The organism is Gordonia polyisoprenivorans (assembly GCF_017654315.1).
Classification (GTDB): domain Bacteria; phylum Actinomycetota; class Actinomycetes; order Mycobacteriales; family Mycobacteriaceae; genus Gordonia; species Gordonia polyisoprenivorans_A.
In genome coordinates this window covers 4718539-4949224 of the sequence record NZ_CP072203.1, presented here as the reverse complement: position 1 = coordinate 4949224, position 230686 = coordinate 4718539, and the positions used below count along the sequence as shown (strand labels likewise).

At 67.4% G+C, this 230686-nt stretch carries 159 protein-coding genes, 1 pseudogene and 1 CRISPR repeat array (2 of these 161 running past the window's edge); of the genes and pseudogenes, 96 read left to right on the top strand and 64 right to left on the bottom strand.

Going from position 1 to position 230686, the window contains the following annotated elements; genetic code table 11:
- From J6U32_RS22180 to J6U32_RS22165, 4 genes are all read left to right on the top strand, one after another.
- Window positions 1-39180, top strand: partial view of a non-ribosomal peptide synthase/polyketide synthase gene (locus J6U32_RS22180; RefSeq protein WP_208792163.1) — the 3' portion only. It extends 1038 nt beyond the left edge of the window; the window shows 39180 of its 40218 coding nt (coding positions 1039-40218); the start codon falls outside the window, past its left edge; it ends in the stop codon at window positions 39178-39180.
- Window positions 39177-52919, top strand: coding sequence for a non-ribosomal peptide synthetase (locus J6U32_RS22175; protein WP_208792162.1), 13743 nt, complete (start codon window positions 39177-39179; stop codon window positions 52917-52919). The genes J6U32_RS22180 and J6U32_RS22175 overlap by 4 nt, the downstream gene beginning before the upstream one ends.
- A gap of 98 nt (window positions 52920-53017) precedes the next feature.
- A complete protein-coding gene (locus tag J6U32_RS22170; RefSeq protein ID WP_208792161.1) occupies window positions 53018-53251 on the top strand; it encodes an MbtH family protein in 234 nt (77 codons plus the stop codon).
- A gap of 316 nt (window positions 53252-53567) precedes the next feature.
- Complete coding sequence (locus tag J6U32_RS22165) at window positions 53568-53873, top strand: hypothetical protein (RefSeq protein WP_238534739.1); 306 nt, start codon at window positions 53568-53570, stop codon at window positions 53871-53873.
- A gap of 50 nt (window positions 53874-53923) precedes the next feature.
- On the opposite strand, the gene J6U32_RS22160 is transcribed toward J6U32_RS22165, so the two are convergent.
- Together J6U32_RS22160 and J6U32_RS22155 are read right to left on the bottom strand one after the other, a co-directional pair.
- On the bottom strand, window positions 53924-54478 hold the full coding sequence (locus J6U32_RS22160; RefSeq protein ID WP_244332275.1) for a DUF4190 domain-containing protein: 555 nt from the start codon (window positions 54476-54478) through the stop codon (window positions 53924-53926).
- A 154-nt stretch (window positions 54479-54632) separates the two neighbouring features.
- Entirely contained in the window at window positions 54633-55139 is a 507-nt protein-coding gene (locus J6U32_RS22155) for a hypothetical protein (protein WP_208792159.1), read from the bottom strand.
- A gap of 148 nt (window positions 55140-55287) precedes the next feature.
- Between J6U32_RS22155 and J6U32_RS22150 the strand changes: the two genes are divergently transcribed.
- Together J6U32_RS22150 and J6U32_RS22145 are read left to right on the top strand one after the other, a co-directional pair.
- Window positions 55288-56394, top strand: coding sequence for an LLM class flavin-dependent oxidoreductase (locus tag J6U32_RS22150; protein ID WP_208792158.1), 1107 nt, complete (start codon window positions 55288-55290; stop codon window positions 56392-56394).
- Window positions 56391-57038, top strand: coding sequence for a CE1759 family FMN reductase (locus J6U32_RS22145; protein ID WP_208792157.1), 648 nt, complete (start codon window positions 56391-56393; stop codon window positions 57036-57038). Before J6U32_RS22150 ends, J6U32_RS22145 begins: the two co-directional genes overlap by 4 nt.
- 49 nt (window positions 57039-57087) lie before the next feature.
- Here the strand turns inward: J6U32_RS22145 and J6U32_RS22140 are convergent, their stop codons facing one another.
- Entirely contained in the window at window positions 57088-58140 is a 1053-nt protein-coding gene (locus J6U32_RS22140) for a pirin family protein (protein ID WP_208792156.1), read from the bottom strand.
- Window positions 58141-58270: 130 nt separating this feature from the next.
- Window positions 58271-59062 (bottom strand): acetoacetate decarboxylase family protein, encoded by a 792-nt coding sequence (locus tag J6U32_RS22135; protein WP_208792155.1) that lies wholly within the window; start codon window positions 59060-59062, stop codon window positions 58271-58273.
- 222 nt (window positions 59063-59284) lie between these two features.
- Between J6U32_RS22135 and J6U32_RS22130 the strand changes: the two genes are divergently transcribed.
- From J6U32_RS22130 to J6U32_RS22120, 3 genes are all read left to right on the top strand, one after another.
- Window positions 59285-59971: a helix-turn-helix transcriptional regulator gene (locus J6U32_RS22130; protein WP_244332273.1), complete on the top strand. Its 687-nt coding sequence runs from the start codon at window positions 59285-59287 to the stop codon at window positions 59969-59971.
- A gap of 5 nt (window positions 59972-59976) precedes the next feature.
- On the top strand, window positions 59977-60291 hold the full coding sequence (locus tag J6U32_RS22125; RefSeq protein WP_208792154.1) for a hypothetical protein: 315 nt from the start codon (window positions 59977-59979) through the stop codon (window positions 60289-60291).
- Between the two features lie 201 nt (window positions 60292-60492).
- Window positions 60493-60906 carry a response regulator transcription factor gene (locus tag J6U32_RS22120; protein ID WP_208796272.1) on the top strand — a complete coding sequence of 138 codons (414 nt, stop codon included), beginning with the start codon at window positions 60493-60495 and terminating at the stop codon, window positions 60904-60906.
- 114 nt (window positions 60907-61020) lie between these two features.
- On the opposite strand, the gene J6U32_RS22115 is transcribed toward J6U32_RS22120, so the two are convergent.
- The 6 genes from J6U32_RS22115 to J6U32_RS22090 all read right to left on the bottom strand — a co-directional run bounded on the left by J6U32_RS22115 (window position 61021) and on the right by J6U32_RS22090 (window position 78848).
- Entirely contained in the window at window positions 61021-61971 is a 951-nt protein-coding gene (locus tag J6U32_RS22115; protein WP_208792153.1) for an anti-sigma factor, read from the bottom strand.
- On the bottom strand, window positions 61964-62656 hold the full coding sequence (locus J6U32_RS22110; protein WP_208792152.1) for a sigma-70 family RNA polymerase sigma factor: 693 nt from the start codon (window positions 62654-62656) through the stop codon (window positions 61964-61966). The genes J6U32_RS22115 and J6U32_RS22110 overlap by 8 nt, the downstream gene beginning before the upstream one ends.
- 34 nt (window positions 62657-62690) lie before the next feature.
- Window positions 62691-63473, bottom strand: a complete 783-nt coding sequence (locus J6U32_RS22105; RefSeq protein ID WP_208792151.1) for an ABC transporter permease — start codon at window positions 63471-63473, stop codon at window positions 62691-62693.
- Window positions 63463-64587, bottom strand: a complete 1125-nt coding sequence (locus tag J6U32_RS22100) for an ABC transporter ATP-binding protein (protein ID WP_208796271.1) — start codon at window positions 64585-64587, stop codon at window positions 63463-63465. Before J6U32_RS22100 ends, J6U32_RS22105 begins: the two co-directional genes overlap by 11 nt.
- A 1-nt stretch (window position 64588) precedes the next feature.
- A complete protein-coding gene (locus J6U32_RS22095) occupies window positions 64589-64843 on the bottom strand; it encodes an MbtH family protein (protein ID WP_208792150.1) in 255 nt (84 codons plus the stop codon).
- Window positions 64844-64907: 64 nt separating this feature from the next.
- The gene (locus tag J6U32_RS22090; RefSeq protein WP_208792149.1) at window positions 64908-78848 is read right to left on the bottom strand and encodes a non-ribosomal peptide synthetase; all 13941 of its coding nucleotides are present in this window, start codon (window positions 78846-78848) and stop codon (window positions 64908-64910) included.
- Between the two features lie 461 nt (window positions 78849-79309).
- Here J6U32_RS22090 and rplN point away from each other — a divergent pair, with 461 nt between their 5' ends.
- The 6 genes from rplN (at window position 79310) to J6U32_RS22060 (ending at window position 82522) form a co-directional block, all read left to right on the top strand.
- Entirely contained in the window at window positions 79310-79678 is a 369-nt protein-coding gene (rplN, locus tag J6U32_RS22085; protein ID WP_006370435.1) for a 50S ribosomal protein L14, read from the top strand.
- Between the two features lies 1 nt (window position 79679).
- A complete protein-coding gene (rplX, locus tag J6U32_RS22080) occupies window positions 79680-79997 on the top strand; it encodes a 50S ribosomal protein L24 (RefSeq protein ID WP_006370434.1) in 318 nt (105 codons plus the stop codon).
- A 1-nt stretch (window position 79998) separates the two neighbouring features.
- On the top strand, window positions 79999-80577 hold the full coding sequence (rplE, locus tag J6U32_RS22075; protein ID WP_006370433.1) for a 50S ribosomal protein L5: 579 nt from the start codon (window positions 79999-80001) through the stop codon (window positions 80575-80577).
- Between the two features lies 1 nt (window position 80578).
- Window positions 80579-80764 (top strand): type Z 30S ribosomal protein S14, encoded by a 186-nt coding sequence (locus tag J6U32_RS22070; RefSeq protein WP_006370432.1) that lies wholly within the window; start codon window positions 80579-80581, stop codon window positions 80762-80764.
- 361 nt (window positions 80765-81125) lie between these two features.
- Complete coding sequence (locus tag J6U32_RS22065; RefSeq protein ID WP_208792148.1) at window positions 81126-81938, top strand: thioesterase family protein; 813 nt, start codon at window positions 81126-81128, stop codon at window positions 81936-81938.
- Window positions 81939-82102: 164 nt separating this feature from the next.
- The gene (locus tag J6U32_RS22060) at window positions 82103-82522 is read left to right on the top strand and encodes a hemophore-related protein (protein ID WP_208792147.1); all 420 of its coding nucleotides are present in this window, start codon (window positions 82103-82105) and stop codon (window positions 82520-82522) included.
- A gap of 31 nt (window positions 82523-82553) precedes the next feature.
- On the opposite strand, the gene J6U32_RS22055 is transcribed toward J6U32_RS22060, so the two are convergent.
- Window positions 82554-83243 carry a FadR/GntR family transcriptional regulator gene (locus tag J6U32_RS22055; RefSeq protein WP_208792146.1) on the bottom strand — a complete coding sequence of 230 codons (690 nt, stop codon included), beginning with the start codon at window positions 83241-83243 and terminating at the stop codon, window positions 82554-82556.
- Between the two features lie 121 nt (window positions 83244-83364).
- Between J6U32_RS22055 and J6U32_RS22050 the strand changes: the two genes are divergently transcribed.
- Window positions 83365-84789: an aspartate ammonia-lyase gene (locus J6U32_RS22050; RefSeq protein WP_208792145.1), complete on the top strand. Its 1425-nt coding sequence runs from the start codon at window positions 83365-83367 to the stop codon at window positions 84787-84789.
- Window positions 84790-84895: 106 nt separating this feature from the next.
- On the opposite strand, the gene J6U32_RS22045 is transcribed toward J6U32_RS22050, so the two are convergent.
- The 3 genes from J6U32_RS22045 to J6U32_RS22035 form a co-directional block, all read right to left on the bottom strand.
- Entirely contained in the window at window positions 84896-85990 is a 1095-nt protein-coding gene (locus tag J6U32_RS22045; protein WP_208792144.1) for an esterase/lipase family protein, read from the bottom strand.
- A 199-nt stretch (window positions 85991-86189) separates the two neighbouring features.
- The gene (locus J6U32_RS22040; protein WP_208792143.1) at window positions 86190-87554 is read right to left on the bottom strand and encodes an AIM24 family protein; all 1365 of its coding nucleotides are present in this window, start codon (window positions 87552-87554) and stop codon (window positions 86190-86192) included.
- A 108-nt stretch (window positions 87555-87662) separates the two neighbouring features.
- Complete coding sequence (locus J6U32_RS22035; protein ID WP_208792142.1) at window positions 87663-88271, bottom strand: DUF4262 domain-containing protein; 609 nt, start codon at window positions 88269-88271, stop codon at window positions 87663-87665.
- A gap of 129 nt (window positions 88272-88400) precedes the next feature.
- On the opposite strand from J6U32_RS22035, the gene J6U32_RS22030 reads away from it, so the two are divergent.
- The 5 genes from J6U32_RS22030 to J6U32_RS22010 are packed head-to-tail and all read left to right on the top strand — an operon-like array spanning window position 88401 to window position 96284.
- Window positions 88401-90527 carry a hypothetical protein gene (locus J6U32_RS22030; RefSeq protein WP_244332268.1) on the top strand — a complete coding sequence of 709 codons (2127 nt, stop codon included), beginning with the start codon at window positions 88401-88403 and terminating at the stop codon, window positions 90525-90527.
- Window positions 90524-91972, top strand: a complete 1449-nt coding sequence (locus J6U32_RS22025) for an ATP-binding protein (RefSeq protein ID WP_208792141.1) — start codon at window positions 90524-90526, stop codon at window positions 91970-91972. The genes J6U32_RS22030 and J6U32_RS22025 overlap by 4 nt, the downstream gene beginning before the upstream one ends.
- Window positions 91969-94920: a Z1 domain-containing protein gene (locus tag J6U32_RS22020; protein WP_208792140.1), complete on the top strand. Its 2952-nt coding sequence runs from the start codon at window positions 91969-91971 to the stop codon at window positions 94918-94920. The genes J6U32_RS22025 and J6U32_RS22020 overlap by 4 nt, the downstream gene beginning before the upstream one ends.
- Before the next feature lie 24 nt (window positions 94921-94944).
- Window positions 94945-95802 carry a ParA family protein gene (locus tag J6U32_RS22015; protein ID WP_006370421.1) on the top strand — a complete coding sequence of 286 codons (858 nt, stop codon included), beginning with the start codon at window positions 94945-94947 and terminating at the stop codon, window positions 95800-95802.
- Window positions 95799-96284: a hypothetical protein gene (locus J6U32_RS22010; RefSeq protein WP_208792139.1), complete on the top strand. Its 486-nt coding sequence runs from the start codon at window positions 95799-95801 to the stop codon at window positions 96282-96284. The genes J6U32_RS22015 and J6U32_RS22010 overlap by 4 nt, the downstream gene beginning before the upstream one ends.
- 35 nt (window positions 96285-96319) lie before the next feature.
- On the opposite strand, the gene J6U32_RS22005 is transcribed toward J6U32_RS22010, so the two are convergent.
- Window positions 96320-97738, bottom strand: a complete 1419-nt coding sequence (locus J6U32_RS22005) for an ATP-binding protein (protein ID WP_208792138.1) — start codon at window positions 97736-97738, stop codon at window positions 96320-96322.
- Between the two features lie 338 nt (window positions 97739-98076).
- Between J6U32_RS22005 and cas3g the strand changes: the two genes are divergently transcribed.
- The 6 genes from cas3g to cas2 all read left to right on the top strand — a co-directional run bounded on the left by cas3g (window position 98077) and on the right by cas2 (window position 107184).
- Window positions 98077-100467 carry a type I-G CRISPR-associated helicase/endonuclease Cas3g gene (cas3g, locus tag J6U32_RS22000; RefSeq protein ID WP_208792137.1) on the top strand — a complete coding sequence of 797 codons (2391 nt, stop codon included), beginning with the start codon at window positions 98077-98079 and terminating at the stop codon, window positions 100465-100467.
- Complete coding sequence (gene cas8g1, locus J6U32_RS21995) at window positions 100464-102713, top strand: type I-G CRISPR-associated protein Cas8g1/Csx17 (RefSeq protein WP_208792136.1); 2250 nt, start codon at window positions 100464-100466, stop codon at window positions 102711-102713. Before cas3g ends, cas8g1 begins: the two co-directional genes overlap by 4 nt.
- On the top strand, window positions 102703-103635 hold the full coding sequence (cas7g, locus tag J6U32_RS21990) for a type I-G CRISPR-associated RAMP protein Csb1/Cas7g (protein ID WP_208792135.1): 933 nt from the start codon (window positions 102703-102705) through the stop codon (window positions 103633-103635). The genes cas8g1 and cas7g overlap by 11 nt, the downstream gene beginning before the upstream one ends.
- A 3-nt stretch (window positions 103636-103638) precedes the next feature.
- Window positions 103639-105117: a type I-G CRISPR-associated protein Csb2 gene (csb2, locus tag J6U32_RS21985; protein ID WP_208792134.1), complete on the top strand. Its 1479-nt coding sequence runs from the start codon at window positions 103639-103641 to the stop codon at window positions 105115-105117.
- A 117-nt stretch (window positions 105118-105234) separates the two neighbouring features.
- Entirely contained in the window at window positions 105235-106890 is a 1656-nt protein-coding gene (gene cas4g/cas1g, locus J6U32_RS21980) for a CRISPR-associated endonuclease Cas4g/Cas1g (RefSeq protein WP_208792133.1), read from the top strand.
- Window positions 106891-106896: 6 nt separating this feature from the next.
- Window positions 106897-107184, top strand: a complete 288-nt coding sequence (cas2, locus tag J6U32_RS21975) for a CRISPR-associated endonuclease Cas2 (protein WP_208792132.1) — start codon at window positions 106897-106899, stop codon at window positions 107182-107184.
- A gap of 175 nt (window positions 107185-107359) precedes the next feature.
- Window positions 107360-111749: a CRISPR direct-repeat array (repeat unit 36 nt; unit sequence GTGCTCCCGGTCTTCACGGCCGGGTTCCATTGCAGC).
- 32 nt (window positions 111750-111781) lie between these two features.
- Here cas2 and J6U32_RS21970 read toward each other — a convergent pair.
- The 3 genes and pseudogenes from J6U32_RS21970 to J6U32_RS21960 form a co-directional block, all read right to left on the bottom strand.
- Window positions 111782-113280, bottom strand: a pseudogene (locus J6U32_RS21970) (IS1634 family transposase).
- A gap of 403 nt (window positions 113281-113683) precedes the next feature.
- On the bottom strand, window positions 113684-114013 hold the full coding sequence (locus tag J6U32_RS21965) for a cupin domain-containing protein (protein ID WP_208792131.1): 330 nt from the start codon (window positions 114011-114013) through the stop codon (window positions 113684-113686).
- Window positions 114014-114093: 80 nt separating this feature from the next.
- Window positions 114094-114855, bottom strand: coding sequence for a DUF2127 domain-containing protein (locus tag J6U32_RS21960; RefSeq protein WP_208792130.1), 762 nt, complete (start codon window positions 114853-114855; stop codon window positions 114094-114096).
- A 37-nt stretch (window positions 114856-114892) separates the two neighbouring features.
- Between J6U32_RS21960 and J6U32_RS21955 the strand changes: the two genes are divergently transcribed.
- The 14 genes from J6U32_RS21955 to J6U32_RS21890 all read left to right on the top strand — a co-directional run bounded on the left by J6U32_RS21955 (window position 114893) and on the right by J6U32_RS21890 (window position 126274).
- Entirely contained in the window at window positions 114893-115654 is a 762-nt protein-coding gene (locus tag J6U32_RS21955) for a hypothetical protein (protein WP_208792129.1), read from the top strand.
- 383 nt (window positions 115655-116037) lie between these two features.
- Window positions 116038-116436, top strand: coding sequence for a 30S ribosomal protein S8 (gene rpsH, locus J6U32_RS21950; RefSeq protein ID WP_006370416.1), 399 nt, complete (start codon window positions 116038-116040; stop codon window positions 116434-116436).
- Window positions 116437-116452: 16 nt separating this feature from the next.
- Window positions 116453-116989, top strand: a complete 537-nt coding sequence (gene rplF / locus J6U32_RS21945; RefSeq protein ID WP_006370415.1) for a 50S ribosomal protein L6 — start codon at window positions 116453-116455, stop codon at window positions 116987-116989.
- Window positions 116990-116992: 3 nt separating this feature from the next.
- Complete coding sequence (rplR, locus tag J6U32_RS21940) at window positions 116993-117397, top strand: 50S ribosomal protein L18 (protein WP_006370414.1); 405 nt, start codon at window positions 116993-116995, stop codon at window positions 117395-117397.
- A 43-nt stretch (window positions 117398-117440) separates the two neighbouring features.
- Window positions 117441-118088 (top strand): 30S ribosomal protein S5, encoded by a 648-nt coding sequence (gene rpsE, locus J6U32_RS21935; protein ID WP_006370413.1) that lies wholly within the window; start codon window positions 117441-117443, stop codon window positions 118086-118088.
- A gap of 5 nt (window positions 118089-118093) precedes the next feature.
- Window positions 118094-118279, top strand: coding sequence for a 50S ribosomal protein L30 (gene rpmD, locus J6U32_RS21930; RefSeq protein WP_006370412.1), 186 nt, complete (start codon window positions 118094-118096; stop codon window positions 118277-118279).
- On the top strand, window positions 118276-118716 hold the full coding sequence (gene rplO / locus J6U32_RS21925) for a 50S ribosomal protein L15 (RefSeq protein WP_006370411.1): 441 nt from the start codon (window positions 118276-118278) through the stop codon (window positions 118714-118716). The genes rpmD and rplO overlap by 4 nt, the downstream gene beginning before the upstream one ends.
- Before the next feature lie 334 nt (window positions 118717-119050).
- Complete coding sequence (gene secY, locus J6U32_RS21920; RefSeq protein WP_208792128.1) at window positions 119051-120373, top strand: preprotein translocase subunit SecY; 1323 nt, start codon at window positions 119051-119053, stop codon at window positions 120371-120373.
- Entirely contained in the window at window positions 120370-120924 is a 555-nt protein-coding gene (locus J6U32_RS21915) for an adenylate kinase (protein ID WP_208792127.1), read from the top strand. The genes secY and J6U32_RS21915 overlap by 4 nt, the downstream gene beginning before the upstream one ends.
- A gap of 100 nt (window positions 120925-121024) precedes the next feature.
- The gene (map, locus tag J6U32_RS21910) at window positions 121025-121819 is read left to right on the top strand and encodes a type I methionyl aminopeptidase (RefSeq protein WP_208792126.1); all 795 of its coding nucleotides are present in this window, start codon (window positions 121025-121027) and stop codon (window positions 121817-121819) included.
- Window positions 121820-121986: 167 nt separating this feature from the next.
- Complete coding sequence (locus J6U32_RS21905) at window positions 121987-122904, top strand: carbohydrate ABC transporter permease (RefSeq protein ID WP_208792125.1); 918 nt, start codon at window positions 121987-121989, stop codon at window positions 122902-122904.
- Complete coding sequence (locus tag J6U32_RS21900; RefSeq protein ID WP_208792124.1) at window positions 122901-123821, top strand: carbohydrate ABC transporter permease; 921 nt, start codon at window positions 122901-122903, stop codon at window positions 123819-123821. The genes J6U32_RS21905 and J6U32_RS21900 overlap by 4 nt, the downstream gene beginning before the upstream one ends.
- 78 nt (window positions 123822-123899) lie before the next feature.
- Window positions 123900-125210: an ABC transporter substrate-binding protein gene (locus J6U32_RS21895; protein WP_208792123.1), complete on the top strand. Its 1311-nt coding sequence runs from the start codon at window positions 123900-123902 to the stop codon at window positions 125208-125210.
- On the top strand, window positions 125210-126274 hold the full coding sequence (locus J6U32_RS21890; protein WP_208792122.1) for an ABC transporter ATP-binding protein: 1065 nt from the start codon (window positions 125210-125212) through the stop codon (window positions 126272-126274). Before J6U32_RS21895 ends, J6U32_RS21890 begins: the two co-directional genes overlap by 1 nt.
- Window positions 126275-126308: 34 nt before the next feature.
- On the opposite strand, the gene fdhD is transcribed toward J6U32_RS21890, so the two are convergent.
- Together fdhD and dtd are read right to left on the bottom strand one after the other, a co-directional pair.
- Entirely contained in the window at window positions 126309-127151 is an 843-nt protein-coding gene (gene fdhD / locus J6U32_RS21885) for a formate dehydrogenase accessory sulfurtransferase FdhD (protein WP_208792121.1), read from the bottom strand.
- 19 nt (window positions 127152-127170) lie between these two features.
- Complete coding sequence (gene dtd, locus J6U32_RS21880) at window positions 127171-127632, bottom strand: D-aminoacyl-tRNA deacylase (protein ID WP_208792120.1); 462 nt, start codon at window positions 127630-127632, stop codon at window positions 127171-127173.
- 116 nt (window positions 127633-127748) lie between these two features.
- Between dtd and J6U32_RS21875 the strand changes: the two genes are divergently transcribed.
- Window positions 127749-129581 (top strand): hypothetical protein, encoded by a 1833-nt coding sequence (locus J6U32_RS21875; RefSeq protein WP_208792119.1) that lies wholly within the window; start codon window positions 127749-127751, stop codon window positions 129579-129581.
- A 42-nt stretch (window positions 129582-129623) separates the two neighbouring features.
- On the opposite strand, the gene J6U32_RS21870 is transcribed toward J6U32_RS21875, so the two are convergent.
- Window positions 129624-130739 (bottom strand): EAL domain-containing protein, encoded by a 1116-nt coding sequence (locus tag J6U32_RS21870; protein WP_244332266.1) that lies wholly within the window; start codon window positions 130737-130739, stop codon window positions 129624-129626.
- Window positions 130740-130799: 60 nt separating this feature from the next.
- Window positions 130800-130979 carry a DUF1059 domain-containing protein gene (locus J6U32_RS21865; protein WP_208792117.1) on the bottom strand — a complete coding sequence of 60 codons (180 nt, stop codon included), beginning with the start codon at window positions 130977-130979 and terminating at the stop codon, window positions 130800-130802.
- Window positions 130980-131078: 99 nt separating this feature from the next.
- Here J6U32_RS21865 and J6U32_RS21860 point away from each other — a divergent pair, with 99 nt between their 5' ends.
- A complete protein-coding gene (locus J6U32_RS21860; protein ID WP_208792116.1) occupies window positions 131079-131927 on the top strand; it encodes an LLM class F420-dependent oxidoreductase in 849 nt (282 codons plus the stop codon).
- 32 nt (window positions 131928-131959) lie between these two features.
- On the opposite strand, the gene J6U32_RS21855 is transcribed toward J6U32_RS21860, so the two are convergent.
- Window positions 131960-132355, bottom strand: coding sequence for a phage holin family protein (locus tag J6U32_RS21855; RefSeq protein WP_014360935.1), 396 nt, complete (start codon window positions 132353-132355; stop codon window positions 131960-131962).
- Window positions 132356-132674: 319 nt separating this feature from the next.
- On the opposite strand from J6U32_RS21855, the gene infA reads away from it, so the two are divergent.
- The 8 genes from infA (at window position 132675) to truA (ending at window position 137441) form a co-directional block, all read left to right on the top strand.
- A complete protein-coding gene (infA, locus tag J6U32_RS21850) occupies window positions 132675-132896 on the top strand; it encodes a translation initiation factor IF-1 (RefSeq protein ID WP_005170487.1) in 222 nt (73 codons plus the stop codon).
- 93 nt (window positions 132897-132989) lie between these two features.
- The gene (gene rpmJ, locus J6U32_RS21845; RefSeq protein ID WP_005207978.1) at window positions 132990-133103 is read left to right on the top strand and encodes a 50S ribosomal protein L36; all 114 of its coding nucleotides are present in this window, start codon (window positions 132990-132992) and stop codon (window positions 133101-133103) included.
- 196 nt (window positions 133104-133299) lie between these two features.
- Window positions 133300-133668: a 30S ribosomal protein S13 gene (gene rpsM / locus J6U32_RS21840; RefSeq protein WP_005170495.1), complete on the top strand. Its 369-nt coding sequence runs from the start codon at window positions 133300-133302 to the stop codon at window positions 133666-133668.
- On the top strand, window positions 133668-134075 hold the full coding sequence (gene rpsK / locus J6U32_RS21835) for a 30S ribosomal protein S11 (protein ID WP_005207980.1): 408 nt from the start codon (window positions 133668-133670) through the stop codon (window positions 134073-134075). The genes rpsM and rpsK overlap by 1 nt, the downstream gene beginning before the upstream one ends.
- Window positions 134076-134096: 21 nt before the next feature.
- Entirely contained in the window at window positions 134097-134702 is a 606-nt protein-coding gene (rpsD, locus tag J6U32_RS21830) for a 30S ribosomal protein S4 (RefSeq protein ID WP_208792115.1), read from the top strand.
- Between the two features lie 91 nt (window positions 134703-134793).
- Entirely contained in the window at window positions 134794-135846 is a 1053-nt protein-coding gene (locus tag J6U32_RS21825) for a DNA-directed RNA polymerase subunit alpha (RefSeq protein WP_006370387.1), read from the top strand.
- 63 nt (window positions 135847-135909) lie between these two features.
- Complete coding sequence (rplQ, locus tag J6U32_RS21820) at window positions 135910-136539, top strand: 50S ribosomal protein L17 (RefSeq protein ID WP_208792114.1); 630 nt, start codon at window positions 135910-135912, stop codon at window positions 136537-136539.
- Window positions 136540-136547: 8 nt separating this feature from the next.
- Window positions 136548-137441 carry a tRNA pseudouridine(38-40) synthase TruA gene (gene truA / locus J6U32_RS21815; RefSeq protein ID WP_208792113.1) on the top strand — a complete coding sequence of 298 codons (894 nt, stop codon included), beginning with the start codon at window positions 136548-136550 and terminating at the stop codon, window positions 137439-137441.
- 6 nt (window positions 137442-137447) lie between these two features.
- On the opposite strand, the gene J6U32_RS21810 is transcribed toward truA, so the two are convergent.
- From J6U32_RS21810 to J6U32_RS21800, 3 genes are all read right to left on the bottom strand, one after another.
- The gene (locus tag J6U32_RS21810) at window positions 137448-138095 is read right to left on the bottom strand and encodes a TetR/AcrR family transcriptional regulator (protein ID WP_208792112.1); all 648 of its coding nucleotides are present in this window, start codon (window positions 138093-138095) and stop codon (window positions 137448-137450) included.
- 242 nt (window positions 138096-138337) lie between these two features.
- Window positions 138338-139276: a shikimate dehydrogenase gene (locus J6U32_RS21805; RefSeq protein ID WP_208792111.1), complete on the bottom strand. Its 939-nt coding sequence runs from the start codon at window positions 139274-139276 to the stop codon at window positions 138338-138340.
- Window positions 139277-139338: 62 nt separating this feature from the next.
- Window positions 139339-140703 carry an MFS transporter gene (locus tag J6U32_RS21800; RefSeq protein WP_208792110.1) on the bottom strand — a complete coding sequence of 455 codons (1365 nt, stop codon included), beginning with the start codon at window positions 140701-140703 and terminating at the stop codon, window positions 139339-139341.
- A gap of 224 nt (window positions 140704-140927) precedes the next feature.
- On the opposite strand from J6U32_RS21800, the gene J6U32_RS21795 reads away from it, so the two are divergent.
- Window positions 140928-142901, top strand: coding sequence for a sugar phosphate isomerase/epimerase and 4-hydroxyphenylpyruvate domain-containing protein (locus J6U32_RS21795; RefSeq protein ID WP_208792109.1), 1974 nt, complete (start codon window positions 140928-140930; stop codon window positions 142899-142901).
- Window positions 142902-142927: 26 nt separating this feature from the next.
- Here the strand turns inward: J6U32_RS21795 and J6U32_RS21790 are convergent, their stop codons facing one another.
- Window positions 142928-143476: a TM2 domain-containing protein gene (locus J6U32_RS21790; RefSeq protein WP_208792108.1), complete on the bottom strand. Its 549-nt coding sequence runs from the start codon at window positions 143474-143476 to the stop codon at window positions 142928-142930.
- A gap of 88 nt (window positions 143477-143564) precedes the next feature.
- Window positions 143565-144659, bottom strand: a complete 1095-nt coding sequence (locus J6U32_RS21785; protein ID WP_208792107.1) for an alpha/beta fold hydrolase — start codon at window positions 144657-144659, stop codon at window positions 143565-143567.
- A 197-nt stretch (window positions 144660-144856) separates the two neighbouring features.
- Here J6U32_RS21785 and J6U32_RS21780 point away from each other — a divergent pair, with 197 nt between their 5' ends.
- Window positions 144857-145504 (top strand): DedA family protein, encoded by a 648-nt coding sequence (locus tag J6U32_RS21780; RefSeq protein ID WP_208792106.1) that lies wholly within the window; start codon window positions 144857-144859, stop codon window positions 145502-145504.
- 43 nt (window positions 145505-145547) lie between these two features.
- Here J6U32_RS21780 and J6U32_RS21775 read toward each other — a convergent pair whose 3' ends face one another.
- Window positions 145548-147158, bottom strand: coding sequence for an AAA family ATPase (locus J6U32_RS21775; protein ID WP_425324081.1), 1611 nt, complete (start codon window positions 147156-147158; stop codon window positions 145548-145550).
- Window positions 147159-147534: 376 nt separating this feature from the next.
- On the opposite strand from J6U32_RS21775, the gene J6U32_RS21770 reads away from it, so the two are divergent.
- The 12 genes from J6U32_RS21770 (at window position 147535) to ahcY (ending at window position 157587) form a co-directional block, all read left to right on the top strand.
- Entirely contained in the window at window positions 147535-147879 is a 345-nt protein-coding gene (locus tag J6U32_RS21770; RefSeq protein WP_208792104.1) for a hypothetical protein, read from the top strand.
- A 5-nt stretch (window positions 147880-147884) separates the two neighbouring features.
- Window positions 147885-148199: a YbaB/EbfC family DNA-binding protein gene (locus J6U32_RS21765; RefSeq protein ID WP_208796269.1), complete on the top strand. Its 315-nt coding sequence runs from the start codon at window positions 147885-147887 to the stop codon at window positions 148197-148199.
- 76 nt (window positions 148200-148275) lie between these two features.
- Entirely contained in the window at window positions 148276-148584 is a 309-nt protein-coding gene (locus tag J6U32_RS21760) for a type VII secretion target (RefSeq protein WP_006370374.1), read from the top strand.
- Window positions 148581-149945: a hypothetical protein gene (locus J6U32_RS21755; protein ID WP_208792103.1), complete on the top strand. Its 1365-nt coding sequence runs from the start codon at window positions 148581-148583 to the stop codon at window positions 149943-149945. Before J6U32_RS21760 ends, J6U32_RS21755 begins: the two co-directional genes overlap by 4 nt.
- A 34-nt stretch (window positions 149946-149979) precedes the next feature.
- Window positions 149980-150297, top strand: a complete 318-nt coding sequence (locus J6U32_RS21750; protein ID WP_208792102.1) for a PE family protein — start codon at window positions 149980-149982, stop codon at window positions 150295-150297.
- 107 nt (window positions 150298-150404) lie between these two features.
- Entirely contained in the window at window positions 150405-151403 is a 999-nt protein-coding gene (locus J6U32_RS21745; RefSeq protein WP_208792101.1) for a PPE domain-containing protein, read from the top strand.
- Window positions 151400-152233, top strand: a complete 834-nt coding sequence (locus J6U32_RS21740; RefSeq protein WP_208792100.1) for an ESX secretion-associated protein EspG — start codon at window positions 151400-151402, stop codon at window positions 152231-152233. The genes J6U32_RS21745 and J6U32_RS21740 overlap by 4 nt, the downstream gene beginning before the upstream one ends.
- Window positions 152234-152347: 114 nt before the next feature.
- The gene (locus J6U32_RS21735; RefSeq protein WP_208792099.1) at window positions 152348-152665 is read left to right on the top strand and encodes a WXG100 family type VII secretion target; all 318 of its coding nucleotides are present in this window, start codon (window positions 152348-152350) and stop codon (window positions 152663-152665) included.
- Between the two features lie 177 nt (window positions 152666-152842).
- Window positions 152843-153145 (top strand): WXG100 family type VII secretion target, encoded by a 303-nt coding sequence (locus J6U32_RS21730; protein ID WP_208792098.1) that lies wholly within the window; start codon window positions 152843-152845, stop codon window positions 153143-153145.
- Window positions 153146-153324: 179 nt separating this feature from the next.
- Entirely contained in the window at window positions 153325-154272 is a 948-nt protein-coding gene (locus tag J6U32_RS21725) for a cation diffusion facilitator family transporter (protein ID WP_208792097.1), read from the top strand.
- Window positions 154273-154389: 117 nt separating this feature from the next.
- On the top strand, window positions 154390-155937 hold the full coding sequence (locus J6U32_RS21720) for an APC family permease (protein WP_208792096.1): 1548 nt from the start codon (window positions 154390-154392) through the stop codon (window positions 155935-155937).
- Between the two features lie 177 nt (window positions 155938-156114).
- Window positions 156115-157587, top strand: coding sequence for an adenosylhomocysteinase (gene ahcY / locus J6U32_RS21715; RefSeq protein ID WP_208796268.1), 1473 nt, complete (start codon window positions 156115-156117; stop codon window positions 157585-157587).
- A 91-nt stretch (window positions 157588-157678) separates the two neighbouring features.
- Here the strand turns inward: ahcY and J6U32_RS21710 are convergent, their stop codons facing one another.
- Complete coding sequence (locus tag J6U32_RS21710) at window positions 157679-158767, bottom strand: hypothetical protein (protein ID WP_208792095.1); 1089 nt, start codon at window positions 158765-158767, stop codon at window positions 157679-157681.
- A gap of 83 nt (window positions 158768-158850) precedes the next feature.
- A complete protein-coding gene (locus J6U32_RS21705; RefSeq protein ID WP_208792094.1) occupies window positions 158851-159480 on the bottom strand; it encodes a dTMP kinase in 630 nt (209 codons plus the stop codon).
- Between the two features lie 174 nt (window positions 159481-159654).
- Between J6U32_RS21705 and mtrA the strand changes: the two genes are divergently transcribed.
- Genes mtrA through lpqB form a run of 3 tightly spaced genes read left to right on the top strand, consistent with a single transcriptional unit; the run spans window position 159655 to window position 163758 of the window.
- Window positions 159655-160332 carry an MtrAB system response regulator MtrA gene (mtrA, locus tag J6U32_RS21700; protein ID WP_004023513.1) on the top strand — a complete coding sequence of 226 codons (678 nt, stop codon included), beginning with the start codon at window positions 159655-159657 and terminating at the stop codon, window positions 160330-160332.
- On the top strand, window positions 160329-161996 hold the full coding sequence (gene mtrB, locus J6U32_RS21695) for an MtrAB system histidine kinase MtrB (protein ID WP_208792093.1): 1668 nt from the start codon (window positions 160329-160331) through the stop codon (window positions 161994-161996). Before mtrA ends, mtrB begins: the two co-directional genes overlap by 4 nt.
- A complete protein-coding gene (lpqB, locus tag J6U32_RS21690; protein ID WP_208792092.1) occupies window positions 161986-163758 on the top strand; it encodes an MtrAB system accessory lipoprotein LpqB in 1773 nt (590 codons plus the stop codon). The genes mtrB and lpqB overlap by 11 nt, the downstream gene beginning before the upstream one ends.
- A gap of 28 nt (window positions 163759-163786) precedes the next feature.
- Here lpqB and J6U32_RS21685 read toward each other — a convergent pair whose 3' ends face one another.
- A complete protein-coding gene (locus tag J6U32_RS21685; RefSeq protein WP_208796266.1) occupies window positions 163787-164446 on the bottom strand; it encodes a ComF family protein in 660 nt (219 codons plus the stop codon).
- A 508-nt stretch (window positions 164447-164954) separates the two neighbouring features.
- Here J6U32_RS21685 and hpf point away from each other — a divergent pair.
- From hpf to J6U32_RS21670, 3 genes are all read left to right on the top strand, one after another.
- Complete coding sequence (gene hpf, locus J6U32_RS21680) at window positions 164955-165722, top strand: ribosome hibernation-promoting factor, HPF/YfiA family (protein ID WP_208792091.1); 768 nt, start codon at window positions 164955-164957, stop codon at window positions 165720-165722.
- A 206-nt stretch (window positions 165723-165928) separates the two neighbouring features.
- Window positions 165929-168754, top strand: a complete 2826-nt coding sequence (gene secA / locus J6U32_RS21675; RefSeq protein ID WP_208792090.1) for a preprotein translocase subunit SecA — start codon at window positions 165929-165931, stop codon at window positions 168752-168754.
- A gap of 64 nt (window positions 168755-168818) precedes the next feature.
- Window positions 168819-169433, top strand: coding sequence for an Rv3235 family protein (locus J6U32_RS21670; RefSeq protein ID WP_208792089.1), 615 nt, complete (start codon window positions 168819-168821; stop codon window positions 169431-169433).
- Between the two features lie 10 nt (window positions 169434-169443).
- Here J6U32_RS21670 and J6U32_RS21665 read toward each other — a convergent pair whose 3' ends face one another.
- On the bottom strand, window positions 169444-170523 hold the full coding sequence (locus J6U32_RS21665) for a 2,3-butanediol dehydrogenase (RefSeq protein ID WP_208792088.1): 1080 nt from the start codon (window positions 170521-170523) through the stop codon (window positions 169444-169446).
- A 146-nt stretch (window positions 170524-170669) separates the two neighbouring features.
- On the opposite strand from J6U32_RS21665, the gene J6U32_RS21660 reads away from it, so the two are divergent.
- The 6 genes from J6U32_RS21660 (at window position 170670) to J6U32_RS21635 (ending at window position 177973) form a co-directional block, all read left to right on the top strand.
- On the top strand, window positions 170670-172112 hold the full coding sequence (locus J6U32_RS21660) for a wax ester/triacylglycerol synthase domain-containing protein (RefSeq protein ID WP_208792087.1): 1443 nt from the start codon (window positions 170670-170672) through the stop codon (window positions 172110-172112).
- 76 nt (window positions 172113-172188) lie between these two features.
- Window positions 172189-172755, top strand: coding sequence for a DUF6912 family protein (locus J6U32_RS21655; RefSeq protein WP_208792086.1), 567 nt, complete (start codon window positions 172189-172191; stop codon window positions 172753-172755).
- A 119-nt stretch (window positions 172756-172874) separates the two neighbouring features.
- Window positions 172875-174017 (top strand): ferredoxin reductase, encoded by a 1143-nt coding sequence (locus J6U32_RS21650; RefSeq protein ID WP_208792085.1) that lies wholly within the window; start codon window positions 172875-172877, stop codon window positions 174015-174017.
- A 122-nt stretch (window positions 174018-174139) separates the two neighbouring features.
- Window positions 174140-175252: a GNAT family N-acetyltransferase gene (locus tag J6U32_RS21645; protein ID WP_208792084.1), complete on the top strand. Its 1113-nt coding sequence runs from the start codon at window positions 174140-174142 to the stop codon at window positions 175250-175252.
- A 145-nt stretch (window positions 175253-175397) separates the two neighbouring features.
- A complete protein-coding gene (locus J6U32_RS21640; protein WP_208792083.1) occupies window positions 175398-176720 on the top strand; it encodes a fatty acid desaturase family protein in 1323 nt (440 codons plus the stop codon).
- Window positions 176721-176764: 44 nt separating this feature from the next.
- Entirely contained in the window at window positions 176765-177973 is a 1209-nt protein-coding gene (locus J6U32_RS21635; RefSeq protein ID WP_208792082.1) for a fatty acid desaturase family protein, read from the top strand.
- A gap of 20 nt (window positions 177974-177993) precedes the next feature.
- Here the strand turns inward: J6U32_RS21635 and J6U32_RS21630 are convergent, their stop codons facing one another.
- Entirely contained in the window at window positions 177994-179256 is a 1263-nt protein-coding gene (locus tag J6U32_RS21630) for an MFS transporter (protein ID WP_208792081.1), read from the bottom strand.
- Between the two features lie 111 nt (window positions 179257-179367).
- Between J6U32_RS21630 and J6U32_RS21625 the strand changes: the two genes are divergently transcribed.
- The gene (locus J6U32_RS21625) at window positions 179368-180249 is read left to right on the top strand and encodes a LysR family transcriptional regulator (RefSeq protein WP_014360912.1); all 882 of its coding nucleotides are present in this window, start codon (window positions 179368-179370) and stop codon (window positions 180247-180249) included.
- 487 nt (window positions 180250-180736) lie between these two features.
- Entirely contained in the window at window positions 180737-181483 is a 747-nt protein-coding gene (locus tag J6U32_RS21620; protein ID WP_006370667.1) for a GntR family transcriptional regulator, read from the top strand.
- A gap of 188 nt (window positions 181484-181671) precedes the next feature.
- On the opposite strand, the gene rsgA is transcribed toward J6U32_RS21620, so the two are convergent.
- From rsgA to J6U32_RS21595, 5 genes are all read right to left on the bottom strand, one after another.
- Window positions 181672-182739, bottom strand: a complete 1068-nt coding sequence (rsgA, locus tag J6U32_RS21615) for a ribosome small subunit-dependent GTPase A (protein WP_208792080.1) — start codon at window positions 182737-182739, stop codon at window positions 181672-181674.
- Window positions 182736-184001 (bottom strand): 3-phosphoshikimate 1-carboxyvinyltransferase, encoded by a 1266-nt coding sequence (gene aroA, locus J6U32_RS21610; RefSeq protein WP_208792079.1) that lies wholly within the window; start codon window positions 183999-184001, stop codon window positions 182736-182738. The genes rsgA and aroA overlap by 4 nt, the downstream gene beginning before the upstream one ends.
- A 46-nt stretch (window positions 184002-184047) precedes the next feature.
- The gene (locus J6U32_RS21605; RefSeq protein ID WP_208792078.1) at window positions 184048-184434 is read right to left on the bottom strand and encodes a VOC family protein; all 387 of its coding nucleotides are present in this window, start codon (window positions 184432-184434) and stop codon (window positions 184048-184050) included.
- Window positions 184435-184510: 76 nt separating this feature from the next.
- Entirely contained in the window at window positions 184511-184723 is a 213-nt protein-coding gene (locus J6U32_RS21600; protein ID WP_014360882.1) for a hypothetical protein, read from the bottom strand.
- Window positions 184724-184773: 50 nt separating this feature from the next.
- Complete coding sequence (locus J6U32_RS21595; protein ID WP_208792077.1) at window positions 184774-186474, bottom strand: nucleobase:cation symporter-2 family protein; 1701 nt, start codon at window positions 186472-186474, stop codon at window positions 184774-184776.
- Between the two features lie 77 nt (window positions 186475-186551).
- Here J6U32_RS21595 and J6U32_RS21590 point away from each other — a divergent pair, with 77 nt between their 5' ends.
- Window positions 186552-187034: an NUDIX domain-containing protein gene (locus J6U32_RS21590; RefSeq protein ID WP_208792076.1), complete on the top strand. Its 483-nt coding sequence runs from the start codon at window positions 186552-186554 to the stop codon at window positions 187032-187034.
- 29 nt (window positions 187035-187063) lie between these two features.
- On the opposite strand, the gene J6U32_RS21585 is transcribed toward J6U32_RS21590, so the two are convergent.
- Both J6U32_RS21585 and J6U32_RS21580 read right to left on the bottom strand, forming a co-directional pair.
- A complete protein-coding gene (locus tag J6U32_RS21585; protein ID WP_280118989.1) occupies window positions 187064-189226 on the bottom strand; it encodes a heavy metal translocating P-type ATPase in 2163 nt (720 codons plus the stop codon).
- Between the two features lie 20 nt (window positions 189227-189246).
- A complete protein-coding gene (locus J6U32_RS21580; protein WP_208792074.1) occupies window positions 189247-189528 on the bottom strand; it encodes a DUF1490 family protein in 282 nt (93 codons plus the stop codon).
- Between the two features lie 181 nt (window positions 189529-189709).
- Between J6U32_RS21580 and J6U32_RS21575 the strand changes: the two genes are divergently transcribed.
- From J6U32_RS21575 to J6U32_RS21560, 4 genes are read left to right on the top strand one after another with little or no spacing between them, the layout of a single operon-like run.
- Window positions 189710-190741, top strand: coding sequence for an alpha/beta hydrolase (locus J6U32_RS21575; RefSeq protein ID WP_208792073.1), 1032 nt, complete (start codon window positions 189710-189712; stop codon window positions 190739-190741).
- Window positions 190738-191667 (top strand): SDR family NAD(P)-dependent oxidoreductase, encoded by a 930-nt coding sequence (locus J6U32_RS21570; protein WP_208792072.1) that lies wholly within the window; start codon window positions 190738-190740, stop codon window positions 191665-191667. Before J6U32_RS21575 ends, J6U32_RS21570 begins: the two co-directional genes overlap by 4 nt.
- 1 nt (window position 191668) lies before the next feature.
- The gene (locus J6U32_RS21565; RefSeq protein ID WP_208792071.1) at window positions 191669-192586 is read left to right on the top strand and encodes a ferritin-like domain-containing protein; all 918 of its coding nucleotides are present in this window, start codon (window positions 191669-191671) and stop codon (window positions 192584-192586) included.
- Entirely contained in the window at window positions 192583-194136 is a 1554-nt protein-coding gene (locus tag J6U32_RS21560; RefSeq protein ID WP_208792070.1) for a flavin-containing monooxygenase, read from the top strand. The genes J6U32_RS21565 and J6U32_RS21560 overlap by 4 nt, the downstream gene beginning before the upstream one ends.
- Window positions 194137-194148: 12 nt before the next feature.
- On the opposite strand, the gene J6U32_RS21555 is transcribed toward J6U32_RS21560, so the two are convergent.
- The 3 genes from J6U32_RS21555 to J6U32_RS21545 form a co-directional block, all read right to left on the bottom strand.
- Window positions 194149-194907 (bottom strand): SGNH/GDSL hydrolase family protein, encoded by a 759-nt coding sequence (locus J6U32_RS21555; protein WP_208792069.1) that lies wholly within the window; start codon window positions 194905-194907, stop codon window positions 194149-194151.
- Window positions 194908-194969: 62 nt separating this feature from the next.
- Entirely contained in the window at window positions 194970-195731 is a 762-nt protein-coding gene (locus J6U32_RS21550; RefSeq protein ID WP_208792068.1) for an SDR family NAD(P)-dependent oxidoreductase, read from the bottom strand.
- Between the two features lie 64 nt (window positions 195732-195795).
- Complete coding sequence (locus J6U32_RS21545; protein WP_208792067.1) at window positions 195796-197571, bottom strand: acyl-CoA dehydrogenase; 1776 nt, start codon at window positions 197569-197571, stop codon at window positions 195796-195798.
- A gap of 122 nt (window positions 197572-197693) precedes the next feature.
- Between J6U32_RS21545 and J6U32_RS21540 the strand changes: the two genes are divergently transcribed.
- On the top strand, window positions 197694-198323 hold the full coding sequence (locus J6U32_RS21540; RefSeq protein ID WP_208792066.1) for a TetR/AcrR family transcriptional regulator: 630 nt from the start codon (window positions 197694-197696) through the stop codon (window positions 198321-198323).
- Here the strand turns inward: J6U32_RS21540 and J6U32_RS21535 are convergent.
- The 10 genes from J6U32_RS21535 to J6U32_RS21490 form a co-directional block, all read right to left on the bottom strand.
- Window positions 198293-198949 (bottom strand): class II aldolase/adducin family protein, encoded by a 657-nt coding sequence (locus J6U32_RS21535; protein ID WP_208792065.1) that lies wholly within the window; start codon window positions 198947-198949, stop codon window positions 198293-198295. The two genes, J6U32_RS21540 and J6U32_RS21535, sit on opposite strands and share 31 nt — an antisense overlap.
- A 124-nt stretch (window positions 198950-199073) precedes the next feature.
- Window positions 199074-200846 carry a sigma-54-dependent Fis family transcriptional regulator gene (locus J6U32_RS21530; RefSeq protein WP_208792064.1) on the bottom strand — a complete coding sequence of 591 codons (1773 nt, stop codon included), beginning with the start codon at window positions 200844-200846 and terminating at the stop codon, window positions 199074-199076.
- Between the two features lie 241 nt (window positions 200847-201087).
- Window positions 201088-202737 (bottom strand): chaperonin GroEL, encoded by a 1650-nt coding sequence (groL, locus tag J6U32_RS21525; protein ID WP_208792063.1) that lies wholly within the window; start codon window positions 202735-202737, stop codon window positions 201088-201090.
- A 71-nt stretch (window positions 202738-202808) separates the two neighbouring features.
- Window positions 202809-203834 carry an NAD(P)-dependent alcohol dehydrogenase gene (locus J6U32_RS21520; protein WP_208792062.1) on the bottom strand — a complete coding sequence of 342 codons (1026 nt, stop codon included), beginning with the start codon at window positions 203832-203834 and terminating at the stop codon, window positions 202809-202811.
- The gene (locus J6U32_RS21515) at window positions 203831-204619 is read right to left on the bottom strand and encodes an iron-sulfur cluster assembly protein (RefSeq protein ID WP_208792061.1); all 789 of its coding nucleotides are present in this window, start codon (window positions 204617-204619) and stop codon (window positions 203831-203833) included. The genes J6U32_RS21520 and J6U32_RS21515 overlap by 4 nt, the downstream gene beginning before the upstream one ends.
- Window positions 204616-205662: an amidohydrolase family protein gene (locus tag J6U32_RS21510; RefSeq protein ID WP_006370696.1), complete on the bottom strand. Its 1047-nt coding sequence runs from the start codon at window positions 205660-205662 to the stop codon at window positions 204616-204618. Before J6U32_RS21510 ends, J6U32_RS21515 begins: the two co-directional genes overlap by 4 nt.
- 310 nt (window positions 205663-205972) lie before the next feature.
- Complete coding sequence (gene mimD, locus J6U32_RS21505; protein WP_208796265.1) at window positions 205973-206308, bottom strand: propane 2-monooxygenase effector subunit MimD; 336 nt, start codon at window positions 206306-206308, stop codon at window positions 205973-205975.
- A 5-nt stretch (window positions 206309-206313) separates the two neighbouring features.
- Window positions 206314-207420 (bottom strand): aromatic/alkene monooxygenase hydroxylase subunit beta, encoded by a 1107-nt coding sequence (locus tag J6U32_RS21500; protein WP_006370698.1) that lies wholly within the window; start codon window positions 207418-207420, stop codon window positions 206314-206316.
- Window positions 207421-207467: 47 nt separating this feature from the next.
- Window positions 207468-208511 (bottom strand): 2Fe-2S iron-sulfur cluster-binding protein, encoded by a 1044-nt coding sequence (locus tag J6U32_RS21495; protein ID WP_208792060.1) that lies wholly within the window; start codon window positions 208509-208511, stop codon window positions 207468-207470.
- 136 nt (window positions 208512-208647) lie between these two features.
- Window positions 208648-210285: an aromatic/alkene/methane monooxygenase hydroxylase/oxygenase subunit alpha gene (locus J6U32_RS21490; protein WP_208792059.1), complete on the bottom strand. Its 1638-nt coding sequence runs from the start codon at window positions 210283-210285 to the stop codon at window positions 208648-208650.
- A gap of 174 nt (window positions 210286-210459) precedes the next feature.
- Between J6U32_RS21490 and J6U32_RS21485 the strand changes: the two genes are divergently transcribed.
- On the top strand, window positions 210460-211374 hold the full coding sequence (locus J6U32_RS21485; protein ID WP_208792058.1) for a type IV toxin-antitoxin system AbiEi family antitoxin domain-containing protein: 915 nt from the start codon (window positions 210460-210462) through the stop codon (window positions 211372-211374).
- Between the two features lie 82 nt (window positions 211375-211456).
- On the opposite strand, the gene J6U32_RS21480 is transcribed toward J6U32_RS21485, so the two are convergent.
- From J6U32_RS21480 to J6U32_RS21455, 6 genes are all read right to left on the bottom strand, one after another.
- Window positions 211457-212017 (bottom strand): dihydrofolate reductase family protein, encoded by a 561-nt coding sequence (locus tag J6U32_RS21480; protein WP_208792057.1) that lies wholly within the window; start codon window positions 212015-212017, stop codon window positions 211457-211459.
- 81 nt (window positions 212018-212098) lie between these two features.
- Window positions 212099-213304 carry a serine hydrolase domain-containing protein gene (locus J6U32_RS21475; RefSeq protein ID WP_208792056.1) on the bottom strand — a complete coding sequence of 402 codons (1206 nt, stop codon included), beginning with the start codon at window positions 213302-213304 and terminating at the stop codon, window positions 212099-212101.
- A 5-nt stretch (window positions 213305-213309) separates the two neighbouring features.
- Window positions 213310-214497: an aminotransferase class I/II-fold pyridoxal phosphate-dependent enzyme gene (locus J6U32_RS21470; RefSeq protein WP_208792055.1), complete on the bottom strand. Its 1188-nt coding sequence runs from the start codon at window positions 214495-214497 to the stop codon at window positions 213310-213312.
- A gap of 82 nt (window positions 214498-214579) precedes the next feature.
- A complete protein-coding gene (locus J6U32_RS21465) occupies window positions 214580-215410 on the bottom strand; it encodes an aldo/keto reductase (protein ID WP_208792054.1) in 831 nt (276 codons plus the stop codon).
- 61 nt (window positions 215411-215471) lie between these two features.
- On the bottom strand, window positions 215472-216488 hold the full coding sequence (locus J6U32_RS21460) for an NADP-dependent oxidoreductase (RefSeq protein ID WP_208792053.1): 1017 nt from the start codon (window positions 216486-216488) through the stop codon (window positions 215472-215474).
- A gap of 82 nt (window positions 216489-216570) precedes the next feature.
- A complete protein-coding gene (locus J6U32_RS21455) occupies window positions 216571-217044 on the bottom strand; it encodes an NUDIX hydrolase (RefSeq protein ID WP_208792052.1) in 474 nt (157 codons plus the stop codon).
- A 183-nt stretch (window positions 217045-217227) separates the two neighbouring features.
- On the opposite strand from J6U32_RS21455, the gene J6U32_RS21450 reads away from it, so the two are divergent.
- From J6U32_RS21450 to J6U32_RS21440, 3 genes are all read left to right on the top strand, one after another.
- Window positions 217228-217758: a hypothetical protein gene (locus J6U32_RS21450; protein WP_244332262.1), complete on the top strand. Its 531-nt coding sequence runs from the start codon at window positions 217228-217230 to the stop codon at window positions 217756-217758.
- A 62-nt stretch (window positions 217759-217820) separates the two neighbouring features.
- The gene (locus J6U32_RS21445; protein ID WP_208792050.1) at window positions 217821-218054 is read left to right on the top strand and encodes a hypothetical protein; all 234 of its coding nucleotides are present in this window, start codon (window positions 217821-217823) and stop codon (window positions 218052-218054) included.
- Window positions 218055-218150: 96 nt separating this feature from the next.
- Complete coding sequence (locus J6U32_RS21440) at window positions 218151-219008, top strand: ParA family protein (protein WP_208792049.1); 858 nt, start codon at window positions 218151-218153, stop codon at window positions 219006-219008.
- Between the two features lie 34 nt (window positions 219009-219042).
- Here the strand turns inward: J6U32_RS21440 and J6U32_RS21435 are convergent, their stop codons facing one another.
- Window positions 219043-219786, bottom strand: a complete 744-nt coding sequence (locus tag J6U32_RS21435) for an SDR family oxidoreductase (protein WP_208792048.1) — start codon at window positions 219784-219786, stop codon at window positions 219043-219045.
- A gap of 102 nt (window positions 219787-219888) precedes the next feature.
- Here J6U32_RS21435 and J6U32_RS21430 point away from each other — a divergent pair, with 102 nt between their 5' ends.
- On the top strand, window positions 219889-220740 hold the full coding sequence (locus tag J6U32_RS21430; protein ID WP_208792047.1) for a helix-turn-helix domain-containing protein: 852 nt from the start codon (window positions 219889-219891) through the stop codon (window positions 220738-220740).
- A 33-nt stretch (window positions 220741-220773) separates the two neighbouring features.
- Here J6U32_RS21430 and J6U32_RS21425 read toward each other — a convergent pair whose 3' ends face one another.
- Complete coding sequence (locus J6U32_RS21425; RefSeq protein ID WP_208792046.1) at window positions 220774-221250, bottom strand: MarR family winged helix-turn-helix transcriptional regulator; 477 nt, start codon at window positions 221248-221250, stop codon at window positions 220774-220776.
- A 225-nt stretch (window positions 221251-221475) separates the two neighbouring features.
- Here J6U32_RS21425 and J6U32_RS21420 point away from each other — a divergent pair, with 225 nt between their 5' ends.
- The 3 genes from J6U32_RS21420 to J6U32_RS21410 all read left to right on the top strand — a co-directional run bounded on the left by J6U32_RS21420 (window position 221476) and on the right by J6U32_RS21410 (window position 224971).
- On the top strand, window positions 221476-222156 hold the full coding sequence (locus J6U32_RS21420; RefSeq protein ID WP_208792045.1) for an NAD(P)H-binding protein: 681 nt from the start codon (window positions 221476-221478) through the stop codon (window positions 222154-222156).
- A 24-nt stretch (window positions 222157-222180) separates the two neighbouring features.
- Window positions 222181-223551, top strand: coding sequence for an FAD-binding oxidoreductase (locus J6U32_RS21415; protein ID WP_208792044.1), 1371 nt, complete (start codon window positions 222181-222183; stop codon window positions 223549-223551).
- A gap of 91 nt (window positions 223552-223642) precedes the next feature.
- A complete protein-coding gene (locus J6U32_RS21410) occupies window positions 223643-224971 on the top strand; it encodes an MFS transporter (protein ID WP_208792043.1) in 1329 nt (442 codons plus the stop codon).
- Between the two features lie 12 nt (window positions 224972-224983).
- Here the strand turns inward: J6U32_RS21410 and J6U32_RS21405 are convergent, their stop codons facing one another.
- Window positions 224984-225598 (bottom strand): isochorismatase family cysteine hydrolase, encoded by a 615-nt coding sequence (locus J6U32_RS21405; RefSeq protein ID WP_208792042.1) that lies wholly within the window; start codon window positions 225596-225598, stop codon window positions 224984-224986.
- A gap of 133 nt (window positions 225599-225731) precedes the next feature.
- On the opposite strand from J6U32_RS21405, the gene malQ reads away from it, so the two are divergent.
- The gene (gene malQ, locus J6U32_RS21400; protein WP_208792041.1) at window positions 225732-227900 is read left to right on the top strand and encodes a 4-alpha-glucanotransferase; all 2169 of its coding nucleotides are present in this window, start codon (window positions 225732-225734) and stop codon (window positions 227898-227900) included.
- Window positions 227901-227968: 68 nt separating this feature from the next.
- Here malQ and J6U32_RS21395 read toward each other — a convergent pair whose 3' ends face one another.
- Window positions 227969-229234 (bottom strand): MFS transporter, encoded by a 1266-nt coding sequence (locus J6U32_RS21395; protein WP_208792040.1) that lies wholly within the window; start codon window positions 229232-229234, stop codon window positions 227969-227971.
- A gap of 108 nt (window positions 229235-229342) precedes the next feature.
- Here J6U32_RS21395 and J6U32_RS21390 point away from each other — a divergent pair, with 108 nt between their 5' ends.
- Window positions 229343-230530: an ATP-grasp domain-containing protein gene (locus tag J6U32_RS21390; protein ID WP_208792039.1), complete on the top strand. Its 1188-nt coding sequence runs from the start codon at window positions 229343-229345 to the stop codon at window positions 230528-230530.
- A 94-nt stretch (window positions 230531-230624) separates the two neighbouring features.
- A protein-coding gene (locus tag J6U32_RS21385) for a flavin-containing monooxygenase (protein WP_208792038.1) crosses the window boundary here: on the top strand, window positions 230625-230686 show its 5' end (the start). Its footprint extends 1435 nt past the window's final position; 62 of the gene's 1497 nt are visible here — the first part of the coding sequence; it begins with the start codon at window positions 230625-230627; its stop codon lies off the right edge, out of view.

Here is a 230686-nt window from a genome sequence, read left to right as displayed (position 1 = left end):
CTCGAATTGTTGGCTGCGCAGCGGATCACGGTCCTCAACCAGACACCGTCGGCGTTCTACCAGCTTGTCGCGCAACGGCGCCGCGCGCCGGTGGAGCTGTCGCTGCGCTATGTCGTCTTCGGCGGAGAGGCACTGAGTTTCGAACAGGTCCGCCGATGGTTCGACGACAACCCCGCCGATCACGCACAACTGGTGAACATGTACGGCATCACCGAGACGACGGTGCATGTCAGCTACCGGCCACTGGACCGCAACGCCGTCGCCGCCGACGACGCCTCCTTCATCGGGCGTCCGCTCTCCTCGCTCGACATCCACATCCTGGACGGCCGGCTGCGGCCGGTACCCGAGGGCGTCGTCGGTGAAATGTACGTCACCGGCACACAACTCGCACAGGCATACCGAAAGCGGCCCTCGCTGAGTGCGACCCGCTTCGTCGCCAACCCATTCGCCGCGGACGGTTCACGGATGTACCGCACCGGTGACCTCGCACGTCGCGTCGGGGAGGACATCGAGTATCTCGGACGTGGCGACGATCAGGTGCAGTTGCGCGGATTCCGCATCGAGTACGGCGAGATCGAAGCAGCCCTGCTGGGGGCCGAGGGAGTCAGCGCCGCAGCCGCTCGCGTGATCGACCTCCCCGGGCGCGGTGAGATCCTCGTCGGATACGTTGTCGCGGAGGAGGACGCGCACGGCGCTGCCGGTGACGGCAGTGCTCTCGACGTCGCGCAGGTACGACGGATCGCGGGACGAGCGGTCCCGGACTACATGGTCCCCGATGTCGTCGTCGAGGTGAGCTCGTTCCCGTTGACCGGCAACGGGAAACTCGATCGCGCGGCCCTCCCGCGCCCGAATCTGACCGCCGACACCGAGATCGTCGCGCCCGCGACGGCCACCGAGACCGCGCTGAAGGCGATCGTCGTCGAGGTGCTCGGGCTCGACGATATCAGTGTGACGACCTCGGTCTTCGACGTCGGCGGCAACTCATTGCTCGCGGCGCGGATCGTCGGCCGGGCCGCGGAGACGCTGGGGGTCGACCTGAGCGTGCGGGATCTGTTCGAGGCGCCCACGGTCCGCGAACTCGCGATCACCGCCGACGCCACCCGCCCGGGCCTGCCGGCCATCGAGTCCGTCGTGCCCCGCCCCGAGCGAATCCCGTTGTCCCTGGCCCAACAACGGATGTGGTTCATCAACCGCTTCGACCCCGCGTCGGCTGCCTACAACATCCCCGCGGTGCTGCGGCTCGACGGCGATGTCGACACCGACGCCCTGCGCGCGGCACTGCTCGACGTCATGCGCCGGCATGAGGTGCTCCGCACCACCTACCCCGAGACAGAGGGCACCGCGGTCCAGCACGTCGCGGACATGACCGTGGCCGAAGCCGCACTTGACTGGCGCATCGGCGACGAATCCGAAGCGCGCGCAGCGCTCCTCGCCGGATTCGACCTGCGCGACGAGCTACCCGTCCGAGTCCGGCTGACCCAGGTGTCGGCAACCTCCTGGGCGATGGTGCTCGTGTTGCATCACATCGCCTGCGACGGTGAGTCGTTGGCCCCGCTGGTCGCCGACCTGATCGCCGCGTACGAGGCGCGCTCACAGGGCCACGCACCCGAATTCACGCCACTGCCGGTCCAAATGGTCGACGTCGCGCTCTGGCAGGAGCGGGTCCTCGGTGCCGCCGACGACCCGGACTCCCTGATCGGCGCGCAATTGTCCTATTGGGCAACCCAACTCGACGGTGCCCCCGATGTGATCGAGCTACCGACCGACCGGCCCCGCCCGGCGATCGCCTCGCAGCGCGGCGCCCGAGTCGATTTCGACGTGCCCGTCGAACTGTCCGAACGCGTGGAGGTGCTGGCACGCGAACGCGGCCTGACGCCGTTCATGGTGGCCCACGCCGCGCTGTCGGTGGTGCTCGCGCAACTCTCGGCGACCAACGACATCACCGTCGGCACCCCGATCGCCGGTCGCGGCCAATCGGTTCTCGACCCGATGGTCGGCATGTTCGTCAACACACTGATCCTGCGGACGACCATCGAGCCGCACATGAGCTTCGACGACCTCCTGGCCGAGACCCGACGGATCGATCTCGAGGCCCTCGCCCACGCCGACCTGCCGTTCGAGGCGATCGTCGAGCGGGTCAACCCCATCCGGTCCCAGGCGTATGCGCCGCTGGCACAGGTGTGGTTGTCCTTCGATCAATCCGCGATCACCGAATTGGCCTCGCAGAGCGTCGATATCGGTGTTGCGGGCGGGTTGCGGGTCAGTGCCGCCGAGCCGCCCGAGATCTCGTCCAAGGTCGATCTCACCGTCGGTATCGCCGACTCGTCGAACGGATGGCAGGGATCGATCGTCTACGCGACCGACCTCTACGATCCCGAGACCGTCGAGGTGTTCGCCGAGCGATTCGTCCGTGCGCTCGACGGGCTCACCGGGGACCCGGCGCGACCGGTCGGCGACGCCACGATTCTCTCCACGCCGGAAGCTGCTGCGCTGCAACGGTGGACGTCGGGCGGCTCGGTCCGCCCCGGCGCGGCCACGGTTGCCGACGCGCTCGGTGCGGCTCACCTCGCCCACGCCGAGCGGATCGCCGTCGTCGACGCCGGGAACCGTGCTGAGCATTCGAGTCCGGCGGGTTCGACACACTGGACCTACGCCGGATTCGGTGCTTTGGTCAACGCCCTCGCGCGGCGGTTGATTGACCTCGGTGTCGGCCCTGATGTTGCTGTTGCCGTCGGGATTCCGCGTTCGCCGGAGATGCTCGTGGCCGTGCACGCGGTGATCGTCGCCGGCGGTCACCATGTGCCGGTGGGCCCGGAGGCCCCGGCCTCGGTGGTCGCCCATCTGCTCGATACGGCGCAGGTGGCCGCGGCCCTGACGGTGCCCGACGCCTCCGGTGTCTTCGCCGACGCGGTTGATCGCCTGCCGGTCACCATCGTCAACCTGACCGAACTCGAACGCGCGGATGGGCGCCCGGTGACCGATCGGGATCGGCTCGCACCCCTGCGCCCCGACCACGCCGCCTACACGCTGTTCACCTCCGGATCGACCGGACAACCCAAGGGCGTCACCGTCTCCCACGGGGCCCTCACTGCGCTGCTCACGTGGTTCACGCCCGCCGGCATCGACCCGCGGGACGAGCGCGTACTCGTCAAGACCCCGTTCACCTTCGATGCGTCGGTGTGGGAGTTGTTCTGGCCGTTGACCGTCGGCGCACACGCCGTCGTGGCGGGCGTGGACGACCATCGCGAACCGACCGCCCTGGCCCGCAGCCTCGCCGAGTACGACATCACCATGGTGCAGTTCGTCCCATCGATGCTCTCGGTCTTCCTCGACGAGGTCTCCGACGCGGCCGCCGCGCTGTCGACGGTGCGCCGGATCTACACCGGCGGTGAGGCATTGACGCCGACGCTGACGCAGCACGCACTCGCCGCGGCACCGCACGCGACGGTGATCAACCAATACGGGCCCACCGAGATGACCGTCGACACGACCATCGCGACGCTCACCGAGCCGGTCGAGACCGTCACGATCGGCCGGCCCGCCCCGGGTGTGCTGGTCCGAATCCTCGACGGACGTCTGCGTCCGGTCCCGCCGGGCGTGCCCGGCGAGCTCTATCTCGCCGGCCCCCAGATGGCCCGTGGTTACGCAAGGGCGTCTGCGCTGACCGCGGAGCGATTCGTCGCCGACCCCTGCGGGTCCGACCTGTCCGGCGCGCCGGGACAGCGCCTCTATCGCACCGGTGATCTGGCCCGATGGACCACCCACGGCGACATCGAGTACCTGGGGCGCACCGACTTCCAGGTCAAACTGCACGGGCAGCGGATCGAACTCGGTGAGATCGAGTCCGTGGTGTCGTCGATTCCCGGCGTCGTCGCCGCAGCAGCCGACGTCCGATCGTCGGCGGCCGGGGACGCACTGGTCGCCTATGTGGTTGGCCACCCCGGCCACACGCTTCGCACCGAGGTCATCGCCGAGGCGGTCGCCGACCGGCTGCTCGCGCACCTGCGGCCGTCGGTCTGGGTGGTACTCGATGCCATGCCCCGCAGCAGCGCGGGCAAGATCGACCGCCGAGCGCTGCCCGATCCGGCGCCCGCGGCGCACGCCGAGGTCGTCGCGCCGTCAACGCCGGCCGAGACGACCATCGCCGCCGTCGTCGCCGAGGTGCTCGGTGTGGACCAGGTGTCGGTGACCGATTCGTTCTTCGACATCGGCGGAAATTCGTTGGCCGCCATGCGCGTCGCCGCCCGTGCGGGTGCGGCACTGGGCGTCGACATCGCCGTCCGCGATCTCTTCGACGCGCCGACTGTCGCCGATCTCGCGCGCCGGGTGGCCGGCCGTGGTGCGGGGCTTCCCCCGGTGCAGGCGCATCACCCGCGCCCGGAGCGCATCCCGCTGTCGTACGCGCAGCAACGGATCTGGTTCATCAACCAGTTCGACACCTCCTCGGGCGCCTACAACATCCCGATCGCCCTGCGCCTCACCGGCAAACTCGACCTGTCGGCGCTGCGCGCGGCCATGGTCGACGTGATCGACCGCCATGAGGTGTTGCGCACCACCTTCCCGTCCGTCGAGGGCGCGCCGCGCCAGGTCGTGACCGACCGATCGCTGACCGGCTCGCGGCTGGACTGGGCGGTCGTCGACGACGAGTCGGAGCTGTTCGCTGCCGCGACAGCAGGATTCGACGTCACCGCCCACCATCCCATCCGCGTCCGGATTCGGCGCGTCGAGGATCTCGAACACATCGTGCTCATCGTGGTGCACCACATCGCCGGCGACGGCGAGTCTATGCGCCCGTTGGTCACCGACGTGGTGACCGCCTACCATGCCCGCTCACGCGGTCGCACACCGCAATTCGCGGAACTGGCAGTGCAATTCGCCGACGTGGCACTGTGGCAGCAGGAGGTGCTCGGCTCGGCCGAAGACCCGGGGTCGGTGGTGTCGGCGCAATTGGCGTACTGGATCGACCGGCTCGACGGTCTACCGGATGTGCTGAGCCTGCCGACCACGCACCCACGCCCGGCCGTCGCCTCGATGCGTGGCGCCGAGATCGGCTTCGAGATCCCCGCCGGCACCGCGGAATCGGTGCGCGCGCTCGCCGCGGCACGCGGGATCAGCGAATTCATGATCATCCACGCCGCGCTGGCGGTGCTGTTGTCGCGGCTGGCCGCCACCGATGACATCGCGATCGGTACCCCGATCTCGGGCCGGGGAGACCAGGCTCTCGACCCGCTCGTCGGCATGTTCGTCAACACCCTCGTCCTGCGGACTGCTGTCGACGGTGCCGACACCTTCGCCGACTTCCTCGACGCGGTCCGCCAGACCGACCTCGACGCGTTCGCCCATGCCGATGCGCCGTTCGAGACCGTCGTCGACGCTGTGTCGCCGACGCGCTCGGAAGCTTTCGCGCCGCTGACCCAGGTCTTGCTGACGGTGGAGCAGAATCCCGTTGACCCGTCGGCGATGGTTGCCGACCTCGACGACCTCGCCGTCGGCGTCCTGGAGATCGAGGAGACCTCCGCGAAGGTCGATCTCACGGTCGGTGTGCGCGCCGGACGCACCGGCGCGTGGACCGGACGGGTGAACTACGCGACCGACCTCTTCGACGCTCGCACCGTCGACACCATGACGTCCCGGTTCGTTGACCTGCTCGGACACCTCGTGGCCCAGCCCGAGACAGTGATCGGCGACGCGCCGCTCCTCGCCCCCGCCCAGGCAGCGGCGCTGACGCCGGTTGCCGGGCCACATGGCCGCGCACCGATGCTGCTCGCCGACATCTTCGACGAGGCCGTCCGCAGGTTCCCCGCCTCGGTCGCCGTCTCCGACGAGACGCGCACCCTGACCTACGCCGAGCTAGATGAGGCGGCCAACCGACTCGCACGCCACCTCCTTGCCGCGGGCGCTGGACCAGAAGCCCTCGTGGCCTTGGCGATTCCGCGGTCGGTGGACCTGACGGTCGCGATCTGGGCGGTCGCGCGCACCGGCGCGGGTTACCTACCGATCGACCCCGATCACCCCGAGCAGCGGATCGCCGGCATGCTCGCCGACGCCGGTGTCGCACTGGGCCTGTGCCCGCGTGCGTTGGGGCAGCGGTGGGAGAACACCGAGATCGCCACCACGACCACCTGGATTCACCCCGACACGCCGGAGGTGGCCGAGACGATCGCCGGACTGTCGCCGGAACCGCTGCACCACAACGAGCTACACGGCGAACCCACGCTCGACTCGCTCGCCTACGTCATCTACACCTCCGGCTCCACCGGTCGCCCGAAAGGGGTGGGCGTCACCCACCGGGGCATCCGCAACTTCGCCGACACGGAGACCAGGATCGCGCGCGCACAACCCGATTCGCGCATCCTGGGATTCGCGTCACCGAGCTTCGACGCGTCCGTACTGGAATATCTGCTGGCCGTCACCGCGGGCGCGGCACTCGTGTACCGCCCGGCGGACGCCGTCGCCGGTGCACCGCTGCAGGAGTTCGTGGCAGGCGAACAGCTTACCCATGTCTTCCTGACCCCGACGGTGCTGGCGTCGCTCGACCCGGCCGAACTGCCCACGGTGGGTACCGTTCTCGTCGGCGGCGAGGCGATGCCGGAAGCACTGCGGGACCGGTGGGCGCCGTCGGCGGCCTTGCACAACATGTACGGCCCCACCGAGACCACCGTCGCTGTCACGATGAGCGCGCCGATGACCGCGGGTGGCCCCGTGCTCATCGGATCGCCGATCGAGGGGACCGAACTGCTCATCCTCGACGAGCGGCTGCATCCCGTTCCGGTGGGCGTGCTCGGTGAGCTCTACGTCGCCGGACCCAGCCTCTCCCGGGGCTACCTCCACCGCCACGTCCTGACCGCCGAGCGATTCGTCGCCAATCCGTACGGCGCTGCGGGGCAGCGGATGTACCGTACCGGTGACGTCGTCCGATGGGTCGAGGGCGACGGCGGGTTGTCGGTCGGTTACGGCGGTCGCAGCGACGACCAGATCAAGCTGCGCGGCCTGCGCATCGAACTGGGCGAGATCGAGTCCGCCCTCGCGACACATCCGGCGGTCGACTCGGCGATCGTGGTCGGCGTCGGCGCCGACGGAGACATCGCGGCTAGCGGTGAGTCTGTCGTGTCCGGCCTCGCCGCCTATGTCATGCTCCGGTCGCCGGTCGACACGGCCACCCTCGGCGAGCATGTCGCGCAGCGACTTCCGCTCTACATGGTGCCCGGCAGCATCACCACGCTGGACGCACTGCCGTTGACCGTGATCGGCAAACTCGACCGCAGGGCACTGCCCGCCCCGACCCCGATACTCGACGCCGCCTACGTCGCTCCGCAGGACCCCATCGAGCAGCAGCTGGCCGGTATCGTCGCCGGACTCCTCGGAATAGAACGGGTCGGCGTGACGGACTCGTTCTTCGGCCTCGGCGGGGACTCGATCATGTCCATTCAGCTCGCCTCCGCAGCGCGGGCCGCAGGACTCGAACTGTCTCCACGGGACATCTTCGAACACAAAACGATTCGTGGTATGGCTCGCGCCGTCGCACGCCGCGGCGACGCCGTCGCAGCGCTCGAGGAGCCCCACGGCAGGGGCGTCGGGCCGATGCCGATCCCACCCGTCGTCTCGTGGGTCCTCGAACACGCCGACGCGCCCGAGGATTTCGCCGACTTCTCGCAGTCGATGGTGCTCCACGCCCCGGCCGAACTCACCGTGTCGGCGCTCCGCGAGGTCATCGGCGCCGTCGTCGCCAACCACCCCATGCTCACCGCCGTACTCACCGAGATCGACGGTCGGCCGCACCTCGAGGCAGGGGCCGGGCGATTCGACGGGCAGAGCTCGGTCACCGAGTCCACCGGCTACGGCGGAGAGGCCGACGGTGCCGCACTGATCACCGCGGCATTCCGCGAGGCCTCCGCACGACTCGATCCCGCACTCGGGCAGCTGGTATCGGCGGTTCTCGCCGGGACCGGGGAACAGCGCCGCGTGGTCATCGTCATCCACCACCTCGGCGTCGACGCCGTCTCGTGGCGCGCGATCATCGAGGATCTGGTGACCGCCTGGGGCCAGTACCTCGCCGGTCAGCCATTCGCCTTGCGGCCGGAAGTGACCTCCGCGCGGGCCTTCGTCGGAGCGGTGCAGAGCCACAAGCGTGCTCGGCAGTCTGAACTCGCCTACTGGCTCACCCGGGCGCGCGCCACCGATCTCGGCGTCGAGATGGACCGCGGACGCGATCGCATGTCCACCACCGCCGAGATCGTGCACACCATCGACACGTCCCTCGCCGAACCGTTGCTCACGTCGGTACCCGCGGCCTTCCGCGGCAACGTCAACGACGCACTCGTCGCGGCGCTCGCCCGCGCGGTGCGGTCCTGGCAACGAGACCGCGGTATCGCCGACGAGCAGCCCGTCACGATGCTCATCGAGGGACACGGCCGCTACGAGGAAGTGCTGCTGCGCGGCGCGGCCCCACGCACGGCCGACCTGTCGCGCACCGTCGGATGGTTCACCAGTGTCGCCCCCATCGCCATCGATCCCGACGGTGACGCCGCTCGAACCGTGAAGAGCGCCAAAGAAGAACGCGTCGGCAGGCCGGACAACGGCATCGGCTTCGGTCTGCTCCGAGCGGATCGTGGTGGCGCACTCGCGCAGGCGCCGCTGCCGTCCATCGCGTTCAACTACCTCGGCAACGTGGCGGGGGATTCCGCCGACGGCCTCGTCGGGAGTCTGCTCCCGGACCCGGACGCGCCACGACTTCCCGGCACGGTCACCGGTGCGATGGTGACCACCGCCCTGATCACCATCACCGCAGGGACCGTCGTCGGCCCGGAAGGCCGCCGACTGCAGGCCGGATTCGGCTTCCCCGCAGGCGCATTGAGCAATGACGACGTCGACGACCTCGCACGGCGCTGGGAGAACGAACTCGCCGCGATCGTTGAACTCGTTGCCTCCGTGGGCGATCCGGGACTTTCGCCGTCGGATGTCGTCGGTGCCGCGATGACGCAGGACGACCTCGACGAGCTGGCCCGACGTTACCCGCGCGCCGATATCTGGGCGCTGTCTCCGTTGCAGCGCGGGCTGCAGTTCCAGGCCGAACTCGCCGCCGCCGGGCGGGAACAAGGGGCTGTCGACGTCTACATCGCACAGGCGGTGCTCACCCTCGACGGAGACGTCGATGCCGAACGTCTCCACGCCGCGGTACGCGCGGTCTTCGACGAACATCGCGTGCTGCGTTCGTGTTTCGTCCGGGTGGGAAGCGGCGAGGTCGTCACGGTCGTCCCCGAAACGGTCGAGGTGCCGTGGCGGGTCATCGACATCACGTACCCGGACGCGGCCGAAACGACCGCAGCGGAGGGTATCGCGCAAGCCGAACGAACCCGCCCCTTCGATCTCGAGTCCGCGCCTCTGATGCGGTATGTGCTGGTGCGCAACGGAACCGAGTCCACCCTCATCGTCACCAGCCACCACATCCTCATCGACGGCTGGTCGTCACCGCTGATCCTCGCCGACCTCTTCGCGATCTACACCACCGGCCGCGCCTACACCGCCACGGCGACCGAGCGCACCGCCGACTACGCTGACTACCTGCGCCACATCAGCCGTGCCGACACCGCTGCCGGCCTGGCGGCCTGGCGAACGGTTCTCGACAGCGTCGTCGAACCGACCCTTCTCGCACCGCGCCTCGAGGCCACCACCGAAATGCGCCCGCGCGATCACAGCCTGCTCCTCGACGCCGAATTGAGCACGGCCATCGACGAACTGACCCGCTCGCGCGGGGTGACCGTCTCCACGGTCATGCAATTCGCCTGGGCCGCACTGTTGTCGCGGATCACCGGCGAGCAGGTCGTGGTATTCGGTGAGACCGTCTCGGGTCGTCCGGCCGATCTCGACGGCGTGGAGACGATGGTCGGGTTGTTCATCAACACGCTGCCCGCGGTGGTCGACGTCGATCCCGACGTGTCGATGGCGCACATTCTCGACACGATCCAGTCGAGCAAGATCGCAGTCCTCGACCACCAGCACATCGGTCTGCCCGACCTGGCCGCATTGGTCGGCAGGGGGCCGCTGTTCGATACCCTCACCGTGCACGAGTCCTACCCGGTCAATGCCGAATCACTCACCGGTGCAGGCACTGTCGGCGGCATCGGCATCAAGGACCTGAGCGCCTCCGACGCCACCCAGTATCCACTCAACCTCGTCAGCGGCGTCATCGGCGATCGGATCGAAGTCAAACTCAAGTACCTTCCTGCCGCATTCGACGCGCAACAGGTGCAGGTTTTTGCTGACGTTCTGGTCCGGGTGTTGCGGGGGTTGGTCGCGGATCCGGGTGCGTCGGTGTCGTCGGTGTCGTTGGTGGATGAGGACGTCTATCGTGGGTCGTTGGTGCCACCGGTGGTGGAGTCGGTGCATGCGGGTTGTTCGTTGGTGGAGTTGTTCGCCGATTCCGTGGGGCGGTTTGGTGGTCGTGGGGCGGTGTCGGCGGGGTCGGTGACGTTGTCGTATGGGGAGTTGGGTGAGCGGTCGGCTGCGGTGGCGGCGGGGTTGCGGGCTCGTGGTGTGGGTGTGGGGGATTTGGTGGCGGTGGCGCCGTCGCGGTCGGTGGATTTGGTGGCGGCGATTGTGGGTGTGTTGCGGGTGGGTGCGGGGTATTTGCCGTTGGATGTGAGTAATCCGGTGGATCGGTTGCGGTTCATTGTGGAGGATGCGTCGCCGCGGGTGGTGGTGACCGATGAGGTGTCGTCGGGGTTGGGTTTGTGGGGTGAACTCGGCGTTGGTGTGGATGTGGTGACGGTGGAGTCGCTGGCCGCGTCGGGTGCGGGTGGTGGTGTTGATGATGTTGTGGTGCATCCGGATTCGCGTGCGTATGTGATTTATACGTCGGGGTCGACGGGTCGGCCGAAGGGGGTGGAGGTCACTCATCGTGATGTGGTGACGTTGATGGATTCGGCTGCGGGTGATTTCGAGTTCCGGGCTGATGATGTGTGGACGATGTTCCATTCGTATGCGTTCGATTTCTCGGTGTGGGAGTTGTGGGGGCCGTTGCTTTCTGGTGGCCGTCTGGTGGTGGTGGATCGTGAGGTCGCGCGGGTTCCTGAGGAGTTCGTGCGGTTGCTTGCCGCGGAGCGGGTGACGGTGGTGAGTTTGACGCCGTCGGCGTTTTATCAGGTGGCGCATGCGCGTCGGCGGGTGCCGGGGTTGTCGTTGGGGTTGCGGTATGTGGTGTTCGGTGGGGAGGCGTTGAGTTTCGAGCAGGTGCGTCGGTGGTTCGATGACAATCCTGGCGATGATGCGCGGTTGGTGAATATGTATGGGATCACCGAGACGACGGTGCATGTGAGTTTCCGGCCGTTGGATCGTGGGGTGGTGTCGGCGGGGGATGCGTCGTTCATCGGTCGTCCGTTGGTGTCGTTGGGGATTCATGTGCTCGATGAGCGGTTGCGTCCGGTGCCCGACGGCGTGGTCGGTGAGATGTATGTGGTGGGTGGGCAGTTGGCGCAGGGGTATCTGCGGCGGTCGGGGTTGACCTCGACGCGGTTCGTGGCGTCGCCGTTTGGTCCGGTGGGTGCGCGGATGTATCGGACGGGTGATCTGGCGCGTCGGGTGGCTGGGGATATCGAGTATGTGGGTCGTGGTGACGCGCAGGTGCAGTTGCGTGGGTATCGGATCGAGTTCGGGGAGATCGAGACCGCGTTGTTGTCGGTGCCGGGTGTGGGTGCGGCGGCGGCGCGGGTGGTGGAGTTGCCGGGTCGTGGTGAGCAGCTCGTCGGGTATGTGGTGGGTGAGCCGGGTTCGGTGGTCGAGGCGGCGCAGGTGCGTGCCTCGGTGGCGCGGGTGGTGCCGGGGTATATGGTGCCGGATTTGGTGGTTGAGGTGGCGGGGTTGCCGTTGACGGCGAACGGCAAGTTGGATCGTGGGGCGTTGCCGCTGCCGGAGGCCGGGGTGTCGGTTGGTGAGGTGGTGGCGCCTGCGTCGGCAGACGAGACTCGGGTGGCTGCGGTGTTCGCCGAGGTCCTCGGTGTCGACGAGGTGGGGGTGACGTCGAGTTTCTTTGATTTGGGCGGTAATTCGTTGTCGGCGACACGGTTGGCGGCGCGGGCGGCGGATGCGTTGGGTGTGGCGGTGTCGGTGCGTGACATCTTCGATGCCCCCTCGGTGCGCGAGCTTCTCGCGCGTACCCGCGGACATGCGGGTGCTTTGCCGCCGGTGACCGCCGTGTCGCCCAGGCCGCAACGGATCCCGTTGTCGTTTGCCCAGCGACGGATCTGGTTCATCAACCGATTCGAACCCGATGCGCCCACCTACAACATCCCGATCCTGTTGCGCGTCACGGGCGGACTCGATCGCCGGGCACTGCGCGCGGCCATCGGTGACGTCGTTGCCCGACACGAGATCCTGCGCACCACCTTCCCCGACGCCGACGGCGCACCGCACCAGGTGATCCACCCGGTGGAGTCCATCGACGCCATGCTCGACTGGGCCGAGGTGACGACCTCCGAAGGGCTCGAATCGGCCGCAACAGCCGGATTCCGCCTTGGCGAGGCGCTCCCGCTGCGTATCCGCGTTCTCCGGGAGGCCTCCGAGGCTCTCTCCGACATCGTCGCCCTGATCCTGCATCACGTCGCAGCCGACGGGGAATCGATGGCCCCTCTGGTCTCCGATCTGCTGACGGCCTATCACGCCCGCACGGACGGGCGACGACCTGAGTTCGACGCTCTGCCGGTGCAATTCGCCGATTTCGCACTGTGGCAGCACCGGGTGCTCGGCGACGCCACCGATCCCGACTCGGTGCTCGGCACTCAACTCGACTACTGGACAACACAATTGCGGGGCCTGGCCCCGGTGCTGGACCTGCCCGCCGATCGGCCACGTCCGGCGATCGCCTCACATCGCGGTGCGCGGACAGACTTCGAGATCCCCGCCACGCTCACGCGCGACATCGCACACCTCGCGACCGCATCCGGCGTGACACCGTTCATGGTGGTTCACGCCGCGCTCGCGGTGCTGCTGTCCCGACTGGCCGGCACGGACGACGTAGCGATCGCCACACCGGTCGCCGGTCGCGGCAGCCGCGATCTCGACCACCTCGTCGGGATGTTCGTCAACACCCTCGTGCTGCGCACCCGAGTCGACGGGACCGCGGACTTCCGTGCGCTTCTCGACGATGTTCGCGTCACCGACCTCGACGCCTTCGCCAACGCCGAGCTCCCGTTCGAGACGCTGGTCGAAGCGCTGGACCCGGTGCGCTCCGAAGCTTTCGCGCCCCTCGCGCAGGTCATGCTGAGCTTCGATCAAGCGGTGGCCGGCATGGCCGGCGACGCAACCGCCGGAGGTGCACTGGCAGCCGGCGAGGTTGCGGGACTGACCGTGACGCCGCTGGCCGCACCGTCGGTGCCTGCCCAGGTCGACCTCACTGTGACCCTGGCGAGCAGCGCTGCGGGACAACCATGGTCGGGGTCGGTGCTCTACGCCACCGACCTCTTCGAAGCCACGACGATCGCCGCCTTCACCGACATGTTCGTGCGTGTGCTGTCGGCGTTGGCCGCCGACCCCGACACTGCCGTCAACGATGCCTCGCTGATCGCCCACGACGTCGCCGAACAGGTGGGCCGCTGGTCCGTCGGCGCACCAACGGCGCCGGTGTGCAAGACGATCCCGACACAGATCGGCGAGACCGTACGCCGCGCCCCCGACGCCGTGGCTCTCATCAATGGAGCGCGGCACCTGACCTACGGTGAGTTCGGCGCCCGTGTCCGAGATCTCGCCCTACGCCTCATCGATGAGGGCGTCGGACCGGATACCGCTGTGGCGGTGAGCATTCCACGCTCCGCCGAAATGATGATCGCCGTGCACGCCGTCCTCGCGGCAGGCGGACAGTATGTACCGATCGACGTCGAGGCCCCGGCCGCGCGGATCACCGCGATGGTCCACTCCGCTGCCATCACCGTCGCACTGGTCTCGGCCACGACCACCACCCTGGCCGCCGCCGCGCCGGAACTCGGCCTGACCATCCTCGTCGTCGACGCCGAATCCGACTGTGGTGACGACTATTCCGCCATCGCCGATCACGAGCGTCGTGCCCCGCTGCGCGGCACCAACGCCGCCTACACTCTCTTCACGTCCGGCTCCACCGGCACCCCCAAGGGTGTGACGGTGTCCCACGACGCGATCGCCAATCGACTCGAGTGGATGCAGGACCTGTACCGGTTGACAGCCGCCGACGTGGTGCTGCAGAAGACGCCGTACACCTTCGACGTGTCGGTATGGGAATTGGTGTGGCCGTTGCTCCACGGGGCGCCATTGGTGCTCGCCGAGCCGGGCCGACACGGCGACGCCGACCACCTCGCGGCGCTCATCACCGAGCACGCCGTCACCGTCACCCACTTCGTCCCGTCGATGTTGTCGGCGTTCCTCGATGCCCTCGGCACCCGCGTCGGATACCTGACGTCCCTGCGGCTGGTCTTCACCTCGGGTGAGGCCCTCGGCGCGGCGTCCGCCCACACCCTGCTGACCCTGCTCGGCCGGGTCGAACTCCACAATCTCTACGGGCCCACCGAGGCTGCCGTCGACGTCACCGAACACCGGGTTCGGCTGACCGACACCGTGATTCCCATCGGCCGGCCCGTCGCCGGAACCACCACCCACGTGCTCGACGATCGACTCCACCCGGTACCGCCGAAGGTGGTCGGGGAGCTGTATCTCGGTGGGGTGCAGGTGGCCCGGGGATATGCCGGACGGCCCGAGTTGAGCGCGGAACGTTTTGTCGCCGACCCGTTCGGACCAGCCGGTGCCCGCCTGTACCGCACCGGTGACCGCGTGGTGTGGAACGCCGATGGTGAACTCGAATACCTGGGCCGCACCGACTTCCAGGTCAAGCTGCGCGGTCAGCGCCTCGAACTCGGCGAGATCGAGGCCGTCCTCGCCGGCGTACCGGGTATTGTCCACGTCGCCGTCACGGTGGCGCACACCGCCGCGGGCGAACAACTCGTCGCCTACCTCGCACCCGAGAACGCCGACCTCGCCGCCGCGCAGTCCGCGGTACGCGCCGCCCTGCCCGAGTACATGCGGCCCACCACCTGGATGGTGCTCGAACAGATGCCGCTCGGCAGTGCGGGCAAGGTCGATCGTCGCGCACTGCCGCAGCCGCAGGCGCACACCGCCGACTACGTCGCACCCACCTCCGACCGCGAGATGGTCGCGGCGCAGGTATTCGCCGATGTCCTCGGCGTCGAGCGCGTCGGCCTGGCCGACTCCTTCTTCGACGTCGGCGGCAACTCGCTGGCAGCGATGCGGGTCGCCGCGCGTCTCGGTGAGGCACTGGGGGTCGAGGTGTCGGTCCGCGACGTCTTCGACACCCCGGTCCTCGGTGATCTCGTTGCGGCGCTCAGTGATCGGCCGGCCGGACTGTCAAAGCTCCGCCCGGTGACACCCCGCCCGGCAATGATCCCGCTGTCGTTCGCGCAGCAGCGCATCTGGTTCATCAACCAGTACGATGTCACCTCCGCTGCCTACAACATCCCGGTCGTCCTGCGCCTCTCCGGTCCGCTCGACGTCACGGCGCTGCGCGCGGCCGTCGTCGATCTCGTGATCCGCCACGAGATCCTGCGCACCACCTTCGAATCCGTCTCCGGGGGAGCCCCGGAACAGATCATCCACCCGCCGGAGTCGGTGGAACACACCCTCGACTTCGCCGTGGTCGGCACGGCAGCGCACCTCGAGGACTCGGTACGCTCCGGTTTCGACGTGACCAGGCAGTGGCCGATCCGGGTGCGGATCGCCGCCGCCGGCCCCGACGAACACGTGATGGCACTGGTCCTCCACCACATCGCCGCCGACGGGGAATCGTTGTCGCCGTTGCTCGGTGACCTGATCGCGGCCTACTCGATCAACGGGGACGGCTCCGCCGTCGGGGTCAACAGTGACGGCTCCACCGTCGGGACACGTCCCGCGCTGCCGGTGCAGTTCGCCGACATCGCCCTCTGGCAACGCGATGCGTTGGGTGCGGTCGACAACCCCGATTCGGTACTCGGACGCCAACTGGCCTACTGGTCCGAGCACCTCGCGGGCCTACCCGAGGTACTCGACCTGCCCGCCGATCGTGCGCGTCCGGCGATCGCGAGCCAGCGCGGCGCACGCCTGGGCTTCGAGGTCCCGGCGCCGGTGGCCGAACGGATCGCCGCAGTCGCGCAGCGTCACAACGCCACCGCGTTCATGGTGGTGCACGCCGCACTCGCCGCACTCATGGCACGACTGACCGCCACCGACGACATCGCGGTGGCCACCCCCATCGCCGGTCGCGGTGACCGTCTGCTCGACGATCTCGTCGGGATGTTCGTCAACACCCTGGTCCTGCGCACACGGGTCGACGTGCACACCGCTTTGACCGATCTCCTCGAGCAGGTGCGCAGTACCGACCTCGACGCCTTCGCCCATGCCGACGTGCCCTTCGAGGCGGTCGTCGAAGCGCTCGCGCCGACCCGGTCGGAAGCGTTCGCGCCGCTGGCCCAGGTGATGGTGACCCTCGACGGGGGAGCGGTCCCGGAACTCGCCGCGGCGTCGGTCGCCGGGACCGGCGATCTCCGGGTGGAATCTGTTGTTCCCGAGGAGGTTCCGGCCAAGCTGGACCTCACCGTCGGGTTGTCCACCGACCAGCCCGGCCGTGCCTGGGCGGGCACGCTGATCTATGCCACCGATCTGTTCGACGAGGCCACGATGGTCGTCTTCGCCGAGCGGTTCGTCCGCCTCCTCGATGCCCTGACCGCTGACCCGTCGCTGCCCGTCGCCGATGCCGACTGGATCGGCGACGACGAGGTGGCCCACGCGCTGGCACTCTCGGCGGGCCCGGTTGTGGCGTACGAGGCCCGGACCGTCGCCGATGCGATCGTCACCCAGATACTCGCCACCCCCACCGCGATCGCGGTGCAGATGGCGGATCGGTCGACGACATACGGCGAGTTCGGGATTCGGGTCAGCGAGCTGGCTCGCCGGCTCATCGCCACCGGTGTCGGGCCGGGCGTGGCGGTGGGCGTCGCCATCGACCGATCGGTCGAGATGCTCGTCGCCATCCACGCCGTCGTCGCCGCAGGTGCACAGTACGTGCCGATCGACACCGCAGCCCCCGCGGAGCGAGTCGCCAGCATGGTCGACACGGCCCGTGTCGCACTGATCCTCGTCGGAGCGCAGGTTCCGCCCGCGGTCGGTGCGCTCGGCGACCAGGTGTCGACGATCGTCGTCGACGCGACCACCATGCTCGATCCGGACGCGACCTTCACACCGATCACCGACGCCGAGCGACTGCGCCCCCTGCGCACCGACGACGCCCTCTACACGCTGTTCACCTCCGGATCGACCGGGCGTCCCAAGGGTGTGACCGTCTCGCATCGTGCGGTGTACAACCGACTGCGCTGGGGGCTCGACGCCTTCGCGTGGTCGGCAGGCGATCGAATCCTCCAGAAAACGCCCTACACCTTCGACGTCTCGGTGCCGGAACTGTTCGCGCCGTTGATGTCCGGGGCGACGGTGGTCGTGGCCGAGCCGGGCGGACACGCCGACCCCGTTTACATCGCGGATCTGATCGAGTCGGCCGCGGTGACCTCCGTGCACTTCGTGCCGTCGATGCTGTCGGTGTTCCTCGACGTCGTCGAGGAATCCCAACTGTCCCGATTGACCAGTCTGCGTTGGGTGTTCGCCTCCGGTGAGGCGCTGCCCGCCGCGACCGTGGCCCGGTTGCACCGGGCCATGCCGTGGGTGGAGATCCACAATCTGTTCGGCCCGACCGAAGCCGCGGTCGAGGTGACCGGGGCCGACGTCACCGCCGCGCCCGATGTCATCACCATCGGCACACCCGTGCCGAACACCACCGCCCTCGTGCTCGACGCACGTCTGCGTCCGGTACCGGCCGGCGTCCCGGGCGAGCTGTATCTCGGTGGCGTACAGATCGCCGACGGCTACGCACGTGCCGCGGTGCTCACCGCCGAACGCTTCGTCGCCGACCCCTACGGCGCCGCGGGCGCACGGCTGTATCGCACGGGTGATCTCGTGCGCCGCAACGCCTCCGGTGCGATCGAGTACCTCGGCCGCTCCGACTTCCAGGTCAAGTTGCGCGGGCAACGCATCGAGCTCGGCGAGATCGAGTCGGTGCTCGTGTCGGCTCCCGGTGTCGTGCATGCTGCGGCCGCGGTGGCCGTCGCGCCGACCGGTGCGCAACACCTGGTGGCCTATCTGTCGCCGGCCTCGGTGGATATCGGTGACGTGCGTGCGCGCATCGCTGCGGCGCTACCGGAATACATGCGGCCCACCGTCTGGATGACCGTCGACGAACTCGCCCTCAACAGCGCGGGCAAGCTCGACCGTCGGGCCCTGCCCACCCCGGACTTCGGTGGCACCGAGAACGAGTACGTCGCACCCGAAGGGCCGGTCGAGGAGCAACTCGCCGCCGTCATCGGGGCACTGCTCGGTGTCGAACGGATCAGCGCGACCGAGTCGTTCTTCGCCCTCGGTGGCGACTCGATCATGTCGATCCAGCTGGCCTCGGCGGCACGCGCCGGTGGGCTGACGTTGAGCCCACGCGACATCTTCGAGCATCGAACCGTGCGCGCGATGGCCCGGGCCCTGTCGGCGCAGCGGACCGCCCTGCCCGACCTCACCGACCCCGCCGGTGGCAATCGCGGCGAGGTGCCGATCCCGCCGGTCGTGTCATGGATGCTCGAACTGTCCGACACCCCTGACGATTTCGCCGATTTCTCTCAGTCGATGGTGCTCGCCGCGCCCGCCGGTCTGACCGTCGACGACCTGGCTGAACTCCTCGCCGAACTCCTGGCCGTCCACCCGGCGCTGGCGACGCGCCTCGATGTCGTCGACGGCGGTGCGCGGATGACGGTCGGCGTCGACGTGGACCTGCGCACGACGGTCACCGAGACCTCGGTGCCATCGGCCGTCGGCAGCGATGAGTACGCGACCGCGCTCCGCGAGGCACACGCGAGTGCGTCGGCGTCCCTGGACCCGGGTGCCGGTGTCACGCTGGCCGCCCGACTGGTCCACGATCGTGACGGCAATGCCCGCATCGTGCTGGTGCTGCACCACCTTTCGGTCGACGCAGTCTCGTGGCCGATCCTGATCGAAGATCTGGTCACCGCCTGGTCACAGCGCGCAGGCCGGCGGCCCGTCGAACTGCGCGCCGAGGCCACCTCCGAACGCGGGTGGTATCGCCGTCTGGCACAGTCATCGGCCGACCGCACCGACGAACTCGACCACTGGCTGCAACGGCTCGGACGGGCGACCACGCCGCTCGGCGCGAGCATCGACCGCTCGCGTGACCGGGCTCGTACCACCGTGTCGGTCACCATGGCCGTCGACGCCTCGCTCACCGAGCCGCTCGTGACCGACGTCCCCGCGGCGTTGCGGGGCAACGTCAACGACGCCCTGCTCGGTGCGCTCGCACGTGCGGTGCGCTCATGGCAGGTGGCACGCGAGATCCTCGACGAGCAGCCGGTCACCGTTCTCGTCGAGGGCCACGGACGTCAGGAAGAACTGGTGGCCTCCGGTGCCGACCCACGCCGAGCGGACCTGTCACGGACCGTCGGCTGGTTCACCACGATCTCCCCCCTGGCACTCGATCCCGCCGACGACGTCGTGCACGCGGTGAAGGCGGCGAAGGAAGAGCGTCTCGGACAACCGGATTCGGGAGCCGGATTCGGCTGGTTGCGTTATGGGCCCCACGGCACCCGAACCGACACCGAGCTCGCTCGTCGGCCGCTGCCGGCGATCGGCTTCAACTACTTCGGAGCCGGCGGCCGCGCCGACGACTCTGCCGGCACGGCCGCACCATTCGCGCCCACCGCCGACGTGCGCGGGCTGGGATCGTCGGCGTCGGGGGCGATGGTGGTGCTGAACGCACTCACCGTCAACGTGGGAACGGAGTCGACGCCGCAGGGACGGAACCTGGTCGCCGACCTCGCTTTCCCGGCGGGCATGTTCGACGCCGCCGACATCGACGACCTCGCCGGTCGGTGGCGCTCCGAGCTCGCCGCCCTCGTCGAGACGGTCACCCGCGGTACCGATCTGGGCCACAGCCCGTCGGACGTCCCCGGATCCGGGGTCACCCAGTACGATCTCGACGCCCTGGCACATCAGTACCCCGGTGCGGACGTGTGGCCGCTGACGCCCCTCCAACGAGGGCTGTACTTCGAGTCCGAGCGTGCCGGCAGCGGAGCCGACACCATCGATGTCTACGTGACCCAGGCCGTGGTGTCGCTCGGCGCGGTCGACCTCGAGCGGCTCCGCCGGGCGGCGCAACGCCTGTTCGACGAACATCGCGTGTTGCGCAGCGGTTATGTCCGCACTGCGAGCGGTGCCGTCGTTGCGGTCGTCCCAGCAACGGTCGAGGTTCCTTGGCACGTCGTCGATCTCGACGGTTCCGCCGACGGCGTGGCCACCGAGGTGCGCGCGCTCGCGGACGCCGAACGCATCGCCCGGTTCGACCTCTCGTCGCCGCCTCTGGTGCGCTTCACGGTCGTCCGTCACCGCGACGGCGCCGAGGTGATCATCACCAACCATCACCTACTTCTCGATGGCTGGTCGGGCCCACTGGTCCTGGCCGACCTACTCGCGCTGTACGCCACCGGCACCTCGTACACCGGTCGAACACGCAGCGGTGACACCGATTTCGCGACACACCTGATGCGTGTGGCGCGCGCCGACGTCGGGGAGGGGCTCGAGGCGTGGCGTTCTGTGCTGGCACCGGTGGAGGGCGCCACCCTGGTGGCCCCGGGTATCGAGGCGACCGCTGAGGCTGCGCCGCACACACATTCGGTCACGCTGGACGAACACACCACCTCCGCACTCGAGGATCTCGCCCGCTCGCGCGGCGTGACCATCTCCACCGTCATGCAATTCGCCTGGGCGGTACTGCTGTCGCGCCTTACCGGGCAACGCGTGGTCACCTTCGGTGAGACGGTCTCGGGTCGTCCGGCCGATCTCGACGGTGTGGAGACGATGGTCGGGTTGTTCATCAACACGCTGCCTGCGGTGGTCGACGTCGATCCCGATGCCACCATGGGTGACGCCTTGTCGCGGCTGCAGGCTGCGAAGGTCTCCGTGCTCGATCATCAGCACCTGGGGTTGCCCGATCTCGTTGCCCTCACCGGGGTGTCGGGTGCCTTGTTCGACACCCTCACCGTGCACGAGTCCTATCCGATCGACACCGCGTCCCTGGAGTCGACATCGCGTGGCGCGGCCACCGCCGAGCTGGATCTGCGGGCCATCGACAGCCGTGACTCGACGCACTATCCGCTCAATCTCGCGACCATGCCCGACGGCGAACAGATGCGGATACGGCTCTCCTACCTTCCGACGGCGTTCGATGTCGCGCAGGTCGAGGTGTTCGCCGAGATCGTGACCACGGTGCTGCGGACGCTGATCTCGGCGCCGGACACGATCGTCGGAGATGTTGATCTGCTCGGCGGTGACAGCGCGATTCGAATCGGCGAGTGGTCGCGGGGCCAGGCCGTCGAGGTTCCCGAGGACTCTGTCACCGACCTGCTGGCGCGCCGGGTCGAGGTCTCCGGGGACCAGGTGGCCGTCGATGTCGACGGCAAGCTGGTCACCTATCGTGAGCTCGGGGCGATGGCCACTCACCTCGCCAGGGAGCTCATCGCCGCGGGCGTCGGTCCGGATACTGCTGTCGGCGTGTGTATCCCACGCTCGTTGGACATGCTCGTGGCCTTCCACGCCGTCCTCGCCGCCGGCGGACAATTCGTGCCGATCGGCACTTCTGTGCCGACCGAACGGGTCCGCTACATGGTCGAGACCGCCGATGTGCGGATCATTCTCGTCGGGCCGGGCGTGTTGCCCGCAGGCGTTGCCGGTCTCGGCGACAAGCGGCTGCTCGTCGTCGATGCAGCCGGTACCGATGCGGCGGCCGGTCATCGTCCACTGCATACAAGCGAGCGTCGTGGCACGGTCCGTCCCGATTGTGCCGCGTACACGATCTTCACCTCGGGTTCCACCGGCCGCCCGAAGGGCGTGACGGTGTCGCGGCGGGCACTCAGTGCGCATCTGGCGTTCGATCAGAACCACTTCGGCTACCGCTCCGACGACGTCTTCCTGCAACTGCTGGAGTACACCTTCGATCCGGTCGTACTGGAGTTGCTCAGCCCCGTGGTCTGCGGCGGACGCCTGGTGATGATGCAACCCGACGAGCATCGCGATCCGGTCAAGGTCGCCCGTCGGCTCACCGCCCACCGCATCACCTCTGCGCGTGTGGTCCCGTCGATGCTCGCGGCCCTGACCGAAGGGATCGAACCGACGCAACTATCCCAACTGACCGCGCTGCGCAACCTGATCACCGGCGGTGAAGCACTCAATCCGTCAGTGGCAGAAGAGGTCCGGCGCCTCCTGCCGCACTCGGTCCTGTACAACCAATACGGCCCGACCGAGACGACGATCAATGCCACCGCGTTCCGAGTCGATCGGTCCGCGCGGACGGTGCCGATCGGGACGCTGGTCTGGAACACGATCGGCCACGTCCTCGATGCGCGCCTCAGGCCCGTGCCCCCCGGGCTGCCCGGCGAACTGTATCTGGGCGGGGTCCAGGTGGCGCGCGGTTACAGCGCGCGGCCGGGTCTGTCCGCGGAGCGTTTCGTCGCAGACCCGTTCGGTGAGGCAGGCGCACGGTTGTATCGCACCGGTGATCTGGTGCGCTGGAACAGCTCCGGTGAGCTGGAGTACCTGGGCCGCACCGACTTCCAGGTGAAGTTGCGCGGACAGCGCATCGAACTCGGCGAGATCGAAGCGGTCCTGACCGCTGCCCCGGGGGTCATCCACGCGGCGGCAGCCGTGGTGAGCGGCGCCGCGGGGGAGAGGCTGGTGGCCTACCTCGCACCGGGCACCGTCGATGTCTCCGCCGTCAAGGCGGCGGCAGCGGCCGCCCTGCCGGACTACATGCGGCCGACCACCTGGGTGGCCCTTGCGGAGATGCCGCTCAACGCATCCGGCAAGATCGCCCGGCGCGAACTGCCCACTCCGGAGCACGACGCCGCAGTGGCCGTCGCGCCCGCAACCCCGGCCGAACACGTTGTCGCCGAGGTGTTCGGCTCTGTGCTCGGCGTCGACACAGTGAGCGTCGTGGAGTCGTTCTTCGATCTCGGTGGCAACTCGCTCTCGGCCACCCGTCTGGCCGCGCGGGTCGGGCTCGCCATGGACGTGGAGATCTCGGTCCGCGACATCTTCGACGCCCCGTCGGTTCGCGAACTCGTGCAACTGATCTCGGGTCGATCGGCGGGTCTTCCGCCGGTCACCGCGGTCACTCCACGGCCAGAAATGGTCCCGCTGTCGTTTGCGCAGCAACGGATCTGGTTCATCAACCGATTCGACCCGGGTACCGCGATGCACAACATCCCGGCGGTCCTGCGGCTGTCCGGCGACCTCGATGCGGCGGCGCTGCACGCGGCAATCGTGGATGTGGTCACCCGACATGAGGTGCTGCACACGCGATTCCCCGATGTCGACGGAGTGCCCGCACAGCAGATCGATCCGGCCGACTCGGTGGCCGACCGTCTCGACTGGCAGGTGGTGGACTCGCAGGAAAGCGTTGCGGCTGCGGTCACCGCGGGCTTCGACGTCACCGTCGACTGGCCGATCCGGGTGCGGTTGTGGCCCGTCTCGGCAACCGAACACATCCTCGCGATCGTCTTCCACCACATCGGTGCCGACGGAGAATCGTTGGCACCCTTCGTCTCCGACCTGGTGACCGCGTACGTCGCACGCTCGGCGCACACCGAACCCGAATTCGCGCCGCTGCAGGTTCAGTTCGCCGATTTCGCGCTCTGGCAGCACACCGTGCTCGGTTCCACCGACGACCCGGAATCGGTGGTCGGACGACAGTTGGCGTATTGGGCCGACCAACTCGCCGGGCTGCCGGACGTTCTCGAGCTTCCCGCCGACCGGCCACGACCGGCGGTCGCCTCCGGTCGCGGCGGCCACGCGGCACACCCGATGCCCGCCGAACTGGGCACCGCGATCTCCGCGGCCGCACAACGGCACGGGGTGACACCATTCATGGTGGTGCACGCCGCGCTGGCGGTGCTGCTCTCGCGACTGTCGGGAACCGATGACATCGCGGTCGGCACGCCGATCGCCGGGCGCGGTCAAGCCGTTCTCGACCCGCTGGTCGGCATGTTCGTCAACACGCTGGTGCTGCGCACCCGCATCGATCCCGCGCAGGGCTTCGACGACCTGCTCGCGACCGTGCGCACCACCGACCTCGATGCCTTCGCGCACGCCGACATCCCGTTCGAGACCTTGGTCGACGAGCTGAATCCGGTGCGTTCCGAGGCCTTCTCGCCGCTGACCCAGGTCATCTTCTCGTTCGATCCGGCCGCCTCGGCCGTCGACGCGCTCGGTGATGCGGGTGGCCTGACGGTGTCTGCCGTCGATGACGTGAGCGTGGCGGCCCAAACCGATCTCTACGTCACCGTCGCGTCCCGTCCGGACGGGCAGGAGTGGGGTCTGTCGGTCACGTATGCGACCGACCTGTTCGACGAGTCGAGGATCGACGCGCTCGCGGCGCGGTTCATCGCACTGCTGCAGCAACTCTGTACCACGCCGTCCGTGGCGGTCGGGGACGCCTCGCTGCTCGACCCCGCGCAGACCGACCGGATCGCCGACGGCGAATGGGGGGCGCAAGTCGAACTTCCTGCGCCGGCAACCGTGCCCGACGCCCTTGCCGCACAGGTGAACCGAACACCGGCCGCCCGCGCCCTGGTCTTCGGTGAGCGCGAGGTCACCTACGCCGAGTTCGGTGCACGCGTCAACACGCTGGCGCGTGAACTGATCGCAACCGGAGTCGGTCCGGATGTGGCTGTGGGGCTCTGCATCCCGCGTTCGGTGGAGATGATGGTGGCCATCCACGCGGTGGTGACCGCCGGTGGACAGTACGTGCCGATCGACGTCAACGCGCCCGCCGATCGGGTCCGGTACATGCTCGACACCGCCGGTGCCGCAGCCCTGCTGGTCGCCGACACCGGAGCCGCAGCGGCGGCGGTCGGAGCCGCGGTCGACGCCGGTGTTCGCATCCTCCGGGTCGACTCGAGCACCGACGTCGACGTGAACTCGGCAGCGGCGCAACCGGTCACCGACGCCGACCGCCCGACGGTACTGCTCGGTGACGCCGCCGCCTACACCCTGTTCACCTCCGGCTCCACCGGACGCCCCAAGGGGGTTACGCTCTCGCACACCGCGGTGCTCAACCGGTTGTGGTGGGGCCTGGACACCCTCCCGATCGACGCCGGTGACGTCGTGCAGCAGAAGACGCCGTACACCTTCGATTGCTCGGTCCCGGAACTGTTCGCGCCTTTGATGATCGGTGCCACCCTGGTCGTGCTGGCCGACGGCGGGCATCTCGACCCCGGCTACGTGGCCGACGAGATCCGCCGCACCCGCGCCACCATGGTGCACTTCGTGCCGTCGATGCTCTCGGTGTTCCTCGAGGTCCTCGGTTCCGGCCCACACCGCGAGGAGCGGCTCGCCGGCCTCGATTCGGTGCGGATCGTCTCGGCGACCGGTGAGGCCTTGCCGCCGGCCGTCGCGGCGCAGGCTCGTGCGCTGTGGCCCGAGGCGTTGTTCTTCAACCTGTACGGTCCCACCGAGGCCGCCGTCGAGATCACCTACGAGCAGATCGGCGACGTCGCCGCCGACGACCCGACCGTCCCGATCGGTGCGCCGGTGTGGAATTCGTCCGCGGTGGTGCTCGACTCGCGGTTGCATCGTGTTCCCGACGGTGTGCCCGGCGAGCTGTATCTCGGTGGCGTGCAACTCGCGCGCGGGTACGCGGCGCGACCGGACCTGTCTGCCGAACGCTTCGTCGCCGACCCGTACGGTGAGCCGGGAGCCCGTCTCTATCGCACCGGTGATCTGGTGCGACGCCGTCCGGATGGAGTGTTGGAGTACCTCGGCCGCACCGACTTCCAGGTGAAGCTCCGCGGGCAGCGCATCGAGCTCGGCGAGATCGAATCGGTCATCGCCTCGGCCCCGGGTGTGGTCCATGCGGCCGCGACCGTCGCCTCCGCACCCGGCGGTGGTGAGCATCTCGTCGGCTATGTCTCCGCCGCCCCCGGGGAGACCGTCGACCTCGATGCGGTACGCGCCGTGGTCGCCGAGTCACTCCCGGAGTACATGCGGCCGACCGTGTGGATGCCGGTCGCCGACATCGCGCTCAACACCGCAGGCAAGATCGACCGGCGAGCCCTGCCGGAACCGGTATTCGAGGCCGGTGACTACGTGGCACCCGTCGGTGAGGCGGAGACCCGCGTCGCCGAGGTGTTCGCCGACATCCTCGGAGTCGAGCAGATCAGTGTCACCGACAGCTTCTTCGACCTCGGCGGCAACTCGCTGTCGGCGATGCGCCTGGCAGCCCGGGCTGCCGACGCATTGGGCACCGACATCGGCGTCCGCGATCTCTTCGATGCGCCCTCGGTGCGTGCGCTCGTCGCGGCCACCGCGGGCAACGGTGACACTCGCCCGCCGATCACCGCGGTATCGCCTCGCCCGGAACGGATTCCGCTGGCATTCGCGCAGCAGCGCATGTGGTACGTCAATCAACTCGACACCACCTCTGCGACGTACAACATCCCGATCGTGTTGCGCCTGACCGGTCCGCTCGACGTCGACGCGCTGCATGCCGCCGTCGTCGACGTGGTCACCCGTCACGAGGTGCTGCGGACCACCTTCCCTGCCGAATCCGGTGTGCCATACCAGAAGATCGGCCGAGCATCCGCCGTCGCGGCCAAACTCGACTGGGCACAAGTCGATTCGGTCGCCGATGTCCAGGCCGCGGTGGCCGAGGGCTTCGACGTCGCCACGCAGTGGCCGATCCGGGTGCGCGTCGCGCGGATCGGTGCCGACGAGCACGTCCTCGCCGTCGTCACCCATCACATCGCCTCCGACGGCGAGTCGGTGGCCCCGCTGGTCTCCGATCTGGTGACCGCATACCTCGCCGAGACCGCGGACGCCGATCCGCAGTTCGCCGACCTCGAGGTGCAGTTCGCTGACGTCGCGCTCTGGCAGCACGATGTGCTGGGATCGCCGGATGATCCCGAATCCGTAGTCGGGCAACAGATCACCTACTGGAAGGACAAGCTCTCCGGACTGTCCGACGTCATCGACATCCCCACCGATCGGCCACGTCCGCCCCGTGCGAGCGGTCGCGGTGCGCGGGTGCCGTTCACGCTGCCGGCCGCGACCGGGGACAAGGTCCGCGCGGCCGCCGCCGAGTACGGCACCACGCCGTTCATGGTGGTCCACGCCGGCCTGTCGTTGTTGCTGTCCCGGCTCGCGGGCAGCGACGACATCGCCATCGGCACCCCGATCGCCGGGCGCGGACAGGCCGTGCTCGACCCGCTCGTCGGCATGTTCGTCAACACCTTGGTGCTGCGCACCCGGGTCGACGCCGACCACGGATTCGCCGACCTGCTGGCCGCGACCAAGGACACCGATCTGGAAGCGTTCGCGCACGCCGACGCCCCGTTCGAGGCGGTCGTCGACGCCTCCGACGCGGTGCGTTCCGAGGCGTTCGCGCCGTTCACCCAGGTGTGGTTCACCTTCGATCAGACCGCTCTACCGGAATTGGCGGGCGCCGACCTGTCGGTCGGTGAGATCGCCGGTCTGCGTGTCGAACCGATTGCCACCGACATCGTCCCCGCCCGGGTGGATCTCCTGGTGAGCGTCTCTCCGACAGCAGGGGATACGGCCGGGGCCGACTGGCAGGGCTCGGTGCTCTACGCCACCGATCTGTTCGACGAATCGACGGTCACCGCATTCACCGAGCGCCTCGTCGACGTCCTCGACGAGGCATTGAGCGACCCCGCCGCACCAGTGGGCCGCATCGCGGTCGGCCGTGAACCGTCGGTGGCCGAGCTCGCCCGGACCGCTGAGGCCGCACGCGCGTCGGCACCCGAACCGGTGGCGATCGCCGACTCCGACGCCGTGGTGACCGGGGGAGCGGGTACCGCACCGAAACTCCTGCGCGACATCGTCATCGATGCCGCCGAGACCTGGGGGCCACGCCAGGCCGTGGTCGATGCCGACAACGCCTCGTTGACCTACCGGGAACTCGACGAGTGTTCGAATCGGTTGGCGCGCTGGCTGATCGACCGTGGCATCGGACCCGAGAAGCTCGTGGCACTGGCGATCGGGCGCTCGGTGGATCTGCTGGTCTCGATCTGGGCGGTGGCCAAGACGGGCGGCGGTTACGTGCCGATCGACCCGGACTATCCCGCCGAGCGCGTCGCGAACATGGTGGAGGACTCCGGTGCGATCCTCGGCCTCACGGCGGGTGCCACGGATGTGCTGCCCGGCGCGGCATTCGACTGGGTGCGCCTCGACGACCCGGCGGTCGCCGAGGAGATCGCGGCCGCTGACGGTGCCGCGGTCACCGCCGCGGACCTCCACGGTGAGGTCCGGATCGACAACGTCGCCTACGTCATCTACACCTCCGGCTCCACCGGCAGGCCCAAGGGTGTCGCGGTCACCCATTCGGGTCTCGCGAATTTCGCCGCCGAGGAGATCCGCCGATCGAACGCCGACGAGTACTCGCGGGTGCTGGGATTCGCGTCCCCGAGCTTTGACGCCTCGGTGCTCGAATATCTGTTGGCCGCGGTATCCGGTGGGGTGCTCATCTACCGTCCGGCCGAGGCCGTCGGCGGTCCGGCGCTGCAGGATCTCCTGATGCGTCAGGCGATCACGCACACCTTCCTCACCCCGACGGTGCTCGCCACCGTCGACCCGCACTCGGTGCCCGCGTTGCGCGTGGTCTACGCCGGCGGCGAGGCGGTCCCGACGGCGTTGAAGGACGCGTGGGCGCCGCTGCGTCGTATCCAGAATCTGTACGGGCCCACCGAAACCACCATCGGCGTGACCATCAGCGCGCCGATGTCGGTCGGTGAACCGGTCACCCTGGGCGGCCCGCTCGCCGGCGTCGGACTGATGGTGCTCGACGCCCACCTGCGCCCGGCGCCGCTCGGTGTGCCGGGCGAACTGTACGTCTGCGGACTTCCGCTCTCCCGCGGCTACCTCGACCGTGCCGGCCTGACCGCCGACCGCTTCGTCGCCAATCCGCATGGGCGGCCGGGTGATCGGATGTACCGCACCGGCGATGTCGTGCGCTGGCGGGCCGACGCCACCGGCGCACCGGTGCTCGAATACTCCGGGCGCAGCGACGATCAGGTCAAACTGCGCGGGCTCCGCATCGAGCTCGGCGAGATCGAGTCGGCGCTCTCCACGCACCCCGCGGTGCATTCGGCGGTCGTCGTCGGCGTCGGCGGTTCGGTGGCCACCGCACTGGCCGGCTACGTCGTCGCCGACCTCGGGTCCGTGAGTGTGGCCGATCTGAAAACACATGTCGCCCAAACACTCCCGGCACACATGGTGCCCGCCACGATCACCTTCCTCGAGGCACTCCCGCTGACGCCGGTCGGCAAACTGGACAAGGCCGCGCTACCGGAGCCGGTGATCGAGGCGGTCGAGATCGTCGCACCGGCATCCGCGGCCGAGCGTGCTGTCGCCGACGTCTTCGCCGAGATCCTCGGGATCGACGAGATCAGCGTCGTCGAGTCGTTCTTCGACCTCGGCGGGAACTCGTTGTCGGCGGCCAGGCTGGTCGCCCGGGTCGGTGAAGCACTCGGCGTCGAGACCTCGATCCGCGATCTGTTCGACACGCCGACGGTGCGCACCCTCGCCGCCGCGGTGGCCGGTCGGGCGTCGGGTCTGCCGCCGGTGACCGCGACCGTCCCACGCCCCGAGCGCATTCCGCTCTCGTTCGCACAGCAGCGGATGTGGTTCATCAACCAGTTCGATCCGTCGCTGCCGACCTACAACATCCCGGCCGTGTTCCGGGTGACCGGCCGGCTCGACGTCGCGGCGTTGCGTGCGGCGCTGGCCGATGTGGTCACCCGCCACGAGGTGCTGCGCACCACCTTCGTCGCCGACGGTGAGAGTGCCTCCGCGCTCATCCACCCCGTCGCCGCGATCGACGACGAAGTGGACTGGACGGTCGTCGATTCCGTCGACGACATCGAGGCCGCGGTCACCACCGGCTTCGACGTCGCGGCCGAACTCCCGATCCGTGCCCGGATACTACGCACCGGCGACGACGAGCACATCGTGGCGCTCGTCGTGCATCACATCGCCGCCGACGGCGAGTCGATGCAGCCGCTGGTCGGTGACCTCATGACGGCATATCTGGCCCGCAGCGGCGGTGGCGCACCGGATTTCGAGCCGCTGGAGGTGCAGTTCGCCGATTACGCCCTGTGGCAGCATCGCGAACTCGGCGACCGCAACGACCCGTCGTCGGTGGTCGCCCGTCAACTCGCCTACTGGACCGACGCCCTGGCCGACGTCCCCGACGTCATCGACCTGCCCGCCGATCGCCCCCGCCCGATGGCGGCCACCCAACGTGGCGGACGTGTCACCGGTGCGGTGCCCGCGGCGGTCGGGGACCGGATCCGGGCCATCGCCGCCGAACGTGGACTCACCCCGTTCATGGTGGTCCACGCCGCACTCTCGGTGTTGTTGTCGCGGTTGTCGGCCGGTGACGACATCACCGTCGCCACGCCGATCGCCGGCCGCGGACAGCGTGCACTCGACCCGCTCGTCGGCATGTTCGTCAACACTCTGGTGCTCCGGGCGCGGGTGACACCCGACATGGCCTTCGCCGAGTTGCTCGATCAGGTCCGCGAATCCGACCTCGAGGCGTTCGCCCATGCCGACGTGCCGTTCGAGATGATCGTCGACGCGGTCAACCCCGTCCGCTCGGAAGCCTTCGCGCCGCTCGCACAGGTCATGCTGACACTCGATCAGTCGACGCTGCCCGAGTTCGCGGCCGCACCGACCGCGACCGGCATTGCCGACCTGACCATCACCCCGGTCAGCCCGGCCGATCCGCCGGCCAAACTCGATCTGACGGTGAGTGTCTCGGTGGCCGATCACGGCGCCGACTGGCCGATCGAGGCCGTCTTCGCCCGTGACCTCTTCGACGACGCGCGCATCGACGCAATGCTCGACGCCTTTGTCGCGCTGCTGGACTCGCTGACCGCCGAACCTGCCATCGCCGTCGCCGACGCGCCTATCCTGTCTGCCGCCGAGACCGACGCGCTGCTGCAGCGGGCGACCGGTGCGGCGGTGCGCATCCCGGCCGGCTCGGTCGCCGATGCGGTCGCCGCGCGCGTGAGTGCCGCGCCCGACGACGTGGCGCTGTCGCTGCGCGACCGAAGGGTGACTTTCGGCGAGTTCGGCGCGCGGGTGGCGTCGCTGGCGCGGACCCTGCGCGCAGCGGACGTGGGACCCGAGGTGGCGGTCGGTGTGTGCATCGATCGTTCGATCGAGATGGTTGTCGCGATCCACGCCGTCGTCGCCGCCGGTGGCCAGTACGTCCCGATCGACACCGCCGCGCCAGCCGAACGCCTGCGCCACATGGTCGACACCGCCGGTGTTCGTGTGCTGCTCACCGGGCCGCGTCCGGTCGCCGCCGATCTCGACGCCCTCGCCGGCGCCGTCACGTCGATGGTGGTGGACACCACCGTCGCGGTCGACGAATCGACCGCACCGTTCACCGATGCCGAGCGGGTTCGCCCGATCCGCGGCGACGATGCGCTCTACACACTGTTCACCTCCGGCTCCACCGGACGACCCAAGGGCGTCACCGTCTCCCACGCGTCGGTGCTCAACCGGCTGCGCTGGGGCCTGGCGGAATATCCGTGGACCGTCGGTGACCGCATCATCCAGAAGACCCCGTACACCTTCGACGTCTCGGTGCCGGAGCTGTTCGGACCGGTCATCGCCGGCGCGCAGATGGTGATCGCCGACGCCGGCGGTCACGCCGATCCCCTCTATATCGCCCGCCTGATCGCTGCGACGCGCGCCACCTCGGTGCACTTCGTGCCGTCGATGCTCGCGGTGTTCCTCGATGTGGTTCCGCCCGAACAGATCTCGGAGCTGACCTCGTTGCGCTGGCTGTTCGCCTCCGGTGAGGCACTGCCGCCCGCGGTGACCGTGCGAGCCCATCAGCTGCTGCCCGACGTCGCGATCGTCAACCTGTTCGGCCCGACGGAGGCGGCCGTGGAGGTGGCCTACGCCGATGTCACCCATGCCGATCGGATCGTGCCCATCGGGGTGCCGGTGTGGAACACCACCACACTCGTGCTCGACGCCCGGCTGCGCCCGGTACCCGTCGGCGTGCCCGGCGAGCTGTATCTCGGCGGCACCCAGGTCGCCCGTGGCTATGCCGGAGCTCCCGCGCTGACCGCCGAACGCTTCGTCGCCGACCCCTTCGGGCCGCCCGGCGCCCGCGTGTACCGCACCGGAGACCTGGTGCGCTGGAACACCTCCGGGGAGATCGAATACCTGGGCCGCACCGACTTCCAGGTGAAGCTGCGGGGCCAGCGCATCGAACTCGGCGAGATCGAATCGATCATCGCGACGGTGCCCGGGGTGGTCCACACCGCGGCCACCGTCGCCGAATCCGACACCGGCGGCGCACATCTGGTGGCCTACGTGTCGCCGTCGACGGTGGATCTCGATGCCGCTCGCGCCGCCGTGGCCGCCGCACTGCCCGAGTACATGCGACCCACGGTGTGGATGCCACTCGACGACGTCGTGCTGGGCAGCGCGGGCAAACTCGACCGCAAAGCCCTGCCCGCACCCGATTTCGACTTCGCGACAGCGCAGTACGTGGCTCCGGCGAATGCGGTCGAGGAAACCCTCGCCGCGATCGTCGCCGGTCTTCTCGGACTGCCGCGGGTGTCGGTCACCGACTCGTTCTTCACCCTCGGCGGCGACTCGATCATGTCGATCCGGCTCGCATCGGCGGTCCGCGCGACGGGCCTGTCGCTCTCGCCGCGCGACATCTTCGAGCACCGCACCGTGCGCGCGATGGCGCGGGCCGCGCTCGACACCGCGACCACGCTGCCGATGCTGCCCGAGACCGGTGCGCGCGGCGCAGTCGCACCTCCGGCAGTGGTGTCGTGGATGATCGAACATTCCACGCAGCCTTCGGATTTCCGTGACTTCTCGCAGTCGCGGGTGCTGTACCTGCCCGCCGACGCCACCGCGTCGTCGGTCGCGGCTCTGCTCGCGCGGGTGGTGGACACCCACCCGATGCTCGCGGCCTCACTGGTGCCCACCGACGACGGCTGGACACTCACCGCCGGGGTGGACGTCGACATCGCAGCCGCGGTCGGCGCCCGGCGATCCGGCTCTGCGGTGGGCACCGATGGATTCGGCGCCGATCTGCACACCGCGTTCGCCGACGCATCAGCGCGCCTCGACCCCACCACCGGTGCACTCGTCGCCGCCGAACTCGTCGTCGACCCGGCCGGAGCGGGCCGCCTCGTCCTGGTGATCCATCACCTCGGCGTCGATGCGGTGTCGTGGCCGATCCTGCTGGAGGACCTCGTCACCGCCTGGGGACAGGCACAGTCCGGTGACGCCGGACTCACCTTGCGACGGGAGGTCACCTCGGCACGTGCCTGGGCGGATGCGGTTGCCGCCCAAGCCGAACGCCGCGCGGCGGAGGAGGGCTACTGGCTCGATCGGCTACCGGCCCGCGCCACCGATCTCGGCGCCGAGGTCGTGGCCGGCCGCGACCGGTTCGCCACCGAGGTGTCGGTCACCGAGATCCTCGACCCGTCGACCTCGGAGGCCGTCCTGACCTCCGTACCGCAGGCCTTCGGTGGGGGAGCGGGCGACGTCCTGCTCGGTGCGCTCGCCCGCGCCGTGCGCGGATGGCAGCACGCACGAGGCATCGACGACCGAGGTCCGGTGTCGGTGCTCGTGGAGGGTCACGGACGCAACGAGGACATCGTCGCCTCGGGACCGCACCCCTACGACAGCGACCTGTCACGCACCGTCGGATGGTTCACGACGATCGCGCCCGTGCGCCTCGACCCGTCGGTCGACGCGATCCACGCGGTCAAGGCGGCCAAGGAGGAGCGCTTGTCGATCCCCGACGCAGGCGTTGGCTTCGGGCTGTTGCGGTACGCGAACCCCGATCCCCGCAGTGAGCTCACCACCCGCCCGCTGCCGAGTATCGGATTCAACTTCTTCGGCGCAGGCACGGCCCGCACCGATGCCGAAGCGCCGCAAGAGATCCCGTTCACGCCGGCCGGGAACGCACCCGGATTCGCCGCGTCGGCGACCGGTGCGATGGTGGCGCTCAACGCACTCAGTGTCACCGTGGCCACCCGGACCGGTACGCGCGGACGGGAACTGGTCACCTCGCTGACCTACCCGTCGGCGCTGTTCACCGCCGACGACGTCGCCGATCTCGGAGCGCGTTTCAGTGCCGAACTGCGGACACTCGCCGGGGCCGTGGCGGCCGGTGCACCGATCGGAGCAAGCCCGTCCGACATTCCCGGTACCACCATCAGCCAGGACGAACTCGACACGCTCGCCGTGCGTTTCCCCGGCGCCGATGTATGGCCGCTCACGCCACTGCAACAGGGCCTGTACTTCCAGTCGGAGATGGCGACCGGGGGCGACGGCGTCGATGTCTATGTGACACAGGCGGTTCTCGAACTCGGTGGCGAGATCGACGCGGAACGGTTGCATGCCGCGGCCGCCGCGCTGCTGGCGCACCATCGGGTGCTGCGCAGTGGATATGTCCGCACCGATGCCGGTGCGGTCGTCGCAGTCGTGCCCGAGGCCGTCGATATCCCCTGGCGTGAACTCGATCTGGACGGAGGGTCGCACGAGGTCGCAGGTTCCGTCTCCGAGATCGCCGCGGCCGAGAAGCTCGCGCCGTTCGACCTCGACGCCCCACCGTTGATCCGGTTCGTGCTGATCCGCCACGGCGAGACGGCGTCGCTGATCGTCACCAACCATCACATCCTGCTCGACGGCTGGTCGGGGCCGCTCGTCCTCGCCGACCTCCTCGCGCTCTACGCCGGGCGCGGCACGTTCACCTCCGCGCTCGCGCACCGGGATTCGGATGCCGAACCGACCAGTGGCGCGGCGGCGGCCGACTTCGGTACGCACGTCCGCCGGCTCGCCGCGCGCGACGACTCGACAGGTCTGGACACGTGGCGCCGGGTGCTCGCCCCGCTCACCGAGCCGACGCTGGTGGCACCGCAGACCGACGACGACATCTCCACCCCGCCGCGCGATCACACCGAGCTTCTCGGGGCCGAATTGTCCACGGCGCTCGACACACTCGCCCGCGACCTCGGTGTCACGGTGAGCACGGTGCTGCAGTTCGCGTGGTCGGTGCTGCTCTCGCGCCTGACCGGCAACCGGGTCGTCGGATTCGGTGAAACCGTGTCCGGTCGGCCCGCCGATCTCGACGGCGTCGAATCGATGGTGGGGCTGTTCATCAACACGCTGCCCGTCGTCGTCGATGTCGATCCCGGCTCGTCGGCGGCCGAGGTGCTGCGGCGCCTGCAACAGGACAAGATCACCGTGCTCGACCACCAGCACCTCGGCCTACCGAAGATCACCGCGACCACCGGGCTCCCCGTGCTGTTCGACACGCTGACCGTGTACGAGTCGTTCCCGGTCGCGAGCGAGTCGCTGTCGACCGCCGACGCCGCCCTGACCGGCGGTCTGCAGATCCTCGGCATCGACGCCGGCGACTCGACGCACTATCCGCTCAACCTGTCGGCGACACCGTCGGCCGAGGGTGTGGCGATCACGCTCAAGTACCTGCCCGCCGTCTTCGACGCCGCGCAGATCGAACAGTTCGCCGCCGCGGTACGCACGATCCTCGCAACGATCGCCAGTGCGCCCGACATCGCCTGCGGAGACCTGCAATTGGTACCCGTCGAGACCCGCCGGTCACTGACCCCGGTCAGCGGCGGCCCGGCCGCCACGCCACGGCATCTGCAGGAGGTCTTCGCCGAGGTGGCCGCCGCGCACCCGGACGCCCCCGCGGTGACCGACGCCGACGGCCGATCGCTGACCTACCGTGACCTCGACACCCGCTCGGCCGCGATCGCCCGCGGACTGCGGGCTCGCGGCATCGGGACCGACACGATTGTCGCTGTGGCGCTCGGGCGCCGCGTCGACCGTCTGGCGACACTGTGGGCGATCACCCGACTCGGTGCCGCCTACCTGTCCATCGACCCCGGATACCCGGCCGACCGCATCGCGCACATGATCACCGATTCGGGTGTGCGCGTGGGCATCTGCTCTCCCGGCGAGGAACTCCCCGCACCGGGTGGACTCGACTGGCTGACCGTCGACGACCTCGTCGCAGGCTCGCGTGAACACGGGACTGTCGAACCAGGAACCGGCGAACCGGACATGGACCGCGACGTTCCCGGTGGATCGGACAACCTCGACGCCGTCGCCTACGTCATCTACACCTCCGGCTCGACCGGCGTGCCCAAGGGCGTGTCGGTCACCTACCGCGGTGCGCACAACTTCGCCGTCGCCGAGGTCGAGCGTTTCGGCGTCACCGCCGGCGACCGGGTGCTGGGCTTCGCCTCGGCCAGTTTCGACGCCTCCGTGCTGGAATGGCTGCTCGCGTCGGTCGCGGGTGCGACTCTGGTCTATCGACCCGACGACGTGCTCGGCGGCGCGGAGTTGACGGCGTTCCTTCGCGCGCAACACCTCTCGCACGTGTTCCTGACGCCGGCGGTCCTCGCGACCGTCGATCCCGACGCCGACCTGCCGGATCTGCGCGTCCTGATCGCCGGTGGCGAGGCGGTTTCGCAGGCGCTCGTGGCGGGCTGGTCGGACCGGGTGGCCTTCCACAACGCGTACGGGCCGACCGAGGCATCGGTGGCGGTGGCCATCAGCGCCGCACTCGATCCCACGGCACCGGTCCACATCGGCGGACCCATCGCCGGCGCCGGACTCCTGGTGCTCGACGAGCGCCTGCACCCGGTCCCCGTCGGTGTGCCCGGCGAGTTGTATGTGGCCGGAACCCCGCTCGCCCGTGGCTATCTGCGACGCCCGGGGCTGACCGCCGAACGGTTTGTCGCCGACCCGTACGCGCCGGGCGAACGGATGTATCGCACCGGCGACGTCGTCCGGTGGGTCGCCGTCTCGTCCGGACCCTCCGACTCCAGCTCGTTCGACACCGGACGGCTGGTGATCGAGTACGTCGGACGCAGCGACGACCAGATCAAGTTGCGTGGCCTGCGCATCGAACTCGGCGAGATCGAGACGGCACTGACGGCGCATCCCGCGGTCGACGCCGCCGTCGTGATCGGGGTCGGCGGATCGGTCGCGACCGCACTCGCCGCCTACGTCGTGACCTCGGGCGACGGCGGGACCGTAGCCGAATCGGCGACACCGGCCGACCTCATCGAGTTCCTCGGCCGGCGACTGCCCGCGCACATGGTGCCCGCGGCAGTCACCGTCCTCGACCACCTGCCGCTCACGCCTGCGGGCAAGGTCGACAAACGTGCACTACCCGACCCCGTGCTCGACGCGGGTGAGCACGTCGGCCCGGCGTCGGCCGCCGAGGCCGCGGTGGTGGCGTGCTTCGCCGAGATCCTCGGTGTGACCAGTGTGTCGGTCACTGCGGATTTCTTTGCCCTGGGTGGTAATTCGCTCAGCGCCACCCGACTCGCGGCACGCGTCGGTGACGCGCTCGATGCCGACCTCGGTGTGCGTGACGTGTTCGAGGCGTCGACGCCGCGCGCACTGGCCCGGGTGGCCGCCGGCCGCGCCGGTGCACTCGCGCCGGTCCGGGCCGTCGTCCCGCGACCCGAGCCCGTACCGCTGTCCTTCGCGCAGAGCCGCGTGTGGTTCTTGAACCGCCTGCAGCCGGAGTCGGTGGCCTACAATATCCCGGTCGGGTTGCGCCTGAGCGGACCACTGGATCCCGAAGCACTGGCGCTTGCGGTGCGCGATGTCGTTGCGCGTCACGAGATCCTGCGAACCACGTTCCCGACGATCGACGGCGAACCGGTGCAGTGGGTACACGGCCCCGACGACGTTCTCGCCCGCCTCGACTGGGCGGTGGTCGCCGACGAGACGCAGATGTACGAGGCCGCGGCCACCGGCTTCGACGTCACCGCGCGACCCCCGTTCCGGGTGCGGCTGTGGCACGTCGGCGACGACGACTGGGTCCTGCTCGCGGTCATCCACCACATCGTCGGCGATGGCGAATCGATGCGGCCCCTGATCGTGGACATGATCACCGCCTACCGGGCACGGGTGGCCGGCGAGAACCCCGAGTTCACGCCACTGCCGGTGCAATTCGCCGACTACGCACTCTGGCAACACCGCGAACTCGGGTCCGCCGACGACCCGCAGACCGTCGTCGGACGTCAGCTCACCTACTGGCGAGAGCAGTTGCGCGGGCTGCCCGACGTTCTCGACCTGCCGGCGAAGAATCCGCGGCCCGCGGTCGCCTCGCAGGCCGGTGCGCTCTTCGAGTTCGAGATCCCCGGCCCGATCGCTGACCGTGTGTCGGGTCTGGCGCGTGACCGTGGCGTCACCCCGTTCATGGTGATCCACGCGGCGCTCGCGGTGCTTCTCGCACGGCTCTCGGCGACCGATGACATCGCGATCGCCACCCCGATCGCCGGCCGTGGCCAGGCCGAACTCGACGGACTGATCGGCATGTTCGTCAACACGCTCGTCCTGCGGACCGTCATCGATCCCGCGACGGGATTCGCGGAGTTGCTCGACGACGTCCGGGGCGTGGACCTCGAAGCGTTCGCGCACGCCGACATTCCGTTCGAGACTGTCGTCGACGCCGTCGATCCGGTGCGCTCACAAGCCTTCTCACCGTTGGCGCAGGTGCTGCTGACCATGGCGCAGCCGACACCGACCGAGGCCGTCGCCGACGACTCCGGCATCGTCATCACGCCGCTGACCCCGCCGGTGGTCGGTGCGCAGCTCGACCTGTCGATCAGCATCGGCGCGAGCGCTCACGGACCGTGGCGGTCGTCGGTGGTCTACGCCACCGACCTCTTTGACGAGGCCGGTATCGCCACGCTGGTGGCGCGTTTCGTCGCAGTGCTCGACGCGGTGACCGAGACGCCCGACGCTGCGGTCGGTGCCGCCCCGATCGTCGCCCCGGCCGAACGTGACACGCTGGTGCAGTGGTCGTCGGGCACGCCGGGACGCCATCCCGCGAGCACGCTGTCGACACTGATGTCGGACGGGGCGCAATTACGCACCGGCACTGACGGCGCGAGTACACGGTGGCACGGGAATAACTGGCATGGGGACACGGGGCACAGAGAGGGAGACAACGCGTGACCGAGGTCGTCCGGATGAGTGCCGCGTCGCCCGCCGTGGCCGTGGTGTGCGGTGACCGACGGGTCACCTACGCGGAGTTCGCGGCGCGCGTCAACGATCTCGCCCGATGGCTGATCACCGCGGGCGTCGGCCCCGATGTGGCGGTGGGCGTGGCGATGCCACGCTCGGTGGAGATGCTCGTCGCAATCCACGCGATCGTCGAGGCCGGCGGCCACTACGTCCCCCTCGACGCCGACGCACCGCTCGACCGGGTGCGATACATGCTCGACACCGCCGACGCCCGGATCGTCCTCGTCGTCGACGGCGCGTCCCCCGCGGCGATCGCCGACCTACCCGAAGCGATCCGGGTGATCGGCGTCGACACGTCGGTACCGATCGACCCGGCGACCCCGCCGATCGCCGACGCCGAACGGCGCGCACCGATCCGGCCCGACGATGCCGCCTACACGCTGTTCACCTCCGGCTCCACCGGGCGACCCAAGGGGGTGACGGTCTCCCACTCGGCGATCGTCAACCGGCTCGAGTGGATGCGGGAGTGGTACGGCTTCAAGGACTCCGACGTCGTGCTGCAGAAGACGCCGATCACCTTCGACGTGTCGGTGTGGGAGTTGTTCCTGCCCGCCGCCGTCGGCGCGACCCTCGTGTTGGCCGGGCCGGATCGGCACGGCGACCCCGACCACATCGCCGACCTGATCACCACCGAGAACGTTACGGTCATCCACTTCGTGCCGTCGATGCTGGCCACCTTCGTCGACGTCCTCGGCCCACGCATGTCCGGATTGCGTTCGCTGCGAGCGATGTTCACCTCCGGCGAAGCGCTCGCGGCGGCCACCGCACAGGCCGTCCTGGCCGAATTGCCCGCGCTGGAGCTGCACAACCTCTACGGCCCCACCGAGGCAGCCGTCGACGTCACCGCCCATCACGTCCTGCCCGGCGAGGCCACCGTACCCATCGGTGTCCCGGTGCCGAGCACCACCACGTTCGTGCTCGACGCGCGGCTGCAACTCGTGCCGGTCGGCGTGCCCGGTGAGCTCTACCTCGGCGGAATCCAGATCGCGCGCGGTTATGCATCTGCCTCGGCGCTCACCGCCGAGCGCTTCGTCGCCGATCCGTTCGGGCCGCCCGGCGCGCGCCTGTACCGCACCGGCGACCTTGTGCGCTGGAACTCCGCCGGCGAGATCGAGTACCTGGGCCGCACCGACTTTCAGGTCAAACTGCGCGGGCAGCGAATGGAACTCGGCGAGGTGGAGGCGGTACTCGCATCGGCCCCCGGTGTCGTGCACGCCGCCGCGGCCGTCGTCGACTTTCCCGCGGGAGCACAGCTCGTCGGTTATGTGAGCCCCGACGACGTCGACCTCGACGCCGTCCGCGCGACCGTCACGCGGGCCCTGCCGGAATACATGCGCCCCACCTTGTGGGTTCCGATGGCGGTCATGCCCCGCAACAGTGCGGGCAAGGTTGCCCGTCGCGCGCTGCCCCGGCCGGAGATCGAGGTCCGTGAGATCGTCGCGCCCGAGACCGGGCCCGAGACCGAGATCGCCGCGATCTACGCCGACGTGCTGGGACTCGATCGGGTGAGCGTGACCGAGTCGTTCTTCGACCTCGGGGGCAACTCCCTGGCCGCGACCCGCGTCGCCGCCCGGGTGGCGCAGGCGCTCGACGCGGACGTCACCGTTCGCGATCTGTTCGACACGCCGACGGTCCGCGGACTCGCCGCCGCTCTGACCGGACGCGGGCGGACCCGGGCACAGCTCACGGCACGACCACGGCCGCAACGACTTCCGCTGTCGACCGCGCAGTCTCGGATGTGGTTCATCAACCAGTTCGACACCGACTCGTCGGCCTACAACATCCCGATGGGCCTGCGGGTGGAGGGTGCGGTCGACACCAACGCCCTGCGGCTGGCCGTCCTCGACGTCCTCGAACGACACGAGGTGCTGCGCACCGTCTACCCGTCCGACGATGCCGGTCCATACCAGCGGATACTCGAGATCGATGCGGCGGCAGGAGAACTCGACTTCGCGGTCACCGATGACGAGACCGAACTCGCCGCGAGTGCCGTCCGCGGGTTCGACGTCTCGAGCCGACTGCCGATCCGGGTGCGGGTGCGGACCGACCGGAGTGTGGACCGCCCCGAGGAGGATGGTGCCGCGCATTCCGATGTGGTGATCACGGTGCACCACATCGCTTTCGACGGTGAGTCCTCGCCGGTGTTCGTCGGGGATCTGCTCAATGCCTATCTGCGACGCACCGGCGCCGGGATCGACGCGCCGCTGCCGCTGCCGGTGCAATACGCCGACTTCGCGCTGTGGCAGCGTGAGGTCGTCGGGGACGTCGCCGATCCCGGGTCGCCGGCCGCCGCAGCGATGGCCTACTGGCGTGCCCACCTCGCGGGGCTGCCCGCGGTCACCGACCTGCCGATGGACCGCCAGCGCCCCGCGGTGCTCGACACGACGGCGGGCGTCGTCTCCGTCGAGGTCGACGACGCGGTGGCGGCGAAGTTCGAATCCTTTGCCCGCGAACATGATGTGACGGCGTTCATGCTCTCGCATGCGGCGCTCGCCATCACCGTGGCACGCCTGGCCGCCACCTCCGACGTGGTGATCGGCGCGCCGATCGCCGGGCGCACCGACGCCGCGCTCGCCGATCTGGTGGGGATGTTCGTCAACACCCTCGTGCTACGCACCGACGTCGATCCGGCGGCGCCGATCGGTGACTTCGTGGCGGCGGTGCGCTCGACCGACGTCGATGCCTTCGCCCACGCCGACGTCCAATTCGACGATCTCATCGACGAACTCGCCCCCGAGCGCTCGACCGCCTATCCGCCGCTGGTGCAGATCGCGTTCACCCACGAATCGGCCGGCGCCCCCGCAGGCGCAGAGGCCGAGGTTCAGGTGGCGGGGCTGGCCGCACGCCCGCTCGGACCGCTGAACGCGGTGGCCAAGTTCGATCTGACGGTCGGCGTCGCCGACCGGTCCGCCGATCGTCCGATGCGTGCCGACTTCCTCTACGCGACATCGCTGTTCGATGAGGACACCGTCGTCCGGTTCGCGCAGACCTGGCTCCAGGTGGTCACCACCATGGTCGCCGACCCCCGGCGCGCGGTCGGCGACATCGACGTCGTCGACGATGCCGCGCTCTCGGCGATGCGCCCCAGTCGTAATTCCACCGGCGTTCTCGGGCCGGCCGCCGACGGCGGGATCAGCACACCCCGACCGCTCGTCGACATCCTCGACGCGCGGGTGCTCGACCCGGCCGGGGATGCGGTGATCTGCGACGGTGAGGCGCTCTCGCACAGCGAGTTCGACGAGCGCACCCACCGGTTGGCGCGTGAACTCATCGCCCGCGGTGTACGTCCCGACGACGTGGTCGCCGTCGGCCTCGAACGCTCCGTCGATTCCGTCGTGGCGGTATTCGGCGTTATTCGTTCCGGAGCCGCCTACGTCCCCATCGATCCGGCCTACCCCCAGGACCGCATCGACTACATGATCGCCGATTCCGGTGTGCGCCTGGGCGTCACCAACGCGACGACCCGACACCGCCTGGGTACCGACGGATGCGACTGGATCGATGTCGCGATCGCCACGGATCCCGCCCGCCCGGCAGCGCCGGTGACCGCAGCCGACCGTGCCGGCGAGATCGGCCCGGACACCCTGGCCTACCTCGTCTACACCTCCGGCTCCACCGGCCGACCCAAGGCCGTCGGCGTCGGCAACCGTGGCATCGCGACTCTCGTCGACGCCCTCCGGGAGATCACCGGAACCCCCGAACAAGCGCCCGACACCCGCGTCCTGCACGTCGCCTCACCGAGTTTCGACGCCTCCGTATTGGAGATGATGTGGTCCGTCGCGCTCGGACACACCCTGGTGGTGGCGCCCCCGACCGCCTACGCCGGGGAGGCCCTCGGCGCCGTCCTGAGCCGCGATCGGGTGACCGACACCCTGATCACCCCGACAGTGCTCGCGACGGTCCCGGTCGAGCGTGGTCGCACGATCCGCAACCTGGTCACCGGCGGCGAGGCCTGCCTACCGGAACTGGTGGCGCGCTGGGCGAATGGGCGCGGTACCGACGGACGCGGTGCCGACGGACGCCGCATGTACAACTTCTACGGCCCATCGGAGGCGACGGTCTGGTCGAGCACCGGCCGCTCCGAGGTGGGCCGACCGGTGACGATCGGCCATCCCGTCCGCGGATTCACCGCCTACGTCCTCGATGCGCGACTGCACCCCGTGCCGCGCGGGGTGGTGGGCGAGTTGTATCTGGGGACCAGCGAGTCGTTGGCCCGCGGCTACCTGGGACGGCCGGGCCTGACGGCAACGTCCTTCGTCGCCGACCCGTTCACCGGAGTTCCCGGGCAGCGGATGTACGCCACCGGCGACCTGGTACGCGTGCGCCGCGACGGGCAGATCGAATTCGCCGGGCGCGCCGACCATCAGGTCAAGATCAACGGACAACGCATCGAACTCGGCGAGATCGAGTCCGTACTCACCGATCTGCCGGACGTGGCCTCGGCGGTGGTCCTCGGTGTCGCCGACGACTCCGGGCGATCACGACTGGTGGCCTACCTGGTTCCCGACGACGGCGCCACCATCGACCCCGCCCGCATCGTCACCGCCGCCGGTGCACGGCTCGCCGGGCACATGATCCCGCACCAGGTGGTCGTTCTCGCCGAGTTGCCGCTCACCCCGGGAGGCAAACTCGACCGGGCCGCGCTGCCCGCGCCGGAGCCGGTGTTCGAGGCCGCCGATCGCGTCTCGCCGGCCACCGCCGCCGAAACCGCTCTCGCCGCGATCGTCGCAGGCCTCCTCGGTCGTGACGAGGTCGGCGTAACCGAATCGTTCTTCGCCCTCGGCGGCGACTCCATCATGTCCATCCAGCTCGCCTCGGCAGCCAAGGCCGCCGGATTGACGCTCACCCCGCGAGACATCTTCGAACACAAAACCGTTCGCGGGATGGCCCGCGCGGCCACCGACGGTGCCACAGCACTGCCGGTACTCGCCGACCCGCCCGGCGGACCGACCGGGCCGACCGAACTCGGCGCGATCATCTCGTGGATGGTCGAGACCTCGCCCGCACCCGAGGACTTCGCCGACTTCAACCAGTCGATGGTGCTGGCGGCACCGAGGGAACTGTCGGTCGACGATCTCGCGACCATGTTGGCGGCGGTCTGCGCGGCGCACCCGATGCTCACGGCGCGATTGGTCCGCGGCGCGGCCGGATGGGCGCTGACGACCGGCGAGCCGTTCGACGCGCATGCCGCCATCGACCGGGTGATCACCGACAGTGCCTCCGGCACGGAAGGTTTCGACGAGTCGGTGCGCGCCGCTCATGCGCGGGCGGCGGCGCTCCTGGATCCGGCCGCTGGGCACGTGATGCGGGCCGCGTTGGTGGTCGGTGCCGACGCCGCCCGGTTGGTCCTGGTGATCCACCATCTGGCCGTCGACGCCGTGTCGTGGCCGATCCTCATCGAGGACCTGCTCACCGCGGCGGCCGCGGTGTCGGCCGGCACGGCGCCGGTCGTGCGCTCCGAGCCGACGTCGATGCGTGCCTGGCAACAGGCGCTGGCCGATCGGCGCGAGTCGCGGGAATCCGAACTGGCGCTGTGGCTCTCGCGCACCCCGGAGATCCCCACCCGGCTGGGCGTCGACCCCGATCCGCGGCGGGACCGCCTACGCTCGGTCGGCTCGGTGATCGCCCGGGTCGACGCACCGATCACCGGGCCTCTGCTCACGGCCGTGCCCGAAGCATTCGGCGGCAGCGTCAACGACGTTCTCGCCGGTACCCTGTCGCGCGCGATCCGGTCCTGGCAGCAGCAGCGCGGTATCGCCGACGATCGGGCGGTGACGATCCTCGTCGAGGGCCACGGCCGACACGAGGACATCCTCGAGTCCGGCCCTGACCCGCGTCGCGCCGACCTCTCGCGCACCGTCGGATGGTTCACCACCCTGATCCCGATGCTCGTCGATCCGGGTGCCGACGCCTTGCACGCGGTCAAGTCGGCCAAGGAACAACGACTGACGATCCCCGATCACGGCATCGGCTTCGCCGACCTGCGTTCGGTGGCGAATTCGCCTCTGGCGCAACGTTCCTTGCCGACGATCGCCCTGAACTACCTCGGCAACCGGGCGGCCGCCGACGGCAGGGGAGAGGTCGGTGACGCTGTCGGCGCCGACTTCCTGCCCGCACCCGATGCCCCGTTCCTGCCGTCCTCGGTGTCGGGGGCGATGCCGGTGATGGCGCCGCTGACCATCAATGCCGCCGTCACCACCGGTGCGAACGGTCCGGTGCTGGCCGCCGATCTGCGATTCGCCGAGGCCGTACTCTCCGAGGCCGACGCCACCGACATCGCCGAGCGGTGGCGGCGAGAACTGACCGAACTCACCGAGGCCGTCGACGCCGGTGTGCCGGTGGGTCTCTCACCGTCCGACGTCCCCGGCAGCCACGCCACCCAGGACGACCTCGACGAGGTGGCGGCGCGTTATCCCGGGGCGGCGATCTGGCCGCTGTCGCCTCTGCAACGCGGCCTCTACTTCCAGTCGGTGCTCGCCGGTACCGGCCCGGCCACGGCCACCTCGGGTGGCACTGCGGACACCGCAGACGACGTCGTCGATGCGTACGTCACCCAGGCGGTGCTCCGGCTCGGCGGGAACGTCGACCTCGACCGGCTGCGTACGGCCGCCGACGAGTTGTTGCTCCGGCACCGGGTGCTCGCCTCCGGGTTCGTGCGGGCCCGCAGTGGTGCAGTCCTCGCGGTGATCCCGCCCGAGGCACGGGCCGGCTGGCGGGTCGTGCGCCTCGCCGACGACGCCGCGGCACCGGACCGGGTGGCCGAGATCGCGCGGCAGGAACGCAACGAGCCGTTCGACCTCGCGTCGCCGCCGCTGCTCCGGGTGGTGGTGATCGGTCACGGCGATCAGACCGATGTGGTGATCACCAACCACCACATCCTGTTCGACGGCTGGTCGGGGCCACTGGTCCTGGCCGACCTGATGGCGCTGTATGCCACCGGATCGGCCTACACCGGCGACGGATCCGGGGGAGACTTCCGGGACTTCCTGCACCACATCGGCCGCATCGACGATCGCGCGGGGCTGCAGGCGTGGGCGCGACGACTGGCTCGTGCGCAGGGGCCGACCCTCGTCGCACCGGGTGCCGAGGCCACCGCCGAACACCGACCCGCCGAACACATCGTCGCCGTGCCGGCCGAACTCACCGCCGCACTGGAGGAATCGGTCCGTCGGCACGGCACCACCCTGGCCACCGTGCTACAGGTCGCCTGGGCGCTGCTGGTCTCGCGGCTCTCGGAGTCGCGCGTGGTCACCTTCGGGGAAACCGTGTCGGGCCGCCCCGCCGACCTACCCGGCGTGGAGAACATGGTCGGGTTGTTCATCAACACGCTGCCGGTGGTCGTCGACGTCGACCCCGACGCCACGCTGGCGGCCGTAGCGAGTACCCTGCAGGACGACAAGACCGCGGTCCTCGACCACCAGCATCTCGGTCTGCCCGAGATCATCGCGCACAGCGGCGTTCCCATCGCCTTCGACACCCTCACGGTGCACGAGTCGTATCCGGTGGACACCGCCTCCCTGTCGTCGGCATCGCCGACGGCGGTCGGGGGACTACAGGTGCGCGGCGTGGACGTCAGCGACTCCACCCACTACCCGCTGAACCTCGCGACCTCGGTGCGCGGGGATCGGCTCCACCTGCGATTCGCGTATCTGCCCACGGCATTCGACGAGACGCAGATCATGGTCTTCGCCACCGCGCTCACCCGAATCCTGCAGACCTTCGTCGACGCACCGGACACCCCGATCGCCGAAGTGCCGCTGGTGGATTCGGCCACCGCGTCACTCCTCGACGAGTGGTCGCACGGCGCGGTGGTATCGCTCGAGGGCGATGCGGTCACCGACCTGCTGGCCCGCCGCGCCGCCGACACCCCCGACGCGATCGCGGTGATCGCCGACGAGCGAGAGGTCACCTACGCCGAGTTGCTCACCCGCGCGAGCATGCTCGCCCGTGAGCTGATCGCCTCCGGAGTGGGACCGGATATGGCTGTGGCCGTGTGCATCCCGCGTTCGGTGGAGATGATCGTGGCGATCCACGCCGTGTGGGCCACCGGTGCGCAGTTCGTGCCGATCGACACCGGTGCACCGGCAGATCGGGTGCGCTACATGACCGACGTGGCCGCCGCGTCACTCGTCCTCGTCGGACCCGGCCCGATCCCCGACGGGATCGCCGCACTCCCCGATACGCGGACCCTGACGGTCGACGCCGCCACTGCCGTGGCCCCCGGTGCCGTGGATTCCGGTGCCGTCGACGCCGTTGGCGTCGCGATCACCGCCGGCGAACGCCTCGCGACGGTTCGTCCCGAGCACGCGGCCTACACCATCTTCACCTCCGGATCCACCGGTCGGCCCAAGGGTGTCACCGTCTCGCGGCGCGCGCTGAGCACGCACCTGGCCTTCGACCGCGACTACTACGGATTCGGCCCGGACGACGTTGTGCTGCAACAACTCGAGTACACTTTCGACCCCGCGATCATCGAGATCGTGCGCCCCGTGGTGTGCGGCGGACGGCTCGTCCTGCTCCACCCCGGAGAGCATCGCGACCCGGTGCTGGTGACGCGCCGCATGATCGATCACGGCGTCACCTCGGCGACGCTGGTGCCCTCGGTGCTCGGCGCGATGGCCGAGATCGTCGACGAATCCGACCTGGCCGAACTCACGGCGTTGCGGTTGCTGCACACCGGTGGTGAGGCGCTCACCCGTCCGGTGGCCGACGCGATCGGGCGACTGCTGCCCGCCACGGAACTGCACAACCAGTACGGTCCCACCGAGACGACGATCTACGCTGCGGTGCAGCACATTCGGCGCGACGGCCACACGGTGCCGATCGGCCGGCCGCTGTGGAACACCGCCGCGCTCGTCCTAGACGCGCGTCTGCGTCCGGTGCCGCCGGGACTGCCCGGCGAGTTGTACTTCGGTGGGGATCTCGTGGCTCGCGGTTACGCCGGCCAACCCACCCTGACCGCCGAACGGTTCGTCGCCGACCCCCACGGGCCCGCCGGCGCTCGGCTCTACCGCACCGGCGACCTGGTGCGCTGGAACGCCGAGGGTGAGCTGGAGTACCTGGGCCGCAGCGACTTCCAGACCAAGCTGCGCGGACAACGCATCGAGCTCGGCGAGATCGAGGCCGTGCTCACCTCCGCCCCGGGGGTCGTGCATGCCGCCGCGACGGTGGTCGCCACACCTGCCGGTGAATCGCTGGTGGGTTATCTCGCCCCCGACACCGTCGACCTCGATGCCGTCAAGGCCACCGTGACCCGGGCGCTGCCCGAGTTCATGCGCCCGGGCATCTGGGTGCTGCTCGAGCAGATGCCGCTCAACACCGCCGGCAAGATCTCACGCCGGGAACTGCCCGCACCGCAACAGGTGTCGGGGGAGATCGTGGCACCGACCACCCCGGCCGAACAGGTGCTGGCCGAGGTCTTCGCCGGCGTGCTCGGTGTCGAGCAGGTCAGTGTGACCGAATCGTTCTTCGACGCGGGCGGCAACTCGCTGTCGGCGATGCGGGTGGCGGCGCGCGCCGGTGAGGCGCTGGGACGCGAGATCTCGGTCCGTGACGTCTTCGAGGCACCGAGCATCCGGGAACTCGCCGCCCTCGCCGGCGGCCGGGGCGTATCGGGTCCGGCGATGGTGCCACCCGCGCCACGACCCGACCACGTGCCGCTGTCCCTGGCGCAGCAACGCATGTGGTTCATCAACCGGTTCGACCCCACCTCACCGGCCTACAACGTGCCCGCAGCACTGGCCCTGCACGGCGCGTTGGACGTCGAGGCCTTGCATGCCGCGGTCCTCGACGTCGTCGCCCGCCACGAGATCCTGCGCACCACCTTCCCCGAGAACGCCGGTGTGCCCGAGCAACTCGTCCACCCGGCATCCGCGCCGGTCGACTGGCAGATCGCCGGGAGCCGCGACGACCTCGAGGCGGCGGCGACAACGGGATTCGACGTCACCGTCGACTTCCCGCTGCGCGCCCGGTTGTGGTCGGCGAACCCCGAGGAGCACGTCTTCGTGCTGGTGCTGCACCACATCGCCGCCGACGGCGAGTCGCTGGCGCCGCTCGTCGCCGATCTGGTGACCGCGTACCACGCACGGGTGGCCGGAACGCCACCGCAGTTCGAGCCGCTCGCACTGCAATTCGCCGACGTCGCGGTGTGGCAGCACCGGCACCTCGGTTCGGTCGACGAGCCGGGCTCGATCCTGCACGCACAGTGGGACTATTGGTCACATCAGCTCGCGGGATTGCCCAGTGTGCTCGACCTGCCGACGGATCGTCCGCGTCCGGCGGTCGCGTCCACCCGCGGGGCGACAACACATTTCGAGATCGACGCCCCGATCGCCGAGCGGATCACCGCACTCGCCCAGGAGTATCGGGTCACCCCGTTCATGGTGATCCACGCCGGGCTGTCGGTACTGCTCGCCCGGCTCTCGGCGAGCGACGACATCGCGGTCGGCACACCCGTGGCCGGCCGTGGCCGACCCGAACTCGACCCGCTGATCGGCATGTTCGTCAACACCCTGGTCCTGCGGTCCGGCTACCGGGCTCAGGAATCCTTCCACGGCCTGCTCGAACGCATCCGGGGCATCGATCTCGACGCGTACGCCCACGCCGACATCCCGTTCGAGACGCTGGTGGATCACCTCAATCCGGTGCGCTCGGAAGCGTTTGCGCCACTGACCCAGGTCCTGCTGACCCTCGAACAGTCGGTGATCGCCGAACTCGCCGGGGAGTCGGTCGCCGGCGGTGAGGTGGCCGGTCTGCAGGTCCGTCCGCTGTCGATCGGGGAGATCCCGGCCAAGGTCGACCTGCTGTTCTCGGTGACCCCGGCGGCGGCAGGCCACTCCTGGTCCGGCGCCGTGCAGTACGCCACCGATCTGTTCGACGCGCACCGCGTCGAGGCGATGGCCGCGAGCCTGGTCGGTCTGTTGGATCGGCTGACCGCCGAGCCGGGTACCGCGGTCGGTGACGCACCGCTGCTACGGGGCGACCAGGTCGACGAGCTGGTCCCGGTGTCCGGGGGGCCCGAGGTGGCGCCCATGGTGCTCGCCGACATCTTCGCCGCGGCGGTCGGCGGGCAGCGCAGACGTACCGCGGTCGTCGACCCCTCCGGTTCCGCACTGTCCTACCGCGACGTCGATGCCCGCTCGAACCGGCTCGCGCGATGGCTCATCGCCCGCGGAATCGGCGCCGAATCACTGGTGGCGCTGGCGATCCCGCGGTCGGCCGATCTGTTCGTGGCGATCTGGGCGGTTGCCAAGACCGGTGGCGGCTACGTACCGATCGACCCCGGCTATCCGGCCGAGCGCGTTTCGGCCATGATCGAGGATTCCGGGGCCGTCCTCGGCTTGTCGATCGCGGCCGTGGGTGACCTGCCGGGTGAGGACTTCGAGTGGGTGGCAACCGATCACGAGTCGACCGCAGCCGAGGTCGCGGCGATGGACGACGCATCGATCGGCGCCGAGGAGCGGCTGCGGGCGGTGCGGCCGGACAACGTGGCCTACGTCATCTACACCTCGGGCTCGACCGGAAGGCCCAAGGGCGTCGCGGTGTCGCACACCGGACTGTGGAACTTCGCACGCGCCGAATCCGCGCGACTCGGCGTCGGTGACGGGCCGATCGTGATGGGCTATGCGTCACCGAGTTTCGACGCGTCGGTCCTCGAATACCTCCTCGCCGTGGCCAACAACGGCACCCTGGTCTATCGACCGGCCGACGCCGTCGGTGGAGAGGCATTGCAGGAGTTCATGATCGGCCAGGAGGTGACACACACCTTCCTCACCCCGACGACCCTGTCGACCCTCGACCCGGCCCGGTTGCCCGCGGTGGAGTGTATCGCCGTCGGTGGTGAGGCCGTCCCGCAGGCGCTGCAGGATCACTGGTCGGCGCACGTCCGGATGCAGAATGCGTACGGTCCCACCGAGACGACAATCCTCACCAACATCGGCGAGATCGCGACTCCGGGGGCGCCGGTGCGGATCGGTGCGCCGCTGCACGGACTGCAGGAGGTCGTCCTCGATGCCCGGCTGCATCCCGTGCCCGAGGGTGTCGTCGGCGACTTCTACATCGCCGGGTGCGCGCTGTCGCGGGGCTACCTCGACCGCCCGGGCCTGACCGCCGAACGCTTTGTCGCCGCGACGTTCGGTGCGCCCGGTACACGGATGTATCGCACCGGCGACCTCGCACGCTGGCGCCGCGGCCCCGATGGACGTCGCGTGATCGAATACGCGGGCCGCAGTGACGATCAGGTCAAGTTGCGCGGACTGCGGATCGAACTCGGCGAGATCGAGGCAGAGCTCGGCCGACACCGCCTCGTTGACGCCGCAGTCGTCATCGGGGTCGGTGCTGAAGGGGTTGGGGGATCGGTGGCCTCGGCGCTCGCCGCCTATGTGGTGCCGACCGATCCCGACACCGATCAGGCGACTCTGATAACGGATCTCCGCGCGCACCTCACCCGGCGGCTCCCGGCGCACATGGTGCCCGCGTCGATCACGGTGCTCGCGCACCTGCCGCTCACCCCGGTCGGCAAGCTCGACAAGCGGGCATTGCCCACGCCGGAGATCGGCGAGCGTGAGATCGAGCCGCTGCGCAACGACGTCGAGCGTGCCGTCGCCGCCGCGTATGTCGAGGTGCTCGGCATCGACGAGGTCGGCGCGGGCGACGGCTTCTTCGATCTGGGTGGCAATTCGCTGTCGGCGGCGCGGGTCGCGGCGTATCTGCGCGGCGAGCATCAGCTCGAGATCGAACTGGCCTGGCTGTTCTCGGACGCGACGGTGCGCGGGCTGGCGCAACGCATCACCGGGGCCGACGCCGCGACCGCCGACGTGCTGATCACCCTGCGCGCCGAGGGTTCGCGACCGCCGCTGTTCTGCGTCCACCCCGCCGGTGGGCTGGCCTGGTTCTACGGCGGGCTGGTGCCCTATCTGGCCGATCGGCCGATCTACGGCCTGCAGGACCCGCATGTGGTCGGTGGCGAACCGTCGATCACCGATGCCCACGCGCTCGCGCAGCGTTATGTCGCGCAGATCCGTGAGGTCGCACCGCACGGCCCGTATCGCATCCTGGGCTGGTCGGTCGGTGGCGTGATCGCACATGCGATGGCCACGCATCTGCAGAACGAGGGCGAGACCGTCGATTTCCTCGGCGTCATGGACTCCGTACCGGAGGACCCGGGGGCCACCGAGCGGACCGTCGAGCCCGCCCCGGAGGCGACCGGGCCAGCCGGCGACGGGCCGGACGGTTCGGTGGTCGTCGACGTCCTCGGCGGCTGGCGCGACCTGTTCGATCTCGGCGACGACGTGCAGGCGTCCACGCCGGAGGAGGTCACCGCGATCATCCGGACACAGATCGAGGGCATGGGATTGCTGGGCGCCGACCAGGTCGATCGCATCATGACGAGCTTCGAGTTGTCGCCCCAGGTGGTCCTGGACTTCGTGCCAGCGGTCTTCAATGGTGATCTACAGGTGTTCACCGCGACCGAGGACAAGGACGATCCGCGCAGGATCGCCGAGGGATGGCGTGCCCACGTGTCCGGGGAGATCCGCAACGTCGACGTCGCCACCCACCATCTGGGGATGGCCGATGCGGCGTCGCTCGCCGTCATCGGTCCGGTGCTCGACGCCGAGCTTCAAGCGCTCGATTCCCTACCGGAGGAGGGCAGGAGACCGGGGCGGGGTTAGTGCCGCCGACAAGGTCGGGGACGGTACGGTGAGACACGACTGAGGTTCACCTAACCGCCTCGAGGACAACGACGATTGACTGAAGGAGTCGAGTAGAGATGACGAACCCATTCGACGACGAGAACGGCCGCTTCTACGTGCTCGTGAATGATGAGAACCAGCACTCGCTGTGGCCGACGTTCGCCGACATCCCGTCCGGCTGGACCAAGGTGTTCGGTGAGGATTCCCGTGCGGCGTGCCTGGAGTACGTGGAGAAGAACTGGACCGATCTGCGCCCCAAGAGCCTCATCGACGCGATGGAGGCGGACAAGGCTGCCCGGGAGAACGGCTGAGCTGTCGAACGCAGGACGAGATGTCACGAAACGTCGCCGGGACCCCAGTGGTCACGGCGACGTTTCTTTTCAACATCAGACTCAGTAACCTCATGGATCACTCACGTCACACGCTCTATCGTTTCTGTTGACGGATATACCGATGTTGTTGTGGGCGTTACCAGTTTCAGTGTGTAATCCGCCACATTTCGCGCGGTAAGGTACCCATATCGTTACGCAGCGATTGATGCTTGATCGCAAGAAACCCTCGGTCGACGGGGAGGTTGATCGAAGGGTGATGACCATGAATCAAGTCAGCCGGGTGGGGAAGTGTCACATGAATGAACTACTGCAGGACATCCGCGACAGAGCGGACATGACGCCGTCGTTACCGGCGGTGCGCTTCGGCGGGCACATGGTGACCTACGGCGAACTCGATCAGGCTCTCGACTCCTTCGAGGTGGTCATGGCGCAGCACGGCATGTCGCGTGAGGCGGCGTTCTACGCAGCCGTGCTCCACTCGGTCCCGGCGTTGGCAGAGATCTCCGACCCCGACGAGCAGGGCCGCAACATCGACCAGGTGGTCGCCTGGCTTGGCCGTCATCTCGAGCCCACCGTCGGACATCTGCGCGTCGCCGGCTGATCCGTCCCGGCCTGCGACAGCAGCGCGCACACTTAGTGCCGCGCGCGGCTCTACAGCAGCGAGCCGACCATCAGGACGAGCGCGAGAATCGGTAGCCCGACCAGGGCGCTGCCCGTCCCCATCACGATCGACGCCACCGCGCGACCGGTGCCACGCATGCCCGGTGTTCGACGGATCGTGCGTACCGCGGCCACTCCCAGGATGATCGCCAGTATGCCCAGCACCCCACCGATGCCGAGTGCCAGGGTCAGCGGCACCGAGGCCACGCCGCACACCACTGCTGCGGTTGCCGCCGGAGCGGTGCGTCCACGCGGATAGACGACAGGTCCGACGCCCGATGTTGTGAGGTCGGGGATCGGATCGAGTTCGGCCCGACCCCACAGGTCGCCGATCGGCGGCAGCGGCCCGTCCACGACATCGCTCCGGGCGCTGGGGATCTCGAAGAGCGGGTTCTCGGGTTCCACGGGTTCATCGACCAGATCGTTCACCTGAGGCCAGCGCGCATGACGATCGGTCACCGCGGGCGCGATCGGACGGGTGACCTGATCGGTTCGCACAGCGCCTCCCTCGGCATCGATGTCCCGGCCGTCACCGGGTTCTGCCATGCTACCGGCGCTCGCGTCGGGCAATCCGGTCCCAGCGTGATCGGTCCCAGTGTGATCGGTCCCAGCCGCATCGGTTACAGCCACACCGGTCGCAGATGCACGAGCGCCGCACCGGAGGCTTCCGGTGCGGCGCTCGGGAGTACGGCGTCGGTGGTCAGTGACCGCCGGCCATCGACTGCAGGAAGGTCACCGCGTCACCGGAGAGCTTCCAGCTTCCGTCGACCTTGACGAACTTCATCTGCAGTCCGCTGGCCGAGTGTGCGCCGCCGACATCGAAGGTCACCAGTGCGGCATCGTTGCCGTCGCCGCTGACCTTGGTCACCTTGTAGGTGTAGCCCATCTGCTTGGAGCCCTTGGCGAAGGCCTGGATCGCGGGCTTGGTCAGCGGGCTGCTGGTGTCGACGACGGCGTCGAGATCGGCACTGGAGGTGTCGGGGTTCAGTGCCTTGTCCAGGATGGCCTGAGCCGCTGCGTTGTCGAGATCTGCGGGAGCGGGTGCGTCACTGCCGGAGGATTCCGCGGCGCTCGATTCGGCGCTCGTGGCCACCGACGTGCTCGCGGTCGTGGTGGAGGCGTTGTCGTCGCTGCTCGAGCAGGCGGCGACGGTGAAGACGGCGGCACCGGCCAGGGCGGCCGCGGCAACGGACTTCCGAAGCTTCATGATTCTGACTCCCATCGAGGATCGGGTAAGCCCACACTAACTCACCCAGGTCAGCGTGCCCGGAAGACGGGTCATCCGGTGTCCGGAATTAACCGGACCATGGTCCGGTTAAGCTGGATGACAGTCCCGAAACCCCAGGAGGCGCGACATGCAATTCGGACTCTTCAGCGTCAGCGACATCACGGTGGACCCGACCACGGGAGTTGCTCCCACCGAGCACGAGCGCATCAAGGCCATCGTCGAGATCGCCAAGAAGGCCGAGGACATCGGACTTGATGTCTTCGCACTCGGTGAGCACCACAACCCGCCGTTCTTCTCGTCGTCGCCGACGACGACGCTGGCCTACATCGCCGCACAGACCTCGACGCTGAATCTGTCGACGGCCACCACCTTGATCACCACCAACGATCCGGTGAAGATCGCCGAGGATTTCGCGATGCTCCAGCATCTCGCCGACGGGCGGGTGGACCTGATGCTCGGCCGCGGCAACACCGGCCCGGTCTATCCGTGGTTCGGCAAGGACATCCGGCAGGGCATTCCGCTCGCGATCGAGAATTATCATCTGCTGCACCGGCTCTGGACCGAGGAGGTGCTCGATTGGGAGGGCAAGTTCCGCACCCCGCTGACCTCGTTCACCTCGACGCCCCGACCCCTCGACGGCGTCGCGCCGTTCGTGTGGCACGGGTCGATCCGCAGCCCGGAGATCGCCGAGCAGGCCGCCTACTACGGTGACGGCTTCTTCGCGAACCACATCTTCTGGCCCGCAGAGCATTTCCAGCGTCTGATCGACTTCTATCGCGAACGCTACGAGCACTACGGGCACGGTAACGCCAACCAGGCGATCGTCGGGTTGGGTGGACAGTTCTTCATCCGCAAGAACTCCCAGGACGCGGTTCGTGAATTCCGGCCGTACTTCGACAACGCACCGGTCTACGGGCATGGTCCGTCGTTGGAGGATTTCAGTCGGGAGACCCCGCTGACGGTGGGTAGCCCGGCCGAATTCGTCGACCGCACATTGTCTTTCCGTAACACCTTCGGTGACTACCAGCGCCAGCTGTTCCTCATCGACCACGCGGGTCTGCCGCTGAAGACCGTCCTCGAACAACTCGACGAACTCGGCGCGGTCCTGCCGGAGTTGCGCAAGGGATTCGCCGACGGACGTCCCGCCGAGGTTCCGGATGCACCGACGCATGCCTCGCTGGTGGCGGCGCGTGATGCCGCGCAGGAGCCCGTGGAACACGAGGTGCAGGCATGATCCGACTGGTCGCGGTCAATGCCGGCCTCGGCGAGCCGTCGTCGACGAGGATGCTCGTCGATCGGCTCGCCTCGGCGGTGACCGATGCGCTGGGTGAGAACCGGGTACAGACAACGACCATCGATCTCCGCGATCTCGCCGTCGACCTCGGTCGCTCGATGGCCGCGGGCTTCGCCACCGGCGCCGCCCGCGCGGCCATCGACACCGTGCAGGGCGCCGACGCCTTGATCGTCGCCACCCCGGTCTTCAACGCGTCCTACTCGGGCCTGTTCAAGACATTCTTCGATCTCGTGGACGTCGACGAGATGGCGGCCACGCCGGTCCTGATCGCCGCGACCGGCGGAAGCCCACGGCATTCGATGGTGCTCGACCACGCGCTGCGCCCATTGTTCGGCTACCTGCGCATGATCGTGGTACCCACGGGTGTCTATGCCGCCGCCGAGGATTGGGCGGGCGGCTCCGGTGACACCACCACGCTCGGTGATCGGATCGACCGCGCCGCACGGGAACTCGCGGCGCTGCTCGAAGGCAGCAAACAGCAGACCCGGGCAGTCGCGGATGCGTTGTCCGACAACGACAACCACAGCGACACCGCCGTCGAGTCCGCAGGCATCGCGAACTTCGCGCGGCTGCTCGGCACCTGAGCGCTCACCCCTCCTGCGTTCACCCCTCCTGCGTTCACCCCTCCTGCGCTCACTTCTCCAGCGCCCGCCCCGGCATGTTCTCCCGCGCCCGCAGGCGCGTACCGGGGAGCGTGGGGGCGGGCAGGTGCTGGATATCACCGGTGTATCCCTGCACCTGACCGAAGCGCTCACTGTGGGCCATCCACTCCTCGCGGAAGGCGACGATGTCGTCGTGGCTGCGCCCGATGAAGTTCCACCACATCACGATGTCCTCGTTCAGCGGTGCGCCGCCGAGCACCACGATGCGTGCGGTGTGTTCGGCGTGGTTGCGCAGAGTGAGAGTGTTCGCGCCGAGTCCGACGTAGCCGAGTTGGGTGCGTTCGAGGATGGGGGCGGTGGAGCCCACGATCTCGACACGGCCGGTGTCGACGAGGAATCCGTGTTCGAAGTCGTCTCGGACGTCGAGGCTGATCTCGGCCCCTGCCGGTAGGTGGAGTTCGGCACCGAGAAGCGGTGTGAAGGTGTGCACGGGGGAGGTGCTGCCGAGCAGCTCCCCGAGGAAGACACGTGCGGTGGCCTCACCGACGGTGATCAGCGGTGGCGCGTAGTGCGCGAAATCCCGTGGCGTGTCGACGGCGTCGGCGGGCAGGGCGATCCACAGTTGCACGCCGTGGAGCACCGTGGTGTCGGGGGTGGACACCTCGGTGTGGGCGATGCCGTGCCCCGCGGTCATCAGATTGAGTTCACCGGGCCGGACCATCGCATGGTTGCCCATGGTGTCCCGGTGTTCGATCTCACCGGTGAACAACCAACTCGCGGTTTGCAACCCGGTGTGCGGATGCGGTGGCACGTCCATTCCGCCGGTGGTCGAGACGTCGTCGGGACCGTAGTGGTCGGCGAAACACCAGGCGCCGATCAACGACCGGCTGCGCTGCGGCACGGTTCGGTGGACGGTCATCGCGCGCGGACCGCCGAGGGGGACATCACGCGAGGTGAGGACCTCGACGCGCCATCGGCCTCGTTTCTCGTCCGAGGAGTTCTGCGCGACCGAGTTCTGGGCGACCGAATTCTGGGCGACGGTTCGACATTCGACCTCCGCCGGCTGGGCTTCGAGATTGCTCACGTGCGACACCGCCTGACTGGCTGGGGACGGTCGCGGCTGTCGGCGACCGGGGCTGGGACGACCCCGCCAGTCTACGGATTCGATCCGTCGGGTCCCCGGCTTGCGGAGTCACCCCGCACGTGGTTGTTGCTCAGACGACCTCGGCGTCGTCGAAGGTCACGGCGAGGCTGCGCACCGACGTCGTCATGAGCGCGTGCCGCGACAGGCCGAGAGAGCGCAGTTCGTCGGCGATCTCGTGGTCGCCGAGGTGCAGGCGGGCACCGCCGAGCCGGGTCCGGGTGCCGGTGATCGACCGCAGTCGCCACGGCGTCATCCGCAGCGTGCCGTCGAGCTGCGAGTACGCATGCAGCGTGGTCTCCACCGAGGATGCGGGCATCGGCATGCCCGGCTTGACGGTGAGGTCGGCGATCAGCCGACCGTCGACGCTCACCCGGCCGTGCCGGGTCGTCGACTCGTGGTCGACGTCGAAGTCGGCGAGGATCTTCGGGAATCCCCAGATCCCGCGTCCGGCGGCGAGGGTGAACTCACCGTCGACCGGCAGCCGGTGGATCAGGGCCCGGGCGTCGCCGGCGAACAGCGACCGCAGCCCGGACCACGAACCGCCGGCCCTGGAGTCGCCGGGGCGGGAATCGCCGGGGGCGTCGTCGGTCGTGGTCGGATCGACGAGGAAGCAGACCCCGAATTCGTTGTAGGGCCCGAGGTCGCCGTCGATGTAGTCGACGAAGACCAGCATGCACATACCCCGGCCGCGACGTATCCGCAGCGGTGCCAGCGCGCCACGGGTGTCGCCGGCGGCGTCGATTGCGGTCTGCATCGCCCTCGCGTCGGCGGTGAACCCCGCGACGAAGCAGCGTGCGCGCCGGATCTCGACCGGCATCGTCACCGTCGAGCCCAATACGTCATGTCGGGAAGGGTGCGTCATCGTTGGTTCCTCGCCTCGCCGTGAGTCGGTTCTAGAACATGTTCTACTTTTTCCGTCGCGGTGATACTACGCGGTGAGCCGCACGGCGAGGCCGGGATCGAGCCACCTGATCGGATGAAAAACGCCTTCTCTCAGTGCCACGAGCAGCGCCGATCGGATATGTGCGTGGTATCTGACACCTGAGGGATTCGTCGGTGATGACAATCGGGAGGTCGGTGCGCGATGCGAGGCGACGGTGTGTTGCGGGTCGGCATGGTCGACGACCACCGCTCGCCGATCTGGGGTGTCGAGCGCATCCTGGAGGGCGAACCCGATCTGGAATTGGTGTGTGCGGCGGCGACGGTCGACGAGGTGCTCGCCGCGGGCGAGCCGCTCGACGTGGTGCTGCTCGACCTGCGTCTCGACGATGGCACCACGCCGCGGCAGAACGTCGCCCGGCTCCGTGAGGCCGGGATCGGCACCGTGGTCTACACCTCCGGGGAACATCCGGCGCTGTTGCGATCGGCCGCGAAGGCCGGGGCGCTCGGGGTGGTGCTCAAGTCGGCGTCGGAGGATGAGATCCGCGGGGCGCTACGCGATGCGGGACAGGGCCGCGCCGTGCTGACCACCGAATGGGCCGCCGCGCTCGACGGCGATCCGGAGCTCGCCGCCGTCGATCTCAGTCCCCAACTGCAGCGGGTGCTCGCGCTGTACGCGTCGGGGGAGACCTCCGCTGGCGTCGGTGCGGTGCTCGGGGTCACCGCGGAGACGGTCAACGAGTACCTCAAGCGCATCCGCGCCAAGTACGCCGACGCCGGGCGTCCGACCCGCACCAAGATCGACCTCTACAAGCGTGCGATCGAGGACGGCTGGCTGCCGATGCCTCGACGCGGCGACGGCGACGGCGACGAGACCGAGCCGCCACGATGACCTCGATGGGGCCACGCGAGGCCCGGATTCAGCGGCTCATGGCGCGGTTCGTCGGCAGTGGATCCGCCGCACCCGCCGCACCCGGCGCGCACGGGCTCGTCGACTCCTCCCGGGATCCGGGCATCGCCGGACTGCGGGCCGCTCTGGTGGACCTGGTGCGATCACTGGCACCCGGCGACACGGTGACGGTCCGCATCCATCCCCTCGGTCGCGACCCGATCGGCACGATCGTGGTGCGCACTGACGACGGTGCGCGACGTCTGGACTACCGGGCGAATGGTGAGCCCGAGATCCGGGATCGTACCGAGATCACAGATTGACGAATTGCTTAATCCTTGCATCTGCAAACGACGTCCCCCATGTTGGGACTATTCGGTTGCTGAACGCAGCCTTAACATTCTCTGTGAAAGTTGATCGACCCCAGTGCGAACGGCGAGCGCGATCCACGCGCGTGAGCCGTGGTACCTGACAGCGAACGAGGACCAACGGTGACGACCGCGCATTCCGATATCTCGGACACCATGCCCCTTCCGGCCCCCGGACATCCGGTCGGTCACCCCCGCGACGCCCGCGCCTCGGTGGCCCGTATCGCCGACTATCGACCGCCGGTCGCGCCGGGCTCGCATCTGCGGATGCGCCCGCTCGCACCGGTCCGGCCGCCGATTCGCCCGGTCATGCCCAGCGCCGGGCCCGCGCCCGCGCCGATCCGGCGTCCGGTGCTCTCTCCGCGCGAGATCGAGGTGCTTCTCGCCTGGTTGGCAGCGGAATCGAAGGACGAGGCTGCCGAGCAACTGTTCATCGCGGCATCGACCGTGAGCACCCACCTGGCCCGTATCCGGGCGAAGTATGCGGCCGTCGGTCGCCCCGCGCCGACGAAGACCCATCTGCTGGCACGCGCGCTGCAGGACGGCATCACCCGCCTCGAGGACTGGTGAACCGCGCAACGTCCTGCAATCCCGGTACACCCGAGACCGACGACGACTCCCGCGCGCCGATGGCGTCCGGGGGTCGTCGTCGTCAACCGGGTAGCACGTCGGCTCGGACGGGAATCACAGTGACACCTGCCCGAGAATGTCGGTCGTCGGCTGCGCTGATCCGCCCTCCGGCTCGATGGTGACGGCCAGAACCTGAGAGTTGTCGATGCGTTCGATGAGCAAGGGATCGCTCGCCGCGGAACCCGGAACGAGGCCCGCCGACGCGGGCTGCGCGTTCGCGCCGCCGACCAGCCACAGCTGGTAGGTGCGATTCGAGGGCAGCGGGGTGCGCTGATCGCGTAGCACCGCCACGGCCCGATTCTGGGTCCGCGACGCCACCACCGACATCGCTCCGTGATCGTCGGCCAGCCGGGCGACCGAGACCACCGCATCCGGTGCCTGCAGGACGTCGAGGACGTTGCGATCGGCCGTCGTCGTCGTCGGCGCCGGCTGCGGAGCCGTCTGTCGTCCGACGAGCACACCGGCACCGAGCGCCACGCCCACGACGACCGCCGCGGCGGCCAGGGCTGCGGCTCGTCTGCGCCGACGCGCGGCCAGGTCGATGACCCGGCCGTCGTCCGGACCTTCCGGCGTCGGGGTTTCCGGAGCGGGCGGACCGGTTGCCGCGTACGCGGGGTTGTCCTTCCCGGCGACCGGCGACACCGCCGTGTGCCGACCGGTATCGGTGCTCGCCGGAGTCGAAATCGAGGAGGTCGGGCTCGACCACGACGGCGATCCCGCGGAGGACGACGCCTGTGCAGAGACGGGCGGTCCGGTGGTGTCGGCGGGCGCGGAGAAGACGTGATCGAGGACGCGATCGCGCAGTTCCGGTCGCGCCGCCAGGGCGTAGCCGGCAGCGAAATCGGCCATGGTGGTGTGGATTTCGTCGATACGGCCGTCGTAGATGGTGCGCTCCAACGGGGTCAGCCCGTTGTACTCGTCGACGAATCGGTCGGCCTCGGAGCCCTCGAGGGCGTGGATGGCGAACAATTCGACGTGGTCGTCGAGCCACTCGGTGTCAGGCATGGCCGCGTCCTCGCAGGCAGTCACGCAGCCGCCGCAGCCCGTCCCGCATGCGCGACTTGATGGTCGGCAGCGGGGTGTCGGTGCGGGCGGCCACCTCGGGATAGGTCAGGCCGTTGAAGTAGGACATCTCGATGCTGGAGCGCTGCAGTTCGGTGAGATCGTCGAGACAGGTCCGCAACGTCCGGGTTTCCTCACGGTCGACGACCACCTCGAGCGGCAGGGGATCGGAGACCGATGCCTGCGCCACGCCGGCCTCGGTGACCCGGCGTCGTTGCAGATCCTCGGTACGCACCCGATCGATCGCACGCCGGTGGGCGATGGTCATCATCCAGGTGATCACCGACCCGCGTTCGGGCCGATAGGTCGACGCCTTCTGCCAGTACTGCAGGTACGCCTCCTGGACGACCTCCTCGGCATAGTTGGCATCCCGGATCACGCGTAGCACCAGACCGTAGATCCGGGCGTTGGTCAGGTCGTAGAGCCGGGCGAAGGATGCCCGGTCGCCGAGCGCCGACGCCTCGAGCAGCGCACGCATCGAGGTATCGGAATCGTCGGGCAGGGAAAGGTCATGGCGAGGCGCGTCGATGAATCCGCGGCGCTCGTGGGTGTCGGGCTCGCGGTGTGGCGGCGACGTGTCATCGGTGGAGGGTGGCACCCCTCCACGGTAGACATGTCCGATCAGCATGGTGTCACGATCCCTGTCGATTGATCATGAGTCGTTACCGACTCGTCGAACGGCGGTAGAGCAGCAACGACACCGGCACGCACACCGCGAGGATCACCAGGCTGGCGCCGATCGAGTACCCCAGGGTGTGGTCGGCGACCCATCCGGACGGGGCCGGGAAATCCGGCGGCGCACTGTTGCCGAACTTCTCGCGTTCCATCGTCGCCACCGCGGTCACCGGATTCCATTCGGCGATCGCGCGCAGCGGTCCCGGCAGACTCTGTGCGGAGATGAACGCACTGGAGAGGAACGTCACCGGGAACATCCACAGGAACCCGATGCTCTGGGCCACTTCCACATTCGGTGCGGCCAGGCCGCTGACCGCGCCGATCCAGGCCATCGCCAGGGCGAACAAGGCGATCACGGCGAATGCGATCACCGCGTCGCCGGCGCTGCCGCGGACCCGCCAGCCGATGGCCAGACCACTGGCCACCATGACCGCGAGTCCGATGGCGCCGAGCAGCATGTCCGAACCGACACGTGCGGCGATCACCCCGATGCGTGACATCGGCAGCGACCGGAGACGATCGACGATGCCCCCGGACATGTCACCGGCCAGGCCAACGGTGGTGAAGGCGGCGTTGAAGACGACGGTCTGGGTGAAGATGCCGGCCATCAGGAACTCCCGGTAGGGGGCTCCGCCGAGGGTGGCGCCGAAGACATAGGCGAAGAGCACCACGAACATCAACGGCTGCACGGTCGCCGAGAGCAGCAGGGTCGGGATGCGTTTGACGGTCAGCAGGTTTCGTTCGACCAGGACTGCGGTGTCAGCGAACATCGCTGGGCTCCAATCGTTGTGGGTCCTCGCTTGCCGGCGGGTCGGCGGCGACGCGACCGGTCAGCCGGAGGAAGACGTCGTCGAGGGTGGGGGTGCTCACCGAGGCGTCGACGATCTCGATCCCGAACTCGCCGCAGATCCGTACCGCGGCGACCGCACTGCGCGTTCCGCCGGCAACCGGTACCGACCAGCGCACGTCGTCGATCCGCTCGGGCATGCCGAGACCGACCTCGGCCAGCGTGGTCGCGATGACCTCGGTGGCGGTGCCGCTGCCCCGATCGTGCCGATCGTGATGCGGGGCGACCTCGACGGTGAGGATCGCCGGTGCGGTGGTCTCCTTGAGCTCGGTCGCGGTGCCCTGCGCGCGGATCGTGCCGTGATCGATCACGGTGATCCGGTCGGCGAGTTCGTCGGCCTCCTCGAGGTACTGGGTGGTCAGCAGCACCGTCGTCCCGGTGGCGACCTGCTCGCCGATGACCTCCCAGATCTGGCGCCGGCCGCGGGGGTCGAGACCGGTGGTGGGCTCATCGAGGATGATCAGCTTCGGATCGTTGATGAGCGCACCGGCGAGGTCGAGGCGACGTCGCATACCGCCGGAGTAGGTACGCATCGGACGATCGGCCGCGGCGTCGAGATCCAGATCGTTGATCAGTGCGCGTGCCCGCTCGCTCGCGTCGCGGCGCGAATGTCCGTAGAGCTGGGCGACCATGCGCAGGTTCTCGAAGCCGGTGAGCGTCCCGTCGACGGCGGCGTACTGACCCGACACCCCGATGATGTCGCGGACGGCCCCCGGGTCGGCGAGCGCGTCGAGGCCGCACACCTTCACCGAGCCGGAATCCGGGCGCATCAGTGTCGCGACGGCGCGGACGGTTGTCGTCTTGCCCGCACCGTTGGGGCCGAGCAGCGCGTGGACCGTCCCGGCGGGCACGGTCAGATCGAGGCCGTCGAGGGCCCGCACCTTTCGTCCGCGCCCGAACGGACCGGAGCTGAATGTCTTTGTCACACCGGTCAATTCCAGCGCCGGAGCCGAGCCGGTGGTGGGTAGGCGCTCGGTGATCGGGTCGGTCGCGCCGGGATGTGAGGAACTGAGGTCGGGGTCGAATCCGCCGGCCATGCTATGCCGTCCCATCCTGGATCCTCCCGGTTCGGTGGGCGTCGGGCGCCTCACCCATCGCGGCGATCAGGCTCGCCGGCCGCATGTCGTGCCAGTGGTCCTCGACGTAAGCCAGGCAGGCGTCGTGTCCGTCGGGTCCGTAGACCTGCTGCCATCCCTGCGGGATCGGCGCGAAATCCGGCCACAGCGAATGCTGGTTCTCGTGGTTGACCAGGACGGAGAAGACCCCGTCGGTGTCGTCGAACGGGTTGGTCATCGTGATGCTCCCATCTCGTGTGATTCGTGTGGACTCTCGACCGATGGCGGTGGTGGCCGCCGCATCAGGCCTCTGCGATGGCCCGGGCGAACCCGGGTACGTTCTCGCTCTGCAACATTCGGGCGTGCGAGCAGTTCAGCCGGACCTCGTGGACGTGGCCGCGCAGCGCACGGGTCCATCCGGCGATCGCCGCTGGCCCCGGCGGCGTGTCGGCGGTCGCCGAGACGAACACCGCGTCTCCGTCGTACCGGCGGGGATGCCAGGTCTCGGCGAGTCGCGAGGCATCGACGAAGACCCGGTGCACCGCGGCGAACTCGTCGACGTCGAGTGAGGCCAGTGGTCCGCCCGCGGCCACCACCGCCTCCCACGCGCGTTCGGTGGTCAGTTCACCGGAGTGCTCGGGGCGGATACCGAATTCGGCGAGCAGCGCACCGAGATCGGGGGTGGTGTCCAGATCCGGACGTTGTGCGACGACGAAGGCGTCGAGCAACATCAACTGGCCCACCTTCTCGCCGGCCTCGGTGAGTTGCACCGCCATCTCGTGTGCGATGAGACCGCCCAGCGACCACCCGAGCAGATGGTACGGACCGTCGGGGTGGATCGTCCGGATCTGCTCGACGTAGTGAGCTGCCAACGCGCCCACCGAGTCCGGTGACACGCCGCCGCTCAGCGCCGGATGTTGCAGACCGTAGACCGGGCGGTCGGCGGGTAGATGGGTCAGCAGCGAGGAGAAGCTCCACGACAGGCCGATCGCCGGATGGATCACGAACAGCGGGGCCGGGCCGTCGGCGGTGCGTCGACGACGCAGCGGCAACACCGTCGCCATCGCCGACGGTGCCCGATCGTGGTCGTCGGACTCCGGCCCGGAGGTGCCGGTGGTCGTCGTGCTCGCGGAATCGCCCAGTACGGCAGCGAGTTCCGCGGGCGTCGGCGCCGCGAACAGGTCGTTGACCCGGACGTCGCGACCGGTCGCCGCGGACAGCCGCGCGGTCACCTCGGTCGCCGACAACGAGTTGCCGCCGAGGTCGAAGAACCCGTCGTCGGCGTGCACCGCGGACGGCGCGATCCCCAGGATGTCGGCAAAGGTCGACGCGACAAGGGTTTCCGCGCCGGGCCGGGGTGCGCGACCGGCTTCGGCAACGCGTGCGGGTTGCGGCAGCGCCGCGCGATCGAGTTTGCCGACCGGAGTCAACGGGATCTCGTCGAGCACGGTGATACTCGCTGGGACCATGTGTCGTGGCAACCGGTTCGCGACCTGCCGGGTCAGTGCCGCCGTGTCGATCGTGGCGCCGTCGGCGGCGCGGACGTAGGAATGCAGGCGGGCCGGGGCTGCCGATCCCGCCTCGGCCGCGGCATCCTCCACCAGCACGGTGACGGCGAAATCGACTGTCGGATTGTCGCACAGGGCGTCGTCGATCTCACCCAGTTCGACGCGGAAGCCGCGCAACTGCACCTGGTTGTCCGATCGGCCGACGTAGCGCAGACGTCCGAGCTCGTCCCGCGCGACCAGATCGCCGGTGCGGTACATGCGGGCGCCGGCCCAGTCCGGGCCCGCGACCATCGGGACCGGCAGATACCGCTGCGCGGTCAGCGCGGGCCTGCGGTGATATCCGCGGGTCACCTGATCACCGAGCAGATACAGCTCACCGATCACCCCGGTCGGCACCGGATGGAGGCGCGAATCCAAGACCATCGCGGCGACACCGTTGTTGGGTGTGCCGATGGTCAGCGCGCCGACCTCGTTCGGATCGGCTTGCGCCGCAAGCGGTTCACTGCCGGTGACGATGATCGTCGTCTCGGTGGGGCCGTACACGTTGAGCACGGTGCGATCGGGTGCCCAGCGACGGACCAGGTCGGGGCCGTAGGCCTCACCGCCGATGGCCAGGTGCGACAGGGTCGGGACCGACGCCGGATCCATGCTCGCCACCGCCGCGGGTGTGATGAACGCGTGGCTGACGCAATGCCGGTCGATGAACTCGGCCAGAGCCGTGCCGCCGTAGAGGTCCGGCGGAACGATCACCAGCGCAGCCGATCCCGATGCCGCCAGCAGGAATTCCAGTACCGAGGCATCGAAACTCGGGGAGGCGAAATGCAGGACCCGGGAGTCGGTGCCGGGTGCCATGCGGGAGTGCAGTTCGTCGTGGACCGCACGCAGTCCCGAATGCGGGACCAACACGCCCTTGGGTCGCCCGGTCGACCCCGAGGTGTAGATGACGTAGGCCAGGGCATCGGTGCGGTGTACCGGGATTCGTTCGCGGTCGCTGATCGGTGTGGGTGCGCTGCGGCCGAGTCGTGACCGGGTGGCCGTCGAGTCGACGATCACCGTGGGCACGGTGTCGCCGATCCGCTCGGCGACATCGGAGCGGGTGAGCACCAGCACGGCACCGGAATCGGCGAGCATGTGCGCGATCCGGTCGGCCGGGTAGGTCGGGTCGATCGGCACATAGGCGGCACCTGAACGCACGATCGCCCAGATGGCGACGAGCGCGTCGATCGAGCGGGGGATCGCCATCGCGATCACCGGTTCGGTGTCGCCGAGATCGCGTCCGAGGATCACCCGGGCGAGCCGATTGGCGCGGGCGTCCAGCTCGGCGTAGGTGAGCGATTCCTCGGTGCCGTCGGCATACTCGGCCACCGCGGCACAGCCGTCCGGATTGCGACGGACCGCCTCGTCAAACAGCGAGCAGAGGGTGAGCGTCGGCGCCGATTCGGGGCCGCGCGCCGGGCTGACCTCGGCGACCTCGAGCGGATCGGTGATCCGCACATCGCCGATCGGGCGGTCGGCGTCGGTGATCATGGCCCGCACGACCCGCAGCAGACGGGTGGCGAGGATCTCGGTGTCGGCGTGGCCGTAGCGGGTGCGATCGAAGGTCACCTCGAGCATCGCGCCGGGCGCCGACGAACTCGGCGCGGTGCGGGGCGCGAGTCCGGTCACGGTGAACTGGAGATCGAACTTGGCTGCCGCAGCACCGATGTCGAGGACCTCGCCGGTGAGTTCATCGGAGAGCGGCCACGCCGTTCCCAGGAGTCCGTCGCCGAAATCGTGGACCGACAGCGCGATCTGGAACAGCGGATGGCGTCCGGGCCTGCGGTCCGGGTTCACCGCCTCGACCACCTCGTCGAAGGGGGTGTCGCGGCGGTCGAGGGCCGACAGATCGGCATCGCGGACGCGCTCGAGCACCGCGGCAATCGTGTCGTCGGCCCGTACCCGGGTGCGCAGGGCGAGGGTGTTGACGAACATACCGACCATGCCGGTGCAGTCCATGGCGGGACCGTCGTCGTTGGGGCCGGACCGATTGGCGACCGGACTGCCGATCACCAGGTCGTCGCCGACGCCGAGCCGGTGCAGCAGAATCGCCAGTGCGGTGTGCAGCACCGTGAATCCGGTGGTGGCGTTCTCCCGCGCCCAGGCGACGAGGTCGCTGCGCAGGGTGTCGTCGATCGGTACCGTGACGGTGCCCGCCCCGCCGGAACCGGCCTCACCAGCTGCGGCCGCGCGGGTGGCGGGCACGGCGGTCTCGGTGGGCGAATCGGCATGCAGCTCGGACCAATACGCGAGATCATCGCGGTCGAGTGCGGCCGCGCGGATCGCATAGTCGCGGTAGTCGACGTCGGGTTCGGGCCAGGCGTCGGTACGGCCGGCGAGACGCTCGGCGTACGCGGCGGCGAGATCGGCGGCCAGGACGGGCAGCGACGCACCGTCGGCGGCGATGTGGTGGATCACCAGCAGCAGCACATGAGCGCTGTTCTCGTCACTGCTGTGCTCGTCACTGCTGTCCCCGTCGGTCGCGTCACCGTTGCCGGGGTCCGGCGACGGCGCCAGCAGATGTACCCGCATAGGGGCCTGCGACACCGGGTCGATGGGCCGGGAGAGGCGCTCGGCGATCGCTGCGGGCATATCACCGACGGTCTGTACGGCGAGATCACCGATCACCTCGTGGCCGTGCTCGAGGACCACTCCGTGCGGTGCGGAGTTGAGCGCGGGGAACACGGTCCGTAGGGAGACGTGCTTGGTCACCAGGTCGGTGAGGGCTCCGCGCAGTGCGTCGAGGTCGACGCGGCCGTCGAGCCGGATCGCCAGCGGGATCAGGTAGTCCGTCGATGCCGGGTTGGCGCGGGCGATCGACCACAGTCCGCGTTGCACCGGTGCCGCCGGTACCTGTGCAGGCCGTGACACGGTGGGCCGTCCGGTGCTCTCGGATTCCGGGATCGGCTGTGCGTCAGAGGGATTCACCAGCGCCGCGAGATCACCGATCCGTGGGTGATCGAACAGGTCACGAACCCGCAGTGCCGGGCCGTCGTGGCGCCGGTTGAGACGGCTGATGACGGTGGTGGCCTGCAGGGAGGTGCCGCCCAGACCGAAGAAGTCGGCGTCGGCGTCGACCTCGGCGGGATCGACGTCGAGTACCCCGGCGATGGTCTCGGCGACGAGCGCGAGCGGAGAGCGCGCCGCTCGAGCGGCGGTCGCGGGCTCGTCGGCGGGCACCGTCGCCGCGCGCTCCATGGCGAGCAGGGCCTTGCGGTCGAGTTTGCCATTGGGTGTCAGCGGGATCTCGTCGATCACGATCACCGTTGCCGGCACCATGTGTGATGGCAGTGTGCGAGACACGAAGGCGCGCAGGTCGCCTGGGGTGGGGGCAGCGGACTCGACAGCGGCGAGCCGGACGTACCCGAGGAGTGCCGCATCGGCACCGGTGCCACCGACCGCTGCCGCGGCGAAGTCGACGGCCGGATGCGCCGCGAGCGCCGCGCCCACCTCGTCGAGTTCGATGCGGAATCCTCGCACCTTGACCTGATTGTCGCTGCGGCCGTGGAAGATCAGCGAACCGTCGCTTCGCTGGTGCACCACGTCGCCGGTGCGATACATCGGTGTGCCGGCCGGCACACCGGGTAGGTCCGGGGCGGCGACGAAGCGTGCGGCGCTCAGGGCACTGCGGTGCAGGTAGCCGCGGGCGACCCCCGGCGAGATGAGATACAACTCGCCCGGGCACTCGTCGGGTACCGGGCGCAGGCGGTGATCCAGGACGAGTGCGATGGTACCGGCCACCGGTGTGCCGATGGAGATCTCGGCGCCCGGCTCCAGCGGCGCCGACATGGTGGCGACGATGGTGGTCTCGGTCGGCCCGTAGCAGTTGATCATGCGGCGGCCCGGGGCCCAGAGCGACACCTGCTCGGCGGTGGTGGCCTCGCCACCGACGGCCAAGGTCACCAGGTTCGGCAGTTCGCGGTGACGGGCCGTGGCCAGGGCGGCCGGGGTGATGAAGGCATGCGTGATCGCCTGGGCGGCAAGGAAGTCCACCAGCTCGTCACCACCGACGATGTCGGTGGGCGCGATCACCATGGTCGCGCCGGCGTCGACGGCCAGGAGCAGCTCGAGCATCGACGCGTCGAAGCTCGGGGAGGCGAAATGCAATGTGCGAGCGCCGGGTTCGACGCCGTGCCGGTCACGCTGCGAGGAGCTGAACGCGGCGAGGCCGGCGTGCGGCACGATGACGCCCTTGGGTGTGCCGGTCGAGCCGGAGGTGTAGATGACGTACGCGGCGCTGTCGGGGTGTCGGTCGGCACTGGATTCGGCGAGCGCCGCCGCCCGCAGTTCCCCTTCCGGGGTCCGCGGGGAGGCGAAGTGCAGCGGCCACGCATCGAGGGACACGGTGTCGACCCACCACACCGGATGCGGCAGGGTGCCCAGGCGGGTATCGGAGGTGATCCCCAGCAGCGCACCGGAATCGGTGAGCATGTGGGCGATCCGCTCGTCGGGATGGCGCGGATCGATCGGCAACACCGCGCCGCCGGCCAGCGCGACGGCCCAGGTGGCGGTCACCGAGTCGACCGATCGGGGCAGGGCGACGGCGACGACGTCGTCGGTACCGATGCCGAGATCGCGCAGGTGTGAGGCCCACCGTTCGGCGCGCGTGAGGAGCTCACGATAGGTCAGCGCAGCGGTTCCGTCGTCGATGGCGATGGTATCGGGGTGCTCGACGGCCGCGGTCTCCAGGAAGTCGGCGAGGTGACGCGGCGCCGGGGCCTCGTGGTCGGGGATCCGGACCTGGGCGGCTCGGGAGGGCAGCACGTCGTCGAGGGGCCGATCGGGATCGTCGAGGATGGCGTGTGCCAGCGCCACCAGATCGCGGGCGACCGACTCCACGCGAGCGCGCGAATAGACGTCGGTGGCATAGGTGCAGACGAGGGTGTCCGAGCGCAGCCGGATCTCGAGATCGAAACGGGCCGAGCCGGTCTCGACCTCCTCGGCCGACACCTCGAGTCCGGGCAGCTGCGGCAGTGGTAGTTCGGTGGCGCCGTCGCGCATCGACGCGTCGGCGGCCAGCGCGATCGAGAACAACGGATGACGGCCGGTGCGCGGCGGGTTGATCCGGGCCACGAGGTACTCGAAGGGCATGTCGGCGTGCACGAGTGCATCGAGATCACGATCGCGCACCTCATCGAGCAACCGGCCGAAACTCTGCTGCCCGTCGACCGGGGTGCGCAGCACCACCGAGTTGACGAACATCCCGACGATGTCGGCGAGCCGGGGATCTGTGCGGCCCGACACCGGTGTTCCGATCACGACGTCGGAAACGGCGCCGTCGATCTGCACCTCGGGTCGCGCGTCGTGATGCCGCAGCGTCGCGGCCAGCAAGGTGTGCAGGAGCGTGAACTCGGTGACGTGGTCACCGGCGAGCCCGCGCAGCCGGTCACGGATGTCGCGGCCGAAGTCGACGCGGACGACACCGGCGGCATCCGGGGTGGAGTCCTGCCGATCGCCGGCCGAATCATTGTGTGCCGGTGTGGCATCCGGGGCGAGGGCCGGGGTGTGATCCATCCCCGAGAGGGTGTCCTCCCACCAGTCGGCTAGCGTCGCGAGGCGACTGTCCCGGTCGTCGATCCGGCGCGGGTGGACGACCGCGCCGGGATCGACGCCGAGACCCCGGGCCTGCCACCGCAGATGGTCGCGGTAGCCGACCCGGAGAGGCGGTTGCGACGATGATCGACCGTCGCGAATCCGCGCATAGGCGCCGGCGATGTCGTTCGCGAGCGGCGCCATCGACCAGCCGTCGGCAGCAATATGGTGCACGACGACGGTCAGCTTGTGATGATCGGAGTCGCCTGTGGGCGAATCGATCCGGTGCAATGCGACCCGCAGCGGGGTGTCGCGGGTCAGATCGAACGGTTGCCGCGCCATTGCGCGGGCCGCCTGCGGCCACAGCTCGGCGGTGGTGTGCTCGAGCGCGAGATCGACGGCGGCATCGTCGGTGTCGAGGACCCGCAGCTCGGGCCGCCCGTCGACGTCGGGATAGATGGTGCGCAGCGGCTCGTGACGATCGACCGCGTGGCGCAACGCTTCCCGGAGCGCGTCCACGTCGAGGTCACCGCGCAGTTCGAGGGCGAAGGCGATCGTGTACGAGGCGGTGTCGGCGTCGGGATCATCGGCGCCGAGACGGTTCAGGAACCACAGCTGTTGCTGCGCCGGCCCGGGAACGACGGGACCGTCGTCGGACTGCGGGGCGGGTGCCGTACCCGGTGTCGGGTCGACTGCGCCGACCTCGCCCGCCAGCCGCGCCAGACCGGCCACGGTGGGATGGGCGAACACCTCGCGGACCTCGATACGACGCCCGCCGAGCTGTTCCAGCGCGCCGGCGAGGTGGGTGGCCAGCAGCGAGTTGCCGCCGAGCTCGAAGAAGTCGTGATCGCGACCCACGCTCGCCGGGTCGAGTTGCAACCGCTCGGCGATCACCTGCGCCACCATGCGTTCGGCGGCACCGACGGGCGCGACGTATTCACCGGTGTCCGAACCGATCTCGCCGACCTTGCGGGCGGCGACGGTCTCGGGGTCGGCGAGCGCGCGGCGATCGATCTTGCCGATCGGGGTGGTCGGGATCGCCGACAGGGCGACGATACTGCGCGGAAGCATGTGCGCGGGAAGGTGATCGCGGATGCGGTCGGAGACGCCCGCGAGTGCCGCGGCGGGATCGACGTCGCCGTCGAGCGTGACGAACGCGACGATGCTCGCGCTCTCACCGGAGCCGCTGGTGATCGTGACCGCGGAGGCGACGGCGTCGTCGGCGGTCAGTACCGCGTCGATCTCGCCGAGTTCGATCCGGTGCCCACGGATCTTGGTCTGATCGTCGGTACGCCCACGGAACTCCAGCTCGTGCTCGGCGGTCCACCGCACCAGATCGCCGGTCCGGTACATCCGGTCGCCGGGTGCACCGAAGGGGTTGGCGATGAAGCGCTTCGAGGTCAGCGGCCGAATACCGTGATAGCCGCGGGCGAGATGTGGTCCGGCGATGTACAACTCGCCGACCGTGCCGGGTGTGACCGGCTGCAGCCGCTCGTCGAGGACCATTGCGGCGATCCCACGGATGGGTCGTCCGATGGTGATCGTCGAATCCAGCGGGGTGATCTGCTCGGAGACGGTGGCCACCACCGTTGTCTCGGTCGGCCCGTACGCGTTGAACAGGGCCGGGCCCCGCGACCAGTCGCGCACCGCCTCGGGATTGGGGTGTTCTCCGCCGATCACCAGCGCGTGCAGACCCGGCACGTCGTCGGGACCCATGGTGGACAGCAGAGACGGCGTGAGGAAGGCGTGGGTGATGCCGCGGTCGTTGATCAGTTCGGCGAGTTCGCGTCCGCCGACGAGTCCCGGCGGGGCGATGTGCATGGTCGCTGCCGCCGCGATCGCCATCAGCATCTCCAGGACCGAGGCGTCGAAACTCGGCGAGGCGAGGTGCAGTGTGCGTGACCGGGCGGTCAACCCGAAGTGCACCACCTGATGCGCCGCGAAGTCGGCCAGCCCCCGGTGACTCACCACGACGCCCTTCGGGGTGCCGGTCGTGCCGGAGGTGTAGATCAGGTACGCGGGGTGATCGACCGACAGCGGTGCGGGTCGTTCGCCGGCGGTGATGGGTGCGTCGTCATGCCCGGTCCAGCCGTCGGCCTCGTCGAGAACGACGACGCGCCGATCGCCGGCGATGCCGCTCACCGCCGGTGCCGACGCCGAATCTGTCAGCAGCAGAACGGCTTGCGAGTCGTCGATCATGTAGGCGATCCGCTCGCTCGGATAGTTCGGATCGACGGGCACCCACGCCGCTCCGGTTCGCGTGATCGCCCACACCGCGGTGATCGTGTCGACCCCGCGGGGCAGGGCGACCGCGACGAAGCACTCGGGGCCGGCTCCGAGATCGAGCAACTCGCGCGCGAGCCGGTTGGCCCGACGGTCGAGCTCACGGTAGGTCAGGGCGGCGGTCGCGTCGCGCACCGCGATGCGGTCCGGTTCGGCGCGCACGGCCTCGGTGAGGAGGCCGGTGAGATGTTCGCCGGGACGTCCGGCGATGCCGACGGCCGGGACGAGGCCGAGACGCTCGGCGGGATCGAGGAGGGTGATGTCGCCGATGGGGCGTGCCGGGTCGGCCACGACCGCCTCGAGGATGCGGCGCAGTCGGGTGGCCAGTGAGGTGATGGTCGTCGCATCGAACAGTGCGGTCGCATAACCGATCTCGAGCGAGAGCCCGGCCGGCGTGCCGTCGGCGGCGTGCCGCTCGGTGAAGGTGAACTGCAGATCGAACTTGGTGTGGCCGACGTCGATCCGCGAGGCGGTGGCCGACAGATCGGCGAAGTCGAGATCGATCGCGTCCGCGCCGTCGCGGCCGGCGCCGTGACCGCCGGTGATCGCGTCCTCGAGAGCGACCGACACCGAGAAGAACGGGTGATGGCCTGCGGCGCGGGTCGGATTGAGCTCGGTGACGATCCTGTCGAAGGGCAACTCGGCGTGGTCGAACGCATCGAGATCGACGGTCCGGACGGTGTCGAGCAGGGCATCGAATCCGAGGTGCTTGTCCACGCGGGTGCGCAGCGGAACGGTGTTGACGAACATGCCGATGAGATGGTCGAGGTCGGCGTCGCCGCGACCGGCGACCGGCGTGCCGATCACCAGATCGTCGTGGGTGGACCCGGTGCGCAGCAACGCGGCCACCAACGCGTGCAGCGCCATGAAGGTGCTCGCTCCGCGGGATTCGGCGGCGGCGTGCAGGGCGGCGTGCGTGTGCGCGGGCAGCCAGGCGCTCACGGTGGCGCCGCGCGAATCGTATTCGCGGGGCCGGGGGCGGTCGACGGGCAATTCGGTTTCGGTGGGTGCATCGTCCAGCGTCGCCCGCCAGAATTCGAGATCGTCTGCAGCGGAAGAGCTTTTCATGGCCGCGTGCTGCGTGGCGCTGAATTGCGAGTAGGACACCCCGAGCGGCTCCCACTCGGGGGCATGCCCGGCCGCGCGACTGCGGTACGCGGTCGCGAGGTCGTCGGCCAGCGGCGTCAGCGACCACCCGTCGGCGGCGATGTGGTGGATGACGATCGTCAGACGGTGATCGTCGGAACCGGCCCGGACCAGACGGGCACGCAACGGGATGTCGTGGGCGAGATCGAAGGGGGCGCCGGCGAACTCGAGATCGCTCACGGCCCTGTCGGTCTCGGTGACGGTCAGATCGATGTCGACGTCGGCGGCGTCGTGCACCTCGATGCAGGCGGTGCCGTCGATCTCGGTCACCGTGCTGCGCAGCGGTTCGTGGCGGGCGATGACGTCGACGAGAGCCGCGTGCAGTGCGTCGACGTCGAGTTGGCCGACGAGACGAACCGAGAACGGGATGTGGTAGTTGGCCGAGTCGGTGGAACCGAGCCGGTCGGTCAGCCACAGGCGATGCTGGGCGGGGGACAGCGGAACCGGACCGCTGGGGGAGTGCCACCGGGTGGAGTCCGGTGCCGCATGGAGTGCGGTGTCGTCGACGACGGTGGCCAACGCGCGCAGATCGGCGGAGTCGAAGATGTCGCGGATACCGACACGGCGCCCGGTCGCGCGGGACAGTCGCGCCGCGACACGCGTCGCCGACAGCGAGTTGCCGCCGGCATCGAAGAAGTTGTCCGACATCGACATCGACGAACGCCCGAGGACCTCGCCGACGAGGTCGGCGACGAGGTGTTCGGTCGCCCCGACCGGCTCGACGTGCGCACCGGAGTCGGCGCGCTCGGGTACCGGGAGGGCACGACGATCCAGCTTGCCGTTGGCGGTGGTCGGCATGTGTTCGAGGAGCATGAGGGTGGTGGGCACCATGTGGGCGGGGAGTCGTTGCGCGAGTTCGCCGCGCAGGTCGCGGGAATCGAGTCGGTCACCGCACAGATATCCGACGAGCACGACGTCACCGTCGACGACGTCGTCGCGCAACGCCACCGCTGCCGAGGACACACCGTCGAGTTGCGCGAGCACCGTTTCGATCTCACCGAGTTCGACCCGCTGGCCGCGGATCTTGACCTGGGAGTCGCTGCGGCCCAGGTATTCCAGGGCACCGTCGGTGCGTCGACGGACGAGATCTCCGGTGCGGTAGAGGCGTCGGCCGTCGGCGGCGGCGATGAATCGCGACGCCGTCAGGTCCGCTCGGGCGGCGTATCCCCGGGCCAACTGCGGTCCGCCCAGATAGAGTTCGCCGATTGCGCCCACCGGCTGCGGGCACAGGCGATGATCGAGGACGATCGCGTCGGTGTTCCAGACCGGGGTGCCGATGGGGGTCACGGTGTCGTCGGCGCGGCAGTGGTCGTGGTGGGTGACGTCGATCGCGGCCTCGGTCGGGCCGTAGAGGTTGTGGATCGGTGCGTCGGTGACGCGTGCGGTGGCGGCCACGGTGGCCGGGGTCAGCGCCTCGCCACTGGTGATGATCCGCCGCAGGCTACCCAGAGTGCTTGTTGCCGTGTCATGTTCGGTGCCGAGAGTCTCGGCGAAGGCCGCCAGCATGGACGGCACGAAGTGCACGGTGGTGATCGCGTGACGGTCGATCACCTCACGCAGATACCAGGGATCGCGATGCCCGTCGGGGGTCGGCACGACCAATGCCGACCCGGAGATGAACGGCCAGAAGAACTCCCACACCGACACGTCGAAGGTGGCGGGGGTCTTCTGCAGCACCCGGTCGCCGGGGGCGAGCCGGTAGCGGTCCTGCGTCCAGCGCAGGCGGTTGGCCAGCGCGCGGTGGGTGATCGTGACGCCCTTGGGCATGCCGGTCGACCCGGAGGTGAACAACACGTAGGCCGGCTGATCGGGCAGCGGACGCGACGGGCGGATGCCGGATTCGGCGGGCGCGTTCTCGATGGTTGCCGAATCGCTGGGAGCAGTGAACAATTCGGACACGGTCAGGGTGGCCGCTGCTGTGGGCAGTGCCGGTCCGTCGGAGTCCACGATGATCGCGGTGGGGTCGGCGGTGGCGACGATGTGAGCGAGTCGCTCGGCCGGTTCGCCCGGATCGATCGGCAGGAATGCGGCACCGGCCCGCATCACCGCGTGCAGCGCGACGACCTGCTCCACACCGCGTGGTAATGCGACACCGACCACCGACTCCGGTCCGATACCGCGCGCGGCCAGAGCGTCGGCGATGTGCTGTGCGAGTGCGGTGAAGTCGGCCAGATCGAGTGCTTCGCCGGAGGTGGCGTCGACGATCGCGGTGCCTCCCGAACGGGTGTGCCCGGTGTGGGTGCGCACCGCCTCGTCGAGCAGGTCGAGGACCGTTTCGTCGCCGAGATCGACCGAGTCGCCGTGTGATGCGACGTCGATCCGGCTCTGTTCATCGATTCCGGGCAGCGGCAGTGAGGTGATCGGCAGGCCGGAGTCGGACCGGACGAACCGTTCCAGGAAGTCGATGATGCGATGGTGATGGGTTTCGATCTCCTCGGGGGAGTACAGGTTCGGGTTCGCCTCGAGATCGAGTCGCATCCCGCCGGTGAATCCGTCGTAGACGTTGATCGAGGCATCCTCGACGGGCCCGGTCGACAGGACGTTCAATTCGCCTCGAAGAGTGGCGAAATCGATGTGCTCAAAGAACAGCATCACGTTGATCATGGGGCCGAAGAAGCCGCGCCGTCCCGACGGCGAGTCCAACACCCGACCGGTGATGTCCTCGTGGCGGAAACGCTGATGGCGCAACGCCGCCCGGACGTCGTCGTTGGTGGCCCGGATGAGATCGGCGATGCTGCGCGGGGTGTCGTCGGCGCCGAGCCCGACGCGGATCGGGATGACGTTGGACGTCAGACCCGCCGAGGTGCGCAACAGGTCGTTGTCGCGGCACGCCACCGGCAGCGAGGTCATCGCCTCGGTGCGGTTGTTGAGTTTGGCGAGGTAGGCCGAGACCGCGGCGGTGATGACCGACGCCACCTTCACATGATGGCGTTCGGCGACCTCGCGGATGGTGGCGATCAGGTCGGCGTCGAGGATCGCCGGGCGCACCATCGCCACCGGAGCGGCCGGTGCCGATCCGGTGGACAGCGAGGTGATCTCCGCGGGGGCGCCGGACTCGTCATGCAGACGCGAATTCCAATACTGCAGAGCAGCATCGAAATTGGGCGATTCGCGCCAGTCCCGGTCGAATTCGGCGACCTGTGCCATCGTCGCGGTGTTCGCGGGCGGTACGTCGGAACCAGTGGCCAGTGCGGTGTAATGCGCCGCGACGCGCAGCATCATGTACATCGCCGCGTAGCCGTCGAAGGCCAGATGGTGCCCCCAGCAATACCAGATGCTGTGTCGGGGGCCGAGTTCGAGCAGGTAGGTCTCGAGTAGTGGGTCGGAGAACAGGTCGGTCGGCTGCGAGCGGTGCTCGTCGATCCAGGCTAACGCGGCCGCGCGCGGATCGTCGGCGGCGGAGAAGTCGCGGCGGTGCAGCGGAATGGTGCGGGTGTGATCGACCCGGACCTGGGGCTCCCCGTCTTGCGGCTCACCGTCTCCGGATTCGCCGGCGTGGCCTACGGCGTCGGGGGAGACCAGGGTGATCAGACCGGACTCGGTCTCGACAGAGGTGGCAGCGACCGCGCGGCACATGAGGTCGGCGTCGACGGCGTCGTGGAACTCGGCAAATGCGGCAACCGACATCGGCACCTCGGGCTCGAGGAGCTGCGCGTAGTAGATGCCGCGCTGCGCCGCCGTCATCGGAATGGCGCCATCGGTGTCGGTGAGTTCGATGGTCAGGTCGTCAACACTCATGAGGTGCCTCCTTGGCGTGAACCGGAGTCGGTGCGGTGCCGGGTGTGGCTCGGCAGGGACTTCGGGCGGCAGATGGGCGTAGATGGGTCCAGATCGCGTGAGATCGTGTGTTCCCCGTCACTGCCGGTGGTCCCCACGCCCCCGACGCCCGGGCCAGGCATTGCCCGGATGCCCGGCCGACGAAACCCCATCGCACGCTCCGCGGGTACGGGCAGCGCCGAGGATTTGGTTCCCACCTGCGGTTTCACCTACACTGGACGGGTTGCCTGCGGTGCGTGAGCGCCGCGAATCGGCTCGTGAACCCACTGGGAAGGCCCGCTGACGGCGGAAAAGCCCAGGCAGGCGTGTGTCCGATGGCAACAGGCCGTGTGCGTCGGGTCGGAAATCCGGCGCACAGATACGCCAGATCCGCACCAGTGGATTCGGCGTGTCGACGACATCCAGGTCAAGGAGAGAATCGAATGATTCAGCAGGAGTCTCGCCTGCGGGTCGCCGATAACACGGGAGCCAAGGAAATCTTGTGCATCCGCGTGCTGGGCGGCTCGTCGCGGCGCTACGCCGGCATCGGCGACACCATTGTCGCCACTGTCAAGGACGCCATCCCCGGTGGCAACATCAAGAAGGGCGAGGTCGTCAAGGCGGTCATCGTGCGCACCACCAAGGAGCGCCGCCGTCCGGACGGAAGCTACATCCGTTTCGACGAGAACGCCGCCGTCATCCTCAAAGGTGAGAGCGACCCCCGCGGTACCCGCATCTTCGGCCCGGTCGGCCGCGAGCTGCGTGAGAAGAAGTTCATGAAGATCGTGTCGCTGGCACCGGAGGTGATCTGACATGAAGGTGCACAAAGGTGACACCGTGATCGTCATCTCGGGCAAGGACAAGGGCGCCAAGGGCAAGGTCATCGAGGCCTACCCGCAGCGTGAGCGTGTCCTCGTCGAGGGCGTGAACCGTATCAAGAAGCACACCGCCGCCTCGGCCAACGAGCGTGGCGCGGCCTCGGGCGGCATCGTCACGCAGGAAGCCCCCATCCACGTGTCGAACGTGATGGTCGTGGACTCCGACGGCAACCCGACCCGCGTCGGCTACCGCGTCGACGAGGAGACCGGCAAGAAGGTCCGGATCTCGCGCAAGACCGGGAAGGACATCTGAGATGACCACCACTGAAAAGGTCCAGCCTCGGCTGAAGCAGCGCTACCGTGCCGAGATCAAGGACGCGCTGAACAAAGAATTCGACTACGCCAACGTCATGCAGATCCCCGGCGTGGTCAAGGTCGTGGTGAACATGGGTGTCGGTGACGCCGCCCGCGACGCCAAGCTCATCAACGGCGCAGTCGCCGACCTCGCGCTGATCACCGGCCAGAAGCCGGAGATCCGTCGCGCCCGCAAGTCCATCGCACAGTTCAAGCTGCGCGAGGGCATGCCGATCGGTGCCCGCGTGACCCTGCGCGGCGACCGGATGTGGGAGTTCCTCGACCGTCTCGTGTCGATCGCGCTGCCCCGTATCCGCGACTTCCGCGGTCTGAGCGACCGTCAGTTCGACGGCAACGGCAACTACACCTTCGGTCTCAACGAGCAGTCGATGTTCCACGAGATCAACATCGACAACATCGACCGGCCGCGCGGTATGGACATCACCGTCGTCACCTCGGCCACCACGGACGACGAAGGCCGCGCACTGCTTCGCGCGCTGGGCTTCCCGTTCAAGGACAACAACGCGAAGGACAACTGAGATGGCCAAGAAGGCTCTGATCAACAAGGCCAACAAGAAGCCCAAGTTCGCCGTGCGCGCCTACACCCGGTGCAACAAGTGCGGTCGCCCGCACTCGGTGTACCGCAAGTTCGGCCTGTGCCGCGTGTGCCTGCGCGAGATGGCACACGCCGGCGAGCTGCCGGGCGTGCAGAAGTCGAGCTGGTGACTTCCCGCCGGTGACATCACCGGCGGCACAACACCTCACAACGACCCCGTCTCCCTCACCGCGAGGCGGGGTCGTCGTGCTCTCGCCGACGGCGCCCTCTTTCTCGCCGACGGCGCTCTACCTCTCGTCGACAGCGCCCTCTATCTCGCCGACCGCGCTCTTCCTCCCGCCGACCGCGCTCTACTTCTCGCCGACAGCGCCCCATTGATCGGTGGTCGAGGTGAGAGGCGCGCCAGCGCCGAACCTCGAGACCTCGTGCGCCAACGCCGGATTCGTTCCGACCCGCACCTGGCGCTGAGCGCTCCCCGGCCGCATCGGACCCCGCTCGACCCGACTATGCACTCCTGCATAGAATGACCGCATGACGGTTACCGACAACGAATCCCGCGGCACCTCTCTGTCCGAGGTGCTCCGCGCGTTCGACCCGGCCCTGGAGTTCGCGATTCCGGCCGGCTGGACCCAGGGTCGTACCGCGTACGGCGGGTTGACCGCAGCACTCGTGGTCGCGGCCGCCCAGCAGACCGACGGCGCGCCGCTGCCTGCCCTGCGGGCCGCGCAGTTCGCGTTCACCGCTCCGGTGACCGAGACGTTGGACGTGCAGGCGCGACGACTCCGTGAAGGCCGGTCGGTGACGAGCGTTGCCGTCGAGACCCGAAGCGGTGATTCCGTTGCGGCACAATCGACCCTGATCTTCGCCGGAACGCGTGACAGCTCCGTCGAGCACACCCTGATTCCTCGCCCCGACGTCGCCGGCCCGCAGGATTGCCCAAGCGTCGACGGACGGCCCGGGCCGCAGCCGACCTTCACCGACCAATTCGAGCGCCGGATCGCCGGCGGCGCGATGCCGGTGACGAAAGCCGCTGAGCCCGAGGTGCTTTGGTGGATGCGACACCGTGATGCCGAGGGTGTCGATCCGGCCGTCGCGCTCGTCGCGCTCGGTGACAGCCTGCCGCCTGCAGTGATGACGGCATTCTCCGACTGGGCGCCCATCAGTACCGTGATGTGGTCCATCGACATCTGCGCCGACGAGGTCGTCGACCCCACCGGTTGGTTCTTGTTGCGGTCGTCGAGCGTCGTTGCGCGCGGTGGCTACTCCTACCAGACGATGGAGGCCTGGGACGCCGACGGGCAACTGGTGATGACCGGCACCCAGACGGTGGCGATCTTCACCTGATCGGACGAACGTCGCAAACATCGTTGACCTGCTCTTGACCGTTGCTTGCACCCAGACTTACTGGGGTGTTCTCACGGCTTGTCCTCAGCCTCGGCAAAGGCTTTCGCGATTGGGTGTGCTTCGGCTGTTATTGGTCGGCACGGTGCCGAGGAAGGGGCTGGAGAATGTCGATGGGGTTGGCAACGACGCGACGTCGAGTGACGGTTGCGGTCGCGGGGATCGGTATCGCAGGTGTGGTCGGGGCGGGCGGAGCCGGTATCGCCGGAGCCGCACCGACGCCCCCGCCACCGCCGAAGGCGTTCGGAACGACGTGTTCGGTGATGCAGGTGGAACGGGCGCTCGCCGTGGAGGATCCGGCGCTGTGGCAGCAGATCAACTCGCATCCGCGGGCCAAGCGGCACTTCGAGGAGATGATCGTGCTGTCGCCTGAGCAGCGGAAAGCGCTGCGGGAGAAGAATCGTCACGCGCACCCGGTCCGCTCGACGGTGATGGCGTTCCTGCGTGATCACGGCATCGGCGCACAGCAGCGCACGATGACCCGTGACGCCATGGCGAAGGCGTTGCGCACCTGCAACAAGTTCTGAGATCTGTTGCAGCAGAAGTTCTTCGGGTAGTTCACTGGGTCAGTGACCGCACCGCCACCTGCACGGCGTCGAGATGATCGGCCATGGCCTGCTCGGCGGCTTGGCGGTCGCCGGAGCCGATGGCCTCGACGATGCGCTCGTGTTCCTCGTTCGACCGGCGCATGCGTCCGGTCGCCAGATTGAGGGTGGCCGACTGACCCGTCAGTGAATTGCGGATGTCGCCGAGTGCCTTCTGGAACACCCGGTTGCCACTCGCTCGGGCGATCGTGAGGTGGAACTGTCCGTCGAGGGCGACCCAGTCGGTCTGATCCGACTCGGCCGCCATGGCCTGCGTCAATTCGGTGAGTTGGCGCAGGTCGTCGGCGGAGTGGCGTTCGGCGGCCCACCCGGCGGCCGGGATCTCGATGTGCGGTCGCGCCTCCATGAGTTCCCGCGCGGTGTAGTCGCCGACCTTCAGGTCGTGCGATACCGTGCTGCTGATCACGAATGTTCCTCGGCCGGTGCGGGTCTCGGTGAGGCCGAGAGCCGTGCACGAGCGCAGTGCCTCCCGGACGACCGATCGACTCACCGCGTAGCGCTCACCGAGCGCGGCCTCGGATGGGAGGCGTTCACCCACGCGGAGGTCACCACCCTCGATGGCTTGGCGTAGGTCGGTGAACACCGCTTCGGCCGCGCTGACCCGGGTCGTGACGGGCCGGCGGTCGGCCCAGCTGCTGGTCATCGGGTGATCCTCCGTGATCGATCCGGTGTGTGTGGTGGTCGTACGTGTTGACGATAGCTCAGCAATGTACGACACTAGAGTTGTCAGACAGCCCGACAGCAAGATAGGTGAGAATGTGACGATGGTCCAGGAGCGAGTGGAGACCGATCTGCTCGGCCTGCGCGAGGTGCCTGCCGAGGCGTACTGGGGTATCCACACCCTGCGAGCAGTGGAGAACTTTCCCGTCACCGGACGGACGATCGGCTCCAATGTCCATCTCGTCCGTGCGCTCGCCGCGGTGAAATGGTCGGCGGCACGTGCGAACGCCGATCTCGGCATCCTCGATGATGAGCGAGCGGCCGCGATCTGCGCGGCCTGCGACGAGATCCTCGACGGCGACTTGCATGATCAGTTCGTCGTCGACGTCATTCAGGGCGGTGCGGGTACCTCGACCAACATGAACGCCAACGAGGTGATCGCGAACCGGGCGCTGGAGATACTCGGATACGGTCGCGGCGAGTACCGGCATCTACATCCCAACGAGCATGTCAACGCCGGACAATCCACCAACGACGTCTACCCGACCGCGGTCAACGTGGCGACCATCCGGGCAGTCGGTGAACTCGACGAGGCGATGTCGGTGCTGCAGCAGGCTTTTGCGCGCAAGGCCGCGGAGTTCTCCTCGGTCGTCAAGATGGGACGCACCCAGTTGCAGGATGCGGTACCGATGACCCTCGGTCAGGAGTTCGGGGCGTTCGCGGTGATGATCGACGAGGATCGTCAACGTCTGCAGGAGGCGGCGACCCTGGTCCACGAGATCAATCTCGGTGCCACCGCGATCGGCACGGGTCTCAATGCCCCGATCGGCTACGCGGACAAGGCTGTCGGCTATCTCCGCGACAAGACCGGTCTGGACCTGGTGAGTGCGCACGACCTCGTCGAGGCCACGCAGGATGTGGGCCAGTTCGTGCACCTGTCGGGGGTTCTCAAACGTGTCGCGGTGAAGCTGTCGAAGATCTGCAACGATCTGCGATTGCTGTCGTCGGGGCCGCGGGCCGGACTCGGTGAGATCAACCTGCCGCCGGTCCAGGCGGGATCGTCGATAATGCCCGGCAAGGTGAACCCGGTGATACCCGAGGTGGTCTCGCAGGTCGCGTATGAGGTGATCGGCAACGACGTCACCATCACGATGGCCGCCGAATCGGGCCAGTTGCAGCTCAACGCCTTCGAGCCGATCATCGTGACCTGCCTGTCGGACGGGATGACCCACCTGAGCGCGGCATGCCGGACACTCGCCGCCAGGTGTGTCGACGGCATCACCGCCAACGAGGAGACGCTGCGGCATCGGGTTGAGAACTCGATCGGTCTGGTCACGGCGCTGAGTCCGTCGCTGGGCTACGTCGCCTCGACCGCAATCGCCCAGGAGGCGTTGCGCAGTGGGCGTACCGTCCTCGAGTTGGTTCTCGAGGCGGGCCTCCTCGAGCGCGGCGAACTCGAACGACTGCTCAGCCCTTCGCATCTGGCCAATCTGCGTCCGGTGACCGCCGAGGGCGACAGCACCCGCTGAGGACCGGCGACGAGAAACCGAATCTCTGAGGTGTGGTGAGCAGACGGCAATGCCGCCCCCGCCGATGGGGAGCGGCATCACCTCGCCGGAAAGTGGAGTCTCGCCGTCAGCCGAGGAGCCAGGCGTTGGGCGCGCACACGATCGGAACCGCCGGATCGAAGGCGTTGAGGACGATCGACACCGCGCGCGGCGAATAGCTCAACGACAGATGGTCCGAGGTGTCCTGCTCGCACCCGTTCTGCAGCACGATATTTCGCGTGTTCTTGGTGCCCGCGGGGAAGAAGGTCGACTGGTACGGCGTGGTGATCTCGTCGTACCGGCTGCCGACGATCGTGTACTTCACATCGCCGACGGCGTACACGCCGCCCTTGTTGAGATTCTTGATGAAGGGGGAGTCGTAGACCTGCTGGATGCCCGATGCGCCGACGCCCAGTGCGATCGGACCGAGCACGTCGATGCCGAGGTTGTTGATGGTGCGCCCCAGGGTGCCGATTCCGTCGAGTGAGGTGCCGTTGTTGGTGGCGCCCAAGGTGACGAGGTTGGCGACCTTGGAGGCGCCGCCGTCGTAGCGGATGTACTGACGCGCGGTGATGCCGCCCTGGGAATGGCCGACCATGTTCACCTTCGAGGCGCCGGTGGTCGAGAGCACCTTGGTGACGAAATCGCCGAGCTGCGTGCCGGATTGCGCGATGTCACCCGTGCCGAAGGCACCGGGAAGCAGTGCGCCCAACCCGCCGCCTTGCAGGGTCGGCAGGATGCCGTAGTTCAGCGCGTAGACGCAGTAGCCCGCGGACTTCAGGGCCGGCGACAGCATCGCCCAGTTGTTGTACGCGTTCTCCCACGTGCCGTGGACGAGGACGACCGGGTCCTGACCCTGTTTCGGTTTACAAGACCAATCGTTGGCCCCGGGCGGCGCGATGTTGGGATTGGTCAGCCCGTACCCGAAGGCCGGGAGGAAGCCCTCTTGGCGGGGGCCGTTGCCGGTCGGGGTGAACCACGAGCTGCGTCCCGCCAGAATCGTCTCTGCGACAACAGGTTTCTTGGCTCCCGCCGCGATGAAGTCGGTGAGCTGCTGTTGCTGGTCGGCTGCGGCGGCCGGGCCCGCGAGTGACATCGCCACCCCCACGCCGGTGGCCACGGCGGCCACGGTGGTGGCGATTCTGCGGGTCCACGCCCGTCGTGAAAATCGATGATGCGGCACTGCGATTCCCCTTCCCACAAGTGACCGCCCCCTGTGGCGGTGCTGCCGGGTGTCATGCGTCATGTTGTGACGAGAACGTAAGTTACCACGCAGTAAGAGTACGTGTGTACTCCGATGCCAAAGTGTCCGCTCTTTACTGACCGAAAGCAGGGATCGTGGATCCCTTGTGACCTGTCGACGATGCAGGGCCGAAAAGCGTTCAGCGCCCGAGGAACCCGCCGAGCATGCCACCGACGCCCGCTTGTCCACCGTCGCCGGTGCCGCCGACGAATCCGCCCGGCGGCAACTCCGAGGGCTGAACCACCACAAAGCCCTGCCCGGCAAATGTCAGGGTGAGTCGTTCGCCGGTGCTGCGCCCCATCAGGGTTCCGAGGTTGAACGAATCGTTGGACTTGATCGAGGTGCGCAGGCTCGACGACCATGCGACCGCGGCGTTGGGGTCGGCGTAGGTGGCTGCGTCGACGGTGAGAACCACCGGGGTGCCGTCGGTGGTGATCGCGATGCGCCCGCGACCGGTGAAGACACAGTTGAACATTCCGGCGTTGCCGAGCGCGCCGGCCCCCTGTACGCGCGCGATGTCGTAGTGCAACGTGGAGTCGAAGGCGAGCACGTTGGCGCCGTTGATGGTCAGGCCGTCGGTTCCGTCGAGGTCGATGAGGTGGACGTCGGCGGCGGCGTTGGCCAGGAACAGATCGCCGCGGCCGCTTACCTTCATCAGCGGCACGCCTTCGCCCGAGAGTGCCTGGCGCACCATGCGTCCGATGCCGCCGGAGCCGAGAGCCTCGAAACTCAGATCGCCCTGGTAGGCGACCATCGACCCGGCCCGCGCCATTACCTCGCCGGACAGGCCGATGCGGCACATCTTGCTGCCCTGCTTCTGGATGCCCTGTCCGGAGACCTCGGAGTGATCGGGGTTGAACAGATCGCTGTGCATGGGTGCTCCCTCGGGCTGTGGTCGGGGCGGAGGCGGGCTGGCGGTGGGGCGGGCCGGTGACTCGGGTGGCCACGGTTGGGGATCACGCACCGGAGGCGACTCGGGCGCGGGTGCGTCGTTCTCGATCTCGATACCGAAAGCAGTTGCCAGCCCTGCCAATCCGGCGTCATACCCCTGTCCGACGGCGCGTACCTTCCAGGCGTCACCGCGTCGATAGATCTCGACGCAGACCACCGCCGCCTCGCTGGTGAGACCATCCGGCGAAAAGACGATCGTCTCGCCGGCGGGTGTCCCGGCACCGGCGGGTGCCACGGTGACCTCGAGGCGTCCTGCGGTCGCGAACGAGACCGGACCGGTTCCGTCGAGGCTGGCCGCCACGGCGATGGTGTGGATGTCGGCGGGCAGTCGCGTCGTGTCGATGTCGAGCATGTCGGCACCACCACCGTCGGAGCGGTAGGCGATCCCGGGGCCGGTCGGCTGGTTGTAGAAGATGAAGTCGGCATCGGACCGGACCCGATGAGCCGACGTCAGCAACACCGCCGATGTGTTCACCGGTGTCACCGAACGCACCGACACCGTTACCGTCACCGACGGCAGCGCGATGTTCTGTCCCGGGGCGAGGTGCCGCATGGACCCATTGTGCCCGATATGCGACGGTGCGTGACCGGTGTCCACAGTCCTCACCTATGACGCGCGGGCCGGGCCGAGCCGACGGCCCGCCCCGCGCGTCATCGGTGTTTACTCTCGAGGACCGCGCCGCCGGGCGCGGCGAGACTCGACCCGACTGCCGTCGACCGATGCACTCACCACGCGTGGGCCGCCGGCATGAGCGGAGCCCGTGTCGGGGACACCCTTGACCGGCTGGTGGATCGGCTGCAGCACATATCCTGTCTGCCACGGGAAGGTCCCCAGGTCGTCGGCCCAGACCACCTGCAGCGCAGGATGATTCGGGAACAACTCGTTGGTGATGAGCATGTCGGAGTTGTCGACGAGCTCGATCACCCGGACCCGCACCTCGAGCGCGTGTACCTCCAGTTTGGTCCGACCGTCGACCACCGATCGCCAGTCGACCCGGTGGAACAACTCGCCGAGTTCGTTGAGCACCTCACAGCCCGTGCGTGCATCGAGACCGAAGACCACCAGATCGGGGATCGAGTGCAGCGCGAGCCCCGTCGTGTACGCGAACGCGCAGTCCGGCGGTGCGCACCGCGAATCCCCACACGAACACCCGTCGCCAACCGCTGTCACCGCCCAGCCGAACCGGCGAATGGTGGACAGCGTCTCACGGACGAGGGGATCGGGATGCCAGCGCGGGATGCCCCGGATTGCTGCGGCGTGATCGGCCATGGTCGCTCCTTTGTTCGAGGGTGCGTTCATGACATCACGGGGGTGCGACAAGTTCGGGAGGCCTCGATCGGTTGCCCCGTTCGGTGTCCACCGGGTGAGTGAACCCTCGGGTGCACCTGCCTGCCCGAAGTGCGCGGTTCGCTCGGTTGGCTAAGCTCCGAGGGGGAGATCATCACCTCATGCGTGGTGGCGAAATGGTGGAGTTCGAGGGTGATGTTCGCGTTTTCGGAGTACGACGCCGCAGACCTGCGCGATGACACCTGGGTGGACCTCTTCCCGTGGCTGGACTCCTACGAATCGGCGGATGCCGCCTGCCTCGAAGAACTGGTCCCGAACGTGTCGGACTGGTGGATCGCGGACTCCCCGCGCGACACGGCCGCCGACATGTCTCTCGACGATCTCGTCGTCGGCCTGGCTCGTCTTGCGGTCCGGCGGCATCGGGACCTCACCTTCGGGGATCTCGCGCCGCTCCTCGATCCGACGATTCCCGTCGCCGGCCTGCGTCTTGATCCGCGCGCCGAGACCGTTGTCCGACGACTCGGGGATCGAGCGCTGGTCCGCACACTGCTGTCGGCGAGTGTGGCGTCGTTGTTCGCGTTGAAGGGCACGAGCCCGGACACCGTGCAGGAGGTCGCCGCGGGTGTTCTCGGTGCATCCATCCTGCGACTACCCGAACACGGCGTTCTCCCCGACGAGGAGGCCGACAGTCCGGTTGCCGTGCAACTCGTCGATGACCTCAGAGTGCTCGCACGGTGGCGCGGTCTGCGCGGCAGTCTGGGCGCGCCGCTCATCTCCGTCGGGATCGAGGACGAAGCTCCCGAACAGGTCCAGGAGGTCGCCACCCGGATCTCGGCGATCACCGGCAAGGATTTCTCCACGATGGTGGAGTCCAATCCGGTCGACGAGCTCGAGAACCTGATCGAGCAGCTCGATGACCGGGAGGTGCTGGCACTCACCGAGTTCGTCATGGCCACCGAACCGATCAGCATGGGACAGCTCAGCGTCCGGCTGCACGTGAGTAAAGGGCGAGCAGGCGGCATCGTGGCCAAGCTCAAGCAAGACCTGGCCGCTGCGTGTGAGTTCGAGACCACCGCGGGCGGATTGCTCGCGAGCATTCGGGCCGAGATCCAGCCGGTGACCTCACTCGACCGTCTGCTCGACATGCAGCCCGTTCTGCGCACCGAGGTGCCCTCACTGGGCGTGCCGCTATGGCTCGCGCTCGACCGGCTTGACGATGGATTCGAGGTCACCGGGGGCTGGGCGGTGGCTCCCGATCTCCGCTCGGCCAAGGGGCGGACGATCGTGATGCTCGAGCAGTTCGAATCCGTCAACGCTGTCGTGCCCGTCCCCGTCGCGGCGTCGACGCTTCGGCTGTCGACCGATGAGGTCCGAGAGTGGTTGCAGTACTGCGAGATCCCGATCCTTGACGACAACGTGTTGTTGTCCACCCGCCGTCTGGCCGATCATGCCGCCGGGATTCTGGAAGTGCGCGGGCCTCTGGGTATCGACCGCCTGAGTGATCTACTGAATACTGATCGACCCGAACGCCATGTCGTCAAGCACCTTGACGAGGATGAGCGCTTCACCTGCGCCCCGGGCGGCCTGTGGTGCCTGACGGAGCCACCCGGTGAAGAACTCGGTGGGTCGCAAACGCCACCACGAACGCCGGCCGTTGATCGTCCGGCCACCGAACACGCCGCCGCAGAGACGGGTTCGACAGCGGTCGCCGTTGTCGTCCGGCCTACGCGCCGTCTGTATCGGATCGGGGACACCTGGTGTTTCCGGCTCCGCGTCACCTCCGAACACCTTCGTGGTTCCGGATTCACCGTTCCTGTCGGTGTGGCGCAGGCACTGGGATGCACCCACGACGTCGTGCGCGAGTTGCCCAGCCGGCTCGGCACGCAGATGCTCCGATGGACCGGAACGAACCCGACATGCGGGACCATCCGCCGCTTTCTGAACGAATTGTCCTCGCAGCCCGGAGATCTGGTGTTCCTGACCTGTTCCGAGGGCGGCGGGTTCGACGTGGTGGCCTGCGCCGAGACCGATGCCGCGGACCCGGTTCGCGGAGCCCTTGCCCTGATCGGCGTCACTGATCCGCAGGATGTCGCCGACTCCGACGTCGCACCACTGCTCGCGGCGGGGATCGGACTCGATCCGGACATTAAGCCGCGACGCATCCTCAGCCGCTATCAGTCTCGTGACGACACGGTCGCCGCGCTCCTGGAGCAAGCCTGGACGGTCACCGTGCGATGACGACCGAACCGACTGCATTCACCGCCACCGAACGCGCACTCGGCCTGCATCACACCGTCGCGACCGCGGTTGCAGATCTGATCGACAACAGCATCGACGCGGGCGCAACGCACGTACTGCTCCGGTTTCTGCAATCCGGCCGACGTATCACCGGGTTACGGGTCATCGACGACGGTCGGGGTATGGACGCCGACACCATCGATGCGGCAATGCGCTACGGCGTACAGCGCGCGTATGGGGTCGCCGAGCAGGGGCATTTCGGTGTCGGGCTGAAAGCTGCGTCCCTCAGTCAAGCCGACACCGTGACCGTGTATTCGCATGCGGCAGAGAGTTATCCGGTGGCGCGCCGACTCTCCGTCGATGACCGTCACGACCCGCCACGACTGTCCACACTGCCGGATGCTGACGCGGCGAAGGTCATCACGGCCGCACGGCCGCGCTTTCCGTTCGAGACCGGCACCGTCGTCGAATGGCGGGGTATCCGCACCTTTCCGAACACGGCGTCGGCGCAAGATCAGGTCGCCTGGCTCGAGACCGTCGTCGGTGATCTGCTGGCGCACCTCGGCCTGATGTTCCACCGACTGATCGCCACGGGCTTGGCGATCACGATCGATGTTCTCGACGAGGCCATCGGACGCGCCGGAGCGCCGCGGACGGCGCGCGCAATCGATCCGTTCGGCTACCGGATGAGCGGGCGAGCCGGTTACCCGCGGCCGTTGGCGGCCCTCGGTCGCGACGCGGGACAGGCACACATCTGGCCGGCTCGCAGTTCGGCACCCGAATACAAACTCGGTGGCCTACCCGGTCGTGACTCGCAGGGATTCTTCGTCTATCGCAATGACCGCCTGCTCCATGCCGGTGGGTGGCTCGGCGTGCTCCGGCCCCGGCCGGACTGGGCGTTGGCACGAGTGAGCGTTGACCTCGATGACGTTCTCGCCCAGCACATCACCATCAATCCGGAGAAGTCCGGGGTGACCCTCGACGCGACGCTCTCCGCCGCGCTGCGCCAGGCGCTGACCGACGATTACCTCGATGATGCGGCGACCACGGCCGTCGCGGCCCGACGCGTACAGCGCCGGCCGATCAGCGTCGTCGAACCCGGGATCGGTCTACCGGATGAGGTGGCCGACGAGTTCGCCGACAGCTTCTCGTTCGTGGACACGGCGGAGCCGGTCGCGATCGGGTGGCGCGTGCTCGCCGCCGATCGGTTCTTCGAGGTTGATCTGGAGTCACGCACGTTGTGGCTCAACGCCCGGTTCCGCACGCAACTGGGTGGGCGCCGACGTTCCGCCGACGATGTTCCGGTGCTGCGGACTCTGGTGTACCTCCTTGCCCAGGACATGTTCGACGCCGTGCGGCATAGTGCCAGACAGGTCGAGCAGATGGACGCCTGGCAACGTGTCCTGATCGCGGCGCTCGCCGCCGACGAAGGGAGTCCGAAGTGATCGACGTGGTGATCGACGCCCTGGTCCGCGAGTTCACGACCGACCTCGCGCCGACCCGATTTCTCGGCGCGGTGGCCGGGCGCGTGATGGATGCCGGACACGACCCCGCCGCCGTCACCATGGATCTGGTGGTCGACGTCATGGTGTCCGACGAGGCCGCGTCGGTCCAGTCGGCGGTACGATCTGCTCTGATTCGTTGGGACACCGAAGAGGCCGCGGCGTGGACCGCTGGTACCGGGGCACAGACCCCCGAACGCCGGACCCTGATCTATACGCTTCTCGGGATTCCGCCCGCGGCCTTCGAGCCGCTCACCGATGCCTTTGCGATCGCCGGCGGGCCGACGGTGATCGTTGCGCCGCAGCCCTGGGAACCCTGGTATGTGCCGGAACGGCGTGCGGCGCAGGACTTCTACTGGTCTGCCTATCGTCGACTCCTCCTCGACAAGGGGTGGGATGGGGATACCGTCGAGGACCTGGGAGTGGCCACCAACGCCGTCGTGCAGCGTCTGGCCGATCCGACACGCGAGGAGCCGTATCAGTCCAAGGGGCTGGTCGTCGGGTACGTGCAGAGTGGCAAGACCGCCAACTTCACCGGTGTGATCGCGAAGGCGATCGACGCCGGATATCGGTTGGTGATCGTGCTGACCGGGACGATCGAGTTGTTGCGGAGTCAGACCCAGCGTCGGCTCGACATGGAACTCATCGGCATGCAGAACATCGACGAGGTGGAGTACGCCAACGACGAGGATTGGCACGCCGGCAAGTTTCTCCATCACCTGCTCGACCCGAATCATTCCAACGAGGCTCCGGCCATCCGTCGGCTGACCGGTCGTGTCGACGACTACAAGGCGCTCGCGAAGGGGATCGGCACCCTGCACTACGAGTTCGTCGATCATTCGAAGCCGTTGTTCGACCCGGTCAACCTCTACCAGAGCAACGTTCGGGTTGCGGTGGTCAAGAAGAACGCGGCGGTGCTGAAGAAACTCGTCGCCGACGTCGGACGGATCCCCACACCGCTCGACCAGATCCCGACGCTGATCATCGACGACGAGGCAGACCAGGCGTCGGTGAACACGCAGAACCCCAAGAACTTTGCCGCAGGGCGGATCGAGCGCACCGCGATCAACGAACAGATCTCGCTGATTCTCGAGCGGCTCAGACGCAGCCAGTACGTCGGCTACACCGCCACGCCATTCGCCAATGTGTTTGTCGATCCGGATGATTCGGTGAACATCTTCCCGAATGACTTCATCGTCAGCCTCGACCGCCCCAAGCAGTACATGGGTGGTGCCGACTTCCACGACGGTGACACCGACCTCGGCGATGATCTCTCCGAGACGGTCCAGAAGACCCCTGCCAACTCCAACGAGAAGGCCTTCGTCCGGGGTCTGCGAGCCCAATGCGACGAGGACCGTGACGCCGAACGGTTGGGGGCGCTGGACTCCTACGTGCTGGCCGGGGCGATCAAATTGTTCCGGCAGAGCCGGGGAGTTCGTGGGGACTTCCGTCACCACACGATGCTCGTGCACGAATCGGTCAAACAGCAGGAGCACGAGTCCCTCGCCGCCGACTTCGAGAGTCTCTGGAAAAATGCAGGCTACAGTCAGCCGCACGGACTGGCGCGCCTGGAGGAGCTGTGGGACAGCGATTTTCGTGTGGTCTCGGCCGATCGTGCCGAGCCGGGGACACCGGCCCCTCAGACCTTCGACGAGCTCGAAGAGTTCGTCGGGGAGGCGTGCGACCGGATCGGTGCGGGGATCAGTCCGGTGATCATCGTCAACGGTGCCGCGGACAAGGATTATGTACAGGAACCGTTGGACTTCCAGGAACGCTCGGTGTGGAAGATCCTGGTGGGCGGCACCAAGCTGAGCCGCGGCTTCACCGTCGAAGGGCTGACCACCACTTACTACACCCGGCGAACTGCACAGGCGGACACGCTGATGCAGATGGGTCGGTGGTTCGGTTTCCGCCCCGGATACCGAGATCTAGTGCGGCTGTTCATCGGTCGGGAGGTCCCCGGACCCGGCGGGACGGTGGTCGACATGTATGCCGCGTTCGAGGCCATCGTCGGCGACGAGGAGGAGTTCCGCGACGAACTGCGAAGATTCAAGGGGCTGAACGAAGCCGGCGAGCCGATGGTCACGCCACGCGACGTGCCGCCGATGGTGTTCCAGCGGCTGCCATGGCTCAAGCCGACCGCCACCAACAAGATGTACAACGCAGAGTTGAGCTATCGCAGCGTCGGCGGCCAGAGTTTCAGTTTCACGATGCAGGCCCCGCGCGGCGACGGCGCCAACAATGCGAGCCATTTCCGCGCCGTTCGTCCGTTGCTCGACGCACTCGACCGCACCGGTTCGTTCTCGTTCATCGACAAGGACCAGACGCCACGGATCTTCGAGGCGAGCTATGGGATCGTCGGTGCCGACGTCGTTCTCGACGCGATCAGCCAATTCGTGTGGGATGCCAACTGGGACTTCGAGCCACACCGCAAGGCCTTCGAGTCGGCGATCGAGCGTGGTGCGCTGGAAGATCTCGCGATCCTGCTGCCGATCCCGAAGACCAAGAAGCCGGTGATGATCGGCGACTACCCGAGAGAACTTCCTCTCGTGAACCGCAAACGTGAAGAGGCCGAGTACCGCACCGGATTCACCGGCACCGCGGTGCGCGAGCGAGACGCCATCGAGCACATCGCCGGCAACCCGAAGAAGGACGTCGGTGGTCCACTCGCGGCGCAGCTCCGGAAGCGGACGCGCGGCGCGATGATCCTGTTGTTCGCCAGCGACCCACCGCCGCGAAGCCGGCATATCAAGTCGCACAAGCGCGGTGTGGCCGACCCGCGTGACGTGGCGACCCTGTTCTCCTACGCGCTTCCGTACCTGGCCGATCCCTCGCCGAAGGTCGGATTCACTGTCCGCAAGGACGGGGCAGGGGCGATTGTCGATGCGTGATCACACGAAAGGTGAGAGTTCTCGATGGCAAAGGTGATCGCGACGATCAGCTTGAAGGGCGGGGTCGGTAAGACCACCGTCACCGGCGGACTCGCTGAGTTCATGTCGGCGGAGTTCGGTCAGCGAGTGCTGCTCATCGACCTCGACTCACAGATCAACCTGACCACGATGATGATCAGCGAGGCTCGCTGGTTCGAGCTCAACACCAACGGCCGCACTCTGGCAACGCTGTTTTCCGACGCGGTCAACGGCACCGAGTACTTCCGGCTCGACGAGGCGATCGAGCGGGGCGTGTCGCCGGTGAAGCGGGTGACGACCGTCGATCTGCTCGCGTCGTCGCTCGATCTCATCGAGGTGCAGGAAGAACTGAGCGCCCTGCGTGTGCAGGGCGGCGTGGCGGACGGGGGCACCGGCTTTCTGCGGCAGGCGATCGCGCCGGTCATCGACTTCTACGATTACGTTCTGATCGACTGCCCGCCGAACATCGGGCCGGTGACCCTCAACGGTCTGGCCGCGGCGGACGCCTACATCATCCCGACGATCCCGGATGTGTTGTCCACCTACGGAATTCCGCAGATCCAGAATCGCGTGCGCAAGTTCAGCGAGGAGATCGGACGGACCATCGTCGAACTGGGCGTGGTGATCACCAAGTACAAGGCCAACTCCGCTGTGCACCGGTCGACGACCAAGCGTCTACGCCGTGACCCCACCATCCAGAACGTCCTGCCCAGCTACATCAACGAGGCCAACTCGGTGGCTGCGGCGGCTGAGTTCGCCGGCTACGGAACGCTCAAGACCAAGTACGGCACGCAGGGGCAGTTCGACCAGTTCCGCGCCCTCACCGTCGACGTGATGACCGAGGCACAGGGGAAGATCGAATGAGTTCTGACGACGCACGCCGCCGCACGGAGTACTCCGCCATCGGGGGAGCTCTCGCCCAGCTCGACAGCAAGAATCCGCAAGCGGCGCAACTAATTGCCGGGCTGACGCGGGTGATCATTGACGAGGCGGAGAAGTCGACGAGGTTTGCCGCGGTACTCGTCGGCGTCGTCGACTCGCTGCGCGACGACGGGGCGCCGGCGCCCGTTGCGGTACCGGCGCCGCGGAAGCGAGCACCGGCCAAGAAGAAGGTCGCGCGGCAACCGGGTGCTTTTGACCCCTTTGTGGTCTACCGGGAGTCGGGAGCTGTCGGACTCGGGGAGCGACTTGCGTCGCTGGATCTCGAGCAACTGCGTGACATCATCGCCGAACAGGAGCTCGACACGCGCAAGGAAACCGCACGCAAACGTAGCCTCGAAGTGATCTCCGCGTGGATCGTCGAGCGCGTCGAGGCGTCGGAGAACAAGGGGAGTGTGTTCCGGTAGGACTCGCGGGCGAGGTCGGTTCGAACGAGAAGGGTTCAGGGCTGCGGTCCGAACACATCGTCCGCGGTCACCGCGAGGATGTTGTCGGTGAGGCTGATCCGATCTCGTGCGGCCAGAAGGTAGGTAATCGAGTCGACATCGTCGACGAGGGCCGACGCCTTGTCTCGCAGCGTGCGCAGCAACCGGGGGTCGCTGATGTCGCTGCGCCACTTGACCTCTCCGCACAGGATCACCGTGTCTGCTCGGCCGCTGAGCGCGACGAGATCGATCTCGACAGAAGATGTACGGTTCCACCAACGACCGACACGCACGATCTCGGGGCCGATGGTTCCAGCGGCCGCCATGCGTCTGACATGGCGAAACACCATGTCCTCCCATCGGTCACCCATGAAGTCATCGACAGTATCGATCAGCACGGGCAGGATCGATTCGCCCAGTCCGCGTTCGATCTCGGTCTTGTACGACTCCACAACTCGTAGGTAGAACGCGAGGAAGTTGTCGACGATGCGGTAGATCCGGCGTCGCGTCGAGCTCTCTTTCTCGGTGACGGGGACCATCCGCTCGACAATTCCCAGCGAGACAAGGCGGTCGAGCGTACGCGTCGGGTTGAATCTGGTGATGTCCTGGATCTCGCTGTATCGCGTCCGACCGGAAGCGATCGCGTGCAACACCGCGGCGGGGGACTCCTGAGCCTCGAGTTCGGTTGCCATCACGAGTTCACCCTCGGTGAGCAGCGGCGCCGACGGCGCGGTCACCAGTCGACGGAGGTTGTCGGTGATCGAGGCCGACGTGTCCCACCAGTTCAGGTAGAGCGGCATTCCGCCGAGCAGGCCGTATATCAGTGCCTGCTCCCGCGCGGAGATTCCGCTGAGGATCTGGGCGGCCTCCCATGGTTCGAACGGCTGCACATGGAGTCGCAGGGTGAATCGTCCAAACAGAGCCGAACGTTCGGCCTGCAGTTCTTGCATCGCTCGTACCGCGGAGCCGCAGAGGAGAACTCGCATTCGCGAGCTGTTCCTGGTGCGTTCGAGGAACGCGCGCAGCAGATTGTCCAGGCGTGGGGTGGACCGCAGGATCTCGGGGAATTCGTCGAGTACGAGCAGGATCTGGCGGTCGGCGGCAGCAGTCGACAGGTGTTCGAGCGCGTCGTCCCAGTCTGCGAATGGCCGGCCGATGAGGTCGCGTATGCCGGCGAGCCCCTGCCGATTGACCTCCCGACTGAACGTGATGAGTTCACCGCGCTCTGACTGACCGGTGGCGGTGTAGATGACACCCGGAAGATCTCGCGCGAATTCGCTGATGAGCACGGTCTTGCCGACCCGGCGTCGACCCCACACGATGCCGGGCGATCTGTCGTCGGACGCCCACCACCGACGTAGCTCGGCCAGCTCGCGAGTGCGGTTGGCGAAGTGCATGGCGGCCTCTCTAACATACGCATGGTGTATGTTACACAATCTGTATGTTACAGCTGTCGCATGCTGTCGCGTTGCTGCCTTGTTCGCGGCGAAAGTATCTGAATCCCGCTTCTGGCACAGTGGGGAGTGGATCGCCCGTTGCGCCCGCATTGAGTGCCGCGGTTGTGTGTCGCCTCCCGGCAGTGGTCGGGACTCCATTGAGGCGTATTTCTTGCAACGCAAACGAACGACACCGCGATCCGTCCCCCCAATAGGGGAACTTTGTATTACTTGCAACGCAAACATTTGCCGAACGCCTTGACGCGATGCATCATCAGTACACCAGTTGGTACTGACAGTTATGGGACCAGCGACCAACGCACTCGAAGGAGCAGTGCATGTTGCAGTTCGAATCGTTCGACGACTTCTTCCGTAAGGCGACCGGGAGGCAGCCATACCCCTACCAAGTGCGTGTCGCCACTGACGGCGCGAAGCTCCCCGACGTGATCGATGTACCGCCTGGCCTCGGCAAGACTGCTGCCATCGTTCTCGGCTGGTTATGGCGGTACCTGAATGACGAGACCGGTCAGGTCTCGCGCCGTCTGGTTCTCGCGCTTCCGATGCGTACGCTCACCCGGCAGTCGATGTGGGTGATTCCGCGGTGGATTCACGAGCTGGGGCTCGAGGACGCGATCGATGTCGTGCAGCTCGTCGGAGGCACCGGCGCCAACGGGCACGGCTGGCGCCGATCGCCCGGCAAACCTCAGATCATCGTCGGCACGGTCGACATGATCGTGAGTCGGATGCTGATGCGGGGCTACGGCTCGAGCCGAGGTGTCTATCCGATCGACGCCGGACTCCTGTGGAATGACACGCATCTGGTCGTCGACGAGACACAGCTTGCGCCCGCATCGACCGTCACCGCTCGCCAGATTGCCGCGTTCCAGCGTGAGTCCGCTGCTCTGAACGTTGGCCTGACTTGTATGAGCGCGACAGTCGACGAGGGCTTGCTCAACACCGTGAACAATCCACTGACACCCGAAGCCAACGTGCTTCGCCTGACCAATGAGGACCTGACACCCGAAGTGCGACAACGCCTCGATGCCGAGCGTGTCGTCCGTGAACTGTCCATTGCTCAGGCGAACCCCAAAGCGATTGCCGAAGCGGTTGCTGCGCATCATCGTCGGGGACTCACACTGGTCATCGTCAACACCGTCGCCACCGCTGTCGACGTGTACAAACGGTTGGCGGGAAACAAACCCCCACTTGGCGAAACACGGGTGATTCTGTTGCATTCGCGGTTTCGGCCGGTCGACCGCGATGGAAAGCTCGATGAACTTCAGCATCTCGACAACGCCGTGGTGGTCTCAACTCAAGTGATTGAGGCCGGCGTTGACCTCGATGCACGGACCCTGATCACCGAAGCCGCTCCGTGGCCCTCGCTCATCCAGCGCTCGGGTCGCTGTAACCGGGCCGGAATCACCGACGACGCCGAGCTCTGGTGGTTCGCGTCCGGCAAGAAGAGTCCTTACGAGTTGCAGGACGTCGAGGCTACGGCCGGGGCGCTGCGTGAGCTGGAGGGTCAGGCCGTGACCAACGCCCGGCTGTTGGATCTCGCCGATGAGGTCAAGACCTCCGCTCCTGCTATTCAGGTGTTGCGGCGCAGCGACTTTCACGCACTGTTCGACACCTCACCGGATCTCTCCGGCAACGACCCGGATATCTCGCCTTTCATCCGTGACGCCGACGACCCCGACGTCCAGATCGCTTGGGTGAACTTCGGTGGTGCCGGCCGGCCGAGTCAGGATCTGCGGTTGCCGGAGCATGACCACCGTTGTCGGGCGCGGATCGGTGATGTGAGAGACCTTCTTTCTGCCGGAAAACCGCTGTGGTTCTTCGACGTCGCGCAACCCGCATGGAGTGATGCGCGGTGGTCGGAACTCAAGACCAGCATGCCGGTCCGTCCCGGCCAGGTGTTCGTCATCGATGCGGAGAAGGGTGGGTACACCACCGGGTTCGGGCTGGACCCCAAGTCTTCCGCGCCGGTTCCGGTGCCCGCCGACGCGCCCGCCGACGGACCGCAGGGCGCCGACGAGCCGGGGAGCGACGGCAATACCTCTGATAGCGGTGCCATCGGTTTCGGGGACTGGCTGGAGCTCGACCAACATCTCCGAGAAGCCGAAGACGAAGCGAAATCGATCGTCAACGCCCTCGATCTCGCCGCGGAACTCCGCGCCGAGATCGCGCTGGCCGCGCGGCTTCATGACATCGGCAAGGCACATCCCCTGTGGCAGAACGCACTCCAACAGATCGCAGACGTTCCCGAACCGGGCAAGGTCTGGGCGAAATCGCCAGGCCGCAAGCGGCTGGTCTACGCAGACGGTGTGACGTCGTTCCGGCACGAGCTGGCCAGTGTCGCGCTGCTCGACGCCGAATATGCGGACCTTCTCGAACCGGCTCGTGACCGGGATCTGGTGCGGTACTTGATCGCGGCGCACCATGGGAAGGTCCGAGTGCAGGTCCGCGACGACTCCGGTGACGCGAAACGTGTACTCGGACTTTCGCCCGGGGAGGTCATCATTCCTCGGTTGCTCGACGTGGAAACCCGCACCGCGACCATCAAGCTTGAGCCGTTCAAGGCGGTCTCGGATACCGCTGAGGTATGGGCCGATATGGTCCATCGCCTTCTGGGACAATATGGTCCGTTTCGCTTGGCGTACTTCGAGGCATTGGTTCGCATCGCGGACTGGAATGCGAGCGCACTTCATGAGGGGCAGGCGAGCGTATGACTGAACATCGGTTTGTGGCTGCGCGAGGACGCAATCTGCAGCGATCGCTTGCTGCGTTGGGATTGGTGCGAGTGCTCGCTGAACAGCGTGATCCTGACCTGCGGTCCCGGGTTGACGGCGATGATCTCGTTATCGACACGACAGTGGAGGACATCGCCCGATGGCTGGTCGACGAGTATAGGCCAAGGCCTGTGCTGAGCCCGTGGAATGGTGGCTCAGGCTTTGGGGAGAAGGACCGGAATCAGCGAGCGATTCTCGACGATTTGATCAACTTTTCGGATCGGGACCGGGTATCGGTGTTGCGAGGTGCGGTGGGCGTTGTCGATCGCCTGCTGGAACACGGTCGCGCAGAAGGGTGGGACAAGCGCGATCTGATCCGGGAGATCGGCAACACGTGTCCCGACGAGATGTTGCCGTGGCTGCGTTCGGCGGTAGTGGTACTCGGCAACGACGACCTGGCATTCCCACCGCTTCTCGGCTCTGGCGGCAACGACGGTCGTCTGGAATTCTCCAGCAACTACCACCAGCGACTGCTCGACGTGCTGCCCACCGATGCGAAAGCCGAACGCAGCAGCCTTGGGTGGGCACAGGATGCGCTTGCCGGGACGTCGCGAGAGAAACTGGTGAAAGCGTCGGTCGGACAGTTCGATCCAGGAACTGCAGGGACCCCGAACTCATCGGCGTACGGCGCAGCGCCCGCAGTGGTGAATCCGTGGCTCTTCGTCCTGATGGTGGAGGGCGCCACACTGTTCGAGGCCGGGCCGGCTCGTCGTATATCCGCGCAATCCAGCGTGGACAAGGGTGCGGCCATGACGTTCATGACCCGCGGTTCGAGCGCAGGATTCGACTCCGGAAGCGACGACGAGGACATTCGCGGCGAGGTCTGGCTGCCATGGTGGCACCACTGGCTGCGTTGGCCGGCCATCCAACGAATCTTTGTGGAAGGTCGTGCGACCTGGCGCGGCAAGACTGCGACCAGATCTGGCGACATGTACCTTGCCGTCGGAACTCAGGGGGTGTCGGCGGTCGTATCGGAGTTCGATCGGTTCAGCATTGCGAAACGAAATGGCCTGGCATTCTCCGCGATTCGTGCTGACGCAGTCGGTGTCGACGACGACCAACTGCTGCGCGTGGTGGCACTGGTCGAGGATTGGCCTCAAAGACTCAGTGGTCGAACCGGGCTACCGGGAACAGTCACCGAAGAACTTCGGAGGTTCGATTCAGCGCGCGTCGATCTTGTGCGGACGAAATCTCGTGCAGAGCAAGTCGGGCAACTGCAGCTACTGCTGAGTTCATTGACTCGACTTGAGGTCGCGGTTGGTCGCAGCCGAACGGCAAAAGAATCTGTGCGGCCGCGAGCGACCACGCGCGGAAGCGGACAAGAGATGCTTGAGATCCTTCGGGCCGCGGAGTTACTCGATGCTCTGACCGTCATACCGGAGTTCCGACTCGCACTCGGGCTGGCGTCGCTGCGGTTCAAACGGCGGGACGGGCGGTGGGCGGGGCCCCGCGACTTGCTGCTCCCCGTTGTGACCGGGCCGGCAATGTCCAGGCCTGCGTGGGGGGAGGGTAGTGAGGTTGCGGGCTACGGGATTCGTCCGCTCACTGCCGTGATGACCGATCTCCTGGCACGAGTCGCTATAGAGGCAGGCGCGATGGACGAGGTTGCCGGTCCCGGCGGTGCTTCGGCTTCGGGTATCACCATGCCATCGAGTATCCCTGTGCCGCTTGCTCACCTGCATCAGTTCGTCATCGGCGGGTTGGATGACGAGGCCGTTGCCCGATGGTTCGATGCTTTGCTCGTCTTTGACTGGCGCGGGGAGCGCATGCGCCTCGGATCATCTGGCTCGAATCTCGTACCACCGCAGCCTGCGCTGGGCATTCTCGGTTTGCTACGCGATGGGATCACCGCTCATGCAGTGAAGGCGCATGGTCAGGAGGAAGGTTTCGACGATCAGTCCAAGGGGTTGACTGCCGAGGTCGTGGGAGCGCTTGTCAGAGGAAACCTGGATCGCGCAGTGACGCTGGCCCGGCAACGCATTCACGAAACGGGACTTATAGCCGTGTCCGTGATCTCAAGTCGGTCGGACACTGAAAGGATCGCGACCGCACTGCTCCCGCGATCCGGTCACCACGCTCTGGCACAACAGTTCGCCTTCTCGCCCACGACAATTGACGACCCACCAAGATCATCCGATCCGACGAATGACCATCAAACAGAAAGTGAGGCCTTCCATGGCCAGTAAGCGTGACATCCGCAAGTATCTCCTGGAACCTGTTGTGGGGAGCCGTTTCCAGCCGACAGGGTTTCCCGACCTGGGAGCCGCCACCTACGACGGACCGGGTGGTGACACACGACTGCTCGTGGAGTCGGTGCAGTCGCTGGCCAATCACCTCGAGGGAACGACCTGGGATGAGGCAGCACAGCAACCTGTGTCGACGGTCGAGGCAATTTCGTATGTCCGGGTCGTGGATGCGGACGGCGGATTTCTCACCAGCAGTCGGCTCGAAGCACATCGATTGGCGTCGGCGTATGTTCTCGATGCAAAGGATGGTGGTGTGGAGTTTCGCAAGACTCTCGTCGAGCGATTCGGCCTGGTGAAGAACAAGCCGCTCGACCTGCGGAAGATCTACTCGGAGATCTACGCACTGGACCCGTTGAGCCTGTTGCACGGTGTGTTCTTCGCGCAGGGGTCATGGCCCTGGCAGCCGAAGATCAGCCGGGCCGTCTCGGCATTCATCGAGGCAGAAGGGGTGAATTCTGCGGTCAGTGGCGGTGTGAAGAAGGACAGCGTCAACAACAACCTCGACAAGGACGCCGGCCGTACGTCTGATCGAGGTTATGGGATGGTTCCGCACCATCGCACCGAGTACACCGCAGACAAGATCACCCTGTTCGTGGTGATCGACGAGCAACAGATCCATTCCTACGGGCTCCCTGAATCTGCGACTGAATTGCTATTGGCGCTGGCGGATTGGGAGGTGGCGACACTCCTCGACGGTGGATTGCGACTGCGTACGGCGTGCGACTTCGAGGTGATCGGCGTGGATGGGGCGGGCGAGCTCCCGAACATCGAGGCGTCCGAGAAGCGACTGACCGAGGCCATCACGGTAGCCGATCTCGGTGCCGTCACCGAGCTGATCTGGACCGGATCAAAGGGCAAGTGACACATGGGAACAACGGTTGAGATCAGATTCCCGCTCGGCCGATATCACGCGACCCCATGGGATGCGGGGGCGAACTCTGGGTACGTGGAGTGGCCACCGGCACCCTGGCGGGTGATGAGAGCGTTGCTTGCAGTGGCGTATGCCCGATTCATCGATGTGGATGACACGGTCGCGCTGCTGGGGCGACTGGGGAACCCATCGGCGTTCGAGTCCGCACCGATCACAACGGGCTCCACCAGGCACTACATGCCTGACATCAAACATCGCAGTGACGACCGTGGCGGTACCGACCTCGTCATCGACAGCTATGTGTCTGTCCAACAACGCAGTTCGTTGCCCGACCTCCGGATCCACTGGGATGCGGATCTTGCCGACCATGATCGGAAGCTGCTGTCGGAACTTGTCGAGAACTTGCCGTACCTCGGACGGAGTGAGTCCGTGTGCGAGGCCGTGGTTGCAGAACAGTCGGCGCAACCGAATTCGACCTGGTGGCGCATCGGGGCGGTGGGCGATCGAGTCGAGACGGTTGAAGTACTGGGGGCGGAGGGCGTTCCGACGCGAGCCGAACTCGAGGCGACACCTACATCAGTGCGAACGAAACTGCGGACCGTCTATCCGCCGGGAACTCGACTCCTGGGATACGGGCGGAAGCGATCGGAGCCCCGTTCTTTTCGTCGAGCAGAGGTACTGCGCTCGTCGAGGACGTCGGACAAGCCGATCACGACCGTCCGATTCGAGCTCCACGGGTCCGCTTCGGTAAGGATGCGGGACTTTCTGATGCCGACGGACGTTGCACACAGCGCGGTGCGCAAAGCGTTGCATGCCCTGGGCGATGATCCGGAGATAGCGGCCGTCATCGGTAAGGACGGTAAGGATCCGCGCCAACAGGGACACGACCATCTGCACATTGTGCCGCTGCCATCTGAAGTGGATGGACTCCGCTTTGACGGACCCCGGCCCATCAGCTCGGTGGTGCTCTGGACGCCACGGGGGATGTCCCGCGAGGCAGTCGCGCAGATCTCCCGGCTGGGATGCCTGTGGACACCAGATCGGATCACCGAGAATTCTCTCCCGAAGCAGACGCTGCTGGTCGCAGGTCTCGGTGGTGTTTCCGACGTCGCACCCGAGATCGTTGCCGATGATGCAGGATCGACCACCTGGGTCTCGGCGACGCCGTACTTTCCCGTGCGACATCGCAAAAAGCGGTCGGTGCGCGATTGGATCGAAGTCGACCTGAACAAGGAACTGGGTTACCGAGCCGCGACGGCAGGAGTTGAGGTGGTGGATGTCAACGTTGACGACTCTCGCGCGACGGTGTCGGATCTGGTGCATTTCCGTCGCCGACGGTTGCGGGAGCAACGCGACAGTACCCGCCAAGGCTTTGCTGTGACGGTCACATTGTCGAAGCCCGTTGCTGGACCACTCTTGCTTGGACAGCTGAGCCATTTCGGAGCTGGACTGTTCATTCCGGCGCGATCGTGATCATCTGACCGAACGACGGTATGCGGCAAGAATGTCGGAGGTCGGTGCGAAGGTTTCCTCGCACCGACCAACGACGGCCGGGGTTCCCACACCTCTTCCCACCACACGGAGCCCGTCATGATCACCGACTTGCCGGAACTACTGCCCGCCAGGATGCTCAACGAATACGTGTACTGTCCGCGTCTGTTCTACTTCGAATGGGTCGATCAGAGGTGGGCTGACAGCCACGACACCGAACAAGGGCACTTCACTCACCGCGCCGTCGACAAACGAACGGGCTCCCTCCCGGAACCCGAATCAGGAGACCCGGCCAAGCGTGTGACGTCGTTGCGAATCGAATCGCATGCGCTCGGTCTGGTGGCAGTGCTCGATCGCGTGGAGGACGGCGGAGACGGCACGGTGGTGCCCGTCGACACGAAGAAGGGTAAACCCGCGGCGAACGGATTGCCGTGGTCGGCTGACGTCGTCCAGCTCTACGCGCAGGCAGCACTGCTCCGGGATGCCGGATACGAAGTGGATAGGGGCGTTCTCTACTACGCCGAGGTGCACAAACGAGTTGTGATTCCGATCGGCAACACCGAAGTTGCGGCGGCAGTGGAGATCGCGGATGAAGCGCGCGAGGTGGCGTCAAGGGAGAACGCACCGTTGCCGCTCGTCGGCAGTAAGCGATGCCCGCGCTGCTCACTTCTGGGCTTGTGCATGCCCGATGAGACGAATGCGCTTTTGCGGCGCGATGAATCGCCGCCGCGAAGGATCGTTCCGCGCGATCCAGATAGTCGTCCGCTCTATGTCACCACGCACGGGGCGGCTGTCGGACTCAAGGGCGGGCGCATCCGCGTCGTCCAGAAGGGTTCGGAGCCAGCCGAGATTCTCCTCATCGATGTCAGTCAGTTATGCGTCTTCGGCAATGTGCAGGTGAGCTCACAAGTACTGGCCGAGCTGTGGGCGCGCGGTATCCCGGTGCTGTGGTTCAGTTACAACGGATGGCTGCGTGGGTGGGCGCAGGGAGAGATGTCGAAGTACGTCCAATTACGCACCGCCCAAGCATGTCTGGACGACGCCACCGCCCTGGGTATCTCACGATCGATAATCTCGGGGAAGATCAAGAACGCGAGAACGCTTCTGCGCCGCAATTCTCGAACAGACGCCGAGCAATCCGTCCGAGCACTGGCCGGGATGGCCGATTCGGCCACCGGTGCCGCGTCGCCGGCAGAGTTGCTCGGAATCGAGGGCGCGGCAGCCAGGGTCTATTTCGAGAACTTCAGCGGCCTGTTCCGCGGCTCGCTGGATCAGATGGCGTCCGAGTTCGATACGAATGGGCGGAAGCGACGGCCGGCGCCGGATCCGGTCAACGCCCTTCTGGGATATGTGTATTCGCTACTCGTGAAAGATCTCGTTGCTGTGTGTATCGGCGTGGGCCTCGACCCGTATCTCGGCGTCTACCACCGACCCCGATACGGGCGCCCGGCACTCGCCCTCGACCTGATGGAAGAGTTCCGCCCATTGCTTGCGGACTCGGCAGTCGTCGGAATGCTCAACAATGGGGAAGTCACATCTGGTGATTTCGAACGACGCAGTGGCGGATGTTGGTTGACGCTTCAAGGACGACGGAAAGTGATCCGCGCGTACGAACGGCGACTCGACGTGCAAGTGACCCATCCGGTATTCAAGTACAAGGTCTCGTATCGTCGAGTGCTCGACGTTCAGGCGCGGATTCTTGCCGGTGTCATTCTCGGTGAACTTCCCACGTACACACCGATGGTGACCAGGTGATTCGCGATGGCCAGACGACGTCACCTCATCGCATACGACATTTGCGAGCCGGCGAGACTGAGGCGGGTGTGCAAGGTCATGGAAGCGTACGGCACCAGATTGCAGTACTCGGTCTTTCTCTGCGACCTCTCCGAGCTGGAACGCACTCGTTGGAGAACAGATATCCACGGAGTCATGGACTACGGTGAAGATTCTGTGGTGGTCATCGACCTGGGTGCAGTGGGAAGCGCGGCGACCGTGACCCAGTTGGGTCGTCCGCGTAATCTGCCGGCGTCTGGACCGACGGTCGTGTGATCCTGGACGCGAGCGGTGAGTCCGCCACACATACCCTGGGCAGCGCTCGCACGCTGGTCAAAGCGCTCTTTGAGAACTTCAGATGCGAAGGTAAAGTGGTCCGAGCACTCCGTCTATCGCACCCCTCGCGGGACGCTTCGTTTCTGCAGGTCAGGAATGGTGAATTTCGCGAGCGGTGCTCCCGGTCTTCACGGCCGGGTTCCATTGCAGCGCGGCCACGGGTCTGGAGGGCAATTGCAGTGGGCAGTGCTCCCGGTCTTCACGGCCGGGTTCCATTGCAGCGGGAAGATGTCGCGCTGGGTCGACTCGGTCGAGTCGGCGTGCTCCCGGTCTTCACGGCCGGGTTCCATTGCAGCTGCCTGAGTCGCCCCAGCCACGACCGCATTCTTCGTGTGCTCCCGGTCTTCACGGCCGGGTTCCATTGCAGCCGTCCGCTGCATACTGGGTGCCAATGTCGAGAGCGAGGAGTGCTCCCGGTCTTCACGGCCGGGTTCCATTGCAGCGATTGCCGCCCGCATCGCCGCGTGGGTCTACCTCACCTCGTGCTCCCGGTCTTCACGGCCGGGTTCCATTGCAGCGGATATCCAACAGCCAATCCGCCCAGCGCCCCAGGACTGGGTGCTCCCGGTCTTCACGGCCGGGTTCCATTGCAGCGGGTCGATCTGCGCGCCCGCGTACTTCGTCATCTGCGTGTGCTCCCGGTCTTCACGGCCGGGTTCCATTGCAGCGGTGACCACTCCGACATCGCCGAATACATCCATCTTCGGGTGCTCCCGGTCTTCACGGCCGGGTTCCATTGCAGCGGGTAGGGTGTCGGTCGGTGGTTGGTTGTGGGGCCCGTGCTCCCGGTCTTCACGGCCGGGTTCCATTGCAGCACGAGGTAGGCCAGAACCTCGTCCGAGGCCCGCTCGGGGTGCTCCCGGTCTTCACGGCCGGGTTCCATTGCAGCGGGTCGAACGGAATGTTACCCACTGCGTCGGATCGGGGAGTGCTCCCGGTCTTCACGGCCGGGTTCCATTGCAGCGTCAGTACGAACCGCGGCTCGCCGTCCTCGTCAGGTGCTCCCGGTCTTCACGGCCGGGTTCCATTGCAGCTGTCGCTGATTGATGCGGGTGGCATGGGTGTGGGTGTGTGCTCCCGGTCTTCACGGCCGGGTTCCATTGCAGCTGCCCCGGTATCCGGGGCCGGATCACCCGCCGCTGCGTGCTCCCGGTCTTCACGGCCGGGTTCCATTGCAGCGGCCGCAAGGACGACGAGGACCCGATCGCCCGCCTGATGTGCTCCCGGTCTTCACGGCCGGGTTCCATTGCAGCGAGTAGGCCGATCGGCCGGCCAGACGGTAGAGAGTTGGAGTGCTCCCGGTCTTCACGGCCGGGTTCCATTGCAGCATGTTCGGGCAGGGCGGATATCGGCCGGGGGAGTTGTGCTCCCGGTCTTCACGGCCGGGTTCCATTGCAGCGGTCATGCCGGCACCAGCTGCAGGTCTTCGGCGTACCAGGTGCTCCCGGTCTTCACGGCCGGGTTCCATTGCAGCACTTCCTGACGTGCGGTTGGTGCGGTTGGAAGCCGCCCCGTGCTCCCGGTCTTCACGGCCGGGTTCCATTGCAGCGAGGCGGGAAGACGGGTAGTTCGGCGCCGGTATCAAGTGCTCCCGGTCTTCACGGCCGGGTTCCATTGCAGCCCGACGAAGAAGGCTGCCGAGGCGTGGGCGGCCGAGAGTGCTCCCGGTCTTCACGGCCGGGTTCCATTGCAGCCGTTACGAGTCTCCACCGCTTATTCTCCATCCTGGGGGTGCTCCCGGTCTTCACGGCCGGGTTCCATTGCAGCAAGGCGCTCGCAGGTCGGCTTCCAGAGGTCGTGAAGGGGTGCTCCCGGTCTTCACGGCCGGGTTCCATTGCAGCTCTGTGTCGCCCCACGCGTCATCCGGCTCGGCAGGCGGAAGTGCTCCCGGTCTTCACGGCCGGGTTCCATTGCAGCAGTCGATGGGCTTCACGCTGGGTCACGGCTCGTCGGGTGAGGTGCTCCCGGTCTTCACGGCCGGGTTCCATTGCAGCGATCTCGCCGGTCGGATCGCCGGGAAGTGTTGCACCCGTGCTCCCGGTCTTCACGGCCGGGTTCCATTGCAGCCCGGAGACGGGCGGCCGCCGCCGCGGTGTGCCGGTCGTGCTCCCGGTCTTCACGGCCGGGTTCCATTGCAGCGAGGTGTGGACCGGCGGCACCCGCCTCGGTGGCGGCCAGTGCTCCCGGTCTTCACGGCCGGGTTCCATTGCAGCAACGACTACGGACTCGCCGCCGCGTTGCGGTGGGACCGTGCTCCCGGTCTTCACGGCCGGGTTCCATTGCAGCTCGATCAAGTCCTTGATCCAGTCGCCGAGGTCGCCGAGCGTGCTCCCGGTCTTCACGGCCGGGTTCCATTGCAGCCTTGACTCGTTCCCACTCGCCGTAGTCGTTCTTGCGGTGCTCCCGGTCTTCACGGCCGGGTTCCATTGCAGCGGCTTCCAGCTCCAGTCCGATCGCGGCTTCGCCCAGGTGTGCTCCCGGTCTTCACGGCCGGGTTCCATTGCAGCGCGTCCAACTGGTTGTTGTCGTGCTCCTGCTTCTTCGCGGTGCTCCCGGTCTTCACGGCCGGGTTCCATTGCAGCCGCAGCAAGAGTGGAATGAGCTGGCGACCAAGCAAGGCGTGCTCCCGGTCTTCACGGCCGGGTTCCATTGCAGCGTGTGTCATGTTCCTTTGCCGTTGAGGATCTGACGCAGGGTGCTCCCGGTCTTCACGGCCGGGTTCCATTGCAGCACGGTGTCCGGCTCGACGCTGCTCTCGTGTGCGGGCGGGTGCTCCCGGTCTTCACGGCCGGGTTCCATTGCAGCACGGTGTAGTTGTGATGGCAGTTGACGCGGTCGACTGTGGTGCTCCCGGTCTTCACGGCCGGGTTCCATTGCAGCCTCGCCGGCGGCACGAGAACCCGCGGCACACAGCGACTGTGCTCCCGGTCTTCACGGCCGGGTTCCATTGCAGCGTCTCGCCGCCCGCGTCGCCGAAGCGGAGGTCCGGGGGAGTGCTCCCGGTCTTCACGGCCGGGTTCCATTGCAGCGTGCCTCGTCGTCGAGGTCGGCGGCCCGATCCGCGAGTCGTGCTCCCGGTCTTCACGGCCGGGTTCCATTGCAGCGCCATCGACACGCTCGTCTTCGGGTTTCGGAGCAATGTGCTCCCGGTCTTCACGGCCGGGTTCCATTGCAGCCAGTGCGGCGCGTCACGACGACCCCTGCACCAGACGGTGCTCCCGGTCTTCACGGCCGGGTTCCATTGCAGCCCGGACTGAACGGGATGACGATCGAGGGTGCCGGGCCTGTGCTCCCGGTCTTCACGGCCGGGTTCCATTGCAGCGTTGGCTGCGACGAGCGCGGACGCGACGGCCTGCATCAGGTGCTCCCGGTCTTCACGGCCGGGTTCCATTGCAGCTTCCGCACCGGCATCGACAACGCAGTGAACCTCGTGAGTGCTCCCGGTCTTCACGGCCGGGTTCCATTGCAGCCAGGCGGTGTCGGCGGGTGCGCGCGCAACCGGCGCTGGCGTGCTCCCGGTCTTCACGGCCGGGTTCCATTGCAGCTGAACACCATGGCCGAGAGCTGCTCGGTGAGCGTTGCCGGTGCTCCCGGTCTTCACGGCCGGGTTCCATTGCAGCCCCTGCGACGGGATGCGCCCACGGTTTCGAGGTCGTGGGTGCTCCCGGTCTTCACGGCCGGGTTCCATTGCAGCGCCGTTGAGCAGATCCTGGATGATCAATCCAGCCTTGGCGTGCTCCCGGTCTTCACGGCCGGGTTCCATTGCAGCAGTCGAAGACGGCGGATCCTGTTCGATTCACGATCAACGTGCTCCCGGTCTTCACGGCCGGGTTCCATTGCAGCCCAATTGGAAACCAAGCGAACGCCAGCAGCAAGATAGGGTGCTCCCGGTCTTCACGGCCGGGTTCCATTGCAGCACCCGCTGGCGTTCGCCGGGCTGCCACCCAAGCAGCAGGTGCTCCCGGTCTTCACGGCCGGGTTCCATTGCAGCCGAAACGCTATTGACGCCGGAGCCGATGGCGATCAGGTGCTCCCGGTCTTCACGGCCGGGTTCCATTGCAGCACACCGTGAGCGACGCCACCGCTGCGAACACTGCGGCAGTGCTCCCGGTCTTCACGGCCGGGTTCCATTGCAGCAAGTAGCGCAGGATCACATCGTTGGCGGCGTTGATCCGAGTGCTCCCGGTCTTCACGGCCGGGTTCCATTGCAGCACACCGTGAGCGACGCCACCGCTGCGAACACTGCGGCAGTGCTCCCGGTCTTCACGGCCGGGTTCCATTGCAGCGGCCTCGCCGGCGCCGCGTCAGCGACCGCGACGGCGGGTGCTCCCGGTCTTCACGGCCGGGTTCCATTGCAGCACCGCGGGCAAGGACCAGGACGATGCCCCGCAGTGGGTGCTCCCGGTCTTCACGGCCGGGTTCCATTGCAGCGCCGCCTGCGCCGAACGGCAAGTGTGGTGGGAAGGCGAGTGCTCCCGGTCTTCACGGCCGGGTTCCATTGCAGCTCGCCGGACGGAGCGGCCTGACTTGGCGCATTTTAGTGTCCACTGCTGATGGCGGTGATGGCGTCTGCGAGGTCGGCGGGTAGGGGGTCGGCGGCGGTGAGGGTATGGCCGGCGGCTTGGATGGTGATGGTGCGGTAGCGGCGGGCGGTGGTGACGAACTTCTTGATCGACCAGCCGGTGCGGGTTTCGATGATTCGGGTGATGGCCAGTGCGGCGAACACGATCGTCAGGTGTGCGCGGATCGAGTCTTCGAGGTGGTGGAAGATTGGGCGGGCGGCCAGATCACTTTTGGACATGCGGAAGCTTTTCTCGATCCGCCACAACTGATGGTAGGAGCCGATCACGAAATCTGGTGTCGGGGAACTGATATTGGTGGCATAGGCTTTCCACCCGGCCAGGGTTCGGGCTTTGGTTTCCAGGGCGCGGTTGACGTGTTTATCACCGCCTTGCAGGGTGACGAACCGGTTCCGTTTGACCGGGATCTGCCCGGCCACGGCTTTCTCGGCCTTGGCGATCTGCTCGTTGATCCCGCGCAGGCTCCGGCGTGCGCGATCGGCGCTGTAGCGGTAGTAGATCACCCGATGACGCCGGTAACTGGTTTTCGAGGTCGCCGGCTGCGGCTGGGTCAACGTCAACCCGTCTGGCGGGATCGTATCGGGATTGTCTTTGTGCCACTTCATGATCTGGTACGGAATGGTAGGAATCTTCTCACCCAGGATGAACGACAGGTCGGCGTTCTCGATGGCCGCCATGTTGGCCGCCGAGATCATCCCGGCATCGGCGACCACGGTCACATCCACCAGCGAGTGGGCGGTCATGAACGCGGTCAGTGGCGGCATCATCGTCAGCGTCTCGGCTCGGTTGCCCTCGAACGCTTCCATCATCAACGGGAAACCGGCGGCATCGGTGAGCAACCCGACCGTGATCTGTGGTTCCAGCCGACGTTCTTTCGAGAACCCGGGTTCGCGGAACCCGTCGGCGATGTCGGTCTCGAAGTACAACGTCGTCACATCGTACAAGCACAGCGTCGCTGGCCCTATATTCGCGTGAGCAGCACAGGTTTTCGCTAACGCATGTCGCCACGACGGTTCGGCATAGGTGCGCAGGTGACGTTTGACAGTCGCATACGAGGGAGCAGCGACTCCGGCCTCGGACAGGACCCGCAACGAGTCGAGTTTACTGGTCGGCTCGATGATCCGAGCGGTCACGAGATCCCGAAACACACGGTCGGCGTTCGGGATCTTTCCGAAGCCGAGTTCGTCGTAAACCGCGGTCACCGCATCCAGCAGCACCGCCATCCGTGAGCTGGTGATCGGTAAGGGCCCGCACCATCAGCAGCGAGTACACCGAGGTCGAGCTGCTGCTGGCCCGCGGCCAGACGCTGCGCCGCGACCGCCTTCAACGCTGCGACCTCGGCATCAGTGTGTCCCGACCCGATGTGCTCGATCTGACGCGACCCACCACGATGCGAGTACACGATCTGCACAGCAGTCGCCCCCGACTTGGTCGTCACCGTCCGCACAAACGCCACCCCAGCAGCCTAAAACCCCACCGTTAGTGTCCACTCCACAACCCAACACCGCAGGTCACAGACCCGCGAACACCGGAATCGCGAAAAATGAGCCAAGTCAGGTTCCATTGCAGCTCGCCGGACGGAGCGGCGAGGGTCGAGGTGCCGGCGGCGGTGCTCCCGGTCTTCGTGGCCAGGTTTCATTGAGGTCCATAGAACTGGGTGGACGCGTTCCCGCTCGCCCGTGTGCTTCCGGCCCGTAGGCCCGAGTTCCATTGGAGTTCGCGAAGCGATCCCCAGCTGCGATCCGCTCGACGATCAGACGCTTTCGTCTTCGCCGCCGGGCGCCGTCGGGAGGTGAGGCACCAGCGAAATGGCAAGGAGTTTAGGGTTCCTTCGGTGCCCCCGCGGGGACCCGAAAGCCCTACCCCGTGATCACCGTTAACAGAATCGCTGAATCCTGTTGTGCCGACAGGCTGTGCCGCGCGTCGGGCAGCATCACCAGATCGCCTCGGCGGCCCTTCCAGACGTCCTCGCCGGCGGTGATGGTCACCCGGCCGTGCAGCACCTGCACGCTGCCCTCCGCGGGGCTCTCGTGCTCGGCCAGCTCACGCCCGGCCACCAGGGCGATGACGGTGTGCCGAAGCCGATGTGAGGAATCGCCGTGCAGGGTCTGTGCCGCCCGGCCGCTGCGGCTGCGGTGGGCGGTCCCGATCAGTTGGTCGACGAGCGAGGTGAGGTGGCTGGTGTCCATGCCTTCACTCTTGCACCCGGGGACCGGGTTCGGAACCAACCGAGGGGGAACTGTGGATCGTGCCTATCGGTGGCTGTGGATCAGCTTCCGTCGGCGACGGCTGCCCGCTCGACCGTCAGCAGACTCTCGGCGCTGTGCTGGGCGTGGTAGGCCGCACCGCCGCCGCGCACCCCGAACAGTCGTTTGCTCCAGATCAGCCAGATGACCGCGGCGACGTTGACCGCGAGCAGCAGCACCTTGAACACCGTCACACGCTCGACGAGTTCGTAGACCTCGAGCGGGATGAAGATGCTGGTGACGATCACCGCGAAGTACTCGCCCCATCGTTTGGCGAACCACAAACCGAAGGCCTCGACGAATTGGCTTGCGCCATAAGCGAGCAGGGCGCATCCGACGAGCACGATCGTCGCGCTCGACAGCGTCGTCGCCTTCTCGATCCAGCTGACGACCTTGGAATCGTCGATGTTCCAGCCGATTTGGTCGGCGATCGGCCGCAACAACGGCAGCTCGGCGTCGAACTTCTCCTGCAGTGTCTGCTGGCTGTGGCGCAGTTCGATGACGAAGACGCCCGCGAGCACCAGGAACAGGCCGCGGAGCAGGCGTTCGACGGCCAGCACCCGCATGATGATCAGGTCGCGTAGCAGCGCGCCGCGCGGGACCTCGGGCGCATGGTCGGCGGGACCGCTACGGCGGGGCTCACCCACGGCGAAGTCACCGCATCGCAGACACCGCCAGGCCTGGCCCGCGGCGCTGTCGACGTGCAGGCGATCGGCGAGTTCGGACTCGTCGGGGCGATAGGTCTCGTGGCCGCGCAGGCCGCATGACAACACTTCCCAGTTCACTTCGGCAGACTAACGCCGAACCCGCCGCACGGGGCCGATGGTCATCCGGTCGGTCGAGCCGTTCTCGACCGCCGGCGGCGTCGGCGCCACTACCCTCACCGACATGAGTGGGCGCCACGTGGATCGAAAGGTGATGGTGGCGGTCTGGGGGAGCGGGCAGCTTCTGACCCCGACATTCCGAGCCGACTGCGGGTCCGCGGGCGTGCGACGTCTCCAGGTCAACATCTCCGACGACGCGGTGCAGGGGGCGATGCGGATCTCCACCTTCGACCCGCCGATCGATGCGGTGATCAGTCTGTGGACCCCTGATGTCGCCGCAGCGCTCGAGAGCGTCGCCGCACATGTGGACAGCTTCGCGGCGTGGGAGGTGCAGACCCGTGCGCCGCTCGACCCGCTGCCGACCGCCGACGGCACGCGCGTCGACGCACTGGCCAATATCGCCTTCCTGCGACGGCCGCAGGATCTAGCCCAGGACGAATGGCTACGGATCTGGCTCGACGAGCACACACAGGTGGCCATCGACACCCAGGCGACCTTCGGCTACCACCAGAACATCGTCGAGCGTTGTCTGACAACGGATTCCGGCGATCGAGGAGATGTGCGGGTGACCGGCATCGTCGAAGAGCTGTTCCCGATGGCGGCCACCTCCGACCCCCACGCGTTCTACGGCAGCGATGGCGACGATGAAGAACTGCAGCGGCGGCTGACCGCCATGCTGGCCAGCGTCGCGCGCTTCGGCGCCGACCGGGATCTCGACGTCGTGCCGACCTCGCGATACGACTTCTCGCCCACGCCCTGAGCGCTGTCGCGGTGAGGACGGGCGCTGTCGCGGTCGGGAAGGGCGCTGTCGCGGTCCGGAAGAGCGCTGTCGACGGGTGACAGGGCGCTGTCGCGGTGGGAACGAGCGCAGTCGGCGGCGATTTGGGTCTGGCCAGGGAATTCTCTACACTAGACCGGTTGCCTGTGCACCTCAGGTGCCAGGGACTCGCCACACGTACGCGTGTGGACCACAACTGAACAGTCTCCGGTGCTGGTGAAAAGCCAAGGGCATCGGCGACGAGAACAGATAACAACTATCCACTTCGTGGAAGGCCCACCGCAGGTCAGGGGAGCGATCCTCTGGAGTCACATCGCTGACCGGCGCTGTATGGGAACCGCTACGAGAAAGGTTGACGGTCAACCATGACCATGACTGACCCGATCGCAGACTTCTTGACACGTCTGCGTAACGCCAACTCGGCGTTCCATGACGAGGTGACTCTTCCCTCGTCGAAGATCAAGGTGAACATCGCCGAGATCCTCAAGCGTGAGGGCTACATCACCGACTACCGCACCGAAGACGCGGAGGTCGGCAAGAACCTCGTCGTCGCCCTCAAGTACGGCCCCTCGCGGGAGCGCAGCATCGCCGGTCTGCGCCGCGTGTCCAAGCCGGGTCTGCGGGTGTATGCCAAGTCCACCAACCTGCCCAAGGTCCTGGGTGGCCTCGGCGTGGCCATCATCTCCACGTCGTCCGGTCTGCTCACCGATCGCCAGGCAGCCAACCAGGGCGTGGGCGGCGAAGTCCTCGCCTACGTCTGGTAAGGGGAGGTACACAAACATGTCGCGTATCGGTAAGAACCCGATCGAGATCCCCGCGGGCGTCACCGTCTCCATCGACGGCCAGACCATCACCGTCAAGGGACCCAAGGGCGAACTCAGCCACACCGTCACCGCGCCGATCACCGTCGCGCAGGAAGACGCCACCATCGTGGTCACCCGCCCCAACGACGAGCGCCGCAACCGTGCCCTGCACGGCCTGAACCGCTCGCTGGTCGCCAACCTCGTGGAGGGCGTGACCAAGGGCTACACCAACAAGATGGAAATCTTCGGTGTCGGCTACCGCGTCCAGGCCAAGGGCAAGGACCTCGAGTTCGCGCTCGGTTACAGCCATCCCGTGCCGATCGAGGCTCCCGAGGGCATCACCTTTGCCGTCGAGTCGCCCACCAAATTCTCGGTTTCGGGTATCGACAAGCAGCAAGTCGGCCAGATCTCGGCGAACATCCGCCGCCTGCGTCGCCCGGACCCGTACAAGGGCAAGGGCATTCGCTACGAAGGCGAGCAGATCCGTCGCAAGGTCGGAAAGACGGGTAAGTAAGCCATGAGTGATACAGCAGCCAAGACAGTCCGCAAGCCCCTCGGCAAGGATGTGTCGACCCGCCGTCGCACCGCGACCAACCGTCGTCACTTCCGCCTGCGCAAGAAGGTCGCCGGCACGCCGGTGCGTCCGCGTCTCGCGGTCAAGCGCAGCAGCCGCCACATCCACGTGCAGCTGATCGACGACCTCGCCGGCCACACGCTGGCCGCGGCGTCGACCATCGAGGCCGACGTCCGCGCGGCCGGCGGCGACAAGTCCGCGCAGGCCCGCAAGGTCGGCGAACTGATCGCCGAGCGCGCCAAGGCCGCCGGCATCGACGCCGTCGTGTTCGACCGTGGTGGCAAGGACTACCACGGCCGGATCGCCGCGCTCGCCGACGCCGCCCGTGAGGGAGGCCTGCAGTTCTGATGATGACCACACGTACCCAAACCAAGACCGGAGGGATCCTCTGATGCCCGGACGTCAGCGTGACGGCGGAAACGGACCCGCCGGAAACGACAACAACAACAACGCAAGCGGAGACCGCAACGATCGCCGGGGCGGCCGTGACCGTCGCGGTGGCGACCGCGGTGGCCGCGACAACGACCGCAACCAGCTCGAGCGGGTCGTCGCGATCAACCGTGTCTCCAAGGTGGTCAAGGGTGGCCGCCGGTTCTCCTTCACCGCTCTCGTGGTGGTCGGCGACGGCCAGGGCATGGTCGGCGTCGGCTACGGCAAGGCCAAGGAAGTCCCGGCCGCGATCCAGAAGGGCGTCGAAGAGGCTCGCAAGAACTTCTTCCGCGTGCCGCTGATCGGCGGCACCGTGACCCACCCCGTTCAGGGTGAGGCCGCTGCCGGTGTCGTGATGCTCCGTCCGGCCAGCCCCGGTACCGGTGTGATCGCCGGTGGCGCGGTGCGTGCCGTGCTCGAGTGCGCGGGCGTCCATGACGTCCTCGCCAAGAGCCTCGGCTCGGACAACGCGATCAACGTCGTCCACGCCACCGTGGCCGCCCTGAAGATGCTGCAGCGTCCCGAAGAGGTCGCGGCTCGTCGTGGTCTCCCCATCGAAGACGTGGCACCGGCCGGTATGCTCCGCGCCCGTGCCGGCCAGGGAGTGTGAGAGAGATGGCACAGCTGAAGATCACCCAGGTCAAGGGCACCATCGGTACCAAGAAGAACCAGCGTGACAGCCTGCGGACGCTCGGCCTCAAGGGCATCCGCAAGTCGGTCACCCGCGAGGACACCCCGATCAACCGCGGTCTGATCAACGTGGTTTCGCACCTCGTGACAGTCGAAGAGGTTAAGTCATGACCATCAAGCTCCACCACCTTCGCCCCGCTCCGGGCGCGAAGACCGACAAGACCCGTGTGGGTCGCGGCGAGGGCTCCAAGGGCAAGACCGCCGGCCGCGGCACCAAGGGCACCAAGGCACGCAAGAACGTGCCCGCCGCCTTCGAGGGTGGCCAGATGCCGATCCACATGCGGCTGCCGAAGCTCAAGGGCTTCACCAACCGCAACCGGATCGAGTATCAGGTCGTCAACGTCGGCGACATCGCCCGTCTGTTCCCGCAGGGCGGCACCATCGGCGTCGACGAGCTCGTCGCCGCCGGAGCCGTGCGCAAGAACAAGCTCGTGAAGGTCCTCGGCGACGGTGAACTCGGTGTGGCGGTCAACGTCACCGCCGACAAGTTCACCGCATCGGCCAAGGAGAAGATCGCCGCTGCCGGTGGCAGCGCGACCGAGCAGTAAGAAAAAGTGCAGGTAGCCGAGGTCCGTAGCGGATGCGACACCGCGTCGCCGCCGCTGCGGACCTCGGCGTCGGGGCACCCGGCCGACCGCGACGTCTATTGTGGTCACCGGCGCCCGGGGGGGATGACGTCCGAGCGTCGGCCGCCACCGGAAGGTGGCGACCGCGACGGCCGCGCCGGCCGACGACGTCACACCAGACGTCGGACGGGCCGTGCGCGAGCGGCTGTTAGAGTTTCACCGTTGTTGCCCCGCAACCACTGATCAATGTCGATTGCCGAGCACGTGAGCCGGATACCCGGTGCAAGATGACGCGTGGTCGTTCTAGGAGGAATTAGTGCTCTCCCCCCTCATCGCGGCCTTCAGGACGCCCGATCTGAGGAAGAAGATCCTCTTCGTCATCGGCATAGTCGTGCTGTATCGCCTGGGGGCGACGGTTCCCTCGCCGGGCGTGAACTACGTCGAGGTGCACAAGTGCATCGACACCATCAACAGTGGTGGCGGCAACCAGGTCTATTCGCTGATCAACTTGTTCTCCGGCGGCGCACTGCTGCAGCTGTCGGTGTTCGCGATCGGCATCATGCCCTACATCACGGCCAGCATCATCGTGCAGTTGCTGACGGTGGTCATCCCGCGCTTCGAGCAGCTCCGCAAGGAGGGCCAGTCGGGTCAGGCCAAGATGACGCAGTACACCCGCTACCTGACGGTCGCGCTGGCGTTGCTGCAGTCCACGGGCATCGTGGCGCTGGCCGTGCGCGGCAACCTGTTGCCCTCGAGCTGCGGCGACAACATCCTCAACGACAAGTCGATCCTGGGTCTGACGATCATCGTCCTGGTGATGACCGCGGGTGCCTGCCTGGTGATGTGGTTCGGTGAGCTGATCACCGAGCGCGGCATCGGCAACGGCATGTCGCTGCTGATCTTCGCGGGCATCGCCGCCCGCATCCCCGCCGAGGGACGCACGATCCTCACCAGCCGTGGTGGCCTGGTCTTCGGGCTCGTCGTGGTCGCGGTGCTCATCATCGTCGCCGGCGTGGTCTTCATCGAGCAGGGCCAGCGTCGCATCCCGGTGCAGTACGCCAAGCGCATGGTGGGTCGCAAGATGTACGGCGGGTCGTCGACCTACCTGCCACTGAAGGTCAACCAGGCCGGCGTCATCCCGGTCATCTTCGCGTCGTCACTGCTGTATCTGCCGCAACTCATCGTGCAGCTCACGCAGAGCTCGTCGGAGGCGCCGTCGGGCTGGCAGCGCTGGGTCAGCACCTATCTCGCCGACCCGAGCAACTACGTCTACATCATCGTGTACTTCCTGATGATCATCTTCTTCACGTACTTCTACGTGGCGGTGACCTTCAATCCGGAGGAACGCGCCGATGACATGAAGAAGTACGGTGGCTTCATCCCGGGTATCCGCCCGGGACAACCGACCGCGGACTACCTCGGGTATGTGCTCAGTCGCATCACCCTGCCGGGTTCGATCTACCTGGGTATCATCGCGGTACTGCCGAACCTGTTCCTGGAGATCGGGAACAGTGGTGGTGTTCAGAACCTGCCATTTGGGGGCACGGCCGTGTTGATCATGGTCGGCGTGGGACTGGACACGATGAAGCAGGTCAACAGTCAATTGATGCAACGCAAGTACGAAGGATTCCTGAAGTGAGACTTGTCATTCTCGGCCCCCCCGGAGCAGGCAAAGGTACCCAGGCGGAACTGCTGAGCGAATCGCTCGGCATCCCGCACATCTCCACCGGGGATCTGTTCCGCGCCAACATCTCACAGGGCACCGCCGTGGGCATCGAAGCCAAGCGCTATCTCGACGCCGGCGACCTCGTGCCGTCGGAGATCACCGTCGACATGGTGCGAGCCCGCGTCGGCGAGCCGGATGCGGCGAAGGGATTCATCCTCGACGGATTCCCGCGGTCGACCGAGCAGGCCGACGCCCTCGCCGAGATCCTCGACGGTCTCGATTCCTCCCTGGATGCGGTCCTGTCGTTCGTGGTCGACCCCGACGTCGTCGTCGAGCGCATGCTGGCCCGCGGCCGTGCCGACGACACCGAAGAGGTCATCCGTAACCGGATGTCGGTGTATCAGAAGGAAACCGCACCGCTGCTCGACTACTACGGCGATCAGGTGAAGACGATCGATGCGGTCGGCGACATCCAGGACGTGCATCAGCGGGTGCTGAGCGCACTCGGTGCCGGCGTCTCCTGACGTCCACCGACACAAGTATTTTCCGGCGCCGGGCCACACCGCACCATCGGTGTGGCCCGGCGCCTTTTCTTCCAGCCGTGGTGATCGATGAGGTGTGGTGATGGGATTCCGTAAACGCAAGCGCGTGCCGTTCCGCAGCGCCGGCGAACTCGATGCGATGGAGGCCGCGGGCGCCGTGGTGGGCGCCGCACTCGTTGCCGTGCGCGCGGCGTCGGCGCCCGGGGTGAGCACCCTCGAACTCGACGAGGTCGCCGAGACCGTGATCCGACAGGCCGGGGCGGTGCCGTCGTTCAAGGGTTACCACGGATTCCCGGGATCGATCTGCTCGTCGGTCAACGACGTGGTGGTGCACGGAATCCCGTCGAGCACCGTCATTCTCGCCGAGGGCGATCTGGTCTCGATCGATTGCGGTGCCATTCTCGATGGCTGGCACGGGGATTCGGCCTGGACCTTCGGGGTCGGTGAACTGTCGCAGGCCGATGCCGAACTCTCCGAGGCAACCCGACTGTCGATGGAGGCCGGGATCGCCGCCATGATCGACGGCGCACGCCTCACCGACATCTCGCACGCCATCGAGACCGGAACCCACGACGCCGAGCGAAAGTTCGATCGTGCCTTCGGGATCGTCGACGGCTACGGCGGTCACGGCATCGGTCGCGAGATGCACATGGAACCGTTCCTCGCCAACGAGGGTGCCCCCGGCTCCGGCCCGCTGCTCGTCGTCGGGTCGACATTGGCCATTGAGCCGATGCTCACCCTGGGCACCACCGAGACCAGCGTTCTCGACGACGACTGGACGGTCGTCACCGACGACGGCTCGCGGGCCGCGCACTGGGAGCACACCGTGGCCGTCACCGCCGACGGCCCGCGAATCCTGACCAACCGACCGTCCTGAACCAACCGACCGTCCTGAACCAACCGACCGTCCTGAACTGCCGGCTGGGCTGACCGCGTCCACGCGTCGCAACCGATCGGGCGGCGACACCTGCCGGACACGTATCGCTCACCGGCGCTCAACGCGGCCGTTCGCGTCCGGTCAGCTGTCGGCTGAATACTCGCCGAGTGCCATCGGTGAACGAACATGTGCTGCCCCGCGCGGGCGGGCGTCGGCCGTGGAAGTCCTATGCCCTGTTCCTCGCCATCGTGGGCCCCAATCTGGTGTTGTTGGCGGTGTTCACGTATCGGCCGCTGATCGAGAACATCCGGATGTCGTTCTACGACTGGAACATCTCCTCGCCGGGCTCGACGTTCATCGGGTTCGCGAACTATCGCGAATGGTTCACCCGTGAGGACACCGCGACCATCGTCGTGAACACGGTGGTCTTCACCGTCGTGGCGGTTGCCGGCAGCATGGCCCTCGGCCTGGCGCTGGCATTGCTCCTCGATCGGACGCTCAAGGGCCGAAACCTGGTGCGGTCGGTGGTTTTTGCCCCGTTCGTGCTGTCCGGCGCGGCGGTCGGCATCGCCTTCCAGTTCGTGTTCGACCCCAATTTCGGCCTGATCAACGACCTGATGCACCGCCTCGGTCTGGGTTCTGCTCCGGACTTCTATCAGCAACCCCACTGGGCGCTGTTCATGATCACCGTCACCTACGTGTGGAAGAATCTCGGATACGCCTTCGTGATCTATCTCGCTGCGCTGCAGGGTAAACGGGCAGATCTCGACGAGGCGGCCGCCGTCGACGGCGCCTCGGGGTGGACACATTTCCGCAAGGTGCTCCTGCCGCAGATGCGCCCGACGACGTTCTTCCTCTCGATCACCGTGTTGCTCAACTCGTTACAGGTCTTCGACATCATCAACGTGATGACCCGCGGCGGTCCCCTCGGCAACGGCACGACGACGATGGTCTACCAGGTCTACGAGGAGACCTTCCGCAACTTCCGCGCCGGCTACGGTGCGACCGTCGCCACCATCATGTTCCTGATCCTGCTCGTGGTGACCGTCGCCCAGGTGCGGCTGATGGATCGGGGCGCACGATGACCCCGACCACGGACACGCCGGTGGCACAGACGCACCCACATAACGCGGCGATCGCCGTCGACGAGCGTGAACGGCTCGCCGCGCGTGCGCGCAGGCGTCGGCGGACGGTTGCGGTGCTGGGCTATCTCGCGATGATCGTCGCGCTGGCCGTCGTGGTGGTGCCCCTGGCGTGGATCGTGTTGACCTCCTTCAAGGATCGATCCGAGATCTACGTCCAGCCGGCGGTGTGGTGGCCCTCGACGTGGCATCCCGAGAACTACCGGGAGGCCACCACCTCGGTGCCGTTCTGGCAGTTCCTGCGCAACTCACTGATCGTCACGCTGATCCTCGGTGTCATCAAGTTCGTGCTCGGCGTGCTCAGCGCCTACGGTCTTGTCTTCCTGCGCTTCCCGGGCAAGAACCTCGTGTTCCTGGTGATCATCGCGGCGCTGATGGTGCCCAATCAGATCACCGTCATCACCAATTACTCGCTGGTCGCCCAACTCGGTTTCCGTAACACCTTCGCCGGGATCATCGTGCCGCTGGCGGGGGTCGCGTTCGGAACCTTTTTGATGCGCAACCACTTTCTGTCGATCCCACCGGAGATCATCGAGGCCGCCCGGATGGACGGTGCCGGGCACATCCGGCTGCTGGTGCGTGTGGTGTTGCCGTTGTCGATTCCGACGATGGTGGCGTTCGCCCTCATCACGCTCGTCAACGAATGGAATGAGTACCTGTGGCCGTTCTTGATGGCCGACGACTACAGCGTGGCGACACTGCCGGTGGGACTGACGCAGTTGCAGAACAACGACGGCGTCACCAACTGGGGTCCGGTGATGGCCGCGACGGTCCTGGCGATGCTGCCGATGCTGATCGTCTTTCTCGCACTCCAACGCCACATGATCAAAGGACTGACCTCCGGGGCGGTCAAGGGGTGAGCGCGCACACCGTTGTGGCCGTGACCCTTTGACCATCCCTGCCCTCCCACCCCTCATCACACATCCAGGAGAATGCGCATGACCGACCTGACCCGCCGTGGATTCCTCGGCGCCGGACTGACCGTGGCCGCAGCGGCCGCCCTCGCTGCATGTGCCGGCTCGGGTGGCGGCTCGAGCAATGACGGTGATCCCAACAATCTGACCTTCTGGTCGAACCATCCCGGCAAGTCGACCGATGTCGAGAAGGAACTCATCAAGCGGTTCGAGGCGGCCAACCCGGGGATCAAGGTGCAGTTGATCGACGCCGGTAAGAATTACGAGGAGGCGGCACAGAAGTTCAACGCCGCACTGTCGGGCGGCGCACTACCCGACATCATCATCCTCAGCGACGTGTGGTGGTTCAATTTCGCCCTGATCGGTGCGATCGCACCGCTCGACGACCTCTTCGGCAAGGCTGGCGTCGATCCGTCGGGCTACGTCGATTCCCTTGTCGGCGACTACAAGTGGAACAACAAGACGTGGGCCCTGCCGTACGCGCGGTCGACCCCGCTGTTCTACTACAACGCCGATGTGTGGAGCCAGGCCGGGCTGCCCGCCCGTGGTCCCGCGTCCTGGCAGGAGTTCGCCGAGTGGGGCCCGCGCATCCAGTCGGTGGTGGGCTCGGGCAAATCGGCACACGGGTGGGGCAACGCCGTGGACTACCTGGGCTGGACCTTCCAAGGACCGACCTGGACCTTCGGCGGTGCCTACTCCGACGACTGGACGATGACGTTCACCGACCCGAAAACCGTTGCCGCTGCGCAGTATCTGAGCGACACGATCAACAAGGATCGGTACGCGAAGATCTCCAACGACATCGCCGGTGATTTCAGCGCGGGACTCCTCGCCTCCACGGTCGCCTCCACCGGTGACCTCTCGGGTATCACCTCGGACGCGAAATTCCGGTTCTCGACGGCGTTCCTGCCCGCCCCGGACGGCACGATTGGTTGCCCGACCGGTGGTGCGGGACTGGCCATCCCGGCCCGCAATTCCGACGAGCGCAAGGTCAACGCGCTGAAGTTCATCGACTTCATCACCAACACCGACAACACCGCCTACTTCTCGCAGAACGTCGGTTACATGCCGGTGCGCAAGGCCGCGGTCACCGCGCCGTCGATGACCGCCTTCCTGGAGAAGAACCCGAACTTCCGGACCGCGATCGAACAATTGCCGAAGACCAAGCCGCAGAACTACGCTCGGGTGTTCATTCCCGGCGGCGACAAGATCATCGGCACCGGTTTCGAGAAGATCGGTCTGCAGAACGCCGACGTCGCCGCGACGATGGCCGATACGCAGAAGCAGATCGAGCAGATCTACACCACCCAGATCCAGCCGAAGCTGCCCAAGTAATGGCCTCGGTCACCTACGCCAAGGCCACCAAGCGATTCGGCGACGGTTCGCCCGCCGTCGACGCCCTCGACCTCGAGATCGCCGACGGCGAGTTCATGGTGCTCGTCGGCCCGTCTGGCTGTGGCAAGTCGACGAGCCTGCGCATGGTCGCAGGCCTCGAATCGGTGGAATCGGGCGCCATTCTCATCGACGACGCCGATGTCGTCGGGCTGCCGCCGAAGTCGCGGGACGTGGCGATGGTGTTCCAGAACTATGCGCTGTACCCGAACATGACGGTCGCCGACAACATGGGATTCGCGCTGCGCAACGCCGGGATGAGCAAGGCCGACACCGCCGCCCGGGTCAACGAGGTGGCGGCGATGCTCGAACTCGACGCGCTGCTCGACCGCAAACCGGCGAAACTGTCCGGCGGGCAACGTCAACGGGTGGCTATGGGGCGTGCGATCGTCCGGCATCCCAAGGTGTTCTGCATGGACGAGCCGCTGTCGAATCTCGACGCGAAGCTGCGTGTGAGCACACGTGCGCAGATCGCCGCGCTGCAGCGCAAGCTGGACACCACCACGCTCTACGTCACCCACGATCAGGTCGAGGCGATGACCATGGGCGATCGGGTGGCGGTCCTCGATCATGGTGTGCTGCAACAGGTCGGGACGCCGAGGGAGATCTATCGCCACCCGGCGAACGTCTTCGTCGCCGGGTTCATGGGCACGCCGCAGATGTGTCTGATCGACGTCGAGGTACGGGACGGGCACGTCGATCTCGGTGGCGCCGACCTGCCGGCGCCACGGGCGGTGCCGGGAAAGGCGGTGGCGGGGATGCGGGCCGAATCCTGGGAGCTGGTCACGGCCGGGACACCGCGGTCGGTCACCGCGCGGGTCGAACTGGTCGAGGAACTCGGTGCAGAGCAATTCGTCTACAGCGCAACCGATCTGCCGGTGCGCGACGGACGAGTGGTGGTGCGTGCCGATCACCGGCAGATGTTCACCGTCGGAGACGAGATCGGTCTGGTGCCCGTCGCCGACGAGGTTCACTGGTTCGACGGGCAGACGGGGCAGCGGGTGTGAGAGCGGCGATGTGGGGATCGGGGATGCGGGCGGCTCACCGGGCCGGTGAGCCCAGGACGCGGTCGGGCCGGCTGTAGAGCACCAGGGAATCGCCGCGCACGAACCCGGCCAGCGTCATCCCCTGCTCCTCGGCGAGGTCCGCGGCCAGAGAGGACGGCGCCGACACCGCCGAGAGCATCGGGATGCCGGCCATCGCCGCCTTCTGCACGAGCTCGAAGCTCGCCCGCCCCGAGACCTGGAGCACAGTGCCCCGCAACGGAAGTCGATCCTGGGTCAGGGCCCAGCCCACGACCTTGTCGACGGCGTTGTGGCGGCCGATGTCCTCTCGGATCACCAGCATCTCGCCGGTGGTGCCGTCGAACAGGCCCGCCGCGTGGATGCCGCCGGTCCGGTCGAATGCCTTCTGCCCCTCACGAAGACGGTCGGGGAGCGCGAGAGCGGCGTCGGTGTCGAGGGTCAGCGGGTCGTCGCCGACGGTGAAGCGCGACGCCGTCGTCACCGCATCGATGCTGTCCTTGCCGCAGACGCCGCAGGCGCTGCTCATCGTGAAGCGTCGCGCCGGCGCGGCGTCGGGCGTACCGATCCCGTCGGCCAGGGCGAGGTCGAGAACGTTGTAACTGTTCGGTTCGCCTGGGGTCTGCGCACCCGCACAGTAGCGGGCCGCGACCACGTCCTCGGCGCGGGCGATCAACCCTTCCGACACCAGGAAACCGGTCGCGAGCTCGACGTCGTGGCCGGGTGTGCGCATGGTGACGACCAGTGCCCGCCCACCGATCCGGATCTCCAGTGGTTCCTCGACGGCCAGCACGTCGGCGCGCGCCGTGGGTTCGCCGCGCCGGACGCGGATCACCCGGCGACGTGCGGTGATACGTCCCATGACTCCGACGCTACCGGGATCACGTCTCGATGATGATGGTGACGGGGCCGTCGTTGACCAGGCGCACGCTCATGTGCGCGCCGAAACGCCCGGTGGCCACCGTCGCCCCCGCGGCGCGCAGGGCGGCGATCACGGCATCGACGAGTGGCTCGGCGACCGCCCCCGGCGCCGCCGCATTCCACGAGGGCCGTCGGCCCTTGGCGGTGTTGGCGTACAGCGTGAACTGACTGATCACCAGGATCGGTGCGTCGACGTCGGCTGCCGACACCTCCGCCGGCGATCCGCCCGTCGTCGTGCCGTCGAGGATGCGCAGACGCCAGATCTTGTCGGCCAACTTGGAGGCGTCGGCATCGGTGTCGTCGTGGGTGACGCCGATCAGGGCCACCAGACCGTGGCCGCCGGGTGTGATGTCGAGTTCTCCCACGACGTCCCCGTCGACGACGACCGAGGCCTCGGTGACCCGCTGGATGACAGCACGCATGGGATCAGCCTGCCATCGCGCGGCCATCACCGATGTTCTGCGGTCGACTGCTCCCCGGCCGACACCGCGCCACCAGGACCTGACGACGCCCACCGCTTGCCAGTACGCTGCCCGTGATGGGTAAGCGATCGCGAGGCAAGAGGAAGGACCCCAAGCGCAGGCATCTGCAGCCGGTGCGGTCGGCGACGGGTGGCGGCCGCGGCGGTGGACCGACGCCGGGGGCGGACGAGCAGCCGCTCATCCAGAGCATCCGCCTCGCGCTGCGGACCGGTGAGCCTGTCGACCTGCTGGTCACGCTCGGCGGGCTGCTGGAGGCCACCGATCCCGATCCGCATCCGCTCGCCGATCGGAAGGATCGGGCCACACGCGACACGCTGATCGAGTCGTTCGTGGAGATCTCCTTTGCCGAGACGACGGCCGCGCTGACGGTTTTCCGGGAACTTCTTGCTGATGACCTCGAGACCGACGAACTCCTCGCGGCGCGCATCACACGCACGCTGGCCGGTCGTCGCCAGCCCATGCCGTCGTGGCTCGACACGTTCGGCGAGGCGCGCGTGGTCTCCGAGGTCTATGTCGTCGGCGACGAACTGAGCGACGGGGAGTCCTACATCTTCACGATCGGGTGGCCGCCGGCGCACGAGCTCTCGTTCCTGGTGTACGTCGACCACAACATGGGTTCGATCGTGAAGGATGCCTTCGTCGTTCCGGCGCCGGTGGAGGACTTGCTCGCGCATTTCCGGGAGACCGCATCCTCGTCGACGACCACGGTGGTGTGCGATCCCGTCGACGCGGGTATCGCCCGCGCGACCATCGAGGAGGCGATGAAGATCGGTCGGATGACCTTCCCGCCGGTCGAATCCGACTCGTGGCCGATGTGCCGTCCGCTGGTCGAGTGGGCGCTGCGGCTGTTACCCGAGGCCGGTGCTGCGGCGTCACCGCGCGAGTGGACCGACGCCGAGTTCTCCGAACTCGCCGACGCGTTCTTCGCCTCGCCCCACGGTCGGCCCCTCGACGATGCTGAGAACCGCAGCGCTCTCGAACCGTTGATGTGGATGGCTGCACCGGATCCCATGCGGTGGAGCCCAGTGGTCGTCGAGATCATGTTGCTCGATCGCATCCCGCGCAAGATCATCGACGACGTCGAATCGCTTCAGCGGTACCCGGAGCTGATGCGCCGCTTCGTCCGCTATTGCCACGGTGAGCGTGGGATCAGCCGGGACGCCACCGCCGACACCCTCGCCGCCATCGACGAATGCGAAGCCGAGTTCCGGGAGGAGATCCGGCGTGACCGGCCACCCAACGCCATAATGCTGGCGCAGCTCGCCCGGGCGGCGGCGCTCGGGGAGGATGCCTCGATCCTCGACGGGTTGTCGGATTGTCCACCGGGTGTCGAGTTCAGTGGACCATCTCTCGAAGAGTTCATTCTGCGGGAGTTGGACCAACGGGTCGGCGGACGCCCGACGCTGCTGAGCCTGGACGCCGAGCCGCTGCCCGACGAACAGTTCGACGTCACGGGGATTGCCGAGGACATCCTGCCCGTGGTCGAGGTGATCCGGCAGCGCTGCGATGCGAGCGCGGAGGTCTTCTTCGACGTCGAACACCGCACGGCCATGCGGCGATTGCTGGCCCGGGCGGCGCGCCGCGATCCTGCGATCTTCCGTCGGAAAGCATCGACCGACCGGGCAGCGGCCGCCATCGGCTGGATCATCGGACGTGCCAATGACACCCTCGGCGGGCATCTCCTGACGACGACCGTTGCCGAGTTCCTCGACTGGTTCGGCGTGAAAGGCAGCGTGTCGCAACGGGCCGAGCCGTTCCTGCGGGCCAACGGCGTGAATCCGCAGGACAGCGGCCACATGATGGCACTGGGCACCCCGACGCTGCTGACCTCACAGATGCGAGCGTCGATCATCGAGCGGCGCGACGACATGCTTGCCAGAATGCAGTAGCTCCTCTGCCGCCGGGGAGACCCTCGAAGTCGGCCGACCCGATCAGTCCACGATCAGCGCCTCGATCAGTCGCTCGACCGGAACGATGCCTCGGAAGGCCCCCGACATGTCGCAGCAGGCAAGGGGATCGAACCGGCTCGGGCGTGGTCGGGTCATCGCGCGCCGCAGCGCCTCACGCTGGTCGGTGGAATCGAGGACCTGCAGCACGGCGCGGCGCTCGACCATCGCCGGCCCGGTCTGCTGTGCGAATTGTGCTGGGCGCCCACTGGAATCGAGAAGAATGATCAGCGGTAGGGCGGAGCATCCGGTGAGCGCGGTGAGCAGGTCACGGTCGGGAGAGTCGAGGGGTGCGGTCAAGCAGGCGTGGGTGAGTCGGGCGATCGAGGACTTCGGCGCCGCAGCCACCGCCGAGGTGATGGCGGTCGGACTGATGTCGAGCGAACCCATCTCGGGCGCAGGCCGGCCGAGGAGATACCCCTGACCCAGGGGCACACCGAGCTGTACCAGCCGGTGCAACTCGTCGTGCTGCTCGATGCCCTCGGCCACCACCCACGAGTCCAGGCGACTCGTGAAACCACCGAACATCTCGACGAGCGCGGCCTTGGCCTCGTCGTTGTGGAGTCCGGAGATCAGTTCGCGATCGAGTTTGACGAAGTCCGGTCGCACGGCCAGGATGCGGTGCAGGCTGGCGTATCCGGCGCCGACGTCGTCGACGCCGATGAAGCCACCGAGCTCGCGGACCTGGGCCACGGCGCGCAGGACGATCTCGTAATCGGAGACCTCGGAATGCTCGGTGAGTTCGACGACCACCCGCGATAGGTCGTTGCGCTGCAACAACTCCTGCACGCGTGCCGACACCAGCGCCTCGGGTGCGACATTGATCGTCAGAAAGCAGTTGGCGGGCAGATCAACTCGCGCGGCAAGCGCCTTATCGATGACGATCGCCTCGAGCTCGATGGCCCGATCGACGCGTGCCGCCGCCGCGAACCACCGGTCCGGACTCGCCCGCAGGGGGCCGGGGAATCGGCTGAGTGCCTCGTATCCGACGACACGTAGGCGAGCGATGTCGACGATGGGCTGATAGACCAGACGCGGTGCGAGTCCGGCGTCCATCAACTCGCTGACAGCTGTCTCGAGTTCACCGATCGGGTCGCTCACACCGCTGTGCTGCATCGCATCAACCGCTGTTCGCGTACACAGATCAGGGGGATCTGCCGGTTACTCGGGCACGTCGGAGATCAATTGGCGCACGCGGTCGACCGTCGTTGCCGGCAGCTCGTCGAGTCCGTGGCCGTGTGCGGCGTGATCGGCCACCTGTTGGAGTACCGCCCGCTCGTCGGCGCCCACGAACCGCGCATCGCAGTGGGGAATCACCGCACCGCACCAGAAACTCTTCACCAGGGAACTCCTTTCCGGTGAGTATTCGGATCGTACCCCGTCTCGGATGGGAGTCCGGGACGCCGGAATAGGCATTCGCCGATTCCGGTTGGCCAGGACATGACTGACTCGGAGAAGACGGCACACATCCAGAGATTCGGACGCCACGGGGTGTGGGGATGGTTCGGTCGGTTCTCGCCCGAGGAGTCCCGGCAGATCGAGGAACTCGGATACGGCACGATCTGGCTCGGTGGGTCGCCCAAACATCTGGGTCCGATCCGCAAGGTCCTCGACGCGACCGAGAACATCACGGTGGCCACCGGCATCGTCAACATCTGGAACACCGACGCCGCCGCGATCGCCGACGAATTCCACGAACTCGACCAGGACTTCCCGGGCCGCTTCTTTCTCGGCATCGGTGCCGGCCATCCGGAGGCGACCGCGGAGTACAAGAAGCCGTACGAGGCGGTCGGGGAGTATCTCGACGTCCTCGACGAGAAGAAGGTCCCCACCGACCGGCGGGTGCTGGCCGCGCTGGGACCGAAGATGTTGCGCCTGTCCGCCGACCGCGCGCTCGGGGCGCACCCCTACCTGACACCTCCGGCGCACACCGCGATCGCCCGCGAAACCCTCGGCGAGGGCGTGCTGCTGGCTCCCGAGCACAAGGTGGTTCTCGACACCGACCCGCAGGCGGCGCGTGCCGTCGGACGGCCGCCGGTCGACAATCCGTATCTGCACCTGCGCAACTACACGTCGAATCTGAAGCGCCTCGGATGGACCGACGACGACATCGCCGACGGTGGCTCCGACGCCCTGATCGATGCGCTGGTCGCGCACGGCGATGCGGCCACGATCCGCAAGCAGGTCGACGAGCATCTCGCCGCCGGTGCCGATCACGTGGCCATCCAGGTGCTCGGCGACGGATCGCCGATCGAGCAGCTGACCGCGATCATCGCCGCCGGGGCCTGACGTCCCGGCCGGTGACACCGGGTGGAGGAGGGTCAGCGGACGGGCTCCTTGAGCACCATTGAGATCAGCCAGCTCACCACCGAGATGACCAGTGCACCGAGTACCGCCGACCAGAAGAAGTGGTCCACCTGCAGGCCCCACGTGGTGGTGTTGTGGGTGATCCATGAGGTGATCTCGAGCATGAACGCATTGATCACGATATGGATCAGGCCGAGGGTGAGGATGTAGAGCGGGATCGCGAAGATCTGCACGATCGGCTTGATGAACGCGTTGATCACGCCGAAGATCAGCGCGACCAACACGACGATCCCCAGTTTGACGCCGAAGCCCGCGTTGTCGGGGAACACGAAGTCCAGGCCGGGCACGATCAGTGTCGCCACCCACAGGGCCACGCCGCTCAGAGCGCTCTGGATCAAGAAGGCACGCATGGCCAATAGTGTGCCATCGTCGGCGCGAGATGCCGGATTCGTGCGGTCATGGTGCCGGGTTTCTCGACGGTTTGGAGTGTTCCCGCAGTTCGCGTAGCATAGGACGGCGGTGCGCAAAGCGTGCCGGTATTCGTGTGTCCATCGTCGGAGTTGCTCCGCGCGTGTGTATGCGAAACCGGGAGGCAACGTATCGAGTTCCGGTCAGCACCGGAACGGGCACCTGGTGACGCTGTCCCGGGGTGCCCACACAGTAACGGATCGGAACGAATTCAACCGGGTTACGCGCCTGATGAGGGCGCGCGACAGGATCGCGGAGGACATGGCGAAGAAAGACGGGGCCATCGAGGTCGAGGGTCGGGTGATCGAACCCCTGCCGAATGCGATGTTTCGCATCGAGCTGGAGAACGGTCACAAGGTGCTCGCCCACATCAGCGGCAAGATGCGGCAGCACTACATCCGCATCCTGCCCGAGGACCGGGTCGTCGTGGAACTTTCGCCCTACGACCTCGGTCGTGGGCGCATCGTCTACCGCTACAAGTAAGACCTCCCGGGCCGGGGCGGCCCGGGGTAACCACACCCGCCATCGGTGCGGCCATCGGCCGTGCCCGGCGGGCGAGTAACAGGAGAGATTGACGTGAAGGTTCAGCCGAGCGTCAAGCCGATCTGCGAGAAGTGCAAGGTGATCCGCCGTAACGGTCGGGTCATGGTGATCTGCGAGAACCTGCGTCACAAGCAGCGTCAGGGCTGATCATCACTCGCCACCCTCCGGGTCGCTTGAGACACAACTGAATACACTAGAAGAGCTGAACAGGATTTTGTGAAGCCCTCTTGGCACCAGCGTCGACACACGGGTCGGCGCCCACCTCCGGTTCAGAGGCCGGAGCCCGGCAAGAGTACGGGACGGACCAGGAGCAGACCTCTGAGAAGTGAAGGAATCCCGCCACATGGCACGTGTTGCTGGTGTGGATCTCCCCCGCGAAAAGCGGCTGGAGATCGCACTGACCTACATCTATGGAGTTGGGCGTACCACCTCCAAGGAGATTCTGGCCGGAACCGGGCTCAGCCCGGACCTGCGCGCCAAGGATCTCACCGACGCAGACGTCGCGAAGCTGCGTGAATACATCGAAGCCTCGGTGAAGGTCGAGGGTGACCTGCGCCGCGAGGTCCAGGCCGACATCCGTCGCAAGATCGAGATCGGCTGCTACCAGGGTCTGCGTCACCGTCGTGGCCTGCCCGTCCGTGGACAGCGCACCAAGACCAATGCCCGTACTCGCAAGGGCCCGAAGAAGACCATCGCCGGGAAGAAGAAGTAATGCCTCCTAAGTCACGAAGCGCAGGCCCGAAGAAGGGCGCACGCCGTCGCGATAAGAAGAACGTCCCGCACGGCAACGCACACATCAAGTCGACGTTCAACAACACCATCGTGTCGATCACCGACCCCAACGGCAACGTCATCAGCTGGGCGTCGTCGGGCCACGTCGGGTTCAAGGGCTCGCGCAAGAGCACCCCGTTCGCGGCTCAGCTCGCGGCCGAGAACGCCGCGCGCAAGGCCCAGGAGCACGGCGTCAAGAAGGTCGACGTGTTCGTCAAGGGACCGGGTTCGGGTCGCGAGACCGCGATCCGGTCGCTGCAGGCCGCCGGCCTCGAAGTCGGCACCATCTCCGATGTCACCCCGCAGCCGCACAACGGTTGCCGTCCGCCCAAGCGGCGTCGGGTCTAGCGGGAAAGGAAAGAATAGACAATGGCTCGTTATACCGGCCCCGCCACAAAGAAGTCCCGTCGTCTTCGCGTCGACCTCATCGGAGGCGACCAGGCGTTCGAGCGTCGCCCCTACCCGCCCGGCCAGCACGGCCGTTCGCGGATCAAGGAGAGCGAATACCTGCTGCAGCTGCAGGAGAAGCAGAAGGCCCGCTTCACCTACGGCGTGCTCGAGAAGCAGTTCCGTCGCTACTACGAGGAAGCCAACCGTCGTACCGGTAAGACCGGTGACGAGTTGCTCAAGCTCCTCGAGACCCGCCTGGACAACGTCGTCTACCGTGCCGGCATCGCCCGCACGCGTCGTCAGGCCCGGCAGATGGTCAGCCACGGCCACTTCACCGTCAACGGTGTGAAGGTCGACGTGCCCAGCTACCGCGTCAGCCAGTACGACATCGTCGACGTCCGGCCGAAGTCGCTGCAGACCACTCCGTTCCAGATCGCCAAGGAGCTCGTCGGCGATCGTCCGGTCCCGGGTTGGCTGCAGGTGGTTCCCTCGACCCTGCGCATCCTCGTGCACAACGTGCCCGAGCGCGCCCAGATCGAGGTTCCGCTGCAGGAACAGCTCATCGTCGAGTTCTACAGCAAGTAGTCCGTCGAATCAGTAATTGCCAAGCAGCACAAGCTGTTCGGTTCACTTCTAGGCCGTCATATAGCGGTCGGCCACAAGGAGAAATCTCAGAATGCTCATCTCACAGCGACCCACCCTGACCGAGGAGATCCTCGCCGACAACCGGTCGAAGTTCGTCATCGAACCGCTCGAGCCCGGCTTCGGCTACACCCTCGGCAACTCGCTGCGTCGTACCCTGCTCAGCTCGATCCCGGGTGCTGCGATCACCAGCATCCGCATCGACGGTGTGCTCCACGAGTTCACCACCGTCCCCGGGGTGAAGGAAGACGTCACCGACATCATCCTGAACCTCAAGGGCCTCGTGGTCAGCTCCGAAGAGGACGAGCCGGTCACCATGTACGTGCGCAAGCAGGGTCCGGGCACCGTCACCGGCGCCGACATCGTCCCCCCGGCCGGTGTCACCGTGCACAACCCCGATCTGCATATCGCCACCCTGAACGACAAGGGCAAGCTCGAGATCGAGCTCGTCGTCGAGCGGGGCCGCGGATACGTTCCGGCCGTGCAGAACAAGGCGTCGGGCGCCGAGATCGGCCGCATCCCGGTCGACTCGATCTACTCGCCGGTGCTCAAGGTCACCTACAAGGTCGAGGCCACCCGTGTCGAGCAGCGCACCGACTTCGATCGGCTCGTGCTCGATGTGGAGACCAAGAACTCGATCAGCGCGCGGGATGCGTTGGCGTCGGCGGGCAAGACCCTGGTGGAGCTGTTCGGGCTCGCCCGGGAGCTCAACGTCGAGGCCGAGGGCATCGAGATCGGGCCGAGCCCGGCCGAGGCCGATCACATCGCGTCGTTCAGCCTGCCGATCGAGGATCTCGACCTGACCGTCCGGTCCTACAACTGCCTCAAGCGCGAGGGTGTGCACACCGTCGGTGAGCTCGTGGCACGGACCGAGTCGGATCTGCTCGACATCCGCAACTTCGGGCAGAAGTCGATCGACGAGGTGAAGGTGAAGCTGCACGCCCTGGGTCTGGCTCTCAAGGACAGCCCGGCGAGCTTCGATCCGTCGCAGGTGGCCGGTTACGACCCGGCGACCGGAACGTGGTCGGACGACGTGTCGTTCGACGGTGACTCCGGTGAGGATTTCGCAGAGACCGAGCAGCTGTAGCCGCTGCACGCCAACCCTGATTTCCCCCATTCAGCGATGGGGGAGTCCGTCTAGGAGAAGACAATGCCCAAGCCCACCAAGGGTGCCCGCCTCGGCGGGTCGGCGAGCCACCAGAAGGCGATCCTGGCGAACCTCGCCACCTCGCTCTTCGAGCACGGCCGCATCACCACCACCGAGGCCAAGGCCAAGCGCCTGCGGCCGTACGCGGAGAAGCTGATCACCCACGCCAAGGCCGGCAAGCTGGCCAACCGGCGTGAGGTGCTCAAGGTGATCCGCGACAAGGACATCGTGCATGTCCTGTTCGAAGAGATCGGCCCGAGCTTTGCCGATCGCAACGGCGGCTACACCCGCATCATCAAGACGCTGCCGCGCAAGGGCGACAATGCCCCGATGGCCGTGATCGAACTCGTCACCGGGTCGACCGCGTCCAGCGAGGCCGATCGCGCCACCCGCGTCGCCGCGTCCCGCAAGGCCGCCGAGGCCAAGCTCGACGAGACCGAGGCCGCGGTTGCCGAGCCTGCGGGCGACAACGTCGTCGAGGCCGTGCAGGCCGACGCCGACGACGCCGCGAAGGCCAACGCCGAGGCTGTGGCCGAGGCCGTCGACGACGAGTCGACCGCCGCGACCGCCGTCGAGGCCGACGAGCAGGGTGCCGACGTCGACAGCTCGACCGAGAAGAAGTCGGACGACTGAGCCCGACAGTGCCGCACGAACCCGCCGCCACCGATTCCGGGGACGGCGGGTTCGTTCGTCTGCGCTTCGACATCGGTTATGACGGAACCGATTTCGCCGGCTGGGCACGGCAGGTCGGGCAGCGCAGCGTGTGCGGGGTACTCGAGGACACCCTCGCCACGGTGCTGCGCGTGCCGATCCGCCTGACCGTCGCCGGACGCACCGACGCGGGCGTTCACGCGACCGGTCAGGTCTGTCACGCCGATATCCCGGCCTCGGCGCTGGCCACGCGCAGTCTGGCCGGCGGTCCTGCGCTGCTCGTCGGTCGGCTGGCCAAGATGCTGCCCGACGATGTGCGCGTCAAGGCCGTCACCCCGGTGAGCGAACACTTCGACGCCCGCTTCTCGGCGCTGCGTCGCCACTACCGGTACCGCCTCGCCGATGCGGTCTTCGGCGCCGAACCCACCCGGGCGCGGACCACGGCGACCTGGCGTCGGACCCTCGACGTCGAGGCGATGAACGCGGCGTCCTCGACGCTGTTGGGGCTCAACGATTTTGCGGCGTTCTGCCGTCGTCGGGACGGCGCCACCACGGTCCGCGATCTCCAACGTTTCGCGTGGCGTCGTGACGACGAGGGGGTGCTGATCGGCGAGGTGAGCGCGGATGCGTTCTGCTGGTCGATGGTGCGTTCGCTCGTCGGTGCGGTCGCCTGCGTCGGCGACGGACGTCGTGATGTCGAGTGGTGCCGTGGGTTGTTGGCGCAGCGTGAGCGCAGCAGCCAGGTCCCGGTGGCGCAGGCGCGCGGCCTGAGCCTGGTGGGTGTCGACTATCCGGCCGCCGACGAGTTGTCCGCGCGCAACGCCGTCACGCGTGATGTGCGCGATGCGGTGCCGCCGGGCGTCGGCGGATGCTGTGGGGGATGAGGTCGTTCAGTCCGGCGTGGACGTGTCGGTGAGATAGGCGACGATCATGTCGCCGATCATGCGTCGTTGATGGACGCGCTGATCGGTCGCGGCGAGATCGCGGTCGAACAGGGTCTTCCACGAGAACCGGTTGGCCACCCGGAAGAAGCAGAAACTGCTGATCGCGAGATGGACGTCGAGGGCATCGACGTCGTTGCGGAACACCCCCTTCTCGCGGCCGGACTCGAGGATCCGGGTCAGCACGTCGAGCGCCGGATTGCCCAGGCGCCCAACGCCTGCCGCATGCTTGAGATGCGCCGCCCGCAGGATGTTCTCGCCCGCGACGATCCGGATGAAGTCGGGATTGCGGTCGTGGTGGTCGAAGGTGATCTCGGCGACGTGGCGCAACGCGGCAACCGGGTCGTCGGCGATGTGGGTGACCCTCTGCTCGAGGCGCCGGATACGTCCGTAGGACGCCTCGAGAACGGCCTGGTACAGACCGTCCTTGTCGCCGTAGTAGTAGTAGAGCATCCGCTTGGTGGTGTGGGTCTTGGCGGCGATCTCATCGACCCGCGCACCCGCAAAACCCTTGTCGGCGAACTCCTTCGTCGCGACCTTCACGATATCGGCCTTGGTGCGTTCGCTGTCGCGGCGTCGGGGTGCGGGATCGGTCACCTCATGAACTCTATCGTTCGTTCACTGCGTCGGCGGCGCTCTCCCCAGCGCCGACGGCGCCCGTCACGACGCCGACAGCGCCCGTCACAACGTCGACAGCGCCCGTCACAACGTCGACAGCGCCCGCCACGACGCCGACAGCGCCTCATCGAGCGCTGTCGGGACTGAGCTGAGCGCTGTCGGCGTTAAGGAGGGCGCTGTCGGCGAGTATCAGAGCGCTGTCGGCGAGATGAGGGGCGTCCTCAGGCGGTCCGGCGCTCGGCGAGGTCCTCGGCGGCAATGAGTTCGGCGATGTGGGCGGCCATCCGGTCCGCGTCCGGCTCGATGCCGGTGAACAGCCGCAGCGCGTCGACGGCCTGCCCGACCGCCATCCCGTCGCCCGGCAGGGTGCGCGCACCGACCGCACGGGCCGCCGCGATCAGCTCGGTGATGGCCGGACGGTAGACGACGTCGGCGACCCAGAGGTCGGCGCGCAGCAGCGCCGGGTCCACCGCCGTACCGGGGTGATGGGCCATCCCGATCGGGGTGGCGTGCACCAGGCCATCCGCGTCGGCCAGTGTGGTGGCAACGGAATCGACTCCACCGGAGGTGATCTCGGCGTCGAACATGGCGCGCACGGTGGCGGCGAGTCCGGCGGCCCGAGTGGTGTCGGTGTCGACGAGGTGGAAGTGGGCGACCCCGGTGGTGAGTACGGCATAGGCGACGGCAGCGCCTGCTCCGCCTGCGCCGATCTGCACCACCGACTCCCGGGGTGCGGCCGCGGCGCCGAGACTGGCGCCGAGGCCTCGGTCGAAGCTGCGCGCGAAGCCCGACCAGTCGGTGTTGTGCCCGATTGCGCGGCCGCCGTCGAAGACGACGGTGTTGACCGCACCGAGACGGGCTGCGTCGGGCGAGAGATCGTCGAGATGGGCCAGTATCCGTTGCTTGAACGGATGTGTGACGTTGAGCCCGACGAGCCCGGCGTCGGCGGCGCGGGCCAGCAGCGCCGCGAGGTCGACGGTGGCCGCGGCCGACGCCGGGACGTCGAGGGTCAGATAGGTGTAGTCCAGTCCGTGGTGGGCGGCCTCGCGCTCGTGCATGGCGGGCGTGAGCGACCGGGAGATCCCCTGCCCGATCAGGGCGGCGACCACGGCACCGCCGGATGCGCGGCGGGCTGCGGTGGCGAATTCGATGTCGAACATTGGTGTGTCCTTTGATGATCGGGCCGGGGAATCGTCCCGGAGCCGGGTGTGGGCGAGCGGTGTCAGGCCATCGACGGCGAGGCTGGTGCCGACGCGGTCATGGTGTCGGCTCCTTTGACGGGTTCCTCCCCGAGTCGCATCGTGTCGGTCTTGTGCGTCTCGACCGCGGTGGCGGCAGCGAGTGCGGCAACCACGGCGAAAGCGGCGACGACCACGACGACCGGGACCCAACCCATCCGGCCCTCGCCGAGGATCGCGGCGGCGATCAGGGGCAGGAAACCGCTGGCCATGAAGCCGATCTGGGTGCCGATGGCCACGCCCGAGTACCGGACCTTGGCCGGGAACATCTCGGAGTAGAACGACGGCCAGACGGCGTTGGCGGCGGCGTAGACGACGGTCTGGATGATCAGGGTGGCCACGAGGATCGCCCAGAAGGAGCCGGTGGTGATGATCAACAGGTAAGGGAATGCCAGCACGGCGCAGCCCAGCGCTCCGCCGATGAAGATCGGCTTGCGCCCGATGCGGTCGGCGGCCAGGCCCCACAGCGGCTGGCTGAGCAGCATGACGAGGTTGGCGATGACGCTGACGAGCAACATCGAACTCTTCGAGACGGCGAAGTCGGTGGTGGCGTATTTGAGGGCGAAGGTCGAGAACAGGGTGCTCATGACCGAGATCGTCGAGCAGGCGATCACACGGACCAGGGCCCGCCAGTGGAAGCGCAGCAGCACCAGCAGCGGGATGTCGGAGACGCCCTCGGTCGAGTCCTTGATCTTCTCGAAGACGGGGGTCTCGGGCATGGTGCGGCGGATCAGGTAGGCGACGAACATGACCACGGCGCTGAACCAGAACGGAACGCGCCAGCCCCAACTGAGCAGGGCGTCCTCGGGCAGCGCGGCGACGGGGATGAAGGCGAGGGTGCCGACCAGCAGCCCGGCCTGGGTGCCGTTGAGCGTCCAGCTGGCGTAGAAGGCGCGCTTGCCCTGATCGGCGTGTTCAACCGTGAGTGAACTCGCGCCGGACTGCTCGCCTGCCGCTGAAAGTCCTTGCAGCAGGCGAAGAACGACGAGTGCGACCGGTGCGGCCATGCCGATCGAGTGGTAGTCGGGCAGACATCCGATCGCGAAGGTGGCCAGGCCCATCAGGATGAGGGTGAACACCAGGACCCGCTGACGGCCGATGCGGTCACCGAAGTGGCCGAGGACCACCGCGCCGACCGGGCGGGCGATGTAGGCGACGCCGAACGTGGCGAAGCTGGCCAGCGTCCCTGCCGTCGGGCTGATGTCGGGGAAGAAGATCTTGTTGAACACCAGCGCCGAGGCGGTGCCGAAGATGAAGAAGTCGTAGTACTCCACCAGGCTGCCCATGAAGCTGGCCAACGCGGCCTTGCGCGGCTGGGCTGCCGGCAGATCGGAAGTGGGTGCGGTCATCGGTCCTCCAAGTTGTGCTCGCCAACACAGAGTGTTGGGCGTGTGACTGACGATACAAAGGACCTTCGTCTCGGTCAAGACAACTAACCAGATCGTTCATAAATATCCCAATAGATGCAGGTGGGGGCGCTGTACATATTCCTTCACAGTCGAGTTCGGGGCGAACGTAATGAACCGTCTGGTACATTTCACTCACCGTGTCCCGGATCACAGGAGGCCATCCCATGTCGCAGACCCGCACCGTGCAGACCGCTGTGGACGACGCGCCTGGATCGGCACTGCCGCTCGACGCCCGAACGTCGATCGCGACGGTGTGCCTGTCGGGAACTCTGGGCGACAAACTCCAGGCCATTGCCCGCGCCGGCTTCGACGGGGTGGAGATCTTCGAACCCGATCTGATAGCGGCCCCGGGCCGGCCCGCCGAGTTGGCGCGCGCCACGGCCGATCTCGGACTGACCATCGACCTCTATCAGCCGTTCCGCGATCTCGACTCCCGCGACCCGGACCGCTTCCGGCGCAATCTCATTCGCCTCGAGCGCAAGTTCGACGTGATGGACGACCTGGGTTGCGACCTGCTGCTGGTGTGTTCGTCGCCGTTGGCGTCCGCGGCGTGTGATGACGGACTGCTGGCCGAGCAGCTCGCGACCGCGGCGCGCCTCGCCGGCACGCGTGGCAAGCGCCTGGCCTTCGAGGCGCTCGCCTGGGGGCATCACGTCAACGACTATCGACACGCGGCCGCCATCGTTGCCGCCGTGGATGATCCGGCACTCGGTACCTGCCTGGACAGCTTCCACATCCTGTCGCGCGGCGACGATCCGTCCGGAATTGCCGACCTGCCCGCCGACTCGATCTTCTTCCTCCAACTCGCCGATGCCCCGCGGATGGCGATGGATCTGCTGCAGTGGAGTCGACATCATCGGTGCCTGCCGGGTCAGGGCAACTTCGATCTCGCATCGTTCACCGAGCATGTCGTCGCGGCGGGCTATCGGGGCCCATGGTCGTTGGAGGTGTTCAGCGACGTCTTCCGTCACGCAGACCCGGTACGTACCGCTCGCGATGCGCACCGCTCGCTGCGATACCTCGCGGAGCTCGTCGATGCCGGCCGCCCCGGATCATCCGAAGGTACTGCACCGCAAGAAGACCCGGAGGGCGAGACACAACGGCCCGTCACCGGCGGCGTCGTGTCGATCCGGGTCGCGGCCGGGCCGACCTCGGCGCCGCAGCTCGGTGAGGTCCTCGGCGCCATCGGCTTCGATCTGAATGGAGTCGACAGCTCCACCGGCCTGCAGCTCTACCGCGATGCCGAGCTGGCCGTCGTCGTCGATCCGACCGTCGGCACCGTCTGGACGTCGCCGGGTGCGCCGGCCGACATGCCGACCATCGCGCAAATCGGTTTGCGCAGTGCCGATCCGCGGGCGTGGGCGGCACGAGCCGCAGAGTTCGACGTGCCGGTCGCACCGATCGCGGCACCCGGGCCGTCGTCGAAGCACGAGGGCGCCGGGGAGGTCGTGCGACTCGACGTCACCGATACCCTCGCCGTCGACCTGCGGCCCGCGCTGTCGGCGGGCACCTGGCAGCGACATTTCGATCTGGTGCCGCGCGAGCCCGCCGCGGTCACCTCGCTCTACACCGGGGTCGACCACATCGGTATCGGCATGAGTCCCGCCGACTGGGAGGCGGCAATGTTGTTGCTGCGCTCGGTGTTTGGCATGACGGTCGAGGGCGGGCTCGACGTACCCGATGCAGTCGGGACGATGCGATCGCAGGCACTGACATCGGCAACCGAGAGTGGTGAGCCGATCCGTCTCGTCGCCTCCCTGGTGCCCTCGCGACTCGACGGACGCGGCCCGCTGCGACGGCGCGGCGGACTGACCCATGCGGCATTCGCCTGCGCCGACATCATCGCCACCGCCCGCGCGTGCCGCTCCCGCGGCCTCATCACATTGCCGATCCCGGAGAACTACTACGACGACCTGCGAGCGCGCTTCGATCTCGGCGCCGATCGGATCGACGCGCTTCGCCGCTACGACATCCTCTACGACGCCGACGAAACCGGAGGCGAGTTCTTCCACTTCTTCACCCCGACCATCGCCGACGATCTGTTCTTCGAGGTAGTCTGCCGACGCGGGGGATACCGGGGGTACGGGGAGGTCAACTCGCCGGTGCGGGTGGCCGCCGCGCTCGCCTTCGACGCCTGACCGGGCGCGGGGGACGGGCCGGGTGCTCAGCTGCGGAGCTTGCGTCCCTGGGGATCGCGGACGCTGCCGACGAACATCATGATGGCGTCGACGAGGACCCAGATGCCGACGCCGGCGATCACCAGCCAGCCGACGATCAAGAGAATGACGCCGAAAGCCGCACCGCCACCGGAGTTGCCGCCCGCCGCGATGCCGGCGATCACGACGCCGATGACCATCAGCAGCCATCCGCCGATGTTGCCGCACAACTGGATCACGGCGATCTTCATGTCGCCGATGTAGAAACGACCGGCGGCGAAGCCCCCGAGGAACAGTTGCAAGAGGCCCGCGGTCAGCTTGCTCTTGTCCGACAACGGTTCGCCGGTCGCCGGGTCGACGTTGAAGTCGCCGTATCCGGGCACCCCACCGTAGGTGGGATACGGGGACTGGCCGGGCACTGCGCCGTACGGCTGGGACCCATAACCCGGCTGGGACCCATAACCCGGCTGGGATCCATAGCCCGGCTGGCCTGTGCCATATGGCTGCTGACCCTGACCGCTGTTGCCCGGATACTGCTGATAGCTCATGCCGATCATGCTCTCACGGGTGTGGGCGTCTGGGGAGGCGAGCGTAGCTCACCCGACCGACACCTCGTCCCGCTCGCACGTCGTCCCGGCTCGCACGTCAGGTTGCGCTGCGCTCGTCCTCGATCGCATCGAGCACCGCCTCGACGGTGTCCTCGTCGCCGACGAACTCCTGCGGCCGGGCACCGCCGGTGGACATCAGTTGCCGCCAGTTCTGCGGATCGAAGTCCACCGGCTGGGTGCGCTCGAGGAAGCTGGTGATCACCTGCACGAAACGCTCGGGGTCGTCGTGGAAAGGGAAGTGACCGGCGCCGGGGAACGTCGCCAACTCCGAATGTGGGATCGCCGAATGCCCGATCAGCGCATGCTCGTACGGGATGACGGTATCGAGCTCACCCCACACGAACAGCACCGGCAGGCGCTCGGTCAGATAGCAGCGATCGAGCATCGTCACCGCCTGACCACGCCAGTCGACCACCGCGCGCAGGGTGCGCAGGAACGCCGCCTGCGCGTGCGGATCGGCGAGATCGCCGAGTACGCGCAGCAGATCCTCATGGTCGTTGAGCGCCCGGCGCGGTGAGATCTCCTGCGGCACACCGGGAAGGTGCGGAAGACTGACGAGTGCCTTCGCCACGCCTTGCAGTGCGGGCATCACTCCTGGTACCCGCAGCAGCGTCAGGACCTCGTTGACCACCGGGAGCGTCACCAGCCGCAACGCCGGATTGACCTCACGCGTCACACCGCCGGCGGCCACCAACACCAACCGCTCGACGAACCGGGGGAACTGGTAGCAGAACTGCATGGCGACGCCGCCGCCGAGGGAATGACCGACGACGGTCACCTTCGTGACACCGAGGACGACGAGCAGATCGCGCATCCCGTTGGCGAATGCCGGTACCGAATAGTCGGCGCGCGGTTTGTCCGAGCGGCCGTGGCCGAGGAGGTCGGGCGCAATGACGGTGTAGTGCTGGGCGAGCATCGGGATGACCTCGTCCCACGTCGAGGAGTTGTCCCCGATGCCGTGGATCAGCAGGAGTGCCGGACCGCTCCCGGCGATGCGGTACGCGCGGCGATAGCCGTGGATCGTGTGGTATTCGATCCGGACCTCGGTGTCGGAGACGGGCCGCAGATTCGGCGTGGACGAACCCGCCGTCTTCGTCCGGCCGGAGGTCGGGGGAGGCTGGGTGGTGGACACGGTCGGCTCCTAGAGGTCACGTCGTCGTGAGAGTCGGCGGGCTGGGGTCGAGCGCGGCGGATTCGCGCTGCATGTTTACGACCGAGTAAACCCCACATGGGCACGCTCTGCCCAGCATGTTGCATCGAGTTAACGTGGTCATCGACACCCCGTCGGGCGGGAGCCGGTGGTGCTCGCAGCACCTAGGGTGGACCGTGATGAACCCCTTCGATGTCGACTCGTTCCTCGCCACCGGCGGCGTCATCGGCCTGTGTGTGCTCATGTTCGTCGAGACCGGCATCCTGATCGGGTTCCTCTTCCCCGGCGACTCGGTACTGTTCACCGCCGGCGTGCTTGCCGCACAGCCGAATCCGTTCGCCAAAGTGTGGTGGCTGTGTCTGGTGGTACCGCTGGCGGCGGCGGCCGGCGATCAATGTGGCTATTTCCTCGGTCGGCGTCTGGGCCGATCGGTGATCGAGGGCCGGATGATGCGCGCGGTGGGACCCGAGTACGTCGAGCGCACCCATCGCTACTTCCAGCGTTACGGCCCGCTGACGGTGTTCTTCGGCCGGTTCATCGGAGTGGTTCGTACACTGACGCCGTTGGTCGCCGGGTTCAGCGGCATGCCGCACCGCGTGTTCACGCTGTTCTCGCTACTCGGCAGCGTCGTATGGGCGGCCGGATTGATCCTGCTCGGCTATTTCCTCGGGCAGGTGCCGTTGATCCGCGACCATCTCGAGGTGTTCATCATCGCCTCGATGCTGACCGTCGTGATCCCGATGGCCGTGGGCATCACCCGGCGTTGGCTGGCGCACCGCCGCGAGCGCGCAGAGGCGCTCGCCACCGGTGACCCCGACACCGACTGACCATCGCCTGCGGCCCGGTGCCCGGGGTTGCGTCCGGCCCGGTTCAGCCGTAGAACGGTTCCTCTCGACGAACCGTCGGCGCGAACTCGTCGGCGATGGTCGCGGCGAGCTCGACGAACGCCAGCCGGGTGGGCTTGCCGACGAGCTCGAGATCGACGTCGGCACCCTCGGCGAGATGGTCGTCAAACGGGATCGTCTGCACCGCGCGGCATCGCGTCAGGAAATGCTGACCCAATTGGTCGGTGTCGATGGTCGACGACCCCGGGCGGGACGAGCTGAGCACGACGACAGCGCGTGACACCAGGTGGCCGTATCCGTGGGCCTCGAGCCAATCCAGCGTGGCCGAGGCGCTGCGGGCGCCGTCCAGTGCCGGCGACGAGACCAAGATGATGGCGTTCGCCAGGTCGAGCACGCCGTTCATCGCCGAGTGGCTCAGGCCGGTTCCGCAGTCGGTGATGATGATGTTGTAAAAACGCTGGAGGATGGTGACGACGCCGCGGTATTCGTCCTCGCTGAATGCTTCGGCCATCGCTGGATCTCGTTCGGAGGCGAGAACTTCCAGGCGCGACGGCGCCTGCGAGGTGTGGGCGCGCACATCGCTGTAGCGGTAGACGTTGTCGTCGGAGAGCAGATTGCGCACCGTCGACGCCGTCTGCTGCGGGACACGCTGAGCCAGTGTCCCCAGATCGGGGTTGGCGTCGACGGCGATCACCCGGTCGCCGCGCAGCGAGGCGAAGGTCGAACCCAAACCGACTGTCGTGGTGGTCTTTCCGACGCCACCCTTCAGCGAGAGCACCGCGATGCGGTAGTCGCCGCGAACCGGTCGGCGCAACCGCTCGAGCAGCTGCTGATACCGGATCTCGTTGGCGGAGTCGCCGGGATTGATGGTGCCGGCCGAGATGGTGTGCACCGCCCGCCGCCACCCGCGAGCGGGGGCTCGGCGAGCCTTGCGCAGCAGGGCGACTTCGTCGAGGGCCGGTCCCTGTTGCGGCGACCCGAATCCCATCGGCGGGGCGTACCCGTTGTCCATCGGCGGGGCGTAACCGGATGGGGCCGGCGGCATGTGCGGTGGCGTCGGCGCGCCGGGAACCGGACCGGAGGGTAGGGGGCCGGTCGGGTAGGGGCCGGGTGGCATGGTGCCGGGTGCGTACCCCTGCACGGATGGGTCGAAACCGTTGGGCGCGTAGGTGTTTGCCGGTGCGGACTGGTTGTGCTGGTGCTGTTGGGGCGCCTCGGACTGTGGTGGTGTCTGGTACCCGGTTGCCGGGGGAAACGGCGTGTGGTGAGGCTGCGCCGGGGGAGCAGGAGTGGGGGAACTCGGCGGCGCGGGGTGCTCCGGAGGTGCATCGGTGGGGGCTGGATCGGCCGGTGCCGCGCTCGTGGGTGCTGCGGCATCGCCCGGCGCCGTGGAGCCCGTCGGCGACGGAGGGGGCGGCGAGGGAGGGATCGGTGGCCGGTCGGCGCCGAAGCCGGCAACGGGCTCGTCCGGCGCTTCGGTTCCGTGCGCTGGTTCGGTCGGTGCCTCGCCGGTCCGCGGCGCGTCCCCGGGCGGCCCGAACTGCAACCACGGTGGGGTTGCGGGCATCATCGCCGCCGGATGTCCGTTGTTCTCGTGCGTCATCGCTTCCCCCTGCAAGGTGATTCCCGGTGACATGAGTCCGCCTGCTTTGCGGGACGGACGTCACCACGCTCGGCAGTGTACCCATGGGTGTCGGATCGTGAATGGTGAGCGTCACGCCGAGCAACAGTCCGGGTCGGGGCCCGGTGACCACGGAGCATCGGACGAGGCCCGCGACATCTAACGGGTACCGACGGTCCCGGGTTATCCCCAGACATCACGCGCAAACCGGACACCGCATGTGATCTGTGGCATCATCTCAACACCGTCAGCGGAGGTCACCGGCAACGGGTCGAAAAGATCCGATCGAGTGGAACCCGAACCGGTCCCGCTGCGTCCAATCATGACATCGCACATCGGCGGCGGAACGGACGCCGCTGCGATACAGGGAGTAACCGACGTGGGAGGGTCGATGACCGGCGAGGATTTCGGTGGAGTCGAGGAGACATCCTTGGCGCGATCGCGGGACGGGGCGATCTCGGTGATCACGACGCCGGCGGGCCTGCCGCTGGCGGTGCGTATCGACGACACCCAGCTGCGCAAACATCCCCAGGTCGTGGCCGACGACGTCCTCCGGTTGTGTCAACAGTCGGCGATGGCATCGGCGATCCGGTTGCGTGCCCGGCTGCTCGAGTCCGGGACGCCGTCGGAGGTGGTCGAGTCGCTCGGTCTGCCCAGGCCCGACGATCTGGCTGATGCCGAGTTGCGTGACGACGACGAGGCCGATGCGCCCACGTCCTGGCTCAGGTCGGTGTGAGCGCGATGAACCCGGCGATGGACGAACTCGAATCCCGTGCGGCTGCTCAACTGGGCCGTCTGCACGACTTCTCCGACGAGCTGGCGCGGATTCGGGTCCGGGAGAGCTCTGCCGACGATCTGATCACCGTGGAGGTCGATGGCTCCGGGGCGATGACGGGGTTGTGGCTCGCCGACGGGGCGGGCGAGCTCGGCGGCGCCCGCCTCGGCTCCGGGATCGTGGCGACGGCCATGCTCGCCGCCCAACGAGCATTCGCTCGCCGAGCGGCGATGACCGAGGACTTCACCGCGTCGTTCGCCGAGCTGGTGCAGTCGCGGTGAGGTCGACGAGAGTGGTGGGCGTCTATGGCATGGCGACGAGTGACCTGACGGTAGATGAAATGGCAAGGGGGAGAGCATGAATCATGTGACGGTGACACCGGAAGTCCTCGAGGGCTTCGCGGCGACCAACGCCGCGATCGGTACTGCGGTGGCGGCGGCCGGCTCGGTCAACGCCGCCGCGAACACGGCGGTCATGATCCCCGTATTCGGACTGATCGGGCAAGAATTTCTCGCGGCATTCATCGCCGCACAGGCCAATCACCTGTTCGCGGTGGGCAACCTGGCCGCCGTCCATGCGGCGACGGCGGCGAGCGCACTCGGCGGTCTCGCCGAATTCGAGGCCGTCGATGCCGCCTCCGCCGCGACCCTGCGGTCGGTGCTGTGAGTCAACCTCTCGCCTCCGGGCAGCCCACCTCCGGGCCGCCCGAGTTCCCGGCGCCCACCGAGATGTCGGTCAACGACATGATCGCGGCGACACCGCTCGGACCGATCCTCGACCGGCCGGTCGGCGACGTGCTGGCAGGGTTGGGACTCCCGCCGCTGCCCGAGTTCCCGCCGCTACCACCGCTTCCGGGGCTACCGCCACTACCGGTCATCGATGTCGGCCTGCTCGTCAAACCGATCACCGATCTGCTCGGCAGCTTCGGGACCGGTGACCTGTCGGCGGCCGACTTCGATCCGACGGTCATCTTCCAGGGACTGTCCACGATGCTCGAGTCATCGATGTCGATGGCGCAGGCCGCCCTGAAGATCGCCGACGAGGTGTGGGGTGGTCAGAGTGCCGTGTCGGCCGCTGCGAAGACCGGCGAGGCGAGCGTCAACAGTGGGCAGCTTGCAGTCCAGGGCAGCGGTATGTCCTTCGACATCCAGGCCGCCGCCGGCATCGTCGCCGCGGGTGTGGCAACGCTACAGGCCATCCTGGCCGCCACGATCGCCAAGATCACCGCGGCCGTCTCGTTCACCGGGCCGGCGGCGTTGCCCCTCGCGGTGAGTTTGGCCGCCCTCGGATTGTCCGAGGCGACCGCCGCCGTCGCGGCCACGCGGGCTCAATTGCTGGCTCCGACAACCCATATGACCGTGAACGGAGCGCCGGTGGCCGTCACCAATGCGCCCACCGGCGCAGCCGGCGCCGCGCAGTCGCCGTTCGCCCTGGCCGGTACCATCCTCGACGCGGTGTCCCCGGTGGTCTCCACGGCCACCGAGATCCCCTCGATGCTCACCGCACCACTGCAGCAGGTGCTGGCCGCCGGTGATACGGCGGTCCGGCCGGCGGCATATGTCGCTCCGGAGGATGGTGGCGGTGGGCCGTCCGGGCCCGGCGGCGGCCCGGCCGGTCTGGGAGCGATGCCGACGGGCGCCGGTGGTGCCGGCCGTGGCGGTGGCGGTGCCGGTGGTGCGGCGGTCACCGCGCCGCTGGGCGCGGCCCGCTCCGGGATGCCCGTCGTCGGGGCCACCGAACCGGCGAGCTACACCCCGGCCTCCCCGGCGCGTGCGGTTTCGGGGACCACCACCCCGATGCCGGCATCGATGGCGCCCATGGCCGCCGCCGGGGCCGCGCGCGGGGCCGGGACGTCCGACGACACCCACGAGGTTCCGGACTATCTGGTGACCGAGGACAACGGAAAGCAGATGGTCGGCGGCGTCGCCGACGTCGCTCCCGCAGTGCTCGGTGCCGACGCCGACCCGGAGACCCCGCCCGACATCGAATTGCGACTCGGTCCGGCCGGGCCGCTCTCGCCCCGATGAGTCCAGTTCTCGGCACCGTCAGAAAGGCCATCCGATGACACCGTCACCCACCAGCGGCAATCTTGATGTGGATCCGCATGAATTGTCCAGGGCCTGCGCTGATCTCGAACGTCTGGCGCTGTCCCTGGAAGAAGCGGTCGGACGACTTGCCCCGGAGGCCGCCGTCGACGCCCCCGGTCGAGACGAGGTGTCGGTGACCACCGCGGCGTCGGCCACCGCAGTGGCCGGGCGCTTCGCCGAAGACGCGACCTCCGGCATCCGACAACTGCGCAACATCGCGGCGATGCTGCGGTCCCACGCCGGTGGCCTCGCCGACGCCGATGATCAGGCCGCGTCCGGCCTGCGGACCTGACGGCCGCCCCCGGACACGGCGACCGCTCGACCATCCGAACCCCATCCGTAGACCATCAACCCGACCGACCGACCGACCCACCGACCGAGCAGCCGAGAGGAGTGGGCATGACCGGATTCACCGGAGTCCTCTGGGACACCCGTACCAGTCGCCGGCTCGCGAGCGACCTCGTCGAGGGGCCCGGAGCGGCGCCATTCGCCGACGCTGCGATCGCGTGGGGTGCGCTCGCCGGTGAGTTCGCCGGGACCGCAGCCGAATACGGCGCCGTCCTCACGCGACTGCGGGCCGACTGGGAATCCGGCGCAGCCACCGAAGCCATCGACCGCCTCACCGGTCTCCTCGGATGGCTGACCGACATGGCAGCGCAGGCCGCCGAGGCTGCGGCGGTGACCGAGGCGCAGTCGCTCGCCGTGTCGGTGGCGCGCCTGGCGATGCCGAGCACCGCCGAGGTCGACCTCGCCGACACACTCGCCCACGGCGCGGCAGTGGTCGCCTCGGTTGCGCCGATCGCCACTGGGGCGGCCGCGCATGCCGAACGCGCGGTCCACGATCAACGGATGCGCGCGGCGCGAGTGATGGAGGCCTACGAAACCGCCGCCGAGCCGCTGGCACAGCCGTGGCGAGCTGCCCACGCCGCACCACAACTGGTGCCCGACACCCCGCCGGCGACCGCGCCCAGCCGACCTCCGCAGGCTCACGCTACCGCTGCCACCGCGGGTCACGGGTCCGCCTCGGGGTCGGGAATCGTTGCGGCGCCGATACTCTCGGCGCCGACTCCCCGGGGCGCGTATACGCCGACGATGGTGGCCGCGGCGCCCACCGGGTCGCCCACGACGGCCACCACCGCCGGCACGGGCCAGGCGGGACCTGGGATGCCCGGCACACCGTCCGCGGTACCGCCGCCGATGGCGCCGATGACCTCGACGGCATCGATGGGCGACCGCGTGGTCCGTGTCGACACCCAGGCGCAGGTCGAGACCGGGCAGGCCGAGGCATCCCCACGCCCTCCGGAAACCTGGGCCGAGGTCGCCGCACAATCGAGCACGGCGCTCGACCCCCGATACGTCGAGCAGACCCTCACCCTCGACACCGGGAGGACACCATGATCGTGACCTCCACCGATTCCCGTCGCCTCGAGATCGCGGTGGTGCGCCGACTCGGGCAACGATGCGGGGTCACCACCTGGCCCGTGGTCCTGGATCTCTGGACACCGTCGGCCGACGGTGCGCACGGCGAGCCCCGAGGCATCGCCCGCGACCTTGCCGACCCGGACAACGCCACCCTGGACCGCGTCATCGCGCAGGCGGGACTGTTCGACAGCAGCGGCCCCACGCTGTGGGCCGATACGGTGCTCGGGGTGCTCGCCCACCCGGACCGCGAACTCGAGATCCGAGGTTTCGCCGCCGATTCGACGGTTCGCGCCTGCGTGGCGCGGCGCGGGCACGACCACGTCCTTGCGGTGCGCCGAGGTGACCACGTGGAGCTCGCCGTTCTCGACGTGCGCGACACCACTGCTCTGGCCGGCATCGTTCGCGCGACGTGCGGCCCGCATGACGCGCTGGACTTCACCGAGACCAGCGTCCCCACCCGCGAACTGACCGAGAGGTTCGGTCACTGCGCCGACGCTCCCGGTGTTGTTGCGGCACTGCGTGCATGGGGCGCCACGGCCGCCGACGCCACCCGGGTGGCCGACGCATTGCTGTCCTGCGACGTGCGGTGGGAGATCGTGGCCACCTCGCGCGCCGACGGCGTCCTCACCCAGACTTCTGGGGCCATCGGGATCATCGACTCGCGTGCGGGTCGAATTCTGATGGGCCTCAGCAGATCTCCCGACGACAGATTGTGGACGACCATCACCCCGGGGACGGGGCATCGGATCGGTGCGGCCGTGGACCGGCTGATCGACACCCTGCCCGGACAACGGTGGTTCCCATGAGTCGACGGGACTTCCCCATCGAGATCTTCGCCGGGGGACATCAGCGCCTGTCCGCACGGACAGCGCTTCGGGGGCATCGCGACGACGGTGCCGACATCTATGAGGAGGAGCACCATGAATCTCGATGGAGCAGTTAACGTCGACGTCGAATCAGGCTTGGCCACAGCACAATCGGTCTCGCAGATCGTCGACGACATGCAGGGGGTGATCAGGCAGATCGCCACCGCCGCATCGACGGGCGTGTCCAGCTGGAACGGCCGGGCGTCCAACGCATTCGACAACATCCACACCGACTGGAACTCGTCGGCGACGGCGCTCAACGCCGCGCTCGACGACATCCGCACCCAGCTGACCGCAGGTTTCAGCGGCTACGACGACCAGGATTCTCAGGCCGCGGGTGGCTTCGGTGCCGAGGGGCCGCTGCGTCTGTAGGCCCGGTCGCACCGGCGCAACCCCGCCACCGACCTCGTCGACCACCGCTGAGCTCGACCACCGCTGTGCTCGACCACCGCTGTGCTCGACCATTACCGAGCTCGACCACTACCGGGCTCGACCACTACCGGGCTCGGCATATCTGATCACGACCTCATCTGACCGAAAGGACTTCCCATGTCCGGGAGAATCAAGTACGACTTCGGCGCCCTCGGCGACCTCGAAGGGGGACTGAACGCCCAGTTCGGCCGCCTCGAAGAACTGGCGTCCCAACTGAAATCGCAAGTCGCCGCGCTCGATGGCAACTGGCGTTCGCCCGATGCGAAGCAGGCCTACGACGCCGCCCAGCAGAACTGGGACCGCGTGTTCACCCAGGCCCGCGACCAGCTGCTCGGCATCCAGCGCGGCGTCACCAATGCGCGGACGGTGATGAACGAGACCGACACCTCGATCGCACGCGGCTTCGGCGGGCTGGTCTAGCCCTCCGAGACCGGCCCGGCCCACACCTTCGGTGCCGCGGGGGCTCCGGCACCGAAGGTGCCCGTCGGCGCCGGTGATCTCGGCCGTGTCGATGGTGGTGTCACCGCGGGCGGTGATGCCCTAGAGTTCGCGATGTTCGCACGTCGTGCCGGGTTCCCGGCGAATGGGAGGATCAGCTCGTGTCCGCCGAAGGTTCCAAGAAAGCGATCGTCGCCGCCCTGGCCGCCAATGCCGGTATAGCGATCGCCAAGTTCGTCGGTTTCGCCGTCACCGGCTCGTCGTCGATGCTCGCCGAGGGCGTGCACTCGGTCGCCGACACCGCCAACCAGGGTCTATTGCTACTCGGGCAACGACGAGCCGCCCGCAGGGCCGATCGGCTGCATCCTTTCGGGTACGGACGCGACCGATACTTCTACTCGTTCATCGTCGCGCTCGTGATCTTCGCTCTCGGTTCGCTTTTCGCGCTCTACGAGGGTGTCGAGAAGATCATTCACGCCCACGACCACGGGCTCGAGTCGCCGCTCGTCGCGGTTGTCATCCTGCTCGTCGCGATCTGCCTGGAGAGCTACAGCTTCGCCACCGCATTCCGCGAGTCGCGGCCGTTGAAGGGGTCGGCGAGCTGGTGGCGGTTCATCCGCAACTCGCGCAACCCCGAACTGCCCGTCGTCCTGCTCGAGGACAGCGGAGCCCTCATCGGTCTCGTCCTCGCCCTCGGCGGCGTCGGCTTGACGATGGCGACCGGGGATGCGATCTGGGACGGCATCGGGACGGTCTGCATCGGGGTGTTGCTGGGGGTCATCGCGATCGTGCTCATCGTGGAGATGAAGAGCCTGCTGATCGGGGAGGGCGCCACCGAATCCGAGGAGTCCGCGATCATGGCAGCGCTCGCCACCGACGGCGTCGACCGTGTCATCCACATCAAGACCCAGTACCTCGGCCCGGAGGAGATGCTGGTGGCCGCGAAGATCGCGATGCCGCCGAACGCCGACCTGCAGACCGTGGCCCGAACCATCGACGCCGCCGAGACCAGGGTGCGTGCCGCGGTACCGCAGGCCCGCATCATCTACCTCGAACCCGACATCGACCGCAGCGATCCGCCGGCCCGATCCGCACCGAAATCCCGGTAAGTCGTGATCGCGTCGATTAGCGTCTAGCCCACCGCAACCAGTCGGCACCGTGGTGGTCGTTCTCGCCGATCGGCTCGAACCGCACACGGCTGCACCAACAAAGAGAGGTCGAGGCGAATGGCCAACCCGCTGACCCGGGTCAAGTCCGTCGAGCAATCCATGGCCGACACCGACGAGCCCGGACACCAACTGCGCAAGAACCTGACCTCATGGGACCTGATGGTCTTCGGGGTGTCGGTGGTCATCGGCGCAGGTATCTTCACCATCACCGCGACCACCGCGGGCAACAAGGCCGGCCCGGCCATCTCACTGTCATTCATCATGGCCGCCATCGCCTGCGCCCTGGCCGCCCTGTGTTATGCCGAATTCGCCTCGACCGTGCCGGTCGCCGGATCGGCATACACCTTCGGCTATGCGACCTTCGGCGAGTTCCTCGCGTGGATTCTCGGCTGGGATCTGATCCTGGAGTTCGCGGTGGGCGCCTCGGTGGTGTCCAAGGGCTGGTCGTCCTACCTGGGCAGCGTGTTCGGATTTTCCGGCGGCACAGCCGATGTCGGGTCGGTGACGATCGACTGGGGAGCGATGATCATCGTCGCCGTGGTGACCGCACTGCTGGTACTCGGCACCAAACTCTCCTCACGGGTCAGCGCCGTCATCACGGCCATCAAGGTGGCCGTGGTGCTGCTGGTGATCGTCGTCGGGTTCTTCTACGTCAAGTCCGCCAACTTCAGCCCCTTCATCCCGCCCTCGGAAAGCGGTGCCGGCGCCGAGAAGTCGGTCGACTCGTCGCTGTTCTCGTTGATCACCGGCGGCGGCGAGAGCTCCTACGGCTGGTACGGGGTACTGGCGGCGGCATCGATCGTCTTCTTCGCGTTCATCGGATTCGACGTGGTCGCCACCACCGCCGAGGAAACCCGCAACCCGCGCCGCGACGTTCCCCGCGGAATCCTCGGATCGCTGGCGATCGTCACCGTCCTCTACGTCCTGGTGACCATCGTGGTGACCGGAATGGTCAGCTACACCCAGCTCGCCACCAGCGCCGGTGACGGCAAACCCAAGAACCTGGCCACGGCGTTCGCGCTCAACGGGGTGACGTGGGCGGAGAAGACCATTGCCATCGGCGCTCTCGCCGGTCTGACGACCGTCGTGATGGTCCTGATGCTCGGCCAGTCGCGGGTGTTGTTCGCGATGTGCCGCGACGGGCTGCTGCCCCGCGGTCTGGCCAAGACGCATCCGCGTTTCGGTACCCCGGCCCGGCTCACCCTGCTGATCGGACTGGTGGTGTTCATCGTCGCCGGCTTCTTCCCGATCGACAAACTGGAGGAGATGGTCAACGTCGGGACGCTGTTCGCGTTCATCGTCGTGGCGGCGGGCGTTATGATCCTGCGCCGCACCCGGCCGGATCTCGATCGCGGCTTCACCGTTCCCGGCGGACCGATCATCCCGGTCCTGGCCATCCTGGCCTGCATCTGGTTGATGCTGAATCTGTCGGCGCTGACCTGGATTCGGTTCGTCATCTGGATGGTGATCGGGGTGGCCGTCTACTTCCTGTACGGCATGCGCCACTCGATGGTCGGCAAACGTGAACGCGGCGAGGTTGAGGGCGTCGACACCGTCGCCGCGGGTGCCGCGGCGTCCGGAGGTCCCGACCTGTCCAAGGAGTGATCTGCCCGGGGGGAGGGGCACCCGGTGGCGTGGCACGCGGCCCTCGACGCCCACGCCCCGCGGCCCGCTGACGGTGTCGGATAGCCTGGTCCTCAGATCTCTTCGTCGTGTCCCGGTGGGCGCACCCTGCGCCCGGCGGGACACGCGATGAGCCACACCGACTCCGAAGGGGACCAGATGACCATGGTGCAGAACGACGCACCGCAGGCAGACTCCATCAACGGCATCGACTTCAAGGTTGCCGATCTCTCGCTGGCCGACTTCGGCCGCAAGGAGATCGAACTCGCCGAACACGAGATGCCCGGCCTGATGTCGCTGCGGCGCGAATACGCCGAGGTCGCCCCGCTCAAGGGCGCACGGATCTCGGGGTCGCTGCACATGACCATCCAGACCGCGGTGCTCATCGAGACACTCGTGTCGCTCGGTGCGCAGGTCCGGTGGGCCTCGTGCAACATCTTCTCCACCCAGGACCACGCCGCCGCCGCAATCGTCGTCGGTCCGCACGGCACCCCCGACGAGCCCAAGGGCGTCCCGGTGTTCGCGTGGAAGGGCGAAACGCTCGAAGAGTACTGGTGGGCTGCCGAGCAGATGCTCACCTGGCCCGACGAACCCGCCAACATGATCCTCGACGACGGCGGCGATGCCACCATGCTGGTGCTGCGAGGTGCCGAATTCGAGAAGGCCGGGGTCGTTCCGCCCGCCGACGAGAACGATTCCGCCGAGTACAAGGTCTTCCTGGACCTGCTGCGGTCGAGTTTCGAGGCCGACAAGACCAAGTGGTCGAAGGTCGCCGAGTCGGTCAAGGGCGTCACCGAGGAGACGACCACCGGTGTGTTGCGGCTCTACCAGTTCGCCGCCGCCGGCGACCTGGCGTTCCCGGCGATCAACGTCAACGACTCGGTCACCAAGTCGAAATTCGACAACAAGTACGGCACCCGCCACTCGCTCATCGACGGCATCAACCGCGGTACCGACGTCCTCATCGGTGGCAAGAAGGTCTTGATCTGCGGGTACGGCGACGTCGGCAAGGGCTGCGCGGAATCGCTGGCCGGGCAGGGCGCACGCGTCCAGGTCACCGAGATCGACCCGATCAACGCCCTACAGGCGCTGATGGACGGCTTCGACGTGGTCACCGTCGAGGACGCGATCTCCGGGGCCGACATCGTCATCACCTCAACCGGTAACAAGGACATCATCCTGCTCGAGCACATGAAGCAGATGAAGAACCAGGCGATCCTGGGCAACATCGGGCACTTCGACAACGAGATCGACATGGCGGGTCTCGAGCGTTGCGGCGCCAAGCGGATCAACGTCAAGCCGCAGGTCGATCAGTGGATCTTCGACGACGGCCACTCGATCATCGTGCTGAGCGAGGGTCGGCTGCTCAATCTCGGCAATGCGACCGGTCATCCGTCGTTCGTGATGAGCAACAGCTTCTCCAACCAGGTCATCGCGCAGATCGAACTGTGGACCAAGAACGACGAGTACGACAACGAGGTCTACCGGCTGCCCAAGCATCTCGATGAGAAGGTCGCCAAGATCCACGTCGAGGCGCTCGGCGGCACGCTGACCAAGCTCACCAAGGAGCAGGCCGAGTACATCAACGTCGACGTCGAGGGCCCCTACAAGCCCGAGCACTACCGCTACTGAGGCGCACCCATCTCGACGAACGCTGCCCCGCTCGACACATCGAGCGGGGCAGCGTTTTTCGCTATTCGTCAGTATCGGGTTCTCGGTGTCCTCAGGCGGTGATGGCAGGCTCGGCGCCCGGGCAGTAGTACCAGGACGAGTTCTCGCGTTCGAAACTCACCGAGGCCTGCTGGCTGCTGCTGCGTTGCGATCCCACCTCGATGTGGGTCTGGATCGTCGACTGTGCCGTGTCGCCATTGACGGAGTTCACCCGCAGTTGTTCGAGCACCAGATTGCCCTGCTGGGTCGGCGCCTGCACCGACGATCGCGCCGCGCTGCAGACCGCGGCCTGCATCCCGGCGACGTTGCGGGCGTTGGCCGCGGCGATGTAGCGCTGCATCGCGTCGGCGATGGCATACGCGGTCGTCGGGTCGACCGCGGACGTGCCGTCGGTGTCCGGGGCGGACTGGGTCGGGGTGTCGGGTGCGGTGCTCGCGCCCCCGCCGTCAGGTGTGGACGGAGCGGTCGACGGCGCGCCGGTGGCGACCGTGGTGTCGGTGCTGCTGCCGGTGTTGACCACGATCAACGTCACCGCGAGTGCCACGATCACGACGACCGTGAGCACGCCGGCGCCGATGGCGACGAGCGCGCCGGTGTTACGCGGGCCACCCGGCGGACGTTGCCCGCCACCGGACATACCCGGCCCGAAGCCGCCACCGGGCCCGATCGGACCGGCGGGCCCGAAACCGCCACCGGGATGGCCACCCGTCGGGAATCCCGGGCTCGCAGGCGGACCGTACGCACCGGGCACCGAGTGAGGCGGCACCGAGTGAGGCGGCAACGGCTGAGCCGGTGCCTGCTGGTACGGAGGTGGCAATGGAGGTGAAAACGGTTGGGCGACCGAGGGTTGGGCCGCAAAGGGTTGCGACGGCGGTGCCGGTGGGAATGCGGCCGGTCCGGGCGCCGGTGACGGTGACGGTGCCTGCGGTGGCGGAGCCTGTCCGCCGGCTCCTTCGGCACCCTGGGTGGTCACCGGGTCGGCGGTCATCGGGTGGGTCGTCATCGTGCGGGTCGGCATCTGCGCGGGCGTCGGAGCCGGTCCCGCACCGGGAGTGGCCGGGCCGGCGGACTCCTCGGGCGTGGGTGCCGTCTGCGCGGGTTCCCGTGATGCATCGCCACCATGGGGCGGCGGATAGGTCATAAGTCTTCCTCGCGACGTGGGTGCAGCCAGGCTATCGGACCGCGTGCGGCGGCGTCGGCGCGCGTCATTCGGGTCGTCGACCCTCAGCCGAGCAGGTCGATCAGTGCCTCCGGGGCCGCGTCGGCGACCTCCGTCCACGGCGAGGCCCACTCCGACCGGGCCAGCTCGCGATACGTGGCATCGACGCGGCGTTGCAGATCCGCATCGCGCTCGTAGTGATCGCGGGGGCGTGTCGGGTCGCCGGCCGACCGCGCCTGCGCGCGACTCATCGCGACGTCGGCCGCCACGGCGAGGAACAGGGTGTGGTCGGGTCGGGGGAGGTCGAGGCGCCCGAATTCGAGGTCGTGCACCCATCGGACCACCTCACCGTCGGCGGGTTGCGCGAGACGCGCGGCACTGTAGGCGGCGTTCGACGCGACATAGCGGTCGGCGACGACGATGTCGTTGCTGTCGATCGCGGCCCGGATGTCCGGGGCCGCCGCCGATCGGTCGAGTGCGAACAGCAGGGCCATCGCATACACGCTCTCGCGTAGATCCCCGTGCTCGCCGTGGAGTGCCTCGGCCGCGATATCGGCGAACAACGACTGGTGATAGCGCGGGAAGGTGACCGTGGCCACGGCGACACCCCGCTCGCGCCATCGCTGAACCAGTCCGGTGACCAGCGTGTTCTTACCGGCGCCGTCGAGTCCCTCGACGGCGATGAGTCGACCCACCTTGTGCTCCTGTGTGATTGACCGGTTGCCTGTGCGGCTGCGACATCGGCGTCGGCACCGCGTGTCCGCGTGACCACTCTGCCCGGACGGTGCCGACCGTCGGCGCTCGGGCGTCACGAACGCGCGGCGCGTCGATCACGGCCGGATGGTCACAACAGTGTCACCATTGTCTTCATGAAGCCACGGATCCTCGTCGTCGATGATGATGCCGCGCTCGCCGAGATGCTCACGATCGTGTTGCGCGGCGAGGGGTTCGAGCCGTTCGTGGTGGGTGATGGGACCCAGGCGTTGACCGCTGTCCGCGAGATCCGCCCCGATCTGGTGTTGCTCGACCTGATGTTGCCGGGAATGAACGGTATCGACGTCTGCCGGGTACTGCGGGCCGACTCCGGGGTTCCGATCGTGATGCTGACCGCCAAGTCCGACACCGTCGATGTGGTGCTCGGTCTGGAGTCGGGCGCCGACGACTACATGGTCAAACCCTTCAAGCCCAAGGAACTCGTCGCCCGGGTGCGTGCTCGACTGCGCCGCACCGACGAAGAGCCCGCGGAACTGCTGTCGATCGGGCCGGTCGAGATCGACGTTCCCGCGCACAAGGTCACCCGCGACGGCGTTCCGATCTCCTTGACGCCGCTCGAGTTCGACCTGCTCGTCGCGCTGGCCCGCAAGCCCCGACAGGTGTTCACCCGCGACGTCCTGCTCGAGCAGGTGTGGGGTTATCGGCACCCGGCCGACACTAGACTCGTCAACGTGCATGTTCAGCGGTTACGCGCGAAAGTCGAGACCGACCCGGAGAACCCGGAGGTCGTTCTGACGGTGAGGGGGGTCGGCTACAAGGCCGGCCCGCCGTGATCGGTCGCAACAGACGACGCGTCAACAGCACCTTCGGACGGCTCACCCGCACGGCGAGCGCGATAGCTTCGGTCTTCGGCCGGATCTGGCGGCGCTCGCTGCAATTGCGGGTCGTGGTCTCGACGTTGGTGCTGTCTTTCGTCGTGCTCCTGATCCTCGGATTCGTGCTGATGAGTCAGATCACCGACCGGTTGCTCGACGTGAAACTGACTGCGGCGACCGAGGAGATCGAGCGCGCCCGCATATCGGTGGAACGCGATCTCGCCAGCGGCGACGGCAACATGTCGGTGCAGAATCGGCTGCGCCAGACCCGGTCGTTGCTCACCGACCGGGACATCGACAGCGGGCAGTCGTCGGGCAACGTCGGCACCTTCGACACCGTGCTGCTGGTGCCCGGTACCGGCGCCGACGGTAGCTCGACCGGCGTCGGACCGGTCTCCGAGATCCCTCGGAACCTGCGCGACATGGTGCAGGGCGGTCAGATCGCCTACCAGTACTCCTCGGTGGCCAACTCGACCGGCGGCCAGGAACCCGCGCTCATCATCGGCTCACCCACCAATGCCTCCGTGCCGGGGCTCGAGTTGTACCTCGTCGTCCCGTCGACCACCGAGAACAGCACCGTCGACCTGGTTCGCGGCACCTTGCTGACCGGTGGTGTGGTGTTGCTCGGCCTGCTGGCGGCGATCGCCTGGCTGGTGTCGAGACAGGTGGTCATCCCGGTGCGCTCGGCGTCGAGGATCGCCGTCCGATTCGCCGACGGTCGACTCAAGGAACGCATGCCGGTCCGCGGTGAGGACGACATGGCACGGCTGGCCATGTCGTTCAACGACATGGCCGAGAGCCTGTCCAAGCAGATCACCCACCTCGAGGAGTTCGGCGGGTTGCAGCGGCAGTTCACCTCCGACGTCAGCCACGAGTTGCGGACGCCGCTGACCACCGTCCGGATGGCCAGTGACGTGCTCTACGAGGGCCGCGACGAGCTCGATCCGGTGCGCCGCAGATCCGTGGAACTGCTGGACAAGGAACTCGACCGCTTCGAGACGCTGCTCAACGAGCTGTTGGAGATCTCCCGACACGACGCGGGCATGGCCGAGCTGGCCGCCGAACGAATGGACATGGCGATCCCGATCGACGCCGCGCTCTCGACGGTGTCGCGCCTGGCCGAGGAGACCGGTACCGAACTGATCCTCGATCTCCCGGCCGAGCCGGTCCTCGCCGAGATCGACCCGCGCCGGGTCGAACGCATTCTGCGCAACCTGCTGGCCAACGCGATCGACCACGGCGAACGCAAACCCGTGACATTGTCGATGCGCTCCGACGGCGACGCCGTGGCGATCACGGTACGCGATCAGGGCATCGGCCTTCGTCCAGGAGAGGAGAAGTTGGTGTTCAACCGCTTCTGGCGCTCCGATCCGTCGAGATTCCGCCGGTCCGGCGGCACCGGGCTGGGCCTGGCGATCAGCATCGAGGACGCCCGGCTGCATCAGGGCCGGCTCGAGGCGTGGGGCGAACCCGGCCAGGGCGCGTGCTTCCGGCTGACCCTGCCCCTGGTGCGCGGACACAAGGTGCTCGGCTCGCCGTTGCCCCTCAAACCAGTCGGCACGAGCAAGGTCAAGAGCGTCGCCAAACCCGCCCGCGTCGAGGGGGCCGTCGGTGGTGAGTGAACATCGGCCGGCCGGGACGAGATCGGTCGGGGCGAGATGGCGCCTGCTGGCGCCGGTCCTGTGCATCGTCGCGGCCCTGCTCGCGGCCTGTGGCGGTATCCCCGACGATTCGCTGCCGCAACCGATCAGTTCCTTCGCCCGCGAGGGACCGACCAACGCGGTGCCGGCGCCCCAGCCCGACATGGACCCCGAGGCGCTGGTGCGCGCGTACCTGAAAGCCACCGCGGCACCCTCCGACGCGCACGCCGCGGCCCGCAAATTCCTTGCCCCGGTGACCGCGGCGCAATGGGACGAGCGCGGTGACGCGATCATCCTCGACGACATCAACACCTACGTCGACCAGCGCAGCCCGACCGCTGTGAGGATGCGCCTCGTCGGCGACAACGTGGGCGTCCTTAAGCCCGACGGTCATCTGCTGCCGGCGACCGGTCAGGTGGAGACCACCCTGACGCTGGCGCGGGTGGGCAATCAGTGGCGCATCGACGGCACCCTGCCCGATCGAACGATGATCGACCGCAACCAGTTCGAGGTCAGCTATCGCTCGGTGTCGGTGTACTACACCGACCGGACGCGATCGCACCTCGTGCCGGACCCGAGGTGGCTCTACGGCGGTACCGATTCGGACCCGACGACGCTGGTGAACACCCTCATCGACGGGCCGGCCGACGACCTGGCCGCCGCGGTCGATTCCGGTTTTCCGAGTGGGTCGGCGTTGCGGGGTCCGGTCACACCGGTGGCCGGGGGAGGGGTGCGCGTCGAACTGACCGGCATCGGCAGTCCGTCCACCCGGGATCGCACGCTGCTCGCCGCGCAGATCATCTGGACCCTCAGCGGAGCCGACATCGGCGGCCCGTACGTGATCAACGCCGACGGTGCACCGCTGGTCGGCGACCGGGCCGCGGGCTGGCAGACGACCGACGTGCGGTCCTTCGATCCGAACGTGCCGCCGACATCGGCCGTGGGGCTCAACATCATTCGCAATGGAGCGATGTCGCGGGTCATCGACAACGGCACCGTGCCGGTATCGGGTTCGCTCGGCGCCGGAACCTCGGTACGGTCGGCGTCGATCTCTCCGGACGGATCGCGGGTGGCCGCGGTGCTCGCCGCCGGCGGCCCCGACCCGAGGCTGAACCTGGCGGTCGGCGACTACGGCGGGTCGCCGACGACGATCACCTCCGGCTTGTCGATCACCCGCCCGTCCTTCGGCCCGGAGAACGAGCTGGTCTGGGCCGTCGTCGACGGGCGGCCCGTCGAGTGGATCGGCAACGATCCCGGCGGTGCCCGCATCGCCGAGATCGACGCCGGAGCGGTCGCCGCACTGGTGCGCGGGCCGATCACCGAGTTGCAGGTCGCCCCCGACGGGGTGCGGGTCGCGATGATCGTGTCCGGGCAGGTGGTGTTCGCGGTGCTCGCGACCAACGCCGACGGGCAACTCACGCTCGCGCAGCCGATGATCGCCGCCTACAACATCGGAAACCGCGCGGTCTCGCTGGACTGGGCGTCGCCGACCACCGTGATGGTCGCCCGGGACGCGACCGACTCCCCGGTGGTGCAGGTGTCGATCAGCGGGACCCCGGCCGTCGGCCTGCTCAGCGGCAATGTCTCGCCCCCAGTCACCGCGGTCGTCGCCAACCCGACGACCGTCTACATCGCCGACCAGCGTGGTGTGTTGCGTCTCGGCAGCACCAACGGTCAGGCCGACGAGTACTGGACCGAGGTCGAACCGGCGATGACACCGGGGACCATCCCGGTCATCCCCTGACGCGACCGCTGTTGTGACGCAGGGTATTTCAGGCCCCGGCGAGGACCACGACCGCGCCGATCCCGATTCCGTGGGTGCGGCACACCCGCACCGATTCGGCGGCCGTGGCGCCGGTGGTGAGTACGTCGTCGACGAGGATCGCCGCACCCGCAGGACAGTGCGCATCGGCTCGCAGTCGGATGCTGCCGCGGAGGTTCGCGCGCCGCTCGCGCGCGTCGAGCCCCGACGAGTCGCGGGTGGTCATCGCCGTGGTCAGCAATGGCCGCACCCGGGTGCGGGGGCCCAGATGTGCGGCGGCGACGCCGGCGACGGCCGTCACCGGGTCGCCGCCCCGACGCCGGGCCGCGAGTGGGCGGGTCGGTGCCGGGATCAGATGCAGCCGCGCGGCGTCGGGCAGCTCGCCCCAGCGCGCCAGCGTGATCACCGTGTCGGCCAGCGCCCGTCCGAGAGGTGTGACGAGGTCACGCCGCCCGTGTTCTTTCATCGCGATGATCGAGGCGCGCAACGGTCCCCGGTAGCGGCCCACCGACCACACCGGGAGCCCGATGGACACCCGCGGATGCAATTCGAGGGGTGCGTCGGCGACCTTCGCCGCGCAGTCGGGACACCAATCGCGTCCGGGGCGCCCGCAACCGCCGCACGTGCGCGGCAGGACGAGGTCGGCGCCCTCGACGCCCACCCGTCCCAGGCCCGTGGCGAGGACCGAGAAGAGGGAGGCCACCGGGCGGGACGGGGGTGTGCTCACCCGTCGAGCGTGGCATCGGATCTCTCGGACGTCCCGTCCGCGTGGGCGTGTGCCCGTCGCCACCGTGGGCGGGTTCGGGTCTGTGGAGTGCCGGTCGTCGCGCTCCCGGGTGGGCCGTTGGTCCCGACTTCGGTGACCGCGACGTGACGCACTGATCAGAAACGTGGCCGCGCTGCGAACATCCGACTACGGTCAGAGGTACAAGAGGTTGATTGGTCATCGCAGGAGCGCACAACCGCTCCGCGCCGGGAGGTGAGGCCAGTGCACATGGGTGCCGACCGTCGGTCGGTACTGACTCGGTTCCTGCTCTGCGATTCTTGAGTCGACATCGAAGGATCCATCCGAAATCATTGAGCGCCAACTTCTTTGACATTCCTCTTGGGCGCATGTGATTGGTGGACCCCGTGTTCGGCACCTCGAGGTCGAAAAGCACTTTCCAGGAGGTAGTTCCATGTCATCTGTCATCCACCGCAAGGGCCAGCGCGAATCCAAGGTCGCCGCGGTCGACGACATCGACAACCAGTCCGCGTTCGTCATCCCACCGGGAACGGTGGAGTCCGACGAACCCGCCGAGCCCGACGCCAAGGTGGCGTTCAGCGGCCGCAACGTCGAAATACCCGAGCATTACCGGATCTTCGTCGGCGACAAGCTCGCCCGACTCGAACGCTACGATCCGACCATTTTCCGCTTCGACGTCGAGCTGAACCACGAACGCAATCGCCGCCAGTCCAAGGTCTGTCAGCAGGTGGAACTCACCGCGATGGGCAAGGGCCCGGTGGTGCGCGCACAGGCGTGTGGCGAGAATTTCTACTCGGCACTCGAGTCGGCACTGGACAAGATCGAGTCGCGACTGCGTCGGGTCAAGGACCGCCGCAAGGTGCACTACGGCAACCGCCGCCCCTTGTCGGTGGCCGAGGCCACCGAGGTCGGGGCGCCCCGCCTGCGTGACAACCAGCTGTCGGTTGATGCGGGCCCGTCGCCCGAGGGTGCCGAACAGTCGGCCGAACAGCAGTGGGATGACGGTGTCGCCGAACGCACGCCCGGTCAGGTGGTCCGCGTCAAGGAGCACCCCGCGGTGCCGATGACCGTCGATGACGCGCTCTACGAGATGGAGCTCGTCGGGCACGACTTCTTCCTGTTCCACGACAAGGAGAGCGACAAGCCGTCGGTGGTCTACCGACGCCACGCCTTCGACTACGGGCTGATCCGGCTCGCCTGACCGGCGAACCTGTCGAGTCCGTCGGCGGGGCGGTGCGGACGATACGTCCGTACCGCCCCGCCGCGCGTCGGCGCCGAATCGGTCACCCCCGACCCCCGATGCGGCCGATCAGATCTTCTTCAGGCGGCCTCGGTACGATGGACGGCGGCCTGTGCGCTGCACGGGCCGTGGTTGGACGTCGACATGAGTAAGGGACTCGATCAACGGTGCTGAACAAGCTGCTGCGCATCGGCGAAGGCCGGATGGTCAAGCGACTCGATGCCATCGCATCGCACGTCGAGACATTGTCCGACGAGGTCGAGGCGCTCGGCGACGACGATCTGCGGGCCAAGACCGACGAGTTCAAGGAGCGTTACGCCGAGGGCGAGACGCTCGAAGAACTGTTGCCCGAGGCGTTCGCGGTGGCCCGCGAGGCGGCCTGGCGCGTTCTCGACCAGAAACACTTCCACGTCCAGATCATGGGTGGCGCGGCGCTGCACTACGGCAATATCGCCGAGATGAAGACCGGTGAGGGCAAGACCCTCACCTGTGTGTTGCCCGCCTACCTCAATGCCATCTCCGGCGACGGCGTCCACGTCGTCACCGTCAACGACTATCTCGCCAAGCGCGACGCCGAGTGGATGGGCCGGGTGCACCGGTTCCTCGGCCTCGAGACCGCGGTCATCCTGACCGGGATGTCGCCGGATCAGCGCCGCGAGGCCTATGCCGCCGACATCACTTACGGCACCAACAACGAGTTCGGCTTCGACTACCTGCGCGACAACATGGCGCACTCCCTCGAGGAGCTGGTGCAGCGCGGCCACAACTTCGCGATCGTCGACGAGGTCGACTCGATCCTCATCGACGAGGCGCGTACCCCGCTGATCATCTCCGGGCCGACCGAGGGATCGAGCAAGTGGTACGTCGAATTCGCCCGCATCGCACCGCTACTCGAGCGTGACGAGCACTACGAGGTCGACATCAAGAAGAAGACCATCGGTGTGCACGAGGCCGGCGTGGAGTTCGTCGAGGACCAGCTGGGCATCGACAACCTCTACGAGGCGGCCAACTCGCCGCTGGTGAGCTACCTCAACAACGCCATCAAGGTCAAAGAACTGTTCCACCGCGACAAGGACTACATCGTCCGCAACGGTGAGGTCCTCATCGTCGACGAGTTCACCGGTCGCGTGCTCGACGGTCGCCGGTTCAACGAGGGTCTGCACCAGGCCATCGAGGCCAAGGAAGGCGTCGAGATCAAGGCCGAGAACCAGACGCTGGCCACGATCACGCTGCAGAACTACTTCCGCATGTACGACAAGCTCGCCGGCATGACGGGTACCGCCGAGACCGAGGCCGCCGAGTTCGACCAGATCTACAAACTGGGCGTGCTCCCGATCCCGACCAACAAGCCGATGATCCGCAAGGACCAGGGCGACCTGATCTACAAGACCGAGGAGGCCAAGTTCTCCGCGGTGGTCGACGACATCACCGAGCGCCACGAGATCGGCCAGCCGGTGTTGATCGGTACCACCAGCGTCGAGCGCTCGGAGTACCTCTCGCGCCAGCTCAGCAAGCGCGACATCCCGCACACCGTGCTGAACGCGAAATTCCACGAGCAGGAAGCCCAGATCGTCGCCGAGGCCGGCCGGATCGGCGCGGTCACCGTCGCCACCAACATGGCCGGTCGTGGTACCGACGTCGTGCTCGGCGGCAACCCCGACATCATCGCCGACACCCGCCTGCGCAAGGCGGGCCTCGACCCGGTGTCGACTCCCGACGAGTACGAGGCCGCGTGGGAAGAGGCGATCGAGACCGCGCGGGCGGCCGCGGCCGACGAGGCCGAGCAGGTCCGCGAGGCAGGCGGCCTATATGTTCTCGGCACCGAACGACACGAGTCGCGTCGCATCGACAACCAGCTGCGCGGCCGCTCCGGTCGACAGGGCGATCCGGGGGAGTCCCGGTTCTATCTCTCGCTCGGAGACGAGTTGATGCGCCGGTTCAACGGCGCCGCGCTCGAGTCGATCATGAACCGGGTGAACCTGCCCGACGACGTGCCGATCGAGGCGAAGATGGTCACCAAGGCCATCCGCAGCGCGCAGACCCAGGTCGAGCAGCAGAACTTCGAGGTCCGCAAGAACGTCCTCAAGTACGACGAGGTGATGAACGAGCAGCGCAAGGTCATCTACGCCGAGCGCCGCACCATCCTCGAGGGCTCCGACCACCGGGAACAGATCCTGGAGATGGTCGCCGAGGTCGTCGGCGCATACGTCGACGGAGCGACCTCCGAGGGTTATGCCGAGGACTGGGATCTCGACGAGCTGTGGTCGGCGTGCCGGGCGCTCTACCCGATCGAGCTCGATCCCAAAGAGGTCGTCGGCGAGAACGAGTACGGCGAGCGTGACGACATCTCCGCCGAGGAGCTCAAGGAGATCCTCATCGCCGACGCGCAGGCCGCCTACGAGAAGCGCGAGGCGCAGATCACCGAGGTCGCCGGCGAGGGCGCGATGCGTCAGCTCGAGCGGACGATCCTGTTGTCGGTGCTCGACCGAAAGTGGCGCGACCACCTCTACGAGATGGACTACCTGCGTGAGGGCATCCACCTGCGGTCGATGGCCCAGCGAGACCCGGTCGTGGAGTATCAGCGCGAGGGCTTCGACATGTTCAGCGGCATGCTCGAGGGACTGAAGGAAGAGACCCTGCAGTTCCTGTTCAACGTGCAGGTGCAGACCGAGGCCCCGCCCGTTCCCGCGCCCGCCGCGGCCTCACTGCGCCAGCCGGCTCCCGCGCTGGCCGGTGCCGCGACCGGAGCGTCGAGCCAGGCGCCGCCCGCACTGCGGGCGGTCGGTGACGGCGTGCCCGACGACGGTGGCCCCGATGTCTCGGCGATGACGTTCTCCGGGCCCGACGAGGGCGGTGGCGAGGTCAGCCACAGCGAGGCCGAGGAACTCGAGGACCCGGCGATCGTGTCGGCGTCCCGGCGTGAGCGTCGCGCCGCGGCCCGCGCCCAGACGAAGACCTCCCGACCCCCGAAGGCCAAGAAGAAGCGTCGGTAGGCGGCCGCCGAAAAAAACTTCGGACGAAGTGGAACCGGAGCGCCCTGCGGTGCGTCCGATTTCCATGACCACAACCCTCACCGCCACCGCTCCCGCCGACGCTCCCGTTCGCGCAGGGGCTCAAGTCCCCGTTCGCGCCGTGGCCGATACGCCCGTCGACCATCTACGCGTCGTCGCAGCACCCGCCTACGAGCCGGTCGGGGAGCCGAGCCGGGCGACCGACGGGCCGCTGGTGACCGCACCGCTCGGTACGCCGCCGGTCCGACGACCCGAGCCGGTGGCGGTACCGGCGGGGACGGTCGAGGCACGCCGCGTTGCCGCGCGGACCGTCACCGCTCTGCTCGAGGTCCTCGACCGGCGGCGTCCGGCGGCACACCTGGAGACCGCGGTCTCCCCACAGCTCTACGAGCACATCGTCACCCTGCTGCGCCCCGACATCGCCCGGCCCGAGAACCGCGCCGCAGGAGTGAGCGCCCGCATACGACGGATCCACATCCAGATGTGTGATCCGTCGACGGCGGAGATCTTCGGCAGTTTCGAGCGGGGTCGCCGGGTTCGCGCTTTCGCCGGACGCATCGAACGCGTCCCGGTCCGGGTGCGCCAGGCCGGCCGGGTCCGATCGAGCCTTCCGGTTCGGGTCGAATACCGGTGGCGGCTGGCGACTTTGGAGATGAGCTGAGAGCAGGCGCTCAGCTCACGCCCGCACCGGACGGCGAGACCAAGATCTTCACCGCGGTTTCGTTGTGGTGCAACAGCGTGTCGAAGCCCTCGTCGAGAAGCTGGTCGAGTCCGATGCGCCCGGTGATGAAGGGTGCGAGATCGACCTTGCCCTCCTCGACGAGCCGGATGGTCGCCGGATGGCTGTTGACGTAGGCGATGGTGCCGCGCATGTCGATCTCCTTGAGCACCAGTTTCTGCATGTCGAGCGTCCCGGGATGACCCCAGATCGACACCACCACAAGGACTCCCGTCGGCTTGAGCGCATCGAAGAGGGTGTCGAGAGCCGGCTGCACCGAGGTGCATTCGAAGCCGACGTCGGCACCGCGACCGCCGGTGAGATCCCGGACGACCTCGACCACGTCCTGCGTCGACGGGTCGACGATGTGGTCACCGACGCCGGTGTCACGAGCCTTCTCCCGGCGCAGCCGGCTCGGCTCGCTGACGATCGTGGTGATGCCCTCGGCCTTGCACACCGCCGCGGTGAGCAGACCGATCGGGCCGGCTCCGGTGATCAACGCGACGTCCCCGGCACCGGCGCCGCTGCGCTGCACCGCATGGAATCCCACCGACAGGGGTTCGATCAACGCCGCCTGGTCGAGGGGAATGTCCTTGGACACCTTGTGGACCCAGCGTCGCTCGACGACGATCTTCTCGCCGAGGCCACCACCGCGACCACCGAGCCCGATGAAATTCATGTCGGCCGAGAGGTGATAGTTGTGGCTGTCCGGGCCGGTGTCGACACCGTCGGCGATGATGTAGGGCTCCACGACGACGTGATCGCCCGGCGCGAGGTCCTCGACGCCGTCGCCGACCGCCGACACCACACCCGACATCTCGTGTCCCAGCGTGATCGGCGCGCTTTCGCCGCTGATCGGCTGAGGGTGTCCCGACGGCGGGATGAAGATGGGTCCGTCGGCGTACTCGTGCAGGTCGGTCCCACAGATCCCGCACCACGCCACATCGATGGCGACGGTGCCGGGCTCGACGGCGGGCTCGTCGATGTCCTCGATCCGGATGTCCCCCCGGTCGTAATAGCGTGCTGCGCGCATCATCAACTCCGTTCTTCTCCGGTGCCGGCGGACCGTCGTGGTCGTCGGTTCCTCGCCGGGCACTCTGGCATCGAGTGAAGAACCGAGCGCCCACGTCGGGCAACAGTTGCCGAGGGGTTGCACCCCCAGGCCTTACGATCATCGATGTGGCCAATCGGTTGTCCCCGCGCGAGGCGATGTACTACTTCCTGGATCCGACGGGCGCGACCAGCCATCTGGGGGCGCTGCTGATCTTCGACGATGCCGGCCCGCCCGCCGGGGCCGCGGCCGACGGCGCGCGTCACATCCTCGACTATCCCTCGCTGGTGTCGTTGGTGGAGAACCGGTTACAGCTCGCGCCGCGCTACCGGCAGATCGTTCTGCCGGTGACGATGGGTCTGGCGCGGCCGGTGTGGGTCGACGATCACGACTTCGACATCAACTTCCACATCCGCCGCTCCGGGCTGCCCCGCCCGGGCACTCTGACCGAACTCGGCGATCTGATCGCCCGCGTGATGTCGCGCCCGCTGGATCGGTCGCGACCGCTCTGGGAGATGTATCTGATCGAGGGGCTCGAGGGCAACGGCTATGCGGTGCTCACCAAGAGCCATCGGTGTCTCGTCGACGACTTCGCCGGACCCGAGATCAGTCAGGTGATCACCGACGAGACCGCCGAGGTGGTGCAGTACGAGCCGGACCTGTGGATGCCCGGGCACCCACCCGGTGCGACGTCTTTGGCGATCGGTGCGCTCGCCGAGGCGGTGTCGCGGCCGGGGGAGTTCATCGACTCGGTCGTCACCGGCAACGGCGTCGTCGGTGGTGTCCGCACGGTCGTCGACTCCACGGTGCGACGTATCGGCGATCTGATCGGCGAGGTGACCGACTCGGCGCCACAGAGTCCGCTGAACTCGCCGGGTAGTTCGTCGCAGATGTTCGCGGTGTCCTCGGTGCCTCGCCGCGACTGCGCGAAGATCGCCGAGCACCATCGTTGCACCGTCAACGATGTGGTGCTCGCGATCGTCAGCGGCGTGATGCGCCGGTGGTTGCTGTCCTTCGACGTCGCCGCTCCCATCACCGACACGGTGCGCGTCGAGATCCCGCTGTCGACCCGGGATCCGGGGATGGCGCCGGATGCCGAGCGGGATTCCACGTGGATCGATGTGGGTGCCCCGGGCTTCGTGACGGATCTGCCCGTGGGAGAGGACAATCCGAAGGTGCGGCTCTCACAGGTCGCCGCGCTCGCCGATCGCTACGCCCAATCGTCGCGCCGGGTGACGCTCGGTCCGCGGCCACTGCTTCCCGACCTCGGCATGGTGCCGTTCCCGGAATTCAGCTCGTGGGCGTTCCGGTCGCTCGGTACCCGCGGCTACAACATCCCCCTGTCCATCACCAGCTCGCCGGTGTCGGATCGGTATGTCTTGGGGCGCAAGGTGAGTGCGGTGCATGCGGTGCCGGGGTTGATCGCCGGACACGCGTTGTCGATCGGGGTGGTGGAGTACCGCGACCGGTTGAACTTCGCGTTCACCGCAGACCGCGGCGTCATCGGTGATCTGCCCGCGCTCGCGGGCTACGTCGCCGAGTCGTTCGAGGAATTGCTGGGGGCGCAATGAGTGGGCGAGATCGCGCGATCACGCCGACCGCCGTCGGCCAGTAGGGTGAGCGCGTGCAGAAGCGAAGGACTCATCGATGAGGGTGTACTTTCCGGCGACGTTGACGATGCTGATGGAACTCGACGAGTCGGGTGAGTTCCGGCCGGTCGGCGGGACGGGATTCGCGCTGACCCCGGCCTTGCGCGAATCGTTCCTGTCCGGCGACGACGAGGAACTCGCCGAGGTCGCGATGCGTGAGGCCGCGCGGGCGTCGCTGCGGCTGCTCGCCGGTGAGGCCCCAGAACCCGGCGACGCCCACGCCGATGCCGAACTCGCCGCCGATGCGGCCGGCACCAAGCCCGGTGTCACCCCGAAGCTGCCACCACGTCGGGCGGTCGTCGCCGCCGACGTCGAGAACCCCACCCTGCATCCCGAACTCGACGCCGCCGTCGTCCGTGCCGCCGGACCGATCCCGCGCTCGGCCGTCGCCTCGGTGCATGTCGACGGGGCCGACGCCGAGGCCGCGGTGCGCAACGCCGTCGTCGTCATCGACGCCGCCGATCTCGGTGACGAGGACGCCGAACTCGCCGTCGGTGACGTCGATGATCACGACCTGGGGTGGTATGCCACCCAGGAGCTGCCGTTCCTGCTCGAACTGCTCTGAATCCCCCGGGTCCGAGAACCCGGGGTGGCCACGGGGTATCGCCCTCTCGGACCGTAACCTACGCTCCCGTAGGTTACGGTGGTCCGGTGAGCGGATCGACGAGTTCGAGGATGGGCGTCATGAAATTCAGGGCTGGGGGAATCAGGGTCCGGGACATCCGGGAACGATTCGAGGAGCCGGTGTCGGGGATCGCCGCCCGGACCAGGGGCGGGCAGTGGATTCGTGCTGCTGTTGCCCGGGTGACCACCCCGCTGCTGCCCGACGACTATCTGCATCTGGCCAATCCGCTGTGGTCGGCGCGCGAGCTGCGCGGCAAGATCGTGTCGGTCACCGCCGAGACCGAGGACTCGGCGACCATCCGTATCCGTCCCGGATGGGGATTCTCCTTCGACTACGCGCCCGGTCAGTACATCGGCATCGGTGTCCTCGTCGACGGGCGGTGGACCTGGCGCTCCTACTCGCTGACCTCGGTCCCCGACACGACGCGCGACGAGGGGACCATCGCCATCACCGTCAAGGCGATGCCGGAGGGCTTCCTGTCTTCGCATCTGGTCAATGGCCTGACGCCGGGCACCGTCGTGCGGTTGGCGGCGCCGCAAGGTGAATTCGTGCTCCCGCAACCACTTCCGGACAAGATCTTGTTCGTCACGGCCGGCAGTGGCATCACGCCGATCATCTCGATGCTGCGCACCATGGCCCACCGCCACCAGCGCACCGACATCCGGCTCATCCATTCCACCCCGACGCCCGCGGATCTCCTCTTCGGCGACGAACTGTCGCGGTTGCACGCCGACGGCGTCATCGATCTGCACATCCAATACACCCGGACCGACGGCAAGGTGACCCCGGACTCGCTGACCGCGCTCTGCCCGGATTGGACGCAGCGGCAGACGTGGGCGTGCGGCCCGGGTGCCTTCCTCGACATGGTTTCTGGTGTGTTCGCCGACGGCCATGCCGATCTGCTGCACATCGAACGGTTCGCGCTCGAGCGGGGCGTGGTGGGTGCGGTCGGCGGAACGGTCACCTTCGGTCGTTCCGGGCGGACCGAGGAGGTCGACGGCGCCACGACACTGCTCGAGGCAGGGGAGTCGGCAGGGGTACTCATGCCGTTCGGGTGCCGCATGGGCATCTGTCAGAGCTGTGTGGTGATGCTCGACCGCGGATGCGTTCGCGATCTGCGGTCGGGTGTCGAACACGTCGAGGGTGAACGTATCCAGACCTGCGTCAGCGCGGCCGCGGGGGACTGCACCCTCGACGTCTGACACCGGCCGCGTCGACGCCCGCCGACGAGGCGGGACACGGTCGATCGGGCGCAAACATCGCCCCGTCGTCGCAGACCCGTTAGGCTCGAACACGGCTGCTGTCGACCACGGAGGAGATCCGCGTGCGAGCCGAAGTGTCCCGACTGTCCGAAACGACCGAGGTTCCGGTCTGCTCCGACGGGGTGGTCACCCTGCGGGCACACCGGAGTGACGACATCGATCGCGTGGTCGGTTACGCCACCGACCCGCTGACCATGCGCTGGGCGCGTATGCCCTCGCCCTACGGCCGCTCCGATGCCGAGCGTTTCATCGACGGGGCTCTGCGAGGGTGGGATGACGGCGATTCCATGACCTGGGCGATCGAGCACGAGGGGCGATTCGCAGGCAGTGTCGAGCTGCAGGGCGCCGGGCGGATCGTCGAGGTCGGATTCGTCCTGCATCCCGATGCCCGGGGAGCGGGTCTCGCGCGCCGGGCGGTGGTGCTCGCGATGACGTATGCAGCCGCCGAACGCGACGTGGAGGTCGTGCGGTTCCACGCCGCCGAGGGCAATCTGGCGAGTCTTCGGGTCGCGCACGCCGCCGGGTTCACCCTGCTCGCGCGCCTGCCCGACTGGCTCGAGATGAACAGCCGCGTCGTCGACGCGTGGTGTGCCAAGTGGCATGCCGGCGACGACTTCGCACCGAAATCGCGGTGGCACGCCACCACCTTCGACACCGAGCGATTCCGGTTGCGCCCGCTGGCCGAGAAGGACGACGAGCGTATCCGCGAGACCCTCGACGACCCGATCTCGCGCAAATACCTCTTCGAGCGCCCCGATCCGCTGTCGGTCGAACATGCGGCAGTCGAACGCACCCGGAAGTGGTGGACCGCCGCGTGCGGGAGCACCTGCACCTGGGCGGTCGCCGATCAGGAGACCGACGAATACATGGGCGACATCTCGATCTTCGCGATCGACGACGTCACCGGCGCCGAGATCGGCTTCTACACGCATCCGGCGTCGCGTGGCAAAGGTGTTCTGGGAGAAGCATTCCCGGCGGCGGTGCGCCACATCTTCGACGTCCTCGACATCCGGCGGCTGACCATGTTCGCAGCGGCCTCCAATGAGGGCAGCCGGGCGCTCGCCCGTAACGCCGGCTTCACCGAGTTCGGCACCCAGCCCCTGGCGGCGAGTTCCGACGGCCATATCGAGGATCTCGTCGGATACGAACTCCTGCGGGAGAACTGCACACTCTGAGCGGTCCCGACCCAGGTCGCACCGATGTCTGTTTCACCAAGGCTGGACACCTCGCGCCCAGTAACCTACGCTGTCGTAAGTTACGGAAACGTAGCCGTAGGCGGGAGTAGCTTGTCCCGGCCGCGGCGTGAGGTGAGAGGAATCCATGGCGATCACCGACATCCCCGAATACGCCCACCTGTCCGAGTCCGACGTCGAAGCCCTCGGCGCCGAACTCGATGCCATCCGGGCCGACATCGAGGCGGCGCGCGGTGAGCGTGACGCCCGCTACATCCGCAACACCATCCGCTTCCAGCGTGGCCTCGAGCTCGCCGGCCGGACGATGATCGCCGGCTCGCGCAACCGCGGGCTGTGGTGGGCGGGCGCGGCCACGCTCGGCGTTGCCAAGATCGTGGAGAACATGGAGCTCGGGCACAACGTGATGCACGGGCAGTGGGACTGGATGAACGATCCCGAGGTGCACTCGACCACCTGGGAGTGGGACAACACCGATCCCTCGGCGCATTGGAAGCACACCCACAACTACATCCATCACAAGTACACCAACGTGCTCGGCATGGACGACGACGTGGGCTACGGGCTGCTGCGCGTGACGCGCGATCAGCGATGGCAGCCGTTCTACCTGGGCAACCTGGTGTACAACGCCCTGCTGGCGCTGTTGTTCGAATACGGTGTTGCCGCACAGCATCTCGAGCTCGGCAAGAAGCGCCGTACCCCCGAGGCCAAGGAACAGTTCCGCCGGGATCTGGCCGATGTGGGCCGCAAGGTGGGCCGCCAGCTCGCCAAGGACTACGCCGTGCAGCCGACGCTGGTCGCCGCGGCAGCCCTGGCGTTCGGCGGCGACAAGCGCGATGCCGCAACGGCTTTCCGCAAGGCGGCGACCGCCGACGCGATGGCCAACGTCATCCGCAACGTGTGGACCAACGCCGTCATCTTCTGCGGGCACTTCCCGGACGGCGCCGAGAAGTTCACCAAGCAGGACGTCGACTCCGAGACGCAGGCGCAGTGGTATCTGCGACAGATGTTGGGCAGCGCCAACTTCCGGTGCGGTCCCGTGCTGGCGTTCATGAGCGGCAACCTCTCCTACCAGATCGAGCACCACATCTTCCCGGACCTGCCGAGCAATCGGCTCGCCGAGATCGCGGTGCGAGTGCGCGCGCTGTGCGAGAAGTACGATCTGCCCTACACCACCGGCTCGTTCCCGCTGCAGTACGCGAAGTCGTGGCGCACCATCGCCAAGTTGTCGCTGCCGGACAAATACCTCTCGGCAACCGCCGACGACGCACCCGAGACTGCGTCCGAACGTCGTTTCAAGCAAGGTCTGCCCGAGGGCACTCGACTGCACGCGACCGTCGACCCGTTGACCGGTCGGCGCCGCGGACTGCGCTCGGCGATCAAGTCCATGCGCGAGCGTCGGCGGACCCGAGTGGGACGATCGTCCCAGGTGGTGGAGCGTCGCGCGGCCTGAGGCGGGCTCCCCGTCTCGGCGCCGCAAGCGCATAATGGACACCGATGGCAATCACCGACATCAATGAGTACGCCCACCTGACCGACGCCGACGTCGAGGCGCTCGGGGCCGAACTCGACGCGCTGCGCCGCGAGATCGAGGCCGACCGCGGGGTGCGCGACGTCACCTACCTGCGGCGCACGATTCTCGCTCACCGGGTCCTCGAGGTCTCCGGGCGTCTCGCGCTGCTCGGCAGTCATCGGCGGCCGTTGTGGCTGCTGGGCACCGGTGCGCTCGCGCTGGCCAAGATCATCGAGAACATGGAACTCGGGCACAATGTGATGCACGGGCAGTGGGATTGGATGAACGATCCCGAGGTCCACTCGACGACGTGGGAATGGGACATGGTGTGCGCGTCGCCGCACTGGAAGCACTCCCACAACTACATCCATCACAAGTACACCAACGTCGTCGGCATGGATCACGACGTCGGCTACAAGATCCTGCGGGTCACCCGCGACGAGCCCTGGGAACCGCGACGCGCGCTGCAGCCGCTGTTCAATCTGCTCCTGGCAGCCACCTTCGAGTGGGGCATCGGCCTGCACGACCTCGCGCTCAAAGAGGTCATTCAGGGCGAGAAGCCCAAAGAGGTCGCGATCCCGCAGATGAAGGAATTCGGCCGCAAGATCGGCAAGCAGGTCGCCAAGGACTATGTGTTGTTCCCGGCGCTGACCGGGCCGAATTTCCGGCACACCCTGACCGCGAATCTGACGGCGAATCTGATCCGCAACCTCTGGGCGTATGTGGTCATCTTCTGCGGGCACTTCCCGGACGGCGCGGAGAAATTCACCGTCGACACCCTCGAGAACGAGACCCAGGGCCAGTGGTACCTGCGACAGATGTTGGGCAGCGCCAACTTTCGTGCCGGCCCGGCCATGGCATTCATGTCGGGGAACCTCTGCTACCAGATCGAGCACCACCTGTACCCCGACCTGCCGAGCAACCGGCTCGCCGACATCTCGGTGCGGGTGCGCGCGCTGTGTGACAAATACGATCTGCCCTACACGACCGGCTCACTGTGGGTGCAGTACGGCAAGACGCTGCGCACCATCAACAAACTCGCATTGCCGGACCGGTTCCTGCGCGACACCGCCGACGATGCACCCGAGACCGCCTCGGAACGTCGTTTCGCGGGCATCGACAAGGCGCTCGGGTTGCGCTCGGCCATCGCCGAGGCCCGGCGCAGGCGACGGCTGCGTCGTCACGCGCGCTGAGTCGGGCTCAGAGACACGCCCTAGACCGCCTGGACTTCGCCGCGCAGCCGTTGCTGCGCGGCGATTCCTTGCACCGAGTGCTCGCGCTCACCGATAGCGAACGCCGCCCACAGCACGATGCCGAGCACCGCGGTAGCCGCGCCCGCAGCGCACACCAGGTTCCACCCGCCGGTCTGATATGCCCATCCGCCGAACGCCGAACCCGCGACGCCGCCGGCGAAGTAGGCCACCATGTAGGCGGTCGTCAGCCGAGAGCGTGCCTCGCCGTCGAGCGAGTACACCGCGGCCTGGTTGGCGATCTGCACGCCCTGCACGCCGAAATCGAAGACGAGCAGCGCGAGGATCAGCACCAGCACCTGGTGCGCACCCGCCCACAACAGCCCCCAGCTGAGAAGCTGGACGACCCACACGCCGTATTGGGTGTGGCGCAGATAGCCGCGGTCGGCGAGTCTGCCGACCCGTGGGGCGGCCAGCGCACCGGCCACCCCGGCCAGACCGAACAGCCCGATCTCGGCGTCGGAGAAGTGATACGACGAGCCGTGGGCTCCGGCGAGCAGGAAGGCGATCGCCGTCCACATCGCCGAGAACGCGGCCATGTTCAGTCCGCCGAGCACCATGCGGTGGCGCAGGACGCTCTCCGACCGGATCAGCGTCGCGATCGAGGCCAGCACACGCGGATACGACGTGGTGCCCGAGCGCTCGACCGCGGTGTGCGGCGCCCGCCACCAGACCGCGGCGGCCATCATCACCTGCATGACCGCGGCCACGACGAGCACGGTGCGCCAGCCGCCCGCCTGCGCGATGAGGCCCGACAGGACGCGGGAGAACAGGATGCCGACGAGCAATCCGCTCATCACCGTGCCGACGACGGCGCCGCGTTCACTCGGCCCGGCCACCGCCGCGGCCCACGGTACGACCACCTGTGCCGCCGACGCCGACACCCCGACCGCGAACACCATGATCATCAGGACCGCGTAGGTGGGTGCGGCCGCGGCGATCGCCAAACCGATGCACGACACGACCAGCAGCCCGCCGACGAGCCGTCGGCGGTCCAGGAAGTCGCCCAGCGGTACGACCAGAGCCAGACCGATCAGGTAGCCGACCTGGGTCACCGAGATGATCAGGCCCGCGGCCGTCGTCGAGACGTGGAGGTCGCCGCCGACCTCGTGCAGCAGGGGCTGCAGGTAGTAGAGACAGCCCGCCGAGGACCCCGCGGTCACCGCGAACAACAGCACGATCACCCGGCTGAGTCGGGTGGTCGGGGAGGAGGTCGTCGAAGCCATGTGTCCATGGTGCGGCGCGGTCGCCGTGAAGAAAAGCGATAGATTCTGATGGCCACATCTACGTGGAAGATGATTGCCAGGTCGGCGGGGGCGAGTGAGAGGGCGATCACGATGGAACTGCGGCAACTCGACTACTTCCTCGCGTGCTGTGAGCATGGCACCTTCACCGCTGCGGCACGGTCGATGCAGGTCGTGCAGTCGGCGGTGTCGACGTCGGTGGCCAAACTCGAGCGCGAGGTCGGCGCGCAACTCTTCGATCGCACCCCGACCACGCTGGTGCTCACCGAGGCCGGGCGCGCCGTCGTCGAACCCGCTCGAGCCGCGGTCCGGGCGCGCGCCGAGATCGTCGACGCCCTCGCGGCGCTGCGCGGGGACATCCGCGGTGATGTCGCGGTGGGTGCCTTGGTCAACATCGTCACCATCGATCTCGCGGAGGCGTTCGGGGCGGTGCATCGGCGGCATCCGGGTGTCGCGATCGCGATGCGGCAGAATCCGCAGGGCAGTCAGGGCAACATCCGCGGGCTGCGCGACGGAACGCTGGATCTGGCACTGCTCGGCGGTCCGGATCAGGAGATCCCCGGCATCACCGTGTACCGGCTGGCCCGAGAGCCTCTGGTGCTCGTGGCCCACCCCGACCACCGGCTGGTTCGGGCCGGCGGCTTCGCGGCCGCGGATCTCGCCGCCGAACGCACCATCGACTACCCGCCCGGCTGGGGCACCCGCGCGGTGACCGACAAGTGGCTCCCGCATCGCCGATCGGTGATCGAGGTGGCCGATCAAGAGTTCGGTATCCGATTGGCGCTCAACGATTTCGGGGTGACATTGGTGCCCTGGAGCGTCGCCCACGACCACGCCGGAGCGGTGGGGGTGCCCTGCACCGACCGTGATCTCGACTGGGTTGTCTCGATCGCGCACTCCTCGGTGCGCTCGCCGTCGACGGCCGCCCGGGCGGTGCTCGACATCGTCCGGGAGGTAACGACGCGGACCGCCTGACGCTACATTTGTACCAATGTCCGGACAAATTAAGTGGAGACGATGGTGAGACTGGGGTTGGTCGGTTACGGCGCGGGTGGACGGATCTTCCATGCGCCCTGTATCCAGGCGGTGCCGGAGATCGAGCTGGCCGGGGTGGCCACCGGCAACCCTGACCGCCGCCGCGAGGTGGCGACGGACCTCCCGGGGGCTCCGGTCTTCGACTCGCCCGACGATCTGCTCGCAGGTATCGGTAAGTCACCGCGCGATGAAGTTGCTGATGCGCGGTCGATTTCGATTGACCCGTGGCGATGGTCACCATGTCGATGTCGGCGCATTCGGACATGCGGCAGGTTGCGAAGATCGTGATGAGCCATCACGGCGCTCTCGTCGGGGGTCATCGTCCGCAAGTGTCGTAGATCGCCGTCATCACGCCGCACAACATCCCGGGCGACTGATCGACCTGTCAAAGACGCATATGTTTGGTTGTTATGACATACTATGAGGCATGACACAGGCCACCACGCAGCTCCAGATCGATCTCGATCGGTCGACCCCGGTGCCGCTGTATCACCAGCTCGCCCGCGCGATCGAGGCCGCGATCATCGGTGGCGAGCTCGCTCCGGGTGATCGTCTCGAGAACGAGCTCGATCTCGCCAAACGGCTCAAGCTCTCCCGCCCGACGATCCGCCAGGCGATCCAGGAGCTCGTCGACAAGGGGGTCGTCGTGCGCAAACGGGGCGTCGGCACCCAGGTGGTGCAGAGCCCGGTGAACCGCTCGGTGGAACTGACCAGTCTGTTCGACGATCTCAGCACGGCCGGAATGCACCCGGAGACACAGCTTCTCGAGTACCGGCGGTCGGTGCCCGACGACGACCTGCGCACCGATCTCGGTCTCGATGCCGACGCGGAGGCTGTCACCATCCGACGGCTACGCAGCGCAGGCGGCGAGCCACTGGCGGTGATGACCAATCACCTACCCGCCGACATCTGCCCGCCGCCAGGCGATCTCGAGGACGGCGGCCTCTACAAGGGGCTGCGCGCCAAGGGCGTCCACATTCGGCTTGCCCGCCAGGTCATCGGCGCGAAAGCCGCCGACGCCGAGGAGGCCACTCTGCTCGACGTCGAGCCGGGTGCGCCGTTGCTGACCATGCAGCGCACTGCATTCGACGATGCGGGCAAGGTCGTCGAGGTGGGTCGCCACGCCTACCGCGCGGACCGCTACTTCTTCGAGACGACCGTCGTCGATCGCTGAGGCGGGTCTCGAGGCCGCTTACCCCCGATGGTTCCAACCCCGATGGCTACGTGGTAGCCGGTCGTTTCGCCCCGATGGTTCCAACCCCGATGGTCGAGGTGCGAGGCGCGTGCGCCGAGCCTCGAGACCGCCTGCGCCGACGCTGGTTTCGCCACCACCACCCACCGGCCCCACCACCCACCGGCACCCTACTCCGAGTCGACGCTCGTCGATTCCGGCTCGGGGTCGGTCCCGCCGCCACCCACCGCGACGAGCAGGCGCCGCACCGCCATCGCGCGACGATGCGAGGCGCCGGTGAGGGCGTCGAGTGCGCATTCCGGATCGGCAGGCGGTCCGAGGTGGGTGCAGCCGCGCGGACAGTTCTCGATGGCATCGCGCAGATCGTCGAAGGCGTCGACGATGTCGTCGGCGTCGACGTGGGCGAGACCGAATGAGCGGATTCCGGGGGTGTCGATGACCCACGACCGTCGGCCCTGGTTCTTGGGACCTCGCACGTCATCGGGATGTGGCGGCAACACCAACGCCACCGACGCGGTGGAGGTGTGTCGGCCCTTGCCGACCCCCGAGACCACACCGGTGGCCCGTTCGGCTTCGGGCACAAGGCGGTTGACGAGGGTGGACTTGCCCACGCCGGAGTGCCCGATCAATGCGGTGAGGTGCCCGCGCAGCAAGCCGAGGACGTCGTCGAGTGGATCGTCGCGACCGGCGCGCACGATGATCAGGTCGAGTCCGTCGAAGGCACTGGTGAACTCGGTGGGATCGGCCAGATCGGACTTGGTGAGACACAAGATGGGTTCGAGCCCACCGACATACGCCGCGGCGAGGGCGCGTTCGACGAATCCGGTCCGGGGTGGGGGATCGGCCATGGCCGTGACGATCAGGAGGCGATCGGCGTTGGCGGCGACGATCCGCTCGTACGGATCGGTATCATCGGCGGTGCGCCGCAGGACCGTTCGCCGCTCGTCGACTCGCACGATCCGAGCCAGTGAATCCGGCTTCCCGGTCAGGTCGCCGACCACCCCGACATCGTCGCCGACCACGATCGGGGTGCGGCCGAGTTCACGTGCGCGCATGGCCACCACACGACGATCCGGGTCGCCACCGAGTACGCAACCCCAGCGGCCCCGATCGACCGAGACAACCATCGCCGACTCCGCATCATCATGTGCCGGTCGGGTCTTGGTGCGCGGACGACTTCCCTTGCCGGGGCGGACCCGGACATCGGACTCGTCGTAACTGTCCGCGCGACGGCTCACGGATGCCCGATCATCTTCTGCCACATACCCGGAAAGTCCGGCAAGGTCTTCGATGTGGTCTCGATGTCGTCGACGGTGACCGAGGGGACGCGCAGGCCGATGATCGCGCCTGCGGTGGCCATCCGGTGGTCGGCGTAGGACTCCCAGTGCCCGCCGTGCAGCGGGGCCGGCCGGATGATCAGGCCGTCGTCGATCTCGGTGACATCGCCACCGAGACGCCCGATCTCGGTGGCCAGTGCGGCCAGGCGATCGGTTTCGTGGCCGCGCAGATGGGCGATGCCGGTCAGCCGGGACTCACTCTCGGCGAGGGCAGCCAGTGCTGCGATCGTCGGTGTGAGTTCGCCGACCTCGCGCAGATCGCGGTCGATACCGGTCAATCGAAGTGGTCCGCGCACGGTGAGCGCACCGTCGAGAAGTTCGACGGTGCAACCCATCTCGGCGAGGATATCGGCGATCTGGGCGCCGGGCTGGGTGGTGACGGCCGGCCAGCGTGGCACGCTGACTGCCCCGCCGGTCGCGGCGCCCGCGGCGAGGAAGGCGGCCGCGTTGGAAAGATCGGGTTCGATCGCCCAGTCCACCGCACGAATCGGCGATGGATCGACGTGCCAGATATTCGGTTCGTCGACAACGACTTTCACACCGGCTGTCGCGAGCATCGCGATGGTCATCTCGATGTGGGGCATCGACGGAACCGGACCTCCGACGTGGCGCACGGTCAGTCCCTCGTCGAATCGTGCGCCGGTCAGCAGCAACCCGGACACGAACTGCGACGATCCCGACGCATCGATCGTGACCTCGCCGCCGCGCGCCGATCCGGTGCCCACCACCGTGAACGGCAGGGAGTCGCCCTCGACGGTGACACCGAGGTCACGCAGGGCATCGAGGATCGTCGTGAGCGGTCGCTGACGCGCTTGCGGATCGCCGTCGAAGTCGACCGGTCCCGACGCCAACGCCGCCATCGGCGGCAGGAATCGCATGACGGTGCCTGCGAGCCCGCAATAGACGTCGGTGCCGTGCATGGGTCGCGGTTCGATGGAGACCGTCGTCGGGTCGGCGGCGTCGACCCGGATGCCGATGCCCAGTCCGGTCAGAGCGGCGAGCATGAGATTGGTGTCCCGGCTTCGTAGTGTGCCGGTGAGGGTCGACGGGCCGTCGGCGAGCGCGGCGAGCAGCAACGCCCGATTGGTGATCGACTTGGACCCGGGCAGGTCCACGGTCGCGTTCACCGGCCCCGACACGACGGGCGCATTCCACGTGCTCATGCGGTCCAGTCTGTCATGGGGCCTGCCACGTCCGATCCCGTCCCGGTCAGCGGTTGTCCAGACGCAGGGGGTGCGTCGGCGGGACCTCGACGATGATGAGTAGCCGGCCGTCGGTGTCGCGCACATGCATCTCGATCAGGCCCCACGGCTCGGTGAGCGGTTCGCGCTCGATCGTGGCGTGCGCTGACCGCAGTTCACGTTCGACGGCCGAGACGTCACGTACCTGCAGCCACAGTGCGCCCGACGGCTCGATGGTGGTGTCGAGATCGGAACTCATGTGCCCGGGAACCTCGATCAGGCCGTTACCGGCGTAAAAGACGACCCCGCCCGGGTACTCCCGCGCGACGGCGAGACGCAGCTGATGACGGTAAAAATGCTGCAACGATTCCGGGTCTCGTGAACGGAGCAGGACGCGACTGCTGAGGACCTCCATGCCTTGTGTCTACACCGCTACCGATCGGTCGGACAGGACAATACGCCCGGCGCGTCGCGGGTCCGGTGTGCTCGGATCACTGGCCTTCGGTGGTGCCGTCCGACCCGCCGAGCGCGTGACCGCGGTTGAGGTCGTTGCCATGACGGCCCGCCTCGTAGATCGCCTTCTCCCGCGCGATGCGATCGGTCTCACCGATCGGCTCGGCGTCTCCGAAGGCGAAGGCGGATTCGTGCGGGTACTCGTGCGGGATGTCCGGGTCGTCGAGTTCCTCGGGCTGTGGGCTGTTCATGGGACAACGATACGGCGCCGACACCGATCGCCGGCGGGAACCGGCGGCCTCTAGGTGGCCGGTGTACCCGTGTCCCGAGCGGAGAACTTCCCGCCCGTCTTGTCGTCCCACCGGTCGAGTAGCGCGGTGACCTTCGGATCGCCTTGGGCGCGAATCCATTCGCACAGTTCCTGCGGCGCCGAGGGATTGGTGACGATGAACCGGTGGAGACCGGTGTCGTGCTCGGCGAGTACACGCAGCGTCGCCGGGTCGGTGTCGGGGTCGGCGGCGGCGAGCGCATCCCGCGGATCGAAGGCGCCGTACCGCGGTGCGTCGGAGCCGGAGAGGCCGTCGGCGTCGACCACCTCGATCTCGCCGGTGTTGTGATAATCCACCGGATCGGGTGAGGTGCTGCGCCAATTGAGTAAGAGGTTCAACAGGATTGCGGTGATGGCGCCCGCGGAGATCCCGGAGTGGAAGATCGTCTGGAACCAGTCCGGGAACTGGTGATACAAGTCGAGCGACACGGTCTCGCCGTTGTCGTTGGTGTATGACAGGCTCGCCTCGCTCAGCATCGCGGCGCCCACCGAGATGGCGACCACCAGGATGTTGGTGTTGTTGAACTTGACCCGGGTCAGGGTGCGGACACCACTGGCGGCAACCATGCCGAACAGCGCGACACCTGCGCCGCCGAGGACGGGCTGGGGGATGCCCTCGATGATCGCGGCCATTTTCGGGAGCAGGCCGAGGACCACCAGGATCGCCCCCGCACATGTCGCGACGTGTCGGGTCTTGACGCCCGTGATCGCCACCAGGCCGACGTTCTGCGCGAATGCGGTGTAGGGGAAGGTGTTGAAGATCCCGCCCAGGACGGTGCCCACACCGTCGGCCCGCATGCCGTCGGCGAGCTTGCGCGGTGTGATCTTCTTGTCGACGATCTCGCCGACGGCCACGATGTCGCCGGTGGTCTCGGTCATGATCACCAGGGCGACGATGATCATCGCGATGATGGAGCTGACGTCGAAGCTCGGCACACCGAAATAGAACGGCTGCGGTACAGCGATCCAGGAACTCTGCCCGACGCCGCTCCAATCGGTCATGCCGAAGGGGATCGAGATCAGGGTGCCGAGGACGAGTCCCACGAGCACCGAGACCCGCTTGATCGCCGCCGGCGCGAACCGCTCGAGCAAAATGATCAACAGCAGGGTGCCGAATCCGAAGGCGATCGATTTGGGTGCGCCGAAATCCTCGCCCTTGTTGGTGCCGCCGCCGAACCATCCGGCGGCCACGCTCATCAGCGACACCCCGATGATGAGAATGATCGTGCCGGTGACCAGTGGTGGAAAGAACCTGATCAGCCGACCGACGATCGGCGCCACCAGGATCATGAACACGCCGCAGGCGATCACCGAACCGTAGATCGCGGTGATGCCGTGGTTGAGCCCGATGGTGATCATCGGCCCGACCGCGGCAAATGTGACGCCCTGCATCAGGGGCAGGCGCACCCCGAACCGCCAGAACCCGACTGCCTGGAGCAACGTGGCGATGCCGGCGACGAACAGGTCGGCGGTGATCAGGTGGACGATCTCGTCGGAACGCATCTGACCGGCGCCGACCATTGCGCCACCGACGATGAGCGGCACCGCCACGGCACCGGCGTACATCGCCATGACGTGTTGCAGTCCGAGCGGGAAGAGTTTGGTCAGCGGCGGGATGTCGTCGACCGGATGGTCGGCGTCACGGCCGCGCTTGATGGTGTCGAGAACCGTCATGGTCACTGTCTACGAGCCCGAGATTTCTGATTTGACGCGATCGTGTGTCGACGGTGTTTCCGGCAGAATATATCGATGTGGCAGCACGGATTCCCCAGCTCAGTGCCGGGTTACTGATTCATCGGAACACGGCACTCGGCGTCGAGGTCCTGCTCGCGCATCCGGGTGGACCGCTGTGGGCGCGCAAGGACGACGGAGCGTGGTCGATCCCGAAGGGACTCGTCGAGGACGGTGAGGAACTCCTCGTCGCCGCCCGCCGCGAATTCGCCGAGGAGATCGGTCAGACGGCACCCGACGGTGAGGTCATCGAGCTCGGTGAGGTGCGGCTCAAGAGCGGTAAACGAGTCGTCGCCTTCGGGATCGACGGTGACCTCGACGTCTCCGTCGTCACCAGCAATACCTTCGAGATGCCGTGGCCGCCACGGTCCGGGAAGACCCATGCCTTCCCGGAGATCGACCGTGCGGAATGGTTTTCTCCCGACGACGCACGCCGCAAGCTCAATCCGGCGCAGGTCGCCTTCATCGACCGGTTACTCGAGCGCCACTCGCCGAACCCCTGATCGGCGCCCGCCCGATCGGGGTGCCCTTATCAGCGCGGCGACGCGGTGTCGGATTTCTCCGCGCTCGACTGGTCCACTTGGTAGCGGATGAGACGAGAACTGTTGGCCACCACGGCCACCGACGACGCGTTGTGCAGGATCGCCGCCACCACCGGGGACAGCGCGCCACCGGCGCCGACGATCAGCCCGATCGCGTTGACGGCGATCGACATCCCGTAGTTCTGCTTGATCACCTGCAGGGTGTGCTCGCCCAGGTCGCCCACCGCCAACAGCATGCGCAGATCGTCTGCGGCCAAGGCGATGTCGGCGGTCTCGACGGCGACGTCGGTGCCGGCCAAGCCCATCGCGATGCCGATGTCGGCGGCGGCCAGTGCGGGCGCGTCGTTGACCCCGTCACCGATCATCGCCACCAGATGACCTTCGGATTGCAACTCGCGGACTGCGGCGAGTTTGTCCTCCGGAAGCACCTCGGCCCGCCAGTCGTCGATGCCGAGTTCACCGGCGATCGCCGCGGCGGTGGCCGGGTGATCGCCCGTGAGCATGGCGATCCGCTCGATTCCCTTGGCCCGCAACCCATCGAGCACCTCGCGTGCCTCGGGGCGAACCTCGTCGCGCAGACTCACCAGGCCGACGAGGGTGCCGTCGACGGCGAGCAACAGTGGCGTCTCGCACTCGTTGCGGAGCTTGTCCACCCACTCGATCGCGTCGGTGGACAGTGCCACCTCGTGGCGAGCGAACAGGGCGGGGCTACCCAACAACAGGACGCGACCGTCGGCGGCGAAGGTGCGCATGCCGAGACCGACGATGACCTCACACTCGGCGTGGGTGGGGATCTCGATCCGGCGCTCGGTCGTCGACCGGATCACCGCTTGCGCCAACGGGTGTCGCGAGTGGATCTCCGAACTCGCCGCATGGGCCAGGACGTCCTCGGGTGACCAGTCGGGGTGGAAGGAGATCACGTTGGTCACCACCGGACGGCCGGTCGTCAGTGTGCCGGTCTTGTCGAAGACCATGGCGGTGATGCGGCCGGCCGCCTCGAGATGCGAGCCGCCCTTGATCAGGATTCCGCGGCGGGCACCGTTGCCGATGGCGCCGCTGATCGCGGTGGGCGTCGACAACCCGACCGCGCAGGGGCACGCGACGAGCAGCATGGTCATGGCGCGGCGCAGATCGCGCGTGACGAGCAGGGTGGCCGCCGACAGCAGGAACGAGGCCGGGACGAAGCGGCCCGAGAACTGTTCGCCGACAGTCTGGATGGGCGCCCGATCGTGCTGGGCTTCCTCGACGCGGGCGATGATCCGACCGATGGCGGTGTCGGCGCCGACCGCCGAGGTGGTGATCACCAACCGCCCGCTGACCACCACTGAGCCCGCGTGCACGTGGGCGCCGACCTGTGCGGTGACGGGCAGGTTCTCGCCGGTCAGCGCGGACTGGTCGATCACCGCCTCGCCCTCGAGTACCGTCCCGTCGACCGGCACGGCGACATGATCGTGGACGACGATGACGTCGCCGACCGCCAGCGAATCGACGGGCACCGAGACCTCGCTGCCGTTCTCGAGCCGCAGCCATGCGGTGTCGGTGTTGCCGCGCAACAGATCCGAGATCGCCCGTCGGGTGCGACGTAGCGTCAGATCCTGGAGGAATTCACCGATGTTGAGCAACCACAGGACGGTCAGCGCGACGACGTTCTCCCGCAACAACAGGCTTGCCACGGTCGCCGCCGACACCAGCGCATCCGTGCCCGCTCGGCCGCCGCGCAGGGAACGCAAGGCGCCCTTGAGGAACGGATAGCCGGAGAAGATGGTGATGCCGGTGGCGACCGTGCGCGACGCGGGACCGAGCATCGGTGGTCGTCGGAATCCGTAGCGCCGCAACCCCAGAAGGATCAGGGCGCCCGCGCCGATACCCATCCGCAGGATGTCGGAATTGGTGACGTCGGCCGAATGCGGCGCGGCCCGGGTGACCGTCGTGAGATCGGTGGCCTGCCCGGCAGCGATCGCGCGATCGATGGCACCACGGTCGGTGTCGCGGCGATACCAGACGACGACCGAGCCGGTGCGCGGGTACACGTGCACGGCGCGAACGCCGGTCACCGCGATGACGGCGTCCTCGACGGCGACCGCGCGTGCCGCCGACGTTCCGCGCAGCGCATCGACGACCAGACGGAGACGACCCGCGGCGTCGGACCGCACAGTTTCTTGCACGGCGGGCGTCAGTGATCGTGGTCGTGCGGCTCGGCTGCTCCCGGGGGACTGGCTTCCTCGCCGATACGGTCCTTCGCCTCGGCCACGATGTCGGCGGTCCGCAGGCGCGCGTCCTCGGCGATGGCCTCGGCTTTCCGGGTACCCACCAGGCCCCAGGAGGTGACCACCACGGCGCCCTGCCGTAGCGGTGCCTTGGCGATGGCCTTGCGGGCGACGTCGTATGCGACGGCGCCGACGAGGCCGGTCGCGACCGTCGATCCGGCCTTGGTCAAGAAGCCGTGTAATGCCATCTCGGTCCTTTCGCGCTCAACTCGAGCGAGTTGCCCGATTAATGGAAACGATTGCCAGGACGTCTGAGTCTACGTTGTGCGCGGCCACCCGGCGAGCGGACACACGCCGACACGGGGACCGGTTGGGCAAAGCGCGGAAGCATTTGCAACATTGACCAATGTGCCATTGACAAATGGCATCATGGGTGATGCCATCGGTAGTGTGATTCACACCTCACGACAGTCGCGGTGTGCGGCGTGGCTGACCCGACGCACGTTGCGGCCGTTCGCCGACGTCCTGCCCGGCGGTGTCCTCGCGGTACATGTCTCCCGGGCCATCGTCGCCATGGCCATGCTGCTCGGGTCACCGCCGCCCTACCGGGTCCGCGTCGATGCCCTGTCCACCGGCAGCTTCCGCGGAGAGTGGGTGTATGCCCCGGGATCGGAGAAGTCCCGGCGGGTCATCCTCTACGTCCACGGCAGTGCGTATGCGATCTGCTCGGCGCGCACGCACCGCGGACTCGTTGCCCGGCTCGCGCATCTCACCGGGATGCCGGTGTTCAGCGTCGACTACCGACTCGCACCCGAACACACCTTCCCTGCTGCCGCCGACGACGTCGAGGCCGCCTACGCCTGGTTGCAGAACATCGGCTATCGACCCGAGAACGTCACCGTCGCAGGTGATTCGGCAGGCGGCCATCTCCTCTTGGATCTGCTCGCCGAGAATGTGCGACACCGGCGTGCGCAGCCGCGCGCGATGGTACTGATGTCGCCGCTGGTCGATCTCACCCTCGAACTGGCCCGCAGGCAGGAACGCGACACCGGGCCCGATCCATTGATCTCGGCCGTCGCCGCGCAGCGTCTGGTCGATCACTACACCAGAGGCCATCCGGCCGACCTGCCTCGCCTCGCTCTGACGCTCGATCGCGCCGACGACCTGCCTCGCACACTGATCCAGGTCGGTGGGGCAGAGATGCTCCTCGGCGATGCACGTGCTGCGCACCGGATGATCTCCGACGCCGGTGGGGACAGTGAACTGCAGATCTGGCCCGGACAGATGCACGTCTTCCAGGCACTGCCGACGATGATCCCGGAAGCCGGCCCCGCCTTGGCGGCTGTCGCACGGTTCATCACCGAGTGTCCGGAACCGGGTGGCAAAGCTGCGGCGACGAACGCTGCGACGGCACACGCTGATACCGAACACGCTGATACGGAAAGGTATGCCACGACATGACATCTCGACGATCACAGGGTGCACGTGCCGTCGTCACCGGAGCGGGTAGCGGCATCGGGCGCGCCTTCGCTCTCGAACTCGCGCGCCGTGGTGGCCGCATCGTCTGTGCCGACATCGACATCGACCGGGCCGAGGAGACGGTCGCCATGATCGACGCGGGCGGGCGCGGGGAGGGCATTGCGCTGTTCTGCGACGTCGCCGAGATCGACGACATGCGCACCCTCGCCGGCCGCGCACCGGATCTGCTCGGTGGCCCGACCACGTTGATGATCAACAACGCCGGCGTCGGCATCGGCGGGCGCTGCGTCGGCAGCATCGGTCTCGATGACTGGACCTGGGCCCTCGACATCAACCTGCGCGGAATGGTGCTCGGGTCGGAACTCTTTCTGCCCCAACTGCGCTCGGCCGGACGGGGTGGTCTCATCAACGTCGCCTCGGCCGCCGCGTTCTCCGCGGCGCCGGGGATGGGCGCCTACAACGTCGGCAAGGCCGGGGTGCTGGCACTTTCGGAGACCATTGCCGCGGAGTTGTCGGGCACGGACCTCGCGGTGACCGTGCTATGTCCGACGTTCGTGAAAACCAATGTCGCCGTGGACGGTCGGATCACCGGCGACGCGATGAAACTCGCGCAAACCCTGATGCGGTACTCCGGGCGGTCGGCGGAGCAGGTCGCGCGGGCGACCCTCGACGCCAACGACCGGGGACGGTTGTACGTGGTGCCCCAACTCGACGCCAGGGCCCTCTGGCTGATGAAGCGACTGTTCCCGCGGACCTACACCCTCGGGGCGGGTCTGCTGCATCGTCTGGCCCCGGCGATCGCCGCCGTGGACCCGGAGGTCCTCGAACCGGGGGTATCCGAGCACAACGGCCTGGCGTCCGATGCGGAAATCGAAGCTGCACCAACACGAATCGAAGAAGGAGTGTGACATGCCGATAGTTCTCGAGGACATGCTGGCGACCATCAAGGATCGCCAGTGGGCCCTGGCCGACATCGACTGGGATGCTCCCGGTGCCGAGTTGATCACCGAGGAGCAGAAGCCGAAGCTCAAGGCGTTCATGGCCGATCTGGTGTGGATCGAGAATGTGGGCGCCCGCGGGTTCGCGGCGTTGGCGAAGAAGGCGCCCGACGAGACGCTCGCGGAGATCTACCGGTACTTTCACGCCGAGGAGCAGAAGCACGCCAACGCCGAGCTCGCGCTGATGCGGCGGTGGGGGATGCTTGAGGACGACGAGGTCCCCGAGCCGAACGTCAACATCCGCCTGGCCATCGAATGGCTCGACACCTTCGCCGACCGCATGTCACTGTCGGTGCTGGGCACGGTCATCCCTATGTTGGAGGTGGCCCTCGACGGGGCGCTGCTGAAGTTCCTCCTCGAGGAGGTCGAGGATCCGATCTGTCATGCCGCGTTCCGCAAGATCAATGCCGACGAGTCGCGGCATCTCGCCGTCGATTTCCACGCACTCGACATGATCGGCAACGCCCGCCTGCGCACCCTGCTGGTTCAGACCGTCGGCACAGTGGCCTCGCCGGGACTCATCATCGGTGCCCTGATGTATGTGCCCCTGCTGAACAAGATGCGCGACAACATCGTCGACATGGGACTGTCGGAGGATCGGCTCTACGACGCGATCAAACGGTTCCGCAAGAACGGCGACCGGGGCCGCGGCACCCGGCTGCTCACCTACCAGGTGCTCAAGTACCACGCCGGCTGGGTCATCAACCGCGACAGCCCGTATCACTACTTCGCCGACGCGATGGTCACGCTGACCGACCTCTACCCGCGCTTTCTCCTTCGGTCGCAGCCGAGTTGGTCGAAGGAACTGACCTACGAGCCGATCGCGTGAGCGCCGTGCACGAGGACCCGCACACGCCTGCTCCCGATGCCGCCGGTCTCGATGCCACCACCGTCATCATCGGGGCCGGGTTCGCCGGTATCGGCACCGCCATCCGGCTCCTGCAGCAGGGCCGGGATGACTTCATCATCTGCGAACGCGACGTCCGACCGGGCGGAACGTGGCGCGACAACGTCTACCCCGGGGCGGCCTGCGACATCCCGTCGCGGCTCTACTCGTATTCCTTCGCACCCAATCCCGAATGGTCACACACCTATTCGGGAAGTGAGGAGATCCTGGCGTACATCGCGCGGATGATCGCCGACCACAACCTGGAACGGTTCATCCGGTATTCGCATCTGGTGACCGGGCTGGAGTTCGACGAGGAGTCCGGCACGTGGCGCGTCGATCTGGCCGATCGGGAGTCGCTCCGCACACGCGCGGTGGTCGTCGCGTCCGGCCCGCTCTCCACACCCGGCTATCCCTCGATCCCGGGTATCGACGAGTACACCGGTCACCGGATGCACTCGGCGGCATGGGACCACGACTACGACTTCGCCGGCAAGAAGGTCGGGGTGATCGGCACCGGTGCCAGTGCGGTGCAACTGATCCCGGAGTTGGTACGCTCCGGCGCCGACGTCACGGTGTTCCAGCGCACTCCCGGGTGGGTGCTGCCGCGAGCCGATCGACGGATCTCCTCGTTGACCAGACGGGTGTATCGGACGGTGCCGTACTCACAGACGGTGGCACGTCAACTCTGGTACCTCGGGCACGAGTCGGTCGCGCTGGGCGCCGTGTGGAACACGCCGTTCACGCGGGTCATCGAGGGGGTCGCGAAGATCAATCTCGTTGCTCAGGTGCGCGATCCGTGGATCCGGCGACAGCTCACCCCGGATTTCCGGGCCGGCTGCAAGCGGCTGCTGATGACCAGCGACTACTATCCCGCGTTGCAGGCCGACAACTGCACCCTGGTGACGTGGCCGATCGCGCGGATCTGCGAACACGGCGTGCGGACCGTGGAGGGGATCGAGCGGCGATTCGACGCACTGGTGTTCGCGACCGGATTCGAGGTGTCCAAGCAGGGATCGCCGATCCCGATCCGCAGCCGTGACGGTCGAGTGCTCGCCGACGAATGGTCCGGTGGCGCATACGCGTACAAGTCGATCGCGGTGTCGGGGTATCCGAATCTCTATTTCACCTTCGGCCCGAACTCCGGCCCGGGGCACAATTCGGCGTTGGTGTACATGGAGGCACAGATCGATGCGATCGTCACCGCCATCTCGCTGATCGTCGACCGCGGATTGCGGTTGCTCGACGTGCACCGACCCGCCCAAGATGCCCATAACCGGTCGATCCAGAAACGACTGGAGGGCACCACCTGGAATTCCGGTTGCCGCAGTTGGTATCTCACCGACGACGGGTTCAACGCCACCATGTACCCGGGGTTCGCCGGTCAATACCTCGCGCAGATGCGGGGAATCGATTTCTCCCGGGACTTCCGTGCGGTGGCACTCGACGCAGCGCGGTCGCCGGACGCAAGCCGGGACTCGTCGATGGTGTGAGCGGTGCTCGCCTCAGCCGATGCCGGCGGGGTCGACCGACACCCAGTCCGGATACTTGGCGGTTCGGTCGTCGCCGGAGGACTGCTTGCGAAGGCGTCGCATCACCCACGGGAACAGGTGCTCGCGCGCGAATTCGGCCTCGGCGACGAGACGCGGGGGACGCGGTTGCGGTTCGGGGCGAGTGGGCGTCGTCGTCGGCACCCCGAGGCCGCGCAGGATCAGTGCGGCGGTGCGGCGGTGGCCGATCGCGTTGAGATGCAACCGATCCGGCGACCAGTACTCGGGGCGGCGGATCTCGGTGTCGTGGAAGACGTCGATGAACTCCACGTCCTCGGTGACGGCGATGGTCGCGACCTCGTTGGTGAGGTACTCGCCGCGGCGCCGGATGGTCGACCCGAAGGGCAGACCATCCGAGGGGTCGGCGCCGGCGAGGAGGACCACGCGGATTCCGGCGTCACGGCATCGCCGTACCGCGGAGCGGGTGAGTTCGACGAGTCCGGTGAGGTCGCCGGTGCGCAGCATGTCGTTGCCGCCGCCGTTGAGGGTGATCAATGTCGGCAACGGGTCGAGGCGCAGGGCGGCGTCGACCTGATCGGTGACGATGGGCTCGAGGAGCCGCCCGCGCACGGCAAGGTTGGCGTAGTCGATCCCGCCGTGCGCGGCGGCGAGCCCCTCGGCGACGAGGTCGGCCCACCCGCGCGGGGTGTCGGGGCCATCGGGTTCGTCGCCGACTCCTTCGGTGAAACTGTCACCGACCGCCACGTACCGCACTGCCTGCCTTGACCTTTCGCTCGTTCGGGTGATCGCTCACCGGACGTGATGGGTACGCGGATCTACGTGACGGTGATGCCGCCGTCGACCGCGAGGGTCTGGCCGGTGACATAGCCGCCGGCCGGGGACGCCAGCCAGACCGCCGTCGCGGCGAGCTCCGCCGGATCACCGGTGCGGCCCAACAAGACACGGGGCATCTGTGAGTCGAGGTAGCCGTCCTTGTAGCCGTCGGTCATCTCGGACTTGAAGAATCCGGGGGCCAACGCGTTGACGCGAATACCCTTGCGGGCGCCCCACTGCTGGGCGAGATCGCGGGTGAGGCCGATGATCCCGGCCTTGCTCGCGGCGTACGCGGCCTGCGGGAGCGAGGCGGTGGTGATGCCCAGGATCGACGAGATGTTGATGATCGAGCTACCCGGCTGCATGACCCGGCCGGCCGCCTGCGCCATCCAGTACGAGCCGTTGAGATTGACGTCGATGACGTTGCGGAACTGCTCGGGCGTCTCCCGTGTCGCCGGCACCGCGGTGCCGATGCCCGCGTTGTTGATCAGCACGTCGACGCGACCGAAGGCCTCGATCGCGGCGTCGATCACCTTCTGGCACGACTCCGGGTCGGCCACGTCGGCGGTCACCGACAGTGCCTTGCGCCCGGTGGCCTCGACTCTGGCCGCGGTGTCGGCCAGGCGGTCGGTGCGGCGCGCGGCCAGGACGACGTCGGCGCCGGCTTCGGCGAAGGCGATGGCGAACGAGACGCCGAGACCCGACGAGGCGCCGGTGACGACGACGACCTTGTCGGTCAGGGAGAACATATCGAGGACGGACACTTTCGGGAGCTCCTTCGTGAGGGTTGGTCGACTGCGTGATGGATCGACGGTATGTGGAGGTGGGCTACAGCCAGGCCGGATCGGTGTCGAGGGTGGTGCGATCGAGTGCGGTCAGCAGCTCGAACTGCGGCCCGGTCTTCGGCAGTTCGTACCGGTAGAAGTATTGTGCCGCAGCGCGTTTGCCGTCGTAGAAGTCGCCGGTCGACGCGCCGACCGCGAGTAGCTGCTCGAGCCACATCCAGGCGATGACGATGTGCCCGGTGGCCTCGAGGTAGGCGGTCGCGTTGGCCAGGGAGACGGCCACGTCGCCTGCCGACCACACGGCGACGGTGGTCGCGACGAGTGTGTCGAGTCGGGTGCGCAGTGCGGCGGCGTATTCGGCGAGCGCCGGATCGGCCTCGGCTCCGGCGATGGTGTCGCCGATGGTCTCGGCGAGCAGGGTCAGTCCCGCGCCATCGCGCATGATGACCTTGCGTCCCAACAGGTCCAGGCCGTGGATGCCGTGGGCGCCCTCGTGGATCGGATTCAGTCGATTGTCGCGGTAGTACTGCTCGACCGGGAATTCGCGGGTGTAGCCGTAACCGCCGAGGACCTGGATGGCCAGGGAGTTGGCCTCGAGACACCATTGTGACGGCCAGGATTTGGCGATCGGGGTCAGCACGTCGAGAAGCAGTCCGGCGCGGGCCTGCTCGGCGTCGTCGCCGGTCTGCTGGAGGTCGACGAGCTTGGAGCAGTACAGTCCCAGCGCGAGCGATCCCTCGACATAGGACTTCTGCGCCAACAACATCCGCTTCACGTCGGCGTGTTCGACGATGGGGACGGGCTTGGCGGTGGGGTCCTTCTGGTCGACCGGACGTCCCTGCGTGCGTACCTTGGCGTATTCCAGGGATGCGAGGTAACCGGCATATCCCAGTGAGGTGGCGAGGAATCCGACGCCGATGCGTGCCTCGTTCATCATGTGGAACATGTAGGACAGGCCCTTGTGCTCTTCGCCCACCAGGAACGCAACTGCTCCCGGAGCGGGGTCGGGGGAGTGGGTGCCGTCGCCGAAGTTGAGCAGGCAGTTGGTGGTGGCCCGGTTGCCCATCTTGTGGTTCAGCCCGACGAGTGCGACGTCGTTGCGGGTGCCGTCGGGGAGATATTTGGGCACGATGAACAGGGAGATGCCCTTGACGCCGGGGCCGCCGCCGGGGGTCTTGGCCAGCACGAGGTGGACGATGTTCTCGCCGAGTTCGTGGTCGCCGGCCGAGATCCACATCTTGGTGCCGGTGACGCGGTAGGTGCCGTCGGCCGTGGGGGTGGCCTTGGTGGTGATGTCGGCGAGCGAGGAGCCGGCCTGCGGTTCGGACAGGCACATCGTGCCGAAGTAGCGGCCCTCGACGATGGGTCGGACCCAGGTGTCGATCTGTTCGGGTGTGCCGTATTCGGCGATCAGGTTGGCGTTGCCGACGCTGAGGAAGGTGTAGGACGACATCGCGGCGTTGGCTGCCTGGAACCATGCGGCGCTCGCCCGGTTCACCACCGTCGGCAGTGCCATCCCGCCGAGTTCTTCGTCGAAGGAGCCCGCGACGAGCCCGGCCTTGAGGAATTCGTTGATGCCCGAGGTGATCTCGTCGGGCAGGACGACCGTGCCGTCGTCGCCGACGTAGGGCTCGTGGGCGTCGCCGAGTGCGTTGTGGGGCGCGTAGCGCCGGGTTGCGATGTCGGCGGACAGTTCGAGGACCGCGTCGAAGGTCTCGCGGGAGTGCTCGGCGAAACGTGGACGCTCGGTGAGCTTTTCGACGTCGAGCCATTCGTAGAGCAAGAACTCCAGGTCGCGACGGGACAGCGGTTCGGCCATGACGCTCCATTTCGTCCGGTGTGCAGCCAAGCACTCGCTCATTTTGTGAGCACTTGCTTATACTGCCTGGTGTGGCGGTTCGTCGTCAACATCGGCGGGCCCTGAGAACCGGGAGTGAGGTGATGGCGCTCGTGCATGCCACCGAATCGGCTGCGGCGCAGCGTATCCGTGCTGCCGCCATCGCGTCGTTCGCCGAGTTCGGCTACGCGGGGACCTCGACCCGGCAGATCACCGCGCGACTCGGGATGAGTGCGGCGGCGATGTACCCGCACTTCCGGTCCAAGGAGGAGTTGCTCTACTCGATCGCCCTCGAGGGCCATCAGGCGGTCAACGACGCCATGCGGGCGGCCGACGAACCGTCCGCGCCGTACCCGGACCGGTTGCGTGCCGTGGTCGCCGCCTTCGCCGAATGGCAGGCGCGTCATCATCAGTTGGCCAAGGTGGTCCAGTACGAGATGCGGGCGTTGCGGCCCGAGCATTTCCGCGCGATCGCCGACCTGCGGCACGAGACGACGGCGATGTTGACGACGATCGTCACCGCAGGGGTTCAGGCGGGTGAGTTCCTCGCCGACGACGCCGACGACGTGATCCTCGCGATCTCGTCGCTGTGCGTCGACGTGTGTCGTTGGTTTCCCAGCCGAACCCACCGCGATCCGGTGCAACTCGGTGTGGCCTACGCGCGGATGGCCTCACGGATGGTGCGGGCGGAGGAGAGCTCCGGTCACCGCTCCCGGCCGGGGAACGGGGTGTAGTGCCGGCGGGCGGCAGTCGCCACGACCTCGGTGAGTTGGTTCTCGTCGAGTACCGCGGGGGTGCCCGCGCTGACCGAACGCAGGTAGACCTCGCAGAGCCACTCGAGTAGTTCGATGTGCTCGCAGGCGGTTTCGATGTTGCTGCCGACGGCGATGGCACCGTGATTGCGCATGAGCGCCGCGGTCCGTTCGAAGAGGGCCTCGTTGATACCCGTGCTCAGTTCGGGGCTGCCGAAGACCGCGTACGGCGCCACGCGCACCGAGCCGCCGAGCATGGCCGCGGTGTAGTGGATCGCCGGGAGTTCGTCGACGATGTTGCCGACGGCGACCGACGCGATCGGATGTGCGTGGGCGACCGCGGCCGTCGACGAGGTGCGGTAGATGTCGAGGTGGAGGCGCAGTTCGGAGGTGGGTCGGTACGGGGTGGGAACCGCGACGGTTCCGTCGAGATCGACCACCACCAGTTGTTCGGGCGACACCGAATCGAGTCGGCAGCCCGACGGGGTGACCAGCACGTGGTCGCCGACGCGGGCCGACAGGTTGCCACCGGTGCCGATCGTGTGGCCCGCCGAGGCGAGTTGGTGGGCCGCCGAGCAGAGGTATGCGCGCTGATCGTCGATGTCCACTCCTTGACGGTAGCGCCTTTGTGCAGTTCATGGCAGGGATGTGGCAGTTCATGGCGGGTGCCGCCGGCCGTCGCGCACCGTCGGGTTCGTCGCGCGCCGTGGGGTTTCCGTTGCCCGCCGGGCGTCAGGTGACGATCCCGAACTCCTTGATCTTGCGGTAGATCGTGGCGCGCGAGATGCCGAGCGCATGTGCGGCAGCCGCTTTGCTGTTGCCGTTCTCCTCCAGGCTGCGCACGATCGCGTCACGTTCGAGCGCCTCGATGCGGGTGAGGGTGTGCCGACTCGTGGTCCGGCATCGTGGCGGGAGTTGGCTGACGCCGATCACCCCGGAACGCTGATGGGTGACCACCTCTCGTAGCGTCTGGCGCAATTCGGCCACGTTGCCGGGCCACCCGTACTTGCTGAGCTGGGCCATGGCGTCGGAGGCCACGGTGAGCTCCCGTCCACGGGTGAGCTGGCGCAGCAGGGCAGGTACGAGATCGTGGAGATCCTCGATGCGGTGCCGCAGCGGCGGCAACTCGACGGTGTGGCCGAAGAACGGCAACAGCATCGACGCGGCATCGGCCGCATGCAGGGCGGTGGTGACTCCGAGCCAGCCGGCGTACTCCCGGCCGGGCAGCAGGTCGGCGATCGCCGCCTGGGTGTGGTCCGGCACCCGGTCGAGGTCGCGCAGGATGATGCAGAACCCATCGCGGTCGAGTTCGGTGGCGAGGGCGTCGAGGGTTTCATCGGTGTCCGACCCGGAATCGGGGTCGGCATCGAAATCGTCGGCAGTGAAGATCCGAGTCGTCGACGGCTGGTAGCGTTCTGCGGCAGCACGCAGCAAAGCCGTACGGCCGGAACCACTTTCGCCGGAAACGGCGATCCACTGCCCGGCCTGGACGTGCCCGGAGATCCGGGCGCAGCATTGGCGCCACGACGAGCTGCGGCCGACCACCCCGGGTAGCGAGGCGACGGGACGCAGCGGGGTGGAGGCGGGTGGTGTGGGTGCGGAATCGAGCAGATGGACCCGGAACACGGCGATCGCGGTGTCGGAGTCGAAGTGCTCGTCGACCGGTGACAATCGCGCGACCCGACCGCTGGGCAACGTGTTGACCCGATTCGCCGACACGCGGTCCGGCGACTGGTCAACGGCGTGTTCGAGGATCGCGAGTTGGTCGCCGGGATCGATGCTGTGGCGCAGTCTTCGGTTCATCAGCACGACGTCGCCGGAGATGGCGAGCACCATCGCCTGCGGGGCGCGCCGACAGGTGGCGAGGTAGGCGTTGAGCAGCCGGGATTCCCGTTCGCTGGCCTGCGAGACCATGCGGTGCATGATCTGCGAGGTGGCGGATTTGGCCAGGGACAGCAATAGCGTCGAGGGGTGTTCGTCGTCGGACGGACACGTCAGGTCGAGGGCACCGACGACCGCTCCGGAGATGGGGTGCACGATCGGCACGCCCGCGCAGGACAGTGGCCCGAGGCATCCGGCGTAATGCTCGGAGCCGCGGACCAGGGTTGGCTGCCGGGTCTCGAGCGCGGTGCCGATGCCGTTGGTGCCCGCGTGCTCCTCGCTGTAGCTGTACCCGGGGGCCAGGCTGACCTCGTCGAGCATCTGTTGCAGCCGGCGGCTGGCGGTGGTGCGCGAGAGCACCACCCCGTCGGCGGAGGTCAGGATGATCGAGACCGGCTCGGTGGACAGGTCGTCGGCGAGTTGGCTCAGGATCGGGCGGGCCGCGCTGATCAGCGGGCCCTCGAGGTTCGGTTCGCGGACGAACGGCAGCTCGAGGCGATCGGCGTGGACGTTGAAGGCACGCGAACGCTTCCACGACGTCGAAATCGAGTCGCGGACGGCATCATCGAGCGCGTCGTCGCTCAGGAATTTCTCCCGTGCTCTGGCGATCGCTGCGGTGGACATGGCTGCTGGTGGTGTGGGCTGTGGAATCACCGAGCAAAAGGCTCCTCTGCGATCGGGGGCTCCGCTGTGATCTGGGTCTCACCTGCTGCGAGTGTACCCCCTGGGGAGGACCGGCCGCGATCAACGCCGCGAACGAATCACTTCGTTCGGATCGCGGCCGGCCCAGTCCTGGGTGGGAACGATTCGGCGTCGGATCATTCCCGGCGGTGTGTGCCGGGCCCGTCGACCCGGCACACACGACTCAGTAGATGTTGGACGGGCGGACCATGCCCTCGGCGAGATCGCCGAAGCCCGGCGCGGGGATGGCGCCGGGATTGCCGAGCACCTCCTCGACCACCGCTGTCTCGGTGGTGATCAGCAATGCCGCGATCGACGCGGCACTCTCCAACGCCGCCCGGGTCACCTTGCACGGATCGATGACGCCCTCGTCGAACATGTCGCCGTAGGAGCCGCTCAGCGCGTTGAACCCGTGCCCGAGGGGCAGCCCGGTCACCACCTTGACCACCTCTTCGCCGTCGTAGCCGGCGTTGGTGGCGATCCAGAACAGCGGCTCGGCCAGCGAGTTGCGCACCACCTGCACGCCGACGCCCTCATCACCGGAGGTGTCCAGCGATTCCAGCGCCCGGTGGGACTGGGCGAGTGCCGTGCCGCCACCGGAGACGATCCCGGCCTCCACCGCGGCCCGGGTCGCGGCCAGCGCGTCCTCGACCCGCAGCATCCGCTCCTTGAGCTCGACGCTGGTGACGCCGCCGACCCGGATCACCGCGACCCGGCCGGTCATCCGTGCGATCCGCAACTCCAGGGCGTCGCGGTCGGCGTCGATTCGTGCCCGCTCGAGCTGCGCCTCCAGATGGCGTACGCGGGCGTCGACGAGTTCCTGGTCGCCGTGCGCGCCGACGATGGTCGTCTCGTTCTCGGTGACGGTCACCCGGTCGCAGGTGCCGAGGTGCTCCATGCTGACCTCGGAGAGTTCGATCCCGGTGTCCTTGGCGATCACGTGGCCACCCAGGGCGACCGAGAGATCTTCGAGTTCGGCGATCCGCCGATGCCCGAATCCCGGGGCGCGGACGACCACCGACCGCATCGTGTTGTGCATGTTGCCGCCGACGAGCAGCTGCAGGGCCGGTCCGTCGACGTCCTCGGCCAGCACCAGCAGTGGCCGATCGGCACGCTTGGCGACCTCGATGGCAGGCATGATCTCCTGCACCGAGGTGATCTTCTTGTTGGTGAGCAGTACGACGGGGTTGTCGAGCACCGCCTCCATGCGTTCGGGATTGGTCACCATGTACCCGGAGATGTACCCGTGATCGAATTCGATCCCGTCGACGACCTCGACCGACAGCCCGAGGGTGTCGCTCTCCTCGGTGGTGATGACTCCGTTCTTCCCGACGTGCTCGACGGCGGCGGCGATGACCTCACCGATCACCTCGTCGTCGCTGGCCGCCAGCGATGCGACGCGTTCGAGGTCACTGCGGCCACCGATCTGCACGGCCTGCTCGGTCAGCGAGCCGAGCACGGCGGCGACGGCGCGTTCGATACCCCGACGCACCCGCATCGGATTGGCGCCCTGTTCGACGGCTCGCAGGCCCTCGCGGACCATGGCCTGGGCCAGGACCGTCGCGGTGGTGGTGCCGTCACCGACCACCCCGTTGGTCTTCATGGCGACTTCCTTGACCAGTTGGGCGCCCATGTTGGCGAACGGGTCTCGGAGCTGGATCTCGCGGGCGATGGTCACACCGTCGTTGGTGATCGTCGGTGGTCCGGTGAGCTTCTCCAGGACGGCGTTGCGACCCTTGGGTCCCAACGTCACCTTGACCGCGTCGGCGAGGGCATTGACGCCCCGTTCCAGCCGCAGCCGCGCTTCGGCGTTGTAGCGCAACTCCTTGGCCATGTTGTCCAACCTTTCTCGAATGTCGTGCGGGGTAGATCGTTTCGGGTGTTTGCGGTGTTCTCGGGTGTGGGTCAGGGGATCAGGATGGCGCGCCCCCTGACCTTGCCCGCATCGAGGTCGTCGAGGGCCTGCTGGAAATCGGTGAGCGGATAGGTCGCGGTGTGCAGCGTGACCTTGCCCTGGGCGGCCAGCGTCATCAGCTCGGTCAGGTCGTTGTAGGAACCGACGAGATTGCCGATGAAGTTGATCTCGGTCGAGATGATGTCGATGGTGGGGACATTGATGTTCTCGCCGTACCCGACGACGAAATAGTTGCCGGCCTGCCGCAACATCGCGACACCCTCGGCGGTCGCGCCGCCCTCGCCGACGAAGTCGAGCACCGCCTCGGCGCCCTTGCCGTCGGTCAGCTCGAGAACCTTCTCGATGTGGTTGCCGTCGGCGACGATTCCCTCGTGCGCACCGACCTCGACGGCGAGTGCCACCGCGTCGGGGTTGCGGTCGAGCACCACGATGGTGACCCCGGAGATCGCGGAGAGCACCTGAATCCCGATGTGGCCCAAACCGCCTGCACCGATCACGACGCATGTATCGCCGGGGCGGGTCATCCGCGCGACCTTGGCGGCCGCGTGGTAGGCGGTCAGCCCGGCGTCGGCGAGTGCGGCCACCGCGGCGGGCTCGAGCGAGTCGTCGATGCGCACCACGCTGCGGGCCGTCGTCTTCAGATAGTCCGCATAACCACCGTCGGTGTCGATTCCGGGGAACTTGCTGTTCTCGCAATGCACGTCGTCACCGTCGCGGCACGCCCGGCACAGTCCGCAGGTGATCAGCGGGTGCAGGATCACCTTGTCGCCCACCGCGACGTTGGTGACGGCATCGCCGATCGCCTCGACCCAGCCGGCGTTCTCGTGGCCGATCGTGTACGGAAGGGCCACACCGCTCTTGGCCTCCCACTGGCCTTCGAGGATGTGCAGATCGGTCCGGCACACGCCGGCACCGCCGATCCGCACGATCACATCGAGTGGCCCGGTGATCTCCGGATCCGGAATCTCGTTGAGCTGCAACTTGTCGTGGTATCCGACCACCTGTACCGCTCTCATGCCGACCTCTTCTCCTCGAGTGCGCCACCGCTGGTGCGCAGATTGGTGATGACCGGGCCGCTGGTGCCGTCACACTCGCCGTCGTCGGCGTAACGGGTGGCCAGCAGACCACGGCAGAAATGGCTGTTGCCCTCCATGGAGATCCGCACCGATCGCGCGAAGCGCAATCGCATCGGGATCTGCTCGGGTGGCAGCGAGGTGCCGTCCTCGCCGACGACGACCCGGCAGTTGGGACACACACCCAGACCCAGCTGCACGCGGCGGCGCAACAGTGCCCACTTGGCGGAACCGTCGGGCAGATCACGCAGCAAGAGATGTTCACAGTCGTCGACGGTGGCCTGACCGGACGAGATGAGCTTGGCCACAGCGCGTTCCATCGCCGCGGTGTGTGCCTTGCGCAAGAACGTCAGCCGCAGCTCCTCGAGATCCTGTTCGGCCTCCACACCGAAGGTGCCCTTGTAGCCGGCGTGCGCGGCGAGCCCGGCGTTGATCTTGTCCGAGTCGTGGTGGTCATCGAGCATGACCCGCACATCCCCGATGCCGTCGATGTCCTCGAGTGCGTCGAGGGCATCGGAGGCCATCAGATACGCGAAGTTGGGCGAGCAGAACGACGTGGGCAACCGCAGGTGAACGGCGACCCCGTCGTCGTCGATGAAGATCGATCGGACGAAGTTCAACTCGGTGATCGGTTGGTCGAGTTCGGGATCGAGCACCGTACCGAGAGCCCCGAGCACCGCGTCGACGACCATCACATCGGTATCGGTCGGCTCCGACAGGGCCGTCATGATGCCACCGCATCCTTCGCGCCCGCGGCCACCTCGGCTCCCGGGTCGGCGGCGTCGGTGGGGATGCGCAGCTCGGCGGGCACCTCGATGTGCGGGTACAGCGCGGCAGCGTTGAGGCCGAGGATCTTTCGCTTCTGATCGGTGGTGATCGGGGCGTACTCGGTCATGTCCTCGGGGATCTGGAAGTCGACGAAACGTTCCACCAGCCACTGCGGGGTCCACAGCGCGTAGTCGCTGGCGAAGAGGATCTTGTCCTCGCCGATCCAGTACAGGAGCTCACCGATGATCTGCGCGAAGTAGCGTGGCCGCGTGTGGATGAACGGAATCGCCACGGCCAGACCGCCGTAGACATTCGACTCCTGGGTGGCGATCCAGCAGAAGTCCTCGAGGCGGGGGAGCCCGACATGCTCGATGATGAAGTTCAGGTCGAGATAGTCGGTGGCGACCTTGTCGACGTCGGCGACATCGAAGGCATCCCGGTCGAGCGGCCGGATGGTCGGGCCCTTGTGCACGTGCACGTTCTTGATGCCCAGCTTGATGCACTCCTCGAGATACCGGCGCGACCAGTGGTCGTCGAGCTTGTATCCCCTTGAGTCGCCGTGCCATTCGGCGGTGTAGAGCTTCACGCCCTTGAGATCCATCGTCTCGGCGTCGCGGCGGAGCTGCTCGAGGCCGTCCTCGCCGTCGCGCGGATCATAGGCGTGGTTGTAGGTGAGCTTGCCGGGATTGTCCTGGCAGAGCTTCAGCGAGTCGTCGACCTGGGCGAAACCGTTGACGTAGAAATCCCGCAGGATGGTGGCCTGGAAGATCGCGTGATCGGCCGGCCCCTCCTCGAAGAGATCCCGCATGAGGCGATCGGGGCCGTAGTAGCAGTAGGTGTCGTAATCCCACAGCTCCTCGGCGGGACTGAGATTGCGGTGATAGTCGTAAAAGCAGTCGATGAACTGTTTGCCGTGGATGTTGCGCTGGTTGGATTCGCGGCCGTCCCACAGGTGGACGTGGGCATCGACGATGAAATACTTGTCGCCATTCTTCTCGTACATCGTTATCACTCGCTCTCTCGCGGCGTTGACGGGGCTGTGTGGGCTGAAAACTGGTGCTGTGGTGTCTTGTCGGATGGTGGAATTCGCCGCCGGGGCCTGCTTGCGGGGGCGGAATGACCCCGGCGGCGAAGTTCTGTGGCGACCGCTCTTAGGGCATGTCTCCCAATTCCCTTTGCGCGTCTTTGCGGCTCGATGGCCCCCTGGCGGCGTTGTCGTCGGTCACGATAGCTCCGCTATCGCTCCCTCCTCCGCCTTGCCAGGAAACCCATCGACCCCGCAAATCCATCGCAGAAGAATTGGGAGACACGCCCTAGGAGGCGGTCAGATCGAAGCCGATGAACTCGGCGGCGTCCTCGGGACTGGCGAACAGGATGGTCTTGTCGTCGAGATGAACCATCCGGCCGTAGTGGGTCGAGCTGATCTCCTCGAAGATCGATCCGTCGAAGTCCTGGCCGAGGGCGTCGGTCAGTTCGTCGTAGTCGAAAACGAGGCGGTTGACCCCGTCGACGCGGATCATCGAGGGGTACTCGGTGAGTTCGACACCGTCCTTGGCGCCCATCACGTCGGCGACGATGCGCCCGATCGGTGTGTTCATGAGCGTCACGCCGCACATGTTGGAGAACTCGGTGTCGGCCCCGAATTGCATGGTGCTCACTTGTTCAACTCCTCTGGGATATCGACATCGATGGCAGCCAGGACATCGGCGAACTTGGTCTTCGCGTGTTCGAGGCTGGATGAGAACGTGACGGACTTGTCCGCCGGTTGCGACCAGATCGGCTGCAGTCCGCGGGCGGCGTCGAGGCACCGGGGAACCCATTCGGACATCCACCGCGAGAACAGCTTCCGATTGTCGATGCCGTGCTTCTCGTCGCGGGCGAGCATCTGGAACAGTGCGCGCGAGTAGTTCAGGTCCCGGTCGTAGTCGTACTCTCCGGTGCCGACGATCGTCGGGGTGATGTAGTCGCCGTTGCGGGCGGCGACCTGCATGACCAGCTCGGACCGGAACAGTGAGCCCACCAGCTGCTCGAAGACGATGTTGGAGCAGAACAACAATTCGGCCCAGTCGCCGATCGCGGTCAGGCGTTCGACCGCCTCGCGGGTGGGCTGCCACTCGGGAGCCGACTGCCAGACCTCCTTGTGTGCCGATCCGTCGAACGCTTCCTCGGCCTCGGAGAGGTCGAGATTGAACAGCGCCAGATCCTGCGCGAAACGCAGTTTGTGGGCGGCGTTGACGCAGACCGCGTTGTTGATCATGTTGGTTGGCGCGGACCGCTGAATCGAGGTGAACACGTGCAGACCCATACCGCTCTCGGCGTGCATCCAGGCACCGAGGTTGCGCTCGATGAACTTGAGCCACGCGGAGTTCCAGCCGTCGTAGGCCCGTGCGCGCTTGGCGTTCTGCAGGCACAGATCCACCTGATGCACGACCGCGGAGTTGTTGCGGTAGATCGACTGTTCCCACTCCTCGTTGGGGTCGAGGAACTGATGCCAGTTGCTCGACTGTGCCGAGGTCCATTCCTTCGGGTATCCGCCGGGGCCGTCGCCGAAGCCGTAAATCCAGCCCTGGGTGAGGTGCCGTTCGGGATCCGGCTGGACGTCGACTGTGACGTCCTCGTAGATCGTGGCGCGCTTCTTGGAGGGCTGATAGTAGTTGTACTTGCGGCTGCGGCTGCTCGGGAATTCCCGTGCGCCGGCCTCGGCGTCGGTGAATTCGATGGACGGGAAACTGCGTTCCCGGGGTTGCGCTGGTGCGGACATACCTTTCGTTCCTGTCGTTCAGGCTGACTCGACCGCGGTGGTCGTGATCAGGAGTCGAATGCCGGGCTGGTGAACTTGTCGTAGAAGATCTGGTCGTGGGGAACCGAATGCTGTTCCGCCAGTGCGAGAGCTGCATCGACCATGGGTGGGGGACCGCAGAAATACACCTCCGTTCGGGCCAGGTCCGCTTCGTTGTCGTTGACGATGTCGGTGACGTTCCCGCCGATGACGGTGACGCCCTCGGGTGCGTCGTCGGTGCTCTCCGACAGGCATGCGGTGAACGAGAAGTCCTCGATCTTCTCACCGAGAGTGGCGATTTCGTCGAGTAGGAAGAGATCGGCGGCGGTTCGGGCTCCGTAATAGAACCGAACCGGACGGTTCAGGCCGGTCTCGCTGATGTGTCTCAGGAGAGAAAGTAGCGGTGCCATCCCCGCGCCGCCGCCGATTGCCACGATCGGCAGGACGTGCCCGTTGCGCAGGGTGCACGACCCGTACGGACCGTTCAGCTTGATCTCCTGACCCACCGACAGGCCGTCGGTGAGCATGCCGGCGAACAGTCCACCGGGATACTTCTTGATCAGGAACTCGAGCCGGTCCGGGGTGGCCGGGGTGGTGGCAATCGAGAACGAGCGCTTGTCCTCGGTGCCCGGGATGAACAGGTCGAAATACTGTCCCGACTTGAACCCCACGGACTCCGGTTCGACGACATCGAGTTTGAGGGACACGATGTCGGGGGTCATCGGTTCGATGGCAGCGATTTTCGTGGTGACATCCTGAATGGGTGCACCGCCGAGGAGTTCGTCCTCGTCGAAGTTGAGGAGCTCGATCTCGCAGTCGCTGTAAGCGTAAGTGCGGCAGAGAAGTACGTAACCCTCGGCCTCTTCGGCATCATTGCAGGCGAAGGTGGAGTAGTCGTCCATCTGGACGTCGCCTTCGAGCATGTACGACTTGCAGGCCGAACAACGGCCCTCGCGGCAGCCGTGCATGAGGTGGATTCCCTGTCGGAATGCGGCGTCGAGGATGGTTTCGTCCTCGCCGACCTCCATCTCGATGTCGACGGGTTCGAAGCTGATCTTGTGCGTGTCGGCCATGAAGTCTCCTGGGGCGCAAGGCGGTGTGCGGGTGTGGCCGGAACGGCCAGGGCGTATCGAGGTCACGCGTGCGGTGGTGGGCCTCGATACGCCCTGGCCAGGGGCTCCCGGCGTTTCCGGATCAGAGCGTCACGGATCAGACCGTGACGGCCCCGTTCTTGTTGGCCATGTAGGCGGCGATGTGAGCGTCACGCTCGTCATCGCTCATCTCGTTGAGCGCCACGTTGGGGCTGCCGAACGGGATGCCGCGCACATCGTCGAGCGTCCACATCTTCTTGGGGTCGAGATCCAGATGCGGTTGCGGGATCAGGGTCTTGCCGTCATCGCGGACGTAGCCGAGATCGGTGATGATGTCGGCGAGATCCTTGCCGTGATGCAGCGTCTCCCATTCGCGGAAACCGGTGAGGCGACCCATGTTCGGTGTCGGACGACCCTCGTACTCGGGACGGAACGCCACCTTGTCGGTCCAGGCGCAGGTCTCCGAGCAGTAGGTGCGCCACTGGCCGTCGACCTTGTCGGTGACCATGTCCTCGCGGATGAGGCACGGCACCATGCAGGTCCAGCAGCGGTGCGGGTACTGGTAGTCGACGTCCTCGAAGGCGATCGGCTTGTTCTTGCCGGGGTAGGCCAGACGGTTGTAGTTCTCCCACCACTTGCCGAACTTGTTGTACCAGCCGGGGTACTTCTCCTCGAACCACTCGAAGTCGGTGTCGGTCATGGCGTCGATCCGCCAGTAGTTGACCGGCCAGCCGGTGGCGAAGAAGCGGGCGACCTCGTGCACGTAGTGCTTGTCGACAATGCGGTTCCAGGCCTCCTCGACCAGATCGTGCGGGATGGTCAACCCGTACTTCTCCAGCGGCAGAAGGTAACTGCGGTAGTAGTCGTCGTAGATCCACCGACGCCACATCTCGGCGTAGGACTCCCGGTCCTTGCGGCGGTCCTTGGTGCCGTACTCGATGAAGGTACCGATCGCGGCGTCGACGACGCAGTGGTTGTTCCACCATGCGTAGCGCAGATCCCGTTCGAGCAGTGGACGATTGCGCTCGTCGGCCAGGGCCATCAGCAGGATGGAATAGCCGTTGGAGATGTGGCGGGACTCGTCGGACTGCACCGAGTGGAAGACCGTCGGCAGCAGGTAGTCGCCGTTGGCCGCGGCCTCGTCGGGCATCGCCACGAACAGGGTGTTGGTGAAGGCCGTCTCGGCGACCACCGTCAGGTAGATGTTCGCGGCGGTGATGGCATCACCGGTGATGAATCCCTCGCCGAACTGACGGCCGATCGTGCCCGCGTAGTTGTTGGCGAAGGCCTTCTCGGTGATGTCGAAGCCGGCCGGGTCGATGTAGTTGTTCATGTACAGCTTTTTGAGGTTCATCTGGATCGTCGAATGACGAACCTCATCGATCATCTGTACCGCGAGTCCGTTGTGGATCTCCGGGTTGGGGACGGCGTCGATGGCCATCGGCATCGCGCGGGCCGCCGAGATCTCGGGGAACGGGATGATCGACAAGAACAGCTTCTGCCATTCGAGCCAGCGTTCCTGGACCTGACGGAACATGTTGCCGCGGATCGCGCCGTCCATGGCGCCGTAGACGCGGTTGTCCTTCTCCTCTTCCATCGGGAAGTACGACCGCATGATCTGCTTGAGCGGATCCTTTTTTGGTGCCTTCTCGAACGTGTAGTCGGTTCCGAACCGGGTTGCCGGGGTGGCGAAGGTGGGCTCCCACGACAGCTCGGTGATCTTCGCATGGGCCTTGGTCAAGCTCTGCCTGCTCAATGTGCGCCTCCTGTAGAAGAGCCGACGCGGTGTCGGCCTGCGGGCTGAAGCGCTACCGATACAACCGCGTGACGCGTCTCACACCCGTCTCACTGTGAGACTGGCCACATATCCGTCTGCGGAAGATCTGACGTCGGGCGGAACTGCGGCAAGGCGTGCCGCGTCCAACTCGGCATGATGACCTTTCCCGCCGATACCCACGGCCTCATCCATCGAGCGTCGGTGATCGCGGTCGGACTGACCGACGAGGATCTCGCCCGAGCGGTGCGCACCAAGCAGATCGTGCGGATCGTCCGCGGGGTCTACGCCGAGGCGGTGCGCCGGGAGCCCGAGGAACTCCACCGACTGACCGCGATCGCAACGGTGCTCACCGGGACCTCCGACGCGCCGTTGAGCCACCAGAGCGCGGCCGCGGTCCACGGCCTCGCCATGCTCGAACCCAACTTCCGTCGCGTCCACCGCACCGCGCCGACGGGCTTTCGGACCACGACGCTGCACTGTCACGTCGGCGAGGTATCCGAGGCGCACACCGTCGTGATCGACGGCGTGTCGGTGACCTCGCTCGAACGGACCGCCGTCGATGTCGCTTGCGGCGCCGACGGTTTCGCGAGGGCACTGGCCGTCTTCGACGCCGCGCTCCGCCGGGGTGCCGATCGCGAGGTGATGGCCACAATGCTGGCCGGTTCTCGTCGCGGGGTCGGACGGGCCCGGCACGCACTGCAGTTCGCCGACGGAAAGGCCGAGAGCCCGGGGGAGTCGTGGAGTCGCGCCCAACTGATCGAGGCCGGGCTGCGTCCGGCTCGGCTGCAGCACGAGTTCTACGACAAGCACGGCATCTTCGTCGCTCGGACCGATTTCGATTGGGACGGCCTGCTCGTCGGGGAGTTCGACGGCAAGGTCAAGTACCAGAAGCTACTGCGGCCCGGAGAGGACGTCACCGAGGTCGTCCTGCGCGAGAAGGCCCGCGAAGACGCGCTCCGTTCGATGGGCATCATGGTGATCCGCTGGGTCTGGGACGATCTGCGCCGCGGCACGGTGGTCGCGAAGGTGCGTCACTGGCTGGTCCACCTCGCGCTGATGGCGGCCTGACCTGTCGCGAATGTGTGTCGACTTCGGCGTTGTGTGTCCTGCAGGACACACAAAGGCGAAGTCGACACAGATTTGGGCGGGGTTACTGCGCCTCTGGTCCGTAGGACAGGTGCACGACCCCGTTGTCGAAGACGTCGTGGCCGACGACGCGCAGTCGGGTGTCCCCGAGGTCGTCGAACAGACGCGCGCCGGTTCCCAGGACCACCGGGTAGACGAGCAGATGGAGCTCGTCGACCAATCCGTCGGCCAGCAGTGCCCGCACCAGTTGTCCGCTCCCGCTGATGTAGATGCTGCCATCGGTACGCTCTTTGAGATCGGCGACGTTCTGGGCGGAGTAGGGGCCGAGTGCCGACGAATTGCGCCACGTCTCTTGCGCCTCGGCATCGGTCAGCGTCGAGGACACGACGTACTTGGGTGTGTCGTTGAAAAACGGCGCGCCGGGATCGTCATCGGCCGTTCGGGTCGACCAGGCCGGGGCAAACATGTCGAAGGTGTTGTGGCCCAGCAGGATCGCTGTCGACGACGACATGATCTCACCCAGGGTGGCACCCATGGCGTCGGTGAACCCGTAGGGCGCGGTGAATGACGGGTCCTCGAATCGGCCGTCGAGGCTGACGAACTCGTGAACGTGGATCTTTCCCATCGGTGAACTCCTTGTCGGTGCGGCCGACGGGCGATCCGTCGGTGTGCTCGTATCCGTATCGACCGGCAGCACGGCAGAAACTCATCGGCCGGGCGACGCCCCGTTGAGCGCTCGGTACACCGCGGCCTCGAAATCCAGCGCTGCGGTCATTGCCGTCGGGTCCGCGAACGGGAAGAGCTGGGTCCCCCAGGCGCCGGCGATTCCGCTCGATGGATCGATCCAGAAGTACACGTTGGCCAGTCCGGCCCATCCGTAGGAGCCGCTGCGGCGCCCGGTGGGGGCGTCGGACTCGTTGGTCATCGCGAGAAGGTTCCAGCCCTTCGCGACGCCGGGAAAGAACTCCGCGTTACCGGTGCGCCGCGGATCGACGCCGGGCAGTGCGGTGACCTGCAGATCGCCGAGTTGATCGGCGGTGGCCGCGGCGACCGTCTCCGGTCGCAGGAGTTGCTCGCCGTCCTCGGTGCGCCCACCGCGCAGCCACAGCCGCAGGAACCGAAGGACGTCGGGGATCGTGGAGTAGAGGCCCTGCCCGCCCATGTCGACCGGTGGTGCATCCGGCGCCGTCGGGGCGCTCAGCGCTTTGAGGGAGCCGTCGGGCAGACGTGCGTGCAGTGCGGCGGCGCGGGCCAGTGCGGCACCGTCGCGCGCAAAGGCGGTGTCGGACATGCCCAGTGGTGTCAACAACCGCTGCGTCATTGTGTCACCGAGGCGATCGCCGGTGATGCCCTCGATGACCAGTCCGACCCAGTCGAGATTGGTTCCGTACTCCCAGCGGGTGCCGGGGTCGAACATCAGCGTCGTCCCCAAGGAGTCGACGGTGCCGGCGGCCACGTCGGGCAGATCCTGGGCCCGGGCCACCCGGGTGAACTCCGCGTCGAAGAAGGTGTAGGCGAAACCCGCTGTGTGGGTGAGGAGTTGACGTGTGGTCGGGATACTCGCCGGTTCCCGTAGGCGTGGCGTGTCGTCGTCGAATCCGTCGAGCACGGCGAGTTCGGCCAGTCGTGGTTCGTACTCGGCGGCCGGGGCGTCGAGGTCGAGGACGCCGTCGTCGACGAGTTGCAGAGCGACGGTTGCGGTGAGCGACTTGGTGACCGAGTAGAGGGCGAGTACCGAGTCGGTGGCGATCGGTCCGACGGAACCGAGGTGGACCGTCTGCTCGGCGGTGCTCACCCCGGTGACGACGCCGGGCAGGGCCGAGGTGTCGGTGGAACGCAACCAATCGTTGGCAGCACGGGCGATGCGGTCGGTCGCGGCGTGTGGTGCAGAGTGCGGTGTGGATGTCGCCATGGCGACTACCCTGCCAGGTCGCCGACGAAGCGCTCCAACCGCTCGAGTGCGTCGGTGAGATCGGCGGTCGAGGCCGCATACGACAGCCGGATGTGGTCGTCGGCGGTGGCGACGCCGAAATCCTTGCCCGGGGTGAGCGCGACATGCGCCTCGCGCAGGGCACGATCACAGAACTCCGCCGACCTCAGGCCCGTCGGCGAGACGTCGATGTAGACGTAGAACGCGCCGTCCGGCGGGACCGGGACGGGCAGGCCGATGCGCTCGAGACCGTCGAGGACGAGGCGACGACGATTGACGAACTCCCGCCGACGATCCTCGGCGACACCGAGCGACTCCGGGGTGAAACAGCTCAAGGCCGCGTGCTGCGCCGGGGTCGGCGGACTGACGTAGTAGTTCTGCGCGAGCCGCTCGACGGCGTCGACGAGGCCGTCGGGCAGGATCGCCCACCCCAGCCGCCATCCGGTCATGCCGAAGTACTTGGAGAAACTGTTGATGACGACTGTCGACGCCGTTGCGGTCGGGTCGGTGAGCACACTGCGCGGCGGGTGGCCGTCGGCGTCGGGATCGGCGAGGCCCAGGTAGATCTCGTCGACGATGCTCCATCCGCCGCGATCGCCGACCTCGCGACACAGCCGACGCAGGTCGTCGTGGGGGATCGAGGTACCCGTCGGATTCGACGGCGAGGCCACGATCACCCCGCGCGTCATCTCTTCCCACGATCGTGTGACGAGATCCGGTGTCAGTTGGTAATAGGTTTCCGGTGTCGTGGGGATCAACGACACCCGCGCTCCGAAGCTCTCGGCGAACTGCCGATTGCACGGATAGGACGGGTCGCCGATGAGCACGCCGTCGCCGTCGTCGATCAGCGCAGCGCAGGTCAGCAGCAGCGCGGCCGAGGCGCCGGTGGTGACGGCGACCCGACGCGGATCGACCTCGGCGCGAAAGTGCGTCGCGTAGAACCCGGCGACCGCCTCGCGCAGTTCGACGGTGCCGAGGGCCTCGGTGTAGGCCATCGGCCGGCCGTCGGCGGCGTCGCGGGCGGCGGCGAGGAACTGCGGGGGCGGGCCGAAATCCGGTTCGCCGATGTTGAGTCGGATGACCCGGTGACCGGCCGCCTCCACGGCCGCGGCCTTCTTGGCGAACTCCATCGCGTAGAAGGGTGCCACCCGGTGCGCGCGCCGCGAGATGTGCATGGACACATTCTGCGCACGGCGCGCGCACGAGGGGTCGGTGGGTGGGCCGGTCAGGTCAACGGTGGGTCAGGACACGGGTCGGTCAGGGAACGTAGTTGAACGTGTCGGGATCGGGTCCGCGCCGCTTGTCCTTGTTGAGTCCGTCGACGGCAGCCATGTCCTCGGCGGACAGATCGAAGTCGAAGAGCGCGAAGTTCTCCTCGACGCGCGAGCGCGTCACCGACTTGGGGAAGACGATGTCGCCGCGCTGAATGTGCCAGCGCAACACCACCTGTGCCACCGTGCGGGCCTTCTCCTCGGCGATCTTCTTCAGCACCGGATCATCGAGGACGTCGCCCTGCGCAATCGGCGACCATGCCTCGGTGGCGATGTTGTGTTCGGAATCGAAGGCGCGCAACGGGTTCTGGGTGAGGTAGGGGTGCACCTCGATCTGGTTGGCCGCGGGCACGACCTCGGTCTCGGCGAACAGGCGCTCGAGGTGATGCTTCTGGAAATTGGAGACACCGATCGCGCGGGCCTTGCCGTCGGCGTAGATCTTCTCCATCGCCTTCCAGGTCTCGACGAAATCGCCGACCTCGGGCAGCGGCCAATGGATCAGATACAGGTCGACGTGCTCGACACCGAGCCGTTCCAGGGACTTGTCGGTGGCCTCGAGGGCGTCGTCGAAGGCGTGAAAGCTGTTGTTGAGCTTGGTGGTGATGAAGACCTCGTCGCGCGGTATGCCCGACTTGCGTACTGCCTCACCGACTTCGGCTTCGTTCCCGTACATCTGCGCGGTGTCGATGTGACGATAGCCCACCTCGAGGGCCGAGAGGGTGGCCTCGACGGTGTCCTCGGGCTTGATCTGGAAGACACCGAAACCGAGCTGAGGAATCTCGACGCCATTGTTGAGGGTGATGGAAGGGACTGTCATGAAACACCTTTCACTGTGATGGTGGAGTGTGGACCCGCCGGGTGCGTACGAGGGGAATGCCTCACGGGAGGAGGACGAACTTGCCCCGGGGGTGGCGCCCGGACAGGTCGGCCAACGCGTGACCGGCCCTGTCCAGAGGGTACGTCGCGGCGACCTCGGTCACCAGGGACCCATCGGCGGCCGCGGCGATCAGCGGCTCGATGGCCTCGGCCCGGTGGCGCTTGCTGTCGCTGCTCGATCCGTCGATCAGCACGATGCCGTCCTCGGCGCGACCGAAGGCGGCGATGCTCACGATGCGTGAGCGATCGGCCACCAGTTCCAGCGAGACATCGATCGCCTCATCGGTGCCGACCGTGTCGATGGCGACGGTGACCGTCCCCGGCGCCGCCTCGCGGATGCGCTCGATCAGCCCGTCGCCATAGGTGACCGGGAACGCCCCGAGCCCACGCAGATACTCGTGATTGGTCGGCGCCGCGGTGGCGATGACCGTCGCCCCGGCCTTCACCGCGAGCTGGACGGCGACGACACCCACCGCACCCGCGCCGCCGTGCACCACGACGACATCGCCGTCGGCGACGTGTGCGGTGGCGGTGGCATCGGCGGCCGTCACGCCCACCAGCAACAGCCCGGCGGCGCGCTGCACGTCGAGGCTCTCGGGCCGGCGATGGAGCCGGTCGGTGGCGACCACGACGTGGTCGGCGTACGCGCCGGGCACCGGATAGCCGATGACCGGATCGCCGACGGCGAGATCGTCGGTGCCGGGTCCGACGGCCCGAACGGTGCCCGCGAACTCGTTGCCGACCGGTCGCGGCAGGGCGGACTCGTCGGTGCCCATGAAACCCCGGATGATCTTGGCGTCGATCGGGTTCACCCCGATCGCCTCGACCGCCACCACGACCTGCCCCTGATCGGGGACCGGCAACTCGGCCTTGACGACCGCGAGGGCGTCGACCGGGTCGCCGTACCGCACGGCAACGACCTGACGGGCGGTCACCGCGGCGGAGTCGATGTCGAGGGTGTTGTCGTTGGGGTCCGGGGTGTTGGTGTTCGGGATATCGGCGTTCGGGGAATCGGCCATGGTCGGTTCAAGGACTCCCGGGCCGCGCGATATTCCGACGGTGACATTCACCTCAGGGACATTGACCTCAGCGATATCGACCTCAGCGTCGGAACCAGGCGCGTTCGTCCCCGTCGAGGGCGCGGGCCAGACGCTGACGTGTCGTCTCCGCGAGCGGCTGCGGCAGATCATCGGGGACAAACCAGGCCACCGCGAGGTTCTCGTCGTCGCCGACGCGTGGTTCGCCGTCGACGTGCCGCGCGAGAAAGCACACGTCGAGATACTGCGTCTGATCCCCGTTCGGATAGGTGATCATCGGTGTCACGTCGATACTCGTCAGACGGTCGACGACCGCGGTGATCCCGGTTTCCTCGGCGATCTCCCGAACGATCGCGTGCGCGGGTTCTTCGCCGGGCTCGAGGACCCCCGAGACCACCGCCCACTCCTCGGTGTCGGCTCGGTGGGTCAGCAACACGCGACCGGAGTCGTCGACGACGACCCCACTGACCCCCGACAGCCACAGCGGGGAGTGCCCCACGTGCCCACGAAGATCACGGATGAAATCGGGAATCGGCATGCTGATGATCTTGCCTTCCGCATCCGCACACCGCCGGACGCGCGGGTGCGCCGCGCCAGCGCCGGTGACCGTGTTCACATTCGCGCTGGTCGAAGGCGCCAGATCGGCGAATCGCACTTGCGTTCGAGTTCTTGTCGGTGGCCGATGCTTCACTGGGCCCATCCCGACGCAGAGGAGGCCACGGTGTTCGACCCACACACCCCCGATTTCGATGCTCCCGACCCCAACACACCCGATCTCGTCACGCCCGAAACAGGCGAACCCGATCCGGGCCTGGCCTGGACGGCGATGCGTGACTGGCTCACCGATTCCGTAGCGGGCATGCCTGCCGGCGGCGTCCTCGACCTCGGTCCCGCCGAGTACGACGACTCCGACGATGCCGCCGACGTGCCGTGCGCACAGATCCTGGTGCTGCGTGACCAAACCTTCATGGTCAGGCTCTCGACGACAGTGATGACCATCCCGGCGGTTGCCGGATACGCGGTACCACGCGCGATGCTCGACCGCTGGAACTACGAGGATCGGTTCCGTGATTGCACGCACGGATATCTGCTCACCCGCTCACGCGGCTGCGTCGCGGACGTATGCGTCGCCTGGTTCCGGGACCGCCGGGCGATCAGTGGTCCCGCGGTCCTTGGTTGCCACTACACCACCGGCGATCCCGACCCCCGGGCCCGGGCCGCAGGGCGCGGCTCGGATGGGGGAGACCCCTGATCTTTCCCCCAGAAACCCCGCTGACCAGTGAATTCGGCCGACGGACGGCGCATGGTGGAGTCATGAACACCACAACAGATACCACCACCACCCATGACAGCAGCGCACGCCGTAACGGCCCGAACTTCTGGAAGGTCCTGGGCATCATCGCGATCGTCCTCATCGCACTGGCGATGCTCGGACCGATCCTCAAGGGACTGTTCTGGATCGGCCTGATCGGCCTGGCCGTCTACGGCGCGATCATGCTGTTCCGGGCCTCCCGCAGCAAGGGCGGACCCACGTCGTCCGGCTTCTGATCCCACAGACCGGGAGCCGGGGCAGACCGGCCGAGGCAGACTTGGAGATACAGCGTCGACCTGCGACGATGACCCCACTGCGGTTACTCTCCCCTCATGCCGAGGGTGATCGCCACCATCAGTCTGAAGGGAGGGGTGGGCAAGACGACGGTGACCGCCGGGGTTGCCGAATTCCTGTCCGCCGTGTTCGGCAAACGGGTGTTCCTGATCGATCTGGACGCCCAGACCAGCCTGACGACGGTCATGATCGGGTCCGAGCGCTGGCTCGAACTCAACGATCGGGGCCGAACCCTTGCCACCTTGTTCTCCGACGCCCTCGACGGCACCTCGTATTTCGACCGTGAGGCCGTACTGCAGCGTGAGGTGTCCTCGGTGGCGGAGGTCACCGGGGTGGACCTGCTGCCGGCGTCGCTGGATCTGATCGAGCTCGCCGAGGAGTTGAGTGCGCGGCGGGTACTGGCCGACGACCACGCCGCCGCCGTGGAGATCCTGCGCCGCGCCATCGCACCCGTCGCCGACGACTACGACTTCATCCTCATCGACTGCCCACCCACCATGGGTCCCTTCACCCTCAACGGGCTCGCCTGCGCCGACGGCTTCCTCATCCCGACCATCCCGGATGTGTTGTCCACCTACGCCATTCCGCACGTGCAGCGGCACGTCGCCGACTTTGCCGGCGAGATCGGACGCGACATCCGCGAGCTCGGAGTCGTCATCAGCAAGTACCGGCCGTCGTCGGCGCTGCACCAGGACACGGTCAAGCGGCTGCGTCTTGACACCACCATTCAGAACGTGCTGCCCGCCTACATCCACGAGGGCAACGTCGTCGGCGCGGCCGCCGCGTTCGAGCCGTGGCCGACACTGCGCGCCAAATACGGCCATCACGGGCACTACGAGCAGTTCGAGGCACTCACGCTTGCGGTCATGACCGAGGCGTTGGTCAAACTCCCCTGACCGCGGGCCCTCGCCGGTTCGGCGGACGCATCGATCAGCTCAGCTGGGCGAGCTGGTCGATGAGTTCACGCCGGGTGCCCTGCGCCTCCGAATGCCGCAGCGGCTTGACCCGCTCGACGAGGATCTCGTCGGTCGCCTCGGGCAGCAGGCTCAGCACCTCGTCGAGGAAATCCTCGAGCGGCATCGCCCACTCCGCCTGCGCCTGCCCGGGCATGAGGTCGGTCCGTACGGCCGGTGGAACCAGCTCCAGCACGTCGATCCCCTTGGGTGCCAACTGCACTCGCAACGAGTCGGTGAACGAGTGAATCGCCGCCTTGGAGGCGCTGTAGGTCGCGGTGGCGACCATCGGGGTGAAGGCGAGTCCGGAGGACACGGTGATGATGGTGGGGTCGGGACGGTCGGAGAGGAACTCGGTGAACGCGGCGATCAGTCGCAACGGTCCCAGGATGTTGGTTGTCACCACCGCCTCCGCGGTGTCGAGGAAACCGCTTGTGGTCAGGTCTTCCGGGCGCATGATCCCGGCCATCGCGATCAGCACGTTGGTCTCGGGAAAACGTTGCTGCACCTCGGTGCTCACCCGGGTGATGTCGTCGGCGTCGGCGGTGTCGATGCGGACGGTGTGGATGCCGGGGTGGGCCGCGGCGATCTCGTCCAGCAGCGCCGTACGGCGCCCGCCGATGATCACGGTGTTGCCGAGTTCGTGCAGACGCAACGCCAACCCCAGGCCGATGCCGGAGGTCGCGCCGGGGATGAAGACGGTGTTGTCGGTGAGTTTCATGGATGCCACTTCACCATCGGTGTGCCCTGCCCGCCAGGACCTACCCATCCACGGATCGGTGATCCCTGGATAGTGTCGGCCGGCCGGAGTAGGTGTGGACAGATGACCACCAGCCTCGGAACCACCATCGACCGGGCCGGACTCGCCCAGTTCCTGCGTTCCCGGCGCGATGCACTGCAACCGGCCGACGTCGGGCTGCCCGCCGGAGTCCGCCGACGCACCCGCGGACTGCGTCGCGAGGAGCTGGCGCAACTGGCCGGGATGTCGACCGACTATTACAGCCGGCTCGAGCAGCAGCGCGGCCCGCATCCGTCGGCGCAGATGATCGCCGCGATCGCCCAGGCGCTACACCTGCGGCTCGACGAACGCGACCACCTGTTCCGGCTGGCCGGTCTGAATCCGCCGGATCGGATGGCGCACGACGATCACGTCGGACCCGGCATGATGCGGATCGTCGACCGGCTCACCGACACCCCGGCCATGGTCGTCAACAGTGCGGGAGAAACGTTGTGGCAGAACGCGTTGTGCGTGGCGCTCATCGGTGACGACAGTGTTCACACCGGGTATCGCCGCAGTATCACCTACCGGTGGTTCACCGATGAGGCGACCCGCGCACGGTTTCCCGAGGCCGATCACGACCATCACGCGCGAGCGCACACCGCGCGCCTGCGGACAGCGGTGACGATGCAGGGCCCGCGCTCGCGTGCGGCGCGAGTGGCCGACGAATTACGTTCGCAGAGTCCGCAGTTCGCCGAGTTGTGGGATGAGCACGACGTCGGCACCCGACTCGCCGACGACGTCAAGCGCCTCCTGCATCCCGACCTGGGCCTGGTCGAGGTGAATTGTCAGACGCTGCTCGACCCGGACCGCGCCCACGCACTGCTGGTGTACACCGCGATACCCGGAAGCGAGAGCCACGAGAAACTCTCGATGCTCTCGGCGGTCATGGTCTGAGGTCATCGGGGTACGACCCCGTGCTCATCGAGATCAGGTGAGGTCGTCGTCGGACAGAGCTGAGGCGAGGGCCACCACGCCCTCGGTCAGATGTGAGCGCATCTGCGGGTCAAGGCGTTCCATGGCCGCACCGAGGATCTGGGCCCTTGCCGAGCGTGCTTGGTTGATGTGTTCGGTGCCCGCGACGGTCGCGACGAGCTGTCGTGCGCGCCCGTCGTCGGGGTCGGGCGCGCGCTCGACGAAGCCCTGCTGTTCCAGGGAGGCGACGATGCGCGACATCGTCGGCATCGTCACCGACTCCCGATCGGCGAGTTCGGACAGGCGCAGCGGACCGTGATTGATGATCGTCCACAGCGCCGAGGCCACACCCGCGCTGAGCACGCCCTGGCCGCCGGTGCGCAGTGATCGGGTGATCCGGACCAGGTGGTGATAGAGAACCGCGACGTCGGAGGTGTCGGGCGTGGCGGTGGCCTCGACAGCGGTCGTGGTGTCCGGTGCGGTCGTCGACATCGGAACGCTCCTTTCGGGAGGTACGCCGCCGAATATAGTTTCCTGGTGCTAAGTAAGCGAACAGTAAAGCCGGGATGCTCTGATGTGTACTTCGGGCGTGCTCGGTTTCACAGCGGGGAATTCTCGCCGTCGACGTGTGCTTACGGTGGAGTAGGGCGGGATGGCGACGAACCGCACCCGACCGCCCAAGACGAATGAGAACCCAACACGAAAACGAGGTGCACTGTGGCACGAGTGATCATCATCGGGGGACACGGGAAGATCGCGCTGCGACTGGCGCGGCTGCTCACCGCACGAGGCGACGCGGTCAGCTCGGTGATCCGCAACCAGGCGCAGAGTGACGACATCATCGCGACCGGCGCCACGCCCGTCGTCGCCGATGTGGAGCACCTCGACACCGAGGCCATCGCCGAGGCGCTCACCGGGCACGACGTCGTCGTGTGGTCGGCAGGTGCCGGTGGCGGCAACCCCGAGCGCACCTTCGCGGTCGACCGCGATGCCGCGATCCGCTCCATCGACGCCGCAGCGGCGGCCGGCGTGCCGCGCTACGTCATGGTCTCCTACTACGGTGCCGGACCCGATCACGGTGTCCCCGAGGATAATTCGTTCTACGCCTATGCCGAGGCCAAGGCTGCGGCCGACGCCCATCTCACGAGCACCGATCTGGCCTGGACGATTCTCGGGCCGAGCCGACTCACCGACGACCCGGGCTCCGGCCGCATCGAGGTCGGGGGATCGGACACCTCCGCCGGGTCCGGAACATCGGGGAGCACGACATCCAAGAGCGAGGTCAGTCGCGACAACGTCGCCGCGGTCGCTGCGGCGGTGATCGCCGATCCGGCCACCGCGAAGCGGGTCATCGAGTTCAACGACGGCGACGTGCCGATCGAGACGGCGCTGGCCTAGTGCAGGCTCGCGAGATGCACTGACATGAGCGGTTTCGGGCGGGCGCTCGCGGAGATCGTCGGTGAGCGCAACGTGCTCACCGACGACGACGCCATGGCCGGATACCTCGTCGACTGGATGGGCCGCTATACCGGCATCGCCGATGCGGTGGTCCGGCCGCGTACCGTCGACGAGGTGGCTGCTGTGATGAAAGTGGCTGCAGCTCAGCAGATTCAGGTCTGTATTCAAGGCGGCAACACCGGCCTCGTCGGCGGGTCGGTGCCGCCGGCGACCGCAGATGGGCGCCGACGCATCGTGCTCAGCACGGCGCGGATGACAGATCTCGACGAGGTCGACCCGATCGGACGATGCGTGGGCGCGCAGGCCGGAGCGACGATCGCCGCCATCGATGCGCATGCCGCGGTCCACGGACTGATGTTCCCGGTCGACCTCGCTTCCCGGGACAGCGCCACCGCGGGCGGTGTCGTCGCCACCAACGCCGGTGGCATCCGCATGATCCGGCACGGCAACACCCGAGCGGCGTTACTCGGCATCGAGGCCGTCCGCGCCGACGGCGCCGTCCTGCGACGCTGGTCGCCGCTCGTGAAAGACAATGTGGGATATGATATCCCGGGCTTGCTCGCCGGGAGTGAAGGCACTCTGGCCATCATCACCAGAGTGTTGTTCCGGTTGGTCGGCCCGCCGGTCGCGACCGTTGTCGTCGTGGCCGCACTCAAGCGGGTGGCCGACGCGCTCACCCTGATCGGGCGGGCCCGCGAGGCAGGTCTGGCGATCGAGGCCGCCGAGTTCATGACCCGCGAGGGTGTCGACCTCGTCGCCGAACACGGCAGCCGACGTCCGGTCTCCACCCCCGCTCCCTACCATCTGCTGCTCGAGGTCTCCGGCGCCGGCGACACCGAGGCCGCCGTCATCGACCTCCTCGACGACGCCGACGGCATCGTCGACGCCGTGCTCGAGCCCGGTCCCGCGCGGGCCCTGTGGGAGATCCGGGAGAGCCACACCGAGGCCATCGCCCGGGCCACCACGACCCCGGTCGTCAAACTCGACGTGTCGTTCCCGATCCGCTCCCTCCCGCATGCCATCGCCGAATTACAGGACCTGCCCGGTCATCTCGACGTCGCCTGCCGCCCCATCCTCTTCGGGCACATCGGCGACGGCAACATCCACGTGAACCTCCTCGACGTCCCGGCCGAGGCAGCCGACACCGTCACCGACGCGGTCTTCGGGATCGTCGCCCGGCTCGACGGCAGCATCAGCGCCGAACACGGGATCGGCCGGGCGAAGACGGCGTGGACCCGACTCGGTCGTTCGCCGACCGACCTGGCCACGATGCGCGCCATCAAGGACGCCCTCGATCCGCAGGGTCTGCTCAATCCCGGGGTGCTCTTCGGCTGAGTCGAGCCGCGCCGCACGGCCACGCCACATTACGATCACGGTGATCGTGACCCTGGTCGTGCGCCGAACGCATCCCTACGGTGGAGCATTTGTGAGTTCCACCCTGACCGACATCACACCCGACGTTCCCGCCGAGGACGACGCCGCACGGCGGCGCCGGCTGCGCACGGTCGTCGCCGCCAGCCTGCTCGGCACCACCATCGAGTGGTACGACTTCTTCCTCTACGCGACCGCCGCGAGCCTGGTGTTCTCCAAGGTCTTCTTTCCCGATCAGAGCAGCTTCGTCGGAACGCTGTTGTCGTTCGCGACCTTTGCCGTCGGCTTCGTCGTGCGCCCGATCGGTGGTGTCGTGTTCGGACACATCGGCGACCGCATCGGCCGCAAACGCACCCTCGCGGTGACGATGGTGCTGATGGGCGCGGCGACGGCACTCATGGGTGTCCTGCCGACCGCCGCTCAGATCGGGTTCCTCGCCCCGGTACTGCTGCTGTGCCTGCGCATCCTGCAGGGGTTCGCCCTCGGCGGCGAATGGGCCGGCGCGGTGCTGCTCGCCGTCGAACACAGCCCGGCGCGGCGTCGTGGTCTGTTCGGGTCGATCCCGCAGATCGGCCTGGCGCTCGGGCTCGCGTTGGGCACCGGTGTCTTCGCGATACTCCAGGTGGCCTTCAACGATCACGACTTCCTGGTCTACGGATGGCGGATCGCGTTCCTGTTGAGCATCGTGCTGGTGGTCATCGGATTCGTGGTGCGGTTGAAGGTCTCGGAGACCCCGGCCTTCCGTGAGGTCGCCGAGCTCGAGCAGAAGTCGAGTGCCCCGCTGCGCGACGTCGTCCTTCCACCCAACACCCGCAACACCGTCCTCGGTCTGCTCGCCCGCTGGGGTGAGGGATCGGCGTTCAACACCTGGGGCGTGTTCGCGATCGCCTACGCCACCGGCAGTCTGGGCCTACCGCGGGTGCCGGTCCTGGTGTCGGTCACCATCGCCGCACTCGTGATGGCGGTGGGCCTGCCGGCGTCGGGATTGCTGACCGACCGCTACGGGCCGCGCCGCATCTACCTGATCGGCATGATCGCCTACGCGGTCGCGGTCTATCCGGTCTTCGCACTGTTCGGCACCGAGAACCTGGTGTGGTTCACCGTCAGCCTGGTGATCGTCTTCGGTGTGGTCCACGCACTGTTCTACGGCGCCCAGGGCACCTTGTTCGCCTCGCTGTACCCGACGCCGGTGCGCTACACCGGACTCTCGGTCGTCTACCAGTTCTCCGGCATCTATGCCTCGGGTCTGACACCGCTGATCCTGACCGCACTCATCGGTGCCGGTGGCGGATCGCCGTGGTGGGCGGCGGGTTACCTGGTGGCCACCGGACTGATCAGCGTGGCCGCGACGGCGGCGATCCGGCAGCGCGACCTGCACCTCTGAGAGTCGGGCGGCTCACAGCGCCGCACGCACGTCGGCGGACTCGACCGGATGCGAGAACATCGGGTAGTCGAAGGAGATCGCGTTGTCGTGTTCGGCGACCGAGGTCGCCGCGGTGCAGTCGGTGAGCGTGATCACCCGGTATCCGTTCTCGTACGCCGAGCGCATCGTCGATTCCACACAACAGTTGGTGAGGAATCCGGCGAGGATCACCGTCTCGATTCCCTTGCTGCGCAAGATGAAATCGATGTTGGTCGAGGCGAAGGTGTCGAGTCCGCGCTTGCCCTCGATGAGAATGTCACCGTCGGCGGGCGCCAACTCGTCGACGATCTGCGCACCCCACGTGCCCTTCACGAAGGCATTGCCGTCGACGACGCCCTTGAGGATCCCGTACGGGTGTCGGGTGAGCTCGCCGTAGCCGGGAGCAAAGGTGATCGGGGCGTGCATGATCGTCACCCCGGCCTCACGCGCAGTCTGCACCAGCGAGGTGGTGTTGGTGAGCATGCCGGTCTTGTCCATCACCTCGGCGACCGCGTCGTGCAGCACACCGCCGTCGGAGGTGAACTCGTTCTGGTACTCGATGAGGACGAGAGCGGTGGTGGCGGGATCGAGGGTGAGCGTGTCGGCCATGGGGATTCCTCACTCGCGGCGGTAGGGGTGCAGGCGGACCTCACCGAGTGAGCTACGCCACACTTGATTCAAGTCCTCGGCGGCGTCCTCGGCAACCCGAGCGACACGACCCCGACGATGAGACGATGCAGTCGTGACCGATTCGGTAGGGCAACGACTGGCCGAGCTGGCGCGCCGCGCCGGTGTGGCGACCAGCTATGTGGGATGGGACTCCGCCGAACACGAGGTGAGTGCGGCAACCCTGCGCGCGGTGCTGGGGGCGATGGGTATCGCCGCCGACACCGACGCGGAGATCGACGCCGCCCTCGCCGACGCCGAGATCGCCGACTGGCGCGCGTTGGTGCCGCCGGTCACCGTGGTCACCGAGGGCGACGCCGCGGTGTTCTGGGTCCATGTGCCCCACGGCAATCCCGTGGAGGTCGAGGTCACCACCGAAGCCGGAGACCTGGTGCGCCCGGTGCAACTCGACGTGTGGTGGGAACCGCGCCCCGTCGACGGCGTGCTCACCGGACGGGCGAGTTTCGCAGTCCCGGAAGGACTCTCGCCGGGATATCACACGATCTCGGTCGCCGACGAGATCAGCGGGAGCACGGCGACGGCGCCGTTGATCGTGACGCCGCGGCGGCTGAGTACCGCCGACGCCCTGCGCGGTGAGCAGCGGTGGGGGACGGCGCTGCAGCTGTATTCGGTGCGCTCCGCGCGGTCGTGGGGAGTCGGCGACTTCGCCGACCTCGCCGAGATCGCGGCCGAGACGGCCAGCACCTACGGCGCCGACTTCGTCCAGGTGAACCCGCTGCACGCCGCGCAGCCGGTGCCGCCGATCGAGAACTCGCCGTATCTGCCGGCGACCCGCCGATTCGTCAATCCCCTCTACATCGCGATCACCGACATCGCGGAATACGTCGACCTGCCCAAGGCCGACCGCAAATGTGTCGACAAACTCGCGAAGAGTTTTGTCGCCGACGACGTCTCGACGAAGAAGATCAAGCGCAACAAGGCCTTCCGCGCAAAGCTGACCGCGCTGGAGCTGCTTCACGCGGTCCCGCTGCGAGCGGCGCGGGCCGCTGCATATCGGCAGTTCCGTCGTCGTGAGGGCACCGGCCTGCGTGATTTCGCCACCTGGTGCGCGCTGGTCGAGGAATACGGGCGGGACAGCCCGGCGTGGGCCGACAAACTCGGTGATCCGGCCTTTGTCGAGACCGAGCGCCGCCGGCTGGCCGGACGCATCGAGTTCCATACATGGCTGCAATGGATCTGCGACGAACAACTGGCCCGGGCCCAGCACGCCGCGCTGGCGGCGGGAATGCGCATCGGCATCATCGCCGACCTCGCCGTCGGAGTGGGTCGCGACAGCGCCGACGTGTGGTCGTTCGGCGAGGTCCTCGCCACCGGTGCGACGGTCGGAGCACCGCCGGACGGCTTCAATCAGCAAGGCCAGAACTGGAATCAGCCACCGTGGCATCCGCGGCGACTCGCCGAGTCGGGATACGCGGCCTATCGCGACATGCTGCGCACCGTGCTGCGCCACGCCGGTGGTCTGCGCGTCGACCACATCCTCGGGCTGTTCCGGCTGTGGTGGATTCCCGAGGGACGATCCGCGGCCGAGGGCACCTACGTGCGCTACGACCACGACGCGCTGATCGGGATCCTCGCGCTGGAGGCACAACGTGCCGGTGCCGTGGTCATCGGTGAAGATCTCGGCGTGTTCGAGAAGACGGTGCAGGACACGCTGGCCGCGCGCGGCATCCTCGGCTGCTCGATCCTGTGGTTCGAACACGGCGAGTACGCGCCGATCCCGCCCGAGGAGTATCGGGAGCTGTGTCTGACCTCGGTCACCACCCACGATCTGCCACCGACGGTCGGCTACCTCGCCGGTGACCACATCACATTGCGGGCCGAACTCGGATTGCTCACCGAGAGCGAGGACGACGATCGTGCCCGCGAGGAGCACGACCGCGATGCGATCCTCGCGCTGGCGATCGAGCGTGGCCTGTGGTCACCGGACATCCCGCTGACCGATCCGCGGACGATCAACGCCCTCTACCAACTGATCGCGGCGAGCCCGTCGCTGCTGCTGGGGGTGGCGCTGGTGGACGCGGTCGGCGAGCGGCGCATCCAGAACCAGCCCGGCACCGACGGCGATCAGTACCCGAACTGGTGTATCCCCCTCGCCGACGACGAGCTGCGTCCGGTGCTCGTCGAGGACCTGCCGTCGAACGCGCGGTTCGCCTCGCTGGTGGCCGCGCTCGAGGACGCGGGCGTCGGGGGTGGGTCTCGCGAGGACGACGACTTCCTCGGGTGATGGCTTGTCTGGCGAGGACTTCCTCGGGTGAGGACTTCCCTGGATGAAATATGTCCTGGAGGTGAGACCTAGGACGTCGCCGAGTCCCGCCCGGCCGATCGGCCCCGGCGCAACGCGATGGCGATGAGGACCATCGCGACCGCACACAGCACCCCGACCCCGATGTCGAAGGCGATCCCGGCGGTCACCAGACCCCAGTGGGCCGCGGCGATGCCCTGCCCGATGATCGGGACCGACAGCGCGATGTAGGCGACGACGAAATAGGTGGACGTCACCTCCGCGCGCCGGTCCGGTGGGCTCGCCGCGACGACCGCCGCCATGCCTTTGCTGAACGAGATGCCTTGCCCGGCACCGGCGATCACCGCACCGACGATCATCAGGGTCAGCGAGGCCGCGGCCAGTGACCAGGCCAGGACGGCCACCCCGACGACGAGCGTCGCGCACCCGGCGATCAGCGCCGTGCCGGTGGGTGCGTGGCGCCCGAGGATCTGGATGGTCGCCGACGACGCGAGTAGGACCGCGACGAGCGCCCCGGCCGCGGCATGGTTGTCGATGCCGATCACCTTGGCGAGAAACGACGGCGCCACCGCGGTGAAGGTGCCCAGGACAGCGAACCCGGCGAAGGCCGCGATCGCCGGCCCGGTGAACACCTCGCGCACCTGCGGTGGCACCGACAGCCGTTGCACGCCCAGCCGGGCCCCCGGCCGCAGCCGTGCAGGTTCGGCGACGAACCAGATCGCCACCCCGACCACGGCGAGTGCCGCCAGGTCGACCAGGAAGACGGTGTGCAGGGGCGCGGGGACGTACTGCGCGAGAATGCCCGCCACCAGTGGGCCGAGTCCCAGCCCGCCCATGTTCGCGGCGGTGGCGATCGCCGGAGCGCGCGACTGCCAGGATCGCGGGGCCAGTTCGATCACCGCTGCCGTGGCGGTGCCGGTGTAGATACCCGCCGACAGCCCCGAGATGACGCGCCCGGCCAGGAGCTCGGCGAGCCCGCCCGCGGTGACGAAGACGACGGCACTGATCGCGGAGATGACGACGCCCGCCAGCAACAGCGGCCGTCGGCCGATGACGTCGGACCAGCGGCCGAACACGATGAGCGCCGCAATCACCCCGGCGGCGTAGACGGCGAAGATCACCGTCGTGGTCGTGACGCCGAAGCCCAATTCGGCGCCATAGATCGCATAGAGCGGCGTCGGCAGCGTGGTGCCCATCATCACCACCGCGAACGCGGCGACGGCGGCCGCGAACGCCGACCCCGCACCGAGTGTGCGGCGCGTCGAGGGACGCGGATCTCCTCCGCCGGGACCGGGAGTCGGTGTGTGGGAAGCCATGACGCCCCACAGCGTATCCCCGATGGCGGGCGCCCACCGGCGTGATGCGCGGTGGCGGTCTGCCCGGAGTATCCACTCGGCGAACCGTGGGTGCACTACCGTCGTGGCATGGCGCCTGTCGATCCCAGAATCCTCGTCACCACGTCCCGGATGCCCTTCGCCGTCGACGAGATCCACAAGCTGGGGGAGACGGGCCGGTTCGTCGTCGCGACCGACACCTTCCGATCGGCGCCCGGCAACCATTCGCGAGGTGCGAGCAAGCACATGGTGGTGCCCGCCCCCACCCAGGAAACCCAGGCCTACGTCGATGCCATCGCGGGGATTCTCGACTCCGAGCGGATCAACTGGCTGCTGCCGATGTTCGAGGACGTCTTCTATCTCGCCAAGCATCGAGATCAGCTCGCCGACGGCCGCGACGTCGAGTTGTTCTTCCCCGACTTCGACACCCTGCGTATGGTGCACGACAAGGTCGGCTTCACCGAGCTGTGCGCGCGGCTGGGCCTACCGGTCGCCGAGACGATCACCGCGACGAGCCCGGCGGAACTGCGTGCGGCAACCGGCCGCTGGGATCACTGGTTCGCGCGGGCGGCCTTCGGGCGCGGCGGTCTCGACATCGCCACCAACACCGGACCGCTCGCCGGCGAGACCGACCTCGGCGACATCACGCCCACCCCCGAGGACCCCTGGCTGGTCCAGGAATTCCTGGCCGGGGTCGACCGCTGCAGCTGGAGTGTGGTCCACCACGGCGAGGTCGTCCTGCACTCCTGCTATGAACACCCGCTCGCGATCGACAACCGCGGGGGCGTGGTCTTCCGGTCGGTGGATTCGCCGCAGTCTCTGGAGACCGCGCAACGCATTGCGCGCGAACTGAATTGGCACGGACAACTGAGCTTCGACTACCTGATGACCGACGACGGGGTGCACCACATGGTCGAGTGCAACCCGCGCCCGACCGCCGGGTGCACCCTGGCCACCGCCGAGGAGTTCGACACCGCGCTGTTCGATTCCGGTGAGCTCGTCGTCGTGCCCGAGGGCCGCAAGAAGATGATCCGGGCCGCAGTCATCCGCGACGCCCTGATGCACCCGACTCGTGCCCGTGCGGACCTGCGCGCCTCACGCGGCGCGAAGGGTGTGTACGAGCAGCGCAAAGATCATCTGCCACTGCTGTATTCGGCATTGTCGCTGCAGCATGTGCTGGCGTATCGCAAACAGCTCGGCATCAATCGGGTCAAGGGCGAGACCCTGGTGGCCACCCAGTTCTTCGACGTGCTCTACGACGGGTCGCCGATCCCCTGAGCCTTCCCATGGTGATGTGGGTTACTGTGAAACCTGGTAACAGGTAATGGTCGCGGTGGCCTCCACGGACGCGTGACCTCTCGAAGGGGGACACATGCGAGAGCATCACGAGGTGATCATCGTGGGCGCCGGATTCGGTGGGCTCGGGGCGGCCAT

Coding starts and splice junctions, on each gene's coding strand:
- J6U32_RS22170 (WP_208792161.1), top strand. CDS start 53,018: ATGACGAACCCATTCGACGACGAGAACGGCCGCTTCTACGTGCTCGTG.
- J6U32_RS22165 (WP_238534739.1), top strand. CDS start 53,568: ATGAATGAACTACTGCAGGACATCCGCGACAGAGCGGACATGACGCCG.
- J6U32_RS22160 (WP_244332275.1), bottom strand. CDS start 54,478: ATGGCAGAACCCGGTGACGGCCGGGACATCGATGCCGAGGGAGGCGCT.
- J6U32_RS22155 (WP_208792159.1), bottom strand. CDS start 55,139: ATGAAGCTTCGGAAGTCCGTTGCCGCGGCCGCCCTGGCCGGTGCCGCC.
- J6U32_RS22150 (WP_208792158.1), top strand. CDS start 55,288: ATGCAATTCGGACTCTTCAGCGTCAGCGACATCACGGTGGACCCGACC.
- J6U32_RS22145 (WP_208792157.1), top strand. CDS start 56,391: ATGATCCGACTGGTCGCGGTCAATGCCGGCCTCGGCGAGCCGTCGTCG.
- J6U32_RS22135 (WP_208792155.1), bottom strand. CDS start 59,062: ATGACGCACCCTTCCCGACATGACGTATTGGGCTCGACGGTGACGATG.
- J6U32_RS22130 (WP_244332273.1), top strand. CDS start 59,285: ATGCGAGGCGACGGTGTGTTGCGGGTCGGCATGGTCGACGACCACCGC.
- J6U32_RS22125 (WP_208792154.1), top strand. CDS start 59,977: ATGGGGCCACGCGAGGCCCGGATTCAGCGGCTCATGGCGCGGTTCGTC.
- J6U32_RS22120 (WP_208796272.1), top strand. CDS start 60,493: ATGCCCCTTCCGGCCCCCGGACATCCGGTCGGTCACCCCCGCGACGCC.
- J6U32_RS22115 (WP_208792153.1), bottom strand. CDS start 61,971: ATGCCTGACACCGAGTGGCTCGACGACCACGTCGAATTGTTCGCCATC.
- J6U32_RS22110 (WP_208792152.1), bottom strand. CDS start 62,656: ATGCTGATCGGACATGTCTACCGTGGAGGGGTGCCACCCTCCACCGAT.
- J6U32_RS22105 (WP_208792151.1), bottom strand. CDS start 63,473: ATGTTCGCTGACACCGCAGTCCTGGTCGAACGAAACCTGCTGACCGTC.
- J6U32_RS22100 (WP_208796271.1), bottom strand. CDS start 64,587: ATGGCCGGCGGATTCGACCCCGACCTCAGTTCCTCACATCCCGGCGCG.
- J6U32_RS22095 (WP_208792150.1), bottom strand. CDS start 64,843: ATGACCAACCCGTTCGACGACACCGACGGGGTCTTCTCCGTCCTGGTC.
- J6U32_RS22090 (WP_208792149.1), bottom strand. CDS start 78,848: ATGAGTGTTGACGACCTGACCATCGAACTCACCGACACCGATGGCGCC.
- rplN (WP_006370435.1), top strand. CDS start 79,310: ATGATTCAGCAGGAGTCTCGCCTGCGGGTCGCCGATAACACGGGAGCC.
- rplX (WP_006370434.1), top strand. CDS start 79,680: ATGAAGGTGCACAAAGGTGACACCGTGATCGTCATCTCGGGCAAGGAC.
- rplE (WP_006370433.1), top strand. CDS start 79,999: ATGACCACCACTGAAAAGGTCCAGCCTCGGCTGAAGCAGCGCTACCGT.
- J6U32_RS22070 (WP_006370432.1), top strand. CDS start 80,579: ATGGCCAAGAAGGCTCTGATCAACAAGGCCAACAAGAAGCCCAAGTTC.
- J6U32_RS22065 (WP_208792148.1), top strand. CDS start 81,126: ATGACGGTTACCGACAACGAATCCCGCGGCACCTCTCTGTCCGAGGTG.
- J6U32_RS22060 (WP_208792147.1), top strand. CDS start 82,103: ATGTCGATGGGGTTGGCAACGACGCGACGTCGAGTGACGGTTGCGGTC.
- J6U32_RS22055 (WP_208792146.1), bottom strand. CDS start 83,243: ATGACCAGCAGCTGGGCCGACCGCCGGCCCGTCACGACCCGGGTCAGC.
- J6U32_RS22050 (WP_208792145.1), top strand. CDS start 83,365: ATGGTCCAGGAGCGAGTGGAGACCGATCTGCTCGGCCTGCGCGAGGTG.
- J6U32_RS22040 (WP_208792143.1), bottom strand. CDS start 87,554: ATGCGGCACCTCGCCCCGGGACAGAACATCGCGCTGCCGTCGGTGACG.
- J6U32_RS22035 (WP_208792142.1), bottom strand. CDS start 88,271: ATGGCCGATCACGCCGCAGCAATCCGGGGCATCCCGCGCTGGCATCCC.
- J6U32_RS22025 (WP_208792141.1), top strand. CDS start 90,524: ATGACGACCGAACCGACTGCATTCACCGCCACCGAACGCGCACTCGGC.
- J6U32_RS22015 (WP_006370421.1), top strand. CDS start 94,945: ATGGCAAAGGTGATCGCGACGATCAGCTTGAAGGGCGGGGTCGGTAAG.
- J6U32_RS22010 (WP_208792139.1), top strand. CDS start 95,799: ATGAGTTCTGACGACGCACGCCGCCGCACGGAGTACTCCGCCATCGGG.
- cas3g (WP_208792137.1), top strand. CDS start 98,077: ATGTTGCAGTTCGAATCGTTCGACGACTTCTTCCGTAAGGCGACCGGG.
- cas8g1 (WP_208792136.1), top strand. CDS start 100,464: ATGACTGAACATCGGTTTGTGGCTGCGCGAGGACGCAATCTGCAGCGA.
- cas7g (WP_208792135.1), top strand. CDS start 102,703: ATGGCCAGTAAGCGTGACATCCGCAAGTATCTCCTGGAACCTGTTGTG.
- csb2 (WP_208792134.1), top strand. CDS start 103,639: ATGGGAACAACGGTTGAGATCAGATTCCCGCTCGGCCGATATCACGCG.
- cas4g/cas1g (WP_208792133.1), top strand. CDS start 105,235: ATGATCACCGACTTGCCGGAACTACTGCCCGCCAGGATGCTCAACGAA.
- cas2 (WP_208792132.1), top strand. CDS start 106,897: ATGGCCAGACGACGTCACCTCATCGCATACGACATTTGCGAGCCGGCG.
- J6U32_RS21965 (WP_208792131.1), bottom strand. CDS start 114,013: ATGGACACCAGCCACCTCACCTCGCTCGTCGACCAACTGATCGGGACC.
- J6U32_RS21955 (WP_208792129.1), top strand. CDS start 114,893: ATGGTCATCCGGTCGGTCGAGCCGTTCTCGACCGCCGGCGGCGTCGGC.
- rpsH (WP_006370416.1), top strand. CDS start 116,038: ATGACCATGACTGACCCGATCGCAGACTTCTTGACACGTCTGCGTAAC.
- rplF (WP_006370415.1), top strand. CDS start 116,453: ATGTCGCGTATCGGTAAGAACCCGATCGAGATCCCCGCGGGCGTCACC.
- rplR (WP_006370414.1), top strand. CDS start 116,993: ATGAGTGATACAGCAGCCAAGACAGTCCGCAAGCCCCTCGGCAAGGAT.
- rpsE (WP_006370413.1), top strand. CDS start 117,441: ATGCCCGGACGTCAGCGTGACGGCGGAAACGGACCCGCCGGAAACGAC.
- rpmD (WP_006370412.1), top strand. CDS start 118,094: ATGGCACAGCTGAAGATCACCCAGGTCAAGGGCACCATCGGTACCAAG.
- rplO (WP_006370411.1), top strand. CDS start 118,276: ATGACCATCAAGCTCCACCACCTTCGCCCCGCTCCGGGCGCGAAGACC.
- map (WP_208792126.1), top strand. CDS start 121,025: ATGGGATTCCGTAAACGCAAGCGCGTGCCGTTCCGCAGCGCCGGCGAA.
- J6U32_RS21900 (WP_208792124.1), top strand. CDS start 122,901: ATGACCCCGACCACGGACACGCCGGTGGCACAGACGCACCCACATAAC.
- J6U32_RS21895 (WP_208792123.1), top strand. CDS start 123,900: ATGACCGACCTGACCCGCCGTGGATTCCTCGGCGCCGGACTGACCGTG.
- J6U32_RS21890 (WP_208792122.1), top strand. CDS start 125,210: ATGGCCTCGGTCACCTACGCCAAGGCCACCAAGCGATTCGGCGACGGT.
- fdhD (WP_208792121.1), bottom strand. CDS start 127,151: ATGGGACGTATCACCGCACGTCGCCGGGTGATCCGCGTCCGGCGCGGC.
- dtd (WP_208792120.1), bottom strand. CDS start 127,632: ATGCGTGCTGTCATCCAGCGGGTCACCGAGGCCTCGGTCGTCGTCGAC.
- J6U32_RS21875 (WP_208792119.1), top strand. CDS start 127,749: ATGGGTAAGCGATCGCGAGGCAAGAGGAAGGACCCCAAGCGCAGGCAT.
- J6U32_RS21860 (WP_208792116.1), top strand. CDS start 131,079: ATGACTGACTCGGAGAAGACGGCACACATCCAGAGATTCGGACGCCAC.
- J6U32_RS21855 (WP_014360935.1), bottom strand. CDS start 132,355: ATGCGTGCCTTCTTGATCCAGAGCGCTCTGAGCGGCGTGGCCCTGTGG.
- infA (WP_005170487.1), top strand. CDS start 132,675: ATGGCGAAGAAAGACGGGGCCATCGAGGTCGAGGGTCGGGTGATCGAA.
- rpsM (WP_005170495.1), top strand. CDS start 133,300: ATGGCACGTGTTGCTGGTGTGGATCTCCCCCGCGAAAAGCGGCTGGAG.
- rpsK (WP_005207980.1), top strand. CDS start 133,668: ATGCCTCCTAAGTCACGAAGCGCAGGCCCGAAGAAGGGCGCACGCCGT.
- rpsD (WP_208792115.1), top strand. CDS start 134,097: ATGGCTCGTTATACCGGCCCCGCCACAAAGAAGTCCCGTCGTCTTCGC.
- J6U32_RS21825 (WP_006370387.1), top strand. CDS start 134,794: ATGCTCATCTCACAGCGACCCACCCTGACCGAGGAGATCCTCGCCGAC.
- rplQ (WP_208792114.1), top strand. CDS start 135,910: ATGCCCAAGCCCACCAAGGGTGCCCGCCTCGGCGGGTCGGCGAGCCAC.
- J6U32_RS21805 (WP_208792111.1), bottom strand. CDS start 139,276: ATGTTCGACATCGAATTCGCCACCGCAGCCCGCCGCGCATCCGGCGGT.
- J6U32_RS21800 (WP_208792110.1), bottom strand. CDS start 140,703: ATGACCGCACCCACTTCCGATCTGCCGGCAGCCCAGCCGCGCAAGGCC.
- J6U32_RS21795 (WP_208792109.1), top strand. CDS start 140,928: ATGTCGCAGACCCGCACCGTGCAGACCGCTGTGGACGACGCGCCTGGA.
- J6U32_RS21790 (WP_208792108.1), bottom strand. CDS start 143,476: ATGATCGGCATGAGCTATCAGCAGTATCCGGGCAACAGCGGTCAGGGT.
- J6U32_RS21780 (WP_208792106.1), top strand. CDS start 144,857: ATGAACCCCTTCGATGTCGACTCGTTCCTCGCCACCGGCGGCGTCATC.
- J6U32_RS21775 (WP_425324081.1), bottom strand. CDS start 147,158: ATGTCACCGGGAATCACCTTGCAGGGGGAAGCGATGACGCACGAGAAC.
- J6U32_RS21770 (WP_208792104.1), top strand. CDS start 147,535: ATGACCGGCGAGGATTTCGGTGGAGTCGAGGAGACATCCTTGGCGCGA.
- J6U32_RS21765 (WP_208796269.1), top strand. CDS start 147,885: ATGAACCCGGCGATGGACGAACTCGAATCCCGTGCGGCTGCTCAACTG.
- J6U32_RS21760 (WP_006370374.1), top strand. CDS start 148,276: ATGAATCATGTGACGGTGACACCGGAAGTCCTCGAGGGCTTCGCGGCG.
- J6U32_RS21750 (WP_208792102.1), top strand. CDS start 149,980: ATGACACCGTCACCCACCAGCGGCAATCTTGATGTGGATCCGCATGAA.
- J6U32_RS21745 (WP_208792101.1), top strand. CDS start 150,405: ATGACCGGATTCACCGGAGTCCTCTGGGACACCCGTACCAGTCGCCGG.
- J6U32_RS21740 (WP_208792100.1), top strand. CDS start 151,400: ATGATCGTGACCTCCACCGATTCCCGTCGCCTCGAGATCGCGGTGGTG.
- J6U32_RS21735 (WP_208792099.1), top strand. CDS start 152,348: ATGAATCTCGATGGAGCAGTTAACGTCGACGTCGAATCAGGCTTGGCC.
- J6U32_RS21730 (WP_208792098.1), top strand. CDS start 152,843: ATGTCCGGGAGAATCAAGTACGACTTCGGCGCCCTCGGCGACCTCGAA.
- J6U32_RS21720 (WP_208792096.1), top strand. CDS start 154,390: ATGGCCAACCCGCTGACCCGGGTCAAGTCCGTCGAGCAATCCATGGCC.
- ahcY (WP_208796268.1), top strand. CDS start 156,115: ATGACCATGGTGCAGAACGACGCACCGCAGGCAGACTCCATCAACGGC.
- J6U32_RS21710 (WP_208792095.1), bottom strand. CDS start 158,767: ATGACCTATCCGCCGCCCCATGGTGGCGATGCATCACGGGAACCCGCG.
- mtrA (WP_004023513.1), top strand. CDS start 159,655: ATGAAGCCACGGATCCTCGTCGTCGATGATGATGCCGCGCTCGCCGAG.
- hpf (WP_208792091.1), top strand. CDS start 164,955: ATGTCATCTGTCATCCACCGCAAGGGCCAGCGCGAATCCAAGGTCGCC.
- J6U32_RS21670 (WP_208792089.1), top strand. CDS start 168,819: ATGACCACAACCCTCACCGCCACCGCTCCCGCCGACGCTCCCGTTCGC.
- J6U32_RS21665 (WP_208792088.1), bottom strand. CDS start 170,523: ATGCGCGCAGCACGCTATTACGACCGGGGGGACATCCGGATCGAGGAC.
- J6U32_RS21655 (WP_208792086.1), top strand. CDS start 172,189: ATGAGGGTGTACTTTCCGGCGACGTTGACGATGCTGATGGAACTCGAC.
- J6U32_RS21650 (WP_208792085.1), top strand. CDS start 172,875: ATGAAATTCAGGGCTGGGGGAATCAGGGTCCGGGACATCCGGGAACGA.
- J6U32_RS21640 (WP_208792083.1), top strand. CDS start 175,398: ATGGCGATCACCGACATCCCCGAATACGCCCACCTGTCCGAGTCCGAC.
- J6U32_RS21635 (WP_208792082.1), top strand. CDS start 176,765: ATGGCAATCACCGACATCAATGAGTACGCCCACCTGACCGACGCCGAC.
- J6U32_RS21630 (WP_208792081.1), bottom strand. CDS start 179,256: ATGGCTTCGACGACCTCCTCCCCGACCACCCGACTCAGCCGGGTGATC.
- J6U32_RS21625 (WP_014360912.1), top strand. CDS start 179,368: ATGGAACTGCGGCAACTCGACTACTTCCTCGCGTGCTGTGAGCATGGC.
- J6U32_RS21620 (WP_006370667.1), top strand. CDS start 180,737: ATGACACAGGCCACCACGCAGCTCCAGATCGATCTCGATCGGTCGACC.
- aroA (WP_208792079.1), bottom strand. CDS start 184,001: ATGAGCACGTGGAATGCGCCCGTCGTGTCGGGGCCGGTGAACGCGACC.
- J6U32_RS21605 (WP_208792078.1), bottom strand. CDS start 184,434: ATGGAGGTCCTCAGCAGTCGCGTCCTGCTCCGTTCACGAGACCCGGAA.
- J6U32_RS21600 (WP_014360882.1), bottom strand. CDS start 184,723: ATGAACAGCCCACAGCCCGAGGAACTCGACGACCCGGACATCCCGCAC.
- J6U32_RS21595 (WP_208792077.1), bottom strand. CDS start 186,474: ATGACGGTTCTCGACACCATCAAGCGCGGCCGTGACGCCGACCATCCG.
- J6U32_RS21580 (WP_208792074.1), bottom strand. CDS start 189,528: ATGGCATTACACGGCTTCTTGACCAAGGCCGGATCGACGGTCGCGACC.
- J6U32_RS21575 (WP_208792073.1), top strand. CDS start 189,710: ATGGGTGATGCCATCGGTAGTGTGATTCACACCTCACGACAGTCGCGG.
- J6U32_RS21570 (WP_208792072.1), top strand. CDS start 190,738: ATGACATCTCGACGATCACAGGGTGCACGTGCCGTCGTCACCGGAGCG.
- J6U32_RS21565 (WP_208792071.1), top strand. CDS start 191,669: ATGCCGATAGTTCTCGAGGACATGCTGGCGACCATCAAGGATCGCCAG.
- J6U32_RS21545 (WP_208792067.1), bottom strand. CDS start 197,571: ATGGCCGAACCGCTGTCCCGTCGCGACCTGGAGTTCTTGCTCTACGAA.
- J6U32_RS21540 (WP_208792066.1), top strand. CDS start 197,694: ATGGCGCTCGTGCATGCCACCGAATCGGCTGCGGCGCAGCGTATCCGT.
- J6U32_RS21530 (WP_208792064.1), bottom strand. CDS start 200,846: ATGTCCACCGCAGCGATCGCCAGAGCACGGGAGAAATTCCTGAGCGAC.
- groL (WP_208792063.1), bottom strand. CDS start 202,737: ATGGCCAAGGAGTTGCGCTACAACGCCGAAGCGCGGCTGCGGCTGGAA.
- J6U32_RS21520 (WP_208792062.1), bottom strand. CDS start 203,834: ATGAGAGCGGTACAGGTGGTCGGATACCACGACAAGTTGCAGCTCAAC.
- J6U32_RS21515 (WP_208792061.1), bottom strand. CDS start 204,619: ATGACGGCCCTGTCGGAGCCGACCGATACCGATGTGATGGTCGTCGAC.
- J6U32_RS21510 (WP_006370696.1), bottom strand. CDS start 205,662: ATGTACGAGAAGAATGGCGACAAGTATTTCATCGTCGATGCCCACGTC.
- mimD (WP_208796265.1), bottom strand. CDS start 206,308: ATGCAATTCGGGGCCGACACCGAGTTCTCCAACATGTGCGGCGTGACG.
- J6U32_RS21500 (WP_006370698.1), bottom strand. CDS start 207,420: ATGTCCGCACCAGCGCAACCCCGGGAACGCAGTTTCCCGTCCATCGAA.
- J6U32_RS21495 (WP_208792060.1), bottom strand. CDS start 208,511: ATGGCCGACACGCACAAGATCAGCTTCGAACCCGTCGACATCGAGATG.
- J6U32_RS21485 (WP_208792058.1), top strand. CDS start 210,460: ATGATGACCTTTCCCGCCGATACCCACGGCCTCATCCATCGAGCGTCG.
- J6U32_RS21480 (WP_208792057.1), bottom strand. CDS start 212,017: ATGGGAAAGATCCACGTTCACGAGTTCGTCAGCCTCGACGGCCGATTC.
- J6U32_RS21475 (WP_208792056.1), bottom strand. CDS start 213,304: ATGGCGACATCCACACCGCACTCTGCACCACACGCCGCGACCGACCGC.
- J6U32_RS21470 (WP_208792055.1), bottom strand. CDS start 214,497: ATGCACATCTCGCGGCGCGCGCACCGGGTGGCACCCTTCTACGCGATG.
- J6U32_RS21465 (WP_208792054.1), bottom strand. CDS start 215,410: ATGACAGTCCCTTCCATCACCCTCAACAATGGCGTCGAGATTCCTCAG.
- J6U32_RS21460 (WP_208792053.1), bottom strand. CDS start 216,488: ATGGCCGATTCCCCGAACGCCGATATCCCGAACACCAACACCCCGGAC.
- J6U32_RS21455 (WP_208792052.1), bottom strand. CDS start 217,044: ATGCCGATTCCCGATTTCATCCGTGATCTTCGTGGGCACGTGGGGCAC.
- J6U32_RS21445 (WP_208792050.1), top strand. CDS start 217,821: ATGAACACCACAACAGATACCACCACCACCCATGACAGCAGCGCACGC.
- J6U32_RS21440 (WP_208792049.1), top strand. CDS start 218,151: ATGCCGAGGGTGATCGCCACCATCAGTCTGAAGGGAGGGGTGGGCAAG.
- J6U32_RS21435 (WP_208792048.1), bottom strand. CDS start 219,786: ATGAAACTCACCGACAACACCGTCTTCATCCCCGGCGCGACCTCCGGC.
- J6U32_RS21430 (WP_208792047.1), top strand. CDS start 219,889: ATGACCACCAGCCTCGGAACCACCATCGACCGGGCCGGACTCGCCCAG.
- J6U32_RS21425 (WP_208792046.1), bottom strand. CDS start 221,250: ATGTCGACGACCGCACCGGACACCACGACCGCTGTCGAGGCCACCGCC.
- J6U32_RS21415 (WP_208792044.1), top strand. CDS start 222,181: ATGAGCGGTTTCGGGCGGGCGCTCGCGGAGATCGTCGGTGAGCGCAAC.
- J6U32_RS21405 (WP_208792042.1), bottom strand. CDS start 225,598: ATGGCCGACACGCTCACCCTCGATCCCGCCACCACCGCTCTCGTCCTC.
- J6U32_RS21395 (WP_208792040.1), bottom strand. CDS start 229,234: ATGGCTTCCCACACACCGACTCCCGGTCCCGGCGGAGGAGATCCGCGT.
- J6U32_RS21390 (WP_208792039.1), top strand. CDS start 229,343: ATGGCGCCTGTCGATCCCAGAATCCTCGTCACCACGTCCCGGATGCCC.